Below are 230,686 nucleotides of genomic sequence, written 5' to 3' on the forward strand. Positions count from 1 at the left end.
CTCCACAAAATTGTTCGCGATAAAGAAATTTGGGTCGCGGCACGCAAAGAACAGCAACCACTGGCCAGCTTTCAGAATGACATTACACAGAGCCAGCGCAGTTTCTACCATGCCCTGCAAGGGGCAAGAACGGCCTTCATTCTGGAATGTAAACAAGCTTCTCCGTCGAAAGGTAAGATCCGCGAGAATTTCGATCCGGTAGAAATCGCCAGCGTGTATAAAGACTACGCTTCCGCCATCTCCGTTTTAACGGACGAGAAATACTTCCAGGGCAGTTTTGATTTCCTGCCGCTGGTGAGTAAAACCGTCACACAGCCGGTGCTGTGCAAAGATTTTATTATCGACCCGTATCAGATCCATCTGGCCCGTTTCTATCAGGCCGATGCCATTTTGCTGATGCTCTCCGTGCTCGATGATGCTCAGTACGTTCAGCTGGCGGCCGTGGCACACAGCCTGAACATGGGTATTTTGACGGAAGCCAGTAATGAAGAAGAACTGGATCGCGCTGTTAAACTGAAAGCCAAAGTCGTCGGTATCAATAACCGTGACCTGCGCGATTTATCCATCGACCTTAACCGCACCCGTGAGCTGGCACCGCGTGTACCGCATGGTGTCACGGTCATCAGTGAATCAGGTATTAATACCTACGGACAAATCCGTGAACTCAGCCGCTTCGCCAATGGCTTCCTGATCGGCAGCGCCCTGATGTCAGAACAAGACCTGAGCAGCGCCGTGCGTCGCGTGCTGCTGGGTGAAAACAAGGTCTGTGGCCTGACCCGCCCTCAGGATGCCAAAGCCGCGCACCAGGCTGGCGCTATTTATGGCGGATTGATCTTTGTACAAGCGTCACCGCGCTTCGTAACCCAAACGCTGGCGAAAGAAGTACAGAACGGTGCGCCGCTTAAATATGTCGGCGTATTCCGTGATGAGCCAGTCAGTAAGGTGGCAGAAACCGCGCAGACCCTGAGTCTGACCGCCGTGCAACTTCATGGAGATGAAAGCCAGGCGTATATCGACGCACTGCGCACAGCATTGCCGCAAACGGTTCAGATCTGGAAGGCGCTGAGTGTCAAAGACACCGTTCCGGCACGCAACCTGAATCACGTTGACCGCTACGTGCTGGACAACGGTAAAGGTGGCACCGGTTATCGTTTCGACTGGAGCACGCTGGCCGGGCAGGATTTGAGCAATGTGCTGCTGGCTGGCGGACTAAGCGCTGATAATTGCGTCCAGGCCGCGCAGCTCGGTTGCGCAGGGCTGGATTTCAACTCCGGTGTTGAAAGCGAACCTGGCATCAAAGATGCTGAAAAAATTACCGCCGTATTCCAGACATTGCGGGCGTATTAAGCCGCACGCAATGACGCAAAAATTGACAGACAGGACGCAATAACATGACTTTACTTAATCCCTACTTCGGCGAATTTGGCGGCCAGTACGTCCCGCAAATTCTGATGCCTGCGCTGGCTCAGCTGGAAGAAGCTTTTGTCAGTGCGCAACGCGACCCTGAGTTTCAGGCTGAATTCATTGATTTACTGAAAAACTACGCAGGCCGTCCGACGGCGCTGACCCTGTGTAAGAACCTGACAGCAGGAACCAAAACCAAGCTTTATCTTAAGCGTGAAGATTTGCTGCATGGCGGCGCACATAAAACTAACCAGGTGTTGGGTCAGGCATTGCTGGCCAAACGCATGGGCAAAACGGAAATCATCGCCGAAACCGGTGCAGGTCAGCATGGCGTGGCATCGGCACTGGCCTGTGCACTGCTCGGCCTGAAATGCCGCATTTATATGGGCGCAAAAGACATTGAGCGTCAGTCGCCAAACGTATTCCGTATGCGTCTGATGGGGGCTGAAGTCATCCCGGTGCACAGCGGTTCTTCCACGTTGAAAGATGCCTGTAATGAGGCGCTGCGTGACTGGTCCGGCAGCTATGAGAAATCGCACTACATGCTCGGGACGGCAGCAGGTCCCCATCCGTATCCGACCATCGTACGTGAATTCCAGCGCATGATCGGCGAAGAAACCAAGTCACAAATGCAGGAACGAGAAGGCTGTCTGCCGGATGCCGTCATTGCCTGCGTCGGCGGGGGGTCTAATGCGATCGGTATGTTTGCCGATTTTATCGACGATACCAGTGTGAAGCTGATTGGCGTCGAACCCGGCGGTCTGGGCATTGAAACCGGCCAACATGGTGCCCCGCTGAAACATGGCCACGTGGGCATTTACTTCGGCATGAAAGCGCCAATGATGCAAACTTCAGAAGGCCAGATTGAAGAGTCTTACTCTATTTCTGCCGGTCTGGATTTTCCGTCTGTTGGTCCGCAACACGCCTTCCTCAACAGCATTGGCCGTGCAGAATATGTCTCAATCACCGATGATGAGGCGCTGGACGCGTTTAAAGAATTGTCCCGCCATGAAGGGATTATTCCGGCCCTGGAATCCTCTCATGCGCTGGCTTACGCGCTGAAACTGATCAAGGAAACGCCAGAAAAAGAACAGATTCTGGTGGTTAACCTGTCCGGACGCGGCGACAAAGACATTTTCACCGTACACGACATCCTGACTGCCCGGGGAGAAATTTAATGGAACGTTATCAGCAATTATTCAAGCGTCTGGAAAGCAAAAAAGAAGGGGCGTTTGTTCCTTTCGTCACGCTGGGCGATCCGGGCGTTGAGCTGTCACTGTCAATTATCGATACGCTGATTGAAGCCGGTGCCGACGCACTGGAACTGGGTGTCCCGTTCTCCGATCCTCTGGCTGATGGCCCGACCATTCAGAATGCAAACCTGCGCGCGTTTGCTGCGGGTGTGACGCCGACACAATGCTTCAATATGCTGGCACGCATCCGTGAAAAACATCCGGATATCCCGATTGGGCTGCTCATGTATGCCAATCTTGTGTTCCACAACGGCATTGAAACCTTCTATCAGCGTTGCGCTGAAGTGGGTGTTGATTCGGTGTTGGTTGCCGATGTGCCATTTGAAGAGTCTGCGCCATTCCGTGCTGCCGCGTTGCGCCACGGCATCGCCCCTATCTTTATCTGCCCGCCAAATGCTTCTGATGATTTGCTGCGTGAAATTTCGTCCCATGGCCGCGGATATACTTATCTGCTGTCACGCGCAGGTGTGACGGGGACGGAAAAACGTGCACTGACGCCGTTGAATCACTTAGTGGATAAGCTTCGTGAATACCATGCAGCGCCGCCTTTACAGGGTTTCGGTATCTCCGAACCTGCGCAGGTGAAAGAAACGCTGGCTGCGGGAGCTGCCGGGGCTATTTCCGGTTCAGCGACGGTGCGCATTATCGAAAACAATCAGCATCAGCCTTCCGAAATGTTGGCTCAGCTTTCCCGTTTCGTCAGTGAAATGAAAGCGGCCACACGTCCTCAGTAAATATTCTCTGACAGAACCTCAGCCACAGAGTGACTAAGGTTCTGTTTCTTTTAATTTCTTACTATTTTTAACTCCGCTTAATTTGTATTACTCCTTTTAATAATCCACACTAAAATTACTCTGTACATCAATGATATTTTGCACGATGTGAATATCGCTGATTCCGTAAGAGTTTGTTTCTTTTGGTTTTATAACAAATCATGGAGAGTTATTTATGAAGCTATTCAAAACATTGTCCGCGTTCTGCATGGCAGCGGTTGTGGTCATGGCTGTTGCCGCTTGTGCGCCGACTAAAAAATCAGAAGGAACAGGGGGTTATATCGATGACACCGTCGTGACAACCAAAGTTAAATCTGCACTGCTGGCAGATAAGAGCATTAAATCCACTGAGATCAGCGTAGAGACCTTTAAAGGCCGTGTGCAGTTGAGTGGTTTTGTGACATCAACAGCGGATGCAAACCGTGCAGTTGAAGTCACTCGCGGCGTGGCCGGTGTGCGTTCTATTGAGAATGACATGCGGCTGAAATAGTCAGTAAGTCTCTAAACAGAAAATCGAAGAGGCGCCGAAGCGCCTCTTTTTTGTGCCGTCTTTTTAAAGATCAGAAACGATAGCCGACGCCAAACATAAAGACCCATGGGTCGATCCGGGTGTTGATGTTTTGCTGCTCGCCACCGGCTTTGAATTTAACTTCCGTATCAATATCCATCCACCAGACAGACATGTTAATCAACCAGTTATCGTCCAGGTTGTAATCGAGACCGGCTTGTGTGGCCACCCCCCAGGAATCTTTGACACTTAAATCTGAAAGCCCGGCATCACGACCCGTCTGGTTGAAATCCGTGTCATAAAAGGTGGTGTAGTTGATACCCACACCGAGGTACGGACGCAATTTATCCTGCCGGTCACCAAAGTAATACTGTGCCATCAGAGACGGGGGTAACTGTTTCACTTCTGCAATCGTTCCGGTACTTTGCAGACCGACTTTGTGTTGGAACGGTGTCGCTGCCAGCAACTCCATGCCGAGATTGTCCGTAAACATGTAGCCAAGGGTTAACCCCATCTGCGTGTTGTTATTGATATTAAAAGAACCCAGGCCCAGTACATTGTCCGAACCTTCGGTCGGACGAACCGTGGCTGTCCCTACGCGAAAAATCACATCCCCTGCCTGATGTGCGCTTGAGACTGCCGGAAATGCCGCTGCTGCGACTAATGCCCAATATGCTGCTTTCATTGTCCCTTCCCTTTGTGTGGATTATTTATCAACGGCGCGCATGATACCTACTCTTTGGTATGGTTTGATCAATGCGGGATCACATCTTTAAAACAAAAAGTAAGAAAATGCATCTTCCGCAAAGCGATCTAAATCTATAAAAACAAAGGAATTGATCTGAATCAAAAATGAGGAGATTTTGATGTTTTGTTAACACGTGATATTTCAGTTGCTAAAAAAAATAGCGCTGAGTAATTTGCTTACTCACTGTTGGTTTTGGTTGGGTGCCGTAAGGAGTCGGTAGCTTCCAGGATGGGCGAAATTAACAATCCTTGTATGACCTGTGGCGCATGCTGCGCTTATTTTCGCGTTTCATTTTACTGGGCTGAGTCTGAAGAGGCTGGCGGATGTGTTCCGCAGGCATTGACAGAACAGGTCACTCCTTTCCTGAGCTGCATGCAAGGCACAAACAGTAAAACGCCGCGCTGTGTTGCCCTGGAGGGAGAAGTGGGACACGCGGTTTCCTGTTCTGTTTACCTCAACCGGCCCACACCGTGTCGCGAATTCGATCAGTCAGGGTTGAATGGTGTCACCAATGCCGCCTGCGATCGTGCCCGGGCTCAATATGGTTTACCTCCTCTGAATGTCGATTTGCCGACCATTGATCTCACCCACCTCAGTTGCGTTCCGGCAGAGATTCATCGACAGGTCTGATAGGAAAACAGCGCAAAACTATCGGCGGGAGGCATTTAAAGGGTACAATCCCCGCCTTATTGATTTTTGCTTTTTGCCAAGGAGCGTCCATGTCTATCACGGCCAGTACATTGTACCGTGACAGTTATAATTTTTTGCGTAATCAGATGAGTAGCGTTTTGGCGCTTTCGGTTCTGGCCGCACTAATCACCGTCATATTAAGCTGGGTGTTAAGTCCCTCAGCTGAACAGATCGAGGCTATCGGGCAACTGATGAGCAACATCACCGGCATGAACGTCGGCGATATGATGGGATACATTGAACAGCAGGTAACTCCGGAGCAGCAAAGCGCGATTTTCCGTTACAGCCTGGCCGCTTTGCTGTCAACGCTTGCCGGAAACGTTATTCTGGTTGGCGGTGTCCTGACGTTGATCCAGCTGGTTTCCCAGGGCATTCGCGCCAGTATCACGCAAATTATGACCGCGTCGCTGCCTGTCTTGCCACGTCTGGCCATTTTGTTGTTTATTTACAGCATCATGTTCCGTATCGGCCTGGCGCTGCTGTTTGTTCCGGCCTTCCTGATTGCGATTGCATGGTCAATGGCACCGGTTATTTCCTGTAAAGAGAATGCGGGCGTGTTCAAAGCGATGCGTCTGAGCACCCGTCAGGCCTTCAGCCATGTCCGCCTGGTTGCCCCGGCCGTGATGCTGTGGATCGTTGCCCAGGTCGTACTGATGTTGTTTGTTGGCGTGCTGAGCGCGTTGAATCCAATGATTGGGGCAGTGATACTCGGCGCACTGAGTAATATTATCAGTGCCTTCATGCTGATTTATCTGTTCCGTCTTTACATGAAATTACATGCTTAACAGAGACATCACTTTTTCAGGGGCGCTCCGGCGCCCTTTTCTTTTGTCCGCGAAATGATTCCGGTATAGTCATACCATACGTAAAACATGGAATGAAGTATGAAGCAGCTCCTCGATTTTCTTCCCCTGATTGTTTTTTTTGTGGTTTATAAGCTTTACGACATTTTTGTCGCTTCTGGCGCATTAATTGCTGCCACTGCGTTAGCGTTAGTCATTACCTGGATCCTGTATCGCAAAATCGAGAAGATGACGTTAATCACCTTCGCGATGGTCGCTGTTTTCGGCACCCTGACACTGGTTTTCCATAATGATGAATTTATCAAATGGAAAGTGACGGTTATCTATGTTCTGTTCTCCGGCGCACTACTGATTAGCCAGCTGGTGCTGAAAAAGCCTTTAATCCAGCGCATGTTGGGCAAAGAACTGACTTTGCCGGATCACGTATGGAATAAACTGAACGTCAGCTGGGCCATCTTTTTCCTGCTGTGCGGGCTGGCTAATATTTACGTGGCATTCTGGTTACCGCAAAATATCTGGGTTAACTTCAAGGTCTTCGGCCTGACCGTGCTGACATTGGTCTTTACGCTGTTAAGCGGTGTTTACATTTACCGGCATATGCCGGACGATGAAAAAAAATAAGCATTCTTCTGCACGGGCCTTTCTTTGAAAGGCCTTACTTATTATTAAGCCCCACATGATTCGGGTGACTGAATGCAGCCAACACGTCTGCGGCCTGAAATATGGCGGGCTTTGTGTGAAGCCACTTTATGAACGAAAAACATAGCTTACCCAATGGTGAAATGGTGTTGCGTACGCTGGCTATGCCAGCAGACACCAATGCGAATGGTGATATCTTTGGCGGATGGCTGATGTCACAGATGGATATGGGCGGTGCGATTCAGGCGAAGGAAATTGCCAAGGGTCGCGTAGTGACCGTACGCGTTGACGGCATGACGTTTCTTAAACCGGTGGCTGTCGGTGATGTGGTGTGCTGTTATGCACGCTGCATCCGTACCGGTAACAGCTCGATCACCATCAATGTGGAAGTATGGGTGAAGAAGGTCTCTTCTGAGCCTATCGGTCAGCGTTACAGAGCCACTGAAGCGGTATTTACTTACGTCGCTGTGGATGACGAAGGAAAATCGCGCCAGTTGCCTGATGGTCGCAGCAATTTCAGTGTCGATTCCGAGGGTGTTTCTCAGGATTAAGACGGTTTTACACTACCGTTAAGTAAAAAGGTCGCCTCCCGGGGCGACCTTTTTTGCATATAAATCACAGGTAATGCCAGCTTGCGGCTTATTCGACAGCAGAACCGCCTTTAATTCTGAACACCAGGTTCACAACAAGATTACTGGCAGCCTTCGGTTCATAGCGCCATTTGCTCATCGCCTGTTTCACTTCGCGCTCAAACATATTGCGCGGCTCAGCGGAAAGAACACGTATGTTCTGCACGCGGCCATCACTGTCCACATCAAACTGCACGCGGACACGCCCTTCGATACGTAAAGCCAGTGCACGCGCCGGATAAGCCGGTTCGCCTCGTTGCAATGGCCGCGGGCCGGTATCGCTCTGCGCATTGGCAGATGCCGGTGGCTGGCTAACAGGTTTCGTGAACGGCTGGTTGCTGGTGACGGGCGCAGTTTTTACTGTTTGCGTCGGCTTTTCGACCGGCCGTTCAACAGGCTTCACCTTCGGTTTAACAACCGGCTTCTTCACCGGTTTTGGCTTCGGCTTAGGGGGTTGCGGAATGACAACAGCCTCAGGCGGCGGCGGTGGTTCTGGCACGACTTCAGGTTGCGGTTCCGGCGCCGGTGGTGTCGGTTCAGGTTGTGGCGGCGGCGGCGGTGCAAAGTCGGCCGGATTGACCATCGTTACGCTCATCACCTTTTGATCCTGGTTGGGCAATTTGATGGACTTGCCCACCGTCATATACAACACACCGGCAATGACTGCGACATGTAAACTGACGGCAAGGACCACCGGTACTGTCACCTTGCGGATAAATCTAAACTTTTTTAGCGGCATAATGATTCATTTTCCCCGTGAAGCCGCAAGTTTAAATGTAAATAGCAATCATATTCAACACCGAGATGACAACTATTCTCAAATAACCTCTGGTTTGATCCTACGCAAAGCGCTTTCCCCGGACTTCAGGTTTAGCTATGTTAATTCTGCAAAATGGTCAGGCAGCATCTTGTTGCCTAAAATTGCTCAATAACCCCCCTTTAAAGGTGACTCATGCTTTACGTTATTTATTCTGAAGATGTTTCTGACTCGCTGGAAAAACGCGCTGCGGCACGCCCTGCTCATATCGAACGCCTGAAAAAATTACATGAACAAGGCCGCGTGCTGATTGCGGGCCCGACGCCGTCCATAGACAGCGAAGATCCAGGTGCGGCCGGAATGACCGGTTCCGTACTGATTGTCGAATTCGAGACGCTGGAAGATGCCAAAGTGTGGGCGGATGCCGACCCGTACGTTAAAGCGGGTGTATATAAAGCCGTGACCGTCAAACCATTCAAACGCGTATTTTGATGTTTTACGGGCAGTTTAACGGGCTGCCCGTGGTTCTCCGCGCCTTCCTGCCCTCCCTTTAATCAACTTTACTTTTGCTTACGTCAGTTGATTGTCTAAATATCCGGTTACTCAAACAGTTACCTGCGGCCTTTTCCTTTAACAACAGAGCGGAGAATCCGATATGCAATGTCCGGTATGTAAAGAAAGTCAGTTAGTGATGTCCGAACGTCAGGGCATTGAAATCGATTATTGTCCTGACTGTCGCGGTGTATGGCTGGATCGCGGTGAGCTGGATAAAATCATCGAGAAATCTGCTGCGTCACAGCCCACAGAACGGCCTGCAACGGCACGCTACGAAGAACGTGACCGTCGGGATGATCATCGGCCGCAAGGCAATTACGACAACCGCGGACATTACTCGTCTCAAAAGCCCTATAAAAAGAAGAGCTTCCTTTCAGAGCTTTTCGACTGATTTCTGTCATCCCACGCCATGACATCACACCTCATGGCGTGATTCCCCGCATGCCGTCACATTGCATTCATCGCTTCTGTGTTAGAATGTTTACCCCTGCCCATGAGGTAAGCATTATGTCATTCTTCGACGGACTGAAGTTTCTAACCAGCACGACCACGAAGGTCACCTGCCCGGAATGCGGTTATGTTTCGGAACAGATAAGCGCGAAGGTGCGCAAAAACTCCACTCTGGTCTGCAAAAAATGTGGTGCGCTTTTTCAGCCTAAATCCCGCTAATCAGGCATTCCATTCGTAGTTCACGGCATACAGCGCAAGACGCTGGTGCTGCTGATGATGGATTTGACGGATACGATAAATGTGGCGATAGCGCCTTGACTGCCCTTCCAGCCAGCGACTTCTCCTGCGTTGAGACTGGCGCAACATCCGCCACCGGCCGACTTCATTTTTACTGCGTTTCATTCACTTGTGTCCCGTAATGCCCGTGGCTGCTTCTTTAACGAAAGCGCTTCTTTTACAGAAAGTGTCTTAAGCGGAAAAACTGCGGAACATTATAGGCTGATGACGTTGTGATCCAAGTCTTGTTTTCCTCCTGCTTCCACGTTATCAGCTAACATTGATATCAGGACGATGACCCTTTTATTAACCGGAAACACATTACAGAGGTAGCTGATTGATTAGCAGGATAAAGTTAGTTAAAAGGTTTCTCCTTTCACGTACACTCATGCCGATGGCTTGCGAACAGGACTTTTCGCCTTTATGACAACATTTTATACGGTAATCAGTGGCCTTCTGGTTTTCGGTTACTGGTTACTGATTGCCGGCGTCACCTTACGCATTCTGATGAAGCGCCGCGCAGTTCCGTCAGCCATGGCATGGCTGTTGATCATCTACATCATTCCGCTGGTCGGTATTATTGCCTATCTCTCATTTGGGGAATTGCACTTAGGCAAACGCCGTGCTGAACGGGCAAAAGCCATGTGGCCTTCCACTGCCCGCTGGCTCAATGATCTCAAAGACTGTAAGCGTATTTTTGCCACTGAGAACAGTGAAATTGCCGCCTCACTTTTCCAGCTCTGCGAGCGCCGTCAGGGTATTGCCGGCGTAAAAGGCAATCAGTTGCAATTGCTGACCACCAGCGATGACGTGCTTCACGCAATGATGCGAGATATCGGGCTGGCGCGCAGCAACATCGAAATGGTGTTCTATATCTGGCAGCCGGGCGGTCTGGTTGATCAGGTCGCGGAATCTCTGATGGCGGCTTCACGCCGTGGTATTCATTGCCGTCTGATGCTGGATTCTGCGGGCAGCGTTGCCTTTTTCCGCAGCCCCTATCCGGCAATGATGCGCAACGCCGGTATCGAAGTCGTTGAAGCGTTACAGGTGAATCTTTTCCGTGTGTTCCTGCGTCGTATGGATCTGCGCCAGCACCGTAAAGTGGTACTTATCGACAACTATGTCGCCTATACCGGCAGCATGAATATGGTTGACCCGCGTTACTTTAAACAAGATGCTGGCGTTGGCCAGTGGGTTGATTTGATGGCCCGTATGGAAGGCCCTGTCGCGACCACGATGGGCATTGTATATTCGTGCGACTGGGAGATTGAAACCGGTAAACGTATTCTGCCGCCGGAACCGGATCTCAACCAGATGCCGTTCGAGCAGGAGAGCGGCCATACTATTCAGGTGATCGCTTCCGGTCCGGGCTTCCCGGAAGATATGATCCACCAGGCGCTGCTGACCGCCACCTATTCTGCACGCGAACAGCTGGTTATGACGACGCCGTATCTCGTGCCAAGTGATGATTTGCTGCACGCAATTTGTACCGCAGCGCAGCGCGGGGTGGATGTCAGTATCATTCTGCCGATGAAGAACGACTCAATGATGGTGGACTGGGCAAGTAAGGCTTTTTTTGGCGAATTGCTGGAAGCCGGTGTCAAAATTTATCAGTTCGAAGACGGTCTGCTGCATACCAAAAGTATCCTGGTCGATGGTCAGCTCAGTCTGGTCGGTACCGTGAATCTGGATATGCGCAGCCTGTGGCTCAATTTTGAGATAACGCTGGTCATTGATGACGCCGGATTTGGTGATGATTTAGGCCATGTGCAGGAAGATTATATCGCCCGCTCACATTTGCTGGATGTGGAAGCCTGGCTTAAACGTCCTTTCTGGCACCGCATCGTCGAACGTTTGTTCTACTTTTTCAGTCCGCTGCTGTAAAAGCCGCGGCGGGCATGATGTAATATACGCAGTACCGGCTTGAACCAGCCTGAATACACTCATCTGTAAACGAGAATGATATGGACCTGAATAATCGCCTGACCGAAGACGAAACGCTTGAACAAGCCTACGACATCTTTCTGGAACTGGCCGGAGATAACCTTGATCCTGCAGATATTTTGATCTTCAATCTGCAATTTGAAGAACGTGGTGGCGCTGAATTATATGATCCGGCTGAAGACTGGGTTGAGCATGTGGATTTTGACTTAAATCCGGACTTCTTTGCTGAAGTAGTGATTGGTCTGGCTGATGCGGAAGACCAGCCTATCAATGATATCTTTGCCCGTGTTCTGCTGTGTCGCGAGAAAGACCATAAACTTTGCCACATTTTGTGGAAAGAGTAATCTTCTCCGTCGACCTTCAGACTGGTTCTGTGTGGCTGCTTTCATTCCCCCCTGAGGCTCACCCTGCGGGCCAGCGCTAGCGCTTTTAAAATCGTTTCCTGACCGATTTGTCATTCAGTTGCCGCCTTGACCCAATCTGAATGACTTAGCAGAAGAATACGAAGATGAAAAAAAACCTGCCAGTGGCAGGTTTTTTTATGCTTTCCGTTCAGATCAAATCATCAGAGCGGATCCACTTTCAGGCAGGATACCGCATGGCGGAAGCTGCCTTCCAGCAACGGACGGGTGATTGCACATTCAGGTCCGGCAATCGGACAGCGGGTGCGGAACACACAGCCTGAGGGTGGATTGATGGGTGAAGGTAATTCCCCTTCAAGCAACTGAATCACTTTGTTGCGCTCTTTGTCCGGGTCCGGCACCGGCACTGCAGACATCAGTGCACGGGTATACGGGTGCTGAGGATTGTTATAGACCTCATCATAGGTGCCCAGTTCAACAGCGTGCCCGAGGTACATCACCAGAACACGGTCAGAGATGTGCTTCACCACGGCCAGATCGTGTGCGATGAAAATCAGTGACAACCCCATTTCACGCTGCAACTGCTGAAGCAGGTTAACCACCTGCGCCTGAATAGACACATCCAGTGCCGAGACAGGTTCATCACAGATAATCAGTTTCGGCTCAAGGATCAGTGCACGCGCAATGCCAATACGCTGACATTGCCCCCCGGAGAATTCATGGGGATAACGGTTAATCAGGTTAGGCAACAGCCCGACCTTTAACATCATTGCCTTCACTTTTTCCTTCACTTCAAGGCGAGGCATTTTCGGATTATACGTTTTCAGGGGTTCAGCGATGATTTCGCCGATGGTCATCCGCGGGTTCAGGGAAGCCAGCGGATCCTGGAAAATCATCTGGATATCGCTGCGCGTATGACGCCACTCGCTGTCCGACATATTCAGCAGATCTTTACCCAGCCAGGCAACACGGCCGTCAGTGGCTTTCACCAGACCAATCAGTGCACGGGCAAAGGTCGATTTACCGCAACCTGACTCCCCCACCACGCCCAGCGTTTCCCCTTCATAAAGGCGCAGGGTCACACCGTCAACGGCTTTCAGGGTCTTCGAAGGCTGCCAGAACCATTGTTTACCGTCTTTGATGTCGAAATGGACTTTAAGATCTGCCACTTCGAGCAGAACTTTTTTCTCAGGCGCATGGGTATTTATTGCCGCACTGTTCATGATTGTGTTGTCTGTCATACCAGTTCCTCCAGCGGCTTATAGCATGCACGCAAACGGCCATCGCCGAAACGCTCAAGCGGCGGTGCCGAAGAGCAGATATCCATCGCATGCGGACAGCGGGGCTGGAACGGACAGCCTTTAGGCAGACGCAGCAAGTTTGGCGGATTGCCCGGAATAGTCAGCATCGCGCCACCTTCGGCATCAAGGCGGGGAACCGCATTGAGCAGACCGATGGAATAAGGATGACAAGGTTCATAAAACACATCCCGTGCACGGCCATATTCCATGGTGCGCCCGGCATACATCACCAGTACTTTGTCGCAGATACCGGCCACCACGCCAAGGTCATGGGTAATCATAATGATTGCTGTGTTGAACTCAGATTTCAGTTCATTCAGTAATGTCATGATTTGCGCCTGCACGGTCACGTCCAGCGCTGTGGTTGGCTCATCGGCAATCAGCAATTTAGGGCGGCACAGCAACGCCATTGCGATCATCACACGCTGGCGCATGCCACCGGAGAATTCATGCGGGAACATTTTCATACGTTTGCGGGCTTCGGGCATTTTCACCGCGTCCAGCATGCGTACGGATTCTTCAAACGCTTCACGCTTGCTCATTTTTTTATGCAGGATAAGGACTTCCATCAACTGTTCGCCCACACGCATGTACGGGTTGAGAGAGGTCATCGGATCCTGAAAAATCATTGAAATCTGTTCTGCGCGCAACTTATTAAGCTGTTGTTGCGGCAGATTGAGGATTTCGCGTCCGTTAAATTTCGCCGAACCGCCGATGCGGCCATTACTGGCCAGCAACCCCATCAGGGCAAAAGCGGTCTGTGATTTACCTGAACCGGACTCACCCACAATGCCCAGCGTCTCACCGGCACGCAGATCGAAATTCAGGTCATTGACCGCAGTCACATCACCGTCTGGTGTTTCGAAGGTGACGCGCAGATCCTGAACGTCAAGCAAGATTGGCGGGACTTTACCGTCAACCGCAGCGGGTGCCGCAAAAGTGGAATGTTCAATGGTGCTCATGGTGGCACTCCTTAACGATCTTTCGGGTCGAGGGCATCACGCAAGCCATCGCCGATAAAATTGAAACAAAACAGAGTTACCACCAGGAAGCCTGCCGGGAACAGCAGTAACCACGGTGAAACTTCCATCGAGTTGGCGCCATCACTTAACAACGCGCCCCAACTGCTCAGTGGCTCCTGCGTACCCAGTCCCAGGAAGCTCAGGAAGGATTCAAACAAAATCATGCTCGGCACCAGCAGCGATGCATAGACCACGACAACGCCCAGCACATTGGGAACAATGTGGCGCAGGACGATATTGCGCGTGCTCACACCACTCACCAGCGCCGCCTCGATGAACTCTTTACGCTTGAGACTGAGTGTTTGTCCACGCACGATACGCGCCATATCCAGCCAGGATACCATCCCGATTGCCACGAATATCAGCAGGATGTTTTGCCCGAAGAAGGTCACCAACAGGATAACGAAGAACATAAACGGGAAGGAGTTGAGAATTTCCAGCAAACGCATCATTGCGGAGTCTATTTTACCGCCCAGATAACCGGACAATGATCCGTAAAGCGTGCCGAGAATCACGGCCACTAACGCTGCCGCCACACCGACCATCAGGGAAATACGTCCGCCGATCGCCACACGCACCAGCAAATCACGGCCTGAAGAGTCAGTCCCGAAATAATGGTGAGAAGCAAAGTCAGGCGCGGCTGACATCATATTCCAGTCGGTATCATCATAGGAAAACTGGGATAACATCGGCGCAAATGCCACGAATAAGGCAATAAATGCCAGCACGATCAGACTGGTGACCGCCGCACGGTTGTGCATAAAACGGCGTCGTGCATCCTGCCACAGACTGCGGCCTTCAACTTCAAGTTTTTCGCTGAAGTTTTCCACGACGTCGCTATTTTTCTTACTTAACATCATTGACGTACTCCGGCATTAATAACGGATTTTCGGGTCGATGACGGCGTAAAGCACGTCGACGATCGCATTGAACAGAATGGTCAGTGCGCCCACTAAAATGGTCAGGCTCAGGACCAGTGAATAGTCACGGTTTAATGCCCCGTTAACAAACAGCTGGCCAATGCCTGGCAATCCGAAAATGCTCTCGATGACCATCGAACCGGTTATGATCCCAACGAAGGCCGGTCCCATGTATGACAATACCGGCAGCAGCGCGGGTTTCAGCGCATGGCGCAAAATGATGCGACGCAGTGGCAACCCCTTCGCACGTGCGGTACGGATGAAGTTGGAATGCAGGATTTCGATCATTGAGCCACGGGTAATACGCGCAATACTGGCAATATAAGCCAGTGACAACGCCACCATCGGCAAGATCATATATTTGGCACCACCACCATTCCAGCCGCCGCCAGGCAACCATTTAAGCGTGATGGCAAATATCAGTACCAGTAACGGCGCAACCACGAAACTGGGTATAACTACCCCGGTCATCGCCACACCCATTACCGTGTAATCCCATTTGGTGTTCTGGTTCAGTGCTGCGATAACGCCCGCACTCACTCCAAACACAATCGCCATGATAAATGCCGCCAGACCGAGTTTCGCAGAAACCGGGAAAGAGGCCGCAACCAGATCATTAACGGTGTAATCCTTATATTTGAACGACGGGCCAAAATCGCCTTTCGCCAGTTGTTCTAAATAATGGAAATATTGCTTATACATTGGGTCATTGAGGTGATATTTCGCCTCAATGTTCGCCATCACTTCTGGCGGAAGATTACGCTCACCCGTAAAAGGGCTGCCGGGTGCGAGACGCATCATAAAAAATGAAATGGTGATCAGAATGAATAGCGTCGGAATCGCTTCCAGACAGCGGCGTAAAATAAACTTTAACATTGCCCGTACCTGTTTCTAAGCCTGTCACTACAGCTTGATAGTTTTGGCTTGCTCACGGCGGCTATCGGGTGATGGCCGCCGTGGTGGCTCTTTGTTTCAGCACCGAAAACCGGCACTAAAAACATTACCTTCATCAATAAATAAGGCGCAAGGCAGCTCGGGGTTGCCTTGCCCTGACACTGATTAATTAGTGTTTGATGATGTATAAGTCTTTAACGTAGACGTTATCCTGCGGATCTTTACCGGTGTAACCGCCAACGTATGGTTTCACCAGACGCGCGTTCACGTAGTAATAAACAGGAACAATGGCAGAGTCTTTATCCAGCTGGGTTTCCGCTTTCTGATACAGCGCTGCACGTTCTTCGTCAGTTTTCACGGTCAGAGTGTCCGCGATGTCTTTATCAAAGGCAGGGCTCTTATAGTGAGCGGTATTGTTGCTGCTGTCAGACAACATGGTATTCAGGAAGGAAGAAGGTTCGTTGTAATCAGAACACCAGCCGGCACGTGCGATATCAAAGTTGCCCTGATGACGGCTGTCCAGGAAGGTTTTCCATTCCTGGTTAACGAGTTTCACGTCAACACCCAGATTTTTCTTCCAGATAGCGGCAGCGGCGATAGCCAGTTTTTTGTGCAGATCAGAGGTGTTATACAGCAATTCAAAGGTCAGCGGCTTAGCCGGAGTATAACCTGCTTCAGCCAGCAATTTTTTAGCCTGCTCGTTACGCTGCACCTGAGTCTCTTTGAACCAGGCCGGAGGCGTCAGTTTTGCACCATCAGTGTAAGGAGGAGTATAGCCATAAGCCGGCAGATCGCCCTGCGCCTTCACTTTATTCACGATGATGTCGCGATCCAGACCCAGTTTCAGGGCTTCACGGACGCGTGAATCAGTAAATGGTGCTTTCTGATTATTGATTTCGTAGTAATAAGTACACAGATACGGGTCAACGTGGACTTCGGTAGGAATTTCTTTTTTCAATTTCTGGAACAGTTCAATCGGCATGTTGTTATAAGTCATGTCGATTTCGCCGCTGCGGTAGCGGTTAACATCAGTAACTTCAGAAGAAATAGGCAGGTAAGTCACCTGATTGATCACTGTCCTGGCGTTATCCCAATAGGTCGGGCTGCGCTCAAGCACAATACGTTCGTTAACGGTCCAGGTTTTCAGTTTATACGCGCCGTTGCTCACATAGTTTTCAGGTTGGGTCCATTTGTCGCCAAATTTCTCAACTGTTTTTTTGTTTACCGGCTTCATTGCGGTGTGAGACAGCATTTTAACGAAATACGGAACCGGTTCGGTCAGCGTCACTTGCAGGGTATGATCATCGAGCGCTTTTACACCCAGAGTATCCGGGCTTTTCTTACCGGTGATGATGTCATCGATGTTTTCGATATGACCATATTGCAGATAGCTTTCGTAAGGAGAGGCGGTTTTAGGGTCAGCCAGACGCTGCCAGCTGTACACGAAATCTTCAGCTGTTACAGGATCGCCATTTGACCATTTTGCTTCCGGACGCAGGTGGAAGGTCCAGACTTTAAAATCTTTATTTTCCCAGCTGGTTGCTACACCAGGAATAACGCTGCCGTCTTTGCTGTCGGTATTCACCAGCCCCTCAAGCAAGTCACGGATAACGTTCGATTCTGGTACGCCTTCAACTTTATGCGGGTCGAGAGACTGCACTTCTGAGCCATTGTTACGAACCAGTTCTTGTTTGGCTGCCAGGGTTACACCTGCAGGTACATTAGCTGCAAATGCATTATTTACTGACACCGCGCCGACCGCAGCCATAATGCAGGCAGCCAGCAGATTTTTTTTTGTGATGTTGGTCATTTTTATTCAACTCCAGTTTTTATTATGAACTTGCACGCTCGGGTGCAAGATAAACCCTTGCTGGGCCAACGGATTTCAAAAGCAGGAACGAATTGCTCAAGAAAGGTCCCCATGTAGTGGCCATCCGCAGATGGCTGTCCCCTATTACTGCATGTATTACTCGATAACGCTGGAAACGTCAGGCTGTTGTTCGCCGTTTGGTTTCCGGGATCCTTAAGGTTGATCCCACCCCATTTGATTTACCCCGTGTACAACAAAAAAAGGTTCTGCGTCACACCGGGTAATCACATACTGTTATTCCTAACCTTAACAATATTATTTTCTTATTCACCTGACTGACAGCGATAGAAAGTCCTTCACTGTTAAGCGTGAGAATTCAATTAATGAGAAGAAGATCTGAAGATTTGTTTCGCTGAAGCGGCAGGTTCAACAAAAGGCCGTGTAATCCTGCCCGCCGAATGTCCGGCTTTCTTTTGGCAAAAAGCGCCTGATGATAATTTTGTGTTCCGCATGGCGACACGACACTCTCCAAAAACAAATAAAATGGCTTCAATCTTTCTGTCTCTAGCAAGATTCGTTCTCACTCAGAGCATTCCGCTTAACAAAATTCCATTTTTGAAGGCGATTTGAAAATTATCAGAAGCCAGATACAGGCGCCAATAAATTTTGCAAATTTGTTACGCAATTCTCTTTTACAGGTTACAAGCACACTGAGGCAGTGGCCTGAAAACAGGCTAACATATAGTTCAACTTATTGTTTTTAAGAGTTTTTATAATAATTTTCGCTGCGAAATTTACGCTACGCGTTGCTTAAGAACTCGCCTGACACAATCCGTTAACATTAAGATGTTTTCAAGGATAAACGCCTGTTAACTGCGTTGTTAACACTAATAACATCTCGATACAGCATGCACAAGCCTTACAGAATGATGTGGGCAAATTAGCGTCAAAACGGGCAGTAAAGAAGGGTATTTAGCTAAAAAATCGCTAAGTTTATTAGAAGAAATGAAGACTTGGGGTGAAAAGAATAATGAGACGACGCTTTATGCCACATTAGGGTGCAATTGCGCTTAATGAAGTCATTAGCTGCACTATATTAATGCATTACATTATAAGTGCAGGTAATAATTATCACGGAAACTCATCGCAGTTTCCGTGATAACCGATGGTTAAGAATCAAAGCAGGCCGGGGAAAATGGCCTTAATCCCTGTCACAATGAATTCGATACCCAGCGACATCAGCAAAAGTCCCATGATACGTGTAATCACGTTAATGCCGGTTTGTCCCAGTAAACGCACCAGTAAAGGTGCCGCCCTGAACAGTAACCAGCAACAGAATGCAAAGAAAATGATAGCGAGCGTCAGCCCCAGCAGATTTGGCCAGCTGTGATAGCGTGAGCTCCATACAATAGTCGAACTGATGGCGCCGGGTCCTGCCATCAGAGGCAATGCAAGTGGAACAACCCCGACATTTTCACGTATTGCTGTTTCTGATTTTTCCTGCTTGTTCTGTTTATCTTCGCCCAGTTTCCCGCTGATCATCGACATGGCAATGGTGACGACCAGAATGCCCCCCGCGATCCGGAACGAGTCAATGGAGATACCAAAAAGATGTAAAATGGCATCGCCGAGGAAAAGTGCGGTCGACAATATAATGGCAACCGACAAATTCGCCGTCATATTGGTTTTATTACGTCCGGCTGCCGCCTGATAGCTGGTCATGCTGATAAAGACAGGTAAGATCCCCACAGGGTTGACCAGTGCAAACAGCCCGACGAAGAATTTGATATACCCTGAAAAATCTAATAACGATTGGCTCACGCAGAACTCCGCACAACTATGCCAGCAGATGAAGGTTTTGATGGGCGCTAATGTACTGGAATCCCCGTAAAGGCGCCACGCCGTTTGATGGTTTTTATCACCAGATTTTCAAATAAAAGCAGTGAATACCACTTTTGTTAAAAATCATCTTTTTAATTGATAACTTTAGATACAAAACTGTATTATCCAAGAGCAAATTTGATAATCATTCTCAGGATCAAGTTGCTGAAAGGTGTCAGCATCAGTATTTAATGATCTAGATCAAATGAATACTGCCTACAAATAGGTAATCTCTGTGCATAGTCACTCAACGTTACTTGAAACATATAAACATCGGGTGATGAATGTGGTTTAAACGTTATCTGCTTTATCCGGTGCTTCACAACTGAAAGCTCTTTGAGCAAATAAAGAGACAAAGACAACTTATTGAGAATCTTAGAGTTAATTAGTTTCTCACGGTGACTGATAGCAGGTCTATACTAGTCTTTGGCAGGTTATTTACTAAAAGAGTTTAACTTTATCAGGAGAGCATTATGGCTGTAACAAATGTCGCTGAACTAAACGCACTCGTAGCTCGAGTCAAGAAGGCACAGCGCGAATATGCCAACTTCAGTCAAGAGCAGGTAGATAAGATTTTCGCTGCCGCCGCTCTGGCTGCTGCCGATTCTCGAATTCTGCTGGCTAAACTGGCTGTTGAAGAATCCGGAATGGGTATTGTTGAAGACAAAGTGATCAAAAACCACTTCGCTTCTGAATACATTTACAATGCTTACAAAGATGAAAAAACCTGTGGCATCCTGGGCCAGGATGACACCTTCGGTACCATTACTATCGCTGAGCCAATTGGCCTGATTTGCGGTATCGTCCCGACTACCAACCCAACTTCTACTGCAATTTTCAAGGCACTTATCAGCCTGAAAACACGTAACGGTATTATCTTCTCCCCACACCCACGTGCCAAAAATGCAACCAACAAGGCTGCGGATATCGTTCTGCAAGCTGCCATTGCTGCCGGTGCGCCAAAAGATATCATTGGCTGGATTGATGAACCAAGCGTAGAGCTTTCCAACCAACTGATGCACCACCCGGACCTGAACCTGATTCTCGCCACCGGCGGTCCTGGTATGGTGAAAGCAGCTTACAGCTCCGGCAAACCAGCCATTGGTGTAGGCGCGGGTAATACTCCAGTTGTAGTCGATGAAACCGCAGATATCAAACGTGTGGTGGCTTCCGTTCTGATGTCTAAAACCTTTGATAACGGTGTCATCTGTGCTTCTGAACAGTCCATCATTGTCGTTGATTCAGCTTATAACGCAGTCCGTGAACGTTTTGCTTCTCACGGTGGCTACATGCTGCAAGGTAAAGAGCTGAAAGCCGTTTCAGATATCATTCTGAAAAATGGTGGCCTCAACGCCGCTATCGTCGGTCAGCCAGCGGTGAAAATTGCTGAAATGGCTGGTATCAAAGTCCCTGCAAATACAAAAGTGCTCATCGGTGAAGTCACCGTCGTTGACGAGTCCGAACCTTTTGCGCATGAAAAACTGTCCCCTACCCTTGCTATGTATCGCGCGAAGAATTTCGAAGACGCCGTCACTAAAGCAGAGAAACTGGTAGAAATGGGCGGTATCGGCCATACCTCTTGCCTGTATACCGATCAGGACAACCAACCAGAACGTGTGAATTATTTTGGCAACAAAATGAAAACCGCACGTATTCTGATCAACACCCCGGCTTCACAGGGTGGTATCGGTGACCTCTACAACTTCAAACTTGCTCCGTCTCTGACGCTGGGTTGCGGTTCCTGGGGTGGTAACTCCATCTCCGAAAACGTCGGTCCTAAACACTTGATCAACAAGAAAACTGTAGCGAAGCGAGCAGAAAACATGTTGTGGCATAAACTTCCGAAATCTATCTACTTCCGTCGTGGCTCACTGCCAATCGCACTGGAAGAAGTGGCGACCGATGGAGCAAAACGCGCCTTCATCGTAACTGACCGCTTCCTGTTCAATAATGGCTATGCTGACCAGATCACCAGCGTTCTGAAAGGTCATGGTATTGAAACTGAAGTGTTCTTCGAAGTTGAAGCTGACCCAACGCTGAGCATTGTACGTAAAGGCGCTGAGCAGATGAACTCCTTCAAACCAGACGTTATCATCGCGCTGGGCGGTGGTTCACCAATGGATGCCGCGAAGATTATGTGGGTTCTGTATGAGCACCCGGATACTCAGTTCGAAGATTTGGCACTGCGTTTCATGGATATCCGTAAACGTATCTACAAATTCCCGAAAATGGGCGTGAAAGCGAAAATGATAGCCGTCACTACCACTTCCGGTACCGGTTCAGAAGTGACGCCATTCGCTGTGGTGACTGACGATGCAACTGGCCAGAAATATCCACTGGCAGATTATGCACTGACACCTGACATGGCTATTGTAGACGCCAACCTTGTCATGAATATGCCGAAATCACTGTGTGCCTTTGGTGGTCTGGATGCAGTGACTCATGCACTGGAAGCGTATGTTTCTGTACTGGCGAACGAATATTCCGATGGCCAGGCTCTGCAGGCACTGAAACTGCTGAAAGAAAACCTGCCAGCCAGCTATAAAGAAGGCGCAAAAAATCCGGTTGCCCGTGAACGTGTTCACAATGCGGCAACTATTGCGGGTATCGCGTTTGCGAACGCCTTCCTTGGGGTTTGTCACTCAATGGCCCATAAACTGGGTTCAGAGTTCCACATTCCACATGGTCTGGCTAACGCCATGCTGATTTCAAACGTTATCCGTTATAACGCTAACGACAACCCAACTAAACAGACTGCTTTCAGTCAGTATGACCGCCCGCAAGCGCGTCGTCGCTACGCAGAAGTCGCTGACCATTTAGGTCTGGGCGCGCCGGGTGACCGTACTGCGCAAAAAATCCAGAAACTGCTGACCTGGTTGGATGAAATCAAAGCGGAGCTGGGTATCCCAACTTCTATCCGTGAAGCAGGCGTTCAGGAAGCTGACTTCCTGGCTAAAGTAGACAAACTGTCTGAAGATGCGTTTGATGACCAGTGTACCGGTGCTAACCCACGTTACCCGCTGATCGCCGAACTGAAGCAGATTCTGATGGATACTTACTACGGCCGTGAATTCAGTGAGGACGCAGCAGAAGAAGTTGCTGCTCCGGCACCAAAAGCTGAAAAGAAAACCAGCAAAAAATAACTTGCTGAGATGCTGATAGTAAAAAACCCGCTGAAAGGCGGGTTTTTTTATGGTCCGAATTTGCGATTTATCGTTCAACAATCACTCGCAGGCCTTAGTCAACGCCCGGGGCTCAGAGAGGCTTACTTTCGTCTATGACATCACACGCAGCCATCGCTTCTTTGTAATGCTTACGGCACACCGAAACATAGCGTTCATCACCACCAATAACGACCTGTGCGCCATCATGCAAGGCGTTACCGTTCTCATCCAGTCTGAGATTGCGGTTAGCCTTGCGGCCACAATGGCAAATGGTTTTAAGTTCAACCAGCTTATCTGCCCAGGCCAGCAAATATTCGCTGCCTTCGAAAAGTTCTCCACGAAAATCCGTTCTCAGACCATAACAAAGTACCGGCACATCCAGATCGTCTACAACGTCCGTAAGCTGCGATACCTGTGCTTTAGTGAGAAACTGGCACTCATCAATCAGAACGCAGCTTAAACGCTGTGTGCGGTTCTCCTGTGCCACCAGATTAAAGAGTTCGGTCTCCCTGTTGTAAAGCTCCGCAGGCGAAGACAAACCGATTCGTGAGCTGACTTTACCCAAACCATACCGGTTGTCGAGTTCTGCCGTTAGCACCAGCGTGCGCATTCCACGTTCTTGATAATTATATGAAGATTGCAGTAACGAGGTAGACTTACCGGCATTCATCGCCGAGTAATAGAAATAAAGCTGAGCCATAAAAGGGTGACCCCATAATGTAATGGATGGCATAAATTTTCGGCATGTATTGTATCACATGCCTGCCAGACTATAACAACGGCCGGATAGCGCTCATGGCCTGCCCCCGCAAGACATTCACTCCGGGTAAAATCACAGAAACTTACAATGAAAAATTATAACGGTATGAGATAATTATTCCCTGCGGTCAAGCCAGAATACCCGCAATAAAAGGGGAGTTAATATGTCTTCATTGGCGAGTAAGGATTTGTCTATACATTAAAGAAGTCGATGGAAATGCTACCCACAAAGAATCATTTTTCTGAGTTCGTACTTCGTCCGCCCGCTCTTTTTTCATATCCTTACATTACATGGCTTCACGGATGCTTTAATTTTATGAACAATAACTGCCTTAAAAAACTACTTACACAAACCGTCAACAATCCTCAACAGGGTATTGAAATTAGGGTTATCACCCCCAGATAAATAGCGCTAAGCAGCCTGGCTATATTTCGTAGTGACTAAACATTATTTGCTTTAAATGCGTAAATTAAGGCCAGGCAAACAAATTCGCTATTGCAGAATACAGAAGAGCATTCTATTATTATCCAAACGCCCCCCACCAATATAATTCGAGACTAGTATAATGAGCGAAGCATTAAAGATTCTGAACAACATCCGTACTCTGCGTGCACAAGCGAGAGAATGCACTCTGGAAACTCTGGAAGAGATGCTGGAAAAATTAGAAGTTGTTGTGAACGAGCGTCGTGAAGAAGATTCTCAGGCAGCTGCAGAGATTGAAGAGCGCACCCGTAAACTGCAACAATACCGCGAAATGCTGATTGCTGACGGTATCGATCCTAACGAATTGCTGCAAACGATGGCTGCGACTAAAGCGACCGGTAAAACAAAACGTGCAGCACGTCCGGCTAAATACAAATACGTTGATGAGAACGGCGAAAACAAAACCTGGACAGGCCAGGGTCGTACTCCAGCTGTAATCAAGAAAGCAATCGAAGAGCAAGGCAAGTCACTGGACGATTTCCTGCTGTAATTGCCAACATTAACGTCACTGTTAATGCTAAAAAGCCCATCGCTCTGATGGGCTTTTTGTTTTATTACGCTGTAACATTGATCCGGCAAATACAAAACTGACACAGCCTATTGCATAAACATCCATAAGATTTAACTGATTCCATTAAAAAAGGCCGCATTTGCGACCTTTGGGAAAACAATACAATATTAAATCTGATAAAAGTCGCGATACCAGTCCACAAAGCGCTGTACGCCCTGCTCTACAGGCGTTTCAGGCTTGAAGTCAATAGCCTTAGCCAGAGGCAACGTGTCTGCGCTGGTCTCGTGTACATCGCCTGGCTGCATTGGCAGCATATTCTTACCTGCAACTATTCCCAACGCCTTTTCCAGCGCACTGATATACGTCATCAGCTTCACCGGGTTACTGTTGCCTATATTATAAACGCAATAAGGCGCGGAACTGCTGGCTGGCGAGCCGCCTTCTACCGTCCAGTCTGGATCCGCTTGCGGAATAACGTCTTGTAAACGAACAATGGCTTCGGCGATATCATCGATATAAGTAAAGTCACGACGCATTTCGCCATGGTTATAAACATCTATGTTTTGCCCGCCAAGTATTGCTTTGGTGAACTTGAACAATGCCATGTCCGGGCGCCCCCACGGGCCATATACAGTAAAGAAACGTAACCCGGTGGTGGGAATTTTATAAAGATGTGAATAGGTATGAGCCATTAATTCATTGGCTTTTTTCGTAGCCGCATACAGCGAAACAGGATGATCGACAGAATCATCCGTTGAAAAAGGCTGTTTTTTGTTCAGACCGTATACTGAACTGGAAGAAGCATAAAGCAAATGCCCGACGTTATTATGACGACATCCTTCCAGGACGTTAACAAATCCTATGAGGTTGGAATCGGCATAAGCCAGAGGGTTTTCGATAGAATATCGGACACCGGCCTGCGCAGCTAAATGGATAACACGTTCAAACCTCTGTTCCGCAAACAATGCGGCCATGCCCTCACGATCGGCTAAATCCAGCTTAATAAACTCAAAGCCATCTTTATTTTCCAGCTGAGCGAGACGGGCCAGTTTCAGATTGACGTCATAGTAGTCATTCAGATTATCAATGCCGATAACGCAATGACCTGCTGCCAGCAAACGTTGTGACACAAAGAAGCCAATAAAGCCCGCTGCGCCAGTGACCAGATATTTCATGCAAACTCCTTACAGAACCGGATTGATTGATGCGCCACGACCTATGCCGTAGTAAGTAAATCCGCGTTTCTCCAAACGTTCAGGATCGAATAAATTACGACCATCAAAGATAACCGGCTCTTTTAACGCTTTTTTGATCACATCAAAATCCGGAGCACGGAAGTTCTGCCATTCCGTACAAATAATCAGCGCATCGGCATTATGCAATGCAGATTCTTTGGTTCCCATCAATTCCAGATCATCACGGTGACCGTAGATCCGCTGCGTTTCGTTCATGGCTTCCGGATCATAGGCTTTGATTTTCGCGCCCGCTGCCCAGAGTTGTTCCATTAATACGCGACTCGATGCTTCACGCATGTCATCGGTATTTGGCTTAAATGACAGCCCCCACAGCGCAAAGGTTTTCCCTTTAAGGTCGTCGCCGAAGTGGCGCTGAATGAAGGCAGGCAATTTATATTTTTGCTGGTAATTGACTTGTTCCACAGCCTGCAACAATTTCGGCTGATAGCCAATGTGTTCAGCAGTGCGGATTAACGCCTGGACGTCCTTAGGGAAACAGGAACCACCGTAGCCGCAGCCAGGATAGATAAAGTGATAACCAATGCGTGAATCAGAACCGATGCCCTGACGGACTTTCTCGATATCCGCACCCAGCATTTCTGCCAGATTAGACATTTCATTCATGAAACTGATTTTGGTTGCCAGCATACAGTTGGCAGCGTATTTAGTCAGCTCTGCACTGCGGATATCCATCAGGATCATGCGATCGTGATTACGATTAAAAGGTTCGTAAAGTTCACGGATCGGATCAATAGCGTCAGGATTATCCGTACCGATAACAATACGTTCAGGTCGCATACAGTCTGCGACTGCCGCCCCTTCTTTGAGGAATTCAGGGTTAGAGACAACATCGAAGCTGATGTCCACGCCGCGTTCTTTGAGTTTCTCTGTCATCACTGCACGGACTTTATCCGCAGTACCCACCGGAACGGTGGATTTATCGATAACCACTTTTGGTCCGGTCATATGCTCAGCAATCGTACGCGCAACGGCAGTCACATATTTCAGATCAGCGGAACCATCTTCATCAGGTGGAGTACCCACCGCGATGAATTGTACCGTTGCATGCGCTACACCTTCAGCCGCATTGGTGCTGAACAGCAAACGCCCTGCTTCATAGTTGCTCTGAACCAGCGGTGTCAGGCCCGGTTCAAAAATTGGGATCAGCCCGTTTTTCAGGTTTTCTACTTTCTTTGCATCTACATCGATACACAAAACTTCATGCCCAACTTCAGCAAGAACCGCCGCCTGAACAAGTCCGACGTAACCGATACCAAAAACTGTTACTTTCATCAGCGAATTCCTATTTGTTATTTTAAACAATGTAAAATAGACAGCCAAATTTTCCGGAACGGATTATAACAGTTTCAGGCACAAGTGCGCCTGGAAAGGCATATTTTGCATTGAGATACGTCTTAGAAGATTGAAATAATGTATGAAGGTAAAACATCGTGCGGGGAAAATGCTCAGGATTATTAATAAATTATTATCAATAGTAATAGATTTGCTCAATCAGCAGACAGCATTAATCTCAGACGCCCACCCGAACCCCAGACCTGACATTGCCAGGCATCACATTTCTGACTGATTTGATTGGAGTATGTGGCGCCGGTGGTGCCGAGCGGCACACCATTGCTAAGCTGGATCATATTGGTGCCGGTATTGACTGTGGCATGTAATCCCGCTGAAACCAGAATGAGATTCTTATACTCGGCATGATAATAGCCCAGCAATAATGGGAATTGTCCGTCGAGATTTGCCTGCTTGAATAAATGATTGACCTGTTTAAGCAGCGTCGACATTTGCGGTAACCGCTGATGCTGATCACTTAAGTGCTCACGTAATAAGCTGTTAAAAATAGCCCGCAGCAAGAGTGCAGCCAGTACCCCATTCTCGTTGGCCCGGGTCACATCCAGACAATAGAAACCGAGATCTTTGGAAGAAAGCGCGGCGATATCCAGCACCAGCCCCGGACTTTCTGCTGACGTCAGTTGCCGGTAATTGATGCGGCAATGCGCCAGCTTCTGCTGAACGGGTGGCTGTAATTCCTGCAACAAGCGCTGTGCTTCGTTGGGATTCCGGCACAGCGCTTCCCAGTCCTGAACCAGTGAGCTTTCCTCCATCGCCTGTGATGAAAAAAGCTTCGGGTATAAAGAAGAAAGTAACGCCTCGCGTAACCGGTTAAGATCGTTTATGGGTTTGAGGAGGACATCTTCCACACCGAGTCGCAGCATTGATGCAACATCTGTCATTTTATCAGTGGCGGAAATCACCAGAACAGGGATTTTACTCCCCTGTAATCGCAGGTTTTCGACGAACTCCATCCCTCCCATCTCAGGCATCGCTAAATCGCAGAGGATCAGGTCAGGCGGGTAATCTTCGACCAGAGACAAAGCCTCAAGGCCATTTTCGGCTTCCGTGAATGTCGCACCCAGGGAACTTACATAGCCGGCAAGTATAGATCGGAAAACGGCTTCGTCTTCAACGATGAGAATATGCTTGCTTGTAAGTGGCTTGTCCATCAGGGTCCCCCAGTATTTCTTATTCTAATAGTGGCTCATAAAGCCTGTTTTTGCTTGGCAGAATTGTCAGATTAGGCCAAACACATTTTAAGCCATTCAGAACTGTCTATTTTTAATCAGGGGCAGCAACTGATCTCTCTGTTTTTCAACGGCAAGACGCCCGGCCTCGATCGCTTCTTCCGCCCGATGAAAATCCAGCGTTGAGATTTGCGGACAATAAGGCTGGATCAGCACATCCGGCGGGTCGCCTGCCATGCGGTTACGCTTGAGCCGGTTTTCCAGCACCTGAATGGACGTCGACATTATTTCCATAGCCGAGGGGCTGACGTTAGGTTTTCGGGCATTTGGCCGGGTTAAACGCTGGCGTATTCTGTCACGCCAACTTACTTCTGTCTCAGTATCCAGTGCTTCGCCTGTCGGTTGTACCGTCAGCAAATCTTGCTGCATCAGATGCGCGTCGTGCTGAAGATCGACGGCGATAACGATATCCGCGCCAAGCGCGCGGGTCAGCGAAACCGGCACAGGATTCACTACCGCCCCGTCAACCAGCCAGTAACCGTTATGCCAGACCGGTGCCAGCAGCCCGGGCATACTGCATGAGGCGCGGATAGCCTCATGCAAATCCCCTTTTGTCAGCCACAGTTCGCGGCCGGTGCTCAGATTGGTGGCCACTGCGCCAAACTTCTTCGAGCACTTTTCAAACTCATCAATGCGGATTAACTGCCCCACGGCATTGAATACACGCTCTCCGCGCAATAATCCTCCGCGCTTCCAGGAAAAATCCATCAGCCGCAGCACATCCCAGTAACTGAACGAACGAACCCAGTTTTCTATTGCCGGCAATCTGTCACTGACATAGGCTGCGCCGACCAGTGCACCGACCGAACAACCCGCCACGACATCGACGTCGATATCCATTTCTTTCAGGGCATTAATCACACCGATGTGCGCCCACCCTTTCGCGGCTCCTGAGCCGAGGGCAAGACCAATGGTGACTTTTCTGCTCATCTGATGACCTTATATTGCACATCGCGTTAGAATCAGCGGGCAAGCGCATTGTCACCCGGCGAGTTTGTTAGGTAACATATCAGTTTGGTGCATTCAATAGCGCAACCTGCGTTGTTAAATGTATTAGCCCTGAGATGCAGGAGTTTCCGTGTCAGAACTTTGCCCATGTTGCAGCAGCCTTTCCTTCGAAGAGTGCTGCCAGCCATACATCGCTGAGCGTAAAGTGGCGCCGACACCGTCTGCGCTGATGCGCTCGCGTTACACCGCCTATGTCCTGAAAAATGCGAGTTATCTGATCGCCACCTGGCACCCGGATTGTCAAGCAGAGCAATGGCGCAACAGTTTACAGGAAGGCTTCACCACTACCCACTGGCGCGGTTTGCAGGTCATCGGCCAGTCAGACGGGCGTCATGCAGATGAAGGTTTTGTTGAGTTTGCCGCGCGGTTTACCGAAACCGGCGATGAACATATTCATCTGATCCACGAGCGTTCGCGATTTCTTCGTTTGAACGAACGCTGGTACTATATCGACGGAATTAAACCGCAGACAGGCCGCAATGACGCCTGCCCGTGCGGATCGGGTAAAAAATATAAGAAGTGCTGCGGTAAATAATTCAACCGTATTATTTTAAGTCTTGGACAGGATCCACACCCTCATGCCGCAACAGAACGTACAAACCAAGGTATTACGCACCATTTGCCCTGACGCAAAAGGTCTGATCGCCAAAATCACCAACATTTGCTACAAGCACGAACTTAATATCGTGCAGAACAATGAATTCGTCGATCACCGCACCGGGCGCTTCTTTATGCGTACCGAGCTGGAAGGGATTTTCAATGACACCACATTGCTGGCTGATCTCGACAGTGCGCTGCCAGCGGGCTCCGTGCGTGAACTGAACAGCACCGGCCGCCGCCGTATCGTGATCCTGGTGACCAAAGAAGCCCATTGTCTGGGCGATCTGCTGATGAAAGCCGCTTACGGTGGTCTGGATGTCGAAATCGCCGCTGTGATCGGTAACCACGATACCCTGCAAACGCTGGTTGAGCGCTTCGATATTCCGTTCCATCTGGTCAGCCATGACGGCCTGACCCGCGAACAGCATGACAGCGCGATGATTGCGCAAATTGATCAGTATCAGCCGGATTATGTGGTGCTGGCTAAATACATGCGTGTGCTGACGCCGGGCTTTGTGCAACATTATCCGCATCAGGTGATCAACATACACCACTCATTCCTGCCGGCATTTATTGGTGCCCGCCCGTATCATCAGGCGTACGAGCGCGGCGTGAAACTGATTGGTGCCACCGCGCATTACGTGAATGATAACCTGGATGAGGGTCCGATCATCATGCAGGACGTGATTAACGTCGATCATACTTATACCGCAGAAGATATGATGCGTGCCGGGCGCGATGTGGAGAAAAATGTGCTTAGCCGCGCGTTATACCGCGTACTGGCGCAACGTGTCTTCGTTTACGGCAACCGCACTGTCATTTTGTAATTCGCCTTGTGACGGTGTTTTTCGTTCAGAGAAGCACCGTTAAGAACAAAAAACCCGCAAACAAACTTTATTATCGCTTTCAGCGCTTTACAGCCCCGAACCATTTGGTATTATGCGCCCCGTTCGCAGCTAACCGCTGCAGCGACAAAAATCATCCATGTAGCACATGATGGTTTTGGCCAAAAAGTATGTAGTAAATGCCACAAAAATTGTGGTGGGGTTCCCGAGCGGCCAAAGGGAGCAGACTGTAAATCTGCCGTCATCGACTTCGAAGGTTCGAATCCTTCCCCCACCACCATCTTCAAGATATTCCCGCTTCTTCCGAAAATTCCAAACTAAAATAAAAATACAAATCGGGAAGGATAGAGAACCTTCGACCCGAAGGTTTGAGCCGAGCGAAGCGAGACAGCGTTGCACAGCAACGACCCGCAGGCCGAGTCATCCTTCCCCCACCACCATCTTCAAGACTCAACCACTGAATCCCTGCTGCACAAAATCCCTTTCCAGTTAAACATCAAACCTGAACAAAATGTCCTGCTGACACTTCCTGATATTGCCGTTGCGGCGGAATGTAGCCGTTATCACGCACCGGGCTTTTCAGCTCATCGACCTGCATTTGACGTTTCAGCATTCTGCGCGACGGATCAGGTACCGGCACTGACGCCATTAATTTTCGTGTATATGCATGCTGCGGATTATCAAATATCGCTGCGCGCGGGCCGATCTCTACAATCTCACCCAGATACATCACCGCCACGCGATGGCTCACCCGCTCGACCACTGCCATATCGTGCGAAATAAACAGGTAGGAAAGATGCATGCTTTCCTGCAAATCGAGCAACAAATTCACCACCTGCGCTTTCACCGACACATCCAGCGCGGATACCGATTCATCGGCGACAATCACTTTCGGATCGAGCGTCAGTGCGCGCGCAATACAAATTCGCTGGCGCTGACCACCGGAAAACTCATGTGGAAAACGACGCAACATATCCGGCGACAATCCGACTTTTTGCAGCAACGACGCGGCTTTCTCTTTTGCATCGCTGCGGTTATGCAGTTTATGTTGCAGCATAGGTTCGATCAGCGCGTCACCAATGCGCATACGCGGATTCAGGCTGGCAAACGGATCCTGAAATATCATCTGAATGCGCTGCCGCATCTGTAAAATATCGCGCCGGCCCAGATTCATTACATCAAAACCGTCGAAATCAATTGCACCGCTGTGTGGTTTCAGCAGCCGTGTTACCGCACGTCCGGTCGTCGATTTTCCGCAACCGGATTCCCCGACCAGCGACAGCGTTTCACCCGGATATAAATCAAAGCTGATATTTTCTACCGCGTGAACCGCCCCAACCTGACGGCTAAATATGCCGCCATACACCGGAAAACGTGCACTGAGATTTTTCACCGAGAGCAATGGCGTCAGCCCCGAACCGACCGTTTCTGCCACTTCCTTTGGCTCGCGTGTCTCACCGGTTTGCAAATTAATTTGCGGGAAACGCAACGGCCAGGCACGCCCCTGCATCGACCCGAGTTTCGGTACGGCGGCCAGCAAAGCGCGGGTATAAGGATGCTGCGGGCGATGAAAAATATCCTCCGTGACCCCGCTTTCCACCGCCTCACCGCGATACATCACCAGCGTGCGGTCTGCGATTTCAGCCACCACGCCCATATCATGCGTGATAAACAACACCGCCATCCCTTCTTCTTCCTGCAACGTTTTAATCAGATCCAGAATTTGCCCCTGAATCGTCACATCCAGCGCCGTCGTGGGTTCATCAGCGATCAGTAGCTTAGGTTTCAGCGCCAGTGCCATCGCAATCATCACGCGCTGACGCATACCGCCGGAAAACTGATGCGGATACTCGTCGAAACGCGCGTTGGCATTCGGGATCCTGACTTTCTCCAGCAAACGCAGGGTTTCCGCCCGCGCCTGAGCGGATGACATGCCCCGGTGCCGTTTGAGGCTTTCCGCGATTTGTCTGCCGATACTGAATGTCGGATTCAGCGACGTCATCGGCTCCTGAAAAATCATCGCCATGTCGTTGCCCCGGATATCGCGCATCTGCTTATCAGAAAGCGCCAGCAAACTGCGCTGATTCAGCCAGACTTCACCTTCAATTTTACTGCCCTGCGCTTTAAGCAAACGCATCACCGACAGCGATGTCACGCTTTTCCCCGAGCCGGATTCGCCGACGATCGCCAGCGTCTCGCCGGGATAGACATCAAACGACAAATCACGTACCACCGGCAACCAGTCGTCTTCGCCGCGAAATGAGGTAGTGAGATGTTTCACGCTCAGCACGGGCTGACGGTTTTCCGGTTGTCCGCGGGTCAGGTTCATTTCATTTGCTCCTGGAAGAAAGCTGCACCTGCGGCGCGTAGCTGAAGTTACGGTCAAACGGGAAGGTTTTACGCGGTTTGCGCAGGCGCGGCAGGCGTTCGACAAACTGATCAACCACGCCGTTAGACAGCGCCATCAGATTCGGGCTGGCAAGCGGGGCCAGTTCCGGCGACAGATAGCCGGATTTAACAACAACAATATCTGCGGTATACGGATCCAGTCCCAGCACGGTGAAATCGCTGATGTTGTGATAGGGGCGACGACGCGCCGAAACGACCACGTCAATCCCGCCGATACGAAGTACCGCCTGACGGTCAGCCGGAGTCAGTGCATCGAGCAGGAAGATAACGTCGAATTCGCCTTTCACCTGCGGGCTGGAATGATCGAGTGACGCGCCGAGTGTCAGCATCAGTGTTGATCCGACACCGGCATTGAATGCCGCGTCGGTGGCCGGGGCATCGGCAATACTGGCCACAATCGTATTCTGCGCATACTGTTTGATCAGCTCCTGCAACACATCGGCGCGATCGCCAACGCCACCGCCGGTCGGATTATCGCCGGAATCCGCCAGCACCACCGGCCGAGTTTCACTGGCAATGGCCTTTTTCACACAGGCTTCCACGGTGTCGGTTTCACAGCCAAACACAAAATCTTCACGGGCGTCCCAGTAAGCCTGTGCCAGTTGCGTGGCCTGCTGTTCCAGCACGGTGCGGTCGGTCCCGGTCATGATTACGGCGGCGGTCGCTCGCGGCTCATCCGCCCACACGTAACCGACCATCAGCGAACTGTCCCAGACGCCTTCCACTTCATCCATTTCCGGCAGGCGGGCGTATAAACTTTTCGCCGGTTCATCTTCCGTGCTGGTCCGCTCACCTGGCAACACTACCGGTACCGGCACCCACAGCAATGTTGGTTTCACGCCACTTTGCAGATGCTTCACCAGCATGGCGACAGAACGGCGCATGGTTTCTTCCACATCAATATGCGGCGCGGTGCGGTAGGTCGAAAACATATCAATGCCGTCAATAATGCGCTGTGAAACATTCCCGTGCAGATCGTAACTGACACTGATCGGGCAATCAGGCCCGACGGCTTTGCGCGCCGCAGCAATCCAGTCACCTTCAGCATCTTCTAATCCTTCAACATACATCGCGCCATGCATCGCCAGATACAAACCGTCAAACGGTTGTTGCGCTTCCAGCCCTGCCAGCATTTCCGCTTTGAATTTATCGTAAGTGGCACGGGCTACCGGTCCGCCGGCGATAGCACGGGCGTGAATGGTCGGTAAAAAGGTGGCCGGATAGTCCTGTAAAAAACGAAAGCGCGGTGACGCCAGCAACTGCGCATCCCGCACGACAGTGAAATCCCTTTCCTCGTTAAGCACCGGATTGTAAGTACTGCATTCAATGTGGATACCGCTGACAGCTATACGCATATTGCTCATTCCTCAGACAGGCTTCAGACCGACCAGAAAGCGGTGGGCGGCAATGCTTGCTGCCGCGCGCGCCCAGGTGTCGTCGTTTAGGGTAAAAGTGCGGACGGGCGTTTTACCGGCATTGCCCGGCAAGACGTTGGCTTCAACGGACTGATGCATAACCGTGCCAAACAGCCCGGAAAAATCGGCGTCCTGATGTGCAATCAGGATCAAATCCGGATCATTGATTTGAATCAGGTGCGATATCGCTAAGCCGAGCGCAGAACCCGCACGGTGCAAAATGCGGATCGCCGCACTCTGGCCCTGCATCGCCAGTTGTTCAAGCCCGCCGATGGTGGTGACCTCCAGCCCTTCGGCTTTAGCCATGTCGGCAATGGCATTGAGTGAGGCTAACGTATCAAGGCAACCCCGCTTGCCACAGCGACACGGCGAACCGTTCAGCTCCAGCGTGCAGTGCGCGATTTCCCCTGCTCCGCCGTGTAACCCCCGATGTAACTGCCCGGCGATGAAATGTGCGCTGCCAATCCCCGCGCCGTGACTGACCAGCGTAAAGCTGCTCAGATCCCGCGCCTGACCGAAGCTTTTTTCGCTCACCGCCAGCGCTTTGGCATCATTTTCAATCGCCACATCCATGCCGGTCGCCTGTGAAATCAGCTTCGCCAGCGGCACATCCCGCCAGCCCAGCAATGCCGACTGCACGCAGGTTGACTGATGTTCATCAATCAGTCCGGATAGTGTCACACCAAGCCCGACCAGCTTTTTCGCCGCTTCGGGATGTGGCCCGAGCAATACCGGTAATGCGCTGGCGATATTCGCCGCCAGTTGTTGAGGATCCGTACCGGCCGGGAACGACACACGTGACAGTATTTCGCCATGCAGATTAATCAGCGCCATCTGCGCCGGATTTTGCAGCAAAGATACCCCGGCAAACCACGCGCCGTCAGGATGGACGACCAGACGCACGGAAGGTCTCCCCTGCCCGCTGCCCGGCACCGTTTCCGCCTCATGCAGGAAACCGGCCTCAATCATCTCGCGTACCACGCCACCGATGGCCGCTTTACTCATCCCTGAGAACTGCGCCAGTTCGGTACGGCTTAAACCGCCTGCGGCATTCACTGCACCCAAAATCTGACGTTGCAAAGTTGTTAGCATATTCGTTTTGGCGCTCTCAGTTTTCGCTCATCTGCATTGACATTAAACGGTAGAAATGGATATATCAATGCTAATTAGTTCACAAATTAAACTAAATGTTTGGATATAAGTATTTCATATGAACTATTTGTTAAATCTGTTTGTTAAAACAAACTGTCATTAAAACCGGCGTTTTACCGAACCGGCAGAATAAATCAGAGCCATTTAATCCGCTTTTTCACGCAGAGGGCAGAACATGAAGATTACCCGTTACATCCGGCGTCCCGTGCAGTTATCGCTGCTGAGCAGCGCACTTCTCGCCGCGCTTTCGCTGCCGGTTTTTGCCGCCACGCTGAACGTGATGCAGAACGAAGCACCGCGTAGCATGGATCCGGGCAACCAGACCGCGACGTTTACCGGCACGGTACTCGACCCGATGTACGAAGGTCTGTTGCGCATGTCGCCACAACTCAAACCGGAAGCGGCTCTGGCAACGTCATGGAGCAGCGATGAAAGCGGTCTGGTGTGGACATTCAAACTGCGCAGCGGTGTCACATTCCACGACGGCACACCGTTTAACGCCGACGCCGTCGTCGCCAACTTTGCCCGTCATCTCGATACCAAACGCGGGCTGGCCGCCAGCGGACGTCTGCGTACCTTCCTTGACAGCGTGACCAAAACCGATGACTCCACGGTGGTGTTCAGACTTAAAAAACCCTATCCGGCTTTCCTCAATTTACTGACCACCGGCGCCTGTCTGATGGTCAGTCCGGCGGCAGATAAAACCGGCACGCTGGACAGCAAAGCAGTCGGCACCGGTCCGTACAAAATGGTGCAATACAAAACCGGCGAATTCGTGCTGGAAGAAAAATATCCGGGCTACTGGGGCGATAAAGCCGCCGGGCCGGACGACATCAAATGGACCTGGAGCGCAGAGCCTTCGGTGATGAACATGGCGTTGCAGGCCGGTGAAGCCGACGTCATCAACCCGGTGCCTCCGCAATTTGCCCGTGTACTGAAAAACAATCCGAAATTCAGTCTGCATGAAAGCCCGGGAGCGGCCGTGTTCTGGGTCGCGCTGAATACCGACCTCAAACCGCTGAGCGATGTCCGCGTGCGTCAGGCACTGAACTACGCCACGGACCGCGACGGACTGGTGCGCGCCATTATGTCGGGCTTCGCCCAACCGGCGAATTCCCCGCTGGCACCGGTGACCGCCGGTTATGACAAAACGCTGGATCCGTATCCGTTGGATCTGGCAAAAGCCAAAGCATTACTCAAAGAAGCCGGTGTACCCGACGGTTTCACGATGTCGATTGCCGTACAAGGGCAGGACGCGCGTATCGGTCAGGTGCTGCAAAGCATGTGGGCAAAAATCGGCGTGAAACTTGATGTGCGGATTATGGAAAGCGGCGTGTGGACCAAAGCCGCGTTTGCCGATCAGGCGGGTAAAAAGGCCGATAACACCGGCGCGGTGCTGGCGTCATGGTCTTCCGGCGCGAACGGCGCAGATCTGCAACTTCGTCCGCTTTACTACAGCAAAAGCTTCGCACCGGGCGGCGCGAATCTGGGCTTCTTCAGTGATGCAAAACTGGACGACATGTTAGACAAAGCGGCTTCTACGCTGGATGAAAATACCCGTAACGCGATTTACGTTGACGCTCAGAAAGAAATTAATCAGCAGGCACCGCAGGTTCTGTTGTATTACCAGAATGATTTGTACGCTACCGGTACGCATATTTCAGGCGTCACAATGATACCCGGTGGTCAAATTGTGGTGAAAGATGCACAGAAAAAATAACCGCGGCATTTACAGTGGAAAAGCGCCATGAAAGCCTATCTTGCCAAAAAACTCATCGCTTTCCCGATCATTCTGATCGGGGTATCGATGCTGATTTTTGTGTCTATCCGCGCGCTGCCGGGCGATCCGGCGCGTCTGATGGCCGGGCCTGAAGCGACGCAGGAAGCGGTGGATGCCATGCGTGTGCGCCTCGGGCTGGATCAGCCGCTGGTGACGCAATATGTGCATTTTGCCGGGGAAGTGTTGCAAGGCAATCTCGGCGTCTCGTTGCAGTCGCAACAGCCGGTCACACAGGAAATCGCTGAGCGGATGCCGTATACGCTGATGCTGGCCGTGCTGGCGTATTTTCTGGCAGTGGCGGTGGGCGTTCCTGCGGGCATGATAGGTGCAGTTTACCGCAACCGCTGGCCTGATTTTGGCGTAATGTTACTGGCCATTGCCGGTGCCTCTGTCGCCAACTTCTGGCTGGGGCTGATGGCGATGAACACTTTCTCGGTCACGCTTGGCTGGCTGCCGTTGCTCGGTGCCACTTCATGGAAAAGCTATATTCTTCCCTCAGTCACGCTGGCCGTTTTACCGATGGCGGTCATGGCGCGTATGACGCGTTCGAGCATGCTGGATGTCTTGTCGGAGGATTATATCCGTACCGCGCGCGCCAAAGGGTTGTCCGCCACCACTGTGTATTGCAGCCATGCATTCCGCAATGCATTGATCCCGATTGTCACTATCGTGGCGCTCAATTTCGGCAGCCTGATTGGCGGGGCAGTTGTCACCGAATCCGTCTTTAACTGGCCGGGTATCGGCCGCCTGCTGGTGGATTCCGTACGCTACCGTGATTACCCGGTTATTCAGGGCGTGGCACTGGTCGCCGTCTGCGGCGTGGTGGTCATGAACCTGCTCGGTGAATTGCTGATCGCTTTCCTGAATCCAAAAATAAGGTTTGATTGATGTCTGCCGTTATCACGCAATTACCCCGTCGCAAACCGCGCACGCTGCGGTTTTTCCGCTGGTTATGGCGACATCCTGCCGTGGCCCTCGGCGGATTTATTGTCAGCCTGATCGTGCTGATGGGACTGTTCGCCCCCTTGATTGTCCGTCATGACCCGTACGCACAAGACCTGATTGATACCCTGCTTTCACCCAGTGCCGATCACTGGTTCGGTACCGATGATTACGGCCGCGATATCTTCGCGCGGGTGATTTATGGTGCGAGGATTTCAATTATCGAAGTGGTGCTGAGCGTCGGGCTGGCGATGATCATCGGCATTCCGCTGGGGATTATTGCCGGTATGGCGGGGCGATATACTGACATGATTATTATGTGGTTTATGGACATGCTGTTTGCCTTCCCCGGCATCGTGCTGGCCATTCTGGTGGTCAGTATTCTCGGCGGCGGGCTGGTAAACTTGCTGATCGCGATTTCACTGTTTGCCATCCCGGTATACGCACGTCTCAGCCGTAACCTGACGCTCGGTTTAAAGCAGATGGAATACGTTGAAGCCGCGCAGGCGCTGGGTTTATCAAATTACCGCATCATCGTGCATTATATTTTGCGCAATGCCATCGGGCCGATTATCGTGCAATCGACGCTGACCGCAGGTACGGTTATTCTCGCTGCCGCCAGCCTGTCATTTCTGGGGCTTGGTGTGCAACCGCCGATGCCGGAATGGGGTACCATGATGAGCGATGGCCGGAACTTCCTCGGCATAAATATTTACCTTTCGCTGTTCCCGGGTCTGGCCATTATGCTGACCGTGCTTGGTTTTAACGTACTTGGCGACGGGCTGCGAGATTTACTGGACACACGCTCATGAGTTCTGCCGTTTTTTGCGCCGATATCGGCGGTTCGTTTATTAAATTTGGTGTTTCACGTTATTCAGGCAAAGTAGAAGAATGCGGCAAAGTGCCCACACCCGTCGCCTCATGGCAGGATTTCGCCGACGCGATACAACAACTGATCGACAGATATGGCGCTGATTTGCCGGCATGCACGCCGCTGGCTATTTCCACTGCAGGATTAGTTTCGCCACAAACCGGCGAAATGCTCGCAACCAATATTCCGGCCTTTACCGGTCATTCACTGGCGAAAGATCTGAGCGCGGCGCTTGACCGTCCGGTCACTGCCGCCAACGATGCCGACTGTTTTGCCCTTGCCGAAGCCCATGCAGGAAACGCACAAAATCAACCCGTCGTGGCGGCGATTATTTTAGGTACCGGCGTCGGCGGGGGTCTGGTCATCAACGGCCAGCTGGTACGCGGTCACGGTGGCGTTACCGGCGAATGGGGCCACGGTGCGATTACCCGCACGGAGTTGACGATTGACGGCAAAAATTACCCCATTCCGCGCCTGAAATGTGGCTGCGGCCAGACCGGCTGCCTCGATATGCTCGGCGGTGCGCGCGGTATGGAACGTTTGCATCAGCATTTCCACCGTCAGGAAAATACCAGTCTGGACATTGTAACCGGCTGGCTGAAGGGGCATCCCGACTGTTCTCTGACCGTGAACGCCTGGCTGGAACTGGTTGCCGAACCGCTGGCCTTGCTGGTCAATATCCTCGGCCCTTCGCGGATCATCGCGGGTGGCGGGCTGGCGTCTGCCACTGAACTTATCGCCGCGCTGGATGTAAAAGTACGCGGCGGTGTACTGCACAACTACGCCGAACCGCTGCTGATACCGGGTAAATTCCTGACCGACGGCGGCCTGGTGGGGGCATCGGTGATGGGGAGGATGGAATGATGAGTCCTTCCGGCCTCTTTTAAATTCAAAATCAAAATCAAGGTCGTGGGTTGCCACCCACACCGGCCTCAAGGGTGGCTTATCGCCACCACCCTTGAGAATCCCGGGCTCTTTTACTGCGCGCTTCGCTGGAGGCTATGTTTCAGCGAGCGTGGTGATTGCCGCAAAATCCCGCCGCTGCGCGGTGCCCTCCCGTCGGGTTACAACCCGCGCAAAAAGACGCGCGGCTTTACACCTCTCCCTCCGGCGTTATTTTGGAACCGGCCTCAACCTTATAGGACGTAACCTCACTGCTTGTGATTTTGTCTTTTAAAAAAGCCAAAGGCGATTCAGAAATCTTGCTGAACGGAGCGGCCTGAAGACCTATGGCTTCAGGACCGAGTGAAGGCATCGCGCAGCGACAAGATTTCCAGCCTGTCACAGTGATACCTGAAACATAGCCAACCCGTGGATCACGTGTTTGAAAAAGCGAGGGGAGTTCAGAGGGGAAAAGCCTTTCCCCTCTGGTCGGTTTCGGCGCGAAAGGCCGTGTGATAACCGTTATTGAGAAACCGAAACTTACATCGGACTCACCTTACACGCTATATTTGGTAATGTTTCCTATTAAAGCTGTTCACATCAATTTTAAATATGCAGGGAATATCATTATGATTTTTCACCGTTATCACGGACTGGGTAATGATTATCTGGTCTGCCATCACAGCGTCGCCGCCCTGCTCAGCCATCAGCAAATCCGGCGCATCTGCGACCGCCATTACGGGATAGGTTCTGACGGTTTGCTGATCGACAACGACGGTGCTGACATTCCCTTCCTGCGCATTATTAATCCCGACGGTTCTGAAGCCGAAAAAAGCGGTAACGGCCTGCGTATTTACGCCCGCTATCTGTTTGATATTGGTCGCACGGGGCATGAACCGTTTCTGGTGAATACCTCAGGCGGACAGGTGCGCTGCGAAGTCACCGAAGATGCGCATCAGGTGATTGTGGATATGGGGCAGGCAAAATTCTCGCCAGCCGCGTTACCCGCAACGGTTGAAGGCGATGAAGCTCTCGCGTTACCGCTGGTGGCTGGCGGGCACAATCTCAGCGCAACGCTGGTGTCGATGGGCAATCCGCACTGTGTGATCCGGGTGGAAAAGCTGGATCTGGATTTGGTCAGGCAGCTCGGTGCTGAAATTGAAACGCTGGCGATTTTTCCGAAACGTACCAACGTGCAGTTCGTGCAAGTCATTGATCGCAATACTATCCGCATCGGCATCTGGGAACGGGGCGCGGGGTATACGCTGGCTTCCGGCAGCAGCAGTTGTGCGGCGGCCAGCGCAATGCGCAAGCTCGGGCTGGTGGACGACACGGTTACCGTGCAGATGCCCGGCGGTGAACTCGCCATCCGTTTCAGCGGCGATTTTCAGGTCAACATGCGCGGGCCGGTGCAGAAAATCGCCACTGTGACTCTTGATAGTGACTGTTTCCGGGATATGCCGGGGTAGCGTTTTGACCAGCTGAACTTCCCGGTCTTACTGCCCGGGCATCACCCGGTGACACCTCGCCACCACGCCGTTTGGACCGCACACCAAATCCTGCGGCATCTGACAACCGTCTCCGGCCAGCGGGCAACGTTCGCGGAAATAACATCCCATTGGCAGGTTGCGGTTGCCCGGTAATTCCCCTTTTCTATCGACTATCCCTTCATCAAGCTGACGTCCGGCACGGGGAACCGAATCGAGCAACAAACGGGTGTAGGGATGTTGTGGCTCTGACAGGACGTTTTCCGCCGCCCCCAGTTCAACGATTTGCCCGAGATACATCACGGCGACACGGTCACTCATATGGCGGATAACGGAAACGTTATGAGAAATCAGTACATAGGTGAGATTACGCTGGCGTTGCAGTTCCACCAGCAAATTGAGGATTTGCGCCTGCACCGAAATATCCAGCGCCGAGGTCGGTTCATCCAGCACGATGATGTCCGGCTCTGAGGACAGCGCACGGGCAATGGAGATACGCTGACGCTGGCCGCCGGAAAACTCATGCGGCAGACGGTCGAGGTATTCCCTGCGGATACCCACCTGCTCCGCCAGCGTAGCGGCCAGTTCACGGCGTTCCCGGCTGCTGTTGTGTTTTTGCACAAACACCGGTTCGGTAATGATCCGCCAGACCGGCAGGCGCGGGTCCAGCGACGATTGCGGATCCTGAAACACCATTTGCATACCGGAGCCGAACCAGGAATTGTCATGGCGTGCGCGATGCACTTCACCGCTGCTGGGCTTTTGCAGCCCCATCAGCAACTGCGCCAGCGTGCTTTTCCCGCAACCGGATTCCCCGACAATACCTAAGGTTTCGCCGCGGATAATATTGAGATCCAGCCCGTTCAGCGCGTGCACATAACCGGTCGGTTTACCGCGCCAGTTATAGCTTGCGGGAAACCGTACACGCACGTCCTGCAGTTCAACCAGTGCCTCAGCAATCATCAGGAATGCTCCTCAATACGTTGGATGTAGATGTCACCGGCACGGCGTTGCGGATGCCAGCAGGCCACGGATTGCTGCGGGAAGTGCGGCAGTGAAGCCAGCGCCGGTGTCTCGATGCAATGCTCATCGGCATGATCGCAGCGCCCGCGAAACGCGCAGCCCTGCGGCAGTTTTGCCAGATTCGGCACGGTGCCGGGAATGGCTTTAAGCAGACTGCGTGGCTCACCGTTTTCAGGTGCGGCCTGCAATAAACCGATGGAATACGGGTGCGACGGCGTGTCGATCACATCCGCTGTCGTGCCGCTTTCGATCACATGCCCGGCGTACATCACATAAACCCGGTCACAAAGCTGTGACACGACGGCCATATCGTGCGTGATAAATAAGACCGCCGTGCCGCTGGCGCGGGCTTTGCGCTGGAGTAAACGCAATACCTGCCGCTGCACGGTGACATCCAGCGCCGTAGTCGGTTCGTCGGCGATAATCAGCTCCGGTTCGCAGGAAAAGGCCATGGCGATCAACACACGCTGGCGCATCCCTCCTGAAAGCTCAAACGGGTAGCGTGACATTATCTGCTCCGCATCGGCAATCTGCATATCCTGTAACAGGCCGACGGCTTTTTGCCATGCCTGTGTCTTGCTGATTTTCTGATGCAGACAGATGACTTCACACATCTGACGGCCGATTTTACGCGTCGGATTTAGCGCATTCATCGGCTCCTGAAAGATCATCGCCACCCGCGCGCCGCGTAAGGTACGCATCTGTTCTTCCGTGGCCTGAACCACATCAGTGCCGAGCATGCGTAACGTACCGCCGGTGACAGTAAAGCCGTCGGGCGGCAGCAAACGCATCGCCATCATTGCCGTGACGGATTTACCTGAGCCGGATTCACCCACCACGCCGACGATTTCTCCGGCACTGACCGACAGTGATACCTGATTCAGCGCTTTCACTTCACCGCCGTACACCGGAAAGACCAGTTGCAGATTGTCGATTTCCAGTACCGGCGTCCGGGATTGTTCAGTCATCTCAGCGCCCTCTGCTTTTCGGATCCAGCAGGTCGCGCAGACCGTCGCCGAACAGATTAAAACCGGTGGCCGTGATCAGAATAGCCACGCCGGGAAAAGCTGAATACCACCATTGATCGAGAATATAATTGCGGCCATTTGAAACCATCGCACCCCATTCTGCGGTCGGTTGCTGTGCGCCAAGGCCGATAAAACCTAATGTCGCTGCCATCAGAATTGAGGTGCCGATATCCAGCGACGCCTGCACTATCAGCGGCGGCATCACATTGCGCAGCACGTGCCAGGTAATGAGATGCCAGCGCGACGCGCCGAACGTCCGCGTAGCTTGCATATAAGCCTGATGGCGCAGCATCAGCGTTTGCCCGCGTGCAAGCCGCACGTAAAACGGAATGCGCACGACGGCAATCGCCAGCATAGCGTTAAACAAACTCGGTCCGAGCGCGGCCGCCAGCGCCATGGTTAATACCAGCGACGGCACCGACAGCATAATATCCATGCAGCGCATGATCAGCGCATCCACCACGCCACCGACCACGCCGGAAAAGCAGCCAAGCAGCGAGCCGGTCATACCGGCAATGATGACCACCGCCAGCCCGGCGGCGACGGATTGCTGGCTGCCAGTCAGCACCCGACTGAACAGATCCCGCCCGACTTCATCGGTACCAAACCAGTGCAACGCGGAAGGTGCCTGCAATCTGTCGGTCAGGCTGATGGCATTCGGGTCGTACGGTACCAGCCACGGCGAAAAAATCATGATGAAAAGCACGACCAGCATGATCGCCAGCCCTAACATCGTCAGCGGGCTGCGGCTCAGTAAATGGAATGTGCGCCGCCAGTTGGCGAAACGCGGTTTGACATCCGGTGCCACAATATCGGCCCGACGATTATTGACGCCCGGTTCAATCACTGACATTGGCTCACCCCTCACGTCCGATGCGCGGATCGATCCACACATACAGCAAATCCACACACAAATTGACGATCACGTATGCGAACGACACCACTACCGCAAAGCCCATCACTGCCGGGAAGTCCAGCGCCTGAATCGAATTCACGACATACGCCCCCATGCCCGGCCAGGCAAAAACGGTTTCCGTCAGCACCGCACCGTAGAGTAAATCCCCCATCGCCAGCCCGAGCACGGTCACGGACGGGATCAGTGCATTCGGCAAGGCGTGGCTGAGGATCACCCGCCAGCGGGAAAGCCCGTTGGCACGCGCCGTACGGATGTAGTCTTCATTCAGTTGCTCAAGCATCGCCGAGCGGATCTGACGCGCCACAATCCCCATATGCACAAACGCCAGCGTCAGCGCAGGCATCGCCAGATGTTGCAGACTGTTCCACAAAGCCTCCCGGTTGCCGGTCAGCAAAGAATCGAGCACATAGAAACCGGTGATATTGGCTGGCGGATCCATCCAGTCATCTAACCTTCCGCCGCCCGGCAGCAGGTTAAGATGGCCGTAGAACAGGATGATGACACCCAGCCCCAGCCAGAAGGCAGGCGTGGAGATACCCAGCACCGAAAGCAAACGCACCAGATGATCGGGGAATTTATTACGGTAAACTGCCGACAGCACACCCAGCGGAATACCGAGCACAATCGCCAGAAACAGCGCACTGACCGCCAGTTCTAACGTCGCCGGGAAGAAGGCTTTCAGGTCTTCCAGCACCGGACGACCGGTGCGGATTGAAGTGCCCAAATCGCCGTGCAGCAGGTCGCTGACGTAACGGAAAAACTGCACATACAGCGGCTGATTCAGCCCCAGTTGCTCACGGATATGTTCAACCATTTCATTGCTTGCGCGATCGCCCGCCAGCAACCGAGCCGGATCACCAGGGATCATATGCGAGATGATAAAAGTAATGACGCAAACCCCCGCCATCACCAGTATCAGCCCCCAGCAGCGCTGGCGGATCAGAGTCCAAAAAGTCATAGTTTTTCCCCGTAAAACCCTTTCAGGTCGTGAGAGGGTTTTCGTGAATGATATTGCGGTTACTGTTTATGCATTTGACCAACGTTGAACACTTGTTCGAGCATCGGGTTGAAAACAAAGCCCTTCACGTCTTTGTTCATCGCCACCTGGTAGTTTTTCTGGAACAAATACACATACGCCGCTTCGTCGATAACAATTTTCTGCGCCTGCTGGTAGTACTCGGTGCGCTGTTTCTGGTCGGTCACCGACACGGCTTTTTTCAGCAACGCATCAACCTGCGGATTGGAATAGAAGGAACGGTTACCCGGCAGGCCTTTCTTGTCGGACTCAAACCAGTAGTTCATAAACATGTACGGGTCGGCAAAATCCGGGCTCCAGTTACCGATTGAGATGTCGTAATCGCCCTGCCCGATACGGTCGCGCATGGTAGCGTTAGCCAGCTTTTCCAGTTTCACGTTAATCCCGGCCTGACCCAGGCTGGCCTGCACGGAAAGTGCGATAGCTTCCCAGTTCGGATCGTTATCGGAATACAGGAAGTCCAGCGTCTGCGACTTGTCTTTGACTTTCCCGAGGTCGGCTTTGGCCTGCGTCAGATCCAGACTGTATTGTTTTGCCGTCGGGTCGAAGCCCCACATACCGTCAGGGATGGGCCCGCGCATCTGTTTAGCGTTACCGCCAAGAATACCTTTCACCATGCCCTGATAATCCACGGCAGAGGAAATCGCGCGGCGTAAATCCACCTGACTGAGCGGTGCTTTGCCGTTGTTGAGATACAGATACGTCACGCGCAACGACGGAAATTCCTCAACGGCGACTTTGTCTTCTTTCTTCAGCGCAGCCAACTGGTCCACCGGCAGGGAATCAGCGATATCCAGATCCCCACGTGAAAGTTGCAGACGGCGGGTAGCGCTTTCACCGATAATTTTCACGGTCACGCGTTTGAAGGCTGGCTTTGCGCCGCTGTAATACGGGTTCGGCACCAGCACCAGTTGCTGACCTTTCTGCCAGCGATCGAGCTTATAAGGGCCGGAACCGGCGGTATGACCGGCCAGCCATGCCTTGCCTTCATCGGCTGGATTGGCTTTAGCAATCGCCGGATTGACGATCCCCGCACCGTCATTCGCCAGCGTGTAGAGGAATGGCGCGAACGGCGTTTTGAGCGTGAACGTGACCGTCAGCGGATCCACCACCGAGACCGTCATGTCTTTCGGGAAGGCTTCCGACGGGCCCTGGCCGATTTTCATCAGACGATCGAATGACCATTTCACGGCATCGGCATTAACTTCAGTGCCGTCATCAAATTTGGCACCCGGCTTGAGTTTGAAGGTCCAGACGAGTTGATCCGGTGAAGCCGTCCAGCTTGCCGCCAGATCGCCTTCGACCTGCGTCGAGCCTTTACCGCCTTCGGTTTTATACTGCACCAGACGCTGATACGCCGGATACGTGACCGTCCAGTCGTTGTTGTCGATAGTCACCGCCGGATCCAGCGTTTGCGGATCGGCTGCTTTACCGATCACCAGCATGTCTTTCGGCACGGCGGCCTGCGTGGCAAAACTTAAGCCTGACAAGGCGAGAAAAATGGCACCGGCGACCTGTGTTTTCGTATTTTTGCGGAACGTTTTGATTGCTGTGTTGCTCATCGGGGAACTCCTGGCTCTGTCAAAAAGTGATAAGAGACGTGCAATGATTACGCGGCATTAACCGGCGGATAGCAGCCGAACCGCTCTTCCAACAACGGATACGTATTGGCATCCGGTAATTCAAAGTGCCACCACTCGCTGGCGATACCTTTAAAGCCACCCGCTGCCATCACGGCGTTGAGCAACAAGCGGTTACGCTGGATGTGTGGCGGTAAATCGGGATAAAACGGATGCGACACTTCCGTCATTTCATCGAAACCCGCGCCCATATCCACGACTTCCCCCTGCTCATCCAGCAAGGTGAGATCGACGGCCACCCCGCGGCTGTGATGCGAGCCGAGCCTGATATCCACCACATAATCCGGATTCGGAAACGCCGCCCATAAACAGGCCTGCGCCGCCTGCGGCCGGTAAGCGTCATAAATTTTCAGGGTAAAACCTGCCAGTTTCGCCACTTCATTGCAGCGAACTAAAGCCGAGGCGGCATCGGGGTGCAGCAGGCAACGCGATTCACAATAAATCGGCTGACCGGTCAGGTTATCTGCGGTGGCATACTTCAGGTCAATCACCGCATCGGGCAAAACTTCGGCCAGATCGGTCAGTGCGATGTCAGGTGTTTTATTATTGATGGTCATGGTTAATGTCTTTCCGTTCCTGTCGTTGCAATGAATTTACGATTCAAATTGTCCGAGCTGTTTTTGCAAAATCCGGTTATTTGCCAGCCGTTGTTCAACATCGTTACCGCGCAGTTCGAGTACTGCCGAGCACAGCAAGTTGAACAGGCAACTGAGCGGTGCCATCGAGTCCCAGAACTGGCCGGTGTCGGTTTTCACCTGCAACAGATCTACCGGATAATCGCGCGCCCACGGGCAATAAATGTCAGTAATCAGTGCCACGTTCAGGCCGCGTTCACACGCAGCTTCGCAATAGGTTTGCGCCATCTTCGAATATGCACGGGTATCGGTCACCACCAGATAGGGCTGCGTGAATTCCGAATTCAGGGATTCGACATAGGTGCCGGAAAGTCCGTCGGCGAAATAAACTTTCGGTCGCAAGTATTCGAGATAACTGGCGAAGTTATTGGCAATGCCGCGTACCGACTGGATACCGAGAATAAACACCGCCTCAGCCTCAGCCAGGCGACGGCTGATCTGCGCAAAACTGTCAGTTTGCGCCAGCTGATAGACGTGATTAATGGCGCCAAGCTCGAGCGTCAGCGACTGCTGCAACTTTTCCTGCTGCGGCTGTTTGCTGCGTTCGCGGTAAGCACCCAGACGATCGGTAACCACCCACGGCTGATAGGATGTGCCGCTTTGCAGACGCAGCATTTGCTTGAAATGATCGAGATTACGATAGCCCAGGCTGCGCAGATAGCGCCCGACAGAAATGCCGCTGGTCGCCGCGCTACGCGCAATGCTGTCCGCCGTTTCAAACGGGATCTGTGCAAGATTTGCCAGCAGGTAGCTGGCAATGCGTTTGCCCGTCGGCGTCTGTCCGGCAAACGAGGCTTCGATTTGTTCAATCACATCCTGCGCTGGCTGCATCAGTGCATCCTCTGTTGCTTCATTGTCAAAAAGCTAGACGTTGTTAGTAAAATAACAATGCACGGGATGTGCCAGTTTCGGGAAATGAATGAAATTTGTGCGGAAGATCTGAATTTATGATGATGTGATGGCAGGCAACTGGCAAAAAACTTGCTGAAGAACGGCCGGAACCAAACTTATCGATAACGCTTGCACAACAATCAGGCAACTTGTGAGTGCTTTTAGTGCAATACAGCCATGACAAGGCGAAAGCATGAGGAAAAACTGCAGAGGCTTTAACCACTTTGTCTTAATAGTCAACAGGTTGAACATTAAGAGAACAGTCAGACAACTTTTTTCGTTAACCCTTTGACATGCCACGGGGCAGTCGCTATTATTCGCCCCGTTCACACGATTCCTCTGTAGTTCAGTCGGTAGAACGGCGGACTGTTAATCCGTATGTCACTGGTTCGAGTCCAGTCAGAGGAGCCAAATTTAGAGAAGCCCGCTTAAGGAAACTTAAGCGGGCTTTTTGTTTTTAGCATATTGCGTGCTTTGATTCACTCCGTTGATGAACGCTGCGCGCTCGTTAGCAGTGCCGGCAACTCTTTTTTCAGTTCTTCAATCAAGGCTCTCACTTTAGGAAGCACCACATGAGTCCTTGGCCATATTGCTGAAATGGGGGTAGGCGGTGCCTGAAATGAAGGTAAAATTGTAAGAAGCTGCCCCTTATTAATTGCATCACCGCACAACCAGTCAGGAAGTTGCGTCACCCCACATCCGGCAATAGCAGCCTCCAGCATGGCTTGGCCATTATTGAAACGGTAAGCTGAGGAAACGACATGCCTTACAACGAGCTCTTCTTTACCCCGGATTAACCAGTAAGTTTGCCCTTCTGAGGGCAACCCTGAAATGCAGCTGTGCGATGAAAGCCCACGAAGGTCCACGGGGGTGCCTGCCCGCTTCAGATAGCCCGGAGAGGCGCAAATAATAAACCTTTGCTCGCCCAATCGGGTGGCTACCAAATCACCTGAGTCAGGCAGGGGGCCAAGTCTCAGGGCCAGGTCAAAGCCGTCTGTTGCCGGGTCACGAACCCGATCGCTGAAATCCACTTCGATATTCAAAGCCCGGTATTTTAAGGCCATAATATTGAGTAAGGGCATAATGAAAAGGTGCCCAAAGGCCACGGGTACTGTCAGGCGCATCAGTCCGGAAGGTTCCACTATCCCCGCCTCTATTCTGTTTTCGGCATCTGAAATCATATCCAGCGCATCATTGCAGCTATTGAAATAGATCTCACCCTCCGGTGTCAGTGACAGGCTGCGCGTACTGCGGTTGAGTAAGCGAACCCCCAGACGTGTTTCCAGACGTTTGATGCTTTTGCTGAGTGCCGAACGCGTCACGCCTAAACCGTCAGCTGCAGCGACGAAACTGCCTTTTCTGACGACTTCAGTGAATTCTTGTACACCATTGAGTTGTGCCGTCACAAATATTGGTTCCTTTATATCAACACTGAGGGGCTTTTTGACCGGCTAATCACGGCCTTAAAATAAAGATAAGATCCCTGACAATACATTTTTACCATGAAATGTCTTCAGGAGACAGAATGAGCGAATTATTGAATGTCTACACAATGAATGAAATAAGTCTTAATAATCGTGTTGTTATGGCACCAATGACCCGATCGCGAGCTTACAACCTTGTTCCCACTGACAGTATGGTCACTTACTATCGACAGCGCGCCACAGCAGGTTTAATTGTTTCCGAAGGTTCACCAGTTTCAATGGAAGGTCGTGGACAAGCTTACACACCGGGAATTTATACTGACGAACAGATAGAGGGGTGGAAGAAGGTTACTGAGGCGGTACATGGGCAAGGCGGGAAAATATTCATTCAGCTTTGGCACGTAGGACGTTCCTCACACATTGCTCACCAGCCTGATGGACAGGCACCGGTCAGTTCTGTCTCGCGTATTGCAGAAGGCTGTACAACTCACATTCACGGGGATAACTATCAGTCTGTGCGCGCATTTCACAGCCAGCCCCGCGCATTAACAACGGATGAAATACCTCGGGTGACGCAAGATTTTGTCAAGGCGGCTAAAAATGCCATTGAGGCGGGATTTGACGGTATAGAGATCCACGCTGCTAACGGCTACATCTTTGAGCAATTTATCAACGGTGGACTTAACGACAGAAAAGACCGTTATGGCGGTAATATTGCCAATCGCCTGCGATTTACGCTGGAAACTGTGGATGCGGTCTCTGCCGCCATCGGGAGTCACCGGACAGGTATCCGTATTGCACCTTTTGGCCGCCTGCAGGATATGCATGGCTTTGATGATGAGGAGGATACCTGGTTAGCTTTGGGTATTGAAATGCGTCGCCGCCAACTTGCTTATGTGCATTTGAGCGATCAGGAATCTCTGGGAGCGCAGGCCATTCCTGCCGGTTTCCTGACAAAGTTTCGCGAAACCTACGAGGGAACCCTCATCATCGCGGGCAGCTATACACAGGAGCGTGCAGAGCTGGCACTCAGGGAGGGTTTAGCCGACTTAATCGCATTTGGGCGTCCTTTCATCGCCAATCCGGACCTCGTGAAACGCATGAAGAACGGTTGGCCTATTGCTGTTCCTGACAAGAATACGTTCTACACCGGGCAAGATGGAGGTTATATAGATTATCCCACGTATAACGTGGATTAAGCTTCCCTGAAACAGCAATGCATCTGGAATGCATCCGTAATTCATCTAAACCAATAAATGAAAATACGGTTAATAAGGCGCTGCGGTTGATGGAACTGTATTCAATGAATGTTGATGGAGCTACCTTTTGCAAGCGCCTGATTCTAATGCGTTCAGTGTTTCTTTTATATAAAGTACCGAATCATGAGCGCCGGAATTCACCCCCTCTTTAAATCAACGGCGTCGCCAAAAATTCCGGTCGCTGTTCGGCCAGCAATCTAAATCTGGCCACTTCCGGATATCGCGCACAGTTCACGGTATCCGGCAGCATCAATTCTGTAAAACTCCAGGCCACTGCGATACTGATACCGGCCACGGACAGCATATCAGGATGACCTTCCCGCAGGCCGTTCTCCAGTGTCTGCCATGCGCCGTGAAGCTGTTGAGTCACCCGAGTCACCCAGGGCTGATGCTGTTTTTCTTCTGGCCTGAGACGCTGCTCGTAAACAAGCTGTACCGCTTTCTCGCAGGCTGCCAGGGCGAATCCTGTAAGATGCAGATCCCGCAATTCTTCCGCTTCGGACGATGATGCCGGTGCAGCAGAATGAGTGGAATATTTTCCGAGGTAATGAATGATCAGTGTTGAGTCGATCAGTACCTGATTATCATCTGTGATAAGGGTTGGAACTTTGACTGCCGGGTTAATTTTTGTGAAGGCATCAAAATCGCTGAATACCGAAAGCGGTCGATGTTCAAATTCAATACCCATTACTTTCATATAAATAGCCACCCGTCTGACATAGGGTGAATCCAGCATTCCGATCAGGATCATGGCTCTACCTCATATTATGTTGATTAACAAAATCAATTAACTGTGCGGCGACAGGTAAGGGTACATCTTCCATTAAAAAATGTCCGGCCTGTTGATAGATATGCAGCGTGGAAGAGACGATATCGCGCTGCAAACGCTTTCCATACTCAACGGGTTGCCATTCATCTTCCGCGCCCCATAAAATCTGCACAGGTAACCGGAGTTGCGGAAGTTTTTCTGCAAAATCAGCGGTGTAACAGGCATTATAGTGCGCAACCTGATGCTGATAGAATGAAGCCTGGCCCACCACACCGCAAAGCGGCGCGAGATAACTTTCCAGCCGCTCCTCTGTCATAAGATGCTTATTAAAAACGGCCATCTGCAACTGGCGGGACATTGCGCGGTAATGCTCAGTGGCAGGTATCCGCGCATAATCCGCATAGTTATCCCGCATATCTTTCCATGTGGATGAAGGCCAGGAGTCGTAGCTCGGAATATCTGCAAGTGTAAGTGTCTGCAGAAGGGATGGCCTGTCGAACGCCAGCCGGAGCGAAATTGCCCCGCCGATATCGTGACCAAAAAGATGCGTTTTTTCGAGTTGCCAGTGTTCAAGCAGCTTCAGCAGAAAACTCACCTGTGAGGCAACCGAGGTATCAGCCGTCAAAGGGCGCTCGGATGCGCCAAACCCAGGCAGATCATAAAGGTGAACGCGAAACCCCGCATCGACAAATACCGGAACCAGTGTCTGCCAGATTACAGAATGTGCGGGAGTACCATGCACCAGCACCAGAGGTGTACCTGAACCATGAATCCCGGTCGCAATGCGGCAACCCTTTATCAAAACGTCGCTATTCAGTAATGCATTATTAGCGGGCATAAGCTTTCTCCGTTGTGCTCGTTTCAGTCAGGCTATCCGTTGACTGAATATGACACCAGTGACATTCTTTCCCGATGTAAACCAACTTTTGTCATAAAAAATGAATAAACGACTCTCCGTTGATTCGCTCAGAGTTTTCAGAACTGTGGTGCAAACGGGCAATATGAGTAAGGCTGCATTACTCCTCAATCTGAGCCAGTCCGCCGTAAGCTGGAAGCTCAGACGGCTTGAAGATCATCTTCAATGTCAGCTATTTACGCGCATCGACGGTAAAACCGTTCCGACGGAAAAAGGCAGCGTTTTATTGCGCCATGCGGAAAATATACTCACGGAGCACGATAATGCCGTGGCCTATTTTTCTCCTTCTGCACTCCGTGGAAAGCTGCGAATTGGAGTCACGGAACACATCTCAATGACCGAAATATGTGGGGTTATCTCAACCTTCACGCACCACCATCCTGAAGTGGATATACAGCTGGTTGTTGAGCAAAGTCATCTCCTTCGTCAGCATTTTTCTGAAGGAAGTCTGGAAATCATCTTACATCAGGATTTCACGGGCACGGCATCGCCGGAAGACCAGGTATTATGGAGTGAAAAGTTATACTGGTGCGCAACGCCTGCGTGGCGGTATGAATCTGATAAGTGCCTGAAGCTTATTACGTGGGGACCGGATTGCTATTACCGTAGCCTGGCCGAGGAAAAACTTCGTCAGTCAAAAATTCCGTTTACTGTGATGCTGGAGTGCCCCTCGGTAGCGGGTATGCTTGCAGCGATAACGACTGGCCTGGGTGTGGGCATAATCAATCAATACAGCATTGATAAAGCGGTTTGTAACGTGTCCGGGTTTGAGATGATGATGCCGCTGCCGTCGGTAGATTGCCTGTTGCGCGTGAACGAATACCGCTTTAATCCCGCAAGCGAGGCCTTCTGCCAGATGCTGACCAGGGTGATGCATAAACAGCGGTAGTGAACTGACAGGCTTTTAATTGATTAATACAATGATTGTCATCAATGTCCGCTTCTGACACAAAACCGTCCGCAAGATATTTTAATGAGCAGCAAGAAGCGGACGTCAGCCAGAACGCAGGCCTGATTACCGTCGGTCCCCTGCCCGGCCGACAGTAACTCTTATTTTTAACTCATCTCTTTCACCCGGGAAGCGTCATACATTTCCTGGGCCCGCTCCATTTCTGCTCCATGCTCCAGCGCCCATTCGTACAGTGCAATAAACGGTTCCTGTAGGGTCCGTGCCAACGCGGTAAGACTGTATTCCACACTCACCGGCGAAGTAGGAAGTACCTTGCGGTATACCAACCCATTACGTTCGAGACGCTTAAGCGCATCGGACAAGGCTTTGTGAGTGATCCCCTCTAACCGGCGACGGAGTTCATTAAAGCGGGATGGTTTAGTGCAAAGCACCGTGAGAATTAAAATCGACCATTTGTTAGTGATGTTCTCAAGAACAGGACGGGTTTTTCCTACATCTCTTAAGTCACTGCTATCGATCTGTGTCATAGCGATATACTCCGGCATACTTAGTTTACGTAAAGTGCGTAATTGTTATTAAGTATAAAAATTATATCATCTCTTTTCCATTCGAACAGGAGTAAGCAGATGAGAAGATTAGACAACAAAGTGGCCCTGATACTGGGCGGAGCAAAAGGCATTGGTCTTGCAATCAGTCAGAGATTTGCCCGTGAAGGTGCGACAACCTGGTTCACATCCCGGCGGGATGAGGAGTTAGACGCCGCCGGTCACACGATAAAGGGCAACGCCAGACCGCTACGTGCTGATGTCAGCCAGATAAGCGAACTGACACGGATCGTTGATTTGATCGAGACAGAGTCCGGCCAGATAGATGTGCTGGTCATTAATGCCGGAATGGCAGAATACTCGACAATTAATGACGTCACCCCGGCACATTTTGATTCTATTTTCGGCCTGAATGTGCGCTCACCGCTTTTCGCTATGCAGGCAGCACTTCCCCTGTTGAAAAAGGGAGCGAGCGTCGTTTTGATAGGTTCGATTGCCGATGTGATTGGCACGCCGGGATATGGTGTATACGGCGCCAGTAAAGCGGCACTTCGTTCTTTTGCCCGCACATGGACACATGAACTCTCAGCCCGCGGTATTCGAATTAATGTGGTCGCCCCTGGCCCTGTCGATACGGAAATGATGCTTGCAGCCTCCGAAGAACTGCGTAATGGGATAATCAGCGCAATACCGTTAGCAAGAATGGGCAAACCTGAAGAAGTCGCAAACGCCGTACTCTTCCTGGCGAGCGATGAAAGCAGTTATATCGCGGGAGCAGAAATCTGTGTGGACGGTGGGCTGACACAGGTTTAGTTGTAGCGCTTGCCTCTGGCACTAAACTGCCCACAAAAAGGATTTCGTTGGGCAGCCAGCTGTTCTTAATTTTGGCCGATCACATTGGAGAAGAAAGGCAGGTTTGGCTATGGGACTGGCAATATCGCCTTTTTAACATGGGTCATTGCTGCCAATAAAAAACCCGCCGGGGCGGGTTTTAATGTTTGCGGCAAACTGCAGATTAAGACTGCGGATCCACCGGCTGAACTTCAAGCGAAACCATACCGATGCCCAGCTTACGCGGCTGGAAGCCACCGCTGGTCCCTTCGGTGGGCTCAGTCGGCTCCGGCGGCGTGATCACGATACTCTGCTCCGCCCCCGGGTTGGTGAACTGTACTTTCACGATGCCGTCAGTATCACCAAAGGTCACAAACTGTTCCTGATCCCCGACGCGGACAGAAACCGGCTTATCAATATTATTACCGTAAGCACGTGCGCGGATCACCACATCAAAAGTAGCGGGCAGCGGTTTGACATAATCAATTTTCACCGACGGTGCCAGATTGGCATCTGACCAACGTCCCCAGTTTTCAACGGCAGACACACCGGTAATCGCTTTTACCTGCTCCGGCAATCCCGGCACCATAAAGGCAATGGCTTTCGACTGGTAGGTAGTGGCCGCATCGTCAATGTTCAACGCATTCAGGGTTTGCTGATAAATGGCGTTACTGCCCGACGTGTCTTTCGCGAAGTCTACTTTACCTTTGAAGGTATCGCCGGTGGCCTGCACAATTGTCGGCTTCGCCCCGAGGTTGCCCGATGCAACACACAGGCCGGTATTGAGCGACAACTCCGGTGCCCACACACGGCCCATTTCGTAGCATTTATCGACCCAGACAAAGTTATCGCTGGTCGCCAGTCCGGCCAGCTGTTTTTTCAACGGCGTTGACAGATAGACATCGAACATCGGTTCAATTTTGTCTCCCGTGACCTTCAGAATAAACGGCGTTTTGATGGTCATGCCGGAGAAAGTAAAGGTACTGTCTTTGGTATTCACCGCATAATTTTTGATGCTGTTCGGGAAGCCCCATTGTTTGATGACCGCCGGTTTCCAGGCATTCACTTTGTCATCAATATTCAGGAACTGCGCGGTCATCGAGGTCGCAGAAACACCGCTGCGGCCGAGACCGATATAGTTATCGCCGCCCATCATATCCAGTATGGTCGCACCATTATCCAGCGTACTGCGTTTCGCCGCATTGAGCTCACCCACCGGATGACGCCCGTCAAGGACGAAGAACAGGTCTTTACGGTTCTGTTTAGTCAGAATGTTGTATGCCGTGTTGTTCATTGCCAGATGGTCGGAAGACACCACAATGACGGTGTTATCAAAATAACCGGACTTTTTAATCTTATCGATAAAGGCGGCAATCAGTTCCTGACTACAGGACACGGCACTCAGTGACTGGTTAGCTTTACCGTTCACTTTATATTCCTTGCTGGTACAACCCCGCGAAATAAAGCCATCAGGATGATGCGTGTCAACGGTCAGCGTGAACAGTGAAAATGGCTTACCTTCCTGACTCAGCGTGATGAACTTTTTATACACTTCATCCAGCAAGGTGTCGTCATACCAACCCCAGTCGTTTTTGTAAGACGGATCCGCCACGGTCGGACGCAATTCGTTGTAGCCATAAAGATGGTCGAAGCCATGGGATTTCAGGAAAGTACCTTTACCTGCGAAAGCCAGTTCTGCGCCCTGATAGAAATAGTTGGTATAGCCGGCACCTTTGAGCACGTCGCCAAGACACACGTTTTCCGGGTAGAAGGTCGCCAGTGCACTGGAGGCATTGCCATCAAACGGCGCAAACAGCGGGATCCCGCACTGGGAAGCCACCATACCGGCGATGGTATAACCCGTGCCCGGCAACTGTTTGGTATTAGTGAAATCAGTGCTCTGCGCTTTATGGCGATTTAATTCGGTCGTCAGGCCGGGGAAAACCTTGTCATCAAAATAAGTGCGTTCCAGACTCTCGCCATAGATATAAACCAGGTTAGGTTTTTTCGCGCCCTTGATGACTTTTTCGGGCACTTTGTAATAGGTATTAAAATCTGCGCCGTTGCCGGAAATTTGCGTTTTGACCAGCCGGGAAATGTTTTGGAATGCCTGAGTGGAACCCACGGAAAAGACCGCCAGTACCACGGCCAGTGCGCTGTAGACGGCACTGCTGTTTTTAGCACGACGCTGCTTCAGCCCCCACGCCAGCAAAGCAAATACGGCAATCAGCCCCGCCAGTAAACCGATAAACGGCAGGATATATTTATTGAGCCCCGCCCCTTTCAGGCTGCTGGTGACGGTATATAACACGGCGTCCGTGATGCCTTCGCCAGTGAAATAATTGCTGCCGATCAGGATGACATTCAGAATGACGTAAAGCCCGAGGAAAAACAGCACCAGTGAAAACCAGACACGGCTGGACGACGCCCGCGTGACGTAGAGAAAAATAGAAGAAAGAAATAATACAAATGAAATTATCTCAGAAGCCATTTCAGCACCCTGTCTGATTAAAACAATAAACTCTACGACCCATTTCTGCTGTTTTGCGAGCAGCGCCGACGGTTCAACTCATCGAGCGAATGACCTGGATCATTCACTTCATCCCTGAGACAGGAAAATTCATGCCAAAAACGGATAGCGCTATATAGCCTGTTGAGCCTGAACGGGTCAACGCCTTCACCCGGCTTCAGGTCACTGATTTCGCCTAAAAAAATGGTATTTTACAAATTTTTGACGGCTGATTTCGCATGATAACCCAGAAATTTAACTTTATGGTCACTTTTCAGTAAGAATCTTATGATAGCGGAATACTGTGAGTGAAATGTGGAGGGCGGTTGAAAATTAACAAATTCGGAATAAACCTTATTAGAGGTGACTGGCTGAGATACGCGTAATCACTGACGTTAAGCCCGGCGAGCAACGCACAATGCGCAGACACAATTGAGTGATTCAGATAAGAAAGTGCAGCCAATACAGCTGCAGCTTCAGGGAGACGGGGATCAGATCCCGCCTAAGTAGGCTTTGCGCACCTCCTGATTATGCAAAAGTTCTTCTCCCGTCCCACTCAGGCGAATTTGCCCGTTGACAATAACGTAACCCCGGTCAGACAGCCTGAGCGCATGATGCGCATTTTGCTCCACCAGAAAGATCGTCATGCCACTTTTCGCCAGTTCACGCAGGGTCTGGAAAATTTGTTTCACGATAATGGGTGCCAGCCCGAGACTCGGTTCATCGAGCAGTAACAGCTTCGGACGACTCATCAGCGCACGGGCAATCGCCAGCATTTGCTGTTCGCCACCGGACATGGTCATCGCCCGCTGTTTACGGCGTTCCTTCAGGCGCGGGAATAACGCAAACATGGTTTGCAGATCTTCTGCCGCATGCTGATTCCCGACAGGAATGGTGCCCATCAGTAAATTTTCTTCCACGGTCATATCCGGAAAAACGCGCCGCCCTTCCGGCGATTGTGCAATTCCCGCCGAGGCCACAAAGTGTGTCGATTTGCGGCTGATATCTTCTCCGCGAAACAGGATTTGCCCGCTCTGTATGCGTGGCTGACCGAATATCGACATCAGCAGCGTTGATTTTCCGGCACCATTGGCGCCGATCAGCGCCACGGTTTCTCCCTGATTCACCTTCAGAGACACCTGTTGCAATGCCTGAATCGCCCCGTAATACACATTCACATCGCGAAATTCCAGCATCGTGTCGCTCATAAGCTGACCTCGTCATCTTCATCAGCACCCAGATACGCGGCGATGACCTTTTCATCATTCTGAATAACCTGCGGTATGCCTTCGGCAATCACGTCGCCGTGGTCGAGCACGATAATATGGTCGGAAATTTCCATTACCATGCCCATATCATGTTCTATCAACAGGACGGTAATATCGTGATGATCGCGAAGGAAACGGATAATTTTACTCAGCGTACGTGTTTCCACCGGATTCAGACCGGCAGCCGGTTCGTCCAGGCAAATCATTTCCGGCGCGGTACACATTGCGCGGGCGATTTCCAGCCGCCGCTGCTGACCGTAAGACATCTCCCCCGCCAGCCGGTTGGCGCAATCGACCAGTTCCACCACCTCCAGCCAGTAAAATGCGCGGTCAAGCGCCTGATTTTCAGCCCGGCGGTAACCGGGTGTATTGAGCACGCCCGCAATCAGGTTGCGGTTAGTCTGCATGTGCTGCGCCACCAGCAGGTTTTCAACCACCGACATTTCACGAAACAGCCGGATGTTCTGAAAAGTTCGCGCCAGCCCGGCGCGGTTGACCAGGTGCGTACCACCGAACATTTTGTAGAAAATACGTTTGCCCAGCTGCGCCGGTTTAATCCAGTCATCCGGCTGAAATTTCTGTCCGAGCACCTGGATCACATTGGTGGTGCGCCGGCATGTATTGAGCAAAATATTGCCGCCGGACGCTTTATAGAAACCGGTAACGCAATTAAATACCGTGGTTTTCCCTGCCCCGTTCGGGCCGATCAGCGCGGTAATCGAACCGCGTCTCACCGCAAGATTCACATCGTTCAGCGCCTTAATACCGCCGAAATGCATACGCAAATGTTCAACACTGAGGATATTGTCATCGGCTAACGCTTCGCTCATGGTGCGACTCCTTTGCGCACGGCAAACCCGCTGCGGCTGATGCGGATTAAGCCGCGCGGCCGCCAGATCATCATCACCACCATTAATACGCCAAACAGCAATACGCGATATTCAGCAAAGCTGCGTAACAGTTCCGGCGCGACGGTCAGCACAAATGCTGCCAGTACCACGCCGATGGTTGAACCCATACCGCCCAGCACCACAATCGCGAGGATCAGGGCAGATTCGAAAAAGGTGAAAGACGTCGGGTTAACGAAACCCTGATACGTGGCGAAAAACACCCCCGCAATACCGGCAGTGGACGCGCCGAGCGTAAAGGCAGACAGTTTGACCAGCACATGATTGAGCCCCATCGCACGGCAGGCAATTTCATCCTCACGCAACGCTTCCCACGCCCGGCCAATCGGCATGCGGGTCAGCCGGTGTTTGATAAACAACACCAGCAACACCACCAGAACCAGCACGGCATAGATGAAGATAAATTTCATGTTCGGGTTATAAGTCAGATGAAAAAACTCGTGGAACGGCACGCCGCCTTCCTTCGCCCGCCGGCCAAATTCCAGACCGAAAAAAGTGGGTGGAGGGGCAGATATCCCGTTAGGGCCACCGGTGAAAGATAACCAGTTGGTCAGCACCAGCCGGATAATTTCACCGAAACCTAACGTCACGATCGCCAGGTAATCCCCGTGCATACGCAGCACCGGGAAACCCAGCAAAGCGCCTGCCAGTGCGGCCATCACCGCCGCCAGCGGCAGCATCGACCAGAACCCCAGCCCGAGGTACTGATATCCCAGCGCCAGTCCGTATGCACCAATGGCGTAAAACGCCACGTACCCTAAGTCGAGCAAACCAGCCAGACCGACCACGATATTCAGTCCCAGGCCGAGCAGGACATAAATCAGCCCCAGAATGGCAACCGTCAGAATATATTTGGTGGCGACGAACGGAAAGAAAATCGCCAGCACGAGGAGCAGTGGAATAATCCAGCGCAGATTGCTTTTGTCATCCGGCGCGCGGACATACACACCCGCGCTGTCAGATTCGAAACGCGCACGCATTTTCTGTCCGGCCCTCGTTTCTAAAAATACACTGAGCAGGAAGCGGCCGGACATCACCGCCACAATCATCCAGACCAGGCGCTGACTATGGAAATTAAAACTGTAGCCATCGAGCACCACGCCAACCACCGGCCCGAAAATAATCAGCGCCACCAGCCCGGCAAAAATGGCATCCAGCAGACAGCGTTTCAGTGAAAAGCCACTGTTCACAGCAGTTTGTGACATCATTTTATTTTCCTCACACTTTCGTCACGACCGGACGGCCCAGCAGGCCCTGAGGGCGGAAAATGAGGATCACCACCAGCAATCCAAAGGAGAATACGTCTTTATAATCGGAATTCACCATGCCTGAGAACTGCGCTTCGGCGATCCCCAGGATCAGCCCGCCGAGCATCGCGCCCGGTAATGAGCCGATCCCGCCAAGCACCGCGGCGGTGAAGGCTTTGATGCCGATGATGAATCCGGCATAGAAATCGAACGTGCCGTAGTTCATGGTCACCAGCACCCCGGCCAGCCCGGCCATCGCGGCACCCATCATGAAGACCAGCGAAATGATACGGTCAGTATTAATGCCCAGTATCGAAGCCATTTTTCTGTCCTGCTGCACGGCGCGACACATCCGCCCGAGTCTGGTGTGGCTGATAATCCACGATAAAACCAGCATGCCCACCAGTGATGCCAGCAGGATGAAAATTTTGGTGTAGGTCATCTGGACAAAACTTTCGCCGATATGAAAACGGAACGCGCCATCCAGCAGGGTCGGAATACCTTGCTGCCGCGGCCCCTGACTGATCTGGGCGTAATTTTGTAAGATAAGCGACATGCCGATAGCAGAAATCAGCGGTGCAAGGCGGGTCGAATTACGCAACGGCTTATAGGCAATGCGCTCAATTGCCCAGCCGTAAACGCCGGTGACCACGATGGTGAACACCAGAGTGCCCAGGATCAGTAGCGGAAAAGAGTGAAGTCCGAAGAAAGAGAGCAGTGCCAGCGCAATGGCGCAGAGGTAAGCTGAAATCATATACACTTCGCCGTGTGCGAAGTTAATCATGCCGATAATACCGTAAACCATGGTGTAGCCGATGGCGATCAATCCGTAAACAGCACCCAGCGTGATGCCATTAAATAACTGTTGCAGAAAGAATGAATCCATAAATACGCAGTCTCTTTTTGTGACCGCGCCCGGCTAAGGCGCATTCATTAAAGCGAATAAAACATTATCGCTACAGCCGTCCGGACCCGGTCAGCGCACAAGAACCGTCGCGTACATAGAATACGTAAGGTCACTGAGCACTGCCCGGGTTCAAATGGCAAATAAGCGTGCTTTATTCTTTCACTTCCTGATATTTGCCTTTGTCATCCCACTTATAAACCACGTAATCCGAAACTTTCAGATCGCCTTTGCTGTCCCAGGCTTTTTTGCCCATGACAGTATCCACGCTGTTGGCTTTCAGCCATTGGCTGGCTTTGGCGGAATCGCTGCCGCCGGTGGCTTTGAACGCTGCGGCAATGGCCTGAACGGAGGCATAGGAATAAAGGGTATAACCTTCCGGCTCAAACTTGCTGGCACGGAATTTATCGATGACCGCTTTACCTTCCGGGATCAGGCGCGGGTCTTTACCAAAGGTCATCAGGATGCCGTTGGTGTATTGCGGGCCACCTGCGGCGGTGACCATTTCTTCGTTCACGATGCAGTCACCGGAGAAGAAGGTGGCCTGCACGCCCTGCTCACGCATCTGGCGCACCAGCGGACCGGCCTCCGGATGGCAACCGCCGAAGAACACCACATCCGGTTTCTGCGCACTGATTTTGGTGACCAGCGCGTTAAAATCTTTTTCACCTCGCGACAGCCCTTCGTACATCACTTCCTTCACGCCACGCTTGTTGAGCGCCGCTTTGGTGGCATCCGCCAGCCCCTGCCCGTAGGTATCTTTATCATGGATAATGACCACTTTTTTGGCTTTCAGCTTGTCAATGATGTAATCGCTGGCAACCTGCCCCTGCTGGTCGTCACGTCCACACATGCGGAACATATCGCTCATGCCACGTTCGGTGATTTGCGGGTTGGTTGAACCCGGTGTGATGGCGATAATTCCGGCATCGTTATAAACCTCGGACGCTGGCATGGTAGAAGATGAGCAAAAATGCCCGACAACCGCCTGCACTTTATCCTGATCAACAAGACGGTTCGCCACCGCAACGGCCTGTTTCGGTTCGCAGGCATCATCACCCTGCACTAGTTTGATTTTCTCGCCGTTAATTCCGCCTGCGGCATTAATGTCATCAGCGGCCTGTGTGGCACCATGCCAGTACTGATCGCCATAGGTGGCATTCGGGCCGGTGAACGGGCCGGCGACGCCAATCACGATATCCGCACGCGCAGAAAACGCCGTGACCAGACAGCCTGCCAGCAACAAAGAAAGAGGACTTTTAATAAATTTCATCGACATCATCATGATCCTTAGGACTGAGTTAATGCAAAACGGGTGAAGGAAAACGCATGTAGCAAAAACACCAACACGAAGTCGTCATCTGAAAATGTGAAATTTAATGCTTAATCTTGAGACTGAGGATTCCCCGCTTATCACCAGGGGTGAAAACATCAAAGGTAAGAGACATAAGCAAAATATCTGCCAGTGTTACAGAACCTTTGAGAATGTTACGGGTTATGTGAGTATAGATAGCGGCGCAAGAGCGTTACGAACAAGTCACAGAAACAACGACGGGATCACATCGCACCGTGCTGGTGCACAATCGCGGTTTTGCACGCACTATTACGCTTAGTGACATTTTTATTCTTTGCTTCTTACGGCAGTTTGTTTTGTAATGCCGGCAAATGATTGCAACAGGAACCTGCTGAACAATGAAGAAATTATTCTGCCTGACGGCCGGGGTTCTGGCCCTGGCATTAACCGGCTGTGCCAGCGATTATGTGATTAATACGAAATCCGGCGACCAGTTTTTCGCCCACGGTGAACCGGATCGTGACCGCGATACCGGTATGACCAGCTATACCGACATGAACGGCGATTATCACCTGATGAACACCAATGATATTGCGGGTATTGTGAAAAAGTAGGTAAGACGGGGCCAGTCATCTGACACGAAGGCAAAATGTGGCCTGCCAGTGACAGGCCCGTTTTATTTAATAATATTGGCTCTCATGGCTTTCATTATCACCTGCACTCTATTTTTAGCCCCAAGTTTGGTCATGCAATTGTTAATGTGAAATACTGCTGTTCTTTCTGAAATTGACAGAATCCGGCTTATTTCCCAACTGGTTTTCCCTTCCGCAAGCCAGACCAAACATTCACGTTCTCTTGAAGTCAGTATTGCTGGCGGCGTTAAATCACCTATCTTATCAATAAGTTTATTATTAAAATCCATTAAAAATTGATTATTAAGTTTGTGCAAATACACTGTAATCATTCCAATAATATTCATGGATTCCTTTTGCGAAACAAATATATCTTCTTTTCGTGCCACACTGAGCACGCCTATATACTGGTCATTTATCGGTAAAGACATGGAATATCCATACCGGATACCATGCGCCTTCGCACAATTTAAAAAGCGATCACTTCCCGAAAGCGACACACTGCTCCATATATGAGCTTGCTGATAATTCTGAGCCTTATTAATAATAGGGTCTATTTTATGAAACCCATTTTCCATATATTGCCGGCGCCAGCTGGCGTTAAAACCTTCAAGAATAAAAAAATCATCGAAGCCTTTTCTCGGCGTTATAACATAAGCATAGCTGTCGAATCGAATTGAGTATAACCACTTATCCAAAGTTAATTTTATCTGGTCATCCATACAATAATTTAAGTCGCTGAATTTCGTGCAAATGCAATCTCCAGGGAACATTTCCCTCTCCTCATCCAAACACAGCGTTGCAATGATTATAGGAAGGCTCGATTGCCTGTCAATTAAACTGCCTGCAATACCTGTAATAAGTATCAGGTTTTTGATTTTTTTTAGTTTATTTAATTTAACTTATTGAAATTAAAAAATTAACAGGCCAATTTGCACAACACAGAATTACAGCCAAAATAATTCACGTTCCAAGACGAAATGCTGTTTCAAATTTATATCATGCTGATAATTCAGAATGCTAACTGTTAAGGAAAATTTATGTCTAAAATTACAAAACCCGATGCCGCGACAACTGAATCTTATCTGATCGACGGATTTGATCCCGCCGTTGATACCGAAAAATTCAGTTATACCGCAGCCCGCGTAGCTAAACCGGTATATAACAAATACAACACTGCAGGTCGCCCAAAAGTCTTTGGTTATTACACCGACTGGTCACAATATGATGGCCGCCTGCAAGGCAGCCAGCAACCCGCAGATCGCGGCCGTGGCGTTGACCTGGCACTTGTTTCGCCAACGGCATTCGACAAATTAATTGTGGGTTTTGTCGGCATTCTTGGTGATTTGGGTGAGAAATCTGCAGCCATCTCCAGCGGGGCAGCAGCATTTGGTATTCACGATCAGGACGGCTCTGTTACTTTCCTCGATGTCTGGGGTGATACCCAAACCTACGTCAATAATGGCTTCCCGAGTTATAAAGACATCACCATGCCTGACGATTTCCAGCAGGAAAAAGTTCAGGGGATTTTAGGCGGTCTGCGGGATTTGCAGAAAAAAGCAAAAACACTCGGTCATGATCTGGTTCTCTCATTTAGCGTGGGTGGGTGGACCATGAGTAACGGTTTTTACAACATGTCACGCGATGCCCAACAGCGTGTTCGCTTCTGTGCCAGCATTGTGGATATCTTCAAACGTTTCCCGATGTTCACAGAAGTCGACATTGACTGGGAATATCCGGGAGCAGCAGGCAATAACAACCCTTATGGCGATGACGACAGTGTTTACTATGTCATTTTAATGAGAGAGTTGCGGGCAGCTTTCAACAATGCCGGATTGCCAAACACCAGAATCAGTATCGCCTCTTCAGCCGATCCGGCGGTTCTGGCGAAAGCCGACATCCCGGGTCTGCTGGCTGCAGGTCTGAACGGAATTAACGTGATGACCTACGATTTCTTCGGTACGCCATGGGCTCCGGCACTGAATCATCATACGAACCTGCATAAAACAGAACAAACCAGCTATGGCGTGGATGCCGCAGTTGACTATCTGATTTCAATAGGTGTGGCGCAGAGTAATATCAACATTGGCTACGCAGGTTATACCCGTAATGCGCGTAATGCGGCGATCTCTCAACTGTCACCTTTGGTCGGTACCTATGAACCAGGTGCCGCAACGACAACGGGGACTTTTGAGTCAGGAAGCTCAGAATGGTATGACATTATTTATAACTATCTGGATCTGGAAGCGCAAAAAGGGAAAAACGGCTTCGAACTCTATACCGATGAAAAGGCTGACGCAGACTATCTGTACAGCTCGTCTTCTAAATTATTTATCTCTCTGGATACGCCGCGTACCGTAAAAGCGAAAGCTGAATATGCCCGCTCAAAAGGGCTGGGAGGCGTATTTACCTGGACTGCCGATCAGGATAACGGTCTGCTGGTCAATGCTGCGCGTGAAGGGCTGGGTGCCCCGATAGTGACACAAGCCATTGATATGGCACCTTTTTACTTTAAAGGTATTAATGCCAGCGTTGATCCGCTCGATCGCGCACCGGTCGCGCAAATCGTGGGGCCAAAAAGCCCGGTCTCTCCGATTACCCAACTTACCTTTGATGGCAGTCATTCCTACGATCCTGACGGTGACCCGATCACTTATCAGTGGAATGTCCCGTCGGGCTTAATTGTCAGCGGCAGCCTGACAGACCCGATTATTCACCTGCGGGTGCCTGCCGCAGGGTATCAGGCCAGTTATACCGTTTCACTTACCGTCTCTGATGGCAGCAAAACCGGTACTGATACCTATACCTTCCTGGTCGCAGGTGGCGTGAATGAGCCTCCGGTGGCGGCAGTCTCCGGCAGTAAAACAGTCAGCAGCGGCGCAACGGGTACACTCAGCGCGGCAAACTCGTATGACCCTGACGGCGAAGTGTTGAGCTACTTCTGGAGTTTACCAGCAGATGTCACTGCCACATCCGTGACCGGTGAAACGCTGACTTACACCGCGCCAACCGTGCTGATTAATCATTCACTGGTGTTCCAGTTGACCGTGACTGATATCAGCGGAGCGAGCGACACTGCGGCTTACAATGTTACCGTTCAGGCGGCAACCGGGTATCCGCAATGGAGCGCCACGGAGACTTATAATGAGGGCGACCGTGTTAGCTGGGAGGGCAGTAATTATGAAGCGAAATGGTGGACTCAGGGAACAGAGCCAGGCACGTTGGATGAAGCCGGCGGGGATCCATGGTTGAAATTAGGCTCCGGCAATGTCGGAGGTCAACCAAACTGCCCGGGCGTGAGAGGGGGATGCTGCGCACCACGCGGGCGTAATCCGGGTCGTAATATGTAGCGGATTTCCCGCTATTTATCACTGACTATCAGTGCAGGCGGTGATTAGCCTGCACTGATTATTAACGAATGAGTATTGAATATGAGCCAAGCCGAAATTATCACGCCGGAGAGCATTTTTCATTCCGACAATACAGATATTGATATAACAGACCCACGCCTTGTTTCACATGCCGTACTTCACGGATGTATTTCCGGAAGCAGAAGAAATCAGACGCTCTTATTATCGATGTTTCAACTTCGGCATCGTGTATTTAAACAACGGTTGAAATGGGATGTAGAAAGTTTCAATGAGCAGGAAACAGATCGTTTCGACACTATCGACACTGATTATATTATTACTACCGATATTAACAATAACGTCAAAGGCTGTGTGCGCCTTTTGCCCACCACGGCCCCTTATATGCTCAGCGAAGTTTTTCCTGATTTGTGGCAAAGTCAGGCTCCCCTTCCCTGTTCTGCATCAGTCTGCGAACTTTCACGTTTTTCCTTTGAAAAGAGTCATGACGCCGGGGGATACGGATTCTCTGGCCCGGTAGTCCGGCTCCTGCGTAATTTAGTTTTATATGCACAACGCAACCAGATTTCACAATATGTCTTTGTCACCACTGCTGCCATTGAACGCTTACTGGTGATCCAGGGAGTTTCGATTTACCGGGTGGGGAATGTAGTCAAAATAGGCAGCGCACAAACCGTGGTTATTTTTATGAATATCAATCAGCAAACGGAGGAAGCCCTTTTTAACCATTCCAAATGAAGCGCCTTGCTATATCCGTGAACAACCGCAGTAGATAAACCCTGACTGTTAATCCTCAATCCCTATTAATTTATTAAGGAAATATCATGTCAAATTCTTATTTACCTTTTATTGACGTCACTATTAATGCGTTGTGGAGTGACTGGCAACAATATCCGAATGGCAGACCTAATCCCATTTATTACGAACAGGCCCTCAGGTGGAAAATTGACGGGTTAATTTTTGGGTTTCTGACATTGGATACGGAAACCAATACCCCGTGCTGGGCGGCAAGTTCTGCCATGCCTTTAGAGTGGGCACTGCCGCTGGCGGATGAGCTTAACAGCGCCGGGCTTTCTGTCATCATCTCATTTGGCGGGGCCGCCAATTCCGATATCTCCACCCATTTCAGTATCGTGGAACTTGAAGAGATCTACATTGCCACTATAGACATGTACGGAGCCAAAGGGCTGGATTTCGATCTGGAAAACGGGCTGTTTGATGCCGCTAAAATATGTGCGGCTCTGAAAAGAGTTGTCAGCCTCAGGCCTGACGTTGCCATCAGTTTTACCCTGCCGACCCTGCCTACCGGCCTGAATCTGAGCGGTGTGGAGATCCTCAGGCTGGCAAAAAATGCGGGTCTGGAGTTTAGTGTCAATGGTATGGCGATGGATTATGGCGATCCGGATAATGACCCGGCAACACAAACGGATATGGGCAGAGCTGCTGTAGAGGCGGCACTGAGCATCAGTACACAATTGCTGCTTCTTTACCCTGATCTTTCCGAAGCCCGGCGCCTGGCCAAAGTGGCCGTTACGCCCATGATTGGTCTCAACGATGATGCCAGCATGTTCAAACTGGACGATGTCAATACCCTAACACGGTTTGCTAAGCTTAACCCGTTGAGTTTTATCGGTATATGGTCATTTAACCGTGATCATCCATCCGGTTATACTTATGTTGATCTCGAAACCAGCAGTAATCCTGAACAGAGAGTGGCAGGCGAATATTCACAGCTGTTTGTATTGGGTTTAACACCGGCCACCACCGCGCCGGGGACAACCCTTCACAGTGGCCGGGTCTGGTTCGAGTCCCACCCGGCAACCAAAAACCGCAGATTCGTATGCCCTTCCCGTTAAGCTTTTGTAATGCAAAAAACCGGGCGGAAGCCCGGTTTTTCGTTTGAAGCATAAAAAGAAATTACAGCCCGTTTTCAGCAATATCCATGGCAAAATAGGTCAGGATAATATCTGCGCCTGCACGTTTGATCGCACCAAGACTTTCGCGCACCACGGCACGCTCATCGATAGCACCGGCTTGTGCGGCGAACTTGATCATCGCGTATTCACCGCTGACCTGATACGCCGCCAGTGGCAGACGGGAGGCTTCACGGATATCACGGATCACATCCAGATACGCGCCAGCAGGTTTCACCATCAGTGCATCTGCACCTTCCTGCTCATCCAGCAACGATTCACGCACGGCTTCGCGGCGGTTCATCGGGTTCATCTGATATTGCTTGCGGTTGCCTTTGAGCACGCTGCCGCCCGCTTCACGGAAAGGTCCGTACAGCGAAGACGCGAACTTGGTGGAATAGGCCATGATCGAGGTATCGATAAATCCGGCTTCATCAAGCGCACTGCGGATAGCCTGCACCTGACCGTCCTGAGCGGCGGATGGCGCGATGAAATCTGCCCCGGCGGCGGCGGCTACCACAGCCTGCCTGCCAAGGTTGATCAGGGTTGCGTCGTTATCCACACCGTGGTCATGCAGCACACCGCAATGGCCATGTGAAGTGTATTCGCAGAAACAGGTGTCGGACATGACGATCATTTCAGGCACGGTGTCTTTGCAGATACGCGCCATACGCGCGACCAGACCGTTTTCATTCCAGGTATCACTGCCGGTGGCATCCATGTGATGCGAAATACCAAACGTCATCACCGAGCGGATACCGGCACGGGCGTAGCGTTCGATTTCAAACGCCAGACGGGATTCAGGGATGCGCAGTACGCCGGGCATGGCTTCGATGGGTACGTATTCAGAGGTTTCTTCTTCTACGAAAATCGGCAGTACCAGATCATTGACGCTAAATTCGGTTTCCTGAAAAAGCGTGCGCAGGGATTCGGACTGTCTCAGGCGACGAAGGCGTGAGCTCGGGAACTGATTCGACATGAAAACTCCTAAAAATTAATCTGTTGCACTGATATTTTTGAGAAACAGGAGCGCAGACAGTTCAGACGGCAGGAGGCAATGCAGCGCCGTCAGACGATGGAGCCAGTATTTTATAATAACTTTTAAACAAATGATGAACTTTCCGTGAGCAGATGTAACACCGGCCGCAATTTTACCTCAACAATCGGCCGGTTCACTGAATCCTCCCGTTCGCATCAGGGCGGCCCGGAGGATGACGGATTCCTACCCCAGTTTTATCTCGCGATCGGCTGAGGCAATGGTAGAAGGCCGGTGCGCGATAAATATCCGCGTAATATCCAGTTCACTGATCGCCTGATTAATCCGCAGTTCGTTATCCAGATCCAGATGGCTGGTCGCCTCGTCGAGAAACAATATCGCCGGACGACGGTACAGTGCGCGGGCAATCAGCAAACGCTGTTTCTGCCCGCCGGACAGGCTGCCACCCAGTTCACTGATCAGCGTTTCATAGCCCATCGGCATCCGTTCGATATCGTCGTGAATATTACAACGGCGTGCACAATCGACAATACGCGCCTCATCTTTCTGTTCGTCGAAGCTGGCAATATTCTCGGCGATAGATCCGGCGAACAACGTATCATCCTGTAATACACAGGCGATGCAGCTGCGGTAATTGTTCAGCCCGGCTGTGGTGATATCCATGCCGTTGATCAGGATCCGCCCTTCGGTCGGCGTGAGCAAACCGGTCATAATTTTCATCAGTGTGGTTTTACCCTGCCCCGACGGCCCGGTAATGGCCACGCTTTCACCGGCCGCGACTGACAGGTTCAGTCCGTTGATCAGCGGCGCGGAAAGGCTGTCGTACTGGAAAACCAGATCCCGCACCTCCAGCGAAGCTGCCTCGCCCGCGCGCAACAATTCGCGCTCCGGCAGCGACTTTTCGGTGTCGGTCAGCGCAATATCGGCGATACGGTCGCGGTGCAGGGAAAGCATCCGCAACTGTAATACCATGTTCAGCAGATTGGCCGCACGTTCGGAAAACTGACCGCGATACGTATTGAACGCAACAAACATCCCGAGCGTCATATGGCCGTCGATGACCTGCGTCGCCCCAAGCCACAGCAACGCGACCTGATCGAGGGTGGCGATCAGCGTGTTGCCGCCGGTAAACATCATTTCAAACTTGGTTTTGCGCACCGTCGCATTGGCGTTATCAATGTTCAGATTCAGCCAGAAATTGGCGCGGGATTTCGATAAACCGAGCGCTTTCAGCGTGCTGATGCCGTACAGGGTTTCCATAAAGTGCGAACCGGCACGCGCACCTTTTACAATCTGCTCTTCTGAAACCTGCCGGTATGCGTTGTAGGTTGTCAGGCGGAAAACCACATAAATCGCGGTAAAACCCAGGATCACCCAGATCAGCCAACCACCGTACAGCACCATCATGACAATTAATCCGACCGACATAATGCCGTCAATAATACTGTTCACCACATTGGTGGTCAGCGTGGTACGCAGTGTGTCGAGCGAAGTAAAACGCGACTGAATGTCACCGAGTTTGCGTTTTTCGAAATAATCGAGTGGCAGTTTCATCAGATGGTCAAACAGCCGGGCTTTCCATTGCACATCAATCAGCGTACTCATCACCAGCGATGTCCAGGCACGTAACATACTGACGCCGGTGCGGAAAATGATGAAAAACAGTAAGCCGAGGCAAATCAGTGTCAGTAAATCCGGGTCTTTGGCCGGGATCACATGGTCCATTACCAGTTGCATCCCGACCGGCAGCAACAGATTGACCGATTCGATCATCAGCGAGAGGCAGAAGATTTTGGTCAGCGCCGGAATAAGCCCGCTGACGTTGCCCATCATTTTGCGCAAATCCAGTCTGACGCGTGGTTTCTCCGAGGTAAAACCGTTGTCCGGCCACAGTTCCAGCGCCACGCCGGTAAAATGTTCAGACACTTCACGCATGCCAAGCGAACGACGGCCAAAGGCCGGATCGTGAATAATCACTTTGCCCTGTTTCACACCAACAAGTACCACGAAGTGATTGAGATCCCAGTGCAAAATACACGGCGTTTTCAGCGCATTCAGCTCATCGATATCCAGCTTTAGTGCGCGGGACTTCATCTCATTGGCCGTGGCGATATCCATCAGCGTACGCAGCGTCGCGCCGCGTGAAGAAATGCCGTAACGCTGTCGCAGACTCTGTAAATCAACGTGTTTGCCGTGATAGCCAAAGACCATCGCCAGACTGGCCAGCCCGCACTCGGCAGCCTCTGTTTGAATAATCTGCGGCACACGGTGACGCCAGCTAAAGTGCAGGCGGTCAGCCAGCTCCCGTACGTTATCGAGATTCATTGATTGGCCCCACCACGCTCTTCTTCATGCTGTAATACGGAGACAGCATCCATTGATACAACGGCCTCTTCTCCAGGAATAATGTCGATTCGGCTTTCATGCCGCTGGATAAATTCAGCGTCTCGCCGTGCCAGTTCATGGCTTTTTTATCCAGTGAAACAATCACTTTGTAATACGGCCCGCTGACCGTACCGTTAGGCGTTCGCGGCGCGCTGGCGTAGGAATTCAGTTCCTGTTCAGAAACCGGTGCCGAAGAAATCGACTGCACCGTGCCCGGGAACTGGCCATATTTTTCAAACGGATAAGCTTCATAGCGAATATTAATGTGCTCGCCCGCTTTCACGTAAGGCACGCTTTCATTGGGCAGCCAGGCAACGAGGAAGAACGGGGAATTACTGGCTGGTACCAGTTGCGCAAGGCTGTCGCCCGCGTTAACCATCTGGCCGGGCGTGACGCTCAGTGAGGAGATTTTGCCGGAGGTCGGCGCGGTGATCAGCAAGGAACCTTTGGCATCGGCCTGTGCCAGTTGTCGCTCAAGGTCATTGCGCTGGTAGCCGTATTGCGAAATCTGGTTATCGAACTCCGCTGCCCGCGTGACCAGCTCACTGCGCAGATTGGTAATCTGCAACGCTTCCTGAATCGCCTGGGTATTCAGGCTCTGAAACGATGTCTGTTGCTGATAAAACAGGTAGCGCTGATTATTCAGCTGATCAGTGTTGATCAGGCCCTTCTTCTGATATGCCCCGTAGTTCTGCATACTTTTTTTCATGGCATCCAGCCCTTCCTGAGCCGAATCCACCATGCTTTGTGAGACTTCATGTGCTTTCTGATACTGATCGAGTTGCTGTTGCAAATTTTGCAGCGTTTCCTGCTTATTGTGTTCCAGCTGAGCGATAATGGAATCTATCTGTTCGCGCTGCTTTTTAATCGCGGCAAGTGTGGTGGTGCTGACATTCCCCGCCTGTGTCACGCGGCTGACATCGATCTCATAGAGTGGCTGGCCCTTTTTTACGGGTTTACCGGTGTCGACATATAATTTTGTCACCACGCCCTGCTCAGGACTGAATAAATTAATGCTGTGCGGCTGAGTGATGATTTCACCGCTGACGTTAATGCGGCGTGTATAATTTGCAAAGATAAGGAACATCAGTAAAGCAAACAGGAAAAGGGCGGTAAGTGTCGTCACAATCCATAAAGGCCACCCTGCGAGTAATAAAGCCTTGCCCGCCCAGTGGCTTTGCTGATGTTCATTCACCTCTTTACGAAAGAGCATATTTACGTGTTCCAGAATAACCAGCTGTAAAAACAGAATCTTTGAAAGATAGCAGCCTGTCATCACGCTGCCACCGCGATTACTCTGAAACACACGACAAATTTATTTCCGCACCGCAACAATGATGTAGAAATATTAATTTTCAAGCATTCTCTGAAATAACCAGTCGGCCATAAATCTGATTAATTTTCGTTCGTTAAATAAATCACTCCGGTTAGATTATATTTAAATAATCAATAAAAACAAATTGTTGAAAAGAAAATCTCACTTAGGAGATTATTCCTAGACAAATTCAGCACGCAGTACTCTAGGCTTAATCCCTGTGAAGACATTGCGTAGAAATTATCTCCATAGACTTACTCAATGTTTTCATCGCCCCCGGTATTAAAGGGGACTTGCTTTAACAGATTAAAAGGAAGGCCTAAGATGAAACAATTAACAGAACGTGATATTGAAATGGTTAATGGTGCAGGTTGGTCGGAAGATGTTAATAAAGTTGCCGATCGCCTATCAAGCTTTGGTCAGGACGCGGTAAGTGACACCAGTAATGCGGTGAACAAGGCGTATTCACAAATTTCCGATGGTCTCGCTAAAGCACAGAACTATCTGACAACCTAGTTTTCAGTCTTAAAGGTTAATCAGAGTAATTCGAGCCCCCATTTATTTGGGGGCTTTTTTATTGTCGCTCAAAACTGACGTAATATCACACGCCTGTTTTTGTTTTCTCGCTTTTCACCATGCTGTTCTTCAGCTTGCCGATAAGCTCGCGGCGAAAATCACCGAGTTTCGGTTTATCGCCTTCCAGCCACGGCAGCGGACGGCATAACTCCATGGTTTTGATGCCCAGACGCGCGGTCAGCAAACCGGCCCCGATCCCTTGTGCAGCACGGGCAGAAAGCCGGGCGGCCAGATCCTGTGACATCCAGTCCATACCCACCTCACGCACCAGTTCAGATGCGCCGGCGAACGCCATATTGAGCAATACCAGACGGAACAACCGGATACGGCTGTAATAGCCGAGTTCAATGCCATAAAGTACCGCGATGCGGTTGACCAGTCGCAGGTTACGCCAGGCAATAAATGCCATATCCACCAGAGCCAGCGGGCTGACGGCAATCATCAGCGCGGATTCGGCGGCTGAATGACTGATTTCACGCCGTGCCTGCACGTCGAGAACCGGCTGAACCAGACGGGCATACAGTTCGACCACTTCGCGGTCATTCTGGGTTTCATGCAGTGAGGCCTTCCAGCGTTGCAACGCCGGATGGCTGTTATCCAGGCCAGCCTGTGCTGCCAGTTTTTCGCAGAATGCACGCCCCTGCCCTAACCCGTGGCTGTGCATTAATTCGCGTGCCGTATCGCGCTCACTGGCCCGCTGACGCAGGCGGTACAAACGCCGCCATTCGGTGGCAACAGACCCCACGCCAGCGACAATAATCAGCCCACCTGCGGTGCAGGCACCGAGCGCCACCCAGTCCTGTTGGATCCAGGCCTCATGAACCCGTTGCATGCCCTGTGCCACGACGCTGATACCCAGCACCGCCACGCCGAGGCGCACAATTTTGCCCCATAAACTGCGGCGGGGTTTCAGCGCGCGGTTAAGCACCGCTTCGGCTTCGCCCTCCTCCTGATGTTCATCTGTCTCGGCGGTAACCGGAATAAAGCGCTCTGAAATCTGCGCGTCAAAGGCCACAGCCGGTTTGATCAGCGGCTCCGCCGGCGCTGTTAATTCCGTTTCAAAATCGATACGCGGTTTTATCGGTTCGCTCATCGCATTTTATCTCCCAGTAAAAACTCCATCACCGCATCCAGACGGATGTGCGGCAACGGGGTGTCCACACTCATTTCGCGCGGACGAAACTCGTCAAAATGAAAACCCTGTTTTTGCCAGAACGCATGCCCCGGCAGGCGCGCAGGCACTTCGCCGGGGAACACGGTCAGCGGCGCACCATCCTGTAACCGGTGTCCTTTCAGCGCGGGCAAACTTTGCCCCTGATATTCCACCATGCCCGTTTCCGTCGCCTGTACCGAAGCCAGCCCGGCGCAATCCATGCTAATGCCTTCGAACGCAGCATTCTGCCAGGCTTCCTGCACCAGTTGCTGTAACAGTGATACCAGATTAGCGTGCTGATCGCCGGTGATGTGGTCGGCTTTGGTGGCGGCGAACATCAGTTTGTCGATGCACGGATTAAACAGACGGCGGAACAGCGTACGTTTACCGTAGTGAAAACTTTGCATCAGCTGAGTCAGTGCCAGGCGCATATCGTTAAACGCCTGCGGCCCGCTGTTGAGCGGCTGCAGGCAATCGACCAGCACAATCTGGCGGTCGAACTTCACGAAGTGATCTTTATAAAAACCCTTCACAATGTTCTGGCAGTAATAATCGAAACGTGTGCGCAGCATACCAAAATTGCTGTTTTTATCCGCCTGTGCCAGCTGCGCATCCGAATAACGATTCAGCTCGGGCCACGGGAAAAATTGCAGCGCAGGCGCACCGGCCATATCTCCCGGCAAAACAAAACGCCCGGGCTGGATAAAATGCAAACCTTCGTTTTTGCAACGCACCAGATAACCGGTGTAAGCCTGGGCAATCGCGCCGAGCAAATTTTCATCCGCCGGTGCCAGCGGATCGCATTTTTCGCACAGCGTCAGCCACGGCTTTGCCCATTCTGCGCGATCACCCTGTAACAGCCCCGCCATCTGGCGCGACCAGTCGGAATAATTTTGCTCCAGCATCGGCAGATCCAGCAGCCATTCGCCAGGATAATCGACGATCTCCAGATAGAGCGTGGAGGTATCTTTAAAGTGACGCAGCAGGGAATCATTGGAGCGGTAACGCAGCGCCAGGCGGATTTCGCTGACGCCGCGTGTGGGCGTGGGCCACGCAGGTGGCGTGCCATAAAGTGATGCCAGACCTTCGTCATAGGTAAACCGCGACACGCCCAGATCACGTTGGGGGACGCGTTTCACACCGAGCAGCCGCTCTTCGCGGGCCGCCGAAAACAGCGGTAAGCGGGCGCCGCTGTGCATGTGTAATAGCTGGTTAACGAAAGCGGTAATAAAAGCGGTTTTGCCACTGCGGCTTAAGCCGGTGACAGCCAGCCGCAGATGCCTGTCCATGCCGCGATTGATCAGTGAACTAAAGTCGCTTTGTAGTCTTTTCATTGCTCTCCCTGGCGTAGCGCCCAAACAGCGCGGTCAAAATACGTTTGAATAACGGTTCTAATAATAGTGCTAAAACATACCGTAGTGGCCCTTTTCCCACTACGCCCAGCACACGCGCCGCCAGCCCGGCAGGGCCAAAAGTCAGCGCCAGCGTCATCATAACGCTGAAAATTTTCGAAAACAGGCTGCGCTTACCCGGCAGCGAGGAATTCAGGGAACGGGTCATAAAGATTCCTTCAGCGGGAGGTGAGAGGGAAAATGGCAGCCGGAGCCATGTCCGGCTGCCAGAGGCAAGGCGGTGAAAATGATTAAAGCTGGCGGAACCGGCTACGTACACCGAAAGTTTCCGAAGTCACATAGCGTTCGACCTGGCGTAAACGTTGCTCGCTGGCTTTCAGTTCACGGTCAGCCTCTTCCAGCAAATTTCTCGGCGATGGCGCAGTTTCCTCCTCATATTCACTGGCCGGTACAGGATCCAGCACGTAGCTGAGAATGATGTACGCCACCAATGTGAACATGAACAGCCCAAAGAAAACCGACAGTACAGCCATAATACGCAGCAGTTTTACCGGCACGCCCAGATAGTGCGACAACCCCGCCAGCACACCTTTTACCACGCCCTCTTCCGGCACACGGTACAACTTTTTCTCAGACAGGCGATTCGCCATTATGATTGCCTCCAGCCCGGATGTTCGGCATCGAGTATTTCTTCCAGCGCCTGAATGCGTTCACGCATACGCTGCGCCTCATGGGTCAGACTGCTGAGATTTTGCATCTCATGCTGACTGAGCTGACTGCCATTTTGCTGGCGATTGCTGTAGTGAAGCCACAACCAGACGGGCGCCACGAATAAGACGAAAATGGTCAGCGGGATGGCTAAGAACAGGAAGCTCATTACATCACTCCTAGATTTTGATGAGTCTTATTAATTTGTAAACCCTGCCCAACCTGCCGGTGAACAGGCAGGTTGGGTAGCAAATATTACGCGTCCGGAGTGCTGTTCATTTTCGCTTTCAGGGCAGCAATCTGTGCGCTGATTTCATCGTCGGCTTTGAGTTCAGCGAATTGCTGATCCAGCGATTTCTTTTTACCGATGCTGACACTTTCTGCTTCCGCTTCCATATGATCAATACGGCGTTCAAACTGCTCAAAACGCGCCATGGCTTCATCAATTTTACCACTGTCAAGCTGACGGCGAACGTCACGGGAAGACGCCGCAGCCTGATGACGTAAGGTCAGCGCCTGCTGGCGGGCACGGGTTTCGGTCAGTTTACTTTCCAGCTCGCCAATTTCTGACTTCATCCGGTCCAGCGTTTCTTCTACCACGGCCACTTCGTTTTTCAGCGTAGTGACTAACTCGGACAATTTTTGCTTTTCGATCAACGCCGCACGCGCCAGATCGTCTTTATCTTTACGCAGCGCCAGTTCAGCTTTGTCCTGCCATTCAATCTGCTGGGATTCACCCTGATCGATACGGCGGATCAATTGTTTCTTTTCTGCCAGCGCACGGGCCGAGGTAGAACGCAGCTCCACCAGCGTGTCTTCCATTTCCTGAATCATCAGACGAACCAGTTTTTGCGGATCTTCTGCTTTATCCAGCAAGGTATTGATGTTGGCGTTAATGATGTCAGCGAAGCGAGAAAAAATACCCATAATCGAAATTCCTCTTTGTTTCTGTTTGGTTTCCGGCCAAATGATTACCGGTTAAAGCCGCAGGTGATTTTTTCACTGCAGTGATAAACCTATATCAGGATCCGTGCCAACTTTTTTAAATTATTATCTGCATGAATAAATTGAATTTTTCAGCGTTGCCTCTGCTATGCTTATTTTTCGGGATGACGATTTTCACTAAGTGTTAGTGTTTTTCACCACACAAGGAAAGCCAAATGACGGATAACACAGACAATTTACTTGGCGAAGCCAACGCCTTCATTGAGGTGCTGGAACAGGTTTCACAACTGGCGAAGCTGAACAAGCCGGTTCTGGTCACCGGCGAACGCGGCAGCGGTAAGGAACTGATCGCGCATCGTCTGCATTATCTTTCACCCCGCTGGCAGGGGCCGTTTATTTCACTTAACTGTGCGGCGCTCAATGAAAACCTGCTGGATTCTGAACTGTTCGGCCATGAAGCAGGCGCGTTTACCGGTGCGCAGAAACGTCATCTCGGGCGCTTTGAACGTGCGGATGGCGGCACGTTATTTCTTGATGAACTGGCGACAGCCCCCATGCTGGTACAGGAAAAACTGCTGCGCGTGATCGAATACGGTCATCTGGAACGCGTCGGCGGCAGCCAGCCGTTGCAGGTGGATGTCCGTCTGGTGTGTGCGACGAATGATGATTTGCCGAAGCTGGCCGCTGAAGGGAAATTCCGCGCTGACCTGCTGGACCGGCTGGCGTTTGATGTGGTGCAATTACCGCCCCTGCGCGAACGTCAGCAGGACATCATGTTACTGGCCGAACATTTTGCCATCCAGATGTGTCGTGAACTTTCCCTGCCTTTATTTCCCGGATTTACAGAGTACGCCCGGGAGACGCTGCTGACGTATCAATGGCCGGGCAATATCCGTGAGCTGAAAAATGTGGTGGAACGTTCGATGTACCGCCATGGCACCAGTGATTTTCCGCTTGATAATATCATTCTGAACCCGTTCACACCGCGCAACGGCGCTGCGGAACCGGCTGATGACAGTAAGCACGAAAACCTGCCGACACTGCCGCTGGATATTAAGCAATGGCTCACCGGGCAGGAAAAAAATCTGATCGGACAGGCTTTGCGGCAGGCGCGGTTTAATCAGCGTAAAGCCGCTGAGCTGCTGAACGTGACGTATCATCAGTTACGCGGGATGTTGAAGAAACACGGGATACAGGTGAACTCGCAGGAAGCGGCTGAATAACAGGCAAAAAAAAGCCAGCACCCGAGCTGGCTAAGTCATACTGGAAGCAATGTGAGCAATGTCGTACCTCGCGATTAACGTCCCTGGCGGGGCATTTCTCGTCCGGTGAAAAGATGATAATGGTTCTCAGTATCGTCTGTAAAGCACTTTGTTGAGAATATTTCTCATTACCACAATGACATTATGGCTACTTATTGAACAACCCTACCCTCCCTAAGGACTACCATGCCGGGAACGGATCAGCCATGTTCACCCAGTGTTCAATACCTTCTGCCATCTGTTCTTCGCTAAGCAGGCACGCATCCAGCCGCCGGATAATCTCTTCTTTATTCATGTGCTGACCGATAAAGACCAGTTCCTGTCGCATATCTCCAAACGGCTCTACCCATTTTTCCAAAATGTGTTCACGGGTTTCATCATCCTCCGGCCAGTCGCTTTCCGGCAGAGAACGCCAGAAAATACCTGCCATGCCATAACGCGCAATCCCCCCCGCCTGACTCCATTGGCCGGCAAAACGCGGACGCGACGCCAGCCAGAAAAAGCCTTTGGAGCGCAGTAAAGTGCCGCCGCCCCAGTCACCATGCACCACGCGGTAAAATTTATCCGGATCAAACGGCCTGCGCGCCGTGTAGACAAAACTGCTGATGCCGTACTCTTCAGTCTCCGGTTTATGTTCACCACGTAACTCTTTCAGCCAGCCCGGCGCCTGTTGTGCTTTGGCGAAATCAAACCGGTGTGTATTCAGCACGGTGTCCAGCGGCAGGCTGCCAGGGGAAATCGGAATAATGTGCGCATCAGGATTGAGGCTTTTCAGCAACGCAATCACTTCGCGCTGCTGCCGGCTGTCGAGAAGATCGGTTTTACTCACCAGCAACACGTTACAGAACTCTATCTGGTCGATGAGCAGATCCGTCACGCTGCGCTCATCGTCCTCACCGAGACTTTCACCGGCCTCCTGCACACTCCGTGCTTCCTGATATTGCTGCATAAAGTTGACGCCATCAACAACAGTCACCAGCGTATCCAGCCGCGCAAACTGCGACAAACTTTCACCGTTTTCATCTTCAAATGTGAACGTTTCTGCCACCGGCAGCGGTTCTGAAATACCACTCGATTCAATCAGCAGATAATCAAAACATCCGGCCTGTGCCAGCCCGCGCACTGAAATCAGCAAATCTTCCCGCAACGTACAACAGATGCAGCCGTTGCTCATTTCCACCAGTTTTTCCTGCTGACGGTCAAGGGTAATTTCGTTAGTGATCAGCGCGGCGTCAATGTTCACCTCACTCATATCATTGACGATAACCGCCACACGCAGTCCCTGACGGTTGTTCAGAATGTGGTTGAGAACGGTAGTTTTGCCTGCGCCAAGAAAACCGGACAGCACGGTAACGGGGAGTAAGGACATCATTAACCTCATTGCTAGAACAGTGCAGGAATTTTTCGCCTGCGTTTATTGTTATAATATAACATAACAATAGCATGCCGATTTCAAGGGTTTTATTTACAGATGGCCAGTTTTTGCGCGAAGTGCCGCAGGATCATGCGCTGATTTGCTCAATGGATTGGGGTACCTGGCAGAGTGCGATACACTGACAGTATTGCACCTTAACTTTGAAGCCTTTATGCGCCGTCTAACTTTGTGGATGCTTTTACTGAGCGGCTTGTCCACTGCAGTCTTTGCTGAAACTGCCCCAACACACGCCAGCCCGTCAGAGGTCAGTGCGCCGGTGAAAGATATTCGCCAGAGCGGCTTTGTCTATTGTGTTAACGGCATGGTCAATACCTTTAACCCGCAGAAAGCCAGCAGCGGACTGATTATTGATACGCTGGCCGCACAGTTATACGACCGCCTGCTGGATGTTGATCCTTATACCTATCGCCTGATCCCCGAACTGGCGCAAAGCTGGGAAGTGCTGGATGATGGCGCAACCTACCGTTTTCATCTGCGCAAAGATGTACCTTTCCAGAAAACCGGCTGGTTTTCGCCATCGCGTAAAATGAATGCCGACGACGTGGTATTCAGCTTCCAGCGTATTATCGACCCGAATAATCATTACCATGCTGTAAACGGTGAGGAATACCCGTATTTTGACAGTCTGCAGTTTGCCCGGGCGGTGAAAAGCATCAAAAAACTCGACGACTACACTGTCGAGTTTCGTCTGAATAATCCTGACGCGTCATTCCTGTGGCATCTGGCGACACACTACGCACCGGTGCTTTCCGCTGAATATGCCGCGAATTTGACAAAATCCGGCAACGAAGAAGAGATTGATCGCCAGCCGGTCGGCACCGGCCCGTTCCAGTTAGGCGAATATCGCACCGGCCAGTATGTACGCCTGGCGCGCAACGGTCAGTACTGGAAAGGGACGCCGCGCATGTCGCAGGTGGTGATTGATATGGGCGTTGGCGGCACCGGACGTTTGTCGAAACTGCTGACCGGTGAATGTGATGTGCTGGCCTATCCGGCAGCCAGTCAGCTGTCCATATTACGTGAGGATCCGCGTTTGCGTCTCTCCCTGCGTCCGGGGATGAACGTTGCGTATCTGGCTTTTAATACCAACAAAGCCCCGCTCAATGATCCGCGTATCCGTCAGGCAGTCGCGCTGTCGATCAACAATCAGCGCCTGATGCAGTCCATATATTACGGCACTGCTGAAACCGCTGCGTCTATTCTGCCGCGTGCGTCCTGGGCTTATGACAGCAACGCGCAGGTGACGGAATACAATCCGGATAAAGCGAAACAAATCCTTAAAGACCTCGGACAGGAAAACCTTAATCTGCATTTATGGGTTCCGACGGCGTCACAGTCATTTAACCCCAGCCCGCTGAAAACCGCTGAACTCATTCAGGCAGATTTGGCGCAGGTGGGGATTAAAGTGACGATTGTCCCGGTCGAGGGACGTTTCCAGGAAGCAAAGCTGATGGAGATGAATCACGACCTGACGTTATCCGGCTGGTCAACAGACAGTAATGACCCGGACAGTTTCTTCCGCCCGATGCTCAGTTGCGCGGCGATTCATTCGCAGACCAACTATGCTCACTGGTGTCACCCGGAATTTGATGAATTGCTGCGTCAGGGGTTGCTGTCACAACAACTTTCTCAGCGCATTGAGTTTTATCAGCAGGCGCAAAAGATACTTGAGCAGGAGCTGCCGGTGTTGCCACTGGCCTCTTCCCTGCGCCTTCAGGCTTACCGTTACGATATTAAAGGGCTGGTATTGAGCCCGTTTGGCAACTCCTCTTTTGCCGGCGTGTTTCGTGATGATGAAAAGAGCCGTGATGACGAAGGAAGGAAAGCCCCATGATCATCTTTACGCTACGCCGTATTTTGCTCCTGCTGGTCACGTTGTTTTTTCTCAGCCTGGTGGCCTTCAGCCTGAGTTATTTCACGCCGAATGCGCCACTGCGCGGTGCCTCTTTATGGGATGCCTACCGCTTCTATTTTGCGGGTCTTTGCCAGTTTGATTTTGGTGTGTCGAGCATCAACGGCGAAGGCATCACTTATCAGCTGAAAGCGGTTTTCCCGGCCACGATTGAACTGTGCGTTCTGGCCTTTGCGCTGGCGTTAGTCGTCGGCATCCCGCTTGGCATTCTGGCGGGAGTGATGCGCGGAAAATGGACGGATGTGGCCATCAGCAGCATCGCCCTGCTCGGTTTTTCCATCCCGGTGTTCTGGCTGGCGGTGCTGCTGATGCTGTTCTTCTCGCTGCAACTGGGCTGGCTGCCGGTCTCCGGTCGGCTGGATTTACTCTATCAGTTGAAAACCGTCACCGGCCTGACGTTGGTTGATGCATGGCTTTCTGATTCGCCATACCGCCATGAGATGATCATGAGCGCTATCCGCCATATGATTTTACCGATCGCCGCACTGGCCGTTGCACCGACGACTGAAGTGATCCGCCTGATGCGCATTTCTACCGATGATGTGCTGGAAAAAAACTACGTGAAAGCTGCCGCAACCCGGGGTTTATCACGCTTTACGATTATCCGTCGTCATGTATTACACAATGCATTGCCACCGATCATCCCAAAACTCGGCCTGCAATTTTCGACCATGCTGACACTGGCGATGATTACCGAAGTGGTGTTTAACTGGCCGGGCATCGGACGCTGGCTGATTAACGCCATCCGTCAGCAGGATTATGCGGCGATTTCAGCCGGTGTGATGGTCGTTGGCTCGCTGGTCATTGTGGTCAATGTGCTTTCAGACATTCTGGGTGCACTGATGAATCCATTGAAACATAAGGAATGGTATGCCCTTCGATAATGTATACCGCGAAAAACAGGTTCCGAGCCCGCTGCGCCACACCTGGGGGATTTTCTATCGCGACACGCTGTCGATGATTGGTTTCTACGGTGTGCTCGGTTTGTTATTGCTGTGCATATTTGGCCATTTATTAGCCCCTTACGCGCTCGATCAACAATTTCTTGGCTATCAGCTGTTGCCGCCATCCTGGTCACGCTACGGCAATGTGTCGTTCTTTCTTGGCACAGACGATCTGGGGCGTGATTTACTTAGCCGGATGTTAACCGGCGCGGCACCGACGATTGGCGGCGCGCTGCTGATCACGCTGGCCGCATCATTATGTGGCGTCATTGTCGGTGTGCTGGCAGGGATCAGCCGTGGCCTGAAATCGGCCATTCTGAACCATATTCTCGATACACTGCTGTCGATCCCTTCCCTGCTGCTGGCAATTGTCGTGGTCGCGTTTATTGGCCCGAAGCTTGAACATGCGATGCTGGCGGTCTGGCTGGCCCTGTTGCCGCGTATTTCCCGTACCATTTACAGTGCCGTGCATGATGAACTGGAAAAAGAATATGTGGTTGCCGTGCGTCTCGATGGGGCCTCTACCTGGCAAATCCTGCGTTTTGCCGTTTTGCCGAATATTGTCGCGGTGCTGGCCACGGAATTTACCCGTGCCCTGTCTATGGCGATTCTGGATATCGCCGCGTTAGGTTTTCTGGATCTGGGCGCGCAACTGCCTTCACCGGAATGGGGTGCCATGCTCGGCGATTCGCTGGAACTGGTGTACGTTGCGCCGTGGACAGTCATGCTGCCGGGTGCCGCCATTCTTATCAGCGTGCTACTGATCAACCTGCTGGGTGACGGTGTGCGCCGGGCGATTAACGCGGGGGTGGAATAATGCCGTTACTCGATATCCGCAATCTGACCATCGAATTTATGACCGCCGAGGGCCCGGTCAAAGCCGTCGACCGCGTCAGTATGACGCTTAACGCCGGTGAAATTCGCGGGCTGGTAGGGGAATCCGGTTCGGGTAAGAGCCTGATTGCCAAAGCGATTTGTGGCGTTACCAAAGATAACTGGCGTGTGACGGCTGACCGTATGCGCTTTGATAACATCGACCTGTTGCAACTGACGCCCCGTGAGCGGCGCAAACTGGTCGGGCAAAACGTGTCGATGATTTTCCAGGAGCCGCAGTCCTGTCTGGATCCTTCGGAAAGCATTGGCCGCCAGCTGATTCAGGCGATCCCCGGCTGGACCTATAAAGGCCGCTGGTATCAGCGCTGGAAGTGGCGGAAAAAACGCGCCATCGAACTGCTGCACCGCGTCGGCATTAAAGATCACAAAGATATTATGGCCAGTTATCCGTATGAGCTGACTGAAGGCGAATGCCAGAAAGTGATGATCGCCATCGCGCTGGCAAATCAGCCACGCTTGCTGATTGCTGATGAGCCGACGAATGCCATGGAGCCGACTACGCAGGCGCAGATTTTCCGTCTGCTGGCGCGGCTCAATCAGAACAATAACACCACCATTTTGCTGATCAGTCATGATCTGCAAATGATGAGCAAATGGGCGAACCGCGTCAATGTGCTGTACTGCGGGCAAACTGTTGAAAGTGCGGTGTGTGAAGAACTGCTGGCCTCGCCACATCATCCTTATACACAGGCACTGATCCGCGCGATGCCGGATTTCGGCCGTTCATTACCGCATAAAAGCCGTCTGAATACCTTGCCGGGTGCCATTCCTTCGCTGGAACATTTGCCGATTGGCTGCCGCCTGGGACCACGTTGCCCTTACGCGCAGAAAAAATGTATTGAAACACCGCGTCTGCGTCTGGCTAAAACCCATGCGTATGCCTGCCATTTCCCGCTGAACATGGAGGAGCAATAATGGGCGAAACTCTGCTCGAAGTCCGTAATCTGAGCAAAACGTTCCGTTATCGCACCGGACTGTTCCGCAAGATGAATCTCGAGGCAGTGAAACCGGTCAGTTTTACACTGCGCGAAAAACAAACGCTGGCGATCATCGGCGAGAATGGTTCGGGCAAGTCGACGCTGGCTAAAATGCTTTCCGGCATGGTCGAGCCAAGCGGCGGCGAAATTCTCATTGATGAACATCCGCTGGCGTTTGGTGATTATCGCTTTCGCAGCCAGCAAATCCGTATGATTTTCCAGGATCCGAGCACCTCACTTAATCCGCGTCAGCGTATCGGGCAGTTACTTGAAGCGCCACTGCGTCTGAACAGCGAAATGGATGCACAACAGCGCGAACAACGCATCAACGAGACGTTGCGGCTGGTCGGGATGCTGCCCGATCATGCTAATTATTATCCGCATATGCTGGCGTCCGGTCAGAAACAACGCGTGGCACTGGCGCGCGCGCTTATCCTGCAACCCAAAGTCATCGTGGCCGATGAGGCACTGGCGTCTCTGGATATGTCGATGCGTTCGCAAATCATCAATATGATGCTCGAATTACAGGAAAGACAGGGCATCTCGTATATCTATGTGACTCAGCATCTGGGCATGATGAAACACATCAGCGATCAGGTACTGGTGATGCACGAAGGCGAAGTGGTGGAGCGTGGGAATACGGCCGAAGTGCTGGCAGCACCGCTGCATGACCTGACCAAACGGTTGATTTCCAGTCACTTCGGTGAAGCGCTGACGGCTGATGCCTGGCGTCGGGACGGTAATTAATCTCTCTGCAGGGTAATAGACGGGCAGATTCTCCCCCTAAACGGTGTCAGGAAACTGTCACCGTTTTCTTTTTATGCAAATTCACCCCCTTCTATTCCTTTTAGATATGATTTATCGCTTAACATTATTTTATATCGACAGCGGTATCGGCAACGATAGGGTCTGATAATTTGCCTGAGTAACAGGCTTGAAGAAAGGACCCGTTCATGGAACAACAACGCAAGGCCGCACACAGCGGCTGGTATCATGAAACACAATCCAGCCAATATGGTCATCTTCCGCTCGATCCCCACGCTGCGTTGGTACAGGATCGCTTTCTGCTGGGCCTTGATGTTCAGCTCGACCCGACGCTTCGCCAGTTGCTTAATGAACGCCAGCGACTGCTTCGGGCATCCCGGACCTGTTATGAGGTGCTGTTTCCTGACACGCTGAAGGTTTCGCGTACTGAAACATTATCATTGTATGACCGTCTCAGTAGTGCTCTGACAGTGGCACAGGTTACCGGCGTACAGATACTCTGTAGCCATTACGCTGCCCGACTCGCTCCGCTACCCAGCCCTGATGCCTCCCGTAAAAGTAACCTCCGCCAGACCCACATTACCCAGTTCGCACGACTCCTAGCTACCCAGCCAACACTGATTACGGTGCCGATGTTGCATCAGCTTTATGATGTCGGTTTCAGCACGCGCGATATCGTGACCTTTACGCAGCTGATTGGCTTTGTCAGCTATCAGGCGCGCGTTCTGGCGGTTCTTAATGGTTTACGTGGACGCGCTGCCGCCGTCTTGCCGGGGTTTCCTTCACCGGAAGGATGTGAGCAAAAAGGATTTTCACTCGCAATGTTGCAATGGACGTCACGATTACCTGAAGTGGTGCCGGAAGATGCCAGCCAGCATCAGCAGGATGTGCTGGATTTAATCGCACCTGATGCCCGCTCTTCGTCTTTCTATACTTTGCTGGTACATGATGCCGACGCGCTGAGCGAATTTTCTGCAGTATTTAACAATATTATGCAGGCAGGTGCGGATCCGGTCGCTACATGGCGTGAGCTGGCTGCCGTCACCACGTCACAGCTGAACGGTTGTTTGTATTGCGCCGGGATCCACGGCCGTTTGTATCTCGAAGCGGGCGGTAATGAGAGGCTGATTAATGACTTATTCGCAGAAAATCACCGTGATGATGCCATCGATACGCTGTCGAAAAATCTGCAAGACAAAAAAGAGACTGCCTTGCTGGAGGCGGTGGTCACCCTGACACGGACGCCGGAACGTTTTGATGCGCGCCAGCTGCATGGTTTGTCTGATGCCGGGTATTCAGCAACACAATCTCTGGATATTCTGCTGACAACGGCACTGTTCAGCTGGTCAAACCGGCTGATTCAGACGCTGGGCGATACCCTGAATCAATAGTCCTCCTTTTTACTCTCCTTGTACCCCCCTCATTCCGGCAGGATATTCACCTGCCGGTGATGTCAATTGTAAACCCCTGCACCACCTAACCGGCATAAGTCGTATTAATCTTATTTTCAATCGGAAATTTAGTGTTAAAACGAGAAGCTGATCACATTAGACTGTGCGGCGTTGCGGGTAGATCTCCAGCAGTAAATTATTTATTCACAAATCACTTCATAAACCCCGTCAACATAGAAATATTCACTATTTATTCACTCCATGGCAGATGATAAAACTGATTAATCATTTCATCGTAAAACAATGACAATGTAAAAACAGAGACTATAATTCATACAACATATTCATATTGCCTATTTAGAAAACATAAACATTAATTCTGCATAACATTTCGAACACAGATTAATCACGCCGGATAAGTTAAATGTAACGGAATATGTCAAACTCCTTGCCACATTTACGAAGATAGTGAACATTACTTGCCGTCATCCCATCTTATAACAATGCAAAGGGTGCTTATTTCGCGCCACTTATGCGTTTCCGCCCTCTATGGCCGGAAGGAATAAACAGAGGTACGAGTGTCAACTGCAAACAAAACACCAAACAATGAAAGCGTGAGTCTTAACGCCTTCAAACAGCCAAAAGCGTTTTACCTGATCTTCTCCATCGAATTATGGGAACGTTTCGGTTACTACGGCCTGCAAGGGATCATGGCGGTTTACCTGGTCAAAATGCTTGGCCTGAGTGAAGCCGACTCCATCACCCTGTTCTCCTCATTCAGTGCGCTTGTGTATGGCTTTGTAGCTATCGGCGGCTGGCTGGGTGATAAAGTGCTGGGCTCAAAACGCGTGATCGTGCTTGGCGCGATTGTTCTGGCGTTAGGTTATTCATTCGTTGCCTATTCCGGCCACGAAATCTTCTGGGTCTATCTGGGTATGGCGACTATCGCCGTCGGCAGCGGCTTGTTTAAAGCAAATCCATCCTCATTGCTTTCTACCTGCTACGAAAAAGATGATCCGCGTCTTGATGGCGCATTCACCATGTATTACATGTCGGTGAACATTGGTTCATTCTTCTCCATGCTGGCAACACCGTGGCTGGCTGCAAAGTATGGCTGGAGCGTCGCGTTCTCCCTGAGCGTGGTGGGTATGTTGATCACTATTGTGAACTTCCTGTTCTGCCGCAAATGGGTCAAACGTCAGGGTTCGAAACCAGACTTCGCGCCGCTGCAATTCAAGAAACTGTTGATGGTGCTGGCCGGGGTCGTGGCGCTGGTATTCCTGTCAAGCTGGTTACTGCATAACCAAACCATTGCACGTATGGTTCTGGGTGTAGTTTCCGTGGGTATCATTATTGTCTTTGCAAAAGAAACATTCTCAATGCAAGGCATTGCACGCCGGAAGATGATTGTGGCGTTCCTGCTGATGATGGAAGCGGTGGTGTTCTTTGTGCTGTACAGCCAGATGCCAACGTCGCTGAACTTCTTCGCTATCCACAACGTAGGTCACGACCTGCTGGGTATCAGCTTCCAGCCTGAGCAGTTCCAGGCGCTGAATCCATTCTGGATCATGGTGGCCAGCCCGGTTCTCGCAGCTATCTACACCAAGGTCGGCGACCGCATGCCAATGCCACACAAGTTTGCGATGGGTATGGTGTTATGTTCCGGTGCGTTCCTGGTGCTGCCGTGGGGTGCGAGCCTGGCGAATGAGCAAGGCATCGTATCAGTAAACTGGCTGGTACTGAGCTACGCGCTGCAAAGTATTGGCGAGCTGATGATTTCCGGCCTGGGTCTGGCGATGGTGGCTCAGCTGGTTCCACAGCGTCTGATGGGTTTCATCATGGGTGCCTGGTTCCTGACCACCGCAGCCGCGGCGATTATCGCAGGATATGTTGCCAACCTGACAGCCGTGCCTTCTGACATTGATGACGCCCATGCCTCACTGGCCATTTACAGTCACGTCTTCCTGCAGATTGGTATTGCGACAGCTGTGATTGCTGTGCTGATGCTGGTGACTGCATCTAAACTGCACCGCATGACGCTGGATCGCGAAACTGACGAGAAGCAACCTGAACTGGCTTCTGCTCAGTAAACACAGAAGCCTCTGCCGATAGTTTATCAACGCCTCCTCCGGGAGGCGTTTTTGCAACATAATCATCCAAACCTAAGAAACGCCGATCTGTACAGACTTTTACCCTAAATAATATCGCCCTTTCCCACTTTGTTTTGCGCGGTACATCGCGGCATCGGCCCGTGCCATCAGCGTATCCGGCAGCAAAGGCTGGCGTGCGCGGCCTATCGCCACACCGATACTGGCAGACAATGCCACCGGGACGCCTGCGACATGCTCGATTGAGTGCAATGCATTCATCAGACTGACGCAAATGCGGCTGACGTCATTTTCAGTATTGTTCAACTGACTCAGCAAAACGGTAAATTCATCTCCCGCCAGACGTGCCACAATATCTTGCGAACGCAGATTATCGCGTAAGGTATGACCGAAAAACTTCAGGATCAAATCACCAAATTCGTGCCCGTAGGTGTCGTTATAGACTTTAAAATTATCAATATCCAAAAAGAGCAATGCGATGTCGGTTTCTGCTTTTTCCTGATGTCCGGCGGTATAACTCAATGATTGCTGGAAGGCGCGCCGGTTCGGTAATCCGGTCAGCGGGTCGTGATTTGCTTCAAATTCCAGCTGAGCCTGCAGCGCTTTTATTTCGCTGATATCGGTTGAAAGGCCGTAATAACCATTACGGATATCGTCGCAAGGGATCAGCGTGGTATGCAAAACGCCGCCTTTGCCATGGCGGTAATAATCCGGCAATTCGATTTCGTAACTCACCGTCATGCCCTGCAACACCTGATGAATATAGGGTTTAATCTTGTCATAACTGTGCTCCCCCACGACCTCCCTGACCTGCTTCCCGCAGACCTGTGTCTCTTCGACGCCATACCAGTTGGCGTGGAAATGATTCACAAACGTGTATTGCTCATTCGCATCAACATGGCAAATCAGCGCGGGGATATTATCAGTGATGGCCCTGAGGCGTTTTTTGCTTTCCGTCAGCTCCTGTTCACGGGTCAGACGCCGCGCAATTTCCTGATGGAGCTGTTCCATTGTCACCTGTAACTCATGCGTGCGGTCAGCCACACGGCGTTCCAGATCCTCCTGCAGCGAATACAGCGCCTGTTCGATATGTTTACGCTCAGTAATGTCACTGATAACAACAATGTAGTGATGAGCTTCGCCGGTCACATTACGCACCAGTGAGGCCGTCAGTGTCACCCAGAGCGTACTGCCGTTCGCCCGCTGTAAAAGTTTTTCTACGCTGAAGCTGTTGATTTCACCGGAAAGCAGACGGGGAATCAGCACGTTTTCGGCATAAAGATCATCGCAATGGGTCACGTCCTGCAACAGACAATCACGCAACTGATGTTCGGCATATCCCAGCATATTACATACCTGCGGATTGATGCGCAGCCAGCGCCAGTCGAGTCCGACTAAGGAGAAGCCGACGGCAGCGTGAGCAAATGTCTGTTCAAACAAAGCTTCACTTTTCGCCAGATTGTCTTCTACCCGCGCCGTATACTGCCGGTTTTCGAGGTGCAAAATATAACTTTGAACCAGCGCTGTCATATCCAGCAAAGTTTGCTGATCTTCCTCACACCATTCCCTGGGGCGGTCATCAACCAGACATAATGCCCCCAGCGCCACCCCTTCTTTCGAATGCAGGGCGCAACCGGCATAAAACACGATATGGGGATTACCGGTGACCAGCGGATTATCGTGGAAGCGCAAATCGAGCCGGGCATCCCTGACAATCAGCGGGCCGGATTCGAGAATGGTATGACCGCAAAATGAGATATCACGGTGAGACTGTTTAATGTCAACGCCGGTGTGTGAAAGGAACCACTGCCGGTCCGCGTCAATCAATGAAACTACAACAGCCTTAGCCTGAAACTGCCGGGCAGCCATCCGGGTAATACGGTCAATCTCCTCAATTCCGGGAGAATCCAGGATGCCCAGGGAAGCCAGTATGGCAAGACGAGCCGGTTCATCAACTGCCGGTTGAGGGAATAACATAATGCACTCTCAAAGATTATTGATGACTATTCCACCGAGTCTACGCGTTTGGCTGGAAAAACGGCTCTGATTCCGCCCTGCGGAGGAAAAAATCAGAATAGTGACAGATCACTAAACACGTAAATATTTAACACTTTCTGAGCAATTATTGGCAAATCAGATCATTAAAGCGAAGCCACCCAATTCACATGGGTGGCATCTATCTGCCCGAGTTGTTCAGCATCACGGCGGAATTTCTCCCGCATTTCGGAAGGCGTTGCGCCATAGAATTCATGGAAATAGCGACGTAAGGCGCTAAGTTCCAGGCCACACTGTCTCGCAATAGCAGCCAGACTTTGATCAGACATAGAAGAGGTACGCAGGAGTCGCTTCGCCAGCAATAACCGACGGCTGCGAATAAACTGCGCGATACCACCAAGCGGTTCAAACAGGCGATATAACCCGGAGCGCGAAATAGCAAAATTTTTGCACAGAATATCAATACTGATCGGTTTGCCGAGATGCTTTTCGATATACAGACAAATGCGCTCAAGACGTGCACTTTGCTCAAACGGATGTTCCACCTTTTTCCCCGCCACCAGGTGCAGGGTTTGCAGGAATACCGACGCCGCGCCCTCACCGGTGCTCAGCACTTCCTGTTCGGTCATCTGATCAAAAACCTGCACCATCGTCGCAAAATGGTTGCGCAGAATAATGTTCACCGGAGAGGCAGCAGGAATGCGCTTCCCGTGTAACGAGGCGATATCAACATTAAAATGCAGGCTGTGCTTGGGCATAATAATGTATTGATATGAACCGAGACGCGGTTTCTGATCGCCCGGATACACATGGATTTTAATCGGCTGGGACATATCCTGGATCAGAATATCCCCCTGATTCAGCATGAACCGCTCGCCGAAGCACTGACACGCCATCCCGCCGACGATCACAATGAAAATGACGATATGATCAGGCATTGAGAACAGATTGCCGTACTGACGGTTGATATCATGCTCACTGACAGTCAGCACACCGCCAATCACCCGACCGAAATTGTAGCCAGTGACGCCCCAGTCAAACTCTTCCCGGTGGCGATCGGGCAGTTCAAGTTTGAAACCTGCGCTGGACATTCCGTCTTCCCATTCGTAAAAACGGGTATCGAAATCCTGATAAATGTTCGCACTATCAACGATCTTTCGTGATGATGAATCGCCCATTTTCTCACCGAAAATTAAGATAATTCCGAAACGATAATCCACTACAGGCTGTGAAATCAATCCTCAGCAGCAATTGGTAATACTTTTACACCAAAAAAAATCTATTTTTGAGTGGGTGCTGGCGTTCTAAAAGTGTGCAAAAACAGCCAGTAAACCGTGCTATTTGACGAATCAGACTGACATGTTGTTCGCGATAATAATTCCGGGATCAGTTAATATTACGCAGCAGAAACCCGTTTTCTGTTTGCTATTCTTAATTAATTGTCAGTCACATTATTGGCTCAACTCAAACCGGGGGCGTGCGATGGTAAAAAGAAAAGTCCTGGATGAGGGACGCCAGCTAAAAAGAATGAATGCAGAAACCCGCAGGCAGTCGCACATGCATAAATGGTTCGCGATTGTGGCGGCTCTCGACTGTGTGCTGGTTATTTTTTATGATCAGGATATGCGTAACATTGTTTTCTCAGCGGGCGTCTGTGTAGTGTGTACTTTCCTCTGGCTGAAAGGTCGTAAACAATCCCGCAGTTACCGACGCGAATGGGATGAAAAATTTGGGACTAAAAAGCATCTCTGATACTTCATTCCAGGCTGTTTTTATTTCTCCGTTTCACCGTTTATAAAGTCGTTCCTCAATAGGATAAAAGTGCCTCTGTCCGGTCCCCATGATTGTTCAGAATAACCGCCTGCATACCTGTAATATTCTTTCATCGCTTATTTCTGACACACTTGCTCAGCGAATTTTTCCGGGATCTTAACTGACGACATTTTCGCCTGCTTCTGTCAGCGTTGGTTAGCCCTGAATTCGCAGCATAATATGCTGGTAACGCTCAGTATCAGTATGGCATCCGGTGATACCTGATCAGGATGCGAGCCCGCACTTATTCATTCAGGCAGATCATGCTTTGTAACTGCTAAAATTCGTCGCTAAAAAACGCATTGAACTAAGTTGATCGTTATTCACCCGAATAATATATCGAATACCTTACTTAGTGCGTGATAACCAATTGAATTTTAAAATTTAAAAACAACGGTAATATTCTCATCCAATTGTGAGTAATAATTGGAAAAAACAATCTTATGAGTTTACTGGTTAACATACAGTGCCACATCACACTCATTTTCTGCCCGGGGTATTTAACTCATGCTTACAGATATTGCGATATGCCAGGCAGTTCTTGATGCGCTTCCCGAAGCAACAGTCCTTAAAGATAATGAGCGTAAACTGGTATTCCTTAATCAGAAAGCCAGCGAATTTTATGGGCGTTCACGGGAAGAATTGATTGGTCAGGAGGTTTCTTTTTTTACGGATCCTGAACAAGCGGCACGGCAGCGTGAACGCGATATCGAAGTTCTGGAAACCGGCGAAAAAACGGTCAACGAAGAAACGCTGGTTGACCCATCAGGTAACCGCCGCAATGTGCTGGTGCGTAAATCGCGCGTTACGCTGGAGGCACGGCATTTCATTCTGACCTCCATTATGGATATTTCGCTTTTGCGCAACTCAGAAGCGCAGATCCGCTACCTTGCCCGTCATGACGTATTGACCGGCCTGCCCAACCGGACGGCGCTCAGTGAGGAGCTTAGCCAGATTGCCGCCCAGCGCATGTATCGCCCTGAACCTCACGCCCTCTTCCTGCTTAATCTCAACGACTTCAATTACATCAACGACACATATGGCTATCAGGCAGGTGACGCCATTCTCTGTGAATTCGGCCAGCGTCTGCGTAATGAAGTCGGCAACAGCGGAACGGTTTCGCGCATTGGTGGTGATGAATTCTCGATTATTCTGCGCAATAGTCCGACCAGTGAAATGGCCAATAATCTGGCGCTGGAAATACTGGTGATGATGCGCCAGCCGTTTACGCTGACGCGGGCCAATCCGATGATGACAATTTCATTCGGCATTGTGATGTTTGGCGCAGAGAATATTACCGCCGGCGAGATCATGCGCCGCGGCAATACGGCGCTGCTGGAAGCCAAGCAGCGCGGCAAAAATATGTTTTCGTTTTATTCTGAATTACTTGATGCCAGCAGCGTCAGTAAACGCATTATGGTGAAAGCGCTGGCGGAGTCGCTGGCCAGAGAAGGCGATCTGACCTGCGTTTATCAGCCTATTTTGCGCAGCCGTGATGAGAAGGTCGTTTGCGTTGAGGCGCTGGCACGCTGGAACCACGGCGTGCTCGGACAGGTCTCGCCGGTACAGTTTATCGCTCTGGCCGAAGAAACCGGGCTGGTGATTCAGCTCGGTGAAATCGTTTTGCGTCAGGCATGTCGCGATATCAGAAATTTTGAGCGGCTTAATCTGGCGATCAATGTTTCAGCCGTTCAGCTCGGTGAACAGGATTTCGGGCCGCGTATTCTGGCGGTTTTGGCTGAGGAAGATTTCCCGCCTTCTCGACTCGAACTTGAACTGACCGAAACGTCCGTCATGAATGCCAACGAGACCAGCCTCAGCCATCTCGCTAAATTACGTAAGGTTGGGGTTAAGGTTTCGCTGGATGATTTCGGTACGGGTTATTCCAGCCTCAGTTTGCTGAAAGATATTTCGGTAGACAGCGTGAAAATTGACCGTTCATTTGTGCAATATGTCACAGAAGTGAATGATACCGCCGCGATCGTTTCTGCCGTATCCCAGCTTGGTAATAAAATGCATCTCAACGTCATTGCCGAAGGCGTCGAAAATCAGTTGCAGAAATCCTTTTTAGTATCAGCAGGTTGCTCACATCTCCAGGGCTATCTGTTCTCCCGCCCCGTGCCGGTTGATGTGTTAAAAACTTTACTGAGCGATGAAATGAACATGTTATCCCGTATCTGGCTCAACGATTTATAAGCACCATAGATAACTCAAAACACCTTATTAATTCATTCAATTGGCGCTCGTCCCTGTTTTACTGACATGATCCGAGGCTGATAAATCACGCCGTTTAAGGAATCACATCATGTCATCGTTTTCAGGTATCTGGGTCCCGCTGGTCACGCCTTTTCATCAGGGTGAGATTGATTTTACTGCGCTGAAATCATTGTGCACCCGGCTGCTCAAACGGGGCGTTGACGGCGTCGTGGTGTGTGGTACAACCGGTGAGGCCCCTATGCTCACCAAAGAAGAACAACTGCAGGTTCTGGATGCGGTGCTGGAGGTAGTGCCAGCCCGTCAGGTGATCATGGGACTATCAGGCACGCATATGCCCGTTATCCGTGAAATGCAGGAGGCGATTTTACGCCGTCCGGTTGCCGGTTTACTGATCCCCGCGCCCTATTATATTCGTCCCTCTCAGGCCGCGCTGGTCGCCTGGTTTACGGAAATTGCAGATCACGCCACAGTGCCGGTGGTGCTTTACAATATTCCTTATCGTACCGGCGTACAGATGGAGCTGGACACATTCCGCCAGCTGGCCAAACATCCCCGTATTACAGCCGTCAAAGATTGCGGCGGGAGCATAGATCTGACGCTTTCGCTGATTGCTGACGGAGAACTTGACGTGCTGTGTGGCGAAGACGTACAGATATTTTCCACCCTGAGCCTGGGCGGTAAAGGGGCGATTGCCGCGTCGTCACATATCTTCCCGGAAGAGTTTGTTCAGCTGATAAAGCAGTTCAAAGAGCAGGATATGGCTGCAGCGCGTAAAACCTTCTTTAGCTTACTGCCGATGATCCGGCTGATGTTTTCTGCTCCCAATCCGGCGGCCATCAAATACGCGTTATCACTGGACGGGTTAATGGATAACGAACTGCGTTCTCCTATGCTGCCTGCACCGGAAAATGTTGAACTGGCGGTGCGGGACTTTCTGAATCAGCACTCGCGCTGAGAACTGACGGTTGAGTTCATCAGAAGATGAATCACCGGACGCACTGTCACAATTAAAACGCTGACTTTTGCTCCCGCCGGTTCTAGGATAGAAGCAGTTTTTATATAGCCCTGTTGCGTCCCTATGAAACTGCGGGGTGAGATGTGTTGCCCATTCAATGGAGTGTTTATGAAACTGTATTATAAATCCGGTGCGTGTTCCCTTTCCCCCCATATCGTTTTGCGTGAAGCGGGTCTGGACTTCAGCATTGAGAAAGTGGACCTGGCAACCCGGAAAACCGAAACCGGTGATGATTTTCTGGCAGTGAATCCAAAGGGGCAGGTCCCCACTCTGTTGCTCAATGATGGCAGTATTCTGACCGAAGGTGTGGCTATCGTGCAGTATCTGGCAGACCAGAAACCAGACCGCCAGCTGATGCCGGAAGCCGGCACACTGGCCCGTTATCACGCGCTGGAATGGCTGAACTACGTTGCAACTGAGCTGCATAAAGGTTTCTCGCCATTGTTTAATCCCAAAACGCCGGAAGAGTTCAAGACATTAACCCGCGAAGCACTGAGCAAAAAATTTGCTTACGTGAATGCCTGCCTGAAAGACAATCATTTCCTGCTGGGTGCGCGTTTCAGCGTGGCAGATGCTTACCTGTTTACCGTGATGGGCTGGGCCAAAGCGCTGAAATTTGATCTGAGCGCACTGACTGAACTGAATGCTTATCTCGAACGCGTTGCCGCACGTCCGGCTGTTGATGCCGCGCTGTCGGCTGAAGGTCTGAAATAATCGCTTTCGCGATGTGATCACAAAAAACGCCCCGGCTGCAACAGCACGGGGCGTTTTTGTGTATTCAGGAAAAGAGGTGTTCAGGCAGTGCTTACAGTTTTACCGCCGGGAAGTGATGCTCAGGTTTAACCATTTTGTCCTGCGCCGCCACGATTTGCAGCTCGTATTCACCCATTGCATGCGTGGCCAGCATGACTTCATAAACAGCAGCGGTCACATGCTCCAGCGCTTTATCTGGTGCTTCACCTTTGAGCAGATTCACCAGCAATAAACCACTGGTCAGATCGCCCACGCCAACCGGCTGACGGACACCGAAATCAACCAGCGGACGGTCGATATGCCAGGCTTCATCTGCAGTCACCAACAGCATTTCAAAGCGGTCACTGTGATAGCCTGCACGACTCAGGTGTTTCACCAGCACAATTTTCGGGCCCTTGCTGATCAGCTCCCGCGCGGTGGCGACGGCTTCGTCAACGCTTGCCACCGCGTGGCCGCTCAGCAGTTCAAGTTCCAGCAGATTTGGGGCGATTATGTCGCAGTTAACCAACGCCTGGTTGCAATGGAACTCAGCAACGCCCGGCGCCACAATACAGCCCTTTTCAGGATGTCCCATCACCGGATCGCAGAAATACCAGGCGTCCGGATTCGCAGCCTTCACCCGACGGACAATCTCAAGAATGCTTTGTCCTTGCTCCGGTGAACCGATATAGCCGCTCAGTACCGCATCACAATCCTTCAAACGGTCAATTTCTGCAATCCCCTGCGCGATTTCGGTCAGATGGGCGGCCGGCATCACGCAGCCGGTCCAGTGTCCGTACTGCGTATGATTAGAAAACTGCACAGTATTCAGCGGCCAAACGTTTGCGCCCATACGGCGCATAGGGAACTCCGCCGCGCTGTTACCTGCGTGTCCGAAAACCGTATGTGACTGGATAGAAAGAATGCTTTTCATGAAGAACTTCCGATTGTAACGTCATCGGGGAGATGGCGGGATTACTGATATCAGTGAACGAAAGCGGGAGGCCTCACAGCCCCCCGTTCTACCGACCGGAGGCTTATGCCCAGAGCAACAGTGTGTAGTTCTTTTTACCGCGACGCAGCAAAGTATAGCGACCAAACAAGCGGTCACTGTCAGCGAAGCTGTATTCTGTATCCGTCTGCTTTTCGCCGTTTACAGAAACCGCGTTAGACGAAATCAGGGTACGTGCCTGGCCTTTCGACGGTGCCATATCGGCGATGACCAGCGCCTGTTGCAGATCCGTATCGCGTGGCACTTCAAACAGCTCCAGACCATCCTGCGCCAGCTGGCCGAAGTCGACCTCTGTCATTTCGCTCAGGGAGCCGGAGAACAGGCTTTGCGTGATGCGTTTTGCAGCCGCCAGACCTTCTGCACCGTGGACCATACCGGTCACTTCTTCGGCCAGAACGTACTGCGCGCGTGGCGCTTTGCCGCTGGTTTTGTCTTCTTCTTCCAGCGCATTGATGTCTTCAATGCTCATGAAGGTGAAGAACTTCAGGAAGCGGTAAACGTCGGCATCTGCGGTGTTGATCCAGAACTGGTAGAATTTGTACGGGCTGGTTTTCTTCGGATCCAGCCAGACTGCGCCGCCCTCGGTCTTACCGAATTTGGTGCCATCAGATTTAGTGATCAGCGGAACGGTCAGGCCGAACACTTGTTTCTGGTGCAGACGACGGGTCAGATCGATACCTGACGTGATGTTGCCCCACTGGTCTGAACCGCCGATTTGCAGCTCAACTTTGTGCAGATCGTAAAGGGATGCAAAATCGTAACCCTGCAACAGGTTGTACGAGAATTCGGTGAAGGAGATACCGCTGTCATCGCGGTTCAGACGCTGTTTCACCGCTTCTTTGTTGATCATCTGGTTAACAGAGAAGTGTTTGCCGATATCACGCAGGAAAGTCAGCACGTTCATGCCGCCGAACCAGTCGTAGTTATTGGCAGTGATAGCGCTGTTATCGCCACAGCTGAAATCCAGGAACGGCGAAACCTGCTGACGGATTTTTTCCACCCACTCGTTCACGGTTTCATTGGTGTTCAGCTTACGCTCGGTGGCTTTGAAGCTCGGGTCGCCAATCAGACCGGTGGCGCCACCCACCAGCGCCACAGGCTTGTGGCCGTTCAGCTGGAAGCGTTTCAGGCAAAGCAAAGGCACCAGATGTCCCAAATGCAAGCTGTCTGCGGTAGGATCGAAACCGCAATAGAGTGCAATTGGCCCTTGCGCCAGTCGCTCTGCTAACGCTTCTTCATCCGTCACCTGGGCAATGAGGCCCCGCTCTTGCAATTGTTTAATCAGGTTGCTGCTCGCCATCAAAGACTCCGTTTGTTTGTACTCAGAAATAGGTACTGAATGTGTGCAGATTCATGTCTGACATCATGCCGCGCATGTGCCCTTTCTCTCACCTTTACGGGAAACGACATAGAATAAAGCGCTCGTCGCCCGAGCGCTAGGGAATCGCGTGTTTTTTCGTGGTTAAGGTGCGAGGCGGTCTATTTTCCAGCCAGTTTCTGTCTCAGCTTCATCACGCTGATAAATGAACCGGTCGTGCAGACGATGTTCACCGCCCTGCCAGAACTCCATCGAATCCACTTTGACGCGAAAACCACCCCAGAAACTTGGCAGTGGCACTTCCCCATTGCTGAATTTCTGTTTCAGTTCGAGGAATTTGCTTTCGAGTACACCGCGCGCCGAAATACGACTGGACTGCTGCGATACCCACGCGCCGATCTGGCTATCTTTCGGCCGGCTGGTGAAATACTTCATCACTTCCAGCGTCGACAGACGTTCGGCCTGACCGAGCACAATGACCTGACGGTCCAGCATGTGCCACGGGAATAACAGGCTGATGCGCGAGTTATTCGCCAGTTGCTGCGCCTTACGGCTGCCCAGATTGGTGTAAAATACCAGTCCTTTTTCGTCGTAGTGCTTGAGCAGCACAATGCGCTGGAAAGGTTGTCCGCGCTCATCAACCGTCGCTACCACCATCGCCGTCGGGTCAGCGAGACGGGCATCGCAGGCCTGTTTCAGCCAGTGTTCAAATAAAGGCAGGGGTTCAGGGGTTAAATCAGCACGACGCAGCCCGCCACGGGTGTATTCGCGGCGCGAGTCCGCAATATCAAACTCTTTGTTATCAGGCATATGGATTCAGTTGCGTATCTTAGGAAGGTAAACGCATTGTGCACCCGCCGCGTCAGGATCTCAATGTTCCTGATGCAGCGAAGAGAAAGGAAGGCTATCAAAAATGACGCTGCCCACGATAATGCAGCAAGGCGGCAAAGTGGGGATCCCCGGGAGCACAGATAACTATGTGACCGGGGTGAGGAAATGCGGCTAACGCATCTGCAGTCTGAAATATAACGGATAGGTTTATTTTTGAACGCAATCGTCGATGATGACGTTCTCACCGCGCTGCACAAAAGCCTGATCGCCTTTAGACCAGAATGTGTAACGGCCATCGCTGTATTGCGTGCCGGAAGCGGCGTCAATCTGTTTCAGTTTCAGCTGTTCACCATCGAGAACCATATTGACCTGCTTAGCCGGTTTATCCAGCGTAACCGTTAACGGTAAGGTGCCGCACTGGTAGTGTAATTCTTCAGTGGGACTTTCGGTCTGGTGGCTGAACTGGCTGCATCCTGCCAGGGTCAGACCTGCTAACGTCGCGATAATTGCCTTTTTCATTCGGTGCTCCCGGGTGCTCTTGATTTATCCCTTTTATTTACCATGCCAGCGCACGCAACACATTGAGATAAAACCGAGAACGCATCAGGGACGGGTTGAAACAACCGGATAAATCGCACCAAGCAGGGTTTCACGACTTGCGCCAGTGACCGATGGCAGATTCCCCGGCTGACCCGATAACGTACGGAATGCCAGCCAGGCAAAGGCCAGCGCTTCCATGTCATCACCGCTGATACCACAGGCATCGGTGGTGCAAACTTCCGTGCCCGGCAACATGGCGGAGAGCCGCGCCATCAGTAACGGGTTACGCGCCCCGCCGCCGCACACCATCAGCCGGTCACATCCACCGGCCAGTTGCACCTGCTCGGCGATACTTACCGCAGTCAGTTCAGCCAGCGTCGCCTGCACATCCGCCGGGGAGATTTCACAAGCACGCGCCAGTTGTTTTTCCAGCCATCCCATATTGAAGTATTCACGACCGGTACTTTTCGGTGCCGGTTCGGCAAAGTAAGGATCAGACAGCATCTGCTGAAGCAAACGTAAATTCACCCGCCCCTGATGTGCCCATTCAGCCCCTTTATCATAGGGCTGGGCGAGATGGCGCCAGATCCACGCGTCCATCAGCATATTGCCGGGGCCGGTGTCATAACCCCGCACCGGCTGGCCCGGCAGTAACATTGAAAGGTTGGCGATGCCACCGATATTGAGGATCATACGGCGCTCGGCCGGGTCGGCCAGCAATGCCTGATGGAAAGCAGGCACCAGAGGCGCGCCCTGCCCGCCCCATGCCATATCCCTGCGACGAAAATCGCCCACGGTAGTAATGCCGGTCATGGCTGCAATACGGTTATTATCCCCCAGCTGCATGGAAAAGGTCGCCTCCCCTTTTGGCTGATGCCAGACCGTTTGCCCATGGCAACCAATGGCAGTCACTTCTTCCGGCGAGACTTTGGCGCTTTTCAGCAGACCTAAAACCGCTTCACCGAACAAAATTCCCAACTGGGTATCCAGCGTCCCGACCTGCTCAAGCGTGACCTGTTGCCCCTGACACATGCCAAGGATGGCGTTTTTCAACGTAAGAGGAATAGGATGTGAATAGCTGGCCTGCTGCGCGACCATGTGCTCATCTATGGCGGCCAGCACCACGTCAACACCGTCCAGACTGGTGCCGGACATCACACCGATATAACGACCTGACTTCATAGATAACATCCTTAACTCTCCGGGAAAATTGTCAGACAAAGTAATCACCACAGAGTAATCGGTATTTGAAGGGCAGCGCCATGTGTAACTGAATTTTTATTACAGCGTGTGATGACTTCGTGTTTTTCTTGTTACGTTTTTTATCACTGAAAATATCTGTGTACTAAAAGCCACCAATAACAACATGACATGCCGGTATTTTGATTGAGCCATTCGCTGTCTAAAACGTAAACCTGCGTTTATTATTAGTTGAACAGGCCTTCTGTATACTAGGTGAAAGTGAAACAAATATGTTATATGACACCTTCGACACTGATGTTGAACTTGTGTACTGTTTTTTCTCTGTTGGTGCCGCTACTCTGAAACGTGTGCAGCAGCATAATAAAGGAGCTATTTATGATTAAGCGTTTACTCGTCATCGGACTTGCCGGCGTTTCCCTTGCTGGCTGCGTCAGTGATAACTCTCTGTCCGGCGATGTTTACTCCGCATCCCAGGCGAAGCAAATTCAACAAGTGACCTACGGTACCATCGTGTCCACCCGTGCAGTGCAAATCCAGGGAGGAGATGATTCAAATATCGTTGGTGCGCTCGGAGGGGCTGTATTAGGCGGGTTCCTGGGCAATACCGTCGGTGGTGGTACCGGCCGTAGTCTGGCAACTGCGGCAGGAGCAGTCGCCGGTGGCGTAGCAGGTCAGGGGGTGCAAAGTTCGCTTAACCGTTCTAACGGTGTAGAACTGCAAATTCGTCGTGATGACGGTACAACCATTCAGGTGGTTCAGAAAGCCGGTCCAACCAAATTCAGCGTCGGCCAGCGTGTGAGCATGGCCAGCAGCGGCAGCACCATTACGGTGTCCCCTGGTGCCTGATTTTTACAGCCTCAATGCAAAAACCGAAGCCACTGGCTTCGGTTTTTTTATGGGTAATTCTTTTCAGTCCGATCAAAAACAACGCTGTGTGACGTAATAAAAAATCGATTTTTATGATTTGCTTTGCAGGGAAGCAATATTTTTTTCCAGCCGTGACAACATTCCGCCCAGCAGTTCGATTTCGGAAGAAGACATGCCGGATAAAATTTCTTTACGTGTGGAATCAATAACGGATTCCATTTCATTGATGATCGGCGCGGCTTCTTCAGTCAGCCTGATACGCTTGGCACGGCGATCACTCGCACAAGTCTGACGGGTAATCAGCTTCTTTTCTTCCAGCTGATCGAGTGTACGGACCAGAGACGGTTGCTCAATTCCAATGGCTTTCGCCAGCTGAATCTGAGACTGCTCCGGAGGTAACATATTGATATTATGAAGTGTTACCCAATGTGTTTGCGTGAGTTCCAACGGTTTTAGCCGATCGTCAATCAACGCACGCCAGGCACGAACTAATCGTGCGAGATCTGATCCCAGATTCGATTCCAATTATCCCCTCCTTATAATTAGCATGCTAAGATAACTCCCCAGAGTTTAGCTTAGTTTTAGGAACATTAATCGAGAAATTACAATTCTATATATAATGATAGGTACTATTGCATCCGGAAGCAGCGTCTTTGCTTCCAAAGGTAAGCTTGTTTATAACACAATCACCGGCAGAGATTAATATTGTGAATGCGCAAATGTTTCACTCAGGCTTCCCGCTACCGGATCTGGTCCTGGGTGCCTCACTTTATTTCCCCCCGATGTTCAAAGCATTTTTACTGGGGTTAGTGTTCTGGCTTTTGATACATCGCCTGCTGCGTGACTGGATTTATTCCGGTGAAGTCTGGCATCCCACTCTGATGGATTTATCTCTTTTTGTGATCTCTATTTGTGCCGCCCTGATGCTGATGGTGACCCTCTGAAATGAAATTTAAGACACTGAAATACTTCTCTACCGTACTGGTTTTCGCGGTCGCCATTTGCGCAGGCTGGTGGATGTGGAATTATTATATGCAATCACCCTGGACGCGTGACGGCAAAGTCCGTGCAGAGATTGTCAATATCACGCCGGAAGTGTCCGGGCGCATTATTGAAATAAATATCCATGATAACCAGTTTGTTAAAAGTGGAGATCCGCTGTTCAGTCTGGATCCTGTGCCTTTTAAAATCGCGGTAGATAATGCCGAAGCTGCGGTAGCTAAAGCCGCGGCCGACCTGGCCAAAGCCAGTCACGAAGCCCGGCGTCGCAGAGGGCTTGGCACCAATGTTATTTCCGCCGAATCGCTTGATGAATCCAATATCAACGCCAAAGCCATGCAGGCGGCTTATCAGGCGGCGCAGGCGTCATTAGAACAGGCCAAATGGAACCTGAGTAAAACCACTCTTGTTGCACCGGCCGACGGTTATATCACCAATCTGCAAACCCGCCGCGGAGACTATGCCACGTCCGGAACGCCTCTGGTCGGGCTGGTGGATATTCATTCTTTCTACATTCTGGGATATTTCGAAGAAACAAAACTCAAAAATATTCGCGAAGGCAACGTGGCGGATATCACGTTATTTAACGGTAATATTCCTTTGCAGGGGCGGGTCGAAAGTATTGGGCGGGCTATTTATGACCAGAGTCTCGATACCCCTGAAGATTTGCTGATGAATGTGAAACCGAACGTGCCATGGGTACGTCTGGCACAGCGTGTGCCCGTTCGGATTAAACTTGAAAATGTGCCGGAACATGAAGTGCTGGTTGCCGGTACGACCTGTACCATTTCGATTCGCAATTAAGGCTGCGCAGTGAATCTTTCCTGGCTGGAATGGAAAAATACCCCGTGGGGAAAAGCCACATGGGGACAATGGCGCTACGCCCTGCGTAACTCCATCGCAATGATACTTGCGCTTTATATCGCTTTTGAATTTCAGATGGACGAGCCTTACTGGGCCCTGACCTCGGCGGCGGTGGTGAGTTTCCCAACCGTGGGTGGCGTTATCAGTAAAAGTATCGGGCGGATCATTGGCAGCCTGCTGGGCGCGGCGGGCGCGGTGTTTATTGCCGGACATTGTCTGAATGAACCCTGGCTCTTCACGTTTTCCATTGCCGCATGGCTGGGGATTTGTACGTATGTCTCCAATCATTATCAGAACAATGTCTCATATGCTTTTGCGCTGGCGGGTTACACGGCAGCCATCATCGCGTTCTCCACCGTAGACGTCACCGATACGACACAAATTTTTGATATCGCACAGGCGCGTGTCGGTGAAGTTATCACCGGTATTTTGTGCGGTGGTTTTATGATGATGGTGCTGCCCAGCACCTCCGACGGCGACGCCCTGCTCACCTCGCTGCGCAAAATGCATACTCAGTTGCTTGAACATGCGCAATTGCTGTGGCGGACAGAAATTTCTGATCAGATCAGAACATCCCATGAAGGGGTGATCGGACAAATCCTGACCATGAATCTTTTACGTATTCAGGCATTCTGGAGCCATTACCGCCTGCGCCGCCAAAATAATGTGCTCAATTATCTGCTGCATCAGCAATTACGCATGACCAGCTACATTTCCAGCCTGCGCCGGATGCTGCTGAACTGGCCCCATCCTCCTGAAAACTTACAGGAGGTACTGGCCGTTTTGCTTAATGAACTGCGTAAACCGGATACGGATAAGTACCAGCTGTCCAGAATTTTGCTGCATATTCAGCCGCATGATACTGCTGACTTCCGCCATCAGGCTTTCTGGCTACGTTTACGCGATTTTTGCTGGTTGTATCTTCGCAGCGAACGTTGGTTACAGCGGGTAGAACATGCCAACGTGGCAGAAGCCGAAACACTACAGACACCGAAAATCAGCCGCCTTGCCCAACACACCGATACCCTCGAGGCTGCGTATAACGGGCTGCGGACGTTTTTGTGTATTGTGACCGGTTGCGCATTCTGGATGACGACACAATGGGATGCCGGTGCCGGTGCGGTGGCGCTGACTGCCGTCAGCTGCGTACTTTATTCCTCTACGGCCTCACCGATCAGCAGCGTCACGCTGTTAATAAAATCACTGGGATTATTGTTTGCTGGCTGTTTCCTGCTGAAGTTCGGGCTGATGGTACAAATCGACAATTTTTGGGTGTTCTGCGCCTTCTTCCTGCCGATGTTGGTGACGATGCAGATGATGAAACTTCAATACAAACAATATGCAGGTTTATGGGGGCAGATGATTGTATTTATGGGATCATTTTTAGCGGTTACGAACCCGCCGGAGTATGACTATCAGTCCTTTATGAATGACGGCGTGGCAAAAATTGCCGGTGTCATGCTGGCAGGGATTGCCTTCCAGGTGTTAAGGCCAAGCTCTGATAAGCGTAAAAGCCGCCGCATTATTCGCGCCCTGCGTCGTGATTTTATGGATCAGCTTAGCCGCAGACCCTCGCTGAGCCATTTTCAGTTCGAATCCCTGATTTATCACCGGATGAACCAGCTCAATCAAAGTAAAGATCACATCTCGCGAACCTGGTTATTACGCTGGGGTGTGGTGCTGCTCAATTGCAGCCACATTGTCTGGCAGTTGCGCGAATGGGAAACCCGTTCAGATCCCCTGTCTGCAGTACGGGACGTGTGTATTCATTGTCTGAAAGGGGTGATGACGGAGCGCGGCGTCAGCCATGAAAATCTTGACGCCACACTGGCTGAACTCATGCGGATGAGCAATTCACTGGCGCACCATCCGGAACCTGCGGCGCGTGAACTGGCGGGCGTGATCTGGCGTTTATACTGCTCGCTTTCACAATTACAACAGGCCATCTCAACAGAAGACGGCCCGGCGGTCAGTACCACAAAACCCGCGTAAAGGCGTTAAGGAACATCAAATCCTAATGCTGCTTTACGAATGCGGAACCATTGCTGACGGGTCATTTCCAGAGACAATGATTTCAGCGCTGACTGAACACGCTCAATTTTACCCGAGCCGATGATCGGCAGCGGCTGAGACGGCAGGCGCATGACCCAGGCGTAAACCACCTGTTCAATGGTGTCTGCACCCATTTCATTCGCAACAGCCTGAAGTTCCTCACGCAGCGGCTGGAATTGCGTCTCGCTAAACAAACGCCCGCCCCCCAGACAGGACCAGGCCATCGGTCTGATACGCAGCTGCTGGCAAAGATCCAACGTGCCGTCAAGGATGGCCGGCTGATGGATCGGGGAAATTTCTATCTGATTAGTCACCAGCGAAAAGGGCAGACGCGACTGCAACAGGCTGAACTGCGCCGGGGTGAAGTTAGACACACCGAAATGTTTTACTTTGCCGCTTTTGTGCAACTGCGTAAACGCTCCGGCGACTTCATCCGCATCCATCAGCGGATCCGGACGGTGGATCAGTAATAAATCCAGATAATCGGTACGCAGATTGCGCAATGATTTCTCCGCCTGCCCCACGATGTACTGCGTATCCGTAATGTAATGACCAATTTTGTTGTCGGGGTCTGCCGTGGTGGCGATACCGCATTTACTGACCAGTTGCATTTGTTCCCGCAAAGAGGGTTTAAGGCGCAATGCCTCACCGAATGCCGCTTCGCACTGATAGCCGCCATAAATGTCTGCATGATCGGCCGTTGTAATGCCCATCTCAATGTGCTGTTCCATGAACGCCAGAACCTGCTGCGGCGTCATGTTCCATTCCATCAGTCGCCAGTAACCACAAATCAGCGTGGAGAATACCGGCCCTTGCGGAGAAATCGGGGTACGTGCTTGCATTATAAATCCCTTATGTTTTTGATTTTCGACCCACAGAATACACAACGCCTGTGGCGCTGTATTGATGCGATGCGCAAGAATAGTAAAGAAGCGGACCGCCGTCACGACAACGGTAAAAGACAGGTGAAATCAGAACAACTCTGGTTGCTCCGGTGAGGGTTCGTCCGGTTGTTTTCCTGTGCGTTGCTGGCGCAGCAGGCGTTGCTGACATAACCGCAGCACATGGCGTTTTTCTGCGTCAGTCATTTTCATCCAGCCGAAACGCTCCTCGCGGCTGCGCAGACAGCCACGGCAATATCCGCGTTCATCCGCCTGACAAATGCCACGGCATGGACTGGGGATGTCAAAAAATTCGAGTTGCTGAGCCACATGCCCTCCGCAAATAACGGTGAATATTTATTCAAGACGCTTTCCTGCTATCCCGCAAGGTGATTTGCGCCTCAATGTTTCATTCTTCAAATATCTGCAACACAGGCCTGTTACCCTTCCTTTCGCCATTTTCACCTGTCGGAAAATGGCCCTACTGTTTCGCAAGCCTTCACCAAGAAAACAGATGTTTGCCCTCACCTCAGCCGGCACCCGCCGGCTCTTTTTCATTTTTTTCTGTCCGTTAAGTATGGATGCAAAGCTGAAATCAGACTGTGTTTCGCGAAAAAGCACCGTGCGCGTAGTCACAGGCAGGTCAGATGCGATAGAAAGGTGGCATTAAGAAAAGGTCGTCTGACGTGAATATAATCCCTGAACGTCTTACCGATCAGTCCATTAACTTCGGAGTTACTGAAATGACCAAGCTTTTCACCCCTATTGTTGTCGGTAAAAACACGCTACCTAACCGTGTTTTTATGGCTCCGCTTACCCGTCTGCGCAGCATCGAACCCGGTGACATCCCGACACCGCTCATGGGCGAATATTATGCACAGCGCCACAGTTCTGGCCTGATCATTACTGAAGCCACTCAGGTTTCATTCCAGGCGAAAGGGTATGCCGGTGCACCGGGCCTGCACACGCCGGAACAAGTTGCTGCATGGAAAAAAATCGTGGACGGCGTTCATCATAAAGACGGACGCATTGCGGTTCAGCTGTGGCATACCGGACGCATTTCACATAACAGCGTTCAGCCCGACAACCAGACACCCGTTGCGCCTTCCGCCGTCAATCCGAACACCCGCACCAGCTTGCGTGATGAACAGGGGCACGCCATCCGTGTCGATTGTCCGACACCGCGTGCCTTAGCACTCAGCGAAATTCCGGGGATCGTGAACGATTTTCGTCATGCCGCCGCCTGCTCCGCTGAAGCCGGTTTCGATTACATTGAACTGCATGCCGCGCACGGCTATCTGCTGCACCAGTTCATGTCTCCGGCATCAAACCTGCGTGAAGATGAATACGGCGGCAGCATTGAAAACCGTACCCGTCTGACGCTGGAAGTCGTGGATGCCGCCATTGACGCTATCGGCGCTGATCGTGTGGGCATACGTATTTCACCTATGGGACCCTTCAACGGGCTGGATAATGGTGAAGACCAGGAACAGGCTGCGATTTATCTGCTCGATGAACTGAACAAACGCAAACTGGCGTACCTGCATATTTCCGAACCGGACTGGGCGGGCGGCAAACCTTACAGCACAGAATTCCGTGCAGTGATCCGTGCGCACTATCAGGGCGTGATTGTCGGTGCTGGTGCTTACACCGCAGAGAAAGGCGAAGAGCTGATCGAAAAAGGTTATATCGATGCCGTGGCATTTGGCCGCAGCTATATTGCAAACCCTGATCTGGTTGAGCGACTGAAATCTCACGCGCCGCTTAACGAACCCAAACCGGAAACCTTTTATGGCGGCGGTGCTCAGGGTTACACCGATTATCCGACACTGTAATAATTAAAAAAGAGTCATTGACTCCTTGCAGCAGAAGTGGCCCTCCTTCTGCTGTTTTTTTTGGGTCAGTCATTCAACAATCGGTTGCCCTTTTACAGACAAAGTGGCTGCTATCAGTTAGTCTTGACCCGTTAATTCTCATCCTGCAAATAAAGAGGAACCTATGCGTTTACTCCACACCATGCTTCGCGTTGGCGATCTGCAACGTGCTATCAGCTTCTATACCGATGTTTTAGGTATGCGTTTGCTGCGTACCAGCGAAAACACTGAATATAAATATTCTCTGGCTTTCGTCGGTTACACCGAAGAAAGTGAAGGTGCAGTGATCGAACTGACCTATAACTGGGGCGTCGACAGCTACGACATCGGCACCGCTTACGGTCATATCGCATTGGGCGTTGATAACGTTGCGCAAACATGTGATGACATCCGTAATGCGGGTGGGAAAGTGACCCGTGAAGCGGGCCCGGTCAAAGGCGGCTCCACTATTATCGCGTTTGTTGAAGATCCGGACGGTTACAAAATCGAACTGATCGAATCCAGACACGCAGGACAGGGGCTGGGTAATTAAATTTCCCCGACCACCGACTGGGGCGCAATCGCGCCCTTTTTTATTGCCTGATTTTTGCCACAACCCTGCAAGCGGCGGCAAAATTTGTCATAATGCGCGCTGAATTCGATGAAGATAAGAAACTAATGGCCGAGAATAGTGACATTAACGCCCTGAGAGGCCGTTTTCGTGGTTTTTATCCCGTGGTTATCGATGTAGAAACCGCCGGATTTAATGCCAGAACCGATGCGCTGCTGGAAATTGCAGCGATCACGCTGAAGATGGATCAGGACGGCTGGCTGCAAAGCGATGAGACCGTGCATTTCCACGTCGAGCCTTTTGAAGGTGCGATACTGGTGCCGGAAGCGCTGGCATTTAACGGTATCGATCCGACCAATCCGTTACGCGGCGCAGTCAGTGAATATGAAGCCCTGCATGAGATTTTCAAAGTCATCCGCAAAGGAATGAAAGAGCAGAACTGTAACCGTGCGATCATTGTGGCGCACAACGCGAATTTTGATCACAGTTTCCTCATGGCAGCGGCCGAACGTGCCGGGCTGAAACGTAATCCGTTCCACCCTTTTGCTACGTTTGATACTGCCGCGCTAAGCGGGCTGGTACTCGGGCAAACGGTGCTGGCAAAAGCCTGTATCAGTGCGGGTATCGATTTTGACAGCAGCCAGGCACATTCTGCGTTGTATGATACCGAGCGCACGGCCGAGTTGTTCTGCGAACTGGTAAACCGATGGAAACGCCTTGGCGGCTGGCCTCTGGTGCTTTCAGACGAACAAGCCGAAGACGAAACGGCGTCTGAAGAAAATCAGTAATGACGACTTTCCGGCGGACTGAAAACAAAAAAGAGCGACATCATGTCGCTCTTCATATTTTCCGGTCGAAAAGCCGGTGATCTTCCGTAGTATTACTCTTCAGAAGATTTGTATTTCTCAGCAGTTTCTTTGATCAACTGCTGCAGCTCGCCGCGCTGGAACATCTCAACCACGATGTCGCAGCCGCCAACCAGTTCGCCGTCCACCCACAATTGTGGGAACGTTGGCCAGTTAGCAAACTTTGGCATCTCAGCACGGATGTCCGGGTTCTGCAGGATATCCACGTAAGCAAAACGTTCGCCACAGGCAGAAAGCGCCTGAACAGCCTGAGCAGAGAAACCGCAGCTTGGCAGTTTTGGCGAACCTTTCATGTACAGCAGAATCGGGTTTTCAGAAACTTGCTTCTGAATCTTTTCAATAGTTGGAGTAGTCATTTCTTGCTTCCTCAAGCCGGTACAGGCTGTCACGATCATTGCTCTTCACGCGCAGCACAAAGAGACGGTGTACAATCACAATACCTTCTATTGTAACGACGGCAGCCATCAGATAAAAACGCCATTTTTTGTGGGGTCTTTCTCAGTGCTGACAATTTATTTAACCATTTTTAGCGGGTGCGCTCAGGCTCACATATTTAAACATTCATCGGGAATAACATTTCCGGCGTTCATCAATCCGATCAAATTTGCAGAATTCCACTGATTAACTCAAATATTAACATCATGAAAAACGGTCATTTTTTTGACTAAAAATGGCGGTTATTTCGACATAAAAAAAGCTATTAACTTTTTCTCACAATATGATCTAGAATCGAGGCAATTCGTGCTTTTTTGTCGGGTTCTTTTAGGCAATACTCTGACATCCCTGATGTTTAACCTACCACTCATGGTAACGAAGCTATGCGCTTACTGTTCACGCTTTTTGTGCTGCTCTTTACCCAGCTGTTTTTAAATATGGCACATGCGTCGCCACAGACTCGTGTCTCTGCCGATCAGCGTAAAAGTCATGTTAATCAGGCTGCGCCGGAAGAACGACGAAAGCGAAAAACGGTTGCTGCGAAAAACAGTAAAAAAACGAAAACCGCGCCCGTCACAGAACAAAAAACTCAGGATAAGAATTCGAAGAAGAAAGTGAAAAGCACCGAACTGGTTAAACGAAAGACCACGACGGAGAGAAGCGCCAAAACGCGGGCCGAAAGTAAAAAAGAAAAGACACTCAAGACCACGCGGGCCGAGAGCAAAACAGAGAGACATAGCAAAACCCGTGCCCTCGCGAAAAACAGCACGGAAAAGGCCGGTAAAAAAGAAGCCTATGGCCGGCACCGTAAAGGTAAGAAATTCGAAGAAGACAGCAAACCGATTACGCTAAGTGCAACACATAAAAAACGCTATCAGCATGCTCAGCAAACGGCCATGACCAAACTGATGCACCAGGTAGGAAAACCGTATCGCTGGGGCGGAACCTCGCCGAATACCGGTTTTGATTGCAGCGGCTTAGTTTATTATGCTTACAAAGATTTGATCCGTATAAAAATGCCACGTACAGCGAATGAAATGTATCACCTGCGCGATGCCGCTCCGGTCAAACGCGGCGAACTTGAAAGCGGTGATCTGGTGTTCTTCAGAATCAATAACCGCGGCGCGGCAGACCATGTTGGGGTTTACGTTGGCAACGGCAAGTTTATTCAGTCTCCAAGAACGGGCGAAGACATTAAAATTACTTCTCTTGGCGATGATTACTGGCAAGACCACTATGTAGGCGCACGTCGGGTAATGACCCCTAAAACGATCCGATAATAAACAATTCGTTAAGTCTGAAGGTTCGCTAATCAGCCATTGAATAGCATTTAACGAAGCGTTTCTGCAGGGAAGAACATCGGCGGTAACGGTCACTGCGTAACATTGAAAAGGGCGACGCCTGTGACAGGCGTCGCCCTTTTTTATGGCGGATCACTTATTGAATCAGTTCATTATTGCAGTGAAGCTGAAAGCGATAATCATAAGCAAAGCGCATACCGTGGTGATCAACGATAATTTCAGGTTGCTGTCCATCAAACCCCCTTTCGGATCAAATTGTGGCATTTCTTAATACCACACTCATTGTGTGCCAACGCATTTTCTCATAATTAACCTTTAAAATCTTGTGTTGAATGACAATGCGTTCCTGAGAATTTTGCTTCCACTTTCCTGCATTATAAGAGAAAATTGTCGGTTAACACGTCTGTGTGCCGGTCGATTTCACCCGAGAGCATTTCGCGCCTCATTCTGAAGAATCCACCCAATGATTTCACTGCCCTTTGAGAAGCCAGCAGTTAAATCCTCGCAGGCAAACGATTAACATAATGCTAACGTGCTGAAGCACGTGAGTTCAGGAGTCATTGTTTACATGGCAACGATTAAAGATGTCGCAAAGCGCGCTGGCGTTTCCACTACAACCGTGTCGCACGTCATCAATAAAACACGTTTCGTCGCCGAAGAAACCAAAGAAGCGGTTCTCCTTGCAATCAAAGAGTTACATTACTCTCCGAGTGCTGTAGCCCGCAGTCTGAAGGTCAATAACACTAAAACCATCGGCCTGCTGGCCACCTCAAGCGAAGCGCCCTATTTTGCCGAAGTGATTGAAGCCGTGGAAAACAGCTGCTTCTCCAAAGGCTATACGCTGATTTTGTGTAACTCGCATAATAACCTGGAGAAACAACAGGCCTACCTGCAAATGCTGGCGCAAAAACGCGTCGACGGCTTGCTGGTGATGTGCGCGGAATACCCTGATGAATTGCTCAATATGCTCGAAGAGTACCGCTCGATTCCCATGGTGGTCATGGACTGGGGTGAAGCACGCAAGAACTTTACCGACAGCATTATCGATAACGCTTTCGAAGGTGGTTACATGGCCGGTCGTTATCTGATTGAACGCGGTCATCGTGATATTGGCGTGATCCCCGGGCAACTGGCGCGTAATACCGGCGGCGGCCGCTTCCAGGGTTTTGTGAAAGCACTGACTGAAGCCAATATTCCTCTTCGTGACGAATGGGTAGTTCAGGGTGATTTCGAACCAGAGTCTGGCTACCAGGCAATGCATAAGATTCTGATGCAGAAGCATCGTCCGACTGCCGTATTTTGCGGCGGCGATGTGATGGCAATGGGTGCAATTTGTGCCGCAGACGAACTCGGCCTTCGCGTTCCTCAGGATATTTCCGTGATCGGGTACGACAATGTGCGTAACGCCCGTTACTTCTCCCCGGCGCTGACAACCGTGCATCAGCCGAAAGAACGTCTGGGTGAAATGGCCTTTACGATGTTACTGGACAGAATTGTCAGTAAGCGTGAAGAGTCCCAGACCATCGAAGTGCATCCGAAACTGGTCGAGCGCCGTTCAGTCGCCGACGGCCCGTACCGCGATTACCGTCGTTAACAAATAACAAACGCCTGCCTGTGCAGGCGTTTGTTCTAATCGCGCAGCCATTCCTGATTCATGGTGTCTGTATCGCCCATGTATTCCAACAGCCAGCTCAGTGAAGGTGAAGGATTGCTTTGATCCCACGTCAGGCAGCACGGGCTGTCAGGGAATATATTCTCCAGTGCCAGCACCTGTAATTTTCCCTGTTCAATCCACGGCATGACCCGGTGAACCGGCATCATACCCACGCATAAACCCTCAGTCAGGCATTCCAGCGCACAGGTCCAGTCCGGCACGACCAGACGCCGCTGGTTATCGAGCGTCCAGGTATCACGCTTAGGCAATGTCCGGGAAGTATCTTCCAGGCACAATGCCGGATAAGGTCGCAGTTGATCATCGTTCAGCGCACCGGATAGCTGCGCCAGCGGATGTTGCGGGCTGACGACACAATGCCAGTCCATAAATCCCATATCACGAAAACTGAAGCGCCCGCCAACCGGTATCGCGCGCGTAGCGCCGATCGCCACGTCTGCACGCCCGTCGACCAACGCATCCCAGACACCGTTAAACACTTCCGAGTGAATAATGAGTTCGGTATCCGCAAAATGGCGATAAAAATCGAGCACCAGACGCCGTGTCCGTGCGGGTTTGACAATCCGGTCGACCGCCACACGTAATTCGCCGCGCCAGCCGTTCGCCACCTGTTGACACTGCCGGCGGGTGGCTATCATTTTTTTTGTCATAACCCGTGCTTCATCGACAAAAACCTTTCCCGCTGGCGTCAGCACTACGTCACGATGTCGACGTTCAAACAACGGCACGGCCAGCCATTGTTCAAGCTGGCGGACGGTGTAACTGATGGCAGAAGGCACACGGTGTAAGTCCTGCGCAGCTGCACTAAAACTGCCGGTTCTTGCGACAGCATCAACCACTTCGAGAGCGTATTCTGACCACATAATCCAGCCTTCAATTTTTTTGATAGCAGAGTGCAAATATTAACGTTTCACAAGCCTGTTATCAAAGCGTTAAACTCCGCCCCCGGTATGAAATCTGCGTCACATCATCTGCAATAAATAAATTAACGAGACAATAATGAAACCCTCCTTTGGATTTATGCTCTATCTTGCGGGTCTGAGCATGCTGGGCTTTTTAGCCACCGATATGTATCTGCCTGCATTCAGTGCCATGCAAACCAGTCTGATGACCAGCCCCGGGATGATCAGCGCAAGTCTGAGCATTTTTCTCGGTGGATTTGCTGTTGGTCAGTTGCTGTGGGGGCCACTGTCGGACAGAATCGGCCGTAAACCGGTATTGCTTCTTGGTCTGATACTTTTTGCGTTCGGCTGTCTGGGTGTTATCTGGGTTGAGAATGTACGCGCTCTTCTGGCCCTGCGTTTCTTACAGGCCATAGGCGTGTGTGCTGCCGCAGTCACCTGGCAGGCTATCGTTGTTGACCGTTTTTCTGCCGATGTGGCAAAAAAAACTTTTGCCAGCATTATGCCGTTAGTGGCGCTTTCTCCGGCTCTTGCACCGTTGCTGGGTGCCTGGGTGCTCAATCATTTTGACTGGGAAGCTATTTTTGCCCTGCTGACCGTCGTTGCCATCGCTTTAGTGCTGACGACGCTGACTCTGCATGAAAACAAACCGGCAAAAGACGCAAAGGCAGATAAAACCGGCTTTACGACTTTATTGAAATCGCCTGTTTACAGCGGGAATGTCATGATTTATGCCGCCTGTTCAGCGGGTTTCTTTGCGTGGCTGACGGGCTCACCGTTTATCCTGAGCGATATGGGCTATTCACCCGGTGCCATCGGGCTGAGCTATGTTCCACAGACTATCGCTTTCCTGCTCGGTGGTTTTGGTTGCCGTGTTCTGATCAACAGGCTGGACGGCAATAAAATTCTGCCATGGTTACTGACTGGTTACGGCATCAGTATGGTGGCCTTGTTCTGTGTGGCTATGTTCACAGATGCCGGGCTGACAAGTTTGCTGATCCCTTTCTGTCTGATGGCTTTGGTGAATGGTGCAACCTATCCAATTGTTGTCGCAAATGCATTAATGCCATTTCCTGCTAATACAGGTAAGGCGGCAGCGTTGCAGAATACCTTGCAGCTTGGGCTTTGCTTCCTTGCCAGCATGCTGGTTTCCGCATTTATTGTGCACCCGCTCATGGCGACAGTCACGATCATGCTGTCTACACTATTGTTGGTAGTTTTGGGCCGCTGGCTCTCTTTACAGCATAAAAATGTACGAGACGATGAGCAGCCACCGGAGCAGGAAACTCAGACTCTGCACGCAAATCAACAGTGATAATACCCTAATGTAACAGTCACTTAGCGGGCATTTTCATTGATTACGATTTACTATTGAGAATGCCTGCCAGCGAGCCTATACTCAACAAAACCAAATAAAATAGCATTTTTACAAAACTTTTATTACATACTTAAGCCAGACGCGCGGACGGTGTCACACTTATTTTTTGAATACTTTTCACGGATGATTTTCCTGCCCGTCTTCCGGCGCGCAGGCGTTCTTCTTAATTTCCTCTGTTGGTGTCGAATATCGGGCGAGACGCTAGTCGTCTGTTCTCATAAAGACCTGCAAAAATAGCCTTTGCTTTTCCCGGCAGGTTAATAAGTCAGAAGAGAAAGTGATGGAGAAGCTATGAGTTCATCGTGTATAGAAGACCAAAGCATTCAGGACAATCAATGGTATCGGATCGCCAGTGAGATGCTGGCGATGGCAGATATTCAGGTAAACGGTAATCGTCCTTTCGACCTTAAAGTAAAAAACACTGACTTCTTTAAGCGTGTTTTACAGGAAGGTTCTCTGGGCCTCGGTGAAAGTTACATGGACGGTTGGTGGGAATGCGACCGTCTGGATATCTTTTTCCAGCGTGTTATCCGTGCCGGTTTGGAAAATAAACTGCCCCACCATTTCAAAGATACTTTACGTGTCGCCGCAGCACGCCTGACTAATTTGCAATCGCGCAAACGGGCGTGGATTGTCGGCAAAGAGCATTATGATCTGGGCAACGATTTATTTACGCTGATGCTCGACCCCTACATGCAATATTCCTGCGGCTACTGGAAAGAAGCCACTACGCTTGAAGAAGCGCAGGAAGCAAAACTCAAAATGATCTGCGACAAGCTGCAATTAAAACCGGGACAGCGCCTGCTGGATATCGGTTGCGGTTGGGGTGGGTTATCTGAGTACGCCGCCAAAAATTATGGCGTAAGCGTTGTAGGTGTCACGATTTCTGCTGAACAACAAAAACTGGCTCAAAAACGCTGTGAAGGGCTGGATGTCACTATCCTGCTGCAGGATTACCGTGACCTGAATGATCAGTTTGACCGTATTGTTTCTGTCGGGATGTTTGAACATGTGGGTCCGAAAAATTATCAGACCTATTTTAATGTCGCCAAACGCAATATTAAACCTGACGGTATTTTCCTGCTGCACACCATTGGTTCTAACAAAACAGACCTTAATGTCGACCCGTGGATTGATAAATACATCTTTCCCAACGGCTGTCTGCCCTCTGTTCAGCAAATTGCACATAACAGCGAGTCACTGTTTGTGATGGAAGACTGGCACAATATTGGCGCTGATTATGATCGCACACTGATGGCATGGAATGAACGCTTTCAGAAACACTGGCCGGAACTGGCGGAAAAATACGGTGAACGTTTCCACCGTATGTTTACCTACTACCTGAATGCCTGCGCCGGGGCTTTCCGCGCCCGGGATATTCAGTTGTGGCAGGTTGTCTTCAGCCCGGAAGGCGTTGATGGAGGTATCCGCGTACCACGCTGATGATCTTCGGTTTGCCAATAAAAAAAACCGGACATTTATCGTCCGGTTTTTTATGCACGCCATTTTTTATTCGAATAAAAAGCCTGAGATGCTATTGCGCTTTATCGATCATCGCCTGCGCCGTGGCGATAGCCGCTTCACGGCTGGCTAATACACGTTCTACCGTATCGACAATCGCCTGGGTTTGCGGGTCGATTTCGATATTAATTTTGTCACCCAGACGTTTTGTGCCCAACGTCGTGCGTTGCAATGTTTCCGGAATTAAATGCACACAAAAACGGGTGCGGGTCACTTCACCGATAGTGAGACTAATACCGTCAATACCGATATAACCTTTATGTAATACATATTTCATCAAATCTTCATGCGGCATGCGAAACCAGATCTGACGGTTATTTTCTGAGGTCAGGATTTTTGCCACTTCTGCCGTGCAAATAATATGACCAGACATTAAATGCCCGCCAATTTCATCATTAAATCGCGCTGCACGTTCCAGATTAACCGGATCACCCTCTTTCAGTTCACCGAGATTCGTCAGACGCAAGGTTTCTTTCATCAGGTCAAAACTGACCAGATCACCGTTAACCTCAGTGACGGTCAGGCAGCAACCATTGTGTGCCACCGATGCGCCAAGCTGCAGGTTATCCAGCATATTTTCAGGTAAACGAACCACATGGGTACGGAAGTTAGGTTTCTCGTCGATCGATACGACCGTGCCGGTTCCCTGTACAATTCCGGTAAACATAGCCTTTTCCTCAATGTTTAAAACTGCTGTATTAAAACGTCACTCCGGTCAGTTTGCCGCAGAATTAATTGAAAGCCAATTCTCTGCGATAAGAAATAGCACCGTCTGCTTCAATTTCATTATTTAACTGACCATTAACAGCTTTGTTTGCTTAAAAATACCGACAATGTACAATCTTCGGACTATTTCCCTCTGTTCCATGCCATCTGTCATGGCATTTTTTATTCAATATAATCAAATAAAAAGGTGTATCTGTGCAGAAGTACCTTGCAGAAGCGCGGGTTCTGTTAGCGCTTGCCATCCCGGTCATCCTTGCGCAAATTGCGCAGACATCCATGGGCGTAGTGGACACAATAATGGCGGGTTCGGTCAGTGCCACGGACATGGCTGCCGTGGCTGTCGGCACCTCAATCTGGTTGCCGGCGATTTTATTCGGACACGGTTTACTGTTGTCACTGACCCCCACTGTCGCGCATTTAAATGGTGCCGGGCGTCGCGATAAAATTGGTCATCAGGTTCAGCAAGGGTTCTGGCTGGCTTCGGGTGTTTCGGTGCTGATCATCGCGGTGCTGTATCAGTGCGACCATATTCTTAGCCTGATGCATAACATTGATCCTGAGCTGAAAGCAAAAGCCGTCGGCTACCTGCATGCCATTATGTGGGGCGCGCCGGGCTATTTATTTTTCCAGGTGCTGCGTGACCAGTGTGAAGGTTTGTCAAAAACCAAACCAGGCATGGTATTCGGCTTTATCGGCCTGCTGGTCAATATTCCCGTTAATTACATTTTTATATACGGGAAGTTCGGCGCCCCCGCACTCGGGGGTGTCGGTTGTGGTGTCGCGACGGGCACAGTGTATTGGGTCATGTTCTTCATGATGCGGATTTATGTCCGCCGCAATCGTGCACTGCGTGACACTCAGCCACATTCACGGTTTGCGAAACCCGACTGGCCGACACTACGTCGCCTTATCCAGCTGGGTATGCCTATCGCACTGGCATTATTTTTCGAAGTGACACTGTTTGCGATCGTTGCCCTGCTGGTCTCCCCGTTGGGGATTGTTGCCGTGGCCAGTCACCAGATTGCGCTGAACGTCGGTTCGCTTATGTTCGTTATACCGCTGTCTTTAGGTGTTGCAGCCACTATTCGCGTAGGGTCCCGTTTAGGTGAATCTTCGGTTGAAGGCGCAAAGGTTGCAGCCTATACCAGTATCGGAACGGGGATAATGATGGCCTGCTGCACAAGCGTGACGGCCATCATTTTTCGCGAGCATATCGCCTCACTTTATAATGACAGCCCGGAAGTCGTCACGCTGGCTTCCCATCTGCTGATCTTTGCTGCGTTGTTTCAGATTTCAGATGCGATTCAGGTTATCGGCAGTGGCATTTTGCGGGGCTATAAAGATACACGTTCGATCTTCTACATTACGTTCGTCGCTTACTGGGTGCTGGGTCTGCCGGTAGGGTACACTCTCGGACTGACGGATATTCTGGTTCCACGAATGGGGCCAAGCGGTTTCTGGTGCGGGTTTATTTTGGGGCTGACTTTTGCCGCGCTGATGATGACATTGCGGATGCGCTGGTTACAAAAACAACCCTCTTATACTATTTTGCAAAAAGCGGGCCGTTAATCCCGCGGCTTTTCCGTGCGCTGTGCATAGGTGTACCGGCGCACGGATTTTTCAGCCTTTGTGCTGGCTGTTATGTCTAAAAAAACAACGCAATGCACATAAGGTCGGCAGTCACACACATTATGACAGGAAAATGTCTTTTTTCCCTTGCCAGTACTCAGAGAGGTCGTTAATATTCGTCCCCGTCGCCAACACTGGCTGACGAAAAAGAAAAACGATGCGTCCGTAGCTCAGTTGGTTAGAGCACCACCTTGACATGGTGGGGGTCGGTGGTTCGAGTCCACTCGGACGCACCATCTTTCTTAGCAAGACCATTGCATATTGTGCGTCCGTAGCTCAGTTGGTTAGAGCACCACCTTGACATGGTGGGGGTCGGTGGTTCGAGTCCACTCGGACGCACCAAAGCAATCTTCTGAACCTTCCCTTCTGCCGTAAACTCCCTGAACAATCTGAAATCACTTCTGACAACACTTTAGATTCGTGCGTGAATTTATGTTAAGTCATCCGTTTGTATTATTTAAGATTATTTCCTGTCTGTTCCTTTTTTTGCAATAGCGTGAACAAACCGTTATCTCTTCCGCTTTCCACCCTGCCCGCATTGGATAATTTCAAAACAACGTTCCGAAATCTGCCCTAAGCTTGCGCCGCATCACGTTTTTTATTTGGTTTCCCACCCGGTTCCCCTCTATAATACGCATCGTCTCTTCGATTGAATGGTTTCAGCCCCTTGATCTGTCGATATCGCAATTACAAAAGCGTGATCACTCCGGTAGCGATGATAAATCGCACAAATCGCTATGCTTTGGCTGAACTTACTACACCATTCCTTTCACAGTCTTCTACGCTTAGTAATGATTTGATTCAACCAGGCAAGACCTCAATTCCGCGCGGGCAGCACCGCTGTCAGGCAAACGCTTTTCCAATCCATCACAACTTGTAGATAAAATCGTCATGAAAAAGACCAAAATTGTTTGTACCATCGGTCCGAAAACCGAATCCGAAGAAATGCTGACCAAACTGCTTGATGCAGGCATGAACGTAATGCGTCTGAACTTCTCTCACGGTGATTATGAAGAGCACGGCCAGCGCATTCAAAATATCCGCAACGTGATGGTGAAGACCGGTCACAAAGCGGCCATTTTGCTGGACACTAAAGGTCCGGAAATCCGCACCATGAAACTGGAAGGCGGCAAAGATGCTTCCCTGGTTGCGGGTCAGACTTATACTTTCACCACCGATCAAAGCGTTATCGGTAACACCGAACGCGTAGCGGTTACTTATCAGGGCTTTGCTGCTGACCTGAAAATCGGTAACACCATTCTGGTCGATGACGGCCTGATTGGTATGGAAGTGACAAATGTCACCGAAACCGAAGTGACCTGTAAGGTACTGAACAACGGCGATCTGGGTGAGAACAAAGGTGTCAACCTGCCAGGTGTTTCTATCGCACTGCCAGCGCTGGCTGAAAAAGATAAACGTGATCTGATCTTCGGCTGTGAGCAAGGCGTTGACTTTGTCGCGGCTTCTTTCATCCGTAAACGTTCTGACGTTCTGGAGATTCGTGAGCACCTGAAAGCACACGGTGGCGAACACATCCAGATCATCTCCAAAATCGAAAACCAGGAAGGTCTGAACAACTTCGACGAAATTCTCGAAGCCTCAGACGGCATCATGGTTGCACGTGGTGACCTGGGCGTTGAAATCCCGGTTGAAGAAGTGATCTTCGCGCAGAAGATGATGATTGAGAAATGTAACCGTGCACGCAAAGTGGTTATCACCGCAACGCAAATGCTCGATTCCATGATCAAAAACCCACGCCCTACCCGTGCAGAAGCTGGCGACGTAGCGAACGCCATCATTGACGGCACCGACGCAGTGATGCTGTCTGGCGAAAGTGCGAAAGGTAAATACCCGCTGGAAGCTGTCACTATCATGGCAACCATCTGTGACCGTACTGACCGCGTGATGCAGAGTCGCATTGATGGCCAGAATGACAACCGTAAGCTGCGTATCACAGAAGCTGTATGCCGTGGTGCTGTTGAAACTGCTGAGAAACTGGACGCGCCATTGATCGTCGTTGCCACCAGCGGCGGTAAATCAGCAAAAGCCGTGCGTAAATACTTCCCGCATGCGACTATCCTTGCCCTGACCACTAACGAAATCACTGCACGTCAGCTTATCCTGACCAAAGGCGTTGTGACTCAGCTGGTCAAAGAGATTGCTTCCACTGACGACTTCTACCGTATCGGTAAAGAAGCGGCTATCGAAAGCGGTCTGGCACAGAAAGGTGATATCGTAGTGATGGTTTCTGGCGCCCTGGTTCAGAGCGGCACAACCAATACTTCATCGGTGCATGTTGTTTAATTAAAAACGTGACCACGAGCATTAATAAACGCCACGAAATGTGGCGTTTATTTATTCAAAAAGTATCTTCTTTCATAAAAAGTGCTAAATGCAGTAGCAGCAAAATTGGGATAAGTCCCATGGAATACGGCTGTTTTCGCTGCAATTTTTAACTTTTTCGTAAAAAAAGATGTTTCTTTGAGCGAACGATCAAAATATAGCGTTAACCGGCAAAAAATTATTCTCATTAGAAAATAGTTTGTGTAATACTTGTAACGCTACATGGAGATTAACTTAATCTAGAGGGTTTTATAATGAATCGCACTAAACTGGTACTGGGCGCTGTAATCCTGGCTTCAACTATGCTGGCTGGTTGTTCAAGCAATGCTAAAATCGACCAACTGTCTTCAGACGTTTCTACTCTGAACTCTAAAGTTGACCAACTGAGCAACGACGTGAACGCAATCCGTTCTGACGTTCAAGCAGCTAAAGACGATGCAGCTCGCGCTAACCAACGTCTGGACAACCAAGCTCACGCTTACAAGAAGTAATATTTACTTCTCTAGTTCAATGGCGCACTCAGTGCGCCATTTTTTTTATCTGCTATTTGTGCTTTTCTCCTCCCCTGACGACTTTAAATCATCATCAAACCTCCCCTTTAAAACGCGCTCTATCGCTCAGGTGAATGTCAGACACAAAAAAGGGACCCTACAGGCCCCTGGAGTTTAAATCGTTTCTGCTGTGGTTCTGCGAACGTTTACTGGGTGCTGGCTGTATTAACCGCCGGTTCGCCCGAATTCGCCATTTGTGGCGGGTTGACAGCAGGTGGTGTGTTTCCTGCTTTAGCGCCGACACTGACCACAACCGGCATACCAGAACGCCGTGTAATCGCTTCTTTTACCATCGCGGCGTTGGTGTCATCGTGTTTAATGAATTTCTTCATTGCAGCGGTCAGTGGGATCGGTTTGGTTTGCGGATCATCTTTCTCTGTGTGAGACAACGGCTGATGTACCTCGATATAACGTTTACCATCCGGTTCGACATCAAACTTGATAGGCTGATTCACAATTTGTACACGCGTCCCTTTTGGCACCGAGTTAAACAGCGCTTCGATATCGTCTGGACGCAGACGGATACAACCGGAACTCACACGCATACCAATGCCGAAATTCGCATTGGTCCCGTGGATCAGATACTGTCCTGAGCCTGCCGACAGACGCATTGCAAACAAGCCCATCGGATTATCCGGCCCGGCCGGCACCATCCCCGGTAATGTAATCCCCTCTTTCAGATAGGCTTTACGAATATTGGCGGTGGGCGTCCAGGTAGGATTCGGGATCTTCTGGCTGACAGAGGTCACCATCTCCGGTGTGTTACGCCCTAACTGGCCGATACCGATCGGATAAACAATGACTTTATTCTCGCCCTTCGGATAGTAGTAAAGGCGCAGCTCCGCCAGGTTGACGACAATCCCTTCACGTTTGGTATCCGGTAACAGCATTTGCGATGGGATAGTCAGCACGGTGCCCGCTTTGGGCAAATAAGGGTCTGTTCCCGGATTCGCTTCCAGCATCGCGATCAGCCCAATTTGGTATTTGGCCGCCACATCTTCCAGCGGTTTACCGTCGTTGGGCACCACATATGTCGTATTTTCACCAATCAGGCGGCTATTATCCGGCGGCAGTGGATATTCTGCCGCACTTGCGGTCATGGAATGCGTTGCTACCAGTGTGCCAACTAACATTGCCAGAAGGGGTAATGCGCGTCTCATACTCAGTCCTTTTTCGGCCTGCACTCAGCGAATCTGAGGCAAGGCAATGATCTTGTCAGGTAATAGTAGCAGCGCAGAATTTCATGGCAATCAAACCACTGTAAATCAGAAAGTTACCTTACAGAAGTCAGGATAAAACCCAGAAGGATAGTGAATTGAAAAATCAGGAGTAAAAGGAAATAAACGGGGGGAAATAAGCGTTCTGCCTTGCTCATTAGCAGACAATTCCTAATGAGCAAGACAATGCAGCAGCACCAGTATTAAGAGAGCTCTGCTGCTTTAGCGCGGATAGAGCGAATCATCGCTTCCAGCCCTTGTGAGCGTGAAGGCGTCAGATGCTGACTCAGTTCAAGCTCAGTGAAAAAAGGACGTACATCCAGTTCCACCACATCGCGAGGCGTCAGGCCCTGATACAGGCTAAAGACAATCGCGACCAGGCCTTTAACAATGGCTGCATCACTGTCACCTTCGAAAGTCAGTGCCCCCTTCTCATCGGTACGCATGACAATCCATACCTGGCTCTGACAACCGGAAATCAGGTTTTGGTCCTGACGGTGCTCTTCCGCTAAGGCGGGTAACTGGCCACCCAGCTCAATCACGTACAGATATTTTTCTTCCCAATTCGGGCATCGGGAAAAATTTCTGACTAACTTGTTTTTATCTGGCAAAGCCATAAAGACATCCTGATCTGGGCTGTCAGGATTAACCCAACAACCGGTGAATACGTTGCAGCCCCGCGACCAAACGGTCGACTTCTTCACGGGTATTGTACATCGCGAGTGACGCACGGCACATAGCCGGAACACCGTAGAAGGACATTAATGGCATCGCACAATGGTGACCGGTGCGGATGGCAATACCGTATTGATCAAGGAAGCTGCCGACGTCGTACGCATGGTGTTTACCCAGATTAAACGCGATAACGCCTGCACGGGTAGCCGGGCCGTAAATCTGAATATCTGGCACCTGTGCCATCGCATTGAGCGCATAGCTCATCAGGTCCTGTTCATAAGCATGGATATTTTCCAGCCCCAGAGCAGTGACGTATTCCATTGCCGCACCCAGTCCCATAATACCGCCGGTATTGGGTGTGCCGGCTTCAAAGCGCCATGGAGCTGCCGTGAATGTGGTGCCTTCTGTCAGGCTGACATGCTTGATCATCGAGCCGCCACCTTCCCACGGCGGCATTTGATCCAGCAGGGCTTTGCGCCCGTACAGGATACCAATACCGGTCGGGCCGTAGAGTTTATGTCCTGACCAGACATAGAAATCACAGCCCAGCGCCTGCACATCAACCGCCTGATGCATGACCGCCTGCGCACCATCGACCAGAACGGTCAGGCCGGCAGCTTTAGCCTGCGGAATGATTTTTTCGATCGGGTTAACCGTGCCTAATACATTGGAAACATGCGCTAACGTCAGCAGTTTTGTGCGTGGCGTGATCAGTGATTCAAGCTGTGATAAATCCAGCTCACCTTCCGGTGTCAGGTGCCAGACATCAATATGAAGCTCACGTTCTTTCGCCAGCATCTGCCATGGCACGATGTTCGCGTGGTGTTCCATTTCAGTCAGAATGATGTGGTCGCCGGCGTGTAAAAACTCACGCCCCCAGGTATTGGCGACCAGGTTAATGGCTTCCGTGGAACCTTTGACGAAGACAATTTCTTCCGCCGATGCGGCATTCATGAAACGGGCGGCCTGAGTGCGGACGTTTTCCATCTGCTCCGTCGCTTCCGCGCTCATGGTATGAATGCCACGGTGAACCGCAGCATAACCTTGCTCGAAGAAAGCCATTTCACGTTGAATGACCTGATGCGGTTTCTGTGCGCTGGCCGCGCTGTCAAGGTAGGCCAGCGGCTGGCCGTTAACTTCACGGCTCAGCACAGGGAAATCGCTACGTACTTTTTCCAGTGGAAAACTCATTACTTACCTCGATTTAGTCTGCCTGCAATACGGGCAATGACGACTTCACGCAGGGTTTCATTCTCAATGGCTTCCGTCAGTTCAGCGGCAAAAGCAAAGATGATCATTTGCTGAGCATCCTGCCCGCTAATCCCACGGGTACGCAGATAGAAAAGCTGTTCGTCATCAATACGACCCACTGTCGCACCGTGGCTGCACTTCACGTCATCGGCATAAATTTCCAGCTGAGGTTTGGTATCAACTTCAGTGTGTTTGCCCAGCAACAAGTTGTTGTTGGTCATTTTGCCGTCCGTTTTCAGTGCGTGCTGAGCCACTTTGATCATGCCGTTAAAAATCGCTTTAGCACGATCGTTGACGATCACTTTATGCAACTGGTTGCTGTTGCAATAACCTTTGTTGTGTTCGAGATATGTGCGTGTATCGGCAATTTCAGAATCAACCGGCAGAACCAGACTGTTGATATCCAGATTGCTGTTTTCGCCGTTCAGCTGCGCACTGGTATTATTACGGGTCAGACCCGCGCCCAGCAGGAAGCTGTGGCTGGAAACACGGGCATCGCGCCCGATGACCAGATCATTATGCGAAAAGTGGAAACTGGCCTGGCTTTCAAATGCCAGTTTGTAATGCGTGAAATCTGCATTATCGCCCACATTTACCGTCATACGTGCACCGGTGAAATGTCCCTGCTCATTCAGACTCAGGTAATGTTCAATCACTTCAGCATTCGCGCCATTTTCAATCGCCAGATGATAACGATGATGAACGGTATTCATTTCGCGTGACTGCTCACGACCACTGCTCAGATGCAGCAGATACAACGGCTTATCAGCCTGCTTGCCCACAGGCAAACGCACGGAGAAAGAATCCTGCGCCAGGCTTTCAGTCAGATGTAAAAACACCTCTGACTGAATCGGATCCGGTAATGTTTGTTGCCCGGACGCGTTCAGTTTTTCGATTTCAAACGCACCGGTATCACTGTCGCTGAGGCTCGCATCGAAACGACCATCCACGAAAACCAGGCGGTAACAATCCAGCGGCAACGCCAGAGATTTGATTTTCTCAACCGTCAGCGCCTGCTGCTGAGGAGCGAAGAATTGATTACCCAGCAGTGAGGAAACCGGCGTGTATTTCCAGTCTTCCAGTTTTGCGTGCGGAAAACCAAGGCGCAACACCTGTTGCCAATGGGCATGCGCGTGGGGCGACTGCTCTCCCCCGCGGCTTTCAAAAAGGCGGTAAAGTTGCTGCATGGCGTGCGAACTGCCCGCCGCAGGGACATTACTCTTCGTCGGTAAGCCAGCCATAACCTTGCTCCTCTAACTGTTTAACCAAGGTGAAATCGCCGGATTTAACAATGCGGCCCTGATACAAAACGTGCACGTAGTCAGGCTTGATGTAGTCGAGGATACGCTGGTAGTGGGTGACAATAACGAATGAACGCTTGCCGTCACGCAGTGTGTTAACACCATCAGAAACAATCTTCAGCGCATCAATGTCCAGACCGGAGTCAGTTTCATCAAGGATGCACAGGTTTGGCTCAAGCGCCGCCATTTGCAGAATATCGTTACGCTTTTTCTCACCACCGGAGAAACCTACATTCACTGAACGGGTCAGCAAATCGGCAGGCATCTTCAGCATCGCAATTTTTTCTTCGATGAAATCTGCAAAGTCAAAGCGATCCATCGGTTCCTGGCCGCGATATTTACGCACCGCGTTCACTGCAGTTTGCAGGAAGAAATGGTTGGTTACGCCCGGGATTTCTACCGGATACTGGAAAGCCATAAACACACCTTCACCCGCGCGGTCTTCCGGGGCGAGTTCCAGCAAATCTTTACCGTTGAAGATCACGGAACCGTCAGTCACTTCGTAATCTTCACGGCCAGCCAGTGTCGCGGAGAGCGTACTTTTGCCTGAGCCGTTCGGCCCCATAATGGCGTGTACTTCACCCGGTTTAATCTCCAGATCAAGTCCTTTCAGAATTTCCTTTTCTTCGACACGGACCTTCAAATTCTTAATGCTTAACATACGTATCCTTGAGTTTGCGCCTGCGCGCCTTAATTCTGTTTATGCTGTGACTTTAATGAACTCAAACCTGTGCGTCGTGCATCTCACACCCTGCTGCGACGTCAGGAGAGCGTACGGCGAATTAACCGACGCTGTGTTCAAGGCTGATCGCCAGCAGTTTCTGTGCTTCGACAGCAAACTCCAGCGGCAGCTCAGAAAAGACATCTTTACAGAAACCATTTACTATCATGGAAATAGCATCATCTTCGCTGATACCACGTTGCAGACAGTAAAACAGCTGGTCATCGCCGATTTTTGACGTCGTGGCTTCATGTTCCAGCTGAGCCGTATTATTGCGCACTTCAACATACGGGAACGTATGCGCGGCACTGTCGGCACCAATCAGCATGGAATCGCACTGCGTAAAGTTGCGGGCGTTTTCTGCACTTGGCAGGATCTTCACCAGACCGCGGTAGCTGTTCTGGCTGTGACCGGCGGAAATACCTTTGGAGATAATGGTCGACTTGGTATTTTTACCAATGTGGATCATTTTGGTACCGGTATCCGCCTGCTGTTTACCGCTGGTCAGCGCAACCGAGAAAAATTCACCAATTGAGTTATCCCCTTTGAGAATAACGCTCGGGTATTTCCAGGTGATGGCTGAGCCGGTTTCAGACTGGGTCCAGGACATCTTCGAGCCTGCGCCTTCGCACAATGCACGTTTAGTCACGAAGTTTAAAATACCGCCGCTGCTGTCTTTGCTACCGGAGAACCAGTTCTGCACCGTGGAATATTTCACTTCCGCGTCTTTGTGCAGGATCACTTCAACCACCGCAGCATGGAGCTGATAGGTGTCACGCACCGGTGCGGAACAGCCTTCGATGTAACTGACATAACTGCCTTCATCAGCAATCAGGATCGTACGTTCAAACTGACCGGTTTTCGCGGCATTTATGCGGAAGTAGGTCGACAACTCCATCGGGCAGCGCACACCTTTTGGCACATAAACAAACGTACCATCAGAAGCTACAGCCGCATTCAGTGCCGCAAAGAAGTTATCCTGAGCGGGAACAACGGTACCGAGGTATTTACGCACCAGATCAGGATATTCATGAATAGCTTCACCGAATGAGCAGAAAATGACGCCCGATTCAGCCAGCTTTTCGCGATACGTTGTGGAGACAGAAACGGAGTCAAAAATCGCATCGACAGCGACTTCTTTACCTTCACGAACCGGAACGCCCAGCTGTTCGAAAGCCTTTTCAACTTCGCTGGTCAGATAATTGTTTGCTTCGCCCGCAGGAACCCCCAGGGATTCGCCGCCAGATTGCTGCGTCGCCCCCGGTTGTGAGCCACAGCTATCATCGCAGCTGCCACAGGATGGCGCGGAATAGTAGCTGTAATCCTGGTAATCCAGAGGCGTATAGTACGCCTTCAGCCAGTGTGGCTCTTCCATTTTCAACCAGGCATGATAAGCCTGCAGACGGAACTCCAGCATCCACTCAGGCTCGTTGCGCTTTGCGGAAATCGCACGCACTACATCTTCGTTGATGCCTGATGCTAATTCATCGGTTGCCAGCTGGGTAAAGAACCCTTCCTTGTAATTCGTCCCCTCGCCGACCCAAGACTGCACATCATCTGGAATTTCTACGTTGCTTCGTGACATGTTGGTTACATCGCTTTGTTTACAATAATCTTAGAAACTGAAAGTTTTAAACGCCGAAACTTTCACCACACCCGCAGGCATGCTGAGCTTTAGGATTATTGAATTTAAATATCTGATTGAGTCCTTCGCGGACAAAATCCACCTCGGTTCCGTCGATGAAAGGCATGGCCTTCAGCGGAACAAACAGCAAAGCGCCGTCATGTTCAAACACCAGGTCATCGCTGGCCGGTTGTTTGGTTAAATCCAGAACGTAGCCAAAGCCGGCACACCCCGACTGTTTCACGGAGAGCTGAAGACCTTTAACTTCGGGATCCTGTGCCACCAGAGTATTAATCTGTTTCGCTGCAGAATCAGTCAGGCTAACACCTTGCCATACGTTGTCGTCTAAAGAGAAAGAGCCGACAGTTTCAGTTTGCATCTGTCTTACCTCATAATTTTACGGTCATAGACAAGACCTATTGTCTCTATTCTAGTGATAACGTTAATCACTTCAACCTCTTGTTTTAAGAGGGTATAGCGATGACACACGAGGAAAGACACTCAATGTGCGTCGTCTTTACATCCGGCCGCTGGCGGGTCTTGAACACCGCAACCATCAACTGATTGAATAAGTTGTCAATTTTTTGTTAAAAATTAAAATAAACCTTATAAAAGGTAAGGTTTAATAGCTTTCAATGTATCTATTATAAAACATTCATCGGAAATGCCTATTTATGAATTAGCCATATCCGAAGAATTAAAGCTCTTTTTGCTTACTGCCTTAAGCCCCACAAAAATAAAAAAAGCGCATGAAAACGTTGATCCGGCGATTTTTTGCCAATATGATGTTTATTATTTGATAATGATTATCATTCAGATAACCCGGAATATTGAGAATGACTCAATCGGTAAATGCGTGGTTGCAAGGCAAGATCGACGAATATAAATCAAGTGTCCGCGATGCCACCGTGGATTTTTATATGGCAGATGCTGCCTTACGACGCCCGGATGCGCATCTTTGTCAGCTCAAACGCTTCAACAGCCTTTGCCTCGATATGGCCAATCTGTGCCTGCAGAACGGAGATGATCACAGTTATCTTCATGCATTATGCAAATTGCATAACCGCCTGATCCTGGAAATCAACAGCGTGGTACGTTGTGAACTCTTCCGTGTTCAGAGTTACCATTTTGCGCGGCACACGTTAAAACTCATTTGTCAGTATTATGCCATGATGGGCATCTGGGAAAAAGCAACGGCATTTCAAACTGACTTCGCCAAACGTGTTCCTTTTCAGCTTTAATTTATTTTCAATAAGTTAGCCAGTTTTGTTCAGCCCAATAAAAAAGCAGATACATTCATCATGCATCCGCTTGTTACGTGTCTGACTCCGTGATCAGGATTGATTAATAACGCGTATCAATGATCGATCACCATGGTCGTCAGCCGCGATACACAGCACAGATTCCCTTTCTGATCAAAAATCTCAATCTGCCAGACCTGGCTGCGGCGACCGGTGCGCAATGCGCGGCAGACACCGCGCACGTGTCCTTCCCTTGCAGACTGCATATGGCTGGCATTAATTTCCACTCCCACCACGGTTTGATTCCCTTCACAGCATAAATAACCTGCCATCGACCCCATGGTTTCCGCCAGAACAACGGATGCGCCGCCGTGCAGCAAGCCAAATGGCTGGGTAGTGCGTGCATCTACCGGCATGGTTGCTTCAAGGAAATCCTCACCCAGTTGCGTGAACTCAATCCCCACATGCCCCACCATACATCCCTGACTGCGCTGATTCAGGGTTTCCAGCGTGGTACTCCGTTTCCAGAATGACATAATGCTTCCTTATGGTTAGGGAATGATTTCCAGCAAGGCCTGTAAAGGATGGCGAACACCGTTGCCTTCGATGCGTTTTACCTGGCTGCGACAGGAATAGCCGGTTGCCAGACAGCGCTGGCGCGGTAAGCGTTGCAAAGCGGTGTGCCAGGAAAGCTCATAAATCCCCAGAGAGTTTTCAAGATTTTTAGTTTCATGGCCATACGTCCCTGCCATTCCACAGCACCCGACACTGACGTTTTCCAGCTTCGCACCGTAGCGGGCAAAGATATCGCCCCACTGTTTGCTACTGTTTGGCAGGGCAGTGCTTTCCGTACAATGTCCGAACAGATACCAGGCCTCGCCACTTTGCTGTTGCGCCGGACGCTCCGCCAGCCAGGTATCCAGCCATTCATGCACGAGTTGCACCTGGAAGGATCCGCGCGTGTCCCCGAGAATTTCTTTATATTCATCGCGGTAACACAGTACCAGCGCAGGATCAACCCCCACCATCGGCATTCCCAACTGTGATACACGGTTAAGGAGCAGGGACGTTTTCTTCGCTGTTTTGGCAAAACGGGTCAGGAAACCTTTTATATGCTGCGCTTTGCCGTTAGGTGAAAAAGGCAGCAGAACGGGTTTAAGGCCCAGTTTTTCAATCAGACGGATAAAATCAGCAACGACCTGTGCGTCGTAAAAACTGGTAAAGGGATCCTGGACTACCAGCACGTATTCACCCCGTTGTGCCGGAGGAATGGCCTCCAGTTGTTCAAGTGTCATCTTACTGGCACGATGCCCTGATAACTGCTCACGAAGGGTCGGAGAAGACAGTAAAGGCAAATCCACCATGCCGATGCTTTTCCGGCTCATCTCCCGTAACCAGGGCTGCCTGAGGAAAAAATTGAACACCTTAGGGGCTTTGGCCATCAGAGGAGCGTAGCTTTCAACGCCTGCGACAAAATGATCGCGGGCCGGGCGCAGGTAGCGGGTGTGGTAAAGCTGCAGGAAACGCGAGCGGAAGCCCGGCACATCAATTTTTATCGGGCACTGTGTCGAGCAGGCTTTACAGGCCAGGCAACCGGACATCGCCTCTTTCACTTCATGGGAGAAATCATATTCCCCTTTATTGGCATGCCAGGTATTACGTGTACGGTCAATCAGGCTGCGCAAGCTCATACCTTTTTCCGGCAACGCATTCTCAAGCGCCAGCGGATCTACACCTTGTTCTGACAATAAACGCAACCATTCACGTACCAGACCCGCGCGACCTTTTGGAGAGTGGATACGGCTGCCCGTGATTTTCATTGACGGGCACATCGGACTTTTCACATCAAAGTTAAAGCACAGGCCGTTACCATTACATTCCATCGCGCCGCGGAATGACTGACGGACTTCCAGCGGAATACGGCGATCGAGGGTTCCGCGTTTTGGCGCATCAACTTTCATCATCGGCTCGTCACACTCAAGCGGTGCACAGATTTTGCCGGGATTGAGGCGGTTATCCGGATCGAATACGGTTTTGATCCGACGCAGTTCATGGAACAGCGCTTCACCAAAGAACGCCGGACTGTATTCCGCACGGAACCCTTTTCCGTGCTCTCCCCAGAGTAACCCCCCGTATTTCGCGGTCAGCGCGACAACTTCATCAGAGATTTGCCTGAGCAATATCTCCTGTTGCGGGTCGCACATGTCCAGCGCCGGACGCACGTGCAATACGCCCGCATCCACGTGCCCGAACATGCCATAACTGAGATGATGACTGTCGAGTAACGCCCGAAATTCAACAATGTAATCCGCCAGATGCTGAGGGGGCACGCAGGTGTCTTCTGCAAACGGCAGGGGTTTAGCCTGCCCTTTTGCATTGCCCAACAGACCGACGGCTTTCTTACGCATATTATAAATACGCTCGATACCGGCCAGATCGGCGCAAATCTGATAACCGATAACACCGCCTTCTTTATCACTTATCAGGCTATCCAGACGTTCGCACAGCGCACTGACCTGGGTTTCAATCAGGTCGGCATCATCTCCGGCAAATTCAACAATATTCAGCCCCTGCATGTCGAAGCCTTCAACGTCCTTGATATAATCACGAACGCTGTGCCAGACAATATCTTCACGTGCCAGATTCAGCACTTTGGAGTCCACAGTTTCAACCGAGAGCGCCTTAGCCTCCACCATAAAAGGAGCATTACGTAGCGCTGAATTAAAGGAGTCGTATTTGATATTGACCAGGCGACGCACTTTGGGGATTGGCGTGATATTCAGGCGTGCTTCGGTGATAAAGGCCAGCGAGCCTTCTGAACCGGTCAGAATACGTGTCAGGTTGAAGGTCTGCAGATCGTCACTCAGTACATGGCGCAGATCGTAGCCTGTGAGGAAGCGGTTAAGTTTCGGGAATTTTTCGATCACCAGCGCACGGTTATCGCGACAACTGTCCAGCACAGTGCGGTAAATCCGCCCGATGACTGAATCCTCTTCGCCCAGCTTATCAGCCAGCGCCGTCGGAATAGCGGTGGTATCCAGCATCTCACCACCGAGCACAATCGCACGAACACCAAGAACGTGATCAGACGTTTTACCGTAAACCAGCGACCCCTGACCGGACGCATCCGTGTTAATCATACCCCCCAGCGTCGCACGGTTACTGGTTGATAACTCGGGTGAAAAGAAAAAGCCGAACGGTCGCAGATAATCATTAAGCTGATCTTTAATTACACCGGCTTCAACCTTGACCCAGCCCTGTTCCAGGTTGATATCAAGGATGCGGTTCATATGACGGGACATATCAACCACAATGCCGCGGTTCAATGACTGCCCGTTGGTACCGGTACCGCCTCCGCGTGGAGTGAAAACGAGCGTTTTAAAACGTTCCTGCCCGGCAAGACGGGCAATCAATGCCACATCTGACGTTGCAATCGGGAATAAGACCGCATCCGGCAGCAACTGATAGACGCTGTTGTCCGTCGCCATCGTCAGTCTGTCGGCATAAGTTGTTGTAACATCACCCGTAAAACCATTGCTTTTTAACGCTTCCAAAAAATCGAGCACCAGCTGGATGACACCCGGTGCCTGAGAAATCTGTGGGATCATTGAATTATGACTCTGTCTTTGTTGTATGCCTGGCGGGCCCGAGGCGTTCTACCGGATCTGCCCGGCAGATCCACCCTATTCTTTACCCGGAATAAAAACTAACATACTTCGTTTTTAAGCGCTCCGTCTGGTTCATCTTTGTTGCAGATGTTTCATGACGCGCCACAAAAAACACTTACAGCAATAACGTCTTGCAACTTATTGTGTGGAGGGCTATCCAAAAGCAGCCGTATGTTCCATGCTTATTTTTAGCATCCTGTTTATGAATAAAGTGTTTGGAGGCACAGGGTTCGTGCCTGACTTCGTTTATCACATTGAGAAACATGAATGAATCTCCCAATTAAACGTTATGACTTACCCCAGATCATGTTCGGGGTGCTGTTTATTGCCCTGATGACAATTGCCAGCATCTGGGTGGTTCAGCCTTTCATTTTGGGCTTCGCCTGGGCTGGTATGGTGGTTATCGCCACCTGGCCGCTGATGATCAAACTACAAAAGGTTCTGTGGGGACGCCGTTTTCTGGCTGTCATCATCATGACACTGCTGTTGATCCTTTTATTCGTTTTGCCTATTGCTTTACTGGTCAGCAGCGCCATTGAAAATGGCGCACCTTTGGTCGCCGTTGCGAGTAATCCTTCCATATTGCACATGCCCGATTTCCACTGGCTGAACTCCATTCCTCTGGTCGGTCATAAACTTTACATCGGCTGGCATGCGCTGATTAATGGTGGCGGGAATGCGCTGATGAGCAAAATGCAGCCTTATGTGGGGCAGACAGCGTCGTGGTTCGTCGTCCAGGCCGGACATCTTGGACGCTTTATCGTGCACTGTTCGCTGATGCTGTTATTCAGCGCCCTTCTTTATAGCCGTGGTGAACAAGTTGCGATGGGGATCCGCCATTTCGCAGTTCGTCTTGCTGCCGAACGCGGTGATGCCGCGGTTATTTTAGCCGGACAAGCCATCCGCGCCGTAGCGCTCGGTGTGGTTGTCACTGCAATTGTACAGTCTGTTCTTGGCGGCATCGGGCTGGCCATCGCGGGTATTCCTTACGCTACCGTGCTGACTGTCGTGATGTTCGTATGTTGTGTCGCACAAATCGGGCCACTGCTGGTATTGATTCCGGCCATCATCTGGCTGTATTGGTCCGGCGATAATACCTGGGGCACCGTCTTGCTGGTATGGAGTTGCGTGGTCGGATCCCTGGATAACGTACTGCGCCCGGTTCTGATCCGCATGGGTGCGGATTTACCCATGCTGCTTATCTTGTCCGGTGTTATTGGTGGCTTATTTGCTTTCGGTATGATTGGCCTGTTTATCGGACCGGTTGTACTGGCCGTCTCCTATCGGTTGATTTCGCTTTGGGTCAATGAGGCCCCGGAACCTGACATGGCACCTGAAGAAGCACTGAAAGCACTGGATGAATAATTTCATTTCACTTTAACGTGCCACAGGCGTTGTCCCCTGTTAATTCAAGCGGGCAGCGCCTTTTCTTTATTTGTGCTTCTTTCCTGAAATGACGCCTACTAAAAACTCCCTTCACATCAATTAGCATGAGAATAATACCTATTAGGAGAATTCTTACAGACTAAATACCTTGGGAAACTTAGTATTATTAACAGTTCGGATTTCAACCCACTGATTTATATACAAGCTTTCCCCTGAGCTGGTATATCCCAAATTGCTGTGTGTAGTCTTTGCCTGTCTGCTATGACGGGCTTTTTTTTTACTTTTTTGCCTTACAATTCTATTTCCCCCCATAGTCCTGCAACATATATTTTTATTCCCGTCATTTACGCTACCCGTAAAAAAAGGCTGCCACCTGTAAGTGACAGCCCTAAATGTCAGGCATTAGGAATTTATTTACTTTCGGCTAACGCCAGCCAGGTTTGTACTACGGTATCCGGATTCAGTGATAAACTGTCGATCCCCTCTTCCATCAGCCACTGTGCGAAATCCTGATGATCTGAAGGCCCCTGTCCACAAATACCGACATATTTCCCCTGCTTCTTAGCGGCTTTGATTGCCATCGACAAAAGGGCTTTAACAGCCTCGTTTCGTTCATCAAAGAGTTCAGAGACAACGCCTGAATCACGATCCAGCCCAAGTGCAAGCTGAGTCATATCGTTGGAGCCGATAGAGAAACCGTCGAAATGTTCAAGGAACTGATCCGCCAGTAAGGCATTGGATGGAATTTCACACATCATAATCACTTTCAGGCCATTTTCGCCCCGTTTCAGCCCCTGACTGGCCAGCTCTTTGACGACAGCTTCAGCCTGCGCCACAGTACGAACAAACGGAATCATCACTTCAACATTCGTCAGCCCCATATCATTACGGACACGCTTCATTGCCTCACATTCCAGTGCGAAACACTCGCGGAAGCTGTCAGAGACATAACGGCCTGCACCACGGAAACCCAGCATCGGATTTTCTTCATGAGGTTCGTATTTTTCGCCGCCCACCAGATTGGCATATTCATTTGATTTAAAATCTGACAAACGCACAATCACCCGTTTCGGCCAGAATGCTGCGCCGAGTGTTGCGATCCCCTCAGTCAGACGTGCCACATAATATTCACGCGGGCTGTCATAGCCCTGAATCATTTTATTGATGGTTTCCTGCAATTGGGCAGGTTGCTGATCAAACTCCAGCAATGCTTTCGGATGCACACCAATCATGCGGTTAATGATAAATTCTAAACGCGCCAGCCCGACACCTTCATTCGGCAGACAGGCAAAGTCGAAGGCGCGATCGGGATTGCCGATATTCATCATGATTTTCAGCGGTAAAGTTGGCAGTTCATCAATAGCAGAACTCTGGACGCTAAAGTCCAGCTCATCCTGATAGACATAACCGGTATCGCCTTCAGAACAGGAAACGGTCACTTTCTGATTTTCTGTCAATTTTTCAGTGGCATCACCACAACCGACTACCGCAGGAATACCCAGTTCACGCGCAATGATAGCGGCGTGACAGGTACGTCCGCCACGGTTGGTGACAATGGCTGACGCCTTTTTCATGATGGGCTCCCAGTCAGGATCCGTCATGTCAGTCACCAGAATATCGCCTGCCTTAACGTGATGCATTTCGCTGATATTATGAATGATTTTTACCGGCCCGGCACCAATACGATGGCCTATAGCGCGGCCTTCTACCAATACTTTGCTGTTACCATTCAACTGATAGCGTTCCATCACCTGACCGTTGGAACGAACAGTCTCCGGACGCGCCTGCACGATATAAAGATTGCCGTTATGACCGTCTTTCGCCCATTCGATATCCATCGGACGGCCATAGTGTTTTTCAATCAATAATGCCTGGCGTGCCAGCGCCTGCACCTCGTCATCCGTCAGGGAGAAACGAGTGCTCTGTTCAGCCGGCACATCTTCAATCTGTACCTGTTTGCCGTGTTCCTGGCTTGGCGCATATATCATGCGAATTTTCTTCGAGCCCATCGTGCGGCGGACAATAGAGGGCTTATTTTTTTCCAGCGTAGGCTTATGTACGTAAAACTCATCAGGGTTAACCGCGCCCTGAACAACCATTTCACCCAGACCATAAGCCGAGGTAATAAAGACGACTTGATCAAAACCAGATTCGGTATCCAGAGTGAACATCACCCCCGCAGAAGCAAGATCAGAACGCACCATACGCTGTACACCGGCAGAAAGCGCCACACCGCGATGATCGTAGCCCTGATGCACACGATAAGAAATGGCACGGTCATTAAATAAGGAAGCATAAACATGCTTCACTGCGGTCAGTACGGCATCGAATCCCTGAACATTAAGGAAGGTTTCCTGTTGCCCGGCAAATGACGCATCAGGCATATCTTCGGCTGTTGCGGAAGAACGAACCGCGAATGACGCATCAGGCTCACCTTCGCATAATTGCTGATAGGCCTCACGGATCGATTTCTCAAGTTCAGGCTGGAACGGTGTCTCAATGATCCACTGGCGGATTTGCGTACCCGCCTGGGTTAATTGCCCGATATCGTCAACATCTGTTTTATCCAGTAATTCATGGATTCGGTGGTTTACACCGCTCTGATCGAGAAAATCATTAAATGCCTGCGACGTCGTTGCAAAGCCATTGGGAACTGAAACACCCAGATCAGACAAGTTGGTGATCATTTCCCCGAGGGATGCGTTCTTGCCCCCGACTTTATCAACGTCCTTCATACCCAGTTGGTTGTACCAGATAACATTGCGTAAATCGGGATCGAGATGAGCCATGAAACAATCCTTTATTATTTATTTACAGTAAAAGTCAGTAGGCGTGCAACACCGGTTGTCCAGCCATTGTCGGCGACGCTTTTTCTGTCATTTAACAACGCTGTCATTTTGAGACTAGCATAATGCTCCATAAGACATGGACAGGTGAATCGATCCAGCAAAACAAACTATTTTTGTTTAGGAAAATTCCAGCGCAGCAAAATGACGCTTATGGGTGGAAACATCATTAACCCTTATGAATCAGCAGGAAGTCTCCATAAGTCCGTCACTAAATCAATGCTAACAGAGCAGCTGAAGTTCTGCTGAAGCAAATCAAAAAGCTGCGATAAGTCGCGGAAAATTTAAAATGCCATTTCATTTATTACAGTCATTTTGCGCACTGTCTCGCAGCAATTAACAGAACATCGCCACGCAGATGAAATAGGCTTTTTATTTCATGCAATTCTGGTTATTACTAAATAAGGGATAATTTGAATATAAATGAAGTGCGATAAATCAGGAGTCGTTTGTGGACAGATGCGTGTTTTACATTTCTGACGGTACTGCCATTACAGCAGAGGTTTTAGGCCACGCTGTACTTTCACAATTTCCGGTCAACGCCACCACCTACTCTCTTCCCTTTGTTGAAAGTGAAGAGCGTGCCAAAGCAGTCTGCCGGCAAATCAATGACATTTTTGAAAAAACCGGCGCCCGTCCGCTGGTATTTTATTCTATTATTTCACCTCTCATCCGCGACATTATTCAAGGTAGTGAAGGTTTCTGTCAGGACATTGTCCAGTCGCTGGTCGCCCCTTTACAGAATGAGCTGGGCGTCGATCCTACCCCCATCGCCAACCGGACGCATGGTCTGACGGCCAGCAACATCACTAAATACGATGCGCGCATTGCCGCGATTGATTACACCCTGGCTCATGATGATGGCATTTCGCTGCGCAATCTCGATCAGGCCCAGGTGATTTTACTGGGCGTCTCGCGCTGCGGTAAAACGCCGACCAGCCTTTATCTGGCATTGCAGTTTGGTATCCGCGCAGCTAACTATCCGTTTACCGCCGACGACATGGACAATATTCAGTTACCTGCCGCGTTAAAACCGCATATGCATAAGCTGTTTGGCCTGACGATTGACCCAGAACGCCTGACGGCAATTCGCCAGGAACGCGTTGAAAACAGCCGCTATGCTTCCTTGCGCCAATGCCGTATGGAAGTCTCTGAAGTGGAAGCATTATTTAGAAAAAATCAGATCCGCTACCTCAACAGTACAAACTATTCTGTTGAGGAGATATCAGCGAAGATCATGGACAGCTTCGGCATGAGCCGCCGTATGTTCTGAATACTTTTACTGATGTGGATGGCATATCCTGCTGACAGTGGTTGAATTCATCGGTTTTTGGGTTATTGTGATCGGCATCACTTCCCGGTATCCCTGCCGCAGAGAAGAAACACATTTTTCGAGAATACGATGTCACAAACAGATGAACTGCGTACGACGCGCATCGACAGCCTGATTACGCCTCAGGCACTGGCAGAAAAATTGCCAATTTCCCCGTCGGTCGCACAACACGTGATGGAATCACGTAAACGAATTGAAAAGATTATCAGTGGGGAAGATCAACGGTTACTGGTTGTTATCGGTCCCTGCTCAATCCACGATATTGAAGCGGCTATTGATTACGCGGGCAAGCTTAGTGTATTACGTGCAAAATATCAGGATCGCCTGGAAATCGTCATGCGTACGTACTTTGAAAAGCCACGTACCGTTGTCGGCTGGAAAGGGCTGATTTCAGATCCTGAGTTGAACGGTTCCTGCCGGGTTAATGACGGTATTGAGCTGGCGCGGAAGGTATTACTGACTGTCAACCAACTGGGCATCCCGACCGCGACTGAATTCCTTGATATGGTGATTGGACAATATATTGCCGACCTGATCAGCTGGGGAGCCATCGGCGCACGGACCACCGAAAGTCAGATCCACCGCGAAATGGCTTCGGCGCTTTCCTGTCCTGTCGGTTTTAAAAATGGCACTGACGGGAATACCCGCATCGCCATCGACGCTATCCGTTCGTCACGCACCAGCCATATGTTCCTGTCGCCGGATAAAAATGGTCAGATGACCATTTACCGTACCGCTGGCAACCCTTACGGACATGTGATTATGCGTGGCGGTAAAAAGCCCAATTACCATGCCGCTGACCTCGAACAAGCCTGCCTGAATCTGGCTGAATTCGATTTAACGCAACGTCTGGTGGTCGATTTCAGTCATGGCAACTGCCAGAAACAGCACCGCCGTCAGCTCGAGGTAGCCGAAGATGTTTGTCAGCAAATCACACGCGGCTCAACCACCATTGCGGGCATCATGGCGGAAAGTTTTCTGGTTGAAGGTACACAGCCTATCGTTCCTGGCAAGCCCTTGGTTTACGGTCAGTCGATTACCGACCCTTGCCTGAGTTGGGAAGACACGGAGACATTACTGTCAATGCTCGCGCAAGCGACAAATAGCAGGTTCTGATCACTTTACTGTAACCTTTCTAAGGGCAGCGCAGGCTGCCCTTTTTTGTTTTCCTGGCATGTCCGGGTACGCGTAATAACCTGTCCGTTCTGATACTTTCCTCGCTTACCTCCCCTGTTCCCCTCTTAAATGAATGGGTTAACACCGCCGAATTCCCTGCTGAAGAGAAAAATTTTCTTGATGTGTCCACACAATGATTTGATAATGATTATCAAAATGATATTAATTACCATTAGCAACAAAATCCAAAACAAGGTTTTCTGCTAAATATTTTTACAAATCATTCACATAACAGCGTAGGTTTTTACCCGCTATGTAACGGGTAACTTTGACAACGAGGAAACAGCAATGCATTCAGTTCACTATGAGGATTATTTACAAGCCAAAGAAGCTAATCCGGGTAAATATGCCCGCGATTTGGCGGAAATGTTGGGGATCAGCGAAGCGGAACTGACAGCTTTGCGTGTTTCACATGATGCCGCACGTCTGGATGTTGATGCACGGACCTTACTGGCCGCTCTGGAAAATGTCGGCAGCACTAAATCGATTACCCGCAACGACTTTGCCGTACATGAGCAGGAAGGTCGCTATGAAAATCAACATCTGAGTGGTCACGCCGGTCTGATCCTTAATCCCCGCGCGCTGGACCTGCGTCTGTTTCTGCAACACTGGTTGTATATTTTCAGCCTGTCAGAAAACACGGCCCGTGGTGTTCGCCACAGTATTCAGTTCTTCGATGCGCACGGCGATGCCGTTCATAAGGTGTATAACACCGATGAAACTGACATGGCGGCATGGAATGCGCTGATTGCGCAGTACAAAAGTGACGTCAATCCGCCGTTGCAGATAGAGGCAGTTCCTGAAACGCCGGCCCTGATGGCCGCAGATACCCGCACTCTCGATGCTGAATGGCGCGCAATGACCGACGTTCATCAGTTCTTCCAGTTGCTGAAACGCCACGACGTCACCCGCCAGCAAGCATTCCAAGCCGTCGGGGACGATCTTGCATGGCGTGTGGATAACGGCTCACTGACGCGTTTACTGAATATCGCCAAAGATGACCAAAACGAAATCATGATTTTTGTGGGCAACCGTGGCTGCGTGCAGATTTTCACCGGTCAGATCGAAAAGGTCATGCCACACGGAGAATGGATCAATGTCTTCAACAAACAGTTCACCCTGCATCTGGTGGAAAGTGCCATCGCGGAAAGCTGGATCACCCGTAAACCCACCAAAGATGGTTTCGTGACCAGCCTGGAATTGTTTGCCGCTGACGGTACGCAGATCGCACAACTGTATGGTCAGCGTAGCGAAGGCACGCCTGAACAAACTCAGTGGCGGGAACAGCTGGCGCAACTGTCCCAGCAAGGTGTGGCTGCATGAAAACAATGTTGAAAAGGCTGGCCGCTGTTACAGCGTTGCTGGTGACGCCGGTGCTGCATGCCACTGAAAAACTGGTCAGTATTGGCGGTGACGTGACCGAAATTATCTACGCACTCGGTGCCGGCGACGAAGTGGTCGCCCGCGACAGTACCAGCTTGCGTCCGCAGGCGGTACGTAGCCTGCCGGACGTCGGTTATATGCGCCAGCTCAGCGCTGAGGGAATTTTGTCTATGCATCCTTCGCTGGTGCTGAGCAGCGAACTGGCAGAGCCGTCACTGGTGTTGCGGCAGCTTGAGCAGAACGGTGTAAGAGTGGTTCGTGTGCCGGGTACACCTTCTGCGGATACCGTCCCGCGTAAAATCGTCGTAATTGCGGCGGCACTGAACCGGCAGTCAGAAGGTGAAAAACTCATCGCGACCTATCGTTCGCAGATTTCAGCGATTCGCCACGATGCCCTGCCGGTAAAAATGCTGTTTGTGATGAGCCATGGCGGCATGTCATCGATGGCAGCCGGTCAGGATACCGCGGCAGATGCGATGATTACCTCTGTCGGGGCGAAAAACGCTATGCAAGGTTTCAGCCGCTACCGTCCGCTGTCCCAGGAGGGCGTGATTGCCAGTGCGCCGGATATCCTTTTACTGACCGCTGACGGTGTTAAGACACTTGGCGGGATGGAACAGGTGTGGAAATTGCCTGGCGTTGCTATGACACCGGCCGGTAAGAATCAGCGCGTACTGGTCATTGATGATATGTCACTGCTGGGCTTTGGTTTGCAAACGCCAGAGGTGATGGCTCAGCTACGCCATGCTGCGGAACAGGTAAAATGAGCAGCATGAGCCCTCCGGTGTTATCGCGTCGCCGCGCGCCAGTCTGGGCGCTGACTGGCATCGGCTGCGCTCTGCTGGTGTTAGCCGTGATGGCGGTGAATACTGGTGCGATGTCACTGTCGCTAAGAACGCTTCTCGGGCGTCCTTTTGACGATAGCTTATGGCAGATCTGGCTGACCATTCGCCTTCCCCGCGTGCTGCTGGCTATGGTAGTCGGTTGTGCGCTGGCAAGTTCCGGTGCGGTTATGCAGGGATTGTTCCGCAACCCGCTGGCAGATCCCGGCCTGCTTGGGATCAGCAGCGGCGCAGCGCTGGCGGTTGCGCTAACCATAGTAATGCCGCTGGCTTTACCGCCATTACTGGCACTTTACAGTCACATGATCAGCGCATTCGCTGGCAGCCTGGCGATTTCTGTCATCGTCTTTACGCTGAGTCGTTTTGGTCATGGCGGATTGTCGCGCTTGCTGCTCGCCGGTATTGCCATTAATGCCTTATGCGGCGCGGCGGTCGGTGTACTGACCTATGTCAGTGACGATCAGCAATTACGCCAATTTTCATTGTGGAGCATGGGCAGTCTCGGGCAGGCGCAATGGCCGACGCTGGCCGTGGCGTCTTCGCTGATCCTGCCAGCCTGCATTGCGTCGTTTTTCATGGCACGACGCCTGAACATTCTGCAGTTAGGGGAAGAAGATGCACATTACCTCGGTGTGAATGTCCGCCGTACGCAATTGCAACTTTTGCTGCTTAGCGCTCTGCTGGCCGGGGCTGCCGTCGCAGTTTCTGGTGTGATTGGTTTTATCGGTTTAGTGATCCCGCATCTGTTGCGGATGCGTATTGGTGCTGACCACCGCTGGCTTCTACCGGGTTCGGCCCTGGCGGGCGCCTGCCTGCTTTTGCTCGCTGACACGCTGGCCCGCACGCTGGTCGCTCCGGCAGAAATGCCGGTAGGATTGCTGACCAGCCTGATTGGAGCGCCTTATTTTTTATGGTTGATCCTGCGCCCCGGAGTACCGCGTAATGCCTGATTTCACTTCATCAATGGTGGCAGAAAACCTGACCTATTGCGTTAATGACCGCCGGTTAATTGACGATGTTTCACTGAGCTTGCAAAGCGGCGAGATGGTCGCGCTGATTGGGCCAAACGGTGCAGGAAAATCAACGCTGATGCGTATGCTGACCGGTTACCTGTTGCCACAAACGGGAAAGATTTCTCTTCAGGGAAGACCTCTTAATGACTGGCCGGCACAGGAACTGGCGCGTACACGGGCAGTTATGCGCCAGAATAGTACACTAGCGTTTGGCTTTAGCGTGCGCGAAGTCCTGACACTCGGGCGTTCGCCGCACGGCCAGCACAATATGCAACGGGCACTTACTGAGGTCATGACACAAACCGGTTGTCTGAATCTGGCAGAAAGGGATTACCGCCATTTATCGGGCGGCGAACAACAGCGGGTTCAGCTGGCGCGGGTGCTTATCCAGCTCTGGCAACCCGAACCTTTCCCACACTGGTTATTTCTGGATGAACCTACGTCGGCACTGGATTTATATCATCAGCAACACGCGTTGCGTTTGCTGCGACAGTTAACCCGGCAAACACCGCTGGCGGTGTGTTGCGTATTGCATGATCTCAATCTCGCGGCGTTGTATGCCGACCGGATTATTTTATTGCACAGCGGTAAATTGGTCGCCAGCGGGACGCCCGCTGAGGTACTGAGCGAAGCCACCCTGAGCCGCTGGTATCAGGCAGATTTGAACGTCTGTCTGCATCCGGAAACCGAATTGCCACAGATTTTCTTACGCCAGTAAAGACGACTCAATAAAAATGCCACACTGGAATGTGGCATTTTTTATGTCAGCTTGAACAGGAAATTTCGAGATGTTTCCCCCAGTCGGGCGGCAGTTTCGCCATCTCGTCATACTGAGGAGCATCACTGTAAGGGTCACGCAATGCCTGATGAAGTTGCTCCAGCGCACTGATATCATCCACTTCAGCCCTTTCGATGGCTTTCTGTGCCAGATAATTTCTCAATATAATACGCGGATTGCTTTGTTTCATGGCGTCCTGTCGCGTTGCATCATCAACATCTTCCGTTTGTAAGCGCTGGCGGTAGGCCTGGTACCAGCTGTCGAAAGCGTCACGGTCAATGAATTCATCCCGCAACGGCGATGTGGCTTGCCTTTGTTCTGTCTGGCTGAGCAACCTGAAGGTCTGGGTGAAATCCCTGCCCTCTTTTGCCATCAGGCTCAACAAACCGGTGAGCAGATCGTTATCCTGTTTATTCTCCGTAAAGAAGCCCAGTTTACCGCGCATCAGCGTGCCATAGGCTCTCATAAGCGCGGGTTCATATTCGCCAAGCGCAGTTTGTAGCTGTTCTGCAGACATCAGACCGGATAATGTTTGTGCCAGACGATGCAGATTCCAGAATGCCACCGCAGGCTGATTATCGTAGCTGTAGCGTCCCTGATGATCAGAGTGATTACAGATATAACCTGGCTGATAATCGTCGAGGAAGCCATAAGGACCGTAATCGATGGTCAGCCCGAGAATCGACATATTGTCGGTATTCATCACACCGTGGGCGAAACCAATACTTTGCCATTGCGCTATCAGCCGGGCAGTACGCTCCACCACCTCGGTAAACCATTGCTGATAACGTAACGCATCAGCCTGGTGATTTTCCAGCAACTGAGGCCAGTGATGTGCGATGACGTAATCTGCCAGCTGCTTCACCTGCTCAGGCTGTTTACGGTAATAGAAATGCTCGAAATGACCGAAACGGATATGACTTTCTGCCACACGAATCAACATCGCACCGCGCTCAGGCTGTTCGCGGAAAACCGGCTCATCACTGGTGGCAATCGTCAGCGCGCGCGTTGTCGGTACCGATAAATGATGCAGGGCTTCAGAGGCCAGAAACTCACGCACCACAGAACGTAAAACCGCACGGCCATCGCCCATCCGTGAATAAGGTGTCAACCCTGCCCCTTTAAGGTGCCAGTCGAAGCGTTTTCCTGAAGGTAAAACCTGTTCGCCCAGTAAAATACCGCGTCCGTCGCCCAGTTGCCCGGCCCACTGGCCAAACTGATGCCCGCTGTAAACCTGAGCCAGAGGTTCCATGCCCGGGAAAATTTTTTCACCGCACCAGTATTGGCGATGTTCAGCATCAAAAAGTGATTCATCCAGTCCCAGTTCACGCGCCAGCGGTTCGCTGTGATAAAGAAGTCGTGCGCCTTTTAGCGGCGTCGGTTGCAACTGTGTGTAAAAGCCAGGTAACTGCTCAGCATAATGATGTTCAAATCGCGGCATAAATCCCCCTTTTTGATAGTGTAGGACTGCAGGGCATTAATTAACACGGAGGAAATGCAGGGAGATTATTATCCGCAGATATCAAAAATCCCGGAACAGCAGGTGCTGGCCGGGATCCTGAGCGAAAAACTGCGTGTCATGACTAATGAAACTGAGCAGGCCGGATGAGCAGGCTGTCCAGTTCGGCGGGCTCAACACCAGGCCATAGCAAACCCTTCATTCCCTGTATGTCCGCTTTACGTAACGCGTCGAAATAGTCCTGCGAGTCTAGCCCGTCGACCACAATATTACGGCAAAATCGACTAACATTTCTTACCAGCGAGGGCATTACAATGGTGAAATTTTCACCCTCATATAACTGCCAGAAAAGATTTTTGTCGAGCTTCACCCACTGAAAAAGATGGTCAAAAATGGGTGCCATGGTGATGCTGCCTGAGCCGAAGTTTTCCAGCCACAGTGGAAAATATTTGTTTAATGCCACCACTTGTTCATTATTCCTGCCTTCGGAAAGTCGTGGAAACGACTCACTTAAATTCAGATGAATGAAAGTATATGTGCTGAAAGCATTGCGAAGATTTTCATCTTCCAGCAATAAGGCCACCTGTTTTTCCTCAACACTGATATTCAAAATAACCTGATTATCGGTAAACCATTGGGCATGCTCACACGCCCATATCTGTTGCTCAGTGAGAAATCGTAATAACTGCTGCGGTGTTAACAGGTTCAGAACCAGTTCTGTAGGCATCACTAACTTACTGTCAGCACTGGAAAAACGGCAAATTAATTCTACAGCCAGTAATTTCCCTTCAATGGTGTAAACCGGCTGGCACAGATAGCTGCTGTTAAAGGCCGTATCGAATTGTATTTTCATTTTTGTCCAAAACATCAACGGCACGGCTAATTGATTAATAACTTTTTTGACTATCAATCAGATCATAAAGATACCGGAGCCCCGGGGTATGACCAAAACATTAAAGAAATTGATATCAAGAAAGAGCCTCTCCGATTGTAAGGGTGCTGCGACGATCACGCGAACGGCTGCGAAATCAAAGTTTTTTAAAATGCCCTGCGCCTTGCGGCCTTCTTTTTGAGCTTTATATCATTCAATGCAGACATTTCAGACTAATCTTATCGCCAGACATAAGAACGTGCAACTTGCCTCGTGAGCGCTACCCGTCATTTTTAATCAAGAATTTCTGTGGTGTTTTGTGCCGATGCACAATAATGGATGTTACTAAATATTTTAGCTAATGGTTATAGTGTCTTATGAAATATTGCGCAAGTAGCAGCATTCACCACCGGGCTTTTTAAGTGGGATCAGTGAGTTTTTATAACGTTTTAATAAACCGGCACTATCCGCCATCAGGCCGGTAACCATTGCGGAGAAAAAGTACAGGCGCAGTGCAATCTAGCAGCATCCGGAGGCCATCCTTTCAACGGCCTCCGGAATCCCCATCGTTATCTGATACAGCGCACCAGCCAGTTTTGCAGTTCAGTCAGTTCAGCCTGCATCGCGGGATAGAGGGCCATGATATGCTGGCAGGTTTGCCTGACCTCCTGCGCATGATAGCGCGTTCCTGCCAGTTTTTCGGCTAGCCGGCCTGAGCTAGCCGGCCTGAGTGTGAAGCGCAGACGACGTCGTAAGGGTCTGGCGACTGAGCGGCTTCCGCTGCTTCGCCCGGATGCGCCCAATCTGACCTGGTCAATGGATTTCGTCATGGATGCACTGGCCACCGGTCGCAGGATCAAGTGCCTTACCTGCGTCGATGACTTCACAAAGGAATGCCTGACTATCACTGTTGCCTTTGGGATTTCAGGCGTGCAGGTCACGCGTATTCTGGACAGTATTGCGCTGTTTCGCGGCTATCCGGCTACGATAAGAACTGACCAGGGGCCGGAGTTTACCTGTAGAGCACTTGACCAGTGGGCCTTTGAGCATTGCGTGGAGCTGCGGCTTATTCAGCCCGGTAAACCGACACAGAACGGATTTATTGAGAGTTTTAACGGACGTTTTCACGATGAATGCCTGAATGAACACTGGTTTAGCGACATCAGCCATGCCAGGAAAACCATCAGTGAATGGCGTCAGGATTATAACGAATGTCGCCCACACTCCACGCTGAATTATCAGACGCCGTCTGAATTTGCAGCGGGCTGGAGAAAGGGTAATTCTGAGAGTGAAGGATCCGACATTACTAACTGAGCCTTGTATCTAATACTGGTGGCAGGTCAAGCCCCAAATGTATTATGCTGTAGTTCGTTCGTTCCAAGCATCGGTATATTGAATGTTGCCATCAACATACTTCCAAGTGATTTTTTCATAACGTAGTGCAACGTTTTCCATATGGCCTGTGCCAGGACAGCCACGGGTATCGTGCATCATTGGAGTTACCGAAATGACTTTCACATTTTCAAGCAGAATGTTGAAGTACTCGACTTCCTGCCCTGCATCGTTGATACAATACCATTTGATTTCGGCAGAGTGTAACGTTTGACCTGTACCAACTGCCTTGTATAAGTAAGGACTTGATGAGTCGATTTCCTTATCAAACTGGAAAGGGGCATGTTGTCGAGTGCCTGTTAGCTTCCCTGTGTTGCTATCAGTTGGAATACTCAGGTTATGGTGAATCGATCTTAGTTCTATGCTTCCTTCACGATCCTTTACATCAGATGAACCACGGATATTTGCACCGCCATCGTCTTTAAGCCATAAGTGAACTGGTACAGCCATTGATTTAGCTCCTTGCTAATCGTACAACCATTTACCGGCTTTTGCCGACTCTATCAACATACCAATAGTAAAATCTGGTACCTGAACTGGAATTACTTTTTTGAATGGATTCCAAGAAACACGTACATCTGGGTAATATGTTTCAGTACTATAATTACCTTTTTCAACATTGAACTTTGCAAAGTACTCATTCATTAAATCATCAATTTCATACTCATCAATGCTTAGGTCAGTATCGAGATCTGTATCAGGTGTTAGTTCTACCTTTTTAATATTGAACAAATATGTACCGGCATAAGGTCGGATGAAGTCATAGATTTGTTGTTCAACATTGTCTACCATAATTTATCATTTTCCCTTGCTATCATGTTGTAATCACGAATTGACTTGTAAGTGATTTCAGAAACATCAGCAGCAAGTACGATAATACCAAGTAAGGGAATACTCCGGCCTACGAATGGGGCTATATTACGTACCATGACTCGTCTTGTTGTCCAAGGCGTGTATCCCCCTAACCAAGTTGGTAGCGAGATTCCAAAAGGAAATTTCGACTTCTTAAAGACATTACGTGCTGCTTTAGATGCGTATGAAGTACCTTTAGTAGCCCCCATTGGTTTCGCTCTGGTTGATTGATCATTTCTGCCAGAAAGAATTGCAACTATAGCTCCGAAATCTACGATACCTAAACCGAATTGATCTACTGTATGTTCGCAGAAGATCACAAAAAGCATCTGACCAGCAGTTAAATTTGACTTACCCGCATAAAAGTAAGTTCCATTTAGTTCTTCAACCGTATCCATACCTTCCCCTTTTACGTGACGTCTAAAGAGTATACAAGTGATTAAAATTATTAAACATTAAAAAGAGTGTACGAAATATCTGAATTTACCTTCCTTCGTGATTTAGATCATTCAACGCGGCCTTCGTCTAATCATATAATTTCTAATATTTTGTTATGATGAGATATATTGTTACCCTTCTGCATTCATTAGTGATTTGATGTTATCAATACTGTCTTTTAGTTGAGCATCAGATTTATCATTGCTTCCATATGCGTCTACAAACGCCGTAAGGCTATTTAAATCTTTCTGTAGTGCTACGATGTCTGTTACTAATAGATCGTCTGTAACGCTTTCTACGTAGCTTGTATTAGCCATTAGGTAATCAGTACATAATTCTGCTTTTGTTTTTTCTGCCATTTTATTTCCTTATAAGTTTTTATAAAATTCTCCGGTAGCACGTAGTCCATACTTTTTATTCAAATGAGTGTAACTTGCCGTGGTTCCCTTCTGTTCTTTGTATTTAGTCAAGTCGAAAGACCAAATAAAACGGGCGTTCTTTGACTTCCCGTAAGGGGCTGGCAAAAACGCAAGTATGATCTTATTATCGATTTTATATAGACTAACGACCAAAGGGAGTTAGTCTATATAAGACTGAAAATATGTAAGCGATTTAATCAAGAGAATTATTTTTGTTCGTTAAGGTGATTTTTAATATATAGTTCTCACAATGGCACCAATACCCCACATATAGCGGTATAATTCGGGTTGCAGCACTATATATAGTACAGTTAAGCAATAAAAACTTCCCATTGTGAGGATAATTAGTTCTCATAATAAAGTACAATAATGAGAATGAAATTATTACTTTCCATTCTCAGATTCGGCAATCATTGCCTCTAAACGCTTTATCATTTCTTGTGCGGATAATCCTGCATCTTGTCCATCTTGGATGCTTTTATTTTTGTATGCCGATAGGCCAATATCTTGCCAGTACGTTACTTCACCATCAAACAAGTGCTTCTTAGACTCTAAGTACTGCTCTATATGGGTTGTTTATTCGTCTAAACCACTGCCTTCAGTTTGTGTCGTTTTACTAATACGGGTGTATACATGGGGCGGCGAGTCGTCATATTTAACCATCAAATGATAATTAGTCTCAAGTGTGTATACTAACTTAAAACCACGGTTTCGGCATTTCTCCAGAGGAATAACACACGTTGTGTGGTCATCTCACGGAAAATACAGTCTTCTACCGCCAGATTGAACCAGGGATCATAAGAATCGGAAAGTAATAGTCTGAGAGGTTTCATTGCTTATTCATCCTGAAGGGTCTGCCCGGATAATAGCAGCAAAAAACAGGATGAAATACGCAGTGAAATCAGGGGAAATACGATTTGGTGCCGCGTCAGATGCGGCGCGCCTGCCAGTAGACTTTACGCCAGTAAACATTATCAAGCGAAGAGCGGGTTACGCCCTGGCTGGTCGAGGCATGGATAAACTGATCGGCCGTGTCATAGATACCGACGTGAAGACCATTTTCACCGCTGCCGGTTTTGAAGAAAACCAGGTCACCGGGTAATAATTCATCACGTGGTACTTTGGTGCCAATTTTGGTCTGGTCGGCGGTCGTTCTCGGCAGCACGACGCCAAACCGGTCACGGTAAGTGCGGAAGACAAAACCAGAACAGTCGACGCCGCTCGGTTGTAATCCGCCGTAACGATACGGGGCACCATGCCACTGGCTGAGCTGGTCGTTAAGCTCGGCCACGACAGTAATAGAATCGGCAAACCTGCCGCTTGGCGGCGGAGCGTGGCTGCTGCAACCGTTAAGAATTAATGCGGCAACAGCCAGCAGGGAATACATGGATACGGATGACCAGCACATAGTGCATTCCTTCTCGAATAGCATCACGGCATGACCAGACGCGAAGTTTTACGCGCACCGGATAAGTCGCCGTTATCTAAGAACTAATAGAATTTAGCGCTATTTTATCCGTCATCCAATGTTTAATGCTGTTTTTTATCGTCAGAAAATACATTTAATGAGATTTTTTTACGGGTTTACTGTGAATCAGCCAGACACCTGACAGGATAAGCAACCCGCCAAGGGTTTTACTTAAGCTGATGCTTTCATTGAACCAGGGCAGAGTGACTGCGGCCACATACACCAACACATAACTGAGACTCAGTAAAGTATACGCCCGGTTGAGCGGCAGATAATGCAACGCAAAAAACCAGCATCCCATCGATAAGACATAGCCACACAGCCCTGCAAAAACAGCAACCAATGCACTTAAATGACTCAGAATAAAGGGAGCGTCTATCGCTGCCAGTGAAAACAACGGGATCTGCACCATGCCCCATTTCATCAGCAATTGTGCCGCAGTGACCAGCAACACGCTTCCCGTGCCCCAGAGATATCCTTTCATAAGCTGAAACTCATTACGGCTATACCACACATGATCAGCCCAACGCCGCACCAGTGACGCGCATCGACAACTTCACCGAAGCACCCGCGGGCACAGAGCGTGATGAAAACGAAATTCAGACTGAGCATGGGATAAGCCAGGCTCAGCGGCAGGAGTTGTAATACCCGCAACCATAACAGCATGGCGATACCGAGCAACAATATCGCCAATCCGAGCCAGCGTAAAACCTTCGCCATGCCCTGCCCGGCGACCTGTGCGGCCTGCTTCTGACAAAGCTGACCGGCACAGGTGATAACGCTGACGGCAAGAACCAGAAAGAAACCGGTCATGGCAGTTTTTTGTAGAACAGCAGCGCCTGACGATCAACTTGTACCTTTTGATCCGCAGGAGGCAGAGAGGATTTTACGGCAGCATTACGGTCAAGCCTGAGGACCAGAGAGACGTTTCCTTCCTGGCGTGCTTGTTGCAGCCATTGTGAAAAATGCGCCGCATCGACAAAATTATTCCTGGCATCCGGATAACTCAGACCGTATTGCAACTCACCCTTTTCATCAAACATCAGAATGTCACTGCGTTTGAGCGTCCACGCGATTGCGGTCGCCACGCCCACGTTGTCTGTCAGTACATAACGACTGTCTTTTAACAACGCCATATTTTGTGTCAAAAAGGGCTGTGGCTGTTTGGAATCCATCACTTTCTTTGGAACAGCCTGTCCGACCAGCAACGCCAGCACCAGCGGGCAAAGAGCAGCCCAATACCAGCGCTTTGTCAAATCCGTCAGCGATATGGCTCCCGCCAGCGCCCATACCGCAAAGCACAGAATACCAATCAGCGCATGGGGTAACTCCGAACGGCTGAACACGGCTTTAATGTGCAACGGCAAAATTCCGGATATCACCAGTACAGCGGCCGCCATCAGAAGACCAAAAGTGATGTTGATCACACCATTAGCTTTCAGTGTACGCAATTTCCCTGACTGACAGATTTGATTGAGATGATCGGCCATCAGCAAGGCAACCGGCGCAAAGCACGGCAAAATATAGGTCGGCAGTTTACCTTTGGCGATGCTGAAGAAAATCAGCGGCATGATTGCCCAGCTCAACAGGAAAAATAATTCCGGTCGTACGACCCGTTTAGTCCAGCCCGCCCGCAATGCGCCAGGTAACAGTCCGAGCCACGGCAGCGCGCCCAGAAACAGTACCGGCAGGTAATACCAGAAAGGTGCCTTATGCTGAGCATCAGCCTCAGCAAAACGCTGAATATGTTCAACCCAGAAGAAGTAATTCCAGAAGTCAGGCTCACGGTGTGCTATCGCCAGCACCCACGGCAGGCTCAGTGCCGCCGCGCTCACAATCGCCAGCGGGCCCCAACCAAGCAGGGTTTTAAAACGCTTCTCGCGCCAGATAATCGGCAGTACGGCAATAACCGGTAACGCCAGCGCCAGAAACCCCTTCGTCATGAAGCCCATACCGCAGGCCAATCCCAGCGCTATCCAGCTTATGGCTTTTTGCGGTGTAGGCGAAACCCGCAGGCAGAACCACGTCGCCACCATGGCCGTGGTCATCCACAAGGTGATCATAGGATCCAGAACACTGTAAGTGCCGATACTGAACACCAGTGTCATGGAAAGATAGATCAGCGCCGCTGTGTAAGCCGTCTGGCGGTTACGCCACATAAGATGTGCCAGCCAGAACACCAGAATGGCACTCAGCAGGGTGCTGAATACCGAACCAAAACGCACAGCAAAATTACTGTCACCAAAAATCATCTGGCTGATGTTGTTAAACCAATAGCCTGCCACCGGTTTTTCAAAGTATCGCAATCCGAGAAGATGAGGCACAACCCAGTCGCCGCGCTGGAGCATTTCGCGGCTGATTTCAGCATAACGGGTTTCATCAGGTTGCCATAACAGGCGGCTATTAAGAGGAACAAGATATACCAGCGCGAAAAACACCAGGATCAGGGTGCTCCATACGCCTTTAATTGTTTTCGACATCAGGAAAAACCTTCTTGCTGACAACCTAACCAGCCTTCCCTTCCCGGGAAACTGGCGCGAACCACTTTGCCTCTTGGCAATGAACTCAGATCTTGCGGCAGCAACTCACCCAGCGCGCAAAACTGTATCCCCTGTGCAGATGCACGGGTCAGTAATTCATCGAACTTTTGAGCCAGTGACATGCCTTCTACTTCCGCATGAATGGTATAAACCGGTACACCGCTATCTTTCGCAATAGCATCAAGAATAAAGTCGTTGAAGTTATCGGCGTTAATCTCACCGCCAGCCACTTCGTCATACGTCGGTAACGTCACAGGAATCTGTACGGTACCCAATGTTCCATTTTTCAGTACCGGCAGGAAAGGTCGCGTTCCGCGGCAATCACTGTTGTAGTAAAAATGGAAACGTTCTTTGACTTCAATGACCCGCTCATCGGCACGCCAGCCCGCCACCGCCGAGCATTCAACATCATGACCCAGACTTTTTTCCAATGCATCCAGCCCCAGCCGGATTTGCTCTTCCAGCTGTTTCTCGGACCATTTCCCCACTTTTGCCTGCCAGCCCTGATGATCCCAGGCGTGCAGCCCCACTTCATGACCTCGTTTGGCGGTTTCTTTCATCAGATAACCGAGATCACGCGCGATAAGTTTACCCGGCCACGCAGTGCCTGCCAGTAAAATATCCCAACCGTAAAGGGACGCCGCATTAGAACGCAGCATTTTCCACAGGAAGCGCGGTTTAAGCAGGCGCCATAAATGACGCCCCATATTATCCGGGCCAACGCTGAAGAAGAAACTGGCGGTAATTTTATGATTGGCAAGCGTTTGCAGAAGCTGAGGGACACCCTCGCGGGTGCCACTCCAGGTATCCACATCAATGCGCAGACCCACTTTCTTCATGACGGGCACCCTGTCAGGCTTTGTCAGCGTCAGGATTTACTGAGCGCAGGAAGAAATCCAGGGTTTCAGCAACGGTTTTATCCATACCAATTTCCGGTTTCCAGTTCAGCAGACGACGGGCATTTTTGATGCTCGGCGTACGATGCTCAACATCCTGATAACCCTTACCGTAGTAAGTGCTGCTTTCCACCAGATTGAAACCGGCAAACGGCGGGAACTGCGCGCGCAGCGGATGCGATTCAAAGCTACTCAGCAGCATCTCTGCCAGTTCACGAATACTTGCTTCGTTGGTCGGGTTACCGATGTTGATGATCTGACCATCACACAGATTGTCACGGTTTTCGATAATGCGGAACAATGCTTCGATACCGTCGTTAATATCAGTGAAGCAACGCTTCTGCTCACCGCCATCCACCAGTTTGATAGGCGAGCCTTCAACCAGATTCAGGATCAGCTGAGTAATGGCGCGGGAGCTGCCGATACGCGCGGCATCCAGATTGTCCAGTCGTGGACCCATCCAGTTGAACGGGCGGAACAGGGTGAATTTCAAACCTTCTTTCGCACCATAAGCCCAAATCACGCGGTCCAGCAATTGCTTAGAAACAGAATAAATCCAGCGTTGTTTGTTGATCGGGCCGACAATCAGGCGGGAATGATCTTCATCGAATTCTTTGTCATCACACATACCGTAAACTTCAGATGTTGACGGGAAGATGATGCGCTTTTTGTATTTCACACAATCGCGGACGATTTTCAGGTTTTCTTCGAAATCCAGTTCGAATACACGCAGCGGATTACGGGTGTATTCGATTGGCGTTGCGATAGCCACCAGTGGCAGAACAACGTCGCATTTTTTGATGTGATATTCGATCCACTCTGAATGGATGCTGATATCACCTTCCACGAAGTGGAAATGCGGATTGCTCATGAAGCGGCTGACCGCATCGGAGCTGATATCCAGACCATAAATTTCATAGCGGTCTTCGCGCAGCAGACGCTCACTCAGGTGGTTACCGATGAAACCATTTACGCCGAGGATTAACACGCGGGTACGACGTTTCATCACCGCCGTTGGCAGTGTCGCGACACGCATATCCGGCATGATGCCCAGTTCAAGCGCCAGTCGGGAGCCCTGAACATACAGACCGTTTTCGCTCTGGCCGGCCAGAATTTCCAGCGCACCTTCGCCACAGGCGATGATCAGCGGATCAGAAGAAAGCACGGTACCCGGTTGTTTGTCGTGCTGAGTAGTCAGCGGACGTGCACGCCATACAGTCAGTTTACGCTGTCCCAGATAAGAGAACGCACCCGGGTAGGGTTCAGTCACCGCACGGATCAGGTTATTGATTTCTGTGGCAGATTTGTGCCAGTGAATTTCACCGTCTGCTGCAGTACGGCGGCCAAAGTAGCTGGCCTGCGTTTCATCTTGCGGGGTCAGGGTGAGGTTGCCCGCCTTCATTTCAGGCAGCACATCCGTCAGTAAGGCTTTAGCCGCTTCACGCACTTTGGCATGAAGTTTCAGCGCAGTATCATCGGCAGTAATAGCCACTTTACGCTGACCAACGATGTCGCCTGCGTCAGGACGTTTGACCATTTTATGCAAGGTCACGCCCGTTTCAGTTTCGCCATTCAGAAGCGCCCAGTTAACCGGTGCACGACCGCGATAACGCGGCAACAATGAACCATGCAGATTGAAGCCACCCTGCGGTGCCAGAGATAAAATCTCTTCGCTCAACATATTGCGGTAGTAGAAGGAGAAAATAATATCGGGCTGTAAAGCACGGATGCGGTCGACCCACAACGGATGGTTAACATCTTCAGGCGCATAAACCGGCAAATCCAATTCAGCACCCTGACGCGCAACGGAAGAAAAGAATTGGTTCTCATTCGGGGAATCAGTGTGGGTGAAAACCGCCTGAACATCGTAACCCGCATCAACCAGAGCCTGTAAACCAACACAACCAATATCATGATAGGCAAATACAATCGCTTTCATCACTCTTCTTCCTGACTGTTGTCTTCGGTACGAACGCCGACGACTTTTTGAACAAAATAACGGGGACGTGCACGAACATCGTTATAGATCCGCCCGATGTATTCACCGAGTAACCCCATACCGACAAACTGCGCACCTATAAACATGAATAACAATGCAAATAGCGTGAACACGCCTTCCGCGGCCCATTCCGGGCCGTTAATAAGGCGCATTAAAATAAGGAAGACCGCAAGAACGAAACCGAAGATGGCGATCGCACTGCCGACAACACTGAGCATTCTCAGCGGTGTTGTAGTCAGACAGGTGATCAGGTCATACATCAGATTGATCAGTTTCATCAGACTGTATTTGGAATCACCAAATTCACGTTCGGAATGCTGAACCGGAATCTCCACGGTTTTGCGCGCGAATGTGTTAGCCAGGATAGGAATAAACGTACTGCGCTCATGGCAGTGCAGCATGGCTTCGATGATGTGACGGCGATAAGCCCTTAACATGCACCCGTAGTCACCCATCGATTTACCGGTAGCGCGCTGGATCATCATGTTGATCATTCTGGACGCGGTTTTACGGAACCACGAATCACGACGGTTAGCACGTACAGTGCCGACAACGTCATAACCTTCATCCGCAGTGGCGACCAGACGTGGAATTTCTTCCGGCGGGTTTTGCAGATCGGCATCTAAGGTAATAACCAGATCACCCGTAACATGGCTGAAACCGGCCATTATTGCGGAGTGCTGACCATAGTTACGATTGAGTAAAACAGCAATGATATGACTGTCAGGTTGTTCGGCAGCAGCAGAAAGCATATCGCCGGAGCTGTCGGAGCTGCCGTCATCGACCAGAATAATTTCATATTGCTGGGTTAATTGTTGGCAAGCGGCCTGCGTGCGCGAAAGCAACGCAGGCAGGCTTTCTTCTTCGTTATAGACCGGAATAACTACCGAGACTTTACGGATAGGTTCGTAATGCGCCACTACTGCGCCTCCAGAAGAGAAAAAAGAGCTGCGACAACGCGATCCACATCGCTGTCCTGCATATCAGGGAACAACGGCAGACTGCACAGACGTGCGGAATTCCATTCGCTGTTTGGCAGATTCAGGTGCGGATAACGTTCGCGGTAATATTTTTGGGTGTGAGCGGCTCGGAAATGTAAACCGGTTCCGATGCCCTGCTCTTTCAGGCGTTCCATCAGTGCGTCACGACTGATACCACAACGCGCTTCGTCCACACGTATCATGAATAAATGCCACGTATGCAGATGCGGATAAGCCGGCACATTCATGGGCAGATACGGTGAGCCCTGTAATTTATCCAGATAACGCTGGGCCAGCTCCGCACGGCGGGCATTCATTTGTGCCAGACGCTTAAGCTGCACGACAGCGACAGAGGCATGAATGTCGGAGAGATTATATTTAAAGCCTGGCTCGACCACTTCAGCCTGCGGTTTCCGCCCCAAAACCTGACGATCAAATGCATCAACAGCCAGACCGTGGAATTTCAATGCACGCACTTTATCAGCCAGAGCATCATCATCCGTGGCAATCAGGCCGCCTTCGGCGCAGGTCATATTTTTGATTGCGTGGAACGAGAAGATTGCGGTGCCCCGGGCTCCAATCCAGCGGTCACGATATTTGGTGCCTGCAGCGTGCGCGGCATCTTCTATCACCGCAATATTGTGCTGATTTGCCACGGCATAAATAGGGTCAAGATCTAAAGGCGCGCCCGCGTAATGAACGGGAATAATTGCTTTGGTTTTTGGCGTTATGGCTGCGGCAACCGCTTCGGCACTGACCATTAACGTGTCAGGATCAACATCAATCATGACCGGTTCTGCGCCGAGCAAAACAATCATGTTGAGGGTGGAAACCCAAGTCTGAGAAGGGGTAATCACTTCATCGCCGGGACCGATGCCGAGCGCCATCAGGGTGACGTGCATGCCGCCGGTGGCGGAACTCACCGCAATAGCATGTTTACAGCCGAAAGCAGCAGAAAAATCCTGTTCAAGCTGATGTGTCTGCGGCCCGGTGGTGATCCAGCCAGAGCGTAATACCTGCCCCACAGCCGCTATTTCTTCTTCGCCCATAGACGGACGGGAAAAAGGCAAAAAGTTTTCCATTACGCTATCCCAAAAAGGTAATTAACCGGTAATGACTGTAGACCGCATTTATTTAACAGTAAGTAAACGCCGCCATGAAATTATGGATCTTATGATGTCGGTTTAATCTTAATTTAACCTTAAGGTTTTGCCAGTTTTGCGAAGTTAAACAGAAAGTAAATAAACGAAAATAAAATAGCGAAAACCGAATAAAACCCATCAATAACAACTGATTAACTTGTTTATGATTTTTATAAAAAAAATGAACTTTATTAAAAAAATGCATTCTTTGCGCTTTTTATGAGCAAATAAGAATTGGGGCAAAGGGTAAACCCCGATAATAATATAATTAAACCGCTATGCATTAAGCTCAGGTAAATCTCAGGTCGCCATTATCCATTGTCTGCCGGCCAGTTCGTGTATCTCAAATGCCACTTTGTATACGTCTGATAATTTTTCAGACTGCATGACATCAGCACATTTTCCCGCCACCATTACCTGACCTTGAAACATGAGCCAGACCTGATGTGCGTAATGCAGTGTGTGGTTTAAATCATGATCGCTTAACACCACGGAACGACCTGCTGCACAAAACTCCGAAAGCAGTTGGTCGAGCGCCTTCTGCTGGGCAACATCCAGGCTGTTCATCGGCTCATCAAGGAATAAAAGCTGACTATCCGGATTCACCGTCGGCCATACCTGCAGGAGAGCAGCCGCCAGCCTTACCCGCTGCCATTCTCCACCGGATAAATGCGTGACCGGGCGGCCAAGCTTATCGCTAAGATGCAGAGCCTCACACAAACATGAAACCGTGCGCTCAAGAGCACCGGGATCAACTTTTTGCGGCTGATGTAGGGATAAATATTGAAATACCGGCATCAGGGATGCCGGCGTCAGTTGCTGACATAACCAGGCACGAAGACGTGCCAGCCTGGGGCCGGGGATATCGGACAGCCGTTGTCCGTCGAGAGTCACCTCCCCTCCCCCTTCTGACATCCCTGCCAGACGGGCCAGTAACGTGCTTTTCCCGGCACCATTTGGGCCGATGATATGGATCCGGCTGCCCGGCTCAATCTGCGTGCTAAAGGCACGAAGCCGACCGGACACGGTTATCTGGCGACATTCCAGCATCGGTGTGTTCACACGCACATTATTTCGCCAGCGCGACTTTGATGGTTTCCATCAGGATTGGATCTTCCGGTGCCATATCCGGTGCGAAACGCTGGACAACGGTGCCGTCCCGGCCGATCAGGAATTTTTCAAAGTTCCACAAGATGTCATCGGGCTTCAGGGGCTGGCGACCTTTGCTGGCCAGGCGTTCATAGAATGCACTGTCCTCCGGTTTTACTGCTGTCGGACACGCCGCAATCAGCGCGGAATACAGCGGATGACGGAGATCTCCGTTGACATTAATTTTACTGAACATCGGGAATTTCACCCCATATTGGGTCGTGCAGAAGGTTTTGATCTCATCTTCAGTACCGGGTTCCTGCGCACCGAATTCATTGCACGGGAAGCCCAGCACTTCAAAACCACGGTCATGCCATGCCTGATAGATATTTTCCAGACCTTCATATTGTTTGGTCAGACCACATTGTGAGGCCACATTCACGACCAGTAATACAGAACCTTTGTACGCGCCGAGCGTCGTGTCTTCGCCATCGATAGTTTTCAGAGAAATATCAAAAATTTCATTACTCATATTTTTGTCCTGCCAGGGGTAGGTGAGGAAAAGGGGTGTCAGGAAACAGCATAGCTGACACACCAAAAAGGATCAGCGGATTTGTCCGGTTCTGATCAGCAACCAGATAAATACCGGTGCCCCCAGGGTGGCGGTGACTACACCGACCGGTAATTCTGCCGCAGATAGACCAATCCGGGCCAGCACGTCCGCTAACAGCAAAACTGAAGCGCCGCAAAGCGCACAGGCAGGCAACAAACGACGCTGATCCGTGATTCCGCAAAGCCTGAGAATATGCGGGATAATCAGCCCGATGAAACCAATCACGCCCGATAAGGCGACACTCAAGCCGACCATCCAGCCGACGGCAAGCACCAGAATATAGCGCCAGATATTCAGCGATATGCCGAGTTGCCTCGCCTGCTGTGTTCCAAGCGACAGCAGGTTAAGCGTATTACCTTGCATGACCAGCCACAATAAAACGGGCAGTAACATCAACCCAAGCCAGATCTGACTCCAGTCAACGCCGCCAAATCCGCCCATCATCCAGTACATCAGTTGCCGTAAATCGAGATTATTGCTGAAATAAATGGCCCAGGTCATTAAGGCACTGCAGGCAATCCCAATCGCAATCCCGACAAGCAACATACGGGCATTTGTCAGAAGACGTTTACGGGCGATATACAGCAAAAAGAAAGTGACTATAAGCGCCCCGGCAATGGCCGCCAGGCTCATAACCCAAACAGGCAACAGACCGTGGCTTAACATCACACATAAGACCAGCGCAACGCAGGCACCATTGGCCACACCGAGTAAACCTGGCTCAGCAAGAGGGTTTTCAAACAAGGACTGCATTACTGCGCCAGACGTCGCGAGACTTGCCCCCACCATTATGACAGCGACAGTGCGCGGAAACCGTAATTGCCATACGAAGAGACGTGCCTCAGTACCCAGCCATTGGTCCGGCCACAGCCAGCTTTCGCCCGCACTCAGGCTTAACGCCCCTGTCACTAATAACAGCATGCTCAGCCCGTATAACCAGCGGCGGTCACGATTTCTCTGTTGCTGTTCAAAAACTGAAAAGGTCTGCGGGATAGACATGCAAGGCAGATTCCTGAGTCTGACGGTGAGTGACTATCCTACCGATATTAGGCAGTTAGCTCTAGCGAAGAACAGGCGAATGCTATAAATAGGAAATAAAAAAGCCGGTGGCTAAGCACCGGCTTCAAACACGTTGGGGATCACCGCAAGAATTAATGTCCCTGATAACCGTTTGGCGGGATCGGCTGCCCGTTCCCGTGATGATCATTATTATCACGGCGTTCATCATTACCATGATGAGCCTTGTTATCATGATGCTCATCATGGGGACCATTACCGTTTGGATGACCCTGATTATGTCCCGGGGTGTCGTGGTCGCGCTGAGGGGGTTTAGCGTCCCAGCGATTGCCATGCCAGTACATACCATGTTCATTACGTTCACCGTAATGATGCCCCTGGTGATCGTGCCACCACTGCGGTGGACGCCAGTCATAACCATCCCAATAGTAACCGCGCTGGTCCTGATCCCCGAGATGAAGTGATACGCCAGGTACGTTGAGGTCAATAGAAACATTTGCCTGTGCGATCACAGGCAAAGCCAGTGCACAACAAAGCAATAAGAGAGATTTTTTCACGTTAGTCACGCCTTCTTTATTTTTTATGACGTGTTTTTTATATCAGTCAGCCAGGGAAGTGAATATAAGAAATAAACGTTTTTTCGGATAACTTGCTCTGAGCTTACAATAAAAATACAAATATTTCCTGATTGAAATAATTCAATCCAACGGTGTTTATTAACTATTCAATTCTTATGGAGACGCTAACAAATCTTAACGCAAGGCTGACAACAACCCGCCTGCATTCTATTTATACTCGCCCTGTTTATTCAAACAAAGGATGTATTTTATGCGTCGTGTTTTAGCTCTATTGGGCATTGCTCTGGTTGTCGTCAGCCTCAGCGGCTGTTTATTCCCACCATTCTGGGGCCCAGGTGGTGGAGGTCACGGCGGCGGTGGCCATGGTGGCGGTGGTCCGCGTATGTTCTATAACCAATAATCACATGTTATATTTTTACGCTTAAGCTGCCGGTTAATTTTTCGGTAACTTGGTTCAGTTAATGATGTACGCGCATTATTTACTGAATGTAATGAGTTATTTATCTTCGGGGCTTTGGCCCCTTTTTATTTTAATGGCTTCGTAAAAATCAGCTCGGGAAATAATGAAGTTCGCTGACTTTGTCGCCCTGAAATTTAATCTATCAGACTAATCCTGAACAGCCTACCCTTTTAACACTATCTTTTCACTTTCCGTGCTTATTACTGATAAGCGTGAAAACTTATTGCGTGTTGTGTATTGATGAACATAAAACGCAGGCAAAAAAAAGGCCGCTTTCGCGGCCTTTTGATGTTTTCACTTATTCTTTCGGAGTAGCATTCTCTACACGACTTTTCAATTTCTGTCCCGGACGGAAAGTCACCACACGACGCGCCGTGATCGGAATATCTTCGCCGGTTTTCGGGTTACGTCCCGGACGTTGGTTTTTGTCACGCAGATCAAAGTTGCCAAAGCCAGACAGTTTTACTTGTTCGCCATTTTCCAAAGCACGACGTACTTCTTCGAAAAATATTTCAACAAGGTCTTTGGCATCCCGTTTGCTCAGCCCCAGCTTTTCAAACAGGTGTTCTGACATTTCAGCTTTAGTAAGCGCCATAGGTTCAATCCCTCAAGGATGCTTGGAATCGCTGTTTTAGAGCCTCTACGCATTTTGCAACGGTAGCGGCGATCTCCTCTTCTTCCAGTGTACGGCCGGTATCCTGCAACACCAGACTAATAGCCAGGCTCTTATAACCCTCAGCTACGCCCTTGCCACGGTACACATCAAACAAGTTTACGCCAACTACCTGATTTGCGCCAACTTTCTTGCACTCTGCCAAAATATCGTCTGCGGGCACGTTTTCGGCCACTACAACAGCAATGTCACGACGGTTCGCCGGGAAGCGAGAAATCTCTTTCGCATCAGGCAGTACGCGGTCTGCGACCTTGTTCCACAACAGTTCGAAGACGACGGTACGACCATTAAGATCGAGTTTACGTTCCAGCTCAGGGTGTACTACACCAATGAAACCAATACGTTCGCCGTGTAAATAAATCGCAGCGCTTTGCCCGGGATGCAACGCAGGATTCGCTTCCACCTTGAACTGTACATTGTTCATTTTGCCGGTAAGCTCAAGAATAGCCTCAAGATCACCTTTCAAATCGTAGTAGTCAACTGCCTGACGCGCCAGATCCCAATGCTCTTCATTTTTGGTGCCGGAGATCACCCCAGACAGCATGACGTCCTGACGGATACCTAAATCGGCTTGCGTATCAGGGACAAAGCGCAGGCCACTTTCAAATAAACGTACGCGACTTTGCTGACGATTCTGGTTATTTACCACTGAAGTCAGCAAACCTGACCACAGGGAAAGACGCATAGCGGACATTTCCACCGAAATCGGGCTAGGCAAAATCAGTGCGTCCTCGCCCGGATGCAGCAGAGCCTGCACTTTTGGATCGACAAAACTGTAAGTGATCGCTTCCTGGAAACCGCGGTCAACCAGCAGATTTTTCACACGTTTCAGCGAAAGGTTCGCTTCACGGTGTTTGGTCATCACCAGGCTGGCTTTAACCGGGACATCAGGAATATTGTTGTAGCCGTAAACACGCGCAACTTCTTCCACCAGGTCTTCTTCGATTTGCATATCGAAACGCCAGCTTGGTGCGACAGCTACCCAGTGGTCGGCGTGATGCTGAACCTGGCACCCAAGGCGGGTCAGAATGTCAGTCACCTGTGCATCTTCAACGTGATGCCCGATCAGGCGATCCAGTTTTTCACGACGCAGAATGATGGTTGCCGCTTTCGGCAAATCCGCTTCGGAAGTGGCGTCGATAACCGGCCCCGCTTCCCCGCCGCAGATGCTCAGCAACAACGCAGTGGCGCGTTCGATGGCTTTGAATTGCAACTTCGGATCAACACCACGTTCATAGCGATGTGATGCGTCTGTGTGCAAACCCTGGCGACGTGCACGGCCTGTGATCGACAGTGGCGCGAAGAAAGCAGATTCCAGCAGGACATCCTGCGTTTCATCGTTCACACCGGAATGCTCGCCACCAAAAATACCGGCCATGGCGAGCGCTTTCTCGTGATCCGCAATGACCAGCGTATCTTCTGCCAGTTTCGCCTGTGTACCGTCGAGCAGGGTCAGCGGTTCGCCTGGCCGGGCCATACGTACTACAATGCCGCCGCTGATGCGGTTCAGATCAAACGCATGCATTGGCTGACCGAGTTCGAGTAACACGTAGTTAGTGATATCCACCACGGCATCAATAGAACGCGTACCACAACGACGCAGTTTTTCACGCATCCACAGTGGCGTTGGCGCTTTAACGTTAATACCTTTCACTACGCGACCCAAATAGCGCGGACACGCTTGTGGGGCCTGCACATCAATGGAAATAGTGGCATCAATCGTTGCCTTGACCGGGTTCATTTCCGGCTCAACCAGTGGCAACTGGTTAATCACCGCAACATCACGCGCCACGCCGAGGATACCCAGGCAATCGGCACGGTTTGGCGTTACGCTGATTTCAATTGTGGTGTCATCAAGTTTCAGGAATTCGCGGATATCAGTACCGACTGGCGCATCCAGTGGCAGTTCAATGATACCGTCGTGATCTTCTGAAATACCTAATTCGGAGAATGAGCACAGCATACCTTCTGAAGGTTCACCACGCAGTTTTGCGGCCTTAATTTTAAAATCACCCGGCAATACAGCGCCGACTGTTGCTACTGCAACTTTAAGGCCCTGACGGCAGTTTGGCGCACCACAAACGATGTCCAGCAGACGATCGCCGCCCACATTGACTTTCGTAACACGCAGTTTATCGGCATTAGGATGCTGACCGCATTCGACAACTTCACCGACAACCACGCCATTAAATGCGCCTGCCACTGGCTCAACGCCATCAACTTCCAGGCCGGCCATGGTAATTTGGTCTGATAACGCTTCGCTGCTGATGGCTGGATTTACCCACTCACGCAACCAGAGTTCACTGAATTTCATGTGATATTCCCGCCTTACTTAAACTGTTTGAGGAAACGCAGATCGTTTTCGAAGAATGCACGCAGGTCAGTCACGCCATAGCGCAACATTGTCAGACGTTCCATCCCCATCCCGAAGGCAAAACCGGAATACACTTCAGGGTCAATGCCCACGTTGCGCAGTACATTCGGATGCACCATGCCGCAACCCAGCACTTCCAACCATTTACCATTCTTGCCCATCACATCCACTTCTGCGGAAGGCTCAGTGAACGGGAAATAGGAAGGACGGAAACGGATCTGCAAATCAGCTTCAAAGAAGTTATTCAGGAAATCGTGCAATGTGCCTTTCAGGTTGGAAAAACTGATGCCTTTATCGACAATCAGACCTTCCATCTGATGGAACATCGGCGTGTGCGTCTGATCGTAATCGTTACGATAAACACGGCCCGGCGCGATAATACGAATCGGCGGCTGCTGGTCTTTCATTGTACGGATCTGAACACCAGAAGTTTGTGTACGCAGCAGGCGCTTGGCATCAAACCAAAAAGTATCGTGATCGGCACGCGCCGGATGATGACCTGGAATGTTCAGGGCATCAAAGTTGTGATAGTCATCTTCGATTTCCGGGCCGGTTTCCACGGTAAAACCTAACTCACCAAAAAAAGTTTCAATGCGGTCGATAGTACGGGTCACCGGGTGCAGCCCACCGTTTTCGATACGACGACCAGGCAGGGAAACATCAATCGTTTCTTCAGCCAGACGGGCATTGAGTTCGGCGGACTCCAGCGTATTTTTACGCGCGTTCAGGGCTTCCTGAACCTGCGCTTTCGCTTCGTTGATGACTGCACCCGCAGCCGGGCGTTCTTCCGCTGGTAATTCACGGAGGGTTGTCATCTGGAGTGTCAGGTGGCCTTTCTTACCCAGATATTCGACACGCACATTATCCAGTGCGGCGATATCCTGAGCACTCTCTACGGCTGCCTTGGCATTGGCAACCAGTTCTGCGAGATGTGGCATTGCTTTCCTCTTCTTCTGGCCAATATGGCCCGATGTAAAATAACCGTGATTAATCAGGGGCGCGATTTTGACCCTGAACCTTAGTTGTATAAAGCACAGATACAAAAAAGCCTCCACGAGGGAGGCTTAGGCGCTACTTTTCGTTTCTTCTCTTACGCGCGAAAGCCTTCCTGAGTCAGGCGCTAAAGTAAAAAAAGAAACGGAAAATAGCAGTGTTCATGCTTGCGTTACCTTATCGGTTGTAAATCTTGTGCCGGAATTCAAACGAAACGGTGGTTATTAAACAACGAAACAGAATGTTTTTAAACACAAAATATAAAAGAGGGAGCAAGCTCCCTCTTTTACCTGACTTACGCCAGAGCTGCTTTCGCTTTTTCGACCAGTGCAGAGAATGCCACTTTGTCGAATACCGCGATGTCAGCCAAGATCTTACGGTCAATTTCAATAGAAGCTTTTTTCAAGCCGTTAATGAATTTGCTGTAAGACATGTCGTTCTGACGAGCTGCTGCGTTGATACGCGCGATCCACAGCTGACGGAACTGACGTTTCTTTTGACGACGGTCACGGTAGGCGTATTGACCAGCTTTGATAACAGCCTGGAATGCAACACGATATACGCGAGAACGGGCACCGTAGTAGCCTTTCGCCTGTTTTAAGATTTTCTTGTGACGTGCACGTGCAATCACACCACGTTTTACGCGAGCCATATGCTCTCCTGAGTTTTATATTCTAGATGAAAAAAAGTGTATTTATGCGTACGGCAGACATGCAGAGACCAGACCCAAATCGTTCTTGGATACCAGGCCTTTTGGACGCAAGTGACGTTTACGCTTAGTAGCTTTTTTGGTCAGAATATGACGCAGGTTTGCGTGCTTACGCTTAAAACCACCGTTGGCGGTTTTTTTGAAGCGTTTAGCGGCGCCGCGTACTGTTTTGATCTTTGGCATTTTAAATTCCACTTCGCATTGTTATTAACATGAATCAGAAAGGCGAATCCAGCATACGCGGTGCGGGCACCGCGCAGCAGGATTACTTGGAAGCCTTACTGTTTCTTCTTAGGTGCGAGCACCATGATCATCTGACGACCTTCGATCTTCGTAGGGAAGGATTCGACAACGGCCAGTTCAGAATCTTCACACAGGTCTTTACGGACGCGGTTAAGCACTTCCATACCGATCTGTTGGTGCGCCATTTCACGCCCACGGAAACGCAGGGTGATTTTAGCTTTATCGCCATCTTCCAGAAAGCGAATCAGGTTGCGTAGTTTGACCTGATAGTCGCCATCATCGGTACCAGGTCGGAATTTGATTTCCTTAACCTGAATAACTTTTTGTTTCTTCTTCTGCTCTTTGGTCGACTTGCTCTTCTCGTAGAGGAATTTGCCGTAATCCATGATTCGACAAACTGGCGGCTCGGCATTCGGACTGATTTCTACTAAATCGACGCCCGCTTCCTCAGCTTTTTCAAGAGCTTCATTCAGACTGACAATACCAATCTGCTCGCCATCGACGCCTGTGAGGCGAACTTCTTGCGCGCGAATCTCTTTGTTAATGCGATTAGGACGCGCCGGTTGAACTCGTTTTCCGCCTTTAATACTTTATTCCTCCAGTTGATGAAGACTTCTGCTGCGGATTTCCGCCAGCAGTTTGTCAACGACTTCGCTAACATCCATGCTTCCTAAGTCTTTGCCGCGGCGGGTACGAACAGCAACTTTGCCTGCTTCGACCTCTTTATCGCCACAAACTAACATATAAGGAACACGGCGTAGCGTGTGTTCGCGAATTTTAAAGCCAATCTTCTCATTTCTCAAGTCGGCTTTAACGCGAATGCCTGCATCTTGCAGTTTTTTAGTTAATTCTTCGACATAGGTAGCTTGTGCATCAGTGATGTTCATGATCACTACCTGAACCGGAGCCATCCAGGTCGGGAAGAAGCCAGCGTATTCTTCAGTCAGAATACCGATGAAGCGCTCCATCGAACCCAGGATAGCACGGTGAATCATTACCGGAACCTGACGGTCGTTACTTTCGCCAATATAAGAGGCGTTCAAACGACCAGGTAATGAAAAGTCGAGCTGCACGGTACCACACTGCCACGCACGATCCAAACAATCATGCAAGGTAAATTCAATTTTCGGACCGTAGAACGCCCCTTCACCTGGCTGATATTCGAACGGAATATCGTTTTCAGTCAGCGCAGCCGCGAGATCATCCTCAGCACGTGTCCACATTTCATCAGTACCAATGCGCTTCTCAGGACGGGTGGATAATTTCACCACGATCTTTTCGAAACCAAAAGTGCTGTACATGTCATACACCATACGGATACAGCTGTTTACTTCGTCACGTACCTGCTCTTCAGTACAGAAGATATGGGCATCATCCTGAGTGAAGCCACGAACTCGCATCAGGCCATGCAATGCGCCGGAGGGCTCATTACGGTGGCAACTGCCGAACTCAGCCATACGCAATGGCAGGTCGCGGTAGGATTTCAGTCCCTGATTGAAGATCTGAACGTGTCCCGGACAGTTCATTGGTTTGATGCAATATTCCCGGTTTTCAGAAGAAGTGGTGAACATCGCTTCTTTGTAGTTTTCCCAGTGACCGGTTTTTTCCCACAGCACGCGATCCATCATGAACGGACCTTTTACTTCCTGATAGTCATAAGACTTCAGTTTCATGCGTACAAAGGCTTCCAGCTCGCGGAAAATAGTCCAGCCGTCGTTGTGCCAGAACACCATGCCCGGAGCTTCTTCCTGCATGTGATAGAGATCAAGCTGCTTACCAATTTTACGGTGGTCACGTTTACCGGCTTCTTCCAGACGCTGAATGTATGCATTCAGTTGCTTTTTATCTGCCCATGCGGTGCCGTAAATACGTTGCAGCATTTTGTTATCGCTGTTGCCACGCCAGTATGCACCGGAGGTTTTCTGCAGTTTGAAATGATGGCAGAAACGCATGTTCGGTACATGTGGGCCACGACACATATCCACATATTCTTCATGGTGATACAAGCCCGGACGATCATCATGACTGATGTTTTCATCCAGGATCGCCACTTTGTATTCTTCGCCACGGCTTGCAAAGGTGTCACGCGCTTCCTGCCAGCTGACTTTCTTTTTAATAACGTCGTAATTCTTTTCAGCCAGTTCGTGCATGCGCTTTTCAAGCAGTTCGATATCTTCCTGAGTCAGCGTGCGATCTAAATCGACGTCGTAGTAGAAGCCATTATCGATAACCGGGCCGATTGCCATTTTGGTGTCTGGCCAGAGTTGTTTAATGGCATGACCCAAAAGGTGCGCACAGGAGTGGCGCAAAATTTCAAGACCGGCTTCGTCTTTAGCAGTAATGATCGCCAGTTGCGCATCAACCTCAATCAGATCGGTGGCATCAACCAGTTCGCCGTTAACACGACCCGCGATACAGGCTTTCGCCAGACCAGGACCGATATCAAGGGCAACATCCAGAGGAGAAACGGGGCGATCAAAAACGCGCTGGCTTCCATCAGGAAGAGTAATGACAGGCATGCTAATTCCTTAATCTACAGTGGTGCCCCACACGACAGAGCACATCTAGAAAAATATTTGAGTTTAAATTCACGTAGTTATTCACGCTATTTAGCTTTACCTTGCCAAATATAGGCACCCTGAATACTGCACGGTCTTGTACCGGGATGCGACGCGAAAACAGCCGACAAGTTTACCACCCGTAAAGTGCGAATTTCCAGCAACCTGTGTTGCTAATCGCGGATATTTTTCGTGTAATCTTCTCTGAGACGCTAAGGTAACCAGAGATGCATTTGAAAAAGAGAAGAAGATGACAGAAATCAGGCAATTATTTGAGGTACTTGGACTGGGTCTGGTGGTGCTGCTTCCGCTGGCAAATCCGCTGACAACCGTTGCCCTGATGCTCGGCCTTTCAGGGAATATGACCACTCAGGAAAGGAACCAGCAGTCGCTGATGGCCTCAGTGTATGTCTTTATCATCATGATGGTGGCGTATTACGCAGGACAAGTGGTGATGAATACCTTCGGGATTTCCATTCCCGGTCTGCGTATTGCGGGGGGACTCATCGTCACCTTTATCGGTTTCAGGATGCTTTTCCCTCAGCCGCACGTGGAAGAAAGAATCCTTATCGAAAACAAAACGGCTGAAATGAAGAAGCAGGATTCGCCAAATATCGCTTTTGTTCCTCTTGCGATGCCAAGTACCGCCGGACCAGGCACTATCGCCATGATTATCAGCAGCGCTTCGACGGTCAAGTCATCTGACTATCCGCACTGGATCATTATCGTTGCGCCGGTGATGATTTTCTTTTTAGTGGGTTTGATTTTGTGGATATCCCTGCGCAGTTCCGGGGCGATTATGCGTCTGGTCGGGAAAAGCGGAATTGAGGCGATTTCACGTCTGATGGGATTTTTGCTGGTGTGTATGGGCGTTCAGTTCGTTATCAACGGCATTATCGAGATTATTAAAACCTTCCCGCCAGCAGCCTGAGCCGCTGGCGGAAAAAACCATGCTTATCGCATCGCCAGATAGGCATTGTTCACTTTCCACAGATAGCGTGGGGCTTGTGGTGCCGGATGTTTTTTCTGCACATGGGCAGAAAACTCTGCGGGCGTCATCAGATTGATTTTCGCAATCGCATACGTTTTATCTTTGTCGAACGTTCTCAGCAATGCCCCTGCTCCGTTCACATAGGCCAGCGTAGTGGCGTAACGGCGGGTTTCAGGGTTATTAATGCCGGCAAGCTGCTGTTGTAAAATGCTTAAATAAGCCGTTCCAAGGTCAATGTTAACCGCCGGATCTTTTAAATCACGCGGCGTGGGCTGACCATAACGTCCTTTCATCCGGTAGGCATCGCGTCCTGCCGTTGAGGCCTTTAGCTGCATTAACCCAATCGCATTCGATTTGCTGACAACGGTTGGGTTATATCCAGATTCGACCTGAATGATCGCTTTAACGAGTGTTTCGTCGACGCCGTAAGTATTTGCCGCCTGGTGAATAACATCACCATAAGGCCCCGGATGCATTAATGAAGTATCGCGCTGAGGTGGCGGCGATGGATTCAAAAAACGCGTGGTCTGAACCGGTGTTTCTTTAGCGCAACCCGCCAGCAATAGCGCGGCCATCAAATAAAGAATGTTTGGTTTCACGTTATCTCTCTCGCGACTGGGACGAGATGTAGCATATACATCTTCTTCCCACACCTGAATATATTTTTCGTCTATTATTATTATTGCTTTGTTAAACAAGGGGGTTGAGAGGATGTCGATAAGACAATTCCGCTTATAAAACCTGTTTCAGGTTACTTATTCCTAAATTAATCGGTTCGCTGATGGCATTTCCTATTTAGCCATCTCAGAAATGACATAAATTGACATCATCATCTGATTCAGCCGTGCGCCGGATCGGGTTTTCGAAGCGAGAAAAACGCTAACTTAATGAATTATCGGGCCAGTCAGAAGGGGTAATACCATGTGGCAAGCCATCAATCGTTTGTTGAGTGAACACTTAGGTAATGCTGAAATCCGCGAACGTGTTGAGCTCCCGGGGGGCGAAATCCACCCTACCTGGCGGCTGAGTTACGGCGACAGGGATGTGTTCGTAAAATGTAATACACGCGAAATGTTGCCTATCTTTGCCGCTGAAGCCGATCAGCTTGCCCTGCTTGCGCGCAGCCAGACCGTCCGGGTACCGGAAGTTTATGGCGTAGGCAGTGATCGTGATTACAGTTTCCTCTTACTCGAATATATCCCGCAAAAACCGCTGGATGCACATAATGCCTATGTTTTAGGTCAGCAACTTGCCACGTTGCACCAGTGGAGTGAGCAACTGCAATTCGGTCTGGATTTCGATAATGAACTGGCGACGCTTCCGCAGCCCAACAGCTGGCAACGACGCTGGGCCACCTTCTTTGCTGAACAGCGTATTGGCTGGCAGCTACAACTGGCTGCAGAAAAAGGGATGATGTTTGGCAATATCGAAGATATCACGGCCATGGTTTATGCACGCTTGCAGAATCATCAGCCGCAACCTTCACTTTTACACGGCGATTTATGGCCGCATAACTGTGGTTTATCGGATGATGGTCCGGTGATTTTTGACCCTGCCTGCTACTGGGGAGACCGGGAATGCGATCTGGCTATGCTGCCGTTGTATCCTAATATCCCGCCGCAATTATATGACGGTTATCAAAGTGAAACTCCGCTCCCTGATGACTTCATTTCCAGGCAACCCGTCTACCAGTTATATTACCTGCTTAACCGCAGCAATTTATTCGGTGGTCAGCATCTTGTGGTTGCACAACGCGCCATAGAAAGACTGCTACACGAAGATATCAGTTAGCAAAATTAATCTTTTAGCCCTGAGAAAATAAGGCCTGAACTCGTCAGTATTCAGGCCTTATTTATCATGCTTACCGAAAAGCGTTATAAATATGTCGTCAGTATGTCAGGCAATTAATCCTAATAATTTCAGAATGAAATAGCCGATGACAGCGATGATAATTGGCAAAATATACAATGGGAAATACTGCACCAAAATAGTGTGTCGCGGTATCACGATACGCTCTTCGATTTGCGGACGCGTACGTCCTTCAACCCCTTTCGCCTGTTCCAGAATAAGCTGATCCTGAATCCCTTCGCGAATGTGTTTCACCTGACGGGACATTCTCGCGCCGGAAGCCTGAAGTGCCAGACCCACAAAAATCAGCCAGTAGATGACAAAGAACATGACGTTCGCGCTGGTAACACCCTGTCCTAAAGCAGGCACCGGTGAGTTGTACCAAAAGACATTGAGAAACGTCGTATTGAACTTCACCATATCCACCATCACATGGACGAAATCCAGCATGACCGCGTTGATGCCCTGCTCCGTTTTAGTGTGCTCATTGATAAAAGTCAGCAAAGAAATCAGCGTTGAAAGCAGAGCAGGAATAAAGATGATCCATCCCGCTATTCGTTTAATGACTGCCACACGTCCGGCTTGTTGGTACGTCATGAATTCCCCTTGTTAGGATACCTAAAGCAACGGCTAAGTTTACCCACAGAAAGGCTGCTCCGCCCAATGTTTTAATCAGTTAGCATGGCAGTGCCGGGACAACAGCCCTCCGTCTCTGATTTCACCTACATTCCCGCCAATGTTAGAGTGGGTTTCTATTTATTGTAAGGGAGTCCGCTTTCATGGCTTATATCCGCCCTGTTAATGCAGCAATTTTCGATATGGATGGTCTGTTAATTGATTCTGAACGTTTATGGACTCAGGCTGAGCTGGACGTTTTCAGTCGCCTGGGGGTTGATATTTCCCAGCGCCATTTATTGCCGGATACGCTAGGTTTGCGTATCGATCAGGTGGTCAGAATGTGGTATCAGGCGCTTCCATGGCGGGGTCCGGATCAGGAAGAAGTGTGCTCGATGATCATCGCCCGCACGATTGAACTGGTGGAGCAAACCCGGCCACTGCTGCCTGGCGTAAATCATGCCCTTGAACTTTGCCGTGATCAGGGGCTTAAAATTGGTCTTGCCTCTGCATCACCGCTGTTTATGCTCGATACCGTGCTGGAAATGTTTAATTTACAATCTTTCTTTGAGGTTCGTGTTTCTGCGGAAAAGCTGCCTTACAGCAAACCCCATCCTGAGGTCTATCTGCTGGCTGCGGGAGAATTACAGGTTGATCCCCTGCACTGTGTGACGCTCGAAGACTCTTTTAATGGCATGATCGCCACCAAAGCCGCGCGTATGCGCTCGGTGGTAGTGCCGGACCAGGAATACAGTATGGATCCGCGCTGGGCGCTCGCAGATGTCAAACTTTCTTCCCTCGAACAACTGCGTGTAGCGCATATCAGTTAACTTTATACGCAGCCGCACATGCGGCTGCGTAATTTCAGGATTTCCCTCCTGCCTGAATGTCCTCATCCCACATTTCCACTGCGAAATTTTTTAAGCTTCGTTTAATTTCGTAAATCTTGAACTGACTCATAAAATAAATAAAACATCATTTCATTTTTATTGAATTAACATGTCAATCAACCTATGATTTCTGCAACAAGGACGAGCCGGGAGCTCTCCTGCTTCTGTACCCTGTCACTGCCACGCAACGGTCAGACTCGCCCGGTAAGTCCTCCTTAATCTCGTCATCTATGAGAGGCACCCACATGCAAGTTCGTCAAAGTATCCACAGCGACCACGCTAAAACACTTGATACCGCTGAATTACGCCGTGAATTTCTCATTGAGAAAATTTTCGAGAAAAATGCCTACACCATGACCTACAGCCATATTGACCGCATCATTGTCGGGGGCGTCATGCCCGCTGAAAAAACGGTATCCGTGGGTGATGAAGTTGGTAAACAGCTTGGCGTAAGCTATTTTCTTGAGCGTCGCGAACTCGGCGTGATCAATATTGGTGGTCCGGGCCTGATCGTGGTTGATGGCACGACGTATGAAATCGGTCATGAAGAAGCGTTGTATGTCGGCAAAGGGGCACAACGGGTTGAGTTCAGCAGTGTTGATCCGTTAAAACCGGCTAAGTTTTACTACAACAGCGCACCGGCTCATACCACTTTCCCGAACAAAAAAATCACGCTGGCGGAAGCCTCTCCGCAGACCATCGGTGATGCAGCCACCAGTAACCGCCGCACCATCAATAAATTCATCGTGCCTGACGTTCTGGAAACCTGCCAGCTGACCATGGGGCTGACCAAACTGGAAGAAGGCAGCCTGTGGAATACCATGCCTTGCCATACCCATGAACGCCGTATGGAAGTGTATTTCTACTTCAATATGGAAGAAGAGACGGCCGTGTTCCATATGATGGGGCAACCACAGGAAACCCGTCATTTATTAGTGCACAATGAACAGGCCGTTATCTCTCCAAGCTGGTCAATCCACGCCGGTGTGGGCACCAAAAACTATACCTTTATCTGGGGCATGGTCGGTGAAAACCAGGTATTCGACGACATGGATCACGTCAAAGTCAGCGAACTGCGTTAACTCCTCCCCGCTCTGCTTTAACCGGCAGAGCGACTCATCTTTTATGGCGAACGCGCCGTGGCAAAAGAGACTCTGAATATGATCCTCAGTTCATTTGAATTAAGCGGCAAAGTCGCCATCGTCACCGGTTGCAATACCGGGCTGGGCCAGGGCATGGCGCTAGGCCTTGCGCAGGCGGGATGCGATATCGTGGGTATTAACCTGTCAGCACCTGCAGAAACAGAAAAAAAGGTCACCGCGGCAGGTCGCCGATTTCTCGATCTGAGAGCAGACCTGAGCAGCATTCAGGGTATTCCGGAGCTGATTGAGAAGGCTGTCGGAGAATTTGGTCATATCGATATTCTGATCAATAACGCCGGGATTATCCGTCGCGAAGATGCCATCGGATTCAGCGAGAAAAACTGGGATGATGTGATGAATGTGAACAGTAAAACGCTGTTCTTTATGTCTCAGGCAGCCGCGAAACAGTTCATCAAGCAAGGCAACGGCGGCAAGATTATAAATATTGCCTCTATGCTCTCCTATCAGGGTGGAATAAGGGTGCCTTCCTATACGGCGTCAAAAAGCGCCGTAATGGGTCTGACCCGACTGATGGCCAATGAATGGGCGAAGCACAACGTCAATGTGAATGCGATCGCCCCAGGATATATGGCGACCAACAACACGGAACAGTTGCGTGCAGATGAAGAACGCAGCAAAGAAATCCTCGACAGGATCCCCGCCGGACGCTGGGGTCTGCCAGAAGATGTGATGGGGCCGGTCGTCTTTCTGGCGTCAAAAGCATCTGATTACGTTAATGGCTACACGATTGCCGTCGATGGCGGTTGGCTTGCGCGTTAATGGCACCATAAGTGACACCGAAAGGCGTCTGTTTATACGCCTTTCTTGTTTTTTATCAGCTCGTTGACAATTAGTTACAGGGCATCTCTTCCAAGATTGTGACAGTTTCACTTATACTGGATAAAATAACAGTTATCCAGTTCGGACGCGTCATGACGGCGGAAGGCCATCTCATTTTCTCAATAGCCTGTGCAGTATTTGCCAAGAAGGCACAGCTTTCTCCCGAGCTGGCGCATGGTGACTGGTGGCATATCATTCCCGGCTCTTTGCTTACTTGTCTGCTGCCTGATATTGATCACCCCAAATCGGTGCTGGGACAGCGTCTCAAATGGCTGTCAGCCCCCATCGCGCGGGCTTTCGGTCACCGCGGGTTCACTCACAGTTTGCTGGCTGTGGCCGGTGGGATTTTTCTTTTACGTACTCATTTCCCTCACGACTGGGTGATCCCAGCTGACGCTTTCCACGCCATGATTATTGGTTATCTGAGCCATATTCTGGCTGATATGCTGACACCCGCAGGTGTGCCACTGCTCTGGCCTTGTCGGTGGCGTTTCCGGTTACCTTTAATTAACAGTCAGCAAGGGAATCAGCTCGAACGGACACTCTGCCTTATTCTGGTCGGTCTGACCCTTTTCTGGCCAGACTGGACGCCCATCATTGGTGCAATAAATCCGGATTTTTTTAATCACCTGCTGAAATTATTCATCTGAACAGAATGGAACACTGCCAGATTGGCTAAAATCAATACAAATATAACCAAAAAGTTATAACGAATTACTTTTGGATATAAATAGTCAGGCCATCAAACTGTTATTCTGCACCCCAATGCTTTGGGATGGTGCAGTCCTTTCCGGAAACACCCGTTTCATTTATCAAAATTATAAGTTTGGAGTCTGGTATGAATCTTCCGCTCGTTCTTAACGTAGTGGTTTTCGTTGCCCTGCTTTTGCTGCTGGCGCAAACCCGCCACAAGCAATGGAGTCTGGCAAAAAAAGTTTTGCTGGGTCTGGCTATGGGTGTGGTATTTGGCCTGGCTTTACAGCTGATCTACGGTTCCGATGATCCGGTACTGAAATCCTCAATTACCTGGTTCAATGTTGTCGGTAACGGCTACGTCCAGTTGCTGCAAATGATCGTCATGCCGCTGGTGTTTGTCTCTATTCTGAGCGCAGTGGCGAAACTGCATAACGCGTCATCGTTGGGTAAAATCAGTTTACTGACCATCGGCACCCTGCTGTTCACCACGCTTATCGCTTCTCTGGTGGGTATCTTCGTGACCGGCCTGTTCGGTCTCACCGCTGACGGCCTGGTACAGGGCACGCAGGAAACGGCGCGGCTGACGGCAATTCAGACTAATTATGTCGGCAAAGTGGCTGACCTGAGCGTACCTCAGCTGATTCTTTCCTTTATACCGAAGAACCCGTTTGCTGACCTGACAGGCGCTAGCCCGACATCCATTATCAGCGTCGTGATCTTCGCTGCCTTCGTGGGTGTCGCGGCCCTGCAACTGGTGAAAGATGATGCAGAAAAAGGCCCGCGTGTTCTGGCCTTCATCGATACCCTGCAGGCATGGGTGATGAAGCTGGTGCGTCTGGTTATGAAACTGACCCCGTATGGCGTACTGGCTCTGATGACAAAAGTCGTCGCAGGTTCGAATGTTCAGGATATCATTAAGCTGGGCAGCTTCGTTGTGGCGTCTTATCTGGGGCTGGGCATCATGTTTGTTATTCACGCGGTGCTGCTGTCATTCACCGGTGTTAATCCGGCGAAATTCTTCCGTAAAGTCTGGCCGGTGCTGACTTTTGCTTTCACCAGTCGTTCAAGTGCCGCGACCATCCCGCTGAGCGTTGAAGCGCAGACACGCCGTCTGGGTATCCCTGAATCTATCGCCAGCTTTGCGGCATCTTTCGGGGCAACGATTGGTCAGAACGGTTGTGCTGGTCTGTATCCGACCATGCTGGCTGTGATGGTTGCCCCCACGGTTGGCATCAACCCGTTTGATCCCGTATGGATTGCAACCTTAGTGGGTATCGTTACCCTGAGCTCGGCCGGTGTTGCCGGTGTGGGTGGCGGTGCAACGTTTGCCGCCCTGATCGTATTGCCGGCCATGGGGCTGCCGGTTACACTGGTTGCCCTGTTGATTTCTGTCGAACCCCTGATTGATATGGGGCGTACCGCGCTGAATGTCAGCGGTTCAATGACTGCCGGTACCATCACCAGCCAGTTGCTGAAACAGACAGATAAATCGGTAATGGACTCTGAAGAAACAGCGGAGCTGGCACACCGTTAATTTCAGATTGCTACCAACAAAAAACCGAAGCCAGTGGCTTCGGTTTTTTTATGCCTGAAATAACGCAGTATCTGAGAACACGGTAATTCAGAACGGATAATCGTGAAAACCGATTTGCTCTGAAATATTACGCGCGGCAGTATGCAACATTTCCACATAATGACTTTTGCTTTCTTCTGAGAACCGTATCGTCGGGAAAGAAATACTCAGACCCGCAATGACCACACCAAAGCGATCGAATACAGGCACTGCGATACAACGAAGCCCTTGTTCCTGTTCTTCATTATCTTCACCGAACCCCTGCGCGCGAACCTGATCCAACGCAGTCTGCAAATCGGCAGCATTCATGATGGTATTTTCAGTGCTGCGGGTAAATTCAATCACCTGCAACAGCGCATTAACTTCGGTTTTATCGCCCCACGCCAGCAGCACCTTACCGATTGCCGTGGTGTGCAGCGGATTGCGCCGACCAATGCGTGAATGCATACGCAGGTTGTACATCGAGTCAATTTTATGGATGTAGACAATCCCGTCTTCATCCAGTGCGCCCAGGTGGATGGTTTCGCGGGTCAGACGGGATAATTCGCGCATCTGAATATCAGCGCTGCGGATCAGATCGACGTTTTGCAACGCCCTGGCACCCAGTTCAAATAACTTGAGCGTGAGGGAGTATTTCTCGGACTCCCCCTCCTGTGCAACATACCCCAGAGATTTCATCGTCTGAAGAAAACGGTAAACGGTGCTTTTGGACATCATCACACGCTGAGAAAGTTCAGTGATACCGATCTCACGCTCTTCCCCGAGCGCTTGTAAAATGCCAAAAACTTTCAGGACTGAGGAGACGGAATCGGGTTGCTTATCAAGATCTGCGATAGCCATAGGATATATTACCTGCTCGCGTTGAGATTGTTTCAAAAAAAATAGAACGTGGTTTTTATTATAATGGCAAGCCTCGCTGAGAAGCAATCAACCCATTGATCAAGAATGTAAGAACTGTTAAGCCAGTTTCATTCCCGACAGACAGATAAAAAATTCATTACCTCATGTGACAATTGTCACTTTACGTTAATTAGCGTAGTAATATTCCCCTCTATGATGACTACGCACTGACAGGCCTCATGACTCCTTCACCTGCTGACGGATTACCCGTCCCACAACGATATGGTGCTATTCTGACCATTGCGCTCGGTATTACCGTTTCTGTACTCGATGGTGCTATCGCTAACGTTGCGCTGCCCACTATCGCTAATGATTTCCATGCCAGCCCGGCAACCTCTATCTGGGTGGTTAACGCCTATCAGCTGGCGATCACGATTTCCCTGCTTTCGCTGGCTTCGCTCGGTGATATCTTCGGCTACCGCCGTATCTACCAGACGGGATTGCTGGTATTTAGCATCACCTCGCTCTTTTGCGCCTTATCGGATTCATTGATGACACTGACTGTCGCCCGCGTGTTACAAGGTTTCGGGGCGGCAGCAATCATGAGTGTGAATACCGCGCTGATACGAATTATTTATCCGCAGCGCTTCTTAGGGCGTGGCGTCGGGATTAATGCGCTTATCGTCGCCGTCTCAGCGGCGGCGGGGCCAACGATTGCCGCCGGTATTCTGTCGGTGGCCTCCTGGCAATGGCTGTTCGCTATCAACGTTCCGATTGGTATCGTTGCGCTGCTCCTCGGGTTGAAGTTTTTACCGGCCAATGCGACACGAAGTCAGGGGCAGCGTTTTGATATCATCAGCAGCGTGATGAATGCCCTGACCTTCGGGCTGCTCATCAGTGCCATCAGTGGTTTTGCACAAGGCCAGAACCACACGCTGATCCTGGGGGAAGTCATAGCCCTCCTGATCATCGGCTGGTTCTTTGTACGCAGACAGCTTTCGCAGCCGTTCCCGCTGTTGCCGATCGATTTATTGCGTATTCCTATTTTCAGCATGTCACTGGGTACTTCGCTGTGTTCTTTCAGTGCCCAGATGCTGGCTTTCGTTTCTTTGCCCTTCTTCCTGCAAAATACACTCGGCTTGAATTCCGTGGAAACGGGTCTTCTGCTCACCCCTTGGCCGCTGGCGACGATGGTGATGGCACCGATTGCCGGGCGTCTGGTTGAACGTTTTCATCCGGGAATGCTGGGGGGAATCGGGTTGGTCGTGTTCTCATTCGGGCTCTTTTCGCTGTCATTGCTGCCACCAGAGCCTTCTCATCTGAACATCATCTGGCGCATGTTGCTCTGTGGGGCCGGTTTTGGTTTATTCCAGTCCCCCAACAACCATACGATCATCACGGCTGCACCGCGAAATCGCAGTGGCGGAGCAAGCGGACTGTTGGGAACCGCGCGTCTTTTGGGTCAGACAACTGGCGCGGCGATGGTTGCCCTCATGTTTAACCTGTTCCCGCAACATGGCACCCACGCATCGCTGATACTTGCGGGGACGCTGGCCGGAACCGGCGCGCTGGTCAGCTTGCTAAGGATGACGCAGAAAACCAGCAGCCAGAAAGAGGCGGATAACCTGAAATCCTGACATAAAAAAACCCGGCAACTTGCCGGGTTTTTTATCAGTAATGACCAAAGGCTGGTTACTTGATATATGCACCGCTGCGCAGCGCTTCGATACGTTTATCCAGCGGCGGGTGAGACATAAACAGCTCACTGAATGATTTGGATTTACCGTTGATACAAAATGCCATCATGCTGCCCGCTTCCTGTGGTTCGTGACTGGTTTTCAGGCGCTGCAACGCAGCAATCATTTTCTCACGGCCTACCAGTTTTGCAGAACCCGCATCCGCATGGAATTCACGGTGACGCGAGAACCACATCGTAATCATGCTGGCCAAAATACCAAAGACCAGCTCCAGCACGGTCGCCACGGCAAAATAAATTAACGGGTTGCCGTTGCTGCTCTCTTCGCCATCCCGGTTGCCGGAAAGGAATCCGGAAGCCACCTGTGCGATAATACGTGAAATAAAGATCACAAAGGTATTCACGATCCCCTGAATCAAGGTCATGGTCACCATGTCGCCGTTAGCAATGTGGCTGATTTCATGGGCAATAACCGCCTCGGCTTCGTCCTGACTCATGCTTTGCAGCAGTCCGGTACTCACGGCCACCAGAGAGGCATCACGGCGCGCCCCAGTTGCGAACGCATTAATATCGGGCGCGTGATAAATCGCCACCTGTGGCATCGCAATGCCCGCCTGATGAGACTGACGGCGTACTGTTTCCATCAGCCAGCGCTCAGTTTCATTACGAGGCTGTTCAATAACTTCCCCGCCCACAGAGCGTAACGCCATCCATTTCGACATCAGCAATGAGACAATTGCACCCCCGAAGCCAAACAGCCCGGCCATGATCATCAACCCCGGCACGCTGCTGTGCTGAATGCCAGTCAGGCTGAGCACCAGCCCGAATACCAGCATAACGGCCAGGTTAGTCAGCAGGAACAACGCTATACGCATCATAAAATTTCACTTCCTCATTGTTACTTCATTGTTATTAGCGAGTCATACCGCCGGCACATAGCACCCGGCTGTACTGATCCTATGGGCTTCTTATCAGGATTCAAGAGCCCGCGCGTTCTGAAGACCTGAATTCACAATACTTTACATTTTGAAGCGTTTTATTCACAGAGTGACCTGAAATATCAACATTTTTCCGTATCACTCTGCGGGATACTTTCGAAGCTTCATACAAAACACACGCATAAAAAAAGCGCACCGGAGTGCGCTTTCAGTATGGCTTTCACAACCGTTATTTCGCCGGTGCCTGATCAGCCTGAGACTTTTCCAGATTACCGAGATCAACAGCAATATGGTCAGCTTCATCGAGGTAAGGATCCGGAGCAACATAATCTTTCGGCAAATCGTCGAGAGATTTCAGCGGTTTCTTCCCTTCACGCTTGAAGCGTTCATTCAGACGACTCAGACGCAGTGCATCATCCTCTTTATCTTCTTTATCACGCTGTGCGTAATTCAGAGAGGCAATGTTACGTTTGTCTTTCAGCGCCTTGTAATGGGCAATGTCTTGCTGGATGTACTGGAACTCAGGATTTTGCGCAATACGGGCTTCATGATCTTTCAACAATTCAGGCAGGAACGGCTTCATGTCGCCTAATTTGGTGTAAGTCGCCGCATTAATGCTATCCCACGGAAGTGCGTTATCTTCGAACTTCTCGCCGGTTTCAATCGATTCAATACCGGTTGGCATCAGGATATCCGGGGTAACCCCTTTACGCTGAGTACTGCCGCCATTGATGCGATAGAACTTCTGGATAGTATATTGCACAGAACCGAGCGCAGGCCATTCAGGTCGCAGCATCTGATCGTAAATACGGTTCAGCGAACGGTACTGCTGAACCGTACCTTTACCAAAGGTCGGTTCACCGACAATCAGCGCACGGCCATAATCCTGCATAGCGGCCGCGAAGATCTCTGATGCCGAAGCACTGAAGCGATCAACCAGAACCACCAGCGGACCTTTGTAGTAAACGACGCCATCGGTATCGCTGTCCTGCCGGATGCGGCCATTATTGTCACGCACCTGAACGACCGGCCCACTTGGAATAAACAGACCCGACAGCGAAACTGCTTCCGTCAGGGCGCCACCACCGTTGGTACGCAGATCGATAACTAAGCTGTTAACGTTCTGCTTAGCCATTTTTTGCAACTGAACTTTGACATCATCCGTCAGGCCCACATAGAAGCCAGGAATGTCCATCACAGCGACTTTTTGGGCGCCAACATTCTTGATGGTCATTTTGACGGCGCGATCTTCGAGACGAATTTTCTCGCGGGTCAGCGTAATCACATGGTTCTTGGCATTTTTACCCGCAGGCAAGATTTGCAGACGGACTTTGCTGCCTTTGGGGCCTTTGATCAACGCGACCACATCATCAAGACGCCATCCGATGACATCCACGATTGGAGTCTGTTTGCCTGCCTGAACCTGCCCGACACCCACGATACGATCACCAACCGCAATGGCTTTACTTTTGGCCGCCGGGCCACCAGCAACCATAGAATTGATGACGGTATAATCGTCGTCACCTTGCAAGACGGCACCAATACCTTCCAGAGACAAACTCATTTCGGTATTAAACTGCTCGGTGCTGCGCGGAGACAGATAGTTAGTGTGCGGGTCAATTTCATGCGCAAAGGCATTCATAATCAACTGGAAAACATCTTCGCTGTTACTTTGCGTCAGGCGTTTCATCGCAAAATGATAACGCTTGGACAACACATCACGAATTTCCTGATCGTTCTTGCCGGTCAGTTTGAGGTTCAGCTCGTCATATTTGACTTTTGCATCCCACAATTTGTCCAGCTCAGCACGATCTTTCGGCCACGGTGATTTACTGCGATCAAGTTCAATCGTGTCATTGCCGGTGAAATCCATCGGACGCTCAAGCACTTTTAATGCGTAGTCATAGCGTTCGAAGCGGCGTTTTTGAGCCAGATTGAATAAAGCATATGGCGTGGTTAACTGACCGGATTTCAGTTCCTCACCCAAGGTGGCACGTTTATCAGTAAATTGTGCGACATCGGAAGCCATTAATACGTTATGGCCATAATCGAGCATGTTGAGGTAGCGGTCGAAGATTTTCGCTGAGAAATCTGCATTAAGGTCGAACTGACGATAATGTGAACGGGTAAAACGAGCAGTCACACGCTCGCTCACCGTTGCATCCTGCGGATCCTGCGTTAAATTAGGAAGTTGAGCGAGAGTTACCGGTGTACTCTCGTTCGCTGCAAAGCTGGTATTCACCAGCCCTGCACTTGCCATTAACAGACCCGCGATAACGCTTAATCTGACAAATTTGTTCATGCCTGAGTTGGCCTCCGTATCAGAACTGCAAATGTTCTGCGCGTACAATCATCGCCAGACCCGAAGAGAGTTGAACGCGGACACCGTCTTTGGCAATTTCCAATACGGTGGCATCCATAGCACTCTTACCTGCTCTGACTTTGATTTCCTGGCCAATTTGCAGTTTTGAAATGTCTGTTACTGGCACCTGACGCGGTTCACGTTTTTCCTCACGCGGTGGGCGAGGTGTACGTGGTTTGCGATTTTCCTGACCAGCCACAGCTGCGGGCGCATTTTCACGACGCGGCGCAGGTTTTTTAGCGGCCGGACGTGGACGACGTGGCTCAGTGGTTTCACCGGCTTCACGACGTTTAGCCTGTTGTTCTGCACGTTGTGCCTGAACACGGGCTTTCGCTTCTTCCAACTGTTTACGGGCATGTTCTACGTGCTGCTCTTCAAGAACGCCACATGAGTTACCATCAAGGTCAACACGTTCCGCACCAACTTTAACGCCGTACAGATAACGCCAACTTGAGGTATACAGACGCAGAGCAGAGCGCAACTGAGTTTTGCTCAGATTCTCTTCACCTTGCACGCGTTCGACCAAATCCGCAAAAATACCAATCTTTAACGGGCGTGCTTCGCCTTCGGCGGTAAAACAAAGCGGGAACCGCTCAGCCAAAAAGGCGATGACTTCTTTACTACTGTTCAACTTAGGTTGATTTTCCATGAAATTTCCTGATTACAACGGGTTTGCCAACCGGCGCAGGCATGAACAGGCGACATTATAATGACGCCATTATTAAATGCCACGTTATCCGACGATCAACTTACAATCAGATTGACATATTTTTCAGCATCGCAGTTTTCGAGATGCTGGCAAAGCCCGCTGACTAACTCTGTCAGCCCCTGTTCATCCGCTTCATCGAAGCGCTGATAAACGGTGCTATCAATGTCTAATACGCCGATCACTGTGCCATTAACGGTCACTGGCAGAACAATTTCGGCATTACTTGCTGCGTCACAGGCGATATGGCCGGGGAAGGCATGAACATCCCCCACACGCTGTACGGCATTTTCCGCGACTGCGGTACCGCAGACACCTTTTCCTACCGGAATACGCACACAGGCAATTTTACCCTGGAATGGCCCGAGCACCAGTGTTGTACCGTCCAGCAGATAAAAACCTACCCAGTTGACGCCATCAAGACGCTCAAAAAGTAAGGCGCTTGCGTTCGACAGAGTCGCAATAAAATTGTTTTCTCCGGCGATCAAGGCGTTCAAATCACGTTTTAATTCCGTGTAGAATGCTTCTTTATTCATGTAGTAACCAATAATAACCTAAGGGCACTGAGCCGTTCTGTTGTGCTTAACCTCTATAAAATAAGCATTAAATGCCCATATGAACAAGGTTAATCCTGTGTGACATCAAAAAGACTCACCTACAATAACTGTTTGCCGACCGCATAATACGTTATTTTGTCAAAAAAACCTGGCTGATCTTGGCGTGATGGCCTCGCCTGCCCCCCTTTGGGGATGCGTAATTGTAACAACAGGTATTCTTTACTATTCCAGGTACTATGAAAATACACACAATATCAGCCCAGTTACCGCATGTTCGCTACCAGCGTTGCCATGAATGTGATTACCTTTTCTCGCTCCCGGCGTTGAAGCGGACGCAAACGGCACATTGTCCGCGTTGTAATGCCAAGGTAGAGAAAGGCAAAGTCTGTTCCCTCCCCAGGCTGATCACTATGGCCATCAGCATTTTGTTGCTGATGCCTTTCGCCTACACCGAACCGCTGATCAGCATTCGCCTGCTCGGCACGCGCATTGATGCCAGCCTGCTCGAAGGCATCTGGCAGATGTCGCGCCAGGGCGATCCGGTTACGGCAAGCATGGTGGCGTTTTGCACCATCGGAGCGCCGCTTACCCTGGCGATTTCTATACTTTATCTGCATTTTGGCCGTAAGCTGGGAATGAATCTCAAGCCCGTATTGCTGATGCTGGATCGCCTGAAAGACTGGGTCATGCTCGATATTTATCTGATTGGGATGGCCGTCGCCAGTATCAAGGTCAAGGAATATGCGGATATCAACGCCGGCATTGCGCTTACTGCGTATCTGATGATGACCGTGATGGTCACGCTGACAATGATTAATCTGAATATTGAGCAGTTGTGGGAGGAGTTTTATCCGCAGCGCAGGCCGAAAGGCGTGCCGTCTTCACTGCGCTTGTGCCTTGCCTGCAAATTCACGGGATTGCCGGACGAACGCGGGCGCTGTCCTCGCTGTCACGTGCCCATGCGTCTACGCTACAAACACAGTTTGCAAAAAACCTGGGCGGCGCTGATGGCGGCAATGATATTTTTAATCCCGGCCAATTTGTTACCCATTTCCATCATTTATGCCAACGGGCAGCAACTGAAGGACACTATTTTCTCCGGTGTCGTTTCGCTGGCCACCTCAGGGAACATACCGATTGCCGCGATTGTGTTTATCGCCAGCGTACTGGTGCCTTTTACCAAAGTGATTGTGATGCTGACGCTGTTACTCAGTATCCATTTTAAAGCGATTCAGGGATTGAAAACGCGTATCCGCTTACTGCGACTGGTCACCTGGATAGGACGCTGGTCGATGCTGGATTTGTTTGTTATTGCCTTAATGATGTCGCTGGTAAACCGTGACCAGCTTTTGTCTTTTACAATGGGACCGGCTGCCTTCTACTTTGGCTCTGCCGTAATTCTGACCATTCTTGCCGTTGAATGGCTTGATAGCCGCTTGATTTGGGATGCACATGCAACAGGAAACGCCGAATACTCCGACTGAAGCACGGATAAAACACAGGCGCCGGATTTCGCCTTTCTGGCTTCTGCCGTTTATTGCTTTACTGATCGCCGGATGGCTGATTTACAGCAACTATCAGGAGAGTGGGAATACTGTTACGATCGATTTCCAGTCGGCAGCGGGTATCGTTGCGGGCCGTACTCCTGTGCGTTATCAGGGGGTTGAGGTTGGGACAGTAGAATCCATCAGCCTGACTAAAGATCTGCGTACCATTCAGGTAAAAGTCAGTATCAAAAGCGATTTATCTGACGCCCTGCGTGAAGGCACACAGTTCTGGCTGGTTACTCCGAAAGCATCACTGGCCGGGGTTTCCGGGCTTGATGCGCTGGTGGGCGGTAATTATATCGGCATGATGCCGGGACCAGGTAAAGAAAAAGATCATTTCGTTGCCCTCGATACTCAGCCTAAATTCCGCCTGAATACCGGTGAACTGATGATTCATTTGCATTCGAAAGATCTGGGCTCACTCAGCACCGGTTCGCTGGTGTATTACCGCAAAATTCCTATCGGGAAAGTTTACGATTACGACATTGAAAGTGGTAATGACGGCGTCACCATTGATTTGCTGATCGACAAGCGTTTTGCCGGTCTGGTGAAAGACAACACGCGCTTTTGGAACGTATCCGGCTTTAAAGGCGACTTCAGCCTGAGCGGCGCGAAAGTGCAAATGGAAAGCCTGGCCGCACTGGTTAACGGTGCCATTGCAATGGATTCGCCAAATGAAGGTAATCCGGCCAAAGCAGATCAGTCTTACGTGTTATATCCGGATCTGGCGCAGAGCCAGCGCGGGGTTGAGATTAATCTCGATTTACCAAACGGTAACGGCTTGTCAGAAGGACAGACACCGCTGATGTATCAGGGGTTGCAGGTCGGTACGCTGACCAATGTGACGTTGCAGCCAAACAATAAGGTGGTCGGTAAACTGACTGTCGACCCTTCGGTAGTCGATCTGATGCGCACGGGTACACGTATCGAAATGAACAGCCCGAAAATTAGTTTGAACAACGCTAATCTCAGCCAGCTGCTGACGGGGAATACCCTGGAATTGATCCCAGGCGATGGCGAACCGCAAAAGCATTTCGTGGTGCTTGACAGTAACCAGCGTCTGCTCCAGAACCCCGGCACTGTCAAGATTCAGCTGATTGCGCCGCAAAGCTATGGGATTGATGCGGGGCAGCCGATCAAACTTTATGGTATCAACGTCGGTTCCGTCATCGACCGCACGCTGACTGACGAAGGTATTCTGTTCAATGCCGCGATCAAGCCGGAATATAAAAACCTCCTGCATAAAGACAGCAAATTTGTGGTCAACAGCCGCCTGGATGTGAAGCTGGGTATTGATGGCATGGAAGTGCTGGGCGCCAGCGCGCAGGAATGGGTCGACGGGGGTATCCGCCTTATTCCTGGAAGCAAAGGGGAGCCCGCGCCCAAATACCCGCTTTACAGCAACGCAGAAAAGGCCGCTGAAGGTATTCAGGGCGATCAGCCTGGCGCCACGCTGACATTGACGGCAAAAAACCTGCCAGATATCCAGGCAGGATCGGTGGTGCTTTACCGTAAGTTTCAGGTCGGGCAAATTGTAAATGTACGCCCGAAAGCGAACGAATTTGAAGTCGATGTGTATATTCAGCCGCAATACCGGAACCTTCTGTCAGAAAAAAGTATTTTCTGGGCTGAAGGCGGTGCGAAAGTACAACTCAATGGCAGCGGTCTGACCGTTCAGGCCTCGCCATTAGATCGTGCGCTAAAAGGCGCCATCAGCTTTGATAATCTTGAAGGTGTCTCCACCAGCAAAGGGGTGAAACGGGTTCTGTATGATTCCGAAACTTCTGCCCGCGCCGTTGGCAGTCAGATAACGCTGAACACTTATGATGCCAGTAAGCTTTCCGCTGGCATGCCAATCCGCTATCTGGGCATTACGATTGGTCAGGTCGAATCACTGAAACTCGATCCGCAGCTTAATCAGGTTTCGGCCAAAGCTGTGCTGTATCCGGAATATGTGAATGATTTTGCCCGTCGCGGTTCACGCTTCTCGATTGTTTCGCCGGAGATCTCGGCTGGCGGTGTCAGCAATCTGGAAACCCTGCTCCAGCCTTACATCAACGTTGAAGCAGGCAAAGGGGTTCCGGCGCGCAATTTTGACCTGCAGGAATCCACCATCACAGACTCCCGTTACACCGACGGTCTCGGCATTGTTGTTGACGCTGCTGAAGTCGGCTCATTGCAAATCGGTACGCCGGTGTTGTTCCGGGGTATCGAAGTGGGAACTGTCTCAGGCTTCTACCTTGGCGCGATGGCTGACCGGGTCAACGTGACGCTGAGAATCAGCAAAAAATACCAGTATCTGGTGCGTGAAAACTCCGTTTTCTGGCTGGCATCGGGTTATGACTTGCAGTTCGGTCTGACTGGCGGCGTCTTTAAAAGCGGCACATTCCAACAGTTTATCCGCGGCGGCATCGCTTTTGCGACCCCGCCGACAACGCCGCTGGCGCCGAAAGCCGCCAATGGCAACCATTTCCTGCTCAATCCGGAAGCGCCGAAAGACTGGCAGAAATGGGGTACCGCCATTCCTAAAAACTAACCAATATGATTTTCACCGGAGGCCACCTCAGGGTGGCCTTTTCCTTGCCGGACTATGACTCAGGCCCTCCCCCCAAAGCGAAATATGCTAAACTCCGCGGCTGAAAACTTATTCAGCTCTGGAACCGCATTCTTGTCAAAGCTCACCACTGCCAGCACTTTTGCTGATAAATTACCCGCCGCTTTTTTGGAAGCTACCCGTGCCATCATGCCTGCCAGCCTGAGCATGGAGGATTTCATCGCCGCCTGCCAGCGCCCTCTTCGCCCCAGTGTGCGGGTCAACACCCTCAAAATCAGCGTGGAAGACTTTCTTACACTCGCCGGCAGTTATCAGTGGGATTTAGAGCCTGTGCCCTGGTGCGCCGAAGGTTTTTGGATCAACCGCCATGCGCTCGATGAATCGCGCTTAGGCAATGCCTTATCGCATCTTGCAGGATTGTTCTACATTCAGGAAGCCAGCTCTATGCTGCCGGTCACCGCGTTGTTTTCGCATGATACTCAGCCAGCTTTGGTGATGGATATCGCCGCCGCACCGGGTTCAAAAACGACCCAGATAGCGGCGCTGATGGAAAATCAGGGGGGCATCGTTGCCAATGAATATTCCGCAAGTCGGGTAAAAGTTTTGCATGCCAATATCAGCCGGTGTGGTGTCAGCAACACGGCACTGACACACTTTGACGGGCGTGTATTTGGTGCCGCATTGCCGGAAACTTTCGATGCGATTCTGCTGGATGCCCCCTGCTCCGGCGAAGGGGTTATCCGTAAAGATCCTGATGCCATGAGCAACTGGTCTGAAAACAGCGTTTCAGAAATTGCCGCCACACAGCGTGAACTGATTGAGAGTGCCTTTCATGCGCTGAAACCAGGTGGTGTACTGGTTTATTCAACCTGCACCCTCAACGCACAGGAAAATCAACAGGTCTGCCAGTGGCTGCTCGATACGTACGCTCATGCGGTGGAAAGTGAGTCGCTGGCTGATTTATTCGCAGGTGCGCAGAAAGCGGTAACGCCGGAAGGTTATTTGCACGTATTCCCTCAGGTTTATGACAGTGAAGGTTTCTTCGTCGCGCGTTTTCGTAAAACGGACTCTGTACCGCGCTTGCCTGTTCCGGGGTATAAAGTAGGCCGTTTTCCTTTCTCTCCGCTTTCCCGTCTGGACAGCGCGGAAATTATCAAAGCCGCCGCTCAGTCCGGGCTTTCATGGCCGGAAAAACAATACACGTTGTGGCAGCGTGACAAAGAGATCTGGATGTTCCCGGCGGTATTGGAACCCCTGTTTGGCAAGGTGCGCTTCTCGCGTATTGGTATCCGGCTGGCAGAACGCTTTCCAAAAGGCTTCCGCTGGCAGCACGAAGCCGTGGTGGCATTCAGCTATACTGATGCTAAAAACCGTTTTGACATTGACGATGAACTGGCGCAAAGCTGGTTCCGCGGCGTCGATATTTATCCGGAAACTTCCCCTCCGGCTGATGAATGTCTGGTGACATGGCTCGGTCAGCCGTTGGGATTAGCAAAGCGGATCGGCAGCAGGATTAAAAATAGTTTGCCGCGTGAACTGGTCAGGGATGGCGCGATCCGACCACAGATTTTATCGGATGATTAATTAATCCGACACTTTTGCAAACTTCTGTGCCATCAAATCATCCTGATGGCGCAGAATACTCTATCTGATCACTATTCGTAGCGATAAAAATTCATCCCGGTAAGTTTTGGTGAATTCTGTTCATCGTAGTCTTTAGATGAAATCCGGATGACAAAGTGTATAGAACCCTTACTTAGTCAAAATTTTATGCTGTATATAGTCGATAATTATTTATATTATCCAGAAAGGTTTATTGAATTATAAGTAGGAATAATCCTACCGTGACATGTATTATTGCCATCAAGATAACATTGCTAGTGATATATCATTTTCAGATATAAACCTTAATGCCTGATGTTGAGTAAAGACCTGCCAGTCGGAGAAGTGTCATGTCGGATGAAATGAAACTCGAATCAGCAGATGGACTGCTATTACAGCAAATGGCCAGCCTGCGGGATATCATCGATAACAATTCTGACTGGATCTGGGAAGTCGATACGCAGGGGCGTTATGTTTTTTCTTCGAATAAATGCATCGAGTTTCTGGGAGTTCCGCCTGAAAAAGTATTAGGAAAAACGCCGTTTGACTTCATGCCACCCGATGAAGCCAAACGGGTCGGCGAGCAGTTTGCCGCTATCGTCGAACGGCGCGCACCTTTCGGTGGTTTGCTAAACCGCAACATCCGCCCTGACGGTACGGAAGTCATTCTTGAAACCAGCGGTGTTCCGCTGTTTGACAATGAAGGTAATTTCCGGGGTTATCGGGGGATCGACCGCAATCTCACCAGCCTTGATCAGGCTCCTGGTCAGCGCCTCTTCCAGCTTGAAACCATTTATTCCAATGCACCGGTCGGTTTGTGTTTTATTGACCTGCTAATGCGCTATGTCACCGTAAACGATGCCATGGCGAATATTATCGGTTTGCAACCATACGAAGCGATTGGCCGTAAAGTTGGCGTGTTCCTGCCCGGCCTTTCTCCGTTGCTCAATAACGCACTGGAACTTGCGCAGCGCAATGAAACCACGCCTGACCGCGAATTCTCCATCCCCGGTAAGAATCAAGTTTTCTTTGTCCGTATCAAAGCGGCCTGTGATACACAAAATCAGCTTAATGGCCTTTCCGTCGCGATGACGGACATTACCAGCCTTAAACGGATGGAACGGGCACTGCGCGAAAGCCAGGAGCATTACCGCAATATGGTTGAGCTGAACCCGCAAATCCCGTGGACAGCAGATCCGCGCGGCCTGCTTAACGACGTCAGCTCACGCTTCCAGCGGATCACCGGCATGACGCGCCAGGATATTCTGGCAGATAAGTGGATCCAGAGTATGCATATAGAAGACCGCCGTGCTGCTGTACAAACCTGGGAACATTGCCTGAAAACAGGCGCACCACTGGATATTGAAGTTCGCTTCTGCCACGTTGACCGCGGCTGGAACTGGATGCGTATTCGTGCGGCAGCGAGTTATGCCTCCGACGGATCTATTCAGCGCTGGTACGGTACCGCTGAAGACGTTCATGAACGTAAATTACTTGAACTGAAACTGGTCAAAGCTAACCGCCGTCTGGAAATTCAGGCGCGCACAGACTCACTGACCAAATTACCGAACCGGCGTGAGTTTAAAAAAGTGCTCAGCCACGAATATATGCGTGCCAAGCGTAACCGCACGCCGCTGACCGTGGTGATGATAGATATCGATTACTTTAAACATTTTAACGACCACTACGGACATCTTTCCGGTGATGCCTGCCTGCGCCTGGTAGCCCGTACCTTGCGAAAATCACTCAAACGCAGTACCGATGTCGTGACACGTTTTGGCGGCGAAGAATTTGCCGCGATCTTGCCGGATACTGATTTGAAAGGTGCGTGGATTGTGGCACAGCACATTATGGAATCAATTGAAGCACTGGGTATCAAGCACAGCTTCAGCGAATTTAACCGCGTGACCATTAGCCAGGGAATTGCGACTTATATGCCAGATCAGGATCCGGACATTGAGGATCAGTCGGATATTGTGAGCGCCGCTGATGAAGCTTTGTATCTGTCAAAGAACAATGGTCGCAACCAGATTAACGCCATGCCCGTCTCCGTCAGGTTTAATCAACTTTAATCTTTTGTGCAGCCGTGCGCTATTTGCCGTGCGGCTGTTTTATCTTCCCCTCCTCTTTCTTTTGGCTGTTTTCTGCTTCGTTAAAAATTCGGCTGGCACTTTTTGTGCTGTCAGCTATCCTCATATAGGGAGGCCAACTGGTCGTACCTGATGTTACTGAAATCACACACGTCACTCTGGCAAGGAGTACCTGATGGGAAAATCGAGCATAAGAATTGGCAGTTACGAAATTGACGATGCACATCTCTCGACGCCTGAAGCAAAAGGCGGCGATAAAGTGCACATCCCCTGCAAATCAGATCCTGATTTGTGTATGCAACTTGATGCCTGGGATGACCACACCAGTGTTCCGGCCGTAGTGGATGGTCGTCACTCGGTGCTATACAAGGAGAAGTATGACGAACAGAAAGATGAGTGGATCATGCGACTGGAGTAATACCGCATGGCGAACGGAATTGTGTTCGCCATGCCGCTTGCGGTCAGCCAGCGTTTTCAACCAGTGAAATACCCCGTCCGGCAAAAAAGCGGGCAAAGACATCCACCGGTAATGTGACATCCTGCTGCGTGCGAATATCATGACCGGAGGGATTATGAAAGGTTATATACTTTCTGTCAGCATGCGTCACCAGCACCAGATGCCCACCTTTAGACGGCGGAACGGTCTCCGGTATGCGAATTGACGGGTGCACCGAAGCCATGAAGAACCGGTGACCGGCCATTTGTGCAGCAATATCCTCAGCAAAAATTCCCACTTTGACGACTGCTTTCAGCCCCAACTCCTGACGTACATACTCAACAAAAGGCGCATAAATCAATCCCTTAATGTTATCCCCCTCACGCACATAGGTGCCATATGGCAGGCTGTGTTGAGTCAGGTTAAGAACAGGCACTACTTTTCCGAAAACAGCTGCCAGCACCATTTTCAGACAGCACATCCCACAGACATGGTTTGCCCACTCAATAAATTCCTGCTGACTAGATGCGCCAGATTGTGCCCAGAGTTTGATATCACTCAGTTCAAGTTCACCGGCAATAATGCCGGCAGCGCAATCAGGGTCTTCCCATTGACTGAAATAAGGTATACCGGAAAGGGTTGTAAAAGCGCGATGAGACACTGGATTCACGGACATGACATATTCCTGAACGCCGGACAGACCACTTCAGACTGATCATATAGCGACGGGGATTTAAGGCCTGATTTTCCTTATCAGGCCCCCTCAGAGATTTAGAACTTCTCTATCATCCGAAATTTCATCAGTAACAATGGCATAGTGGGTTCAAACATCTCGTACTCTTCGAAGAAACGCTGATGTTCAGCGCGCCAGTAAGCCAGCGTGCGGTCGCCTTCACCTTCTTCCCAGGCGTGTTGTTCTGTCACCTGATCAAAAGGAACTTGTTTCACTTCGGTCAGTTGTACGGCACACACCGGATTATTGCGGCCATCAACCACCACAAAGACTTCGCCTGGTTCTGGTTCCGGGTCATCATCAAGATTAGAACAGGTGGCGGTTTTTATGCCTTCAATAACACGCTTAGCCAGTTCGTCTGCTGACGACTCGGTATCACCAAACGACCAGCGCTCTGCATCCCTGTATTTAAGTGGGATCTGCGGAATCATAATTTATCCTTTCAATTGAGATAGTTCACTGCCATAACAGTTAAACATTAGCACAAAAAAACCCGCCGCAGCGGGTTTTGCAAGCCGTAACATGTACTAAGGTCCGCAGTTCTCCGGCATCGCTACCGGCCACTGTCTTGCACTGCCGGTGCCATATAAAACGGCAATGCCGCATTCCCTGTCGACCCTTGCAAGCGGTTTACCTGTTTTATCAATCATCATCGACATCGCAGGTGTTGAAACAACGGCAACCCCGCTGTCAAAGGGGGACACGGCACTGAATAGCGGGGCAATGACAAAGTTACCCTGCATATCGACAAAACCGTAATTATGGTTAGTTTTGGCGAAGGCCAGGCCATCCACAGGCAACCCTAAGTCTGCATACGCCATGCCTTCGGCTTGTTTCCCCTGAGCGTTTATCCAGGTTTTCGTACCGTCTGAGCGTGTCAGTACAGCGTGATCATTCACCATCAGACTGGCTTGTCCCTGTACCGTCAGCATCAATTTACCGGTGTTATCGACATAACGGGTTGCTGGCGCGCCATCCTGCGGGTCATAAGAGACAGACCATGCGCTGGCTGACGGCATTGACCATCGGCCCTGAGGCATAGCCGCTACCCGCACACCTTTATCATCGATCAGCTCATACCCTGCAGGTGTCGAACGCAGAGCGCGGCCTTGTACAAAAGCAGAACTTTGGGCAACTTCCGCCACTGGCTGAATTTGCCATTCTCCTTGCGCAGAAATATAGCCTTGCTGTGGTTTACGGGATAATTTTACCCAATCACCCAGCGCACTGATACGGGTTTGCTGTTCATGCAATTCAATGTTGCCTTGAGGATCCAAAAGCCAGGACTGCCCTGCGAAAGAGGTGGCAAGAATACGTCCATCACTGAACTGAGTAACTGATAACCCGGCCGTTGGCGCGATTCTTGCTTTCGCATCATTGCCTATGATTTCAGCAACCACACTGGATTCAGTTTGGTCAGCGGCGGCCGGTTGTGTCAGTAACCAGAGTGCAGAATTGATGCGTTTTGCCTTCGCATATTTCGCTTCAACAATGGTTTTACCCTGGCTGTCCACGATGCCCCATAGGCCCCCCGGCGCTCTGAAGGCCGCCAGCCCGTTGGCGTAGTCACCGACATCCTGATAAGAGGGCTGAACAACCGTTTTCTGCGTGTTGATATCAAAGATGCCCCAGAGCGCGCCGTCGGCTGCAGTTTCACGATAACGGAACCAGCCATTACCAACAGACTCAATCTCGAAAACGCCGGGCAAATCATAATGCTTACCTGCGTGATCCAGGGCGGTCAATTTCCCATCGAGATAATCAAGCGCATAGCCATGAACAAATGGCGAAATATTGTCTTCTGTCAGCGGGATAACCATTTTGCCCTGGGCATCGATAACACCGGTTCCCTCAGCCGTTGTAACAATAAACTGTTCGATATTGCCGCTTGCATCAGCAGGTTGAATATCCTGCCATTTGCTCTCAAGCTGAAGCGAGCCGTCCGGACGCAGGAAGCCGGCACCGTTTTTAGCGTTTCCGGAACCGGGGCGAATCAACGCCAGTGGTGATTGTGCAGAAGTGGTATCATTACTGATATTCAGGGGTTCAATCCGGCTTCCATCAAGGGTACTGATATTCTTCTGAGTCAGTAGCGCCTTTCCGGATGCATCCACAATATTGACAACCTCTCCTTGTTCGTTACGCAACCACAAACGGTGGTTGATCACTTCTGCGCCGGTAATCTGCGCCAGCCATCCCACATTCTGCGAGCCACCGATTATTCCTCCGGACGGTGCAACAATCGCATTAACCTTTTTCGGATTACCTTTAGTGGTGATCAGATATTCACCGGTGTCCTGCTCCCAGGGTTCACTGCCAACGGGCAACGAAAGAGGTTGCTTACGTCCAGGTACGTATAATGTCAGAGCGTCTTTAGTGACGGGATTCAACACATAATCACCGGAGACATACAGTGAAGAGGCCTCTGCTTCGCTAAAGGTTGCGATAACCCCAGCGGAATTATCCAGTAACTTGATCCCTTCCGCAGTTTTCGCCAGCCAAAAAGCCCCGGTTTCTTCACTGACAGACAAGTACTTTTGTTCATCCGGTACGCCGTCGGTACGAATTAACGTAATTCCTTCCGCATTTTTCGCCATCGCGACAGAAGGGTTTTGCGGATCAAGAGTAATCGCGCTGTATTGCGGCAGAACACGCCAGGTAAGATTACCATCAACAATGCCGTAGCCTTTGCTGGCGTTAAAAGCGATAAAGAGATCTTTCGGGCCAAAAGGTTCCACGACTTCCATTTTGTCGGTCGCCACATGGCGGACACCGTCAGGCGAAAGCAGAACACTGTTATACGTCAGACTCAGGCGGGCCGGAACGCCGTCACTAAGGGTGGCGTCATCGACTAATTCATCCAGCGCTTTACCGACCTGTGCCCCTTTGCGGTCAATAATCTGGGTTTTTCCGCCTGCCGTCACCACAGCCAGCCCGGATTCAGTAAAGGGCTGAACATGATCAAAAGCCGGCGGAATCATCCAGTTTCCGGTCAGATCGATGAATCCCCACTTGCCTTGTTGCATGGCAGCCGCGGTACCAAAATGATAGTCACCGACTTTTTCAAAAACGGGTTTAATGACCAGTTGTCCCTGGTTATCTAAAAAGCCCCAACGTTCGCCCTGCGTATCCGCTGCAGGCAAAAGCACTGCTGCACGGCTTTCATGTACATCGCGGATACATGCATTCTGAACCGCAGGCAATGCATTATGCGTTTGCACCTCCGCCTGTGACGCCGGTAACGGAGCAAAACAACTGTCGGGTTCAGCCGCAGTTGCAGAGGCTGTCAGCGTCAATAAGGCCAGTGTGCTGCTGGTATTCAGCGCATAACGGAGTGCATTTCGTAGCCTTGAAGATTTGCTGACAAACATTAATTACCCCCGTTATCGCATGCAGGAGCCTTGGCTGGCCAGAGATAAGCCCCTTTTGCATCCACAATGACACGCTGATTACAGCGCACCTGAATTTTAGCCTGCACAGCACCATCACTGTTAAGCAAGCTGACCACGCCTTTACCCCCTGCCCAGGCATGTTTCTCGCTGAAATCATTCGCCCAGTCGAACTTAGGTAAAATAGCAAAGCGCCCGGTAGTATTGATATAGCCCAGCAGATTCCCATAAGTCGATTTCTTCATGGCGGTAGCAAAATTATTGCTCATTGCGCCCACCTGATCGAAGTAAGAACCGATCAGCTTCTTCCCTTGCTGATCAACAAAACCATACAGGCCGTTGCCATCGCGAACAGGGATCACCCCGGAGCTGGCTTTATCCGCTTGCAGACTATTGAGTCCGGCGAAACGCTGAATTTCGTTGCCGTCATTGTCATACAACACAGTCTCGCCGGTAGCGTCATCATTCATGACCAAACGCGCCATCGAGTTCAGCGCCTGAGCCTGCTCAAACCCCTCTAAAGGCACCGCCCCATGATCATTAATCAGTGTAATACGGCCATCACTGACAGCACGGCTCAGATTAAGAGGTGGGATGAAATTAAATTCAGCGGTATAAAGCGGCTGAATTTGCCAGTCACCCCGGCTGTTAACTGCCCCGAAATGAGGGGAGAAACTGAGCATAACCCAGTCTCCATCAACAGAGCTTGAGGATGCAGTAATTGCCTTGCTGACAGGAAAACGCCCTGCATTATCAAGCAATGCAACACCACCTTCGGCAGGTTGAACCAGCCAGTGGTGATGGCCTACTGGCAGCGGTCTTGAGAGTAAATCTGTCGCTAAAGTCTGACCGCTTTCAGCGCTGTAGAGGCTGTAATGGCTGGCAAGTGCACCGCGTTCACCTGGCTGATCGTTATCGGAAAGAGTAAAGACACCCTGCCCGATATACTGGAATTTACCGCTACGGCCCGCATCAGGCGCGATCGCCCAACTGCCGTCGGTTCTGATAACGCCCCAGCCCGCATCTGTCTGCGCCAGCGCGTAACCGTCGTTAAACGAATCAATCTGGATAAACTGAGGAGAAACTTTGATGCTTTTGCTCGCGACATCCCATAATCCCCAGCGCTGAGCGTCTTTTTCACCCTCAGTATAAAACAGCAGCCCGGATGACAAACGCTGAGCACCTTGCTGAATATTTGCCGGAACGTCAATCGCGTTACCACTACGATCAATCAGGTGCTTAACCTCTGTATTTCCAGCGTTGTCAGTGGCCCAGGTATAGTCACCGTTAAACGGGGAAATTTGGGTAAATACTGGCTGGATAACCCATTTGCCTGTCGCATCGACCGCTCCTGCTTTTTTATTCTCCGTGTGGATGATCAACGGTGCCTGAGAAGCATCTCCGTCAACCGATGCCCACTGCGGGTCAGAAAGCACATTTCCCTGGGAGGTGAGAATTGCAGGCGGTTTTGTTGTATCAGCGGGCGTCAGAACTGCCCATGGCAGGCTGTTTGCTGCATGGCTATCTGCTTGCGCCAAAGAACTGATGTCATCGGTCATTGGCGACGTACCCAGCGGCCTGAGCTGGTAATCTTTCAGCGCTGTCAGCGTGGCATCGTTAAGAAGTGCTACGCCGTTATTGTCATAGATCTGCGCAACCTGAGGCGTTTTACCCTCAGATTGCATCACCCAAAGGCGGTTCGCCTGTTGCAGAACTTGCGGCTTATTCACTTTCAGCGAAGCAACGTGGTTATCAGCACCAATAATCACAATACCTTTACTGCCCGTTCCCAGCGTAGCTTTGCCCCAGACAAGGATATTCTCAGATTGATCTGCAGGAATATCCTGTACTTTTTCCAGATTATTGCTGAGCAGTTGTTTGCTGTTATCTGTGCCTGTAACCAGCCAGCTCCCCGAAACCAGCAGACGCACCGATTTATACTGCTCTTTGTTTAACGAGACACCCTGCCGGTCAACGAACATCCAGACGTTCTTAGTTTTCACCGCAACGACATCGCCGCCAAGTTGCGGCTCATCACGGGTTTTCAGGATCATCGGGTCAATTGCCCAGTCACCCTTTTCGTCCAGATATCCCCAGTAACCGTCTTGTGCAGAATCCCGCTTTTTAGCCGGGATCAGCCCGGACTGAGGCAAGTCCAGGGCAATAACATCATCAGGAAGGGAAAGGGAACGATCCGTTGAGGCATTCCACAACGCAGGAGAAACTTGTGTTTGTACGCTTGCCAGTGCCTGACCGCGCACAAATCCCTGGCTGTCCAGAGAAACGGCAAACGGCAACGTTTTTATGACCGCACCTTTGCGATCAATCAGCACCAGACGGTTATCGGTCACGACCAGGGCAGTGCCCTGAGCATTGAAATCGGTTGCCCGCGTAAACTTAGGCTCAATAATCCAGTGGCCTTTTTTATCGATATACCCGAATTTATCGTCTTTTTTCGCAGCAGCCAGATCGTTCACAAAGCCCCGGGCTTCACTGAAATCAGGCCTGATTACCATATGCCCGGTGGTATCCACATAACCCCAGAGTGGTTCGCGGGATAACGCCATCTGCACAGGGGAAAGTCCCTGCTGGAAAGGCAACTGGCAATCCTTGGCTGTTTTTGCATTACCACACGCCCGTAACAGTGCGTCATCCGCATGTGCCGGCAGGCTAAAAAAAGCATTCAGAACCAGGGATAACGCACTGAAGTTTCTGAGATATTTGAATTTTTCGGAGCAATTCATCCGATGCCCTTATAACTGGATAAAATGAGAAAGTGTAGCGCCCGCATTTTTTTCATCACCCGCAAAAGGGGCGCGTGAGACGGCAAAAAATCCGATAATAATCAATTTAAAGCGAGCGCACATGCCATAAGCCTATAGGGTGTCAGCTTGTGAAAGAAAAAGCAGCTATTTTATTACTCTGTAACGAATGAACACACATTATCAATTCGCAGAAAAATACGCTCTGTATGTTACCGTTCATCTGGGTTCCTCACCTGTCGATAACCTGACAACAACATTTCAATTTCCTTATTTGAAATTAGATCATTTTCATTTACATGTGCCCGAGTGGCTAACAATTAATCTTCGGAAGATTATTACAACTATTGATTAAGGTCATTATTCCCCCCTCTTTTGTCTGGTTTTATAGATTCCAGAGCGTTCTGTGACCAATATCACTCCCGGTTCGGGTGGCGTAAGATCAGGTAGTGTTCGGTTGCAGCGTATTTCCGGTGTTTTATCTTATTGGGGGAAGCCATGCCTATCGTTCGAGCCAGATTGAGTCTGTTTGGTGGCGACACTGTCGTCATACGTTGTTCAGAAAAATGTCACATTCATCTGATGTGTGAAAATGATGTTGAGCGCAAAGGACGCCACTCAGGTTTCGGCGATATTTTGACAATTAACGATCAAAATACCGCTTATGTCGGGATCCCTTATAAAGGCGTATGGAATGTGCTTATCGATTCTCAATGTGACTCACTCGAGCATTCAATAAGTTATCTGCCTGCCTGAACACCGCTATTACCTCCCGCCCTCTGCTTTTTATCTGCGACCTTTTATCAGGTGGATGGAAAACCATTTGCCTGATATTTCCTGAATCACCTGCCAGCCCGTTCACCTCACAACGGTACAGGCAACCGCTCACACCATCCAGCAACAGAATACTGAATTGCGTAATGCCACGGAAAAAACTTTAGCTTGCTACATCAATTGCATACCGTTATTGAATTGAACATTCCATTATTTTCAAAAGACCTTTTCCTGTCTCATTTAGGTATTGCCAGCCTGAATTTCACATTGCATTCTGTCAAAGGTAATGACGTGGCACCGGCCATAACGGCCGGATTTCTTTCAGGCAAAAAAGATCCCATAATGAATAAGAAATCACTTTGCACCCTCGCTGACGTGGCGGATCTCCTTCCACAATTGCGCCAGGTTCGCCAGCACCTGCACCAATATCCAGAACTTTCCAATGAAGAATCTGCAACCGCAGCATTCGTCGCTGAAAAGCTAGAATCTCTTGGCTATCAGGTGACCACCGCCGTTGGCGGGTATGGCGTTGTCGGCTCCATGAAGCTTGGCAGCGGGTCCCGCAGCATCGGTATCCGTGCAGATATGGATGCTCTGCCCATCACCGAACAAACGGGCGTAAGCTACGCCAGCCAGTTTCCCGGAAAAATGCATGCCTGTGGCCATGACGGCCACACAACGATGCTGCTGGGCGCCGCCGCGCAGCTTGCGCGCAGCAAAAACTTTTCCGGCACAGCGCATCTTATTTTCCAGCCAGCGGAAGAAATTGGATTTAACAGCGGCGCAGAGCGCATGCTGGCCGAACAGTTATTTGAAAGGTTCCCCTGTGATGCCGTCTACGGGTTACATAATCATCCCGGCTATCCGGTTGGCAAAATGATGTTCCGTTCCGGCCCGTTTATGGCAGCCTGCGACACGGTTAATATCACAGTTCATGGCAAAGGCGGGCATGCGGCCCGACCGCATATGACGGTGGATCCTATACTGGTTGCCAGCAGTCTGGTCATCGCCTTGCAGTCGGTTATTTCGCGTAATATTGATCCCAATGAAACAGCGGTAGTGACCATAGGCTCATTACATTCAGGCCATGCGGCGAATGTCATCCCGGAAACAGCGCGCCTTGAAATGAGCGTTCGCTCCTTCGATCCTCAAGTGCGCAAAATCCTTGAAAAACGTATCCGCACTCTGGTGGAAAATCATGCTGCCGGTTACGGCGCCCGCGCTGAAATTGAATATGTTTCCGGATATCCGGTGCTGGTAAATCATGACCAGGAAACGGCATTCGCTATGGAAGTGGCGAAAGAATTGCTGGGTGAAGAAAACGTGATCGATAATCTTCCGCCAATCTCTGGCAGTGAAGACTTTGCGTATTTCCTGCAACAGAAGCCCGGCTGCTTCCTGCGCCTGGGCAATGGAGACAGTGCGGTACTACACAATCCGGCCTACAACTTTAATGATGACAGCCTGAGCTTTGGTGCAGCCTACTGGACGCGCCTGGTCGAACGCTATTTAGAGGATTAACGGCAAAAACCGAACCAGCGCATGCCGAGGTGAAAGTGATTGGCATGCGCTGCATTGTATTCCGGCCCGATGGAATTGCCAAAATACGGGCAACTCTCTGAAAATAACGTCCGCACATACTCCCCTTCTGCACCAGACTGAGGCCATTGTTTCAGAACTGTCATATGGTGTCCGTCAGCCAGCGAGAAACCGGCAACGTCCAGCGCTTGCGCCGTGGCATGTTCGCTAAGTCTGGCATCGGGCTTGTTATAGACGTTCCGGCAGGCATAACTGCCCAAATGATGGATACGTACCAGCGGCGAACCGAGTTTCTGAATGGCCAGCGGTTTCGCCACCTGTGCGACAAACATTGCGCTGCTTAGTGCAAGACGACAGCTCGCCAGATAGCTTGAACTCAATGAAACATCCCCAAATCCGCGAACCCGTACTGCATCAGTCAGCGGGCATTTCCCGCCCGTATTTCCGGCGCGGGTAAAATTAATCGCCCCCTCTTGCCGGGCACGTTCAAGCACAGCCAGACATTGCTGAGGATTGTTATCCAGCTTCCTTAATTTGTAGCGGGTAATGAAGTTTGGCGGGTCATTAATTGTCACCGGTGAGAAAGGATTATATTCCGACGGAACGTGACGGCTTATCCACGGGCCACTGCACCAGGCAACAATGATAATCACAATAACGCTTACCCAATATCGCATAGTGTTCCTTTAGCACCACCAGGCTTTAGCAGCACATTGATTTTTCACATGTAATATTTGAGTATAGCGGGTAAGTAAACAGTGTTCTGAAGGGGTTACAAGTCGGGAAATAAACTTACTTAGTTTTGACATAAATAGACATTGGGTTTGTTACTTTTATATCCGAAGACGATGTTTCTTCTCCTGTGTCCACTGTGAACTGTCCTTCATAGTGTGTAAGACCCTCGCATTACCCCTTTCAGCCCGCCCCGAGCGGGCTTTTTTTTGTGCCGTCTCAAGATCAAGCCATGTGTGACGCAGCAAAAGACATTAAGCTGCGTCACCCGATACACTGAAAAGCTTACTTATGGGTAAAGTCGATCACCATCCGGCCTTTAATTTTGCCTTGTTCCATTTCATGGAATATCGCATTGATATCGCCCAGCGGACGCTTGGTGACTTTCGGCACCACTTTACCTTCAGCGGCAAACTGGAACGCTTCGGCAAGATCTTCACGGGTACCGACCAGTGAACCCACGACCTGAATGCCGTCAAGCACCAAACGAGGAATATTCAGGCTCATTGATTCCGGCGGTAAACCCACAGCAACAATACGCCCACCCGCTCGCATCGCATCAACTGCTGAGTTAAAAGCGGATTTCGCCGTTGCCGTTACCACCGCTGCATGAGCGCCACCGACTTTCTCCTGAATAATTTTTGCTGCATCGTCTTTTAGCATATTAATGGTCAGGTCTGCGCCCATATCGGCGGCAAACTCTAATTGCTGATCATTAACATCAATAGCAATCACTTTGGCATTGAAGACATTTTTCGCATATTGCAAAGCCAGATTACCTAAACCGCCCAGGCCATAAATAGCAATCCATTTACCCGGCTGAATACCTGATACTTTTACGGCTTTATAAGTGGTCACGCCTGCGCAGGTCACGCTACTTGCAGCAGCAGACTCCAGACCGTCGGGAACTTTCACCGCATAATCGGCCGAGACAATGCATTCTTCAGCCATGCCACCATCAATGGTATACCCTGCATTAATAACCTGTCGGCATAACGTTTCGTTACCGGTTGTACAATATTCGCAATGCCCGCAGCCTTTATAGAACCACGCGACGCTGGCACGATCGCCCACTTTCAGCGCAGTGACTCCAGGGCCAATTTTCTTTACAATGCCAATCCCTTCATGACCGAGGATGACCCCGGTCTTGTCACCAAAATCACCGTTTTTGACATGCAAATCCGTATGACATACACCACAGCACTCCATCTCTAAAAGTGCCTCACCATGTTCAAGGTCGCGCAGAGTCTTCTCGACGACGCCCACTGAATGGTCTTGATTAACAACAGCAGCTTTCATTTTCCTTTCCTTAACGTTGTGGCGGAGCCTCAACGTTACAACGCTATTTGTCCGGCTGCAAATGAGAATCAAATGCTTTAACTGCAGAGTTCAGCATGAGAGCGGAAAGTTTTATTTCCATTGTGGATGGGCAAGAGGTTAGAAGCTATGAAGCAGCACAGGATAATGGGTTCAAGACAACATTAAGGCTACAGCAATCAGACTCGTTCTCCTCTGTTGCAAGAATAAGAAATAATCATGCCTTAAACCCGGTGAAATCAGAGGATTTTTTTCATTGAAGGAGAAGCGTGGAAGATGAAATCATTCCTTTCATAGAATGGAATTGCCTCTTTCCTTGCATCAAGAAAAACAAAATTCATCTCCCTGCTTTGAGCCTCACTAACAGCGAAATCAAGAAGCAATCTGCCTGTCCCTGATTGGCGTTCATTCTCATCAACGACCAGATCATCAATGTGCAGGTGAGAACCTCGTGCCAGCGTGTGTACAGGTCTTATACCCATCACACCAATAATCCTTTCTTCGAGGACTGCAGCAACAAGCTCATATCCGTTCAGAGTTTGAATTCTTACGCTTTTTAAAAATTCGCCTTTGGTGATGTTTCTTAGTTGAGCAATGATCGGGAATGCGCTTTCCCACTCTGAAGGAAGTAACTTTTTAATCTGAACAGTCATAAAATATCCAATTCAATAAGCCTAGCTATCATTTATAGGATTATTATTATTACATTGCAATAGGTGTTCAGTTGCACCCTGATAAGCACAGCCAGTAGTCACTTCAAATCCACTGAACCTAAGATTGCCCGAAAAATGTCCTAATTAGCCGGGGGTATAATTTAATTGAGATGTGATGGGGGTAAAACTGGAAAAACTTCTTAGATGAAAGGTTAAAAAACACGCCCAGAAAGGAATATGCACTTATTGTTAAACCGGCTCTCTTTAAAAAAAGGGTGCACAACGCACCCTTTTAGCCACTCAAATTTGATTCTCGATACTACATCATTCTAAAAGATGCAGTTATTACCACGAACGGCAAATACCAGAACCACAATAGCAATGCTATAAATAAGAGCCCGCAAGCTGACGGTTTTCCGGCTTCGTTACTTTTAGATTTATGTTTTTTGATAAATAAACCTAACAGCAGTAAATCGATAACAACCAGTATTGCCAGCGGTACGTACGGAGCAAGGCTAAGAAAGCTACTGCTAAAGTGAAGCAGGAATCTTAATGACAGGAAAATTTTGTAAGCCAAAACAACTATCAGCAACAAGGACGTCCATTTGGCGTAGATAAAACCTTTGAAAAGTTTATCTAATGCGCCTGGTGTACCAGAATTTCTCCCGCCGGTATGCCCGTATGAGGATTTGTAATCTTGCTGGAGATTGTTAGGGGGAGGCGTATAGGATTGACTTTTATCATATGCTCCCATGTTGTCATGGCGATGAAAATCTCGTTCTTTTTCTTCACAGAACGGACAGTGATGGTTATCGATTTCCCGATAACAGGTTGGACAAGCACCCATGATTTTTCCTTGTTAGAAAAAACATCTCCCCACATTGTGGGGTCGTTCTCTCCCTTAACATCAGAGAGATATTATTTATTATTGTTATTCTTAATCTACAGATTTTGTCATTAGTTGTTCTGTAAGGCAACTGCAAATTTGTTGGCTAACAAAATTAAATATCAATTTTATTTAAGTTCGCTTCCTGTGGCGCTCCTCTCCTGCTACTCATATCAAATAATTAAATCAAACATTTGCACTGTATTTACATACAGCCAAATTCACATCCTCAGAAAGGAAGATGTGATGAGTGTAAATAAGCTGTCTGCCGGCAAATGGTCGTGCGAATACGACCCGAGCGGGCGCGAGGGTAAGCAGTTTGTCTCCAGGTATGTATCAGTACGGGGCCGTCTGCCCGCACACAAGAAATGCAGTCCCCGGCGCGCCCTCTGTTAAGGCTAACGCCTGATGATTTTAAAATCATTGAAAAGGTGCATTTGAATATATTGAGCGAGAGTTTTAAATAGATTCAACCAGTCAACACCCTCGCTTTAAATATTTCCAGCCATGAAACTGATGAAAGTATTTCATGGTTACACCTTAATACACAACATCATTTCTTTGTCGCTTTGCAATATAGAGATTTGCATCCGCTTTAGAAATCATCTCTTGTAATGAGGCATTGTCTTTATCATATTGAGATATGCCGATACTCACTGACAGAAATAACCCCTCCAGCTTTATGCTCTTAACTGCCTCACGAATTCTATTTGCGATTAAAAACGCATCAGATGCCCCGGTATTTTTAAGTGCAACGATAAACTCATCTCCCCCTACCCTGCCGGCAAAATCATTGCTGCGCAGGCATTTGAGTATTTTTTTTGCGCAAAGAGAAATTGCCAAATCACCTTTTTCGTGACCGAAAGAGTTATTTACCTCTCTTAAATGATCAAGGTCTATGACTAATACGCTAAAAGGTAAGTTATTTTTTTTACTTTTCGCCAGTTCGTAGGTAGCTTTCGCGTAAAATGCCTCTCTTCGCAGGCAACCTGTCAGCCCATCAGTAGAAGCATATACATTCAGAACCCTGAGATATCCGCCTGCTATTAATGACAGCAAGTAACTAATGAGCATAGATAAAAAAATTATAATTAGCGCAGGCCAGGCATTTGATGAATTCAGTACAGATTTTAAAAAAGTAGGCTTTTCAATAATCGTTGATTTCCGTATTTTAACACCTGCCAAGTTGTAGCTTTTATCATGCATAGGTAAAACTGAAATTAATGTGTTATCATCTGCAAATCTTCCAATGGCGAAACCACGATTAATACATACTCTCGTTAATACAACGGATATGTTGCGAGGCTGTATATTTTTGAGGGAATTTAAAAAGTCGCGAACCTTTGCATTACATTCCTGCGGGCTACCTGTATTAGAGAACAATAACGTTTTAACTTGCACCTCGGTGTAAGGTGAGGGGTGATGAGTATAGTTCTCAGTTGCAATGACTCCTCCTGAGTTATCAGGATCATAAAAACTCCCCATATTATGGATATTATTAACATTCCCTTTCCACTCCTGAACTTCCTGACTGTATAGCAAAGGGAAAATGATAAATGACGATATTACGCCACCAAAAAAAACAAACGAAACCGGTTTTGTAAGCAATGGAAGTAAGACCACCCACCTCCAACTTGAATAAATCATCATGTCCTCACTGGTGATCAAGATTTCGTTTCATAGCATGAAAATAATTATTTTTGACCTTAGAACTGTCAAAATAACATCACTGGTGGTTCTGACAAAGATCTTTTAAGGCAAATTTTTGACGATCCGTTAACTAAGCTTACCCCATGAATTAATTGATATTTTTCGCTAAACTTCAAGGGCGTTGTGCCTTTGACAGACAATCTGACTAAAGTTGTATGCCTGCCCGGACGGCAGTGGATTTGTAACTGCGCCGAATCAGGGGTGTTGCTGTCTGATGTAAGTTATGAGGCAATGGAAAATCACTAAAATAAGCCAAATACATCAGAAAAATTCCATTTCATCGTACGGGCTTTCTTTGCAGGAACGGAGCCGGCTTTCAAGGTCACCACAATGAACCTCTAACTGATAGCCATCGGGATCGAGAAAGTAAATTGACTCCCCTTCACTCTTATTGCTTTTCCACTCTGTGGCACCGGCATGCTGTATTTTCTCGCGAAATGAAGCCATGTCGCCTGTGGTGTAAAACCAAGAACATCCACATAGAAACGAAAACTGCGGGGCAAATGACTGACAGCAAGAGTAAGGTGATTCAATCCAAATACAAAAAAACTGAATACGATTCCCGTCGCGGCAATAAATGCTACTCATACCTATTTATCAATGGATTAATTAAAAACTCTTTAAAGTAAAGCCTTCCGTCACTTGTTTATACCTTCATTAAATATCAATCAGTTAGCATCATTTCGAAATAAATTCGGGGAATTTTCGAGACTGGATTTATGGATTGCATAATCGGTCATCAATAATAATCCTCTGAAAATCTCCTTTTTAAATGTTCTCTAACTGTGTCTTTATCTGCATAAGCATAACGTAATGCCTCACTTTTAAAATGGACTTAAGAAAATGGCAATATCAGCTTATTTATGGCTTAAAGACGACGGCGGCGCTCTGATTAAAGGCGGTGTGGATGTCATCGGACGGGAATATAGCATCGAAGTAAAAGGATTCCATCATAATCTGATGATCCCTACCGATAACGCGACGGGTAAAGTAACGGGTACCCGCATGCACTCCCCATTGCTCATCGTGAAGGACTTTGACAGCTCCAGCCCTTACATTTACAAGGCAGTAGCAACAGGCCAAGGCCTTGAGTCTGCGGAGATCAAATGGTATCGGATCAATGATGCAGGTCAGGAAGTAGAGTATTTCAACATGCTGTTAGAAAAGGTACGTATCGTTTCAATTTCGCCAGCAATTGCCGCAAACAGCAATCCTAATGACAATCACATGGAAACAGTTGAACTTCGGTACGAAAAAATTACGTGGAAGCACAATGATGGGAACATCATATTTGCTGACTCGTGGAATGATCGCCAGACCGCATAATTAAAAGGGGCAAAATGCCCCTTAATCATAAAACCACCTTTTGGCCTTCACCGCTTCAATAATCATTTCAACGGTTAATGGTTTTAGATCACGTTTGGGTGGTTTTCTCTGCCAAAATGCCCTTTCAGCTTCATAGTAATTCAACATATCAAACTTAGAATAATCAACACCATATTTAGTGAAGACATCAATCAATATCTCTGCCAAATCTTCAGGCAACAGCTGCCAATCATCTTGCACTGACCAAAATTTCTGGATAGGAACAATTTCGGGATCCCGCCAGCTTTTCCGGAACCCGTATTTATCGGTTAGATAGTCACAGATCTCTTTATCTAAATTCATTAGAAAGATGGCCATACGATACGGTCAGATGGGCGCGCGATAAGGTTATATTTATTTCTGGTCCTTTTGGAAACTAATTGAAGCATTATTACAATTTGCGCATAACCTAGCCATGGAGTCCATCGACCTATAAATGGGGCGATTTTACTTGTAGGAACCATCTTCATCTTTGAGCCTTTACCCATTGGTGCTTCTAGTCGCACCCCGAATGGCAACCTTTTTTCTTTAAACATCGCTCTGGCTATTTTTGAAATGACACTCGTTCCTGGCGTATTGGTTGCAGCTGATAACTTGCCTGAGATGGGAATCCAAGGCTGGCCAATGATAATCATCACTGTAGCAGAAGTATCCAAGCCTAAGTAATCAGATAAACTTTCTATGAAAATCAGATTAAACAATTCAGGGGCAGTTACATTGGCATGACCATGGTAGAAATAGGTCCCGCCCAACTCTTCGGTTGTGTCCATTCTCAATATCCTTTTGATTAGAAGGGATTAAGAATACTGCTGCATTCATAACCAGGCAATATGTCCCGTCACGTTAATCACTATGTCTATACTTAAAATCTCGCCACGGAGGGAATTTATGTGTGGACGCTTCACGCAGTACGAGCCCCTCTCGCATGACATCGAAGTTCTGGCGCCAGAGCGGCATTGATGACATCCCTATCGACCGCTGCAACGTCGCGCCCGGTATTCGGTTACTGAAGAAAACGGATATTTTTGAAAACAGGTTGAGGGTAATTCAGGGAAAGACAGGGGAGCAACTGGCTATACAATTACCACTGTGTCTGGCAGCGTATGATATGACGCCTGGTGAAGTGAATGAGAGGTGTTTGCAGAATAATAATACGGAGTTCATTCTCAGTTCTGCCAGCAGAAAAACCGGACGCCATCCCGGTGCGCTTCGAGCGGACATAATTACTCAGGCATTCTGGCGCGTCGTTATAAATCAAATGGTAAAAAAAAGACCGAATACTTTTAAAAACCTTTAAAAACATTAACTTATATTTTTTAGTGGCGATAAAAAGGCGACATGCGTATGGCGTGTTTTGATTTCACCAAACAATAGGAGTAATTATTAGACAAGATAATTAAAAAATTTAACTCATTGTATTAGCGTATAATTTTTTGTACACATCATCGTACGCAAAATAAAAACCATCCAAAACCAAGCAAAACCAAGCAATTCCCTTGCTTTCTTATGAAAGAATATGCTCTATTTAAGCAATATAAAGCAGTCCTTTCATGGAGTTAAGGACATGATCCATCTATCAACATCTCTTTCCGCACCTAAAGTTCTTAGCCTCCTAGACGAACAGTATTATACAGATACTTTTACTTTTTTTAAAAAAATAGAGAGCAATATTCTAAATGGGTATAATTTGGAAATAAGCTTCTCCTCATGCATTGAGATTGAGCCCAGTGCTGCATTATTATTATTCTCGACTGTTAACTTCCTGCATATGAAGTATGGATTCAATCGAATTAAAATTAAGCAACTCGCTTTAGGTAGTACATTATCATATGACGCAGCATTGAGTAGGTCGGGTGTTTGGGAAGCCTTAAACTGTAAGTGCGTTCAGGATGTTGAAAATCTTGTTATCCAGAATAATAAATTTAAAACCTCCTGTGATCAGTCCATTTTAAAAAAAGCCGATGAAATTCTGAGAGGCATTAAAGACCTCAGTCAAGAACATATTTTCTTTTTGAATTTGGCCATGAAAGAAGCAGTTCTAAATGTGATATACCATGCTTACATAGACAAGTCAGGTATAGTTAGTCCTGATGAACTAGGTATACGATGGTGGCAATGTGCATGGGTAAATACGAAACAAAAAACGGTAAATATTATCATCCATGACCGCGGTGTTGGAGTCTTAGGTTCATACAAAAACGGTCAAGACGATGAGAATGCTCTCAACGAGGCTTTTTTGCAGGGATATTCAAGATCAGGTTTGGTCAATAGGGGAATGGGGTCAGAGGATATGAAAAGCCCAGTTAATGAACTCATGGGGCAACATACTTTGACAGTTCTAACTGGGGAATTTGTTTATGAATATCAACTTAGAACTATACAGCCAATAATAACAAAGAGGAAAGTAGCTATTTGTGGTACACTCGTACATTGGAATTGTAGCTACGGGAATGTGTGAGGCATACCATGTTGAAAGAAAAAAACTTAATAAATGTTGCTGAGGATTTTTCAGACGAGCCTTTTGGTAGGTATCCCGAGGATGGTCCATACAATGCAACTACTTTCCGAGATGACCACTTGATACCTGCCCTTAAAAAACTTTCAGGTGAAGAGAAGCTTACAATTGATTTTACAGGCGTTCCTGGCCTTGGTTCGTCTTTCATGGAAGAAGTTTTTGGAGGGCTCATTCGGGCTGGCTTTGATCCTGAATATATTAATAGAATAATCATATATAAATTCCCATTGGCTTTCTATGAAATTCAAGCCAAAAAATTCATGGCTATGGCAAAAAACAACCAGAAAGATTGAGATTATATTATGGACAGTCTAATTTCTTTATTATCCCCGAGTTTAGCTATTGTTGGTTGGGGAATTGCGTATAGGTTAGCAAAAGTAAATTCTACTAGGACAGAATCTAAATCGCTGATTGACTCATGTAATACTTTAATTGACACTCTGGCCGAGAAAGGCAGTGAATTCTATCTTTCTCCAACCTCAACAAAAGGCCAACAAAGAAATTTTGAAAAATATGCATTAAATAAAATATCGCTCTTATTCAAAAAGCTTGAATTATTAGATAAAAGAGGAGTAACTACAAAACAAGAAATGATATCTGACTTCCATATGGCTTTGACTAAAGGCATTCCTACTCATGGATTAAAGCAAGAGGAGGATGACAACTGTGCACATAAAATAATGAGTGAGTCAGCTAAAATATCATATAACTTACACTCTCAGTTTCATGTAAAATACCCGCCAATTGAAGGGTTTATTAGCTTCAAACGTTACTTTTGGAAACATTAATAACCATGCTATTTAGTTGCTATCAACTTTACAGAAGAGTCATAGTATCGACGCTCAAATTTTTCTGTACCATTTCTTAATTTATATATAACCCCAACATATACGGCTTTCACACTATCAAATTTTGACATATGAATATCAAAGATACTTTCCATATTTGCATTTATTGAAAGTTCATTGCATTCTAATAGGAATTTTTCATAAAATTCGCCAAAGAAATTTTTAAGCTCATCCAATATTAATTTTAAATCTTCTTCTGGATATATCCCACCCTGCCCCACTCTTTCACATTGTACATTTTTATGTAAAATAATTTCCTCTTTAAATTCGTAACCTATGACAGAAAGTTGAATAACCTCGACCCCTCTACTCTTCATCAGTTCGCAAATATAAGCTCTGTGCGGTTGACTAATTCTTGGCCCTAGGAAAATACGGATTAATGCATTGTCAGCATAATATTTTCTTCCAACTTCCCCTGTCAAATATCTCCACTTTTTTTCATGCGCCCATTCCTCGCGTTTCTGTATGACTCTTAGAAGCATTTCTTCACCAATATTCCCAGCACTGAAGTCTTTAAAAGAAATCGGTGGCAATGGTATACTTGAATAATTGACCTTTCTTAATGGCTCATTTTTAAAATCGCTAATAGTAAATCGGTTAACATCAAACTCAAGGCACATTCCTGAAAAATTTCCAGCATAATAGGCCCACATCGGATATTCACTATAGGTGCTCGAAAATGAAACTAAAGCAAAATTGTCAATTGTATTGCGTAAAATTTCCTGAGAATTTTCAAGAAGATTAAACTCACTTCCGATAAACTCACTAATTAGCAGATCATTTTCTCCACCCACACTATAGAATGCTTCCATGGGATCATTCATTGAATAGAACGATGAAGCATATAAATAACTATTTTTCAGTGCATCCATCTCTCTTTCAAATATATTTACACCTTCATCAGAAGTGTGTCCACTTAAGTTTCTAAATCTATAAAGCCTCGGTGGAGCAATCATAATGACCTTCATTAAATAGTTGTTGAAATTATGAAATGTGATTTTTCCTAAGGTTTTCTGCGATCCTTATTTTTGAAACTTTATTCAAGCTCCAGAGAGCCAGACAACCTCCGACAAATATTAAATATAATGTTAATAAACCTTTGTTGAGCGGGGTGAATACATTAACTTTATTTAAAACTGATACTGGCACCATGACATTATAAGTTAAGGGTAGAGTGAAAGCGTACGCGCCAACTGTATAAACTAAGGTCATAACCACCATTACTAATTTGCGATAGTATAGGAATTTATGCCGTTTTGAAATCCATTCAAACTGGAGTGGATTACAAGAAATAGTAAGCAAGTGACTACATTTTCGGTAAGCATCAATATCACTTGTTGGATTCTTACTTGTCAGAAGGGCATTGCGTTGCTCGAAGCTTAATTTATTATCCCTTGTTATAGCAGCATAACCATATTCAATACTTAGCTTTTTTAAGTATTCCTCACCAGATATTTTGTACAGCTCATATATAAATTTGCTAGATTTTTCTCTCTGCTCATATATACGATCTGATGAATACACCCACCCTTTCCAGAGCGTTACAACCGTTGCTAATGCAGCTAACATTGACGGAATGTATTTTAGAAGTAATTCTGAAACTGCAATCATCTAACAATCCTTGCTGGTTTAAATATTTATTTCAAAAGAGGCAATTATTACACCTTCTGGTATCACATCTTTAGTAGAGCATTCGAAATCTGCTCTTTGGTTAAATATTTTCAAATTATTACGTGGCCTTCTTGAGACTGTGTAGATATCAAGTATTCCATCAATACTCAATAACCACATCCCATTTGATATGTCATTAAAATCTCTACTGACCAAGTATTTCGTTCTAATTGTATTCAAAAGATAAATAGAATCAATATTTAACCCCTCTGGGATAAACAATCGGTCAAGGTTACAAACACCTTGTTCTTCTAATTTTCCAGAGTTCAAAGATAAATAAGGAATTGAATGAATATTTTCTGGGAAAGTGAGCTGATTACTATTGGCCTTTTGAGAACTCCCCGTTGCTAACCAGTCCAATGACACTCCGGTATCAAGAGCACATGCAATAACTACATCAGCAGGAAAGTATTCACGACGAATCCACGTACTTATGGTACCTGTTGAGATCCCAAGATAATCGCTAAGTTCTTTTTGTGTACTAAATTCGTACGCTTCCATGATGCGTTTCAGTACAGTTTTGCCTCCGTTTGAAAGCATTGTAGTTATCAATGTCTTTCCACTGAGACTCATCTCTAGTTTCCGCTTCGGAAAACTTGAAATGTTTGCATTTGCAAACTCACCGGTAACTAACCAGTGAAGGTCTGCATTCGTATCAAGTGCGCATTTAATGATTGGGTTGCCTGGGACTCTGTCTCGCTGTATCCAGCCACTAATATTATTCGCAGGTATAGCAAGGACTTCAGCTAAGGCCTTCTGTGAATTTACACCATATGCCGACATCAATCTGTTCAGGATTTCCTGACTATCCATTTTTTCGCCAATCATAAAAAGCACCGAAGTGATAAAAAAACATTTACCAAATCGTTTTTACGATCTAAAGTGACAACACACCACATGTTACACAGTAGAACTCAAACGACAGAAAGGAGATTTTGCGTTATGTCACTTCAGAATGCAATTCAAGTACCCTCTGATAAGACGACCGTTTCTAAGGAACTGTTAAACTCTGTAGTATCCCAGTTACTACCAGCTTTAGAGTCAGCCCTCTCTGCAACCATCGTGAACTCAATAAGTTTGCAACTGACCACACTCGCTAACTCACCGACAATTTCTAAAAAAGATTTTGCTGCAATTAACGGCATCAGTTCCGCTGTCCTCGAAAAGTGGATCGCTAACGGCGTTGTCCTGCTTGCCCCAACGCCTTCAACCACAATCACCCAGCAACGCAAAAACCGAAAAACAGGTCAAATGCAAACTGTCGTAATGGAGCGTCATGGCAATGCTCTGATCAATCTTGAGGCCTGGCGTGAGAAAAACCGTCAGCAAGCCATCAAGTGCCGCTACATAAATCGTTGAGTCAGATTATTCAAACTAGCAGGGACTAACAATGTTTGATTATCGCGTTTCCAAACACGCTCACTTTGACGATGCATGCAAGGCATTTGTGAATCGTCATAACCTTACCGAACTTGCCGCGCTAATGGGAACTAAACCCCAAATCCTACGCAATAAGTTCAACCCTGAACAACCTCATAAACTTACCTGTGAGGAAGTTCTTTTAATCACTGACCTGACTGAGGACGCGACCCTTCTCGATGGCATGCTGGCACAGATAAATTGCCTGCCGTCAGTTCCGGTCAATGAGATTGCTACTTCTAATCTATCAACCTACGCACTACAAGCAACTGCCGCCGTTGGTTCTATTGCAGCTGATGCAGTGAAAGGGGGTGCGGTCAGTTCTCAGCGTCGAATGTCCTTACTCGAAGGTGTTAATGCTGGTATTCGCCATCTGTCACTGATCGGTTTAGTTGTTCAAGGCCGAGTGCAGGCATCCCCTGCCCTGGCATCTGCGGTTGGTGCTATTGCAAGCGTCACGACAAATGGGCTGATGTGAATATGGCTGTTTCTATTGCTCCTTTTTTAAAACAGCAGAGTCCATCTCGCCACTTTGGTCACGGCTGCATCGAGTTGCCAGGCGGAAAGCGTTGGAATCCTTCAATGTCACAAGCCACTGCCCCGCAGGCCGTGAGAAATTCAAAACCGCTTTTAAAGCGTCTGTTTAGTTGAGGTGATTATGTCTTTAGTAAATGAAGAACATATTCAAATAGGCAAAAAACATCTTTCCCGAATTAAAGAGATGTTTGATTTCAGAAAGAATGTAGCGCAGGAAACATTTGATACTCAGCCGCTGCATATGCGTAGAACAATCTGTTTTCATGCTGGCTTATCTCGTCGCCATCTTGAGATGAAGTTTGCTGAATTAACGCCGACGGAAAGGCATCAAGTAGTTGCGGCGCTAAATTCTTTGCTTGGTTTAACTGAATCACTGCCCAAATTTATCAGTGATGATGACTGCAAGATAAATATTAAACACTAACCCGAATTTAAATTAATTGGCGTCAACCCGCCGGGCATTCTTTTGCCTGAAAACAGGAGTTTTATATGAATAATATTATTGAGAACACACGTCAGAATACTGTTGGTTTGCCAGTTATGGGCATTGATTGGGCTTCACCAGAACGCGATTACACTTCTGTTCCTGATTTATCGTTGATGCTGGACACTGCTCGTATTGAAGAACGCGCCAATCGAGCGGTGGTATTTGCCGGCCGCCTGGAAGCGATTGCCAGTTTTATCCTCAAACGTGAAATGACAGGGATTGAAGCTGCAGAAGCACTACGCATTGAAGCTAACCGAATCCAAAGTGAAGCGGAGGCGTAACTATGGCTGATGTAATCGACACCGCCCAGGAACGCGCTGATCTCGTCCTTTCCGCCCAAATCCAAGCCGCCCGGGCAACTGTTGCGGGCATTTCCGCAATGTTCTGCATCGAGTGTAATCGTCCGATACCAGAGGAACGCCGTGCAGCTCTGCCAGGGGTTGAGCTTTGTGTCTACTGCAAAGAACTCGCTGAGTTGAACGCCAGACATTACAGAGTAAATAAGTGATCATTTTCTCAGTGGCGTTACTCATCCTGGCCGGTATCAATGCTGGCTATCTGGTCATTGATATCAAAGACGGTATGTAATGCAGGCCAGCCGCTTCACTCCGCAGATTAAAACGCCCGAAGTCTGGGCGTTTCCCTGGAACAAACCACGCCAGGCCGTTTCTGGCCTGGAAAGACCGCTTACCCGTGATGAATACGATCAGGGGCAAGCTGTTTTAATCAGAGTAAAAAACCTCTCTACCGATCTTCGGGAAATTTTCACAGGTCGCCATGCGTATCTGCTGAAAACGCAGGGCATTCATGCCGCCAATAAATATCTGGTTTATACCCTTGGTCGCAGCATCCTTCCCCGTGTCGAAGCGGTCAATGCCGCTCACGCGATGAATGTTAAAGCCTCCATGAAATTCATGTCTGAGGCAGACACTTATCACAGCCTGCCGAGCATGGGCGATAAACCCTTGCGCCGGTTCGCCCAGGACATCGCCGGACAACTGAAAGAAATCTATGAAGAACGTTGCGATCAGTTGCTTGCTCAGTACAACGGGGATAATTCGATTCTTTTTGAGCGTGATACCCAGTGCGAGCTATACCGCGAAATCGCCGGTATGGCACAGGCTTTCAATATCACGCCGATGTATTGGGCAAAATTTTGCAAAGGCAAACTGGATGCCGTTTCCGCTATCGCTGCCATGTCACGCCTGGTTAATCCGGATTGGTGGTTACGCCAACTGAAAGGCCAGCGCACCCGCTGGCGTGAATCTTTGCTGATCGCCATCGGCAAAGTGAACCGTGATGCTTCCCCGTATGCCAGTAAGCAGGCTATCCGTGAAGTACGTGCACGCCGTCTGTCGAATCTCGATTACCTGAAAAGCTGCGACCTGGAAAACATCGAAACCGGCGAGCGTTTCAGTCTGATCGACAAAGTGATGGCGAGTATTTCAAACCCTGAAATCCGCCGCATGGAGCTAATGAGCACGATCGCCGGCACTGAAAAATATGCTGCTGCGAATGGCGACGTCGGGATGTTCCTCACTATCACCACCCCGTCCAAATATCACCCGACCCGCATGGTTGGCAAGGGCGATAAAAAGCGCGTTCAGCGAAATCACGCCTGGGACAAAGAAGCCTATACGCCGAAAGATGCACAGCGATATCTGTGCGGGATCTGGAGCAAAATGCGCACCGCGTTCAAAGATAGCGACCTGTCCGTTTACGGGATGCGTGTTGTAGAGCCTCACCACGACGCGACGCCGCACTGGCACATGATGTTATTCACTAAACCCGCTATGCGTCAGCCGGTGATCGATATCATGCGCAAATACGCCATGAAAGAAGACGGTGACGAACGCGGCGCAGCTAAAAACCGCTTTGACTGTAAACACCTGAATCGCGGCGGCGCGGCTGGCTATATCGCCAAATACATCGCAAAGAACATCGACGGTTACGCACTGGAAGGCGAGCGCGACCATGAAACCGGCGAGCTGCTGACAGATTCCGCTGCCGCTGTCACCGCCTGGGCTGCTACCTGGCGGATCCCCCAGTTTCGCCCTATCGGCCTGCCTACCATGGGTTCATACCGTGAGTGCCGCCGCATCCGTTCCATTAGTCTGACTGAAACCTTTGACGAAGAAGTGGAAGCCGTCCGCGCTGCTGCTGATGCCGGTGATTTTATGGCGTACATGTCAGCCCAGGGCGGTGCAAATGTTCCTCGCGACGATCAGACTGTGCGTGTAGCCCGCCGCCTGGCTGACGAGTTGAACGCCTACGATGAAGAGGTGAAAAAGGTTGTGGGTATTTTTGCCCCTCACCTTGGCGACTCCCGTGTTTATGAAACCCGTACAACTCAATGGCGCATCGTTTCTTCCGCCGTTGACGTTGAGGTTTTGACCTTAAAAAGCGCCCCCGGCGCGCCTCGGAGTCCTGTCAATAACTGTGGGTTAGGTGAAAAGAAACAATCCGCAAATAGGCTCGATAGCCAGGCTGGGGGCGCACCTACAGCGTCCAATTCTGACAACCTGCGAGTTATTGACTGGACAGACACTGCCGCCGTGAGGGCGATTGTGGCGCGTATACGTGAGGAAACGCCGAGAGTCAGCAAGGCACAGCGCAGTTTCGACCCGACAAAAGTCCGTGATGTGGCACCGTCGGCAAGATTGACGGCAGAAGAACGGGCGCGGATGCCGGAAATTGAGCACGTATTGTTGAAACAGGGCATTACTGCCGAGCCTTGGGAACTGGAAGCATTGAGCCGCGGCGCGAGTGTGCAATTTGCCAATACTCAACTTCAATTTTTGCGAAGCGTAGAGTAAGGTAACTTCCGACAGATAGAAATAGCAATTATATTTACCCCCTATAAATTTCTTATTGAAAGTAGTTAAATTCAGACTTACTCTGCTTAATAAAATAGTTATCGAACATATCGATGAGAGTGAGACATTAAAATGATTACAACTGAAGATTTCACTAAATTAATCGAAAAAGCATCCCGCAACCGCTTGATAATTAGCGCATCTCGGGAGGATTCCTATAGGAGGATACAACAAACTTGCCCCAATGATGTAAACAAAATAAGAAACCATGCGCTTTTCTTAAAAAAAGAATCAATATTTAAACATATTTGCTATAATCACCCGATCACTCCATTAATTAAATATATAGATTTTCTCATCGAAGCAACCAGAAGAATAATTCCAGATTTAGATTTTAATGAAATTCCAGAATTCATAGATTGGGGTGAGATAGTCAATGCAATTCATTCTGCTAGAAATGATAGTGTCTATTTCCTAGATGAACACAAAAACATATCATTTCATAAGAAGGAGGTAATGTTTGCAGAGTCATGCTCTAGACTTATTAAATTAGGGGTTGAGTTCGAAACAATCAATAATGATATTTACATACACTCCAACTCTTTCAACTTCATAAACAATGAAATTTTACATTTATGTCGAGAGATAGGTGGGGAGACGATCATAAGATTGATGCTTGACGAAATTAAAATTCTCTTTGATTCGACAATGTCAAGATACCACATTACTCGCCAAGTGGCGCGTTCTAATGAAGACATACCTTTAGCAATACCTTGGGGGTATTTAATGTTAGTAGGGTTAAGTAATTTAAAATCCCTAAAAAAAAATAATGACAAAGCATATCAGAAGATAGTGTACGATAAGCTAAAACGAATCTTAACGGATTTGGTTTCCACCTATGAAATTCAGCCATACAGCATTTATGAAAATATATATTTAAATGATCAATATTTGGTGAAATTTCTACAAGAATGTATTCTGTATGACAATTTAATCCCATTACAACAATGGAACCCCCAGCACGCTAAAAATATCATAACATTTTTGACGAAACAGTTTATCGATAACAATGAGAAGAGTTATTGTTTATCATTAAAAACTATTGTAAAGATTGGCATATCATTAATAAAAGAATCAAACAAGTCTAGCATCAAAAAAATAACGGCTAAGGAAATAGCTGAAAAAACAAAAATACCGATAACAAAAGTTTCCGAAGTTTTAAATAAAATATTTATTTTCAAAAACGAAAAATTAGAAAAAGGAGTTATATTCCCCCCAGGAAAGAATTCTATAGGCTTCTACTCAAAGCCATTATACCAATCGAATGATGGCCTTTTCTTACTGCCATCAAGCCTGTGTAGTTTTTCTGTCTCAAACGCAGTTCTCTATCAAATTTCATACCCTAGTGGAATCTATAATAACAATCAAGATTCTAAATTAGGATGTCAGGTTGAAAAATTACTTATTAATGCTTTCGAAAGTAAAGGAATAAAGACGACTTATGGGAATTATTTTTTCCACAAGAAACTTAATGTTGGTGAGTCAGACTTGATTGTAGAAACGCATAGTACAATCTTCATATTCGAAGTAAAGAAAAAATCGATGACAAATGCTGCTTTGTTTGGTCAAGATTTCGAAATTCTAACTTCACTAGCTGCTAGTGTTCTACATTCTCAATCCCAAGCATTCAAAATAGAATATTTATTACATCTAAATGGTGAAATAAATATAAAAAACAAAAATGGCATAAACAAAGTTAGTCTTAATAACAGGGTTGTGAAAAAGATATCAGTTAGCTTAAATGACTTTGGTAGTTTACAAGACCTTATAACCTTACAAACAATTTTGAGCTCAAGCATATCATCTATAATATCAAGTTCAGATAAAGATGTTGATGGAAAACTTAATGATTGGAGGAATTTCATTAAAGACATAAATAATTATTTAATTTTGATGGAGGATCCAAAGCAGCCTCAAAGATTGCCGTTTTACAACTCACTGTTCATGAGTGTAAGCCAAATATTAACCATTTTAGGAGCATGCAATAATGAAACTGATTTCTTATCAGAAATCAGTCGTGGGAGTAACTTAATATTATCAAAAAGAGATTTCTATCAAGAATATAGTATGAAGAAAAACTTACTAAAAGACCATGAACATAAAAATAGCTTAAGAAATTTGAAGGGTTGATTTCTTCCATATTTAGAAAACTGATTCATGACCTTTTGGATGGGCTGCAAGCAGTTTAAGGCATGATTATACTGGAAATTGTTATAAAAAAACCCTATAGTACTGTATACATGCACAGTACTTATAATTCAGGAGTGAGCAATGGATTCCTCGCATGAGCTTAAAATTGCGCTGATAAAAATCCGGCTTATGGCTGATATATCGCGGGATGCGCAATGCAAAGTTGATGAGATCCATATTGTTATGGAGATGATTTCAGAGCTTGCTGACCGCGCATTAGATGTAGAAGAGCAAGAGTACATAGCCATCAGCGAAGTCACTGGCGTTGAATAGACCGCTGTTCATCCATTTGATTACCTATGCCAGTGGCAATGCATGCATAACGTGCATTGTTTTGCATGACGATCAGACCCTAAAAAATGGTGGCTCCCGCCAATTCTGGCAAGGATCTGAATGGATCGTGCATCTGCATTAAAAACGACCTATAAAGCGGGCAGGCGAGGCGGGGATAGCATTGCGCGCAGAGGGGGCTTGAACCATAAAATCGGGGGCGTCAGCGCAATTCTGAGTGCCTTTCTCAAGATGGGTAAGTTGGGACGCGTTTGGAAATAGACGCTCTTAGAATAGCGCTGAGGCGCTCTGATGGGGAGGGTGAAAATGAGGCGAGTAAAGATTGGGGATTTGTTTGTGTTTCTGGATCCAAGGGAGGCTATACACAGGTTTGATGACCAGGAATTTTTTCCGGCTTATGGATCTCATCCGCCCAACTGAAGCTAATTTGAACCTCTGCTTGATAAGGAGGGACAGAGGTCAAAGATATCTAAGCGAAAATGCAGCCTTAAAAGAGCATATGCCGATTGAATTTGGGGCTTTTGTACCGTTTTTTTTTCTGCTATAAAGTCGATAAAGTTTAGTGAATTCATACATCCTATCTGCGAGGTATCTGCTCAGATTCATGTTTTGCCCATGCGATTACGCATACTGTTCGATTATTGAACGATAATTCAAGCATGTTAAGCAGTTGGCAAGCCCCTGCTGAGAACTGACTCATGCTATGAAAAAATTTAACCTGAGCAAATTGGAGTAATTGCATTGAAAGAGCAGATCGCAAAAGTAGCAGAAAATGGTTGGTTAGAAATCTATAATGGGCATCTCCCTGAAGATTGGTATGCTGGCTTTGAATATTGGTCGACTGATGTAGACACAGAACATCGAGCATCTGCCTTAAAAAATATTGCTTATTGCCTACTAAACGGTAAAGGGACGAAAGCAGATGTTGATAAAGCAAAAGAAACTTATATTTTGGCTCACAATGCTGGTGTTGAGTCAGCCATTCTTGAATATTATCATCAATTAGTTAGAATGGATTATTCGCATATATTAGTGCAGGAAATCCAAAATACTGATCAAGTAAAAGCTGACTTTCCGGCATTCAAGGAAATCGTAGGCGAGATGCAGGCTTATAGCTCCTCTGGATTAGAAGATTTCCTGAAGGTTATGAAGCGTGTTGTTTGGATGCGTGAATTATTTTATTTAATTAGCCTATCCCATAAAACCCCAAATAATATTCAAAAAATATTAGAAGATATTACTCCAATAGATGATGAAGAATGTCGGGATGCTATGCGCAAGATCCTTGCACTCCACGCAGTTAAATACTATAAATATCACTCTTCTGAAAAGAGAATCACCAGTAGCAATACTGTTGCGCATATAGGTAACGTTGGAGTGACGAGCGGTTACTCTACCTATAAATTGTTAACCTATAAATTTAGAGTTATCAACGACAGTGATTATGATCTTCAATGCATTAAATTTAAGATTACAAAGCATTCAGATAAAATATATGAATCTCGCAAGGGCAGGTATATTGGCGAGAATGGGGATGAGATTTCGTATGGGAAGCATCTTAAATTCACTTTAGGTATGAGACATAAATCATCGTTAAAATCACATGGTGAACTTCATACTTTCATAAATGAAAAATATCCATTTATAAACCTTAAGTTCCTACTGAATATATCTGTAAAGGGCTACAGAGAGCTAACGTTGAAAGAAAGACTTTTCGGTTATAAATAAGAGTTTTCGGGCGGTATATACCGCCCGAATTAACTTCATTATCCCTGTATGGATAGCCGCTTACCTCTGGCTATGAAGTGTATTGCGTAGAGTGGGAAAAGATTGTTACAGGTTTTTAACCGTCAAAATATCGCCGCCAACTGGCGAAGCTTAAACAAAACTTTGAGATTTAACCCAGCTGATAGAGCTTGAAACAGATGACTTCCTGACCGCACCAGTCGTTAAATTCTTTCATTCGTTCCTGCAATGGCGTCAGCTCGTTACGGACATACACGCTTGCCGCCTTCTCCACATCCCCAAACCCTCCGGCATTATCAGGTATGATCCCCATCATCTGCGGTGGAACGCGGTGCGCGCTCAGCAGGTCATCACGGCTTGATTTCTTGATATTGAAGAAATCATCCTTGGTGGCGACCTCACTTAGCGGCAGGATCTGAATGCCGTCTTTCTTGCCGTTCGGCGCGTACATGAACAGGTTACGGAAGTTGCCCAGACCTTTGGTGTCTCTCATGGCCTTACGCATTGAATCAATATCACTGCTGCTTTGCGCGGCGTCGGTCATATACAAAATATAGCCCGCGTGCGCGCCGTTCTGGTAATACTTGCGGCGGAACAACGTGGCGGCCTCATTGAGCCAGGCGGAATTCAGCGCGCTCAGGTATTCCGGCAGGCCGTAAATCTCCTGGTTAATGTCTGGTTCGATCAGGTGGAAGATGCTGCCTGCTGCGAACTGGTGCGGATCCTTCCAGCCTTGCACAAACCAATACGTCCCCTCTTCCACTCCGCGACGCACATATTTAGCTGGCACGGCCTCAAAGCGTAACGGTTCGCCGAGCTGGTTGCGGATCAGTTCCAGGTACGCATTCCCGAACACCAGATAGTCCAGCGCAAATTTGCTGAACTCCTGCTGGCTCAGCAATGGATGCGGGATAAATGTCGAGGCGAGGATATTACGCTTCACGTAAATCGGTGAGCTGTGGTGAACTGCGGCGCGAAGGCTGCGGGCAAGACCGTCGAAGCTCACCGGCGGCTCATACCAGCGGCCGTTACCGGTGCATTCGATGTAATCCAGAATCTCGCGGCGGTCTAAAACCGGCGTCGGATCACCGAAACTGAATACCTCTGCGCCCTGCTGGCTTTCAGTGGTCGTGGTCTGCGTAGCTTTACGGTATTTGCGCTTGCTCATTTAGTAGAACTCCAGAATGTTCGGGCTTTGTCCGCCGTTGGCGGCGGTTAGCGGTTCGTTTAACAGGGCGTGCATGATTGCCCACGCCACGTCGGCATGGCTGGCCTCTTCACTGCGGCTGGCTTCGTAGGTGGAGCGGTTGCCGCTGGCGGTCATCGTTTTGCGGATTGCCATAAACGACGCGGTGATGTCGGTGTGTCCTGTGTCGTACTCGAGACGACCAGAGCTGATGGTGTCTTTTGCTTTGAGTACCAGCGCGGTTTTCACTTCGGGGCTGTAACGGATCTCACGCGCCGCAGGAAAGAACTGCTGAACAAGCTGGAACACACCCTGCCCGATGCCAGTCGCATCGATGCCGATATACTCAACGGCATAACGATTGGTGAGTTCCTCGATGCTTCTGGCCTGCGCGGCAAAGTCCATGCCCTTCCACTGGTGACGCTCGAGCACACGGAACTTGCCGCCGGAAACCACCGGCGGAGCGATGAGCGCGCAGCCTGCGCTGTCACCGGTATGCGACGGGTCGTAACCAATCCAGACGGGACGATAGGCAAATGGCCGCTTAAGATACGGGTCGAAGTCTTCCCACTCGTCCAGACTATCCACCATGCACCCTTGCAACTCAGCGAACGGGAATACCGATGCCTGATCGTCCACGAACTCACACATCAGCAGGTTTTCATATTCGGCGGGGCTGTACTCCAGTTGCAGCTGTTCCAGGTCGAACAGGTTACAGCCGCCTGACAGAGCATCTTCCACCGTCACAATCTGCCGCCACTGGCCGTCATCGCACAGCACGCCTTTTGACAGGTGCGAGTGCGTTAAATCTAGGTCAATCCTGTCGGCCTTATTGCGGCGCCCTTTGTTGAATAGTTCCCCCGACCAGAACGGATAGGCACTGTGTGCCAGACTGGATGGCGTGGAAAAGTACGTACTCCGCCATTTTTTATGCAGCGACATACCGGAGGCGACTTTGCGCAGTTCCTGAAACTTAGGGATCCAGAAGTATTCGTCCAGATAGAGATTGCCGGTATAGCTCTGCGCGGTGCGGACGTTGGTTCCGAGGAAAATCAGCCGTGCGCCGTTCGGCAACACTATCGGGTCGCCTTTTAAATCCACGTCAACCTGTCGGGCAAAGTCGATGATGTAGTTCTTAAAGACGTGCGCCTGCGCCTTACTGGCTGACAGGAAAATTTGATTACGGCCGGTGGTCAGCGCATCAATCAAAGCTTCCCTGGCAAAGTAAAAGGTTGCACCAATCTGGCGGGACTTGAGGATGTTGCGGATACGGTGCTGAAGTCCGGCCTGATGCCAGCCTCGCTGATACTCGAACGATGTCTCGATAAAGATATCGCCAAGCTTTTCGATGGCCTCATCACTGAAAACATTCTTATCGGGTGCCTTTCGTTCACCCTTGTTGCGGTTAGCGACGTTCGGGTTTAAATCAGCCTCGCTGCCGGTATGGTTGTAACGGTTCACTCGTGCAAGACGTTCAATCTGTCGGCCTAACAGGTCGATCTCTTTGTAGTCTTTCCCCTCTTTTACATCTTTCATGACTAGCTGGATCAGCCGCGCTTCCATGCTGGTTTCCACACGAGAAATGGGCGCGATGGCCTCCCATTGATCGCGAGTTTTCCAGCTCTGCACGGTCGGTGTTTTTTGGCTCAGCATCTCCCCGATTTGCCGCACAGAAAAACCCTGCCAGTAAAGCAGTGCCGCCTGTCGGCGCGGGTCGCTGATGATGGTGGAGTTTGAAATATTCATGCCGCCACGTTACCGGCCAGACAGCTGTTTTTCGCGCTGCCCACGTTGTGCCATCGGGCAACAACCCGCATCGGCTGGCGGCCTGCGGTGACTGTCTGGAAACTAACTCCCGTTCTCAACACTCATTACCGGAGTCAGTTACATGGCAAAGAAAGTATCTAAATGGTTTCGCATCGGGGTCGAAGGCGACACCTGCGACGGCCGCGAAATTGATGCTAACGACATCAAGCAAATGGCGGAGACATACAGCCCGAAAGCCTATGGCGCCCGCGTCAATCTGGAGCACATCAAAGGCGTGCTACCAACCAGCGATTTCCGCCGTTATGGCGACGTGATCCA

The 230,686-nt window shown here is 49.7% G+C and carries 216 protein-coding genes, 4 tRNA genes, 2 other RNA genes, 3 pseudogenes and 1 other annotated feature (2 of these 226 only partly in view); of the genes and pseudogenes, 102 read left to right on the forward strand and 123 right to left on the reverse strand.

Features of this window, described 5'->3' with window-relative positions; translation table 11 throughout:
* The 4 genes from trpCF to ACOZIO_RS03300 form a co-directional block, all read left to right on the forward strand.
* Positions 1 to 1,347, forward strand: the 3' portion of a protein-coding gene (trpCF, locus tag ACOZIO_RS03285) for a bifunctional indole-3-glycerol-phosphate synthase TrpC/phosphoribosylanthranilate isomerase TrpF (RefSeq protein ID WP_217138338.1). The gene continues 18 nt to the left of window position 1, outside the view; the window shows 1,347 of its 1,365 coding nt (coding positions 19-1,365); its start codon lies beyond the left edge, outside the window; its stop codon occupies positions 1,345 to 1,347.
* 44 nt (positions 1,348 to 1,391) lie between these two features.
* Positions 1,392 to 2,582 (forward strand): tryptophan synthase subunit beta, encoded by a 1,191-nt coding sequence (gene trpB / locus ACOZIO_RS03290; RefSeq protein WP_129951570.1) that lies wholly within the window; start codon positions 1,392 to 1,394, stop codon positions 2,580 to 2,582.
* Positions 2,582 to 3,391 (forward strand): tryptophan synthase subunit alpha, encoded by an 810-nt coding sequence (trpA, locus tag ACOZIO_RS03295; protein ID WP_129951571.1) that lies wholly within the window; start codon positions 2,582 to 2,584, stop codon positions 3,389 to 3,391. Before trpB ends, trpA begins: the two co-directional genes overlap by 1 nt.
* 214 nt (positions 3,392 to 3,605) lie before the next feature.
* Entirely contained in the window at positions 3,606 to 3,920 is a 315-nt protein-coding gene (locus ACOZIO_RS03300) for a BON domain-containing protein (RefSeq protein ID WP_129990395.1), read from the forward strand.
* Positions 3,921 to 3,990: 70 nt separating this feature from the next.
* On the opposite strand, the gene ompW is transcribed toward ACOZIO_RS03300, so the two are convergent.
* Positions 3,991 to 4,623, reverse strand: coding sequence for an outer membrane protein OmpW (ompW, locus tag ACOZIO_RS03305; RefSeq protein ID WP_129951602.1), 633 nt, complete (start codon positions 4,621 to 4,623; stop codon positions 3,991 to 3,993).
* A gap of 291 nt (positions 4,624 to 4,914) precedes the next feature.
* On the opposite strand from ompW, the gene ACOZIO_RS03310 reads away from it, so the two are divergent.
* The 4 genes from ACOZIO_RS03310 (at position 4,915) to yciA (ending at position 7,369) form a co-directional block, all read left to right on the forward strand.
* Entirely contained in the window at positions 4,915 to 5,316 is a 402-nt protein-coding gene (locus ACOZIO_RS03310; RefSeq protein WP_129951603.1) for a YkgJ family cysteine cluster protein, read from the forward strand.
* A gap of 89 nt (positions 5,317 to 5,405) precedes the next feature.
* Positions 5,406 to 6,161, forward strand: coding sequence for a YciC family protein (locus ACOZIO_RS03315; protein ID WP_421594928.1), 756 nt, complete (start codon positions 5,406 to 5,408; stop codon positions 6,159 to 6,161).
* A 99-nt stretch (positions 6,162 to 6,260) separates the two neighbouring features.
* Entirely contained in the window at positions 6,261 to 6,800 is a 540-nt protein-coding gene (locus ACOZIO_RS03320; RefSeq protein WP_015697091.1) for a septation protein A, read from the forward strand.
* A gap of 128 nt (positions 6,801 to 6,928) precedes the next feature.
* On the forward strand, positions 6,929 to 7,369 hold the full coding sequence (gene yciA / locus ACOZIO_RS03325; RefSeq protein ID WP_095921650.1) for an acyl-CoA thioester hydrolase YciA: 441 nt from the start codon (positions 6,929 to 6,931) through the stop codon (positions 7,367 to 7,369).
* 88 nt (positions 7,370 to 7,457) lie between these two features.
* On the opposite strand, the gene ACOZIO_RS03330 is transcribed toward yciA, so the two are convergent.
* A complete protein-coding gene (locus ACOZIO_RS03330) occupies positions 7,458 to 8,186 on the reverse strand; it encodes an energy transducer TonB (protein WP_129990397.1) in 729 nt (242 codons plus the stop codon).
* A 213-nt stretch (positions 8,187 to 8,399) separates the two neighbouring features.
* Here ACOZIO_RS03330 and ACOZIO_RS03335 point away from each other — a divergent pair, with 213 nt between their 5' ends.
* The 3 genes from ACOZIO_RS03335 (at position 8,400) to ACOZIO_RS03345 (ending at position 9,428) form a co-directional block, all read left to right on the forward strand.
* On the forward strand, positions 8,400 to 8,696 hold the full coding sequence (locus tag ACOZIO_RS03335) for a YciI family protein (protein ID WP_129951606.1): 297 nt from the start codon (positions 8,400 to 8,402) through the stop codon (positions 8,694 to 8,696).
* Between the two features lie 163 nt (positions 8,697 to 8,859).
* Positions 8,860 to 9,150 carry a zf-TFIIB domain-containing protein gene (locus tag ACOZIO_RS03340; protein WP_129951607.1) on the forward strand — a complete coding sequence of 97 codons (291 nt, stop codon included), beginning with the start codon at positions 8,860 to 8,862 and terminating at the stop codon, positions 9,148 to 9,150.
* 116 nt (positions 9,151 to 9,266) lie between these two features.
* Positions 9,267 to 9,428 (forward strand): YnfU family zinc-binding protein, encoded by a 162-nt coding sequence (locus tag ACOZIO_RS03345; protein WP_217138343.1) that lies wholly within the window; start codon positions 9,267 to 9,269, stop codon positions 9,426 to 9,428.
* On the opposite strand, the gene ACOZIO_RS03350 is transcribed toward ACOZIO_RS03345, so the two are convergent.
* Positions 9,429 to 9,611 carry a YciY family protein gene (locus ACOZIO_RS03350; protein ID WP_129951608.1) on the reverse strand — a complete coding sequence of 61 codons (183 nt, stop codon included), beginning with the start codon at positions 9,609 to 9,611 and terminating at the stop codon, positions 9,429 to 9,431. It abuts the gene before it with no gap.
* A gap of 297 nt (positions 9,612 to 9,908) precedes the next feature.
* Between ACOZIO_RS03350 and cls the strand changes: the two genes are divergently transcribed.
* Together cls and ACOZIO_RS03360 are read left to right on the forward strand one after the other, a co-directional pair.
* Entirely contained in the window at positions 9,909 to 11,369 is a 1,461-nt protein-coding gene (gene cls, locus ACOZIO_RS03355) for a cardiolipin synthase (protein ID WP_129951609.1), read from the forward strand.
* Positions 11,370 to 11,449: 80 nt separating this feature from the next.
* Positions 11,450 to 11,773: an HI1450 family dsDNA-mimic protein gene (locus ACOZIO_RS03360; RefSeq protein ID WP_013575941.1), complete on the forward strand. Its 324-nt coding sequence runs from the start codon at positions 11,450 to 11,452 to the stop codon at positions 11,771 to 11,773.
* 221 nt (positions 11,774 to 11,994) lie between these two features.
* Here the strand turns inward: ACOZIO_RS03360 and oppF are convergent, their stop codons facing one another.
* From oppF to ACOZIO_RS03390, 6 genes are all read right to left on the reverse strand, one after another.
* Entirely contained in the window at positions 11,995 to 13,014 is a 1,020-nt protein-coding gene (oppF, locus tag ACOZIO_RS03365) for a murein tripeptide/oligopeptide ABC transporter ATP binding protein OppF (protein WP_205951566.1), read from the reverse strand.
* 14 nt (positions 13,015 to 13,028) lie between these two features.
* Positions 13,029 to 14,054 carry an ABC transporter ATP-binding protein gene (locus ACOZIO_RS03370; RefSeq protein WP_235172940.1) on the reverse strand — a complete coding sequence of 342 codons (1,026 nt, stop codon included), beginning with the start codon at positions 14,052 to 14,054 and terminating at the stop codon, positions 13,029 to 13,031.
* A gap of 11 nt (positions 14,055 to 14,065) precedes the next feature.
* Positions 14,066 to 14,974, reverse strand: coding sequence for an oligopeptide ABC transporter permease OppC (gene oppC, locus ACOZIO_RS03375; RefSeq protein ID WP_013575944.1), 909 nt, complete (start codon positions 14,972 to 14,974; stop codon positions 14,066 to 14,068).
* A 15-nt stretch (positions 14,975 to 14,989) separates the two neighbouring features.
* Positions 14,990 to 15,910 carry an oligopeptide ABC transporter permease OppB gene (gene oppB, locus ACOZIO_RS03380; protein WP_013575945.1) on the reverse strand — a complete coding sequence of 307 codons (921 nt, stop codon included), beginning with the start codon at positions 15,908 to 15,910 and terminating at the stop codon, positions 14,990 to 14,992.
* 187 nt (positions 15,911 to 16,097) lie between these two features.
* Positions 16,098 to 17,738, reverse strand: a complete 1,641-nt coding sequence (gene oppA, locus ACOZIO_RS03385; RefSeq protein WP_129951611.1) for an oligopeptide ABC transporter substrate-binding protein OppA — start codon at positions 17,736 to 17,738, stop codon at positions 16,098 to 16,100.
* Positions 17,739 to 18,914: 1,176 nt separating this feature from the next.
* Entirely contained in the window at positions 18,915 to 19,559 is a 645-nt protein-coding gene (locus ACOZIO_RS03390; protein WP_013575947.1) for a YchE family NAAT transporter, read from the reverse strand.
* A gap of 533 nt (positions 19,560 to 20,092) precedes the next feature.
* Between ACOZIO_RS03390 and adhE the strand changes: the two genes are divergently transcribed.
* On the forward strand, positions 20,093 to 22,762 hold the full coding sequence (adhE, locus tag ACOZIO_RS03395) for a bifunctional acetaldehyde-CoA/alcohol dehydrogenase (RefSeq protein WP_129951612.1): 2,670 nt from the start codon (positions 20,093 to 20,095) through the stop codon (positions 22,760 to 22,762).
* A gap of 112 nt (positions 22,763 to 22,874) precedes the next feature.
* Here the strand turns inward: adhE and ACOZIO_RS03400 are convergent, their stop codons facing one another.
* Positions 22,875 to 23,483 carry a thymidine kinase gene (locus ACOZIO_RS03400; RefSeq protein WP_129951613.1) on the reverse strand — a complete coding sequence of 203 codons (609 nt, stop codon included), beginning with the start codon at positions 23,481 to 23,483 and terminating at the stop codon, positions 22,875 to 22,877.
* 625 nt (positions 23,484 to 24,108) lie between these two features.
* Here ACOZIO_RS03400 and hns point away from each other — a divergent pair.
* Positions 24,109 to 24,516 (forward strand): histone-like nucleoid-structuring protein H-NS, encoded by a 408-nt coding sequence (gene hns, locus ACOZIO_RS03405; protein ID WP_129951614.1) that lies wholly within the window; start codon positions 24,109 to 24,111, stop codon positions 24,514 to 24,516.
* Positions 24,517 to 24,704: 188 nt separating this feature from the next.
* Here hns and ACOZIO_RS03410 read toward each other — a convergent pair whose 3' ends face one another.
* The 4 genes from ACOZIO_RS03410 to rssA all read right to left on the reverse strand — a co-directional run bounded on the left by ACOZIO_RS03410 (position 24,705) and on the right by rssA (position 29,302).
* Positions 24,705 to 25,712, reverse strand: coding sequence for an NAD-dependent epimerase (locus ACOZIO_RS03410; RefSeq protein WP_129990398.1), 1,008 nt, complete (start codon positions 25,710 to 25,712; stop codon positions 24,705 to 24,707).
* A gap of 9 nt (positions 25,713 to 25,721) precedes the next feature.
* A complete protein-coding gene (locus ACOZIO_RS03415) occupies positions 25,722 to 27,065 on the reverse strand; it encodes a UDP-glucose dehydrogenase family protein (RefSeq protein WP_129951616.1) in 1,344 nt (447 codons plus the stop codon).
* Between the two features lie 215 nt (positions 27,066 to 27,280).
* Complete coding sequence (gene rssB, locus ACOZIO_RS03420; protein ID WP_129951617.1) at positions 27,281 to 28,294, reverse strand: two-component system response regulator RssB; 1,014 nt, start codon at positions 28,292 to 28,294, stop codon at positions 27,281 to 27,283.
* 96 nt (positions 28,295 to 28,390) lie between these two features.
* Positions 28,391 to 29,302, reverse strand: a complete 912-nt coding sequence (gene rssA, locus ACOZIO_RS03425; RefSeq protein ID WP_129951618.1) for a patatin-like phospholipase RssA — start codon at positions 29,300 to 29,302, stop codon at positions 28,391 to 28,393.
* A 148-nt stretch (positions 29,303 to 29,450) separates the two neighbouring features.
* On the opposite strand from rssA, the gene ACOZIO_RS03430 reads away from it, so the two are divergent.
* The 4 genes from ACOZIO_RS03430 to ACOZIO_RS03445 all read left to right on the forward strand — a co-directional run bounded on the left by ACOZIO_RS03430 (position 29,451) and on the right by ACOZIO_RS03445 (position 31,265).
* A complete protein-coding gene (locus ACOZIO_RS03430; RefSeq protein ID WP_129990399.1) occupies positions 29,451 to 29,915 on the forward strand; it encodes a YchJ family protein in 465 nt (154 codons plus the stop codon).
* 43 nt (positions 29,916 to 29,958) lie between these two features.
* Positions 29,959 to 30,807: a formyltetrahydrofolate deformylase gene (gene purU / locus ACOZIO_RS03435; protein WP_013575956.1), complete on the forward strand. Its 849-nt coding sequence runs from the start codon at positions 29,959 to 29,961 to the stop codon at positions 30,805 to 30,807.
* A gap of 213 nt (positions 30,808 to 31,020) precedes the next feature.
* Positions 31,021 to 31,105, forward strand: a tRNA-Tyr gene (locus ACOZIO_RS03440).
* Between the two features lie 43 nt (positions 31,106 to 31,148).
* A non-coding RNA gene (locus ACOZIO_RS03445) (RtT sRNA) lies at positions 31,149 to 31,265 on the forward strand.
* A gap of 56 nt (positions 31,266 to 31,321) precedes the next feature.
* Here the strand turns inward: ACOZIO_RS03445 and ACOZIO_RS03450 are convergent.
* From ACOZIO_RS03450 to ACOZIO_RS03460, 3 genes are read right to left on the reverse strand one after another with little or no spacing between them, the layout of a single operon-like run.
* Entirely contained in the window at positions 31,322 to 33,154 is a 1,833-nt protein-coding gene (locus tag ACOZIO_RS03450; RefSeq protein WP_421594929.1) for an ABC transporter ATP-binding protein, read from the reverse strand.
* Between the two features lies 1 nt (position 33,155).
* Entirely contained in the window at positions 33,156 to 34,589 is a 1,434-nt protein-coding gene (locus ACOZIO_RS03455) for a M81 family metallopeptidase (RefSeq protein ID WP_421594930.1), read from the reverse strand.
* A gap of 12 nt (positions 34,590 to 34,601) precedes the next feature.
* Positions 34,602 to 35,741 (reverse strand): ROK family protein, encoded by a 1,140-nt coding sequence (locus tag ACOZIO_RS03460; RefSeq protein ID WP_421594931.1) that lies wholly within the window; start codon positions 35,739 to 35,741, stop codon positions 34,602 to 34,604.
* A gap of 235 nt (positions 35,742 to 35,976) precedes the next feature.
* Between ACOZIO_RS03460 and ACOZIO_RS03465 the strand changes: the two genes are divergently transcribed.
* From ACOZIO_RS03465 to dapF, 5 genes are all read left to right on the forward strand, one after another.
* Entirely contained in the window at positions 35,977 to 37,521 is a 1,545-nt protein-coding gene (locus ACOZIO_RS03465) for an ABC transporter substrate-binding protein (RefSeq protein WP_129951623.1), read from the forward strand.
* 27 nt (positions 37,522 to 37,548) lie between these two features.
* A complete protein-coding gene (locus ACOZIO_RS03470) occupies positions 37,549 to 38,469 on the forward strand; it encodes an ABC transporter permease (protein ID WP_129951624.1) in 921 nt (306 codons plus the stop codon).
* On the forward strand, positions 38,469 to 39,335 hold the full coding sequence (locus tag ACOZIO_RS03475; protein ID WP_129951625.1) for an ABC transporter permease: 867 nt from the start codon (positions 38,469 to 38,471) through the stop codon (positions 39,333 to 39,335). Before ACOZIO_RS03470 ends, ACOZIO_RS03475 begins: the two co-directional genes overlap by 1 nt.
* Positions 39,332 to 40,258, forward strand: coding sequence for an ROK family protein (locus ACOZIO_RS03480; RefSeq protein ID WP_421594932.1), 927 nt, complete (start codon positions 39,332 to 39,334; stop codon positions 40,256 to 40,258). Before ACOZIO_RS03475 ends, ACOZIO_RS03480 begins: the two co-directional genes overlap by 4 nt.
* 647 nt (positions 40,259 to 40,905) lie before the next feature.
* Positions 40,906 to 41,745 (forward strand): diaminopimelate epimerase, encoded by an 840-nt coding sequence (gene dapF, locus ACOZIO_RS03485; RefSeq protein WP_129951627.1) that lies wholly within the window; start codon positions 40,906 to 40,908, stop codon positions 41,743 to 41,745.
* Positions 41,746 to 41,772: 27 nt separating this feature from the next.
* On the opposite strand, the gene ACOZIO_RS03490 is transcribed toward dapF, so the two are convergent.
* From ACOZIO_RS03490 to ACOZIO_RS03520, 7 genes are read right to left on the reverse strand one after another with little or no spacing between them, the layout of a single operon-like run.
* Positions 41,773 to 42,726 (reverse strand): oligopeptide/dipeptide ABC transporter ATP-binding protein, encoded by a 954-nt coding sequence (locus ACOZIO_RS03490; RefSeq protein ID WP_129951628.1) that lies wholly within the window; start codon positions 42,724 to 42,726, stop codon positions 41,773 to 41,775.
* Positions 42,726 to 43,754: an ABC transporter ATP-binding protein gene (locus ACOZIO_RS03495; protein WP_129951629.1), complete on the reverse strand. Its 1,029-nt coding sequence runs from the start codon at positions 43,752 to 43,754 to the stop codon at positions 42,726 to 42,728. Before ACOZIO_RS03495 ends, ACOZIO_RS03490 begins: the two co-directional genes overlap by 1 nt.
* Position 43,755: 1 nt before the next feature.
* A complete protein-coding gene (gene ddpC, locus ACOZIO_RS03500) occupies positions 43,756 to 44,667 on the reverse strand; it encodes a D,D-dipeptide ABC transporter permease (RefSeq protein ID WP_421594933.1) in 912 nt (303 codons plus the stop codon).
* 4 nt (positions 44,668 to 44,671) lie between these two features.
* Positions 44,672 to 45,688: an ABC transporter permease gene (locus tag ACOZIO_RS03505; protein WP_421594934.1), complete on the reverse strand. Its 1,017-nt coding sequence runs from the start codon at positions 45,686 to 45,688 to the stop codon at positions 44,672 to 44,674.
* Between the two features lie 59 nt (positions 45,689 to 45,747).
* A complete protein-coding gene (locus ACOZIO_RS03510) occupies positions 45,748 to 47,328 on the reverse strand; it encodes an ABC transporter substrate-binding protein (protein WP_217138358.1) in 1,581 nt (526 codons plus the stop codon).
* A 47-nt stretch (positions 47,329 to 47,375) separates the two neighbouring features.
* Positions 47,376 to 47,963: a D-alanyl-D-alanine dipeptidase gene (gene ddpX, locus ACOZIO_RS03515; protein ID WP_217138359.1), complete on the reverse strand. Its 588-nt coding sequence runs from the start codon at positions 47,961 to 47,963 to the stop codon at positions 47,376 to 47,378.
* A gap of 36 nt (positions 47,964 to 47,999) precedes the next feature.
* Positions 48,000 to 48,872, reverse strand: coding sequence for a MurR/RpiR family transcriptional regulator (locus tag ACOZIO_RS03520; protein WP_129951634.1), 873 nt, complete (start codon positions 48,870 to 48,872; stop codon positions 48,000 to 48,002).
* A gap of 395 nt (positions 48,873 to 49,267) precedes the next feature.
* Between ACOZIO_RS03520 and ACOZIO_RS03525 the strand changes: the two genes are divergently transcribed.
* Positions 49,268 to 49,343 (forward strand) — tRNA-Asn (locus ACOZIO_RS03525).
* A 68-nt stretch (positions 49,344 to 49,411) separates the two neighbouring features.
* Here the strand turns inward: ACOZIO_RS03525 and ACOZIO_RS03530 are convergent.
* Entirely contained in the window at positions 49,412 to 50,338 is a 927-nt protein-coding gene (locus tag ACOZIO_RS03530; RefSeq protein ID WP_129951642.1) for a LysR family transcriptional regulator, read from the reverse strand.
* A 119-nt stretch (positions 50,339 to 50,457) separates the two neighbouring features.
* On the opposite strand from ACOZIO_RS03530, the gene ACOZIO_RS03535 reads away from it, so the two are divergent.
* The gene (locus ACOZIO_RS03535) at positions 50,458 to 51,555 is read left to right on the forward strand and encodes an alkene reductase (RefSeq protein WP_421594935.1); all 1,098 of its coding nucleotides are present in this window, start codon (positions 50,458 to 50,460) and stop codon (positions 51,553 to 51,555) included.
* Positions 51,556 to 51,763: 208 nt separating this feature from the next.
* Here the strand turns inward: ACOZIO_RS03535 and ACOZIO_RS03540 are convergent, their stop codons facing one another.
* Both ACOZIO_RS03540 and ACOZIO_RS03545 read right to left on the reverse strand, forming a co-directional pair.
* On the reverse strand, positions 51,764 to 52,366 hold the full coding sequence (locus tag ACOZIO_RS03540; RefSeq protein ID WP_129990414.1) for a glutathione S-transferase: 603 nt from the start codon (positions 52,364 to 52,366) through the stop codon (positions 51,764 to 51,766).
* Positions 52,367 to 52,370: 4 nt separating this feature from the next.
* A complete protein-coding gene (locus tag ACOZIO_RS03545) occupies positions 52,371 to 53,222 on the reverse strand; it encodes an alpha/beta fold hydrolase (RefSeq protein ID WP_165385153.1) in 852 nt (283 codons plus the stop codon).
* Positions 53,223 to 53,322: 100 nt separating this feature from the next.
* Between ACOZIO_RS03545 and ACOZIO_RS03550 the strand changes: the two genes are divergently transcribed.
* The gene (locus tag ACOZIO_RS03550; protein ID WP_129951645.1) at positions 53,323 to 54,189 is read left to right on the forward strand and encodes a LysR family transcriptional regulator; all 867 of its coding nucleotides are present in this window, start codon (positions 53,323 to 53,325) and stop codon (positions 54,187 to 54,189) included.
* A gap of 167 nt (positions 54,190 to 54,356) precedes the next feature.
* On the opposite strand, the gene ACOZIO_RS03555 is transcribed toward ACOZIO_RS03550, so the two are convergent.
* Positions 54,357 to 54,737, reverse strand: coding sequence for a winged helix-turn-helix transcriptional regulator (locus ACOZIO_RS03555; RefSeq protein WP_129951646.1), 381 nt, complete (start codon positions 54,735 to 54,737; stop codon positions 54,357 to 54,359).
* Between the two features lie 99 nt (positions 54,738 to 54,836).
* Between ACOZIO_RS03555 and ACOZIO_RS03560 the strand changes: the two genes are divergently transcribed.
* On the forward strand, positions 54,837 to 55,568 hold the full coding sequence (locus tag ACOZIO_RS03560; RefSeq protein WP_129951647.1) for an SDR family NAD(P)-dependent oxidoreductase: 732 nt from the start codon (positions 54,837 to 54,839) through the stop codon (positions 55,566 to 55,568).
* A gap of 202 nt (positions 55,569 to 55,770) precedes the next feature.
* Here ACOZIO_RS03560 and opgB read toward each other — a convergent pair whose 3' ends face one another.
* From opgB to ACOZIO_RS03590, 6 genes are all read right to left on the reverse strand, one after another.
* Entirely contained in the window at positions 55,771 to 58,077 is a 2,307-nt protein-coding gene (gene opgB, locus ACOZIO_RS03565) for a phosphatidylglycerol--membrane-oligosaccharide glycerophosphotransferase (protein WP_421594936.1), read from the reverse strand.
* Between the two features lie 509 nt (positions 58,078 to 58,586).
* Positions 58,587 to 59,303: an ABC transporter ATP-binding protein gene (locus ACOZIO_RS03570; protein WP_217137648.1), complete on the reverse strand. Its 717-nt coding sequence runs from the start codon at positions 59,301 to 59,303 to the stop codon at positions 58,587 to 58,589.
* The gene (locus ACOZIO_RS03575; RefSeq protein ID WP_129951650.1) at positions 59,300 to 60,193 is read right to left on the reverse strand and encodes an ABC transporter ATP-binding protein; all 894 of its coding nucleotides are present in this window, start codon (positions 60,191 to 60,193) and stop codon (positions 59,300 to 59,302) included. The genes ACOZIO_RS03570 and ACOZIO_RS03575 overlap by 4 nt, the downstream gene beginning before the upstream one ends.
* A complete protein-coding gene (livM, locus tag ACOZIO_RS03580; protein WP_205951568.1) occupies positions 60,190 to 61,476 on the reverse strand; it encodes a high-affinity branched-chain amino acid ABC transporter permease LivM in 1,287 nt (428 codons plus the stop codon). Before livM ends, ACOZIO_RS03575 begins: the two co-directional genes overlap by 4 nt.
* 13 nt (positions 61,477 to 61,489) lie before the next feature.
* A complete protein-coding gene (locus ACOZIO_RS03585) occupies positions 61,490 to 62,404 on the reverse strand; it encodes an ABC transporter permease subunit (protein WP_129951652.1) in 915 nt (304 codons plus the stop codon).
* A gap of 172 nt (positions 62,405 to 62,576) precedes the next feature.
* Positions 62,577 to 63,701 (reverse strand): branched-chain amino acid ABC transporter substrate-binding protein, encoded by a 1,125-nt coding sequence (locus tag ACOZIO_RS03590; RefSeq protein WP_129951653.1) that lies wholly within the window; start codon positions 63,699 to 63,701, stop codon positions 62,577 to 62,579.
* Between the two features lie 413 nt (positions 63,702 to 64,114).
* On the opposite strand from ACOZIO_RS03590, the gene ACOZIO_RS03595 reads away from it, so the two are divergent.
* A complete protein-coding gene (locus ACOZIO_RS03595) occupies positions 64,115 to 64,330 on the forward strand; it encodes a YgdI/YgdR family lipoprotein (protein ID WP_129951654.1) in 216 nt (71 codons plus the stop codon).
* Between the two features lie 62 nt (positions 64,331 to 64,392).
* On the opposite strand, the gene ACOZIO_RS03600 is transcribed toward ACOZIO_RS03595, so the two are convergent.
* The gene (locus tag ACOZIO_RS03600) at positions 64,393 to 65,121 is read right to left on the reverse strand and encodes an autoinducer binding domain-containing protein (protein WP_129990418.1); all 729 of its coding nucleotides are present in this window, start codon (positions 65,119 to 65,121) and stop codon (positions 64,393 to 64,395) included.
* Between the two features lie 267 nt (positions 65,122 to 65,388).
* Here ACOZIO_RS03600 and ACOZIO_RS03605 point away from each other — a divergent pair, with 267 nt between their 5' ends.
* The 3 genes from ACOZIO_RS03605 (at position 65,389) to ACOZIO_RS03615 (ending at position 69,572) form a co-directional block, all read left to right on the forward strand.
* Positions 65,389 to 67,698 (forward strand): glycoside hydrolase family 18 protein, encoded by a 2,310-nt coding sequence (locus tag ACOZIO_RS03605; RefSeq protein WP_129951656.1) that lies wholly within the window; start codon positions 65,389 to 65,391, stop codon positions 67,696 to 67,698.
* Between the two features lie 81 nt (positions 67,699 to 67,779).
* A complete protein-coding gene (locus ACOZIO_RS03610; RefSeq protein ID WP_129951657.1) occupies positions 67,780 to 68,454 on the forward strand; it encodes an acyl-homoserine-lactone synthase in 675 nt (224 codons plus the stop codon).
* A gap of 86 nt (positions 68,455 to 68,540) precedes the next feature.
* Complete coding sequence (locus ACOZIO_RS03615) at positions 68,541 to 69,572, forward strand: glycosyl hydrolase family 18 protein (protein ID WP_129951658.1); 1,032 nt, start codon at positions 68,541 to 68,543, stop codon at positions 69,570 to 69,572.
* Between the two features lie 61 nt (positions 69,573 to 69,633).
* On the opposite strand, the gene hemB is transcribed toward ACOZIO_RS03615, so the two are convergent.
* The 3 genes from hemB to ACOZIO_RS03630 form a co-directional block, all read right to left on the reverse strand.
* Positions 69,634 to 70,608 (reverse strand): porphobilinogen synthase, encoded by a 975-nt coding sequence (gene hemB / locus ACOZIO_RS03620; protein WP_129990419.1) that lies wholly within the window; start codon positions 70,606 to 70,608, stop codon positions 69,634 to 69,636.
* Between the two features lie 243 nt (positions 70,609 to 70,851).
* Positions 70,852 to 72,951: a peptidase domain-containing ABC transporter gene (locus ACOZIO_RS03625; protein WP_129990420.1), complete on the reverse strand. Its 2,100-nt coding sequence runs from the start codon at positions 72,949 to 72,951 to the stop codon at positions 70,852 to 70,854.
* Positions 72,938 to 74,224 carry an HlyD family secretion protein gene (locus tag ACOZIO_RS03630; protein WP_129951661.1) on the reverse strand — a complete coding sequence of 429 codons (1,287 nt, stop codon included), beginning with the start codon at positions 74,222 to 74,224 and terminating at the stop codon, positions 72,938 to 72,940. The genes ACOZIO_RS03625 and ACOZIO_RS03630 overlap by 14 nt, the downstream gene beginning before the upstream one ends.
* Before the next feature lie 426 nt (positions 74,225 to 74,650).
* Between ACOZIO_RS03630 and ACOZIO_RS03635 the strand changes: the two genes are divergently transcribed.
* The gene (locus tag ACOZIO_RS03635) at positions 74,651 to 74,842 is read left to right on the forward strand and encodes a chemotaxis protein (protein ID WP_129951662.1); all 192 of its coding nucleotides are present in this window, start codon (positions 74,651 to 74,653) and stop codon (positions 74,840 to 74,842) included.
* 85 nt (positions 74,843 to 74,927) lie between these two features.
* On the opposite strand, the gene ACOZIO_RS03640 is transcribed toward ACOZIO_RS03635, so the two are convergent.
* The 6 genes from ACOZIO_RS03640 to pspA form a co-directional block, all read right to left on the reverse strand.
* Positions 74,928 to 75,995, reverse strand: coding sequence for a YcjF family protein (locus ACOZIO_RS03640; protein WP_129951663.1), 1,068 nt, complete (start codon positions 75,993 to 75,995; stop codon positions 74,928 to 74,930).
* The gene (locus ACOZIO_RS03645; RefSeq protein WP_217219418.1) at positions 75,992 to 77,389 is read right to left on the reverse strand and encodes a YcjX family protein; all 1,398 of its coding nucleotides are present in this window, start codon (positions 77,387 to 77,389) and stop codon (positions 75,992 to 75,994) included. Before ACOZIO_RS03645 ends, ACOZIO_RS03640 begins: the two co-directional genes overlap by 4 nt.
* A complete protein-coding gene (locus tag ACOZIO_RS03650) occupies positions 77,364 to 77,615 on the reverse strand; it encodes a phage shock protein PspD (RefSeq protein ID WP_129951665.1) in 252 nt (83 codons plus the stop codon). The genes ACOZIO_RS03645 and ACOZIO_RS03650 overlap by 26 nt, the downstream gene beginning before the upstream one ends.
* A gap of 82 nt (positions 77,616 to 77,697) precedes the next feature.
* Entirely contained in the window at positions 77,698 to 78,057 is a 360-nt protein-coding gene (pspC, locus tag ACOZIO_RS03655; protein WP_129951666.1) for an envelope stress response membrane protein PspC, read from the reverse strand.
* Positions 78,057 to 78,284: an envelope stress response membrane protein PspB gene (pspB, locus tag ACOZIO_RS03660; RefSeq protein WP_129990422.1), complete on the reverse strand. Its 228-nt coding sequence runs from the start codon at positions 78,282 to 78,284 to the stop codon at positions 78,057 to 78,059. Before pspB ends, pspC begins: the two co-directional genes overlap by 1 nt.
* 86 nt (positions 78,285 to 78,370) lie before the next feature.
* Positions 78,371 to 79,042, reverse strand: coding sequence for a phage shock protein PspA (gene pspA, locus ACOZIO_RS03665; RefSeq protein WP_129951668.1), 672 nt, complete (start codon positions 79,040 to 79,042; stop codon positions 78,371 to 78,373).
* A gap of 233 nt (positions 79,043 to 79,275) precedes the next feature.
* Here pspA and pspF point away from each other — a divergent pair, with 233 nt between their 5' ends.
* Positions 79,276 to 80,283, forward strand: a complete 1,008-nt coding sequence (gene pspF, locus ACOZIO_RS03670) for a phage shock protein operon transcriptional activator (protein WP_129951669.1) — start codon at positions 79,276 to 79,278, stop codon at positions 80,281 to 80,283.
* A 220-nt stretch (positions 80,284 to 80,503) separates the two neighbouring features.
* On the opposite strand, the gene zigA is transcribed toward pspF, so the two are convergent.
* On the reverse strand, positions 80,504 to 81,691 hold the full coding sequence (gene zigA, locus ACOZIO_RS03675; RefSeq protein WP_129952129.1) for a zinc metallochaperone GTPase ZigA: 1,188 nt from the start codon (positions 81,689 to 81,691) through the stop codon (positions 80,504 to 80,506).
* Between the two features lie 217 nt (positions 81,692 to 81,908).
* Between zigA and sapA the strand changes: the two genes are divergently transcribed.
* The 7 genes from sapA (at position 81,909) to dtpA (ending at position 90,730) form a co-directional block, all read left to right on the forward strand.
* On the forward strand, positions 81,909 to 83,591 hold the full coding sequence (sapA, locus tag ACOZIO_RS03680) for an ABC transporter substrate-binding protein SapA (protein ID WP_129990424.1): 1,683 nt from the start codon (positions 81,909 to 81,911) through the stop codon (positions 83,589 to 83,591).
* Positions 83,588 to 84,553 carry a putrescine export ABC transporter permease SapB gene (gene sapB, locus ACOZIO_RS03685; RefSeq protein ID WP_129951671.1) on the forward strand — a complete coding sequence of 322 codons (966 nt, stop codon included), beginning with the start codon at positions 83,588 to 83,590 and terminating at the stop codon, positions 84,551 to 84,553. Before sapA ends, sapB begins: the two co-directional genes overlap by 4 nt.
* Positions 84,540 to 85,430, forward strand: coding sequence for a putrescine export ABC transporter permease SapC (gene sapC, locus ACOZIO_RS03690; protein WP_129951672.1), 891 nt, complete (start codon positions 84,540 to 84,542; stop codon positions 85,428 to 85,430). Before sapB ends, sapC begins: the two co-directional genes overlap by 14 nt.
* Positions 85,430 to 86,422: a putrescine export ABC transporter ATP-binding protein SapD gene (sapD, locus tag ACOZIO_RS03695; RefSeq protein WP_129951673.1), complete on the forward strand. Its 993-nt coding sequence runs from the start codon at positions 85,430 to 85,432 to the stop codon at positions 86,420 to 86,422. The genes sapC and sapD overlap by 1 nt, the downstream gene beginning before the upstream one ends.
* Positions 86,422 to 87,231: a putrescine export ABC transporter ATP-binding protein SapF gene (sapF, locus tag ACOZIO_RS03700; RefSeq protein ID WP_129951674.1), complete on the forward strand. Its 810-nt coding sequence runs from the start codon at positions 86,422 to 86,424 to the stop codon at positions 87,229 to 87,231. The genes sapD and sapF overlap by 1 nt, the downstream gene beginning before the upstream one ends.
* Positions 87,232 to 87,437: 206 nt before the next feature.
* Positions 87,438 to 88,640: a CMD domain-containing protein gene (locus tag ACOZIO_RS03705; protein ID WP_421594937.1), complete on the forward strand. Its 1,203-nt coding sequence runs from the start codon at positions 87,438 to 87,440 to the stop codon at positions 88,638 to 88,640.
* Between the two features lie 578 nt (positions 88,641 to 89,218).
* Positions 89,219 to 90,730, forward strand: a complete 1,512-nt coding sequence (dtpA, locus tag ACOZIO_RS03710; protein ID WP_129951676.1) for a dipeptide/tripeptide permease DtpA — start codon at positions 89,219 to 89,221, stop codon at positions 90,728 to 90,730.
* A gap of 99 nt (positions 90,731 to 90,829) precedes the next feature.
* On the opposite strand, the gene ACOZIO_RS03715 is transcribed toward dtpA, so the two are convergent.
* Positions 90,830 to 92,725 carry a diguanylate cyclase domain-containing protein gene (locus ACOZIO_RS03715; RefSeq protein WP_129951677.1) on the reverse strand — a complete coding sequence of 632 codons (1,896 nt, stop codon included), beginning with the start codon at positions 92,723 to 92,725 and terminating at the stop codon, positions 90,830 to 90,832.
* Between the two features lie 164 nt (positions 92,726 to 92,889).
* Positions 92,890 to 93,921 (reverse strand): helix-turn-helix domain-containing protein, encoded by a 1,032-nt coding sequence (locus tag ACOZIO_RS03720; RefSeq protein ID WP_217234326.1) that lies wholly within the window; start codon positions 93,919 to 93,921, stop codon positions 92,890 to 92,892.
* Between the two features lie 304 nt (positions 93,922 to 94,225).
* On the opposite strand from ACOZIO_RS03720, the gene ACOZIO_RS03725 reads away from it, so the two are divergent.
* The 4 genes from ACOZIO_RS03725 (at position 94,226) to gstA (ending at position 98,501) form a co-directional block, all read left to right on the forward strand.
* Positions 94,226 to 94,495, forward strand: a complete 270-nt coding sequence (locus tag ACOZIO_RS03725; protein WP_129951679.1) for a hypothetical protein — start codon at positions 94,226 to 94,228, stop codon at positions 94,493 to 94,495.
* A gap of 567 nt (positions 94,496 to 95,062) precedes the next feature.
* Positions 95,063 to 96,751, forward strand: a complete 1,689-nt coding sequence (locus ACOZIO_RS03730) for a putative bifunctional diguanylate cyclase/phosphodiesterase (protein ID WP_129951680.1) — start codon at positions 95,063 to 95,065, stop codon at positions 96,749 to 96,751.
* 109 nt (positions 96,752 to 96,860) lie between these two features.
* Positions 96,861 to 97,727, forward strand: coding sequence for a 4-hydroxy-tetrahydrodipicolinate synthase (dapA, locus tag ACOZIO_RS03735; protein WP_129951681.1), 867 nt, complete (start codon positions 96,861 to 96,863; stop codon positions 97,725 to 97,727).
* 168 nt (positions 97,728 to 97,895) lie between these two features.
* Positions 97,896 to 98,501 carry a glutathione transferase GstA gene (gene gstA, locus ACOZIO_RS03740; RefSeq protein ID WP_421594938.1) on the forward strand — a complete coding sequence of 202 codons (606 nt, stop codon included), beginning with the start codon at positions 97,896 to 97,898 and terminating at the stop codon, positions 98,499 to 98,501.
* A gap of 91 nt (positions 98,502 to 98,592) precedes the next feature.
* Here the strand turns inward: gstA and pdxY are convergent, their stop codons facing one another.
* From pdxY to anmK, 5 genes are all read right to left on the reverse strand, one after another.
* Positions 98,593 to 99,453 (reverse strand): pyridoxal kinase PdxY, encoded by an 861-nt coding sequence (pdxY, locus tag ACOZIO_RS03745; RefSeq protein ID WP_129951683.1) that lies wholly within the window; start codon positions 99,451 to 99,453, stop codon positions 98,593 to 98,595.
* Between the two features lie 103 nt (positions 99,454 to 99,556).
* A complete protein-coding gene (gene tyrS, locus ACOZIO_RS03750) occupies positions 99,557 to 100,831 on the reverse strand; it encodes a tyrosine--tRNA ligase (protein ID WP_421594939.1) in 1,275 nt (424 codons plus the stop codon).
* Between the two features lie 162 nt (positions 100,832 to 100,993).
* Complete coding sequence (gene pdxH, locus ACOZIO_RS03755; protein ID WP_129951685.1) at positions 100,994 to 101,659, reverse strand: pyridoxamine 5'-phosphate oxidase; 666 nt, start codon at positions 101,657 to 101,659, stop codon at positions 100,994 to 100,996.
* A 228-nt stretch (positions 101,660 to 101,887) separates the two neighbouring features.
* A complete protein-coding gene (locus ACOZIO_RS03760) occupies positions 101,888 to 102,199 on the reverse strand; it encodes an MliC family protein (RefSeq protein WP_129951686.1) in 312 nt (103 codons plus the stop codon).
* 84 nt (positions 102,200 to 102,283) lie between these two features.
* Positions 102,284 to 103,402, reverse strand: coding sequence for an anhydro-N-acetylmuramic acid kinase (anmK, locus tag ACOZIO_RS03765; RefSeq protein WP_129951687.1), 1,119 nt, complete (start codon positions 103,400 to 103,402; stop codon positions 102,284 to 102,286).
* Between the two features lie 396 nt (positions 103,403 to 103,798).
* Between anmK and ACOZIO_RS03770 the strand changes: the two genes are divergently transcribed.
* Complete coding sequence (locus ACOZIO_RS03770; protein ID WP_129951688.1) at positions 103,799 to 104,269, forward strand: glycine zipper 2TM domain-containing protein; 471 nt, start codon at positions 103,799 to 103,801, stop codon at positions 104,267 to 104,269.
* A gap of 111 nt (positions 104,270 to 104,380) precedes the next feature.
* Here the strand turns inward: ACOZIO_RS03770 and slyA are convergent, their stop codons facing one another.
* On the reverse strand, positions 104,381 to 104,815 hold the full coding sequence (slyA, locus tag ACOZIO_RS03775) for a transcriptional regulator SlyA (protein ID WP_129951689.1): 435 nt from the start codon (positions 104,813 to 104,815) through the stop codon (positions 104,381 to 104,383).
* 194 nt (positions 104,816 to 105,009) lie between these two features.
* Here slyA and ACOZIO_RS03780 point away from each other — a divergent pair, with 194 nt between their 5' ends.
* Genes ACOZIO_RS03780 through ACOZIO_RS03790 form a run of 3 tightly spaced genes read left to right on the forward strand, consistent with a single transcriptional unit; the run spans position 105,010 to position 108,145 of the window.
* A complete protein-coding gene (locus ACOZIO_RS03780; protein WP_129952130.1) occupies positions 105,010 to 105,234 on the forward strand; it encodes a DUF1656 domain-containing protein in 225 nt (74 codons plus the stop codon).
* Position 105,235: 1 nt separating this feature from the next.
* Positions 105,236 to 106,093, forward strand: coding sequence for an HlyD family secretion protein (locus ACOZIO_RS03785; protein ID WP_129951690.1), 858 nt, complete (start codon positions 105,236 to 105,238; stop codon positions 106,091 to 106,093).
* 9 nt (positions 106,094 to 106,102) lie between these two features.
* Positions 106,103 to 108,145 (forward strand): FUSC family protein, encoded by a 2,043-nt coding sequence (locus ACOZIO_RS03790; RefSeq protein ID WP_129951691.1) that lies wholly within the window; start codon positions 106,103 to 106,105, stop codon positions 108,143 to 108,145.
* A 5-nt stretch (positions 108,146 to 108,150) separates the two neighbouring features.
* Here the strand turns inward: ACOZIO_RS03790 and ACOZIO_RS03795 are convergent, their stop codons facing one another.
* Entirely contained in the window at positions 108,151 to 109,047 is an 897-nt protein-coding gene (locus tag ACOZIO_RS03795; RefSeq protein ID WP_129990429.1) for an aldo/keto reductase, read from the reverse strand.
* A gap of 129 nt (positions 109,048 to 109,176) precedes the next feature.
* Positions 109,177 to 109,416 (reverse strand): DUF1289 domain-containing protein, encoded by a 240-nt coding sequence (locus ACOZIO_RS03800; RefSeq protein WP_217137664.1) that lies wholly within the window; start codon positions 109,414 to 109,416, stop codon positions 109,177 to 109,179.
* A gap of 413 nt (positions 109,417 to 109,829) precedes the next feature.
* Here ACOZIO_RS03800 and ACOZIO_RS03805 point away from each other — a divergent pair, with 413 nt between their 5' ends.
* From ACOZIO_RS03805 to rnt, 3 genes are all read left to right on the forward strand, one after another.
* Positions 109,830 to 110,921, forward strand: a complete 1,092-nt coding sequence (locus tag ACOZIO_RS03805; RefSeq protein ID WP_217137665.1) for an alkene reductase — start codon at positions 109,830 to 109,832, stop codon at positions 110,919 to 110,921.
* Between the two features lie 163 nt (positions 110,922 to 111,084).
* Positions 111,085 to 111,492 carry a lactoylglutathione lyase gene (gene gloA / locus ACOZIO_RS03810; protein WP_015697791.1) on the forward strand — a complete coding sequence of 136 codons (408 nt, stop codon included), beginning with the start codon at positions 111,085 to 111,087 and terminating at the stop codon, positions 111,490 to 111,492.
* Between the two features lie 92 nt (positions 111,493 to 111,584).
* Positions 111,585 to 112,298, forward strand: a complete 714-nt coding sequence (gene rnt, locus ACOZIO_RS03815; RefSeq protein ID WP_129951695.1) for a ribonuclease T — start codon at positions 111,585 to 111,587, stop codon at positions 112,296 to 112,298.
* 92 nt (positions 112,299 to 112,390) lie between these two features.
* On the opposite strand, the gene ACOZIO_RS03820 is transcribed toward rnt, so the two are convergent.
* The gene (locus tag ACOZIO_RS03820) at positions 112,391 to 112,732 is read right to left on the reverse strand and encodes a Grx4 family monothiol glutaredoxin (protein WP_015697793.1); all 342 of its coding nucleotides are present in this window, start codon (positions 112,730 to 112,732) and stop codon (positions 112,391 to 112,393) included.
* On the reverse strand, positions 112,713 to 112,841 hold the full coding sequence (locus tag ACOZIO_RS03825; RefSeq protein ID WP_258453180.1) for a hypothetical protein: 129 nt from the start codon (positions 112,839 to 112,841) through the stop codon (positions 112,713 to 112,715). The genes ACOZIO_RS03820 and ACOZIO_RS03825 overlap by 20 nt, the downstream gene beginning before the upstream one ends.
* Positions 112,842 to 113,194: 353 nt before the next feature.
* On the opposite strand from ACOZIO_RS03825, the gene ACOZIO_RS03830 reads away from it, so the two are divergent.
* Positions 113,195 to 114,091, forward strand: coding sequence for a C40 family peptidase (locus ACOZIO_RS03830; protein ID WP_129990431.1), 897 nt, complete (start codon positions 113,195 to 113,197; stop codon positions 114,089 to 114,091).
* A gap of 165 nt (positions 114,092 to 114,256) precedes the next feature.
* On the opposite strand, the gene ACOZIO_RS03835 is transcribed toward ACOZIO_RS03830, so the two are convergent.
* Positions 114,257 to 114,376, reverse strand: coding sequence for a YnhF family membrane protein (locus tag ACOZIO_RS03835; RefSeq protein ID WP_129951697.1), 120 nt, complete (start codon positions 114,374 to 114,376; stop codon positions 114,257 to 114,259).
* A 304-nt stretch (positions 114,377 to 114,680) separates the two neighbouring features.
* Here ACOZIO_RS03835 and purR point away from each other — a divergent pair, with 304 nt between their 5' ends.
* Positions 114,681 to 115,706, forward strand: coding sequence for an HTH-type transcriptional repressor PurR (gene purR / locus ACOZIO_RS03840; protein ID WP_129951698.1), 1,026 nt, complete (start codon positions 114,681 to 114,683; stop codon positions 115,704 to 115,706).
* Positions 115,707 to 115,741: 35 nt separating this feature from the next.
* Here purR and punR read toward each other — a convergent pair whose 3' ends face one another.
* The gene (gene punR, locus ACOZIO_RS03845) at positions 115,742 to 116,647 is read right to left on the reverse strand and encodes a DNA-binding transcriptional activator PunR (RefSeq protein ID WP_129951699.1); all 906 of its coding nucleotides are present in this window, start codon (positions 116,645 to 116,647) and stop codon (positions 115,742 to 115,744) included.
* A gap of 136 nt (positions 116,648 to 116,783) precedes the next feature.
* Between punR and punC the strand changes: the two genes are divergently transcribed.
* The gene (gene punC / locus ACOZIO_RS03850; protein ID WP_129990432.1) at positions 116,784 to 118,001 is read left to right on the forward strand and encodes a purine nucleoside transporter PunC; all 1,218 of its coding nucleotides are present in this window, start codon (positions 116,784 to 116,786) and stop codon (positions 117,999 to 118,001) included.
* 354 nt (positions 118,002 to 118,355) lie between these two features.
* A complete protein-coding gene (gene cfa, locus ACOZIO_RS03855) occupies positions 118,356 to 119,507 on the forward strand; it encodes a cyclopropane fatty acyl phospholipid synthase (protein WP_129951701.1) in 1,152 nt (383 codons plus the stop codon).
* A gap of 91 nt (positions 119,508 to 119,598) precedes the next feature.
* Here cfa and ACOZIO_RS03860 read toward each other — a convergent pair whose 3' ends face one another.
* Positions 119,599 to 120,252 (reverse strand): riboflavin synthase subunit alpha, encoded by a 654-nt coding sequence (locus tag ACOZIO_RS03860; RefSeq protein ID WP_129951702.1) that lies wholly within the window; start codon positions 120,250 to 120,252, stop codon positions 119,599 to 119,601.
* A gap of 254 nt (positions 120,253 to 120,506) precedes the next feature.
* Between ACOZIO_RS03860 and ACOZIO_RS03865 the strand changes: the two genes are divergently transcribed.
* The 5 genes from ACOZIO_RS03865 to ACOZIO_RS03885 all read left to right on the forward strand — a co-directional run bounded on the left by ACOZIO_RS03865 (position 120,507) and on the right by ACOZIO_RS03885 (position 124,774).
* Entirely contained in the window at positions 120,507 to 121,880 is a 1,374-nt protein-coding gene (locus tag ACOZIO_RS03865) for an MATE family efflux transporter (protein ID WP_129951703.1), read from the forward strand.
* A gap of 219 nt (positions 121,881 to 122,099) precedes the next feature.
* Positions 122,100 to 122,176, forward strand: a tRNA-Val gene (locus ACOZIO_RS03870).
* A gap of 29 nt (positions 122,177 to 122,205) precedes the next feature.
* Positions 122,206 to 122,282, forward strand: a tRNA-Val gene (locus ACOZIO_RS03875).
* A gap of 549 nt (positions 122,283 to 122,831) precedes the next feature.
* Complete coding sequence (gene pykF, locus ACOZIO_RS03880) at positions 122,832 to 124,244, forward strand: pyruvate kinase PykF (RefSeq protein ID WP_129951704.1); 1,413 nt, start codon at positions 122,832 to 122,834, stop codon at positions 124,242 to 124,244.
* A 293-nt stretch (positions 124,245 to 124,537) separates the two neighbouring features.
* On the forward strand, positions 124,538 to 124,774 hold the full coding sequence (locus tag ACOZIO_RS03885; RefSeq protein WP_013576093.1) for a major outer membrane lipoprotein: 237 nt from the start codon (positions 124,538 to 124,540) through the stop codon (positions 124,772 to 124,774).
* 206 nt (positions 124,775 to 124,980) lie between these two features.
* Here ACOZIO_RS03885 and ACOZIO_RS03890 read toward each other — a convergent pair whose 3' ends face one another.
* From ACOZIO_RS03890 to sufA, 7 genes are all read right to left on the reverse strand, one after another.
* Positions 124,981 to 125,994: a L,D-transpeptidase family protein gene (locus tag ACOZIO_RS03890; protein WP_129951705.1), complete on the reverse strand. Its 1,014-nt coding sequence runs from the start codon at positions 125,992 to 125,994 to the stop codon at positions 124,981 to 124,983.
* Between the two features lie 260 nt (positions 125,995 to 126,254).
* Positions 126,255 to 126,668, reverse strand: coding sequence for a cysteine desulfuration protein SufE (sufE, locus tag ACOZIO_RS03895; protein ID WP_129951706.1), 414 nt, complete (start codon positions 126,666 to 126,668; stop codon positions 126,255 to 126,257).
* A 28-nt stretch (positions 126,669 to 126,696) separates the two neighbouring features.
* Positions 126,697 to 127,917, reverse strand: coding sequence for a cysteine desulfurase SufS (gene sufS, locus ACOZIO_RS03900; protein ID WP_129951707.1), 1,221 nt, complete (start codon positions 127,915 to 127,917; stop codon positions 126,697 to 126,699).
* Positions 127,917 to 129,218 carry a Fe-S cluster assembly protein SufD gene (gene sufD, locus ACOZIO_RS03905; RefSeq protein WP_129990433.1) on the reverse strand — a complete coding sequence of 434 codons (1,302 nt, stop codon included), beginning with the start codon at positions 129,216 to 129,218 and terminating at the stop codon, positions 127,917 to 127,919. The genes sufS and sufD overlap by 1 nt, the downstream gene beginning before the upstream one ends.
* Positions 129,193 to 129,939 (reverse strand): Fe-S cluster assembly ATPase SufC, encoded by a 747-nt coding sequence (sufC, locus tag ACOZIO_RS03910; RefSeq protein ID WP_013576099.1) that lies wholly within the window; start codon positions 129,937 to 129,939, stop codon positions 129,193 to 129,195. Before sufC ends, sufD begins: the two co-directional genes overlap by 26 nt.
* A gap of 121 nt (positions 129,940 to 130,060) precedes the next feature.
* On the reverse strand, positions 130,061 to 131,584 hold the full coding sequence (sufB, locus tag ACOZIO_RS03915) for a Fe-S cluster assembly protein SufB (RefSeq protein ID WP_129951709.1): 1,524 nt from the start codon (positions 131,582 to 131,584) through the stop codon (positions 130,061 to 130,063).
* Between the two features lie 46 nt (positions 131,585 to 131,630).
* Positions 131,631 to 132,002 carry a Fe-S cluster assembly scaffold SufA gene (sufA, locus tag ACOZIO_RS03920; RefSeq protein ID WP_013576101.1) on the reverse strand — a complete coding sequence of 124 codons (372 nt, stop codon included), beginning with the start codon at positions 132,000 to 132,002 and terminating at the stop codon, positions 131,631 to 131,633.
* A gap of 457 nt (positions 132,003 to 132,459) precedes the next feature.
* Here sufA and ACOZIO_RS03925 point away from each other — a divergent pair, with 457 nt between their 5' ends.
* Complete coding sequence (locus ACOZIO_RS03925; RefSeq protein ID WP_129951710.1) at positions 132,460 to 132,864, forward strand: hypothetical protein; 405 nt, start codon at positions 132,460 to 132,462, stop codon at positions 132,862 to 132,864.
* Between the two features lie 116 nt (positions 132,865 to 132,980).
* Here the strand turns inward: ACOZIO_RS03925 and ACOZIO_RS03930 are convergent, their stop codons facing one another.
* A complete protein-coding gene (locus ACOZIO_RS03930; RefSeq protein ID WP_129951711.1) occupies positions 132,981 to 133,400 on the reverse strand; it encodes a hotdog fold thioesterase in 420 nt (139 codons plus the stop codon).
* A 15-nt stretch (positions 133,401 to 133,415) separates the two neighbouring features.
* Positions 133,416 to 136,472, reverse strand: a complete 3,057-nt coding sequence (ydiJ, locus tag ACOZIO_RS03935; RefSeq protein ID WP_421594940.1) for a D-2-hydroxyglutarate dehydrogenase YdiJ — start codon at positions 136,470 to 136,472, stop codon at positions 133,416 to 133,418.
* A 327-nt stretch (positions 136,473 to 136,799) separates the two neighbouring features.
* Here ydiJ and ydiK point away from each other — a divergent pair, with 327 nt between their 5' ends.
* Positions 136,800 to 137,897 (forward strand): AI-2E family transporter YdiK, encoded by a 1,098-nt coding sequence (gene ydiK / locus ACOZIO_RS03940; RefSeq protein ID WP_129951713.1) that lies wholly within the window; start codon positions 136,800 to 136,802, stop codon positions 137,895 to 137,897.
* Between the two features lie 190 nt (positions 137,898 to 138,087).
* Positions 138,088 to 138,198: antisense sRNA RprA (rprA, locus tag ACOZIO_RS03945), an RNA gene on the forward strand.
* Positions 138,199 to 138,328: 130 nt separating this feature from the next.
* On the opposite strand, the gene ppsA is transcribed toward rprA, so the two are convergent.
* Entirely contained in the window at positions 138,329 to 140,707 is a 2,379-nt protein-coding gene (ppsA, locus tag ACOZIO_RS03950) for a phosphoenolpyruvate synthase (protein WP_129951714.1), read from the reverse strand.
* 508 nt (positions 140,708 to 141,215) lie between these two features.
* On the opposite strand from ppsA, the gene ppsR reads away from it, so the two are divergent.
* The 6 genes from ppsR to ACOZIO_RS03980 all read left to right on the forward strand — a co-directional run bounded on the left by ppsR (position 141,216) and on the right by ACOZIO_RS03980 (position 147,229).
* Positions 141,216 to 142,037, forward strand: a complete 822-nt coding sequence (ppsR, locus tag ACOZIO_RS03955) for a posphoenolpyruvate synthetase regulatory kinase/phosphorylase PpsR (RefSeq protein ID WP_129951715.1) — start codon at positions 141,216 to 141,218, stop codon at positions 142,035 to 142,037.
* 129 nt (positions 142,038 to 142,166) lie between these two features.
* On the forward strand, positions 142,167 to 143,213 hold the full coding sequence (locus tag ACOZIO_RS03960; protein ID WP_217157675.1) for a 3-deoxy-7-phosphoheptulonate synthase: 1,047 nt from the start codon (positions 142,167 to 142,169) through the stop codon (positions 143,211 to 143,213).
* A gap of 348 nt (positions 143,214 to 143,561) precedes the next feature.
* Positions 143,562 to 144,596 (forward strand): hemin-degrading factor, encoded by a 1,035-nt coding sequence (locus ACOZIO_RS03965; RefSeq protein ID WP_217218981.1) that lies wholly within the window; start codon positions 143,562 to 143,564, stop codon positions 144,594 to 144,596.
* Positions 144,593 to 145,423, forward strand: a complete 831-nt coding sequence (locus tag ACOZIO_RS03970; protein WP_129951718.1) for a heme/hemin ABC transporter substrate-binding protein — start codon at positions 144,593 to 144,595, stop codon at positions 145,421 to 145,423. Before ACOZIO_RS03965 ends, ACOZIO_RS03970 begins: the two co-directional genes overlap by 4 nt.
* A complete protein-coding gene (locus ACOZIO_RS03975; protein ID WP_165383691.1) occupies positions 145,420 to 146,448 on the forward strand; it encodes a FecCD family ABC transporter permease in 1,029 nt (342 codons plus the stop codon). The genes ACOZIO_RS03970 and ACOZIO_RS03975 overlap by 4 nt, the downstream gene beginning before the upstream one ends.
* A complete protein-coding gene (locus tag ACOZIO_RS03980) occupies positions 146,441 to 147,229 on the forward strand; it encodes a heme ABC transporter ATP-binding protein (protein WP_217139153.1) in 789 nt (262 codons plus the stop codon). The genes ACOZIO_RS03975 and ACOZIO_RS03980 overlap by 8 nt, the downstream gene beginning before the upstream one ends.
* Positions 147,230 to 147,275: 46 nt before the next feature.
* On the opposite strand, the gene ACOZIO_RS03985 is transcribed toward ACOZIO_RS03980, so the two are convergent.
* Together ACOZIO_RS03985 and ACOZIO_RS03990 are read right to left on the reverse strand one after the other, a co-directional pair.
* On the reverse strand, positions 147,276 to 148,730 hold the full coding sequence (locus ACOZIO_RS03985) for a protein adenylyltransferase SelO (RefSeq protein ID WP_129951720.1): 1,455 nt from the start codon (positions 148,728 to 148,730) through the stop codon (positions 147,276 to 147,278).
* A gap of 142 nt (positions 148,731 to 148,872) precedes the next feature.
* The gene (locus ACOZIO_RS03990) at positions 148,873 to 149,658 is read right to left on the reverse strand and encodes an EAL domain-containing protein (RefSeq protein ID WP_235173062.1); all 786 of its coding nucleotides are present in this window, start codon (positions 149,656 to 149,658) and stop codon (positions 148,873 to 148,875) included.
* A 678-nt stretch (positions 149,659 to 150,336) separates the two neighbouring features.
* Here ACOZIO_RS03990 and ACOZIO_RS03995 point away from each other — a divergent pair.
* Positions 150,337 to 150,933, forward strand: a pseudogene (locus ACOZIO_RS03995) (integrase core domain-containing protein); the annotation flags it as partial.
* Positions 150,934 to 150,975: 42 nt separating this feature from the next.
* Here ACOZIO_RS03995 and ACOZIO_RS04000 read toward each other — a convergent pair.
* From ACOZIO_RS04000 to thrS, 26 genes and pseudogenes are all read right to left on the reverse strand, one after another.
* Entirely contained in the window at positions 150,976 to 151,461 is a 486-nt protein-coding gene (locus tag ACOZIO_RS04000) for an Hcp family type VI secretion system effector (RefSeq protein ID WP_129990440.1), read from the reverse strand.
* Positions 151,462 to 151,476: 15 nt separating this feature from the next.
* Positions 151,477 to 151,803 (reverse strand): DUF1493 family protein, encoded by a 327-nt coding sequence (locus ACOZIO_RS04005; RefSeq protein ID WP_037037295.1) that lies wholly within the window; start codon positions 151,801 to 151,803, stop codon positions 151,477 to 151,479.
* A complete protein-coding gene (locus ACOZIO_RS04010) occupies positions 151,797 to 152,261 on the reverse strand; it encodes an STM2901 family protein (protein WP_129990441.1) in 465 nt (154 codons plus the stop codon). Before ACOZIO_RS04010 ends, ACOZIO_RS04005 begins: the two co-directional genes overlap by 7 nt.
* Before the next feature lie 171 nt (positions 152,262 to 152,432).
* Entirely contained in the window at positions 152,433 to 152,660 is a 228-nt protein-coding gene (locus tag ACOZIO_RS04015; protein WP_421594941.1) for a hypothetical protein, read from the reverse strand.
* A 444-nt stretch (positions 152,661 to 153,104) separates the two neighbouring features.
* Positions 153,105 to 153,257 (reverse strand): hypothetical protein, encoded by a 153-nt coding sequence (locus tag ACOZIO_RS04020; protein ID WP_240783420.1) that lies wholly within the window; start codon positions 153,255 to 153,257, stop codon positions 153,105 to 153,107.
* Between the two features lie 161 nt (positions 153,258 to 153,418).
* A pseudogene (lplA, locus tag ACOZIO_RS04025) lies at positions 153,419 to 153,553 on the reverse strand (lipoate--protein ligase LplA); the annotation flags it as partial.
* A 95-nt stretch (positions 153,554 to 153,648) separates the two neighbouring features.
* On the reverse strand, positions 153,649 to 154,128 hold the full coding sequence (locus ACOZIO_RS04030) for an NlpC/P60 family protein (protein WP_421594942.1): 480 nt from the start codon (positions 154,126 to 154,128) through the stop codon (positions 153,649 to 153,651).
* 154 nt (positions 154,129 to 154,282) lie between these two features.
* The gene (gene arnF / locus ACOZIO_RS04035; RefSeq protein ID WP_129951723.1) at positions 154,283 to 154,672 is read right to left on the reverse strand and encodes a 4-amino-4-deoxy-L-arabinose-phosphoundecaprenol flippase subunit ArnF; all 390 of its coding nucleotides are present in this window, start codon (positions 154,670 to 154,672) and stop codon (positions 154,283 to 154,285) included.
* Complete coding sequence (gene arnE / locus ACOZIO_RS04040) at positions 154,669 to 155,001, reverse strand: 4-amino-4-deoxy-L-arabinose-phosphoundecaprenol flippase subunit ArnE (protein WP_129951724.1); 333 nt, start codon at positions 154,999 to 155,001, stop codon at positions 154,669 to 154,671. Before arnE ends, arnF begins: the two co-directional genes overlap by 4 nt.
* A complete protein-coding gene (gene arnT, locus ACOZIO_RS04045) occupies positions 154,998 to 156,668 on the reverse strand; it encodes a lipid IV(A) 4-amino-4-deoxy-L-arabinosyltransferase (RefSeq protein ID WP_129990445.1) in 1,671 nt (556 codons plus the stop codon). The genes arnE and arnT overlap by 4 nt, the downstream gene beginning before the upstream one ends.
* Positions 156,668 to 157,567, reverse strand: coding sequence for a 4-deoxy-4-formamido-L-arabinose-phosphoundecaprenol deformylase (gene arnD, locus ACOZIO_RS04050; protein ID WP_129990446.1), 900 nt, complete (start codon positions 157,565 to 157,567; stop codon positions 156,668 to 156,670). Before arnD ends, arnT begins: the two co-directional genes overlap by 1 nt.
* Positions 157,568 to 157,580: 13 nt before the next feature.
* Positions 157,581 to 159,563 carry a bifunctional UDP-4-amino-4-deoxy-L-arabinose formyltransferase/UDP-glucuronic acid oxidase ArnA gene (arnA, locus tag ACOZIO_RS04055; protein WP_129990447.1) on the reverse strand — a complete coding sequence of 661 codons (1,983 nt, stop codon included), beginning with the start codon at positions 159,561 to 159,563 and terminating at the stop codon, positions 157,581 to 157,583.
* Positions 159,563 to 160,543, reverse strand: a complete 981-nt coding sequence (arnC, locus tag ACOZIO_RS04060) for an undecaprenyl-phosphate 4-deoxy-4-formamido-L-arabinose transferase (protein ID WP_129951728.1) — start codon at positions 160,541 to 160,543, stop codon at positions 159,563 to 159,565. Before arnC ends, arnA begins: the two co-directional genes overlap by 1 nt.
* Entirely contained in the window at positions 160,543 to 161,685 is a 1,143-nt protein-coding gene (gene arnB, locus ACOZIO_RS04065; RefSeq protein ID WP_129951729.1) for a UDP-4-amino-4-deoxy-L-arabinose aminotransferase, read from the reverse strand. Before arnB ends, arnC begins: the two co-directional genes overlap by 1 nt.
* 360 nt (positions 161,686 to 162,045) lie before the next feature.
* Positions 162,046 to 162,795 (reverse strand): vitamin B12 ABC transporter ATP-binding protein BtuD, encoded by a 750-nt coding sequence (gene btuD, locus ACOZIO_RS04070; RefSeq protein WP_217218741.1) that lies wholly within the window; start codon positions 162,793 to 162,795, stop codon positions 162,046 to 162,048.
* A 19-nt stretch (positions 162,796 to 162,814) separates the two neighbouring features.
* Positions 162,815 to 163,366 carry a glutathione peroxidase gene (locus tag ACOZIO_RS04075; protein ID WP_217156274.1) on the reverse strand — a complete coding sequence of 184 codons (552 nt, stop codon included), beginning with the start codon at positions 163,364 to 163,366 and terminating at the stop codon, positions 162,815 to 162,817.
* Positions 163,367 to 163,438: 72 nt separating this feature from the next.
* Positions 163,439 to 164,446: a vitamin B12 ABC transporter permease BtuC gene (btuC, locus tag ACOZIO_RS04080; protein ID WP_129951731.1), complete on the reverse strand. Its 1,008-nt coding sequence runs from the start codon at positions 164,444 to 164,446 to the stop codon at positions 163,439 to 163,441.
* Between the two features lie 152 nt (positions 164,447 to 164,598).
* On the reverse strand, positions 164,599 to 165,021 hold the full coding sequence (locus ACOZIO_RS04085; RefSeq protein WP_129951732.1) for a DUF2502 domain-containing protein: 423 nt from the start codon (positions 165,019 to 165,021) through the stop codon (positions 164,599 to 164,601).
* 779 nt (positions 165,022 to 165,800) lie between these two features.
* The gene (ihfA, locus tag ACOZIO_RS04090) at positions 165,801 to 166,097 is read right to left on the reverse strand and encodes an integration host factor subunit alpha (RefSeq protein ID WP_004089944.1); all 297 of its coding nucleotides are present in this window, start codon (positions 166,095 to 166,097) and stop codon (positions 165,801 to 165,803) included.
* A gap of 4 nt (positions 166,098 to 166,101) precedes the next feature.
* Positions 166,102 to 168,489, reverse strand: a complete 2,388-nt coding sequence (pheT, locus tag ACOZIO_RS04095; protein ID WP_421594943.1) for a phenylalanine--tRNA ligase subunit beta — start codon at positions 168,487 to 168,489, stop codon at positions 166,102 to 166,104.
* A 14-nt stretch (positions 168,490 to 168,503) separates the two neighbouring features.
* Positions 168,504 to 169,487: a phenylalanine--tRNA ligase subunit alpha gene (gene pheS, locus ACOZIO_RS04100; protein ID WP_129951734.1), complete on the reverse strand. Its 984-nt coding sequence runs from the start codon at positions 169,485 to 169,487 to the stop codon at positions 168,504 to 168,506.
* Between the two features lie 100 nt (positions 169,488 to 169,587).
* Positions 169,588 to 169,712: a sequence feature (Phe leader region), on the reverse strand.
* Entirely contained in the window at positions 169,663 to 169,707 is a 45-nt protein-coding gene (gene pheM / locus ACOZIO_RS04105; protein WP_133845469.1) for a pheST operon leader peptide PheM, read from the reverse strand. (Overlaps the previous feature by 45 nt.)
* Before the next feature lie 125 nt (positions 169,713 to 169,837).
* Positions 169,838 to 170,194 carry a 50S ribosomal protein L20 gene (gene rplT, locus ACOZIO_RS04110; protein ID WP_013576134.1) on the reverse strand — a complete coding sequence of 119 codons (357 nt, stop codon included), beginning with the start codon at positions 170,192 to 170,194 and terminating at the stop codon, positions 169,838 to 169,840.
* Positions 170,195 to 170,236: 42 nt separating this feature from the next.
* The gene (gene rpmI / locus ACOZIO_RS04115; RefSeq protein WP_013576135.1) at positions 170,237 to 170,434 is read right to left on the reverse strand and encodes a 50S ribosomal protein L35; all 198 of its coding nucleotides are present in this window, start codon (positions 170,432 to 170,434) and stop codon (positions 170,237 to 170,239) included.
* A gap of 95 nt (positions 170,435 to 170,529) precedes the next feature.
* Positions 170,530 to 171,081: a translation initiation factor IF-3 gene (infC, locus tag ACOZIO_RS04120; protein ID WP_013576136.1), complete on the reverse strand. Its 552-nt coding sequence runs from the start codon at positions 171,079 to 171,081 to the stop codon at positions 170,530 to 170,532.
* A 3-nt stretch (positions 171,082 to 171,084) separates the two neighbouring features.
* A complete protein-coding gene (gene thrS / locus ACOZIO_RS04125; RefSeq protein WP_095921433.1) occupies positions 171,085 to 173,013 on the reverse strand; it encodes a threonine--tRNA ligase in 1,929 nt (642 codons plus the stop codon).
* Between the two features lie 289 nt (positions 173,014 to 173,302).
* Here thrS and ACOZIO_RS04130 point away from each other — a divergent pair, with 289 nt between their 5' ends.
* On the forward strand, positions 173,303 to 173,983 hold the full coding sequence (locus tag ACOZIO_RS04130; protein WP_238485759.1) for a MarC family NAAT transporter: 681 nt from the start codon (positions 173,303 to 173,305) through the stop codon (positions 173,981 to 173,983).
* A gap of 23 nt (positions 173,984 to 174,006) precedes the next feature.
* On the opposite strand, the gene ACOZIO_RS04135 is transcribed toward ACOZIO_RS04130, so the two are convergent.
* On the reverse strand, positions 174,007 to 174,642 hold the full coding sequence (locus tag ACOZIO_RS04135; protein WP_013576139.1) for a transglycosylase SLT domain-containing protein: 636 nt from the start codon (positions 174,640 to 174,642) through the stop codon (positions 174,007 to 174,009).
* Positions 174,643 to 174,964: 322 nt separating this feature from the next.
* Here ACOZIO_RS04135 and ACOZIO_RS04140 point away from each other — a divergent pair, with 322 nt between their 5' ends.
* Positions 174,965 to 175,834 carry a fructosamine kinase family protein gene (locus ACOZIO_RS04140; RefSeq protein ID WP_129951736.1) on the forward strand — a complete coding sequence of 290 codons (870 nt, stop codon included), beginning with the start codon at positions 174,965 to 174,967 and terminating at the stop codon, positions 175,832 to 175,834.
* Positions 175,835 to 175,939: 105 nt separating this feature from the next.
* On the opposite strand, the gene ACOZIO_RS04145 is transcribed toward ACOZIO_RS04140, so the two are convergent.
* Positions 175,940 to 176,488 carry a YniB family protein gene (locus ACOZIO_RS04145; RefSeq protein WP_266061278.1) on the reverse strand — a complete coding sequence of 183 codons (549 nt, stop codon included), beginning with the start codon at positions 176,486 to 176,488 and terminating at the stop codon, positions 175,940 to 175,942.
* A gap of 182 nt (positions 176,489 to 176,670) precedes the next feature.
* On the opposite strand from ACOZIO_RS04145, the gene hxpB reads away from it, so the two are divergent.
* From hxpB to ACOZIO_RS04170, 5 genes are all read left to right on the forward strand, one after another.
* Complete coding sequence (gene hxpB / locus ACOZIO_RS04150) at positions 176,671 to 177,336, forward strand: hexitol phosphatase HxpB (protein WP_217139159.1); 666 nt, start codon at positions 176,671 to 176,673, stop codon at positions 177,334 to 177,336.
* A gap of 305 nt (positions 177,337 to 177,641) precedes the next feature.
* Entirely contained in the window at positions 177,642 to 178,478 is an 837-nt protein-coding gene (gene kduI, locus ACOZIO_RS04155; protein ID WP_129951739.1) for a 5-dehydro-4-deoxy-D-glucuronate isomerase, read from the forward strand.
* A gap of 78 nt (positions 178,479 to 178,556) precedes the next feature.
* Complete coding sequence (gene kduD, locus ACOZIO_RS04160) at positions 178,557 to 179,318, forward strand: 2-dehydro-3-deoxy-D-gluconate 5-dehydrogenase KduD (RefSeq protein WP_421595003.1); 762 nt, start codon at positions 178,557 to 178,559, stop codon at positions 179,316 to 179,318.
* Positions 179,319 to 179,470: 152 nt separating this feature from the next.
* Entirely contained in the window at positions 179,471 to 180,028 is a 558-nt protein-coding gene (locus tag ACOZIO_RS04165; RefSeq protein WP_129951740.1) for a metal-dependent hydrolase, read from the forward strand.
* A 188-nt stretch (positions 180,029 to 180,216) separates the two neighbouring features.
* Positions 180,217 to 181,608, forward strand: coding sequence for an L-cystine transporter (locus ACOZIO_RS04170; RefSeq protein ID WP_129990451.1), 1,392 nt, complete (start codon positions 180,217 to 180,219; stop codon positions 181,606 to 181,608).
* An 87-nt stretch (positions 181,609 to 181,695) separates the two neighbouring features.
* Here the strand turns inward: ACOZIO_RS04170 and kdgR are convergent, their stop codons facing one another.
* A complete protein-coding gene (kdgR, locus tag ACOZIO_RS04175; RefSeq protein ID WP_129951742.1) occupies positions 181,696 to 182,487 on the reverse strand; it encodes a DNA-binding transcriptional regulator KdgR in 792 nt (263 codons plus the stop codon).
* A gap of 239 nt (positions 182,488 to 182,726) precedes the next feature.
* Here kdgR and ACOZIO_RS04180 point away from each other — a divergent pair, with 239 nt between their 5' ends.
* Positions 182,727 to 184,124, forward strand: a complete 1,398-nt coding sequence (locus tag ACOZIO_RS04180) for an MFS transporter (RefSeq protein ID WP_129990452.1) — start codon at positions 182,727 to 182,729, stop codon at positions 184,122 to 184,124.
* Between the two features lie 55 nt (positions 184,125 to 184,179).
* Here the strand turns inward: ACOZIO_RS04180 and htpX are convergent, their stop codons facing one another.
* The 4 genes from htpX to ACOZIO_RS04200 all read right to left on the reverse strand — a co-directional run bounded on the left by htpX (position 184,180) and on the right by ACOZIO_RS04200 (position 188,725).
* Positions 184,180 to 185,061 (reverse strand): protease HtpX, encoded by an 882-nt coding sequence (gene htpX / locus ACOZIO_RS04185; RefSeq protein WP_129951744.1) that lies wholly within the window; start codon positions 185,059 to 185,061, stop codon positions 184,180 to 184,182.
* Between the two features lie 289 nt (positions 185,062 to 185,350).
* Entirely contained in the window at positions 185,351 to 187,423 is a 2,073-nt protein-coding gene (gene prc, locus ACOZIO_RS04190; protein WP_129951745.1) for a carboxy terminal-processing peptidase, read from the reverse strand.
* 19 nt (positions 187,424 to 187,442) lie between these two features.
* The gene (gene proQ / locus ACOZIO_RS04195) at positions 187,443 to 188,132 is read right to left on the reverse strand and encodes an RNA chaperone ProQ (RefSeq protein ID WP_015697850.1); all 690 of its coding nucleotides are present in this window, start codon (positions 188,130 to 188,132) and stop codon (positions 187,443 to 187,445) included.
* A 95-nt stretch (positions 188,133 to 188,227) separates the two neighbouring features.
* Positions 188,228 to 188,725: a GAF domain-containing protein gene (locus tag ACOZIO_RS04200; protein ID WP_129951746.1), complete on the reverse strand. Its 498-nt coding sequence runs from the start codon at positions 188,723 to 188,725 to the stop codon at positions 188,228 to 188,230.
* A 257-nt stretch (positions 188,726 to 188,982) separates the two neighbouring features.
* On the opposite strand from ACOZIO_RS04200, the gene yebS reads away from it, so the two are divergent.
* The 5 genes from yebS (at position 188,983) to ACOZIO_RS04225 (ending at position 196,957) form a co-directional block, all read left to right on the forward strand.
* A complete protein-coding gene (yebS, locus tag ACOZIO_RS04205) occupies positions 188,983 to 190,230 on the forward strand; it encodes a membrane integrity lipid transport subunit YebS (protein ID WP_129951747.1) in 1,248 nt (415 codons plus the stop codon).
* Positions 190,199 to 192,829: a PqiB family protein gene (locus ACOZIO_RS04210; protein ID WP_235173067.1), complete on the forward strand. Its 2,631-nt coding sequence runs from the start codon at positions 190,199 to 190,201 to the stop codon at positions 192,827 to 192,829. Before yebS ends, ACOZIO_RS04210 begins: the two co-directional genes overlap by 32 nt.
* An 84-nt stretch (positions 192,830 to 192,913) precedes the next feature.
* A complete protein-coding gene (rsmF, locus tag ACOZIO_RS04215) occupies positions 192,914 to 194,431 on the forward strand; it encodes a 16S rRNA (cytosine(1407)-C(5))-methyltransferase RsmF (RefSeq protein WP_421594944.1) in 1,518 nt (505 codons plus the stop codon).
* Between the two features lie 368 nt (positions 194,432 to 194,799).
* The gene (locus tag ACOZIO_RS04220) at positions 194,800 to 196,521 is read left to right on the forward strand and encodes a sensor domain-containing diguanylate cyclase (protein ID WP_421594945.1); all 1,722 of its coding nucleotides are present in this window, start codon (positions 194,800 to 194,802) and stop codon (positions 196,519 to 196,521) included.
* A gap of 193 nt (positions 196,522 to 196,714) precedes the next feature.
* The gene (locus tag ACOZIO_RS04225) at positions 196,715 to 196,957 is read left to right on the forward strand and encodes a YebV family protein (RefSeq protein ID WP_013576157.1); all 243 of its coding nucleotides are present in this window, start codon (positions 196,715 to 196,717) and stop codon (positions 196,955 to 196,957) included.
* Positions 196,958 to 197,000: 43 nt separating this feature from the next.
* Here ACOZIO_RS04225 and ACOZIO_RS04230 read toward each other — a convergent pair whose 3' ends face one another.
* The 4 genes from ACOZIO_RS04230 to ACOZIO_RS04245 all read right to left on the reverse strand — a co-directional run bounded on the left by ACOZIO_RS04230 (position 197,001) and on the right by ACOZIO_RS04245 (position 203,841).
* Complete coding sequence (locus tag ACOZIO_RS04230; RefSeq protein WP_129990455.1) at positions 197,001 to 197,651, reverse strand: hypothetical protein; 651 nt, start codon at positions 197,649 to 197,651, stop codon at positions 197,001 to 197,003.
* A 95-nt stretch (positions 197,652 to 197,746) separates the two neighbouring features.
* Complete coding sequence (locus tag ACOZIO_RS04235) at positions 197,747 to 198,139, reverse strand: ASCH domain-containing protein (RefSeq protein WP_129951752.1); 393 nt, start codon at positions 198,137 to 198,139, stop codon at positions 197,747 to 197,749.
* 96 nt (positions 198,140 to 198,235) lie between these two features.
* Positions 198,236 to 201,079, reverse strand: coding sequence for a WG repeat-containing protein (locus ACOZIO_RS04240; protein ID WP_421594946.1), 2,844 nt, complete (start codon positions 201,077 to 201,079; stop codon positions 198,236 to 198,238).
* Complete coding sequence (locus ACOZIO_RS04245) at positions 201,079 to 203,841, reverse strand: WG repeat-containing protein (protein ID WP_421594947.1); 2,763 nt, start codon at positions 203,839 to 203,841, stop codon at positions 201,079 to 201,081. Before ACOZIO_RS04245 ends, ACOZIO_RS04240 begins: the two co-directional genes overlap by 1 nt.
* Positions 203,842 to 204,357: 516 nt before the next feature.
* Between ACOZIO_RS04245 and ACOZIO_RS04250 the strand changes: the two genes are divergently transcribed.
* Entirely contained in the window at positions 204,358 to 204,615 is a 258-nt protein-coding gene (locus ACOZIO_RS04250; protein ID WP_129951755.1) for a DUF1883 domain-containing protein, read from the forward strand.
* A 360-nt stretch (positions 204,616 to 204,975) separates the two neighbouring features.
* A complete protein-coding gene (locus ACOZIO_RS04255; protein ID WP_129990459.1) occupies positions 204,976 to 206,154 on the forward strand; it encodes a M20 aminoacylase family protein in 1,179 nt (392 codons plus the stop codon).
* Here the strand turns inward: ACOZIO_RS04255 and ACOZIO_RS04260 are convergent.
* The 6 genes and pseudogenes from ACOZIO_RS04260 to ACOZIO_RS04285 all read right to left on the reverse strand — a co-directional run bounded on the left by ACOZIO_RS04260 (position 206,151) and on the right by ACOZIO_RS04285 (position 212,030).
* On the reverse strand, positions 206,151 to 206,849 hold the full coding sequence (locus ACOZIO_RS04260; RefSeq protein WP_129951757.1) for an extensin family protein: 699 nt from the start codon (positions 206,847 to 206,849) through the stop codon (positions 206,151 to 206,153). The two genes, ACOZIO_RS04255 and ACOZIO_RS04260, sit on opposite strands and share 4 nt — an antisense overlap.
* A gap of 340 nt (positions 206,850 to 207,189) precedes the next feature.
* Positions 207,190 to 208,203: an alcohol dehydrogenase AdhP gene (gene adhP, locus ACOZIO_RS04265; RefSeq protein ID WP_129951758.1), complete on the reverse strand. Its 1,014-nt coding sequence runs from the start codon at positions 208,201 to 208,203 to the stop codon at positions 207,190 to 207,192.
* 257 nt (positions 208,204 to 208,460) lie between these two features.
* Positions 208,461 to 208,874 (reverse strand): GNAT family N-acetyltransferase, encoded by a 414-nt coding sequence (locus tag ACOZIO_RS04270; protein WP_129990460.1) that lies wholly within the window; start codon positions 208,872 to 208,874, stop codon positions 208,461 to 208,463.
* A 319-nt stretch (positions 208,875 to 209,193) separates the two neighbouring features.
* Entirely contained in the window at positions 209,194 to 209,721 is a 528-nt protein-coding gene (locus ACOZIO_RS04275; protein WP_129951760.1) for a hypothetical protein, read from the reverse strand.
* A gap of 579 nt (positions 209,722 to 210,300) precedes the next feature.
* Entirely contained in the window at positions 210,301 to 211,410 is a 1,110-nt protein-coding gene (locus ACOZIO_RS04280; protein WP_421594948.1) for a GGDEF domain-containing protein, read from the reverse strand.
* 321 nt (positions 211,411 to 211,731) lie between these two features.
* A pseudogene (locus ACOZIO_RS04285) lies at positions 211,732 to 212,030 on the reverse strand (VOC family protein).
* Positions 212,031 to 212,313: 283 nt separating this feature from the next.
* Here ACOZIO_RS04285 and ACOZIO_RS04290 point away from each other — a divergent pair.
* Positions 212,314 to 212,796 carry an Hcp family type VI secretion system effector gene (locus ACOZIO_RS04290; protein ID WP_129951761.1) on the forward strand — a complete coding sequence of 161 codons (483 nt, stop codon included), beginning with the start codon at positions 212,314 to 212,316 and terminating at the stop codon, positions 212,794 to 212,796.
* A gap of 21 nt (positions 212,797 to 212,817) precedes the next feature.
* Here ACOZIO_RS04290 and ACOZIO_RS04295 read toward each other — a convergent pair whose 3' ends face one another.
* Complete coding sequence (locus ACOZIO_RS04295) at positions 212,818 to 213,138, reverse strand: DUF1493 family protein (protein WP_165383692.1); 321 nt, start codon at positions 213,136 to 213,138, stop codon at positions 212,818 to 212,820.
* Complete coding sequence (locus tag ACOZIO_RS04300; RefSeq protein WP_129951763.1) at positions 213,138 to 213,605, reverse strand: STM2901 family protein; 468 nt, start codon at positions 213,603 to 213,605, stop codon at positions 213,138 to 213,140. The genes ACOZIO_RS04295 and ACOZIO_RS04300 overlap by 1 nt, the downstream gene beginning before the upstream one ends.
* 122 nt (positions 213,606 to 213,727) lie before the next feature.
* On the opposite strand from ACOZIO_RS04300, the gene ACOZIO_RS04305 reads away from it, so the two are divergent.
* From ACOZIO_RS04305 to ACOZIO_RS04320, 4 genes are all read left to right on the forward strand, one after another.
* Complete coding sequence (locus ACOZIO_RS04305; protein WP_421594949.1) at positions 213,728 to 214,132, forward strand: hypothetical protein; 405 nt, start codon at positions 213,728 to 213,730, stop codon at positions 214,130 to 214,132.
* Positions 214,133 to 214,399: 267 nt separating this feature from the next.
* Positions 214,400 to 215,293, forward strand: coding sequence for a hypothetical protein (locus ACOZIO_RS04310; RefSeq protein WP_421594950.1), 894 nt, complete (start codon positions 214,400 to 214,402; stop codon positions 215,291 to 215,293).
* Between the two features lie 8 nt (positions 215,294 to 215,301).
* Positions 215,302 to 215,643 (forward strand): STAS-like domain-containing protein, encoded by a 342-nt coding sequence (locus tag ACOZIO_RS04315; protein ID WP_421594951.1) that lies wholly within the window; start codon positions 215,302 to 215,304, stop codon positions 215,641 to 215,643.
* A gap of 9 nt (positions 215,644 to 215,652) precedes the next feature.
* Positions 215,653 to 216,138 carry a hypothetical protein gene (locus tag ACOZIO_RS04320; RefSeq protein WP_421594952.1) on the forward strand — a complete coding sequence of 162 codons (486 nt, stop codon included), beginning with the start codon at positions 215,653 to 215,655 and terminating at the stop codon, positions 216,136 to 216,138.
* An 8-nt stretch (positions 216,139 to 216,146) separates the two neighbouring features.
* Here ACOZIO_RS04320 and ACOZIO_RS04325 read toward each other — a convergent pair whose 3' ends face one another.
* Genes ACOZIO_RS04325 through ACOZIO_RS04335 form a run of 3 tightly spaced genes read right to left on the reverse strand, consistent with a single transcriptional unit; the run spans position 216,147 to position 218,697 of the window.
* Entirely contained in the window at positions 216,147 to 217,154 is a 1,008-nt protein-coding gene (locus ACOZIO_RS04325) for a DUF2971 domain-containing protein (protein WP_421594953.1), read from the reverse strand.
* 28 nt (positions 217,155 to 217,182) lie between these two features.
* On the reverse strand, positions 217,183 to 217,809 hold the full coding sequence (locus ACOZIO_RS04330) for a hypothetical protein (RefSeq protein WP_421594954.1): 627 nt from the start codon (positions 217,807 to 217,809) through the stop codon (positions 217,183 to 217,185).
* Between the two features lie 18 nt (positions 217,810 to 217,827).
* Positions 217,828 to 218,697 (reverse strand): phage repressor protein CI, encoded by an 870-nt coding sequence (locus ACOZIO_RS04335; RefSeq protein WP_421594955.1) that lies wholly within the window; start codon positions 218,695 to 218,697, stop codon positions 217,828 to 217,830.
* Positions 218,698 to 218,811: 114 nt separating this feature from the next.
* Here ACOZIO_RS04335 and ACOZIO_RS04340 point away from each other — a divergent pair, with 114 nt between their 5' ends.
* The 10 genes from ACOZIO_RS04340 (at position 218,812) to ACOZIO_RS04385 (ending at position 227,397) form a co-directional block, all read left to right on the forward strand.
* The gene (locus tag ACOZIO_RS04340) at positions 218,812 to 219,228 is read left to right on the forward strand and encodes a hypothetical protein (RefSeq protein WP_421594956.1); all 417 of its coding nucleotides are present in this window, start codon (positions 218,812 to 218,814) and stop codon (positions 219,226 to 219,228) included.
* Between the two features lie 31 nt (positions 219,229 to 219,259).
* Positions 219,260 to 219,766 carry a phage regulatory CII family protein gene (locus ACOZIO_RS04345; RefSeq protein ID WP_104922599.1) on the forward strand — a complete coding sequence of 169 codons (507 nt, stop codon included), beginning with the start codon at positions 219,260 to 219,262 and terminating at the stop codon, positions 219,764 to 219,766.
* Between the two features lie 2 nt (positions 219,767 to 219,768).
* Entirely contained in the window at positions 219,769 to 219,939 is a 171-nt protein-coding gene (locus tag ACOZIO_RS04350; protein WP_119826354.1) for a phage filamentation protein Fil family protein, read from the forward strand.
* Between the two features lie 7 nt (positions 219,940 to 219,946).
* Complete coding sequence (locus tag ACOZIO_RS04355) at positions 219,947 to 220,249, forward strand: hypothetical protein (protein ID WP_104922600.1); 303 nt, start codon at positions 219,947 to 219,949, stop codon at positions 220,247 to 220,249.
* Between the two features lie 65 nt (positions 220,250 to 220,314).
* On the forward strand, positions 220,315 to 220,593 hold the full coding sequence (locus ACOZIO_RS04360; protein ID WP_421594957.1) for a DUF2732 family protein: 279 nt from the start codon (positions 220,315 to 220,317) through the stop codon (positions 220,591 to 220,593).
* 2 nt (positions 220,594 to 220,595) lie between these two features.
* Positions 220,596 to 220,820: a TraR/DksA C4-type zinc finger protein gene (locus tag ACOZIO_RS04365; protein ID WP_421594958.1), complete on the forward strand. Its 225-nt coding sequence runs from the start codon at positions 220,596 to 220,598 to the stop codon at positions 220,818 to 220,820.
* A gap of 79 nt (positions 220,821 to 220,899) precedes the next feature.
* Positions 220,900 to 223,128, forward strand: a complete 2,229-nt coding sequence (locus tag ACOZIO_RS04370; protein WP_421594959.1) for a replication endonuclease — start codon at positions 220,900 to 220,902, stop codon at positions 223,126 to 223,128.
* A 132-nt stretch (positions 223,129 to 223,260) separates the two neighbouring features.
* Positions 223,261 to 225,318 (forward strand): hypothetical protein, encoded by a 2,058-nt coding sequence (locus ACOZIO_RS04375; RefSeq protein ID WP_421594960.1) that lies wholly within the window; start codon positions 223,261 to 223,263, stop codon positions 225,316 to 225,318.
* Between the two features lie 141 nt (positions 225,319 to 225,459).
* On the forward strand, positions 225,460 to 225,651 hold the full coding sequence (locus ACOZIO_RS04380) for a hypothetical protein (RefSeq protein ID WP_421594961.1): 192 nt from the start codon (positions 225,460 to 225,462) through the stop codon (positions 225,649 to 225,651).
* Positions 225,652 to 226,410: 759 nt separating this feature from the next.
* The gene (locus ACOZIO_RS04385) at positions 226,411 to 227,397 is read left to right on the forward strand and encodes a hypothetical protein (protein ID WP_421594962.1); all 987 of its coding nucleotides are present in this window, start codon (positions 226,411 to 226,413) and stop codon (positions 227,395 to 227,397) included.
* A 169-nt stretch (positions 227,398 to 227,566) separates the two neighbouring features.
* On the opposite strand, the gene ACOZIO_RS04390 is transcribed toward ACOZIO_RS04385, so the two are convergent.
* The 3 genes from ACOZIO_RS04390 to ACOZIO_RS04400 are packed head-to-tail and all read right to left on the reverse strand — an operon-like array spanning position 227,567 to position 230,466.
* Positions 227,567 to 228,583: a phage portal protein gene (locus ACOZIO_RS04390; protein WP_421594963.1), complete on the reverse strand. Its 1,017-nt coding sequence runs from the start codon at positions 228,581 to 228,583 to the stop codon at positions 227,567 to 227,569.
* Positions 228,584 to 230,347, reverse strand: coding sequence for a terminase ATPase subunit family protein (locus tag ACOZIO_RS04395; protein ID WP_421594964.1), 1,764 nt, complete (start codon positions 230,345 to 230,347; stop codon positions 228,584 to 228,586). It abuts the gene before it with no gap.
* Positions 230,344 to 230,466, reverse strand: coding sequence for a hypothetical protein (locus tag ACOZIO_RS04400; RefSeq protein WP_421594965.1), 123 nt, complete (start codon positions 230,464 to 230,466; stop codon positions 230,344 to 230,346). The genes ACOZIO_RS04395 and ACOZIO_RS04400 overlap by 4 nt, the downstream gene beginning before the upstream one ends.
* 23 nt (positions 230,467 to 230,489) lie before the next feature.
* Here ACOZIO_RS04400 and ACOZIO_RS04405 point away from each other — a divergent pair, with 23 nt between their 5' ends.
* Positions 230,490 to 230,686 carry the 5' end (the start) of a GPO family capsid scaffolding protein gene (locus tag ACOZIO_RS04405; protein WP_421594966.1) on the forward strand. It continues 652 nt past the right edge of the window, so the window shows 197 of its 849 coding nt (coding positions 1-197); it begins with the start codon at positions 230,490 to 230,492; its stop codon lies off the right edge, out of view.

This window comes from Rahnella sp. PD4, from assembly GCF_049199325.1.
GTDB lineage: Bacteria > Pseudomonadota > Gammaproteobacteria > Enterobacterales > Enterobacteriaceae > Rahnella > Rahnella perminowiae.

Bases quoted from the DNA above. Each gene is read 5' to 3' on its own strand.
- trpB (WP_129951570.1), top strand. From the start codon at position 1,392: ATGACTTTACTTAATCCCTACTTCGGCGAATTTGGCGGCCAGTACGTC.
- trpA (WP_129951571.1), top strand. From the start codon at position 2,582: ATGGAACGTTATCAGCAATTATTCAAGCGTCTGGAAAGCAAAAAAGAA.
- ACOZIO_RS03300 (WP_129990395.1), top strand. From the start codon at position 3,606: ATGAAGCTATTCAAAACATTGTCCGCGTTCTGCATGGCAGCGGTTGTG.
- ompW (WP_129951602.1), bottom strand. From the start codon at position 4,623: ATGAAAGCAGCATATTGGGCATTAGTCGCAGCAGCGGCATTTCCGGCA.
- ACOZIO_RS03310 (WP_129951603.1), top strand. From the start codon at position 4,915: ATGGGCGAAATTAACAATCCTTGTATGACCTGTGGCGCATGCTGCGCT.
- ACOZIO_RS03315 (WP_421594928.1), top strand. From the start codon at position 5,406: ATGTCTATCACGGCCAGTACATTGTACCGTGACAGTTATAATTTTTTG.
- ACOZIO_RS03320 (WP_015697091.1), top strand. From the start codon at position 6,261: ATGAAGCAGCTCCTCGATTTTCTTCCCCTGATTGTTTTTTTTGTGGTT.
- yciA (WP_095921650.1), top strand. From the start codon at position 6,929: ATGAACGAAAAACATAGCTTACCCAATGGTGAAATGGTGTTGCGTACG.
- ACOZIO_RS03330 (WP_129990397.1), bottom strand. From the start codon at position 8,186: ATGCCGCTAAAAAAGTTTAGATTTATCCGCAAGGTGACAGTACCGGTG.
- ACOZIO_RS03335 (WP_129951606.1), top strand. From the start codon at position 8,400: ATGCTTTACGTTATTTATTCTGAAGATGTTTCTGACTCGCTGGAAAAA.
- ACOZIO_RS03340 (WP_129951607.1), top strand. From the start codon at position 8,860: ATGCAATGTCCGGTATGTAAAGAAAGTCAGTTAGTGATGTCCGAACGT.
- ACOZIO_RS03345 (WP_217138343.1), top strand. From the start codon at position 9,267: ATGTCATTCTTCGACGGACTGAAGTTTCTAACCAGCACGACCACGAAG.
- ACOZIO_RS03350 (WP_129951608.1), bottom strand. From the start codon at position 9,611: ATGAAACGCAGTAAAAATGAAGTCGGCCGGTGGCGGATGTTGCGCCAG.
- cls (WP_129951609.1), top strand. From the start codon at position 9,909: ATGACAACATTTTATACGGTAATCAGTGGCCTTCTGGTTTTCGGTTAC.
- ACOZIO_RS03360 (WP_013575941.1), top strand. From the start codon at position 11,450: ATGGACCTGAATAATCGCCTGACCGAAGACGAAACGCTTGAACAAGCC.
- oppF (WP_205951566.1), bottom strand. From the start codon at position 13,014: ATGAACAGTGCGGCAATAAATACCCATGCGCCTGAGAAAAAAGTTCTG.
- ACOZIO_RS03370 (WP_235172940.1), bottom strand. From the start codon at position 14,054: ATGAGCACCATTGAACATTCCACTTTTGCGGCACCCGCTGCGGTTGAC.
- oppC (WP_013575944.1), bottom strand. From the start codon at position 14,974: ATGATGTTAAGTAAGAAAAATAGCGACGTCGTGGAAAACTTCAGCGAA.
- oppB (WP_013575945.1), bottom strand. From the start codon at position 15,910: ATGTTAAAGTTTATTTTACGCCGCTGTCTGGAAGCGATTCCGACGCTA.
- oppA (WP_129951611.1), bottom strand. From the start codon at position 17,738: ATGACCAACATCACAAAAAAAAATCTGCTGGCTGCCTGCATTATGGCT.
- adhE (WP_129951612.1), top strand. From the start codon at position 20,093: ATGGCTGTAACAAATGTCGCTGAACTAAACGCACTCGTAGCTCGAGTC.
- ACOZIO_RS03400 (WP_129951613.1), bottom strand. From the start codon at position 23,483: ATGGCTCAGCTTTATTTCTATTACTCGGCGATGAATGCCGGTAAGTCT.
- hns (WP_129951614.1), top strand. From the start codon at position 24,109: ATGAGCGAAGCATTAAAGATTCTGAACAACATCCGTACTCTGCGTGCA.
- ACOZIO_RS03410 (WP_129990398.1), bottom strand. From the start codon at position 25,712: ATGAAATATCTGGTCACTGGCGCAGCGGGCTTTATTGGCTTCTTTGTG.
- ACOZIO_RS03415 (WP_129951616.1), bottom strand. From the start codon at position 27,065: ATGAAAGTAACAGTTTTTGGTATCGGTTACGTCGGACTTGTTCAGGCG.
- rssB (WP_129951617.1), bottom strand. From the start codon at position 28,294: ATGGACAAGCCACTTACAAGCAAGCATATTCTCATCGTTGAAGACGAA.
- rssA (WP_129951618.1), bottom strand. From the start codon at position 29,302: ATGAGCAGAAAAGTCACCATTGGTCTTGCCCTCGGCTCAGGAGCCGCG.
- purU (WP_013575956.1), top strand. From the start codon at position 29,959: ATGCCGCAACAGAACGTACAAACCAAGGTATTACGCACCATTTGCCCT.
- ACOZIO_RS03450 (WP_421594929.1), bottom strand. From the start codon at position 33,154: ATGAACCTGACCCGCGGACAACCGGAAAACCGTCAGCCCGTGCTGAGC.
- ACOZIO_RS03455 (WP_421594930.1), bottom strand. From the start codon at position 34,589: ATGCGTATAGCTGTCAGCGGTATCCACATTGAATGCAGTACTTACAAT.
- ACOZIO_RS03460 (WP_421594931.1), bottom strand. From the start codon at position 35,741: ATGCTAACAACTTTGCAACGTCAGATTTTGGGTGCAGTGAATGCCGCA.
- ACOZIO_RS03465 (WP_129951623.1), top strand. From the start codon at position 35,977: ATGAAGATTACCCGTTACATCCGGCGTCCCGTGCAGTTATCGCTGCTG.
- ACOZIO_RS03470 (WP_129951624.1), top strand. From the start codon at position 37,549: ATGAAAGCCTATCTTGCCAAAAAACTCATCGCTTTCCCGATCATTCTG.
- ACOZIO_RS03475 (WP_129951625.1), top strand. From the start codon at position 38,469: ATGTCTGCCGTTATCACGCAATTACCCCGTCGCAAACCGCGCACGCTG.
- ACOZIO_RS03480 (WP_421594932.1), top strand. From the start codon at position 39,332: ATGAGTTCTGCCGTTTTTTGCGCCGATATCGGCGGTTCGTTTATTAAA.
- dapF (WP_129951627.1), top strand. From the start codon at position 40,906: ATGATTTTTCACCGTTATCACGGACTGGGTAATGATTATCTGGTCTGC.
- ACOZIO_RS03490 (WP_129951628.1), bottom strand. From the start codon at position 42,726: ATGATTGCTGAGGCACTGGTTGAACTGCAGGACGTGCGTGTACGGTTT.
- ACOZIO_RS03495 (WP_129951629.1), bottom strand. From the start codon at position 43,754: ATGACTGAACAATCCCGGACGCCGGTACTGGAAATCGACAATCTGCAA.
- ddpC (WP_421594933.1), bottom strand. From the start codon at position 44,667: ATGTCAGTGATTGAACCGGGCGTCAATAATCGTCGGGCCGATATTGTG.
- ACOZIO_RS03505 (WP_421594934.1), bottom strand. From the start codon at position 45,688: ATGACTTTTTGGACTCTGATCCGCCAGCGCTGCTGGGGGCTGATACTG.
- ACOZIO_RS03510 (WP_217138358.1), bottom strand. From the start codon at position 47,328: ATGAGCAACACAGCAATCAAAACGTTCCGCAAAAATACGAAAACACAG.
- ddpX (WP_217138359.1), bottom strand. From the start codon at position 47,963: ATGACCATCAATAATAAAACACCTGACATCGCACTGACCGATCTGGCC.
- ACOZIO_RS03520 (WP_129951634.1), bottom strand. From the start codon at position 48,872: ATGCAGCCAGCGCAGGATGTGATTGAACAAATCGAAGCCTCGTTTGCC.
- ACOZIO_RS03535 (WP_421594935.1), top strand. From the start codon at position 50,458: ATGAGCGAATTATTGAATGTCTACACAATGAATGAAATAAGTCTTAAT.
- ACOZIO_RS03540 (WP_129990414.1), bottom strand. From the start codon at position 52,366: ATGATCCTGATCGGAATGCTGGATTCACCCTATGTCAGACGGGTGGCT.
- ACOZIO_RS03545 (WP_165385153.1), bottom strand. From the start codon at position 53,222: ATGCCCGCTAATAATGCATTACTGAATAGCGACGTTTTGATAAAGGGT.
- ACOZIO_RS03550 (WP_129951645.1), top strand. From the start codon at position 53,323: ATGAATAAACGACTCTCCGTTGATTCGCTCAGAGTTTTCAGAACTGTG.
- ACOZIO_RS03555 (WP_129951646.1), bottom strand. From the start codon at position 54,737: ATGACACAGATCGATAGCAGTGACTTAAGAGATGTAGGAAAAACCCGT.
- ACOZIO_RS03560 (WP_129951647.1), top strand. From the start codon at position 54,837: ATGAGAAGATTAGACAACAAAGTGGCCCTGATACTGGGCGGAGCAAAA.
- opgB (WP_421594936.1), bottom strand. From the start codon at position 58,077: ATGGCTTCTGAGATAATTTCATTTGTATTATTTCTTTCTTCTATTTTT.
- ACOZIO_RS03570 (WP_217137648.1), bottom strand. From the start codon at position 59,303: ATGAGCGACACGATGCTGGAATTTCGCGATGTGAATGTGTATTACGGG.
- ACOZIO_RS03575 (WP_129951650.1), bottom strand. From the start codon at position 60,193: ATGAGCGAAGCGTTAGCCGATGACAATATCCTCAGTGTTGAACATTTG.
- livM (WP_205951568.1), bottom strand. From the start codon at position 61,476: ATGTCACAAACTGCTGTGAACAGTGGCTTTTCACTGAAACGCTGTCTG.
- ACOZIO_RS03585 (WP_129951652.1), bottom strand. From the start codon at position 62,404: ATGGATTCATTCTTTCTGCAACAGTTATTTAATGGCATCACGCTGGGT.
- ACOZIO_RS03590 (WP_129951653.1), bottom strand. From the start codon at position 63,701: ATGTCGATGAAATTTATTAAAAGTCCTCTTTCTTTGTTGCTGGCAGGC.
- ACOZIO_RS03595 (WP_129951654.1), top strand. From the start codon at position 64,115: ATGAAGAAATTATTCTGCCTGACGGCCGGGGTTCTGGCCCTGGCATTA.
- ACOZIO_RS03600 (WP_129990418.1), bottom strand. From the start codon at position 65,121: ATGTTCCCTGGAGATTGCATTTGCACGAAATTCAGCGACTTAAATTAT.
- ACOZIO_RS03605 (WP_129951656.1), top strand. From the start codon at position 65,389: ATGTCTAAAATTACAAAACCCGATGCCGCGACAACTGAATCTTATCTG.
- ACOZIO_RS03610 (WP_129951657.1), top strand. From the start codon at position 67,780: ATGAGCCAAGCCGAAATTATCACGCCGGAGAGCATTTTTCATTCCGAC.
- ACOZIO_RS03615 (WP_129951658.1), top strand. From the start codon at position 68,541: ATGTCAAATTCTTATTTACCTTTTATTGACGTCACTATTAATGCGTTG.
- hemB (WP_129990419.1), bottom strand. From the start codon at position 70,608: ATGTCGAATCAGTTCCCGAGCTCACGCCTTCGTCGCCTGAGACAGTCC.
- ACOZIO_RS03625 (WP_129990420.1), bottom strand. From the start codon at position 72,951: ATGAATCTCGATAACGTACGGGAGCTGGCTGACCGCCTGCACTTTAGC.
- ACOZIO_RS03630 (WP_129951661.1), bottom strand. From the start codon at position 74,224: ATGCTCTTTCGTAAAGAGGTGAATGAACATCAGCAAAGCCACTGGGCG.
- ACOZIO_RS03635 (WP_129951662.1), top strand. From the start codon at position 74,651: ATGAAACAATTAACAGAACGTGATATTGAAATGGTTAATGGTGCAGGT.
- ACOZIO_RS03640 (WP_129951663.1), bottom strand. From the start codon at position 75,995: ATGAGCGAACCGATAAAACCGCGTATCGATTTTGAAACGGAATTAACA.
- ACOZIO_RS03645 (WP_217219418.1), bottom strand. From the start codon at position 77,389: ATGAAAAGACTACAAAGCGACTTTAGTTCACTGATCAATCGCGGCATG.
- ACOZIO_RS03650 (WP_129951665.1), bottom strand. From the start codon at position 77,615: ATGACCCGTTCCCTGAATTCCTCGCTGCCGGGTAAGCGCAGCCTGTTT.
- pspC (WP_129951666.1), bottom strand. From the start codon at position 78,057: ATGGCGAATCGCCTGTCTGAGAAAAAGTTGTACCGTGTGCCGGAAGAG.
- pspB (WP_129990422.1), bottom strand. From the start codon at position 78,284: ATGAGCTTCCTGTTCTTAGCCATCCCGCTGACCATTTTCGTCTTATTC.
- pspA (WP_129951668.1), bottom strand. From the start codon at position 79,042: ATGGGTATTTTTTCTCGCTTCGCTGACATCATTAACGCCAACATCAAT.
- pspF (WP_129951669.1), top strand. From the start codon at position 79,276: ATGACGGATAACACAGACAATTTACTTGGCGAAGCCAACGCCTTCATT.
- zigA (WP_129952129.1), bottom strand. From the start codon at position 81,691: ATGTCCTTACTCCCCGTTACCGTGCTGTCCGGTTTTCTTGGCGCAGGC.
- sapA (WP_129990424.1), top strand. From the start codon at position 81,909: ATGCGCCGTCTAACTTTGTGGATGCTTTTACTGAGCGGCTTGTCCACT.
- sapB (WP_129951671.1), top strand. From the start codon at position 83,588: ATGATCATCTTTACGCTACGCCGTATTTTGCTCCTGCTGGTCACGTTG.
- sapC (WP_129951672.1), top strand. From the start codon at position 84,540: ATGCCCTTCGATAATGTATACCGCGAAAAACAGGTTCCGAGCCCGCTG.
- sapD (WP_129951673.1), top strand. From the start codon at position 85,430: ATGCCGTTACTCGATATCCGCAATCTGACCATCGAATTTATGACCGCC.
- sapF (WP_129951674.1), top strand. From the start codon at position 86,422: ATGGGCGAAACTCTGCTCGAAGTCCGTAATCTGAGCAAAACGTTCCGT.
- ACOZIO_RS03705 (WP_421594937.1), top strand. From the start codon at position 87,438: ATGGAACAACAACGCAAGGCCGCACACAGCGGCTGGTATCATGAAACA.
- ACOZIO_RS03715 (WP_129951677.1), bottom strand. From the start codon at position 92,725: ATGTTATTCCCTCAACCGGCAGTTGATGAACCGGCTCGTCTTGCCATA.
- ACOZIO_RS03720 (WP_217234326.1), bottom strand. From the start codon at position 93,921: ATGGGCGATTCATCATCACGAAAGATCGTTGATAGTGCGAACATTTAT.
- ACOZIO_RS03725 (WP_129951679.1), top strand. From the start codon at position 94,226: ATGGTAAAAAGAAAAGTCCTGGATGAGGGACGCCAGCTAAAAAGAATG.
- ACOZIO_RS03730 (WP_129951680.1), top strand. From the start codon at position 95,063: ATGCTTACAGATATTGCGATATGCCAGGCAGTTCTTGATGCGCTTCCC.
- dapA (WP_129951681.1), top strand. From the start codon at position 96,861: ATGTCATCGTTTTCAGGTATCTGGGTCCCGCTGGTCACGCCTTTTCAT.
- gstA (WP_421594938.1), top strand. From the start codon at position 97,896: ATGAAACTGTATTATAAATCCGGTGCGTGTTCCCTTTCCCCCCATATC.
- pdxY (WP_129951683.1), bottom strand. From the start codon at position 99,453: ATGAAAAGCATTCTTTCTATCCAGTCACATACGGTTTTCGGACACGCA.
- tyrS (WP_421594939.1), bottom strand. From the start codon at position 100,831: ATGGCGAGCAGCAACCTGATTAAACAATTGCAAGAGCGGGGCCTCATT.
- pdxH (WP_129951685.1), bottom strand. From the start codon at position 101,659: ATGCCTGATAACAAAGAGTTTGATATTGCGGACTCGCGCCGCGAATAC.
- ACOZIO_RS03760 (WP_129951686.1), bottom strand. From the start codon at position 102,199: ATGAAAAAGGCAATTATCGCGACGTTAGCAGGTCTGACCCTGGCAGGA.
- anmK (WP_129951687.1), bottom strand. From the start codon at position 103,402: ATGAAGTCAGGTCGTTATATCGGTGTGATGTCCGGCACCAGTCTGGAC.
- ACOZIO_RS03770 (WP_129951688.1), top strand. From the start codon at position 103,799: ATGATTAAGCGTTTACTCGTCATCGGACTTGCCGGCGTTTCCCTTGCT.
- ACOZIO_RS03780 (WP_129952130.1), top strand. From the start codon at position 105,010: ATGTTTCACTCAGGCTTCCCGCTACCGGATCTGGTCCTGGGTGCCTCA.
- ACOZIO_RS03785 (WP_129951690.1), top strand. From the start codon at position 105,236: ATGAAATTTAAGACACTGAAATACTTCTCTACCGTACTGGTTTTCGCG.
- ACOZIO_RS03795 (WP_129990429.1), bottom strand. From the start codon at position 109,047: ATGCAAGCACGTACCCCGATTTCTCCGCAAGGGCCGGTATTCTCCACG.
- ACOZIO_RS03805 (WP_217137665.1), top strand. From the start codon at position 109,830: ATGACCAAGCTTTTCACCCCTATTGTTGTCGGTAAAAACACGCTACCT.
- gloA (WP_015697791.1), top strand. From the start codon at position 111,085: ATGCGTTTACTCCACACCATGCTTCGCGTTGGCGATCTGCAACGTGCT.
- rnt (WP_129951695.1), top strand. From the start codon at position 111,585: ATGCGCGCTGAATTCGATGAAGATAAGAAACTAATGGCCGAGAATAGT.
- ACOZIO_RS03820 (WP_015697793.1), bottom strand. From the start codon at position 112,732: ATGACTACTCCAACTATTGAAAAGATTCAGAAGCAAGTTTCTGAAAAC.
- ACOZIO_RS03825 (WP_258453180.1), bottom strand. From the start codon at position 112,841: ATGGCTGCCGTCGTTACAATAGAAGGTATTGTGATTGTACACCGTCTC.
- ACOZIO_RS03830 (WP_129990431.1), top strand. From the start codon at position 113,195: ATGCGCTTACTGTTCACGCTTTTTGTGCTGCTCTTTACCCAGCTGTTT.
- ACOZIO_RS03835 (WP_129951697.1), bottom strand. From the start codon at position 114,376: ATGCCACAATTTGATCCGAAAGGGGGTTTGATGGACAGCAACCTGAAA.
- purR (WP_129951698.1), top strand. From the start codon at position 114,681: ATGGCAACGATTAAAGATGTCGCAAAGCGCGCTGGCGTTTCCACTACA.
- punR (WP_129951699.1), bottom strand. From the start codon at position 116,647: ATGTGGTCAGAATACGCTCTCGAAGTGGTTGATGCTGTCGCAAGAACC.
- punC (WP_129990432.1), top strand. From the start codon at position 116,784: ATGAAACCCTCCTTTGGATTTATGCTCTATCTTGCGGGTCTGAGCATG.
- cfa (WP_129951701.1), top strand. From the start codon at position 118,356: ATGAGTTCATCGTGTATAGAAGACCAAAGCATTCAGGACAATCAATGG.
- ACOZIO_RS03860 (WP_129951702.1), bottom strand. From the start codon at position 120,252: ATGTTTACCGGAATTGTACAGGGAACCGGCACGGTCGTATCGATCGAC.
- pykF (WP_129951704.1), top strand. From the start codon at position 122,832: ATGAAAAAGACCAAAATTGTTTGTACCATCGGTCCGAAAACCGAATCC.
- ACOZIO_RS03885 (WP_013576093.1), top strand. From the start codon at position 124,538: ATGAATCGCACTAAACTGGTACTGGGCGCTGTAATCCTGGCTTCAACT.
- ACOZIO_RS03890 (WP_129951705.1), bottom strand. From the start codon at position 125,994: ATGAGACGCGCATTACCCCTTCTGGCAATGTTAGTTGGCACACTGGTA.
- sufE (WP_129951706.1), bottom strand. From the start codon at position 126,668: ATGGCTTTGCCAGATAAAAACAAGTTAGTCAGAAATTTTTCCCGATGC.
- sufS (WP_129951707.1), bottom strand. From the start codon at position 127,917: ATGAGTTTTCCACTGGAAAAAGTACGTAGCGATTTCCCTGTGCTGAGC.
- sufD (WP_129990433.1), bottom strand. From the start codon at position 129,218: ATGGCTGGCTTACCGACGAAGAGTAATGTCCCTGCGGCGGGCAGTTCG.
- sufC (WP_013576099.1), bottom strand. From the start codon at position 129,939: ATGTTAAGCATTAAGAATTTGAAGGTCCGTGTCGAAGAAAAGGAAATT.
- sufB (WP_129951709.1), bottom strand. From the start codon at position 131,584: ATGTCACGAAGCAACGTAGAAATTCCAGATGATGTGCAGTCTTGGGTC.
- sufA (WP_013576101.1), bottom strand. From the start codon at position 132,002: ATGCAAACTGAAACTGTCGGCTCTTTCTCTTTAGACGACAACGTATGG.
- ACOZIO_RS03925 (WP_129951710.1), top strand. From the start codon at position 132,460: ATGACTCAATCGGTAAATGCGTGGTTGCAAGGCAAGATCGACGAATAT.
- ACOZIO_RS03930 (WP_129951711.1), bottom strand. From the start codon at position 133,400: ATGTCATTCTGGAAACGGAGTACCACGCTGGAAACCCTGAATCAGCGC.
- ydiJ (WP_421594940.1), bottom strand. From the start codon at position 136,472: ATGATCCCACAGATTTCTCAGGCACCGGGTGTCATCCAGCTGGTGCTC.
- ydiK (WP_129951713.1), top strand. From the start codon at position 136,800: ATGAATCTCCCAATTAAACGTTATGACTTACCCCAGATCATGTTCGGG.
- ppsA (WP_129951714.1), bottom strand. From the start codon at position 140,707: ATGGCTCATCTCGATCCCGATTTACGCAATGTTATCTGGTACAACCAA.
- ACOZIO_RS03960 (WP_217157675.1), top strand. From the start codon at position 142,167: ATGTCACAAACAGATGAACTGCGTACGACGCGCATCGACAGCCTGATT.
- ACOZIO_RS03965 (WP_217218981.1), top strand. From the start codon at position 143,562: ATGCATTCAGTTCACTATGAGGATTATTTACAAGCCAAAGAAGCTAAT.
- ACOZIO_RS03970 (WP_129951718.1), top strand. From the start codon at position 144,593: ATGAAAACAATGTTGAAAAGGCTGGCCGCTGTTACAGCGTTGCTGGTG.
- ACOZIO_RS03975 (WP_165383691.1), top strand. From the start codon at position 145,420: ATGAGCAGCATGAGCCCTCCGGTGTTATCGCGTCGCCGCGCGCCAGTC.
- ACOZIO_RS03980 (WP_217139153.1), top strand. From the start codon at position 146,441: ATGCCTGATTTCACTTCATCAATGGTGGCAGAAAACCTGACCTATTGC.
- ACOZIO_RS03985 (WP_129951720.1), bottom strand. From the start codon at position 148,730: ATGCCGCGATTTGAACATCATTATGCTGAGCAGTTACCTGGCTTTTAC.
- ACOZIO_RS04000 (WP_129990440.1), bottom strand. From the start codon at position 151,461: ATGGCTGTACCAGTTCACTTATGGCTTAAAGACGATGGCGGTGCAAAT.
- ACOZIO_RS04005 (WP_037037295.1), bottom strand. From the start codon at position 151,803: ATGGTAGACAATGTTGAACAACAAATCTATGACTTCATCCGACCTTAT.
- ACOZIO_RS04010 (WP_129990441.1), bottom strand. From the start codon at position 152,261: ATGGATACGGTTGAAGAACTAAATGGAACTTACTTTTATGCGGGTAAG.
- ACOZIO_RS04015 (WP_421594941.1), bottom strand. From the start codon at position 152,660: ATGGCAGAAAAAACAAAAGCAGAATTATGTACTGATTACCTAATGGCT.
- ACOZIO_RS04030 (WP_421594942.1), bottom strand. From the start codon at position 154,128: ATGTGCTGGTCATCCGTATCCATGTATTCCCTGCTGGCTGTTGCCGCA.
- arnF (WP_129951723.1), bottom strand. From the start codon at position 154,672: ATGAAAGGATATCTCTGGGGCACGGGAAGCGTGTTGCTGGTCACTGCG.
- arnE (WP_129951724.1), bottom strand. From the start codon at position 155,001: ATGACCGGTTTCTTTCTGGTTCTTGCCGTCAGCGTTATCACCTGTGCC.
- arnT (WP_129990445.1), bottom strand. From the start codon at position 156,668: ATGTCGAAAACAATTAAAGGCGTATGGAGCACCCTGATCCTGGTGTTT.
- arnD (WP_129990446.1), bottom strand. From the start codon at position 157,567: ATGAAGAAAGTGGGTCTGCGCATTGATGTGGATACCTGGAGTGGCACC.
- arnA (WP_129990447.1), bottom strand. From the start codon at position 159,563: ATGAAAGCGATTGTATTTGCCTATCATGATATTGGTTGTGTTGGTTTA.
- arnB (WP_129951729.1), bottom strand. From the start codon at position 161,685: ATGGAAAACTTTTTGCCTTTTTCCCGTCCGTCTATGGGCGAAGAAGAA.
- btuD (WP_217218741.1), bottom strand. From the start codon at position 162,795: ATGCTGGAATGTCGCCAGATAACCGTGTCCGGTCGGCTTCGTGCCTTT.
- ACOZIO_RS04075 (WP_217156274.1), bottom strand. From the start codon at position 163,366: ATGAGTAATGAAATTTTTGATATTTCTCTGAAAACTATCGATGGCGAA.
- btuC (WP_129951731.1), bottom strand. From the start codon at position 164,446: ATGTCTATCCCGCAGACCTTTTCAGTTTTTGAACAGCAACAGAGAAAT.
- ihfA (WP_004089944.1), bottom strand. From the start codon at position 166,097: ATGGCGCTTACTAAAGCTGAAATGTCAGAACACCTGTTTGAAAAGCTG.
- pheT (WP_421594943.1), bottom strand. From the start codon at position 168,489: ATGAAATTCAGTGAACTCTGGTTGCGTGAGTGGGTAAATCCAGCCATC.
- pheS (WP_129951734.1), bottom strand. From the start codon at position 169,487: ATGCCACATCTCGCAGAACTGGTTGCCAATGCCAAGGCAGCCGTAGAG.
- rplT (WP_013576134.1), bottom strand. From the start codon at position 170,194: ATGGCTCGCGTAAAACGTGGTGTGATTGCACGTGCACGTCACAAGAAA.
- rpmI (WP_013576135.1), bottom strand. From the start codon at position 170,434: ATGCCAAAGATCAAAACAGTACGCGGCGCCGCTAAACGCTTCAAAAAA.
- thrS (WP_095921433.1), bottom strand. From the start codon at position 173,013: ATGCCTGTCATTACTCTTCCTGATGGAAGCCAGCGCGTTTTTGATCGC.
- ACOZIO_RS04130 (WP_238485759.1), top strand. From the start codon at position 173,303: ATGACAGAAATCAGGCAATTATTTGAGGTACTTGGACTGGGTCTGGTG.
- ACOZIO_RS04140 (WP_129951736.1), top strand. From the start codon at position 174,965: ATGTGGCAAGCCATCAATCGTTTGTTGAGTGAACACTTAGGTAATGCT.
- ACOZIO_RS04145 (WP_266061278.1), bottom strand. From the start codon at position 176,488: ATGACGTACCAACAAGCCGGACGTGTGGCAGTCATTAAACGAATAGCG.
- hxpB (WP_217139159.1), top strand. From the start codon at position 176,671: ATGGCTTATATCCGCCCTGTTAATGCAGCAATTTTCGATATGGATGGT.
- kduI (WP_129951739.1), top strand. From the start codon at position 177,642: ATGCAAGTTCGTCAAAGTATCCACAGCGACCACGCTAAAACACTTGAT.
- kduD (WP_421595003.1), top strand. From the start codon at position 178,557: ATGATCCTCAGTTCATTTGAATTAAGCGGCAAAGTCGCCATCGTCACC.
- ACOZIO_RS04165 (WP_129951740.1), top strand. From the start codon at position 179,471: ATGACGGCGGAAGGCCATCTCATTTTCTCAATAGCCTGTGCAGTATTT.
- ACOZIO_RS04170 (WP_129990451.1), top strand. From the start codon at position 180,217: ATGAATCTTCCGCTCGTTCTTAACGTAGTGGTTTTCGTTGCCCTGCTT.
- kdgR (WP_129951742.1), bottom strand. From the start codon at position 182,487: ATGGCTATCGCAGATCTTGATAAGCAACCCGATTCCGTCTCCTCAGTC.
- ACOZIO_RS04180 (WP_129990452.1), top strand. From the start codon at position 182,727: ATGACTCCTTCACCTGCTGACGGATTACCCGTCCCACAACGATATGGT.
- htpX (WP_129951744.1), bottom strand. From the start codon at position 185,061: ATGATGCGTATAGCGTTGTTCCTGCTGACTAACCTGGCCGTTATGCTG.
- prc (WP_129951745.1), bottom strand. From the start codon at position 187,423: ATGAACAAATTTGTCAGATTAAGCGTTATCGCGGGTCTGTTAATGGCA.
- proQ (WP_015697850.1), bottom strand. From the start codon at position 188,132: ATGGAAAATCAACCTAAGTTGAACAGTAGTAAAGAAGTCATCGCCTTT.
- ACOZIO_RS04200 (WP_129951746.1), bottom strand. From the start codon at position 188,725: ATGAATAAAGAAGCATTCTACACGGAATTAAAACGTGATTTGAACGCC.
- yebS (WP_129951747.1), top strand. From the start codon at position 188,983: ATGAAAATACACACAATATCAGCCCAGTTACCGCATGTTCGCTACCAG.
- ACOZIO_RS04210 (WP_235173067.1), top strand. From the start codon at position 190,199: ATGCAACAGGAAACGCCGAATACTCCGACTGAAGCACGGATAAAACAC.
- rsmF (WP_421594944.1), top strand. From the start codon at position 192,914: ATGCTAAACTCCGCGGCTGAAAACTTATTCAGCTCTGGAACCGCATTC.
- ACOZIO_RS04220 (WP_421594945.1), top strand. From the start codon at position 194,800: ATGTCGGATGAAATGAAACTCGAATCAGCAGATGGACTGCTATTACAG.
- ACOZIO_RS04225 (WP_013576157.1), top strand. From the start codon at position 196,715: ATGGGAAAATCGAGCATAAGAATTGGCAGTTACGAAATTGACGATGCA.
- ACOZIO_RS04230 (WP_129990455.1), bottom strand. From the start codon at position 197,651: ATGTCCGTGAATCCAGTGTCTCATCGCGCTTTTACAACCCTTTCCGGT.
- ACOZIO_RS04235 (WP_129951752.1), bottom strand. From the start codon at position 198,139: ATGATTCCGCAGATCCCACTTAAATACAGGGATGCAGAGCGCTGGTCG.
- ACOZIO_RS04240 (WP_421594946.1), bottom strand. From the start codon at position 201,079: ATGTTTGTCAGCAAATCTTCAAGGCTACGAAATGCACTCCGTTATGCG.
- ACOZIO_RS04245 (WP_421594947.1), bottom strand. From the start codon at position 203,841: ATGAATTGCTCCGAAAAATTCAAATATCTCAGAAACTTCAGTGCGTTA.
- ACOZIO_RS04250 (WP_129951755.1), top strand. From the start codon at position 204,358: ATGCCTATCGTTCGAGCCAGATTGAGTCTGTTTGGTGGCGACACTGTC.
- ACOZIO_RS04255 (WP_129990459.1), top strand. From the start codon at position 204,976: ATGAATAAGAAATCACTTTGCACCCTCGCTGACGTGGCGGATCTCCTT.
- ACOZIO_RS04260 (WP_129951757.1), bottom strand. From the start codon at position 206,849: ATGCGATATTGGGTAAGCGTTATTGTGATTATCATTGTTGCCTGGTGC.
- adhP (WP_129951758.1), bottom strand. From the start codon at position 208,203: ATGAAAGCTGCTGTTGTTAATCAAGACCATTCAGTGGGCGTCGTCGAG.
- ACOZIO_RS04270 (WP_129990460.1), bottom strand. From the start codon at position 208,874: ATGACTGTTCAGATTAAAAAGTTACTTCCTTCAGAGTGGGAAAGCGCA.
- ACOZIO_RS04275 (WP_129951760.1), bottom strand. From the start codon at position 209,721: ATGGGTGCTTGTCCAACCTGTTATCGGGAAATCGATAACCATCACTGT.
- ACOZIO_RS04280 (WP_421594948.1), bottom strand. From the start codon at position 211,410: ATGATGATTTATTCAAGTTGGAGGTGGGTGGTCTTACTTCCATTGCTT.
- ACOZIO_RS04290 (WP_129951761.1), top strand. From the start codon at position 212,314: ATGGCAATATCAGCTTATTTATGGCTTAAAGACGACGGCGGCGCTCTG.
- ACOZIO_RS04295 (WP_165383692.1), bottom strand. From the start codon at position 213,138: ATGAATTTAGATAAAGAGATCTGTGACTATCTAACCGATAAATACGGG.
- ACOZIO_RS04300 (WP_129951763.1), bottom strand. From the start codon at position 213,605: ATGGACACAACCGAAGAGTTGGGCGGGACCTATTTCTACCATGGTCAT.
- ACOZIO_RS04310 (WP_421594950.1), top strand. From the start codon at position 214,400: ATGATCCATCTATCAACATCTCTTTCCGCACCTAAAGTTCTTAGCCTC.
- ACOZIO_RS04315 (WP_421594951.1), top strand. From the start codon at position 215,302: ATGTTGAAAGAAAAAAACTTAATAAATGTTGCTGAGGATTTTTCAGAC.
- ACOZIO_RS04320 (WP_421594952.1), top strand. From the start codon at position 215,653: ATGGACAGTCTAATTTCTTTATTATCCCCGAGTTTAGCTATTGTTGGT.
- ACOZIO_RS04325 (WP_421594953.1), bottom strand. From the start codon at position 217,154: ATGATTGCTCCACCGAGGCTTTATAGATTTAGAAACTTAAGTGGACAC.
- ACOZIO_RS04330 (WP_421594954.1), bottom strand. From the start codon at position 217,809: ATGATTGCAGTTTCAGAATTACTTCTAAAATACATTCCGTCAATGTTA.
- ACOZIO_RS04335 (WP_421594955.1), bottom strand. From the start codon at position 218,697: ATGATTGGCGAAAAAATGGATAGTCAGGAAATCCTGAACAGATTGATG.
- ACOZIO_RS04340 (WP_421594956.1), top strand. From the start codon at position 218,812: ATGTCACTTCAGAATGCAATTCAAGTACCCTCTGATAAGACGACCGTT.
- ACOZIO_RS04345 (WP_104922599.1), top strand. From the start codon at position 219,260: ATGTTTGATTATCGCGTTTCCAAACACGCTCACTTTGACGATGCATGC.
- ACOZIO_RS04350 (WP_119826354.1), top strand. From the start codon at position 219,769: ATGGCTGTTTCTATTGCTCCTTTTTTAAAACAGCAGAGTCCATCTCGC.
- ACOZIO_RS04355 (WP_104922600.1), top strand. From the start codon at position 219,947: ATGTCTTTAGTAAATGAAGAACATATTCAAATAGGCAAAAAACATCTT.
- ACOZIO_RS04360 (WP_421594957.1), top strand. From the start codon at position 220,315: ATGAATAATATTATTGAGAACACACGTCAGAATACTGTTGGTTTGCCA.
- ACOZIO_RS04365 (WP_421594958.1), top strand. From the start codon at position 220,596: ATGGCTGATGTAATCGACACCGCCCAGGAACGCGCTGATCTCGTCCTT.
- ACOZIO_RS04370 (WP_421594959.1), top strand. From the start codon at position 220,900: ATGCAGGCCAGCCGCTTCACTCCGCAGATTAAAACGCCCGAAGTCTGG.
- ACOZIO_RS04375 (WP_421594960.1), top strand. From the start codon at position 223,261: ATGATTACAACTGAAGATTTCACTAAATTAATCGAAAAAGCATCCCGC.
- ACOZIO_RS04380 (WP_421594961.1), top strand. From the start codon at position 225,460: ATGGATTCCTCGCATGAGCTTAAAATTGCGCTGATAAAAATCCGGCTT.
- ACOZIO_RS04390 (WP_421594963.1), bottom strand. From the start codon at position 228,583: ATGAGCAAGCGCAAATACCGTAAAGCTACGCAGACCACGACCACTGAA.
- ACOZIO_RS04395 (WP_421594964.1), bottom strand. From the start codon at position 230,347: ATGAATATTTCAAACTCCACCATCATCAGCGACCCGCGCCGACAGGCG.